180 protein-coding genes, 1 other RNA gene and 1 pseudogene are annotated in these 189,028 nt (G+C 63.9%); 100 read left to right on the top strand and 82 right to left on the bottom strand.

What is annotated here, in order from left to right:
* Positions 1-26 precede the first annotated feature (26 nt).
* From ED21_RS10395 to ED21_RS10390, 3 genes are read right to left on the bottom strand one after another with little or no spacing between them, the layout of a single operon-like run.
* Positions 27-2,213: a pitrilysin family protein gene (locus tag ED21_RS10395; RefSeq protein ID WP_006833858.1), complete on the bottom strand. Its 2,187-nt coding sequence runs from the start codon at positions 2,211-2,213 to the stop codon at positions 27-29.
* Positions 2,123-2,896: a pitrilysin family protein gene (locus tag ED21_RS15995; protein WP_006833857.1), complete on the bottom strand. Its 774-nt coding sequence runs from the start codon at positions 2,894-2,896 to the stop codon at positions 2,123-2,125. Before ED21_RS15995 ends, ED21_RS10395 begins: the two co-directional genes overlap by 91 nt.
* Positions 2,897-2,951: 55 nt before the next feature.
* Positions 2,952-5,147 (bottom strand): acylase, encoded by a 2,196-nt coding sequence (locus ED21_RS10390; protein ID WP_006833856.1) that lies wholly within the window; start codon positions 5,145-5,147, stop codon positions 2,952-2,954.
* A gap of 118 nt (positions 5,148-5,265) precedes the next feature.
* Here ED21_RS10390 and ED21_RS10385 point away from each other — a divergent pair, with 118 nt between their 5' ends.
* The 4 genes from ED21_RS10385 (at position 5,266) to ED21_RS10370 (ending at position 15,420) form a co-directional block, all read left to right on the top strand.
* The gene (locus tag ED21_RS10385) at positions 5,266-6,714 is read left to right on the top strand and encodes an ATP-binding protein (protein ID WP_006833855.1); all 1,449 of its coding nucleotides are present in this window, start codon (positions 5,266-5,268) and stop codon (positions 6,712-6,714) included.
* A 142-nt stretch (positions 6,715-6,856) separates the two neighbouring features.
* Positions 6,857-9,433 carry an ATP-dependent chaperone ClpB gene (clpB, locus tag ED21_RS10380; protein ID WP_006833854.1) on the top strand — a complete coding sequence of 859 codons (2,577 nt, stop codon included), beginning with the start codon at positions 6,857-6,859 and terminating at the stop codon, positions 9,431-9,433.
* Positions 9,434-9,777: 344 nt separating this feature from the next.
* A complete protein-coding gene (locus ED21_RS10375; RefSeq protein ID WP_006833853.1) occupies positions 9,778-13,302 on the top strand; it encodes a TonB-dependent receptor domain-containing protein in 3,525 nt (1,174 codons plus the stop codon).
* Positions 13,303-13,407: 105 nt separating this feature from the next.
* Entirely contained in the window at positions 13,408-15,420 is a 2,013-nt protein-coding gene (locus ED21_RS10370) for a S9 family peptidase (protein ID WP_006833852.1), read from the top strand.
* An 89-nt stretch (positions 15,421-15,509) separates the two neighbouring features.
* On the opposite strand, the gene ED21_RS10365 is transcribed toward ED21_RS10370, so the two are convergent.
* Together ED21_RS10365 and ED21_RS10360 are read right to left on the bottom strand one after the other, a co-directional pair.
* The gene (locus ED21_RS10365; RefSeq protein ID WP_006833851.1) at positions 15,510-16,493 is read right to left on the bottom strand and encodes a hypothetical protein; all 984 of its coding nucleotides are present in this window, start codon (positions 16,491-16,493) and stop codon (positions 15,510-15,512) included.
* A gap of 43 nt (positions 16,494-16,536) precedes the next feature.
* Positions 16,537-17,052 carry a hypothetical protein gene (locus tag ED21_RS10360; protein ID WP_034922204.1) on the bottom strand — a complete coding sequence of 172 codons (516 nt, stop codon included), beginning with the start codon at positions 17,050-17,052 and terminating at the stop codon, positions 16,537-16,539.
* Positions 17,053-17,277: 225 nt separating this feature from the next.
* Here ED21_RS10360 and ED21_RS10355 point away from each other — a divergent pair, with 225 nt between their 5' ends.
* Positions 17,278-20,196, top strand: a complete 2,919-nt coding sequence (locus tag ED21_RS10355) for a TonB-dependent receptor domain-containing protein (protein ID WP_006833849.1) — start codon at positions 17,278-17,280, stop codon at positions 20,194-20,196.
* 152 nt (positions 20,197-20,348) lie between these two features.
* Here ED21_RS10355 and ED21_RS10350 read toward each other — a convergent pair whose 3' ends face one another.
* From ED21_RS10350 to ED21_RS10340, 3 genes are read right to left on the bottom strand one after another with little or no spacing between them, the layout of a single operon-like run.
* A complete protein-coding gene (locus tag ED21_RS10350) occupies positions 20,349-21,248 on the bottom strand; it encodes a class I SAM-dependent methyltransferase (RefSeq protein ID WP_006833848.1) in 900 nt (299 codons plus the stop codon).
* Positions 21,249-21,252: 4 nt separating this feature from the next.
* The gene (locus ED21_RS10345) at positions 21,253-22,923 is read right to left on the bottom strand and encodes a tetratricopeptide repeat protein (RefSeq protein WP_006833847.1); all 1,671 of its coding nucleotides are present in this window, start codon (positions 22,921-22,923) and stop codon (positions 21,253-21,255) included.
* The gene (locus tag ED21_RS10340) at positions 22,923-23,663 is read right to left on the bottom strand and encodes a 2OG-Fe(II) oxygenase family protein (RefSeq protein WP_006833846.1); all 741 of its coding nucleotides are present in this window, start codon (positions 23,661-23,663) and stop codon (positions 22,923-22,925) included. Before ED21_RS10340 ends, ED21_RS10345 begins: the two co-directional genes overlap by 1 nt.
* Positions 23,664-23,796: 133 nt before the next feature.
* Between ED21_RS10340 and ED21_RS10335 the strand changes: the two genes are divergently transcribed.
* Both ED21_RS10335 and ED21_RS10330 read left to right on the top strand, forming a co-directional pair.
* Positions 23,797-24,969 carry an acetyl-CoA C-acetyltransferase gene (locus ED21_RS10335; RefSeq protein WP_006833845.1) on the top strand — a complete coding sequence of 391 codons (1,173 nt, stop codon included), beginning with the start codon at positions 23,797-23,799 and terminating at the stop codon, positions 24,967-24,969.
* 64 nt (positions 24,970-25,033) lie between these two features.
* Positions 25,034-25,819 carry an SDR family NAD(P)-dependent oxidoreductase gene (locus ED21_RS10330; protein ID WP_006833844.1) on the top strand — a complete coding sequence of 262 codons (786 nt, stop codon included), beginning with the start codon at positions 25,034-25,036 and terminating at the stop codon, positions 25,817-25,819.
* Here the strand turns inward: ED21_RS10330 and ED21_RS10325 are convergent.
* Positions 25,816-26,796: a copper resistance protein B gene (locus ED21_RS10325; RefSeq protein ID WP_006833843.1), complete on the bottom strand. Its 981-nt coding sequence runs from the start codon at positions 26,794-26,796 to the stop codon at positions 25,816-25,818. The two genes, ED21_RS10330 and ED21_RS10325, sit on opposite strands and share 4 nt — an antisense overlap.
* A complete protein-coding gene (locus ED21_RS10320) occupies positions 26,793-28,601 on the bottom strand; it encodes a copper resistance system multicopper oxidase (protein WP_006833842.1) in 1,809 nt (602 codons plus the stop codon). The genes ED21_RS10325 and ED21_RS10320 overlap by 4 nt, the downstream gene beginning before the upstream one ends.
* Positions 28,602-28,718: 117 nt before the next feature.
* Here ED21_RS10320 and ED21_RS10315 point away from each other — a divergent pair, with 117 nt between their 5' ends.
* On the top strand, positions 28,719-29,276 hold the full coding sequence (locus ED21_RS10315) for a DUF305 domain-containing protein (RefSeq protein ID WP_006833841.1): 558 nt from the start codon (positions 28,719-28,721) through the stop codon (positions 29,274-29,276).
* Positions 29,277-29,726: 450 nt separating this feature from the next.
* Entirely contained in the window at positions 29,727-29,906 is a 180-nt protein-coding gene (locus ED21_RS10310) for a hypothetical protein (protein WP_006833838.1), read from the top strand.
* A gap of 2 nt (positions 29,907-29,908) precedes the next feature.
* Here the strand turns inward: ED21_RS10310 and ED21_RS10305 are convergent, their stop codons facing one another.
* The gene (locus ED21_RS10305) at positions 29,909-31,288 is read right to left on the bottom strand and encodes an NAD-dependent succinate-semialdehyde dehydrogenase (protein WP_006833837.1); all 1,380 of its coding nucleotides are present in this window, start codon (positions 31,286-31,288) and stop codon (positions 29,909-29,911) included.
* 273 nt (positions 31,289-31,561) lie between these two features.
* On the opposite strand from ED21_RS10305, the gene ED21_RS10300 reads away from it, so the two are divergent.
* A complete protein-coding gene (locus ED21_RS10300; protein WP_034922292.1) occupies positions 31,562-32,434 on the top strand; it encodes a crotonase/enoyl-CoA hydratase family protein in 873 nt (290 codons plus the stop codon).
* Between the two features lie 65 nt (positions 32,435-32,499).
* On the top strand, positions 32,500-32,970 hold the full coding sequence (locus ED21_RS10295; RefSeq protein ID WP_006833835.1) for a MarR family winged helix-turn-helix transcriptional regulator: 471 nt from the start codon (positions 32,500-32,502) through the stop codon (positions 32,968-32,970).
* Positions 32,971-33,020: 50 nt separating this feature from the next.
* Here the strand turns inward: ED21_RS10295 and ED21_RS10290 are convergent, their stop codons facing one another.
* The 7 genes from ED21_RS10290 to ED21_RS14775 form a co-directional block, all read right to left on the bottom strand.
* Positions 33,021-34,010 carry a type II secretion system F family protein gene (locus ED21_RS10290; protein ID WP_006833834.1) on the bottom strand — a complete coding sequence of 330 codons (990 nt, stop codon included), beginning with the start codon at positions 34,008-34,010 and terminating at the stop codon, positions 33,021-33,023.
* A 23-nt stretch (positions 34,011-34,033) separates the two neighbouring features.
* Positions 34,034-35,005: a type II secretion system F family protein gene (locus tag ED21_RS10285; RefSeq protein ID WP_006833833.1), complete on the bottom strand. Its 972-nt coding sequence runs from the start codon at positions 35,003-35,005 to the stop codon at positions 34,034-34,036.
* Between the two features lie 82 nt (positions 35,006-35,087).
* Entirely contained in the window at positions 35,088-36,356 is a 1,269-nt protein-coding gene (locus ED21_RS10280) for a pilus assembly protein CpaE (RefSeq protein ID WP_006833832.1), read from the bottom strand.
* A 3-nt stretch (positions 36,357-36,359) separates the two neighbouring features.
* Positions 36,360-37,013 (bottom strand): CpaD family pilus assembly protein, encoded by a 654-nt coding sequence (locus ED21_RS10275; protein ID WP_006833831.1) that lies wholly within the window; start codon positions 37,011-37,013, stop codon positions 36,360-36,362.
* Positions 37,014-37,027: 14 nt separating this feature from the next.
* Positions 37,028-38,596 (bottom strand): type II and III secretion system protein family protein, encoded by a 1,569-nt coding sequence (locus ED21_RS10270; RefSeq protein WP_006833830.1) that lies wholly within the window; start codon positions 38,594-38,596, stop codon positions 37,028-37,030.
* Between the two features lie 38 nt (positions 38,597-38,634).
* Positions 38,635-39,720, bottom strand: coding sequence for a Flp pilus assembly protein CpaB (cpaB, locus tag ED21_RS10265; RefSeq protein ID WP_006833829.1), 1,086 nt, complete (start codon positions 39,718-39,720; stop codon positions 38,635-38,637).
* Positions 39,721-39,811: 91 nt separating this feature from the next.
* Positions 39,812-40,525, bottom strand: coding sequence for a prepilin peptidase (locus ED21_RS14775; protein ID WP_006833828.1), 714 nt, complete (start codon positions 40,523-40,525; stop codon positions 39,812-39,814).
* A 17-nt stretch (positions 40,526-40,542) separates the two neighbouring features.
* On the opposite strand from ED21_RS14775, the gene ED21_RS10255 reads away from it, so the two are divergent.
* The 3 genes from ED21_RS10255 to ED21_RS15165 all read left to right on the top strand — a co-directional run bounded on the left by ED21_RS10255 (position 40,543) and on the right by ED21_RS15165 (position 42,939).
* A complete protein-coding gene (locus ED21_RS10255) occupies positions 40,543-41,607 on the top strand; it encodes an alpha/beta hydrolase (protein ID WP_369765873.1) in 1,065 nt (354 codons plus the stop codon).
* A complete protein-coding gene (locus tag ED21_RS10250) occupies positions 41,604-42,701 on the top strand; it encodes an FAD-binding oxidoreductase (protein ID WP_006833825.1) in 1,098 nt (365 codons plus the stop codon). The genes ED21_RS10255 and ED21_RS10250 overlap by 4 nt, the downstream gene beginning before the upstream one ends.
* A 61-nt stretch (positions 42,702-42,762) precedes the next feature.
* The gene (locus ED21_RS15165) at positions 42,763-42,939 is read left to right on the top strand and encodes a DUF1508 domain-containing protein (RefSeq protein WP_006833824.1); all 177 of its coding nucleotides are present in this window, start codon (positions 42,763-42,765) and stop codon (positions 42,937-42,939) included.
* A gap of 3 nt (positions 42,940-42,942) precedes the next feature.
* On the opposite strand, the gene rnhA is transcribed toward ED21_RS15165, so the two are convergent.
* The 3 genes from rnhA to ispH are packed head-to-tail and all read right to left on the bottom strand — an operon-like array spanning position 42,943 to position 45,363.
* A complete protein-coding gene (rnhA, locus tag ED21_RS10245; protein ID WP_006833823.1) occupies positions 42,943-43,392 on the bottom strand; it encodes a ribonuclease HI in 450 nt (149 codons plus the stop codon).
* Between the two features lie 27 nt (positions 43,393-43,419).
* Positions 43,420-44,376 (bottom strand): homoserine kinase, encoded by a 957-nt coding sequence (locus ED21_RS10240; protein WP_006833822.1) that lies wholly within the window; start codon positions 44,374-44,376, stop codon positions 43,420-43,422.
* Positions 44,377-45,363 (bottom strand): 4-hydroxy-3-methylbut-2-enyl diphosphate reductase, encoded by a 987-nt coding sequence (gene ispH, locus ED21_RS10235; RefSeq protein ID WP_006833821.1) that lies wholly within the window; start codon positions 45,361-45,363, stop codon positions 44,377-44,379. It lies immediately after the preceding gene.
* Positions 45,364-45,456: 93 nt separating this feature from the next.
* Between ispH and ED21_RS10230 the strand changes: the two genes are divergently transcribed.
* From ED21_RS10230 to tatC, 9 genes are all read left to right on the top strand, one after another.
* Complete coding sequence (locus ED21_RS10230) at positions 45,457-46,110, top strand: hypothetical protein (protein ID WP_002649859.1); 654 nt, start codon at positions 45,457-45,459, stop codon at positions 46,108-46,110.
* A 61-nt stretch (positions 46,111-46,171) separates the two neighbouring features.
* A complete protein-coding gene (gene argS, locus ED21_RS10225; protein ID WP_006833819.1) occupies positions 46,172-47,911 on the top strand; it encodes an arginine--tRNA ligase in 1,740 nt (579 codons plus the stop codon).
* Between the two features lie 3 nt (positions 47,912-47,914).
* Positions 47,915-48,640: an SPOR domain-containing protein gene (locus ED21_RS10220; protein ID WP_006833818.1), complete on the top strand. Its 726-nt coding sequence runs from the start codon at positions 47,915-47,917 to the stop codon at positions 48,638-48,640.
* Positions 48,641-48,730: 90 nt separating this feature from the next.
* Positions 48,731-49,750 carry a beta-N-acetylhexosaminidase gene (nagZ, locus tag ED21_RS10215; RefSeq protein WP_034922287.1) on the top strand — a complete coding sequence of 340 codons (1,020 nt, stop codon included), beginning with the start codon at positions 48,731-48,733 and terminating at the stop codon, positions 49,748-49,750.
* On the top strand, positions 49,747-50,550 hold the full coding sequence (locus ED21_RS15805; RefSeq protein ID WP_006833816.1) for a ScpA family protein: 804 nt from the start codon (positions 49,747-49,749) through the stop codon (positions 50,548-50,550). Before nagZ ends, ED21_RS15805 begins: the two co-directional genes overlap by 4 nt.
* Positions 50,547-51,164 (top strand): SMC-Scp complex subunit ScpB, encoded by a 618-nt coding sequence (scpB, locus tag ED21_RS10205; protein WP_006833815.1) that lies wholly within the window; start codon positions 50,547-50,549, stop codon positions 51,162-51,164. Before ED21_RS15805 ends, scpB begins: the two co-directional genes overlap by 4 nt.
* A 67-nt stretch (positions 51,165-51,231) precedes the next feature.
* Positions 51,232-51,462, top strand: coding sequence for a twin-arginine translocase TatA/TatE family subunit (gene tatA, locus ED21_RS10200; RefSeq protein WP_006833814.1), 231 nt, complete (start codon positions 51,232-51,234; stop codon positions 51,460-51,462).
* Positions 51,463-51,485: 23 nt separating this feature from the next.
* Positions 51,486-52,001 carry a Sec-independent protein translocase protein TatB gene (gene tatB, locus ED21_RS15160; protein ID WP_006833813.1) on the top strand — a complete coding sequence of 172 codons (516 nt, stop codon included), beginning with the start codon at positions 51,486-51,488 and terminating at the stop codon, positions 51,999-52,001.
* A 1-nt stretch (position 52,002) separates the two neighbouring features.
* Complete coding sequence (tatC, locus tag ED21_RS10190; protein WP_006833812.1) at positions 52,003-52,815, top strand: twin-arginine translocase subunit TatC; 813 nt, start codon at positions 52,003-52,005, stop codon at positions 52,813-52,815.
* Here tatC and ED21_RS10185 read toward each other — a convergent pair.
* On the bottom strand, positions 52,800-54,449 hold the full coding sequence (locus ED21_RS10185) for an amidohydrolase (RefSeq protein WP_006833811.1): 1,650 nt from the start codon (positions 54,447-54,449) through the stop codon (positions 52,800-52,802). The genes tatC and ED21_RS10185 overlap by 16 nt on opposite strands.
* Positions 54,450-54,557: 108 nt before the next feature.
* On the opposite strand from ED21_RS10185, the gene ED21_RS10180 reads away from it, so the two are divergent.
* The 4 genes from ED21_RS10180 (at position 54,558) to ED21_RS10165 (ending at position 63,131) form a co-directional block, all read left to right on the top strand.
* Positions 54,558-55,811 (top strand): threonine ammonia-lyase, encoded by a 1,254-nt coding sequence (locus ED21_RS10180; RefSeq protein ID WP_006833810.1) that lies wholly within the window; start codon positions 54,558-54,560, stop codon positions 55,809-55,811.
* 147 nt (positions 55,812-55,958) lie between these two features.
* Complete coding sequence (locus ED21_RS10175) at positions 55,959-56,801, top strand: arginyltransferase (protein ID WP_006833809.1); 843 nt, start codon at positions 55,959-55,961, stop codon at positions 56,799-56,801.
* Positions 56,802-56,844: 43 nt separating this feature from the next.
* Entirely contained in the window at positions 56,845-58,932 is a 2,088-nt protein-coding gene (locus ED21_RS10170; protein ID WP_006833808.1) for an autotransporter assembly complex family protein, read from the top strand.
* Complete coding sequence (locus ED21_RS10165) at positions 58,932-63,131, top strand: translocation/assembly module TamB domain-containing protein (protein WP_006833807.1); 4,200 nt, start codon at positions 58,932-58,934, stop codon at positions 63,129-63,131. The genes ED21_RS10170 and ED21_RS10165 overlap by 1 nt, the downstream gene beginning before the upstream one ends.
* A gap of 9 nt (positions 63,132-63,140) precedes the next feature.
* On the opposite strand, the gene ED21_RS10160 is transcribed toward ED21_RS10165, so the two are convergent.
* The 9 genes from ED21_RS10160 to ED21_RS10120 all read right to left on the bottom strand — a co-directional run bounded on the left by ED21_RS10160 (position 63,141) and on the right by ED21_RS10120 (position 71,457).
* On the bottom strand, positions 63,141-63,725 hold the full coding sequence (locus tag ED21_RS10160; protein WP_006833806.1) for a fasciclin domain-containing protein: 585 nt from the start codon (positions 63,723-63,725) through the stop codon (positions 63,141-63,143).
* An 11-nt stretch (positions 63,726-63,736) separates the two neighbouring features.
* On the bottom strand, positions 63,737-64,765 hold the full coding sequence (locus ED21_RS14770; protein WP_006833805.1) for a hypothetical protein: 1,029 nt from the start codon (positions 64,763-64,765) through the stop codon (positions 63,737-63,739).
* An 85-nt stretch (positions 64,766-64,850) separates the two neighbouring features.
* Positions 64,851-65,447, bottom strand: a complete 597-nt coding sequence (locus tag ED21_RS10150; RefSeq protein ID WP_006833804.1) for a lysozyme — start codon at positions 65,445-65,447, stop codon at positions 64,851-64,853.
* Positions 65,448-65,521: 74 nt separating this feature from the next.
* Positions 65,522-66,523 carry a PilZ domain-containing protein gene (locus ED21_RS10145; protein WP_006833803.1) on the bottom strand — a complete coding sequence of 334 codons (1,002 nt, stop codon included), beginning with the start codon at positions 66,521-66,523 and terminating at the stop codon, positions 65,522-65,524.
* A gap of 143 nt (positions 66,524-66,666) precedes the next feature.
* Complete coding sequence (glnA, locus tag ED21_RS10140; protein ID WP_006833802.1) at positions 66,667-68,076, bottom strand: type I glutamate--ammonia ligase; 1,410 nt, start codon at positions 68,074-68,076, stop codon at positions 66,667-66,669.
* A gap of 118 nt (positions 68,077-68,194) precedes the next feature.
* On the bottom strand, positions 68,195-68,533 hold the full coding sequence (locus ED21_RS10135) for a P-II family nitrogen regulator (protein ID WP_006833801.1): 339 nt from the start codon (positions 68,531-68,533) through the stop codon (positions 68,195-68,197).
* A gap of 175 nt (positions 68,534-68,708) precedes the next feature.
* Positions 68,709-69,653 (bottom strand): N-acetyl-gamma-glutamyl-phosphate reductase, encoded by a 945-nt coding sequence (gene argC, locus ED21_RS10130; protein WP_006833800.1) that lies wholly within the window; start codon positions 69,651-69,653, stop codon positions 68,709-68,711.
* On the bottom strand, positions 69,643-69,996 hold the full coding sequence (locus ED21_RS10125) for a hypothetical protein (RefSeq protein WP_006833799.1): 354 nt from the start codon (positions 69,994-69,996) through the stop codon (positions 69,643-69,645). The genes argC and ED21_RS10125 overlap by 11 nt, the downstream gene beginning before the upstream one ends.
* A gap of 72 nt (positions 69,997-70,068) precedes the next feature.
* Positions 70,069-71,457: a M17 family metallopeptidase gene (locus tag ED21_RS10120; RefSeq protein ID WP_006833798.1), complete on the bottom strand. Its 1,389-nt coding sequence runs from the start codon at positions 71,455-71,457 to the stop codon at positions 70,069-70,071.
* Between the two features lie 43 nt (positions 71,458-71,500).
* On the opposite strand from ED21_RS10120, the gene ED21_RS10115 reads away from it, so the two are divergent.
* Together ED21_RS10115 and map are read left to right on the top strand one after the other, a co-directional pair.
* The gene (locus ED21_RS10115; protein ID WP_006833797.1) at positions 71,501-72,337 is read left to right on the top strand and encodes a PdaC/SigV domain-containing protein; all 837 of its coding nucleotides are present in this window, start codon (positions 71,501-71,503) and stop codon (positions 72,335-72,337) included.
* Positions 72,338-72,378: 41 nt separating this feature from the next.
* Positions 72,379-73,209: a type I methionyl aminopeptidase gene (gene map, locus ED21_RS10110; RefSeq protein WP_006833796.1), complete on the top strand. Its 831-nt coding sequence runs from the start codon at positions 72,379-72,381 to the stop codon at positions 73,207-73,209.
* On the opposite strand, the gene ED21_RS10105 is transcribed toward map, so the two are convergent.
* Positions 73,206-73,865, bottom strand: coding sequence for a heme exporter protein CcmB (locus tag ED21_RS10105; RefSeq protein WP_006833795.1), 660 nt, complete (start codon positions 73,863-73,865; stop codon positions 73,206-73,208). The two genes, map and ED21_RS10105, sit on opposite strands and share 4 nt — an antisense overlap.
* The gene (gene ccmA / locus ED21_RS10100) at positions 73,862-74,443 is read right to left on the bottom strand and encodes a heme ABC exporter ATP-binding protein CcmA (protein ID WP_006833794.1); all 582 of its coding nucleotides are present in this window, start codon (positions 74,441-74,443) and stop codon (positions 73,862-73,864) included. Before ccmA ends, ED21_RS10105 begins: the two co-directional genes overlap by 4 nt.
* A gap of 58 nt (positions 74,444-74,501) precedes the next feature.
* Between ccmA and ED21_RS10095 the strand changes: the two genes are divergently transcribed.
* Entirely contained in the window at positions 74,502-74,792 is a 291-nt protein-coding gene (locus tag ED21_RS10095) for a 4a-hydroxytetrahydrobiopterin dehydratase (RefSeq protein WP_006833793.1), read from the top strand.
* 55 nt (positions 74,793-74,847) lie between these two features.
* Here ED21_RS10095 and ED21_RS10090 read toward each other — a convergent pair whose 3' ends face one another.
* Positions 74,848-75,654, bottom strand: a complete 807-nt coding sequence (locus ED21_RS10090) for an SDR family oxidoreductase (RefSeq protein ID WP_006833792.1) — start codon at positions 75,652-75,654, stop codon at positions 74,848-74,850.
* Between the two features lie 30 nt (positions 75,655-75,684).
* The gene (locus tag ED21_RS10085) at positions 75,685-76,302 is read right to left on the bottom strand and encodes a DNA-3-methyladenine glycosylase (protein WP_006833791.1); all 618 of its coding nucleotides are present in this window, start codon (positions 76,300-76,302) and stop codon (positions 75,685-75,687) included.
* Between the two features lie 89 nt (positions 76,303-76,391).
* On the opposite strand from ED21_RS10085, the gene ED21_RS10080 reads away from it, so the two are divergent.
* From ED21_RS10080 to ED21_RS14765, 24 genes are all read left to right on the top strand, one after another.
* Positions 76,392-76,709 carry a 2Fe-2S iron-sulfur cluster-binding protein gene (locus ED21_RS10080; RefSeq protein WP_006833790.1) on the top strand — a complete coding sequence of 106 codons (318 nt, stop codon included), beginning with the start codon at positions 76,392-76,394 and terminating at the stop codon, positions 76,707-76,709.
* A 42-nt stretch (positions 76,710-76,751) separates the two neighbouring features.
* Positions 76,752-77,768 (top strand): cysteine synthase A, encoded by a 1,017-nt coding sequence (locus ED21_RS10075; RefSeq protein WP_006833789.1) that lies wholly within the window; start codon positions 76,752-76,754, stop codon positions 77,766-77,768.
* A gap of 32 nt (positions 77,769-77,800) precedes the next feature.
* Entirely contained in the window at positions 77,801-78,166 is a 366-nt protein-coding gene (locus tag ED21_RS10070; RefSeq protein WP_006833788.1) for a hypothetical protein, read from the top strand.
* Complete coding sequence (locus tag ED21_RS10065; protein WP_006833787.1) at positions 78,147-78,923, top strand: hypothetical protein; 777 nt, start codon at positions 78,147-78,149, stop codon at positions 78,921-78,923. Before ED21_RS10070 ends, ED21_RS10065 begins: the two co-directional genes overlap by 20 nt.
* 372 nt (positions 78,924-79,295) lie before the next feature.
* Positions 79,296-79,781 carry a division/cell wall cluster transcriptional repressor MraZ gene (locus tag ED21_RS10060; protein WP_034922190.1) on the top strand — a complete coding sequence of 162 codons (486 nt, stop codon included), beginning with the start codon at positions 79,296-79,298 and terminating at the stop codon, positions 79,779-79,781.
* On the top strand, positions 79,778-80,716 hold the full coding sequence (gene rsmH, locus ED21_RS10055; protein WP_006833785.1) for a 16S rRNA (cytosine(1402)-N(4))-methyltransferase RsmH: 939 nt from the start codon (positions 79,778-79,780) through the stop codon (positions 80,714-80,716). The genes ED21_RS10060 and rsmH overlap by 4 nt, the downstream gene beginning before the upstream one ends.
* Positions 80,716-81,243 carry a hypothetical protein gene (locus tag ED21_RS10050; RefSeq protein ID WP_006833784.1) on the top strand — a complete coding sequence of 176 codons (528 nt, stop codon included), beginning with the start codon at positions 80,716-80,718 and terminating at the stop codon, positions 81,241-81,243. Before rsmH ends, ED21_RS10050 begins: the two co-directional genes overlap by 1 nt.
* 41 nt (positions 81,244-81,284) lie before the next feature.
* Positions 81,285-82,997, top strand: a complete 1,713-nt coding sequence (locus tag ED21_RS10045) for a penicillin-binding protein 2 (protein WP_006833783.1) — start codon at positions 81,285-81,287, stop codon at positions 82,995-82,997.
* Complete coding sequence (locus ED21_RS10040) at positions 82,984-84,462, top strand: UDP-N-acetylmuramoyl-L-alanyl-D-glutamate--2,6-diaminopimelate ligase (RefSeq protein WP_006833782.1); 1,479 nt, start codon at positions 82,984-82,986, stop codon at positions 84,460-84,462. Before ED21_RS10045 ends, ED21_RS10040 begins: the two co-directional genes overlap by 14 nt.
* Positions 84,459-85,940: a UDP-N-acetylmuramoyl-tripeptide--D-alanyl-D-alanine ligase gene (murF, locus tag ED21_RS10035; RefSeq protein WP_006833781.1), complete on the top strand. Its 1,482-nt coding sequence runs from the start codon at positions 84,459-84,461 to the stop codon at positions 85,938-85,940. Before ED21_RS10040 ends, murF begins: the two co-directional genes overlap by 4 nt.
* Before the next feature lie 15 nt (positions 85,941-85,955).
* On the top strand, positions 85,956-87,026 hold the full coding sequence (mraY, locus tag ED21_RS10030) for a phospho-N-acetylmuramoyl-pentapeptide-transferase (RefSeq protein ID WP_006833780.1): 1,071 nt from the start codon (positions 85,956-85,958) through the stop codon (positions 87,024-87,026).
* Positions 87,023-88,312: a UDP-N-acetylmuramoyl-L-alanine--D-glutamate ligase gene (gene murD, locus ED21_RS10025; protein WP_006833779.1), complete on the top strand. Its 1,290-nt coding sequence runs from the start codon at positions 87,023-87,025 to the stop codon at positions 88,310-88,312. Before mraY ends, murD begins: the two co-directional genes overlap by 4 nt.
* Complete coding sequence (locus ED21_RS10020) at positions 88,309-89,577, top strand: FtsW/RodA/SpoVE family cell cycle protein (RefSeq protein ID WP_006833778.1); 1,269 nt, start codon at positions 88,309-88,311, stop codon at positions 89,575-89,577. Before murD ends, ED21_RS10020 begins: the two co-directional genes overlap by 4 nt.
* Positions 89,574-90,782: an undecaprenyldiphospho-muramoylpentapeptide beta-N-acetylglucosaminyltransferase gene (gene murG / locus ED21_RS10015; protein WP_006833777.1), complete on the top strand. Its 1,209-nt coding sequence runs from the start codon at positions 89,574-89,576 to the stop codon at positions 90,780-90,782. Before ED21_RS10020 ends, murG begins: the two co-directional genes overlap by 4 nt.
* A complete protein-coding gene (gene murC / locus ED21_RS10010) occupies positions 90,782-92,191 on the top strand; it encodes a UDP-N-acetylmuramate--L-alanine ligase (protein ID WP_006833776.1) in 1,410 nt (469 codons plus the stop codon). Before murG ends, murC begins: the two co-directional genes overlap by 1 nt.
* A 38-nt stretch (positions 92,192-92,229) precedes the next feature.
* Positions 92,230-93,159 (top strand): UDP-N-acetylmuramate dehydrogenase, encoded by a 930-nt coding sequence (murB, locus tag ED21_RS10005; protein ID WP_050784765.1) that lies wholly within the window; start codon positions 92,230-92,232, stop codon positions 93,157-93,159.
* 9 nt (positions 93,160-93,168) lie between these two features.
* Positions 93,169-94,158 (top strand): D-alanine--D-alanine ligase, encoded by a 990-nt coding sequence (locus tag ED21_RS10000; RefSeq protein WP_006833774.1) that lies wholly within the window; start codon positions 93,169-93,171, stop codon positions 94,156-94,158.
* Positions 94,151-95,059, top strand: a complete 909-nt coding sequence (locus tag ED21_RS09995; protein ID WP_006833773.1) for a cell division protein FtsQ/DivIB — start codon at positions 94,151-94,153, stop codon at positions 95,057-95,059. Before ED21_RS10000 ends, ED21_RS09995 begins: the two co-directional genes overlap by 8 nt.
* Positions 95,059-96,357, top strand: a complete 1,299-nt coding sequence (ftsA, locus tag ED21_RS09990; RefSeq protein WP_006833772.1) for a cell division protein FtsA — start codon at positions 95,059-95,061, stop codon at positions 96,355-96,357. The genes ED21_RS09995 and ftsA overlap by 1 nt, the downstream gene beginning before the upstream one ends.
* Positions 96,358-96,495: 138 nt before the next feature.
* The gene (gene ftsZ / locus ED21_RS09985) at positions 96,496-98,343 is read left to right on the top strand and encodes a cell division protein FtsZ (RefSeq protein WP_006833771.1); all 1,848 of its coding nucleotides are present in this window, start codon (positions 96,496-96,498) and stop codon (positions 98,341-98,343) included.
* A gap of 44 nt (positions 98,344-98,387) precedes the next feature.
* The gene (locus ED21_RS09980) at positions 98,388-100,322 is read left to right on the top strand and encodes an SPOR domain-containing protein (protein ID WP_156787434.1); all 1,935 of its coding nucleotides are present in this window, start codon (positions 98,388-98,390) and stop codon (positions 100,320-100,322) included.
* A gap of 148 nt (positions 100,323-100,470) precedes the next feature.
* Positions 100,471-100,974, top strand: coding sequence for a YbjN domain-containing protein (locus tag ED21_RS09975; protein WP_006833769.1), 504 nt, complete (start codon positions 100,471-100,473; stop codon positions 100,972-100,974).
* Between the two features lie 124 nt (positions 100,975-101,098).
* Positions 101,099-101,881, top strand: coding sequence for a Bax inhibitor-1/YccA family protein (locus ED21_RS09970; RefSeq protein ID WP_006833768.1), 783 nt, complete (start codon positions 101,099-101,101; stop codon positions 101,879-101,881).
* A gap of 170 nt (positions 101,882-102,051) precedes the next feature.
* Positions 102,052-103,029 (top strand): hypothetical protein, encoded by a 978-nt coding sequence (locus ED21_RS14765; protein WP_156787433.1) that lies wholly within the window; start codon positions 102,052-102,054, stop codon positions 103,027-103,029.
* Positions 103,030-103,088: 59 nt separating this feature from the next.
* On the opposite strand, the gene ED21_RS15800 is transcribed toward ED21_RS14765, so the two are convergent.
* Entirely contained in the window at positions 103,089-103,322 is a 234-nt protein-coding gene (locus tag ED21_RS15800; RefSeq protein ID WP_034922187.1) for a hypothetical protein, read from the bottom strand.
* 80 nt (positions 103,323-103,402) lie between these two features.
* Here ED21_RS15800 and ED21_RS09955 point away from each other — a divergent pair, with 80 nt between their 5' ends.
* The 4 genes from ED21_RS09955 (at position 103,403) to ED21_RS09940 (ending at position 108,532) form a co-directional block, all read left to right on the top strand.
* Positions 103,403-104,587 (top strand): alpha-amylase family glycosyl hydrolase, encoded by a 1,185-nt coding sequence (locus ED21_RS09955; RefSeq protein WP_083800432.1) that lies wholly within the window; start codon positions 103,403-103,405, stop codon positions 104,585-104,587.
* A 137-nt stretch (positions 104,588-104,724) separates the two neighbouring features.
* Positions 104,725-105,672, top strand: a complete 948-nt coding sequence (gene cysD / locus ED21_RS09950; RefSeq protein ID WP_369765871.1) for a sulfate adenylyltransferase subunit CysD — start codon at positions 104,725-104,727, stop codon at positions 105,670-105,672.
* On the top strand, positions 105,672-107,591 hold the full coding sequence (gene cysN / locus ED21_RS09945; protein WP_006833762.1) for a sulfate adenylyltransferase subunit CysN: 1,920 nt from the start codon (positions 105,672-105,674) through the stop codon (positions 107,589-107,591). The genes cysD and cysN overlap by 1 nt, the downstream gene beginning before the upstream one ends.
* 212 nt (positions 107,592-107,803) lie before the next feature.
* On the top strand, positions 107,804-108,532 hold the full coding sequence (locus tag ED21_RS09940) for a hypothetical protein (protein ID WP_198005844.1): 729 nt from the start codon (positions 107,804-107,806) through the stop codon (positions 108,530-108,532).
* A gap of 3 nt (positions 108,533-108,535) precedes the next feature.
* On the opposite strand, the gene ED21_RS09935 is transcribed toward ED21_RS09940, so the two are convergent.
* The gene (locus ED21_RS09935; RefSeq protein ID WP_156787431.1) at positions 108,536-109,309 is read right to left on the bottom strand and encodes a WecB/TagA/CpsF family glycosyltransferase; all 774 of its coding nucleotides are present in this window, start codon (positions 109,307-109,309) and stop codon (positions 108,536-108,538) included.
* A 193-nt stretch (positions 109,310-109,502) separates the two neighbouring features.
* Here ED21_RS09935 and ED21_RS09930 point away from each other — a divergent pair, with 193 nt between their 5' ends.
* Positions 109,503-109,754: a DUF2061 domain-containing protein gene (locus ED21_RS09930; RefSeq protein ID WP_006833759.1), complete on the top strand. Its 252-nt coding sequence runs from the start codon at positions 109,503-109,505 to the stop codon at positions 109,752-109,754.
* A gap of 12 nt (positions 109,755-109,766) precedes the next feature.
* On the opposite strand, the gene ED21_RS09925 is transcribed toward ED21_RS09930, so the two are convergent.
* Positions 109,767-111,035, bottom strand: coding sequence for an acetyl-CoA C-acetyltransferase (locus ED21_RS09925; protein WP_006833758.1), 1,269 nt, complete (start codon positions 111,033-111,035; stop codon positions 109,767-109,769).
* A gap of 115 nt (positions 111,036-111,150) precedes the next feature.
* On the opposite strand from ED21_RS09925, the gene ED21_RS09920 reads away from it, so the two are divergent.
* Together ED21_RS09920 and ED21_RS09915 are read left to right on the top strand one after the other, a co-directional pair.
* A complete protein-coding gene (locus ED21_RS09920; protein WP_034922185.1) occupies positions 111,151-111,912 on the top strand; it encodes a crotonase/enoyl-CoA hydratase family protein in 762 nt (253 codons plus the stop codon).
* 1 nt (position 111,913) lies between these two features.
* Entirely contained in the window at positions 111,914-113,077 is a 1,164-nt protein-coding gene (locus ED21_RS09915; protein WP_006833756.1) for an acyl-CoA dehydrogenase family protein, read from the top strand.
* Positions 113,078-113,099: 22 nt separating this feature from the next.
* On the opposite strand, the gene ED21_RS09910 is transcribed toward ED21_RS09915, so the two are convergent.
* The 12 genes and pseudogenes from ED21_RS09910 to tsaD form a co-directional block, all read right to left on the bottom strand.
* Entirely contained in the window at positions 113,100-114,110 is a 1,011-nt protein-coding gene (locus tag ED21_RS09910) for a fumarylacetoacetate hydrolase family protein (RefSeq protein WP_006833755.1), read from the bottom strand.
* A gap of 15 nt (positions 114,111-114,125) precedes the next feature.
* Complete coding sequence (gene maiA / locus ED21_RS09905) at positions 114,126-114,767, bottom strand: maleylacetoacetate isomerase (protein WP_034922259.1); 642 nt, start codon at positions 114,765-114,767, stop codon at positions 114,126-114,128.
* A gap of 153 nt (positions 114,768-114,920) precedes the next feature.
* Positions 114,921-116,096: an acyl-CoA dehydrogenase gene (locus ED21_RS09900; protein ID WP_006833753.1), complete on the bottom strand. Its 1,176-nt coding sequence runs from the start codon at positions 116,094-116,096 to the stop codon at positions 114,921-114,923.
* Between the two features lie 98 nt (positions 116,097-116,194).
* Positions 116,195-116,491, bottom strand: a pseudogene (locus ED21_RS09895) (lasso peptide biosynthesis B2 protein); the annotation flags it as partial.
* Between the two features lie 50 nt (positions 116,492-116,541).
* Positions 116,542-116,928 (bottom strand): four-helix bundle copper-binding protein, encoded by a 387-nt coding sequence (locus ED21_RS09890; protein WP_006833751.1) that lies wholly within the window; start codon positions 116,926-116,928, stop codon positions 116,542-116,544.
* Positions 116,929-117,006: 78 nt separating this feature from the next.
* Entirely contained in the window at positions 117,007-117,375 is a 369-nt protein-coding gene (locus ED21_RS09885) for a response regulator (protein ID WP_233995733.1), read from the bottom strand.
* A 66-nt stretch (positions 117,376-117,441) separates the two neighbouring features.
* Entirely contained in the window at positions 117,442-117,909 is a 468-nt protein-coding gene (locus tag ED21_RS09880) for a hypothetical protein (RefSeq protein ID WP_006833749.1), read from the bottom strand.
* The gene (locus ED21_RS15920) at positions 117,906-118,031 is read right to left on the bottom strand and encodes a hypothetical protein (RefSeq protein ID WP_006833748.1); all 126 of its coding nucleotides are present in this window, start codon (positions 118,029-118,031) and stop codon (positions 117,906-117,908) included. Before ED21_RS15920 ends, ED21_RS09880 begins: the two co-directional genes overlap by 4 nt.
* 13 nt (positions 118,032-118,044) lie before the next feature.
* Entirely contained in the window at positions 118,045-118,782 is a 738-nt protein-coding gene (locus ED21_RS09875; protein WP_006833747.1) for an OmpA family protein, read from the bottom strand.
* A gap of 69 nt (positions 118,783-118,851) precedes the next feature.
* Positions 118,852-120,366 carry a lipopolysaccharide biosynthesis protein gene (locus ED21_RS09870; protein ID WP_006833746.1) on the bottom strand — a complete coding sequence of 505 codons (1,515 nt, stop codon included), beginning with the start codon at positions 120,364-120,366 and terminating at the stop codon, positions 118,852-118,854.
* Complete coding sequence (locus ED21_RS09865) at positions 120,363-121,352, bottom strand: NAD(P)H-dependent glycerol-3-phosphate dehydrogenase (RefSeq protein WP_006833745.1); 990 nt, start codon at positions 121,350-121,352, stop codon at positions 120,363-120,365. Before ED21_RS09865 ends, ED21_RS09870 begins: the two co-directional genes overlap by 4 nt.
* Entirely contained in the window at positions 121,349-122,389 is a 1,041-nt protein-coding gene (tsaD, locus tag ED21_RS09860; RefSeq protein ID WP_006833744.1) for a tRNA (adenosine(37)-N6)-threonylcarbamoyltransferase complex transferase subunit TsaD, read from the bottom strand. Before tsaD ends, ED21_RS09865 begins: the two co-directional genes overlap by 4 nt.
* Before the next feature lie 44 nt (positions 122,390-122,433).
* Between tsaD and hemC the strand changes: the two genes are divergently transcribed.
* Genes hemC through ED21_RS09845 form a run of 3 tightly spaced genes read left to right on the top strand, consistent with a single transcriptional unit; the run spans position 122,434 to position 125,000 of the window.
* Positions 122,434-123,363, top strand: a complete 930-nt coding sequence (hemC, locus tag ED21_RS09855) for a hydroxymethylbilane synthase (RefSeq protein ID WP_083800430.1) — start codon at positions 122,434-122,436, stop codon at positions 123,361-123,363.
* The gene (locus ED21_RS09850) at positions 123,363-124,046 is read left to right on the top strand and encodes a uroporphyrinogen-III synthase (RefSeq protein ID WP_006833742.1); all 684 of its coding nucleotides are present in this window, start codon (positions 123,363-123,365) and stop codon (positions 124,044-124,046) included. Before hemC ends, ED21_RS09850 begins: the two co-directional genes overlap by 1 nt.
* A gap of 57 nt (positions 124,047-124,103) precedes the next feature.
* A complete protein-coding gene (locus ED21_RS09845; protein ID WP_006833741.1) occupies positions 124,104-125,000 on the top strand; it encodes a hypothetical protein in 897 nt (298 codons plus the stop codon).
* Between the two features lie 3 nt (positions 125,001-125,003).
* Here ED21_RS09845 and ED21_RS09840 read toward each other — a convergent pair whose 3' ends face one another.
* Positions 125,004-126,218 carry an FAD-dependent monooxygenase gene (locus ED21_RS09840; RefSeq protein WP_006833740.1) on the bottom strand — a complete coding sequence of 405 codons (1,215 nt, stop codon included), beginning with the start codon at positions 126,216-126,218 and terminating at the stop codon, positions 125,004-125,006.
* A 43-nt stretch (positions 126,219-126,261) separates the two neighbouring features.
* Between ED21_RS09840 and ED21_RS09835 the strand changes: the two genes are divergently transcribed.
* Positions 126,262-128,325 (top strand): protein-disulfide reductase DsbD, encoded by a 2,064-nt coding sequence (locus tag ED21_RS09835; protein WP_006833739.1) that lies wholly within the window; start codon positions 126,262-126,264, stop codon positions 128,323-128,325.
* Here the strand turns inward: ED21_RS09835 and ED21_RS09830 are convergent.
* Both ED21_RS09830 and uvrB read right to left on the bottom strand, forming a co-directional pair.
* Positions 128,279-128,821 carry a hypothetical protein gene (locus ED21_RS09830; protein ID WP_006833738.1) on the bottom strand — a complete coding sequence of 181 codons (543 nt, stop codon included), beginning with the start codon at positions 128,819-128,821 and terminating at the stop codon, positions 128,279-128,281. The genes ED21_RS09835 and ED21_RS09830 overlap by 47 nt on opposite strands.
* A gap of 59 nt (positions 128,822-128,880) precedes the next feature.
* A complete protein-coding gene (gene uvrB / locus ED21_RS09825; protein ID WP_006833737.1) occupies positions 128,881-131,076 on the bottom strand; it encodes an excinuclease ABC subunit UvrB in 2,196 nt (731 codons plus the stop codon).
* Positions 131,077-131,172: 96 nt separating this feature from the next.
* On the opposite strand from uvrB, the gene ED21_RS09820 reads away from it, so the two are divergent.
* The 7 genes from ED21_RS09820 (at position 131,173) to ED21_RS15150 (ending at position 137,336) form a co-directional block, all read left to right on the top strand.
* Positions 131,173-131,733 carry a DUF3617 family protein gene (locus ED21_RS09820; RefSeq protein ID WP_006833736.1) on the top strand — a complete coding sequence of 187 codons (561 nt, stop codon included), beginning with the start codon at positions 131,173-131,175 and terminating at the stop codon, positions 131,731-131,733.
* Between the two features lie 65 nt (positions 131,734-131,798).
* Positions 131,799-132,551: a triacylglycerol lipase gene (locus ED21_RS09815; RefSeq protein ID WP_006833735.1), complete on the top strand. Its 753-nt coding sequence runs from the start codon at positions 131,799-131,801 to the stop codon at positions 132,549-132,551.
* A 61-nt stretch (positions 132,552-132,612) separates the two neighbouring features.
* Positions 132,613-134,040 carry a circularly permuted type 2 ATP-grasp protein gene (locus ED21_RS09810; RefSeq protein ID WP_006833734.1) on the top strand — a complete coding sequence of 476 codons (1,428 nt, stop codon included), beginning with the start codon at positions 132,613-132,615 and terminating at the stop codon, positions 134,038-134,040.
* Positions 134,040-134,984, top strand: coding sequence for an alpha-E domain-containing protein (locus ED21_RS09805; protein ID WP_006833733.1), 945 nt, complete (start codon positions 134,040-134,042; stop codon positions 134,982-134,984). The genes ED21_RS09810 and ED21_RS09805 overlap by 1 nt, the downstream gene beginning before the upstream one ends.
* A complete protein-coding gene (locus ED21_RS09800; RefSeq protein ID WP_006833732.1) occupies positions 134,984-135,802 on the top strand; it encodes a transglutaminase family protein in 819 nt (272 codons plus the stop codon). Before ED21_RS09805 ends, ED21_RS09800 begins: the two co-directional genes overlap by 1 nt.
* 13 nt (positions 135,803-135,815) lie before the next feature.
* Positions 135,816-136,565, top strand: a complete 750-nt coding sequence (locus ED21_RS09795) for a proteasome-type protease (RefSeq protein WP_034922183.1) — start codon at positions 135,816-135,818, stop codon at positions 136,563-136,565.
* 141 nt (positions 136,566-136,706) lie between these two features.
* Positions 136,707-137,336, top strand: a complete 630-nt coding sequence (locus ED21_RS15150) for a response regulator transcription factor (protein WP_006833730.1) — start codon at positions 136,707-136,709, stop codon at positions 137,334-137,336.
* A 39-nt stretch (positions 137,337-137,375) separates the two neighbouring features.
* Here ED21_RS15150 and ED21_RS09785 read toward each other — a convergent pair whose 3' ends face one another.
* Positions 137,376-138,047, bottom strand: coding sequence for an extensin family protein (locus ED21_RS09785; protein ID WP_006833729.1), 672 nt, complete (start codon positions 138,045-138,047; stop codon positions 137,376-137,378).
* Between the two features lie 93 nt (positions 138,048-138,140).
* On the opposite strand from ED21_RS09785, the gene ED21_RS09780 reads away from it, so the two are divergent.
* Both ED21_RS09780 and ED21_RS09775 read left to right on the top strand, forming a co-directional pair.
* Positions 138,141-138,440: a metalloregulator ArsR/SmtB family transcription factor gene (locus ED21_RS09780; protein WP_006833728.1), complete on the top strand. Its 300-nt coding sequence runs from the start codon at positions 138,141-138,143 to the stop codon at positions 138,438-138,440.
* Positions 138,437-139,099: an SdpI family protein gene (locus tag ED21_RS09775; protein WP_006833727.1), complete on the top strand. Its 663-nt coding sequence runs from the start codon at positions 138,437-138,439 to the stop codon at positions 139,097-139,099. Before ED21_RS09780 ends, ED21_RS09775 begins: the two co-directional genes overlap by 4 nt.
* Here ED21_RS09775 and ED21_RS09770 read toward each other — a convergent pair.
* Positions 139,096-139,467 (bottom strand): VOC family protein, encoded by a 372-nt coding sequence (locus ED21_RS09770; RefSeq protein ID WP_006833726.1) that lies wholly within the window; start codon positions 139,465-139,467, stop codon positions 139,096-139,098. The two genes, ED21_RS09775 and ED21_RS09770, sit on opposite strands and share 4 nt — an antisense overlap.
* 58 nt (positions 139,468-139,525) lie before the next feature.
* Here ED21_RS09770 and ED21_RS15430 point away from each other — a divergent pair, with 58 nt between their 5' ends.
* The gene (locus ED21_RS15430) at positions 139,526-139,696 is read left to right on the top strand and encodes a hypothetical protein (protein WP_006833725.1); all 171 of its coding nucleotides are present in this window, start codon (positions 139,526-139,528) and stop codon (positions 139,694-139,696) included.
* On the opposite strand, the gene putP is transcribed toward ED21_RS15430, so the two are convergent.
* Positions 139,684-141,168 carry a sodium/proline symporter PutP gene (putP, locus tag ED21_RS09765; RefSeq protein WP_006833724.1) on the bottom strand — a complete coding sequence of 495 codons (1,485 nt, stop codon included), beginning with the start codon at positions 141,166-141,168 and terminating at the stop codon, positions 139,684-139,686. The two genes, ED21_RS15430 and putP, sit on opposite strands and share 13 nt — an antisense overlap.
* A gap of 113 nt (positions 141,169-141,281) precedes the next feature.
* Here putP and ED21_RS09760 point away from each other — a divergent pair, with 113 nt between their 5' ends.
* Together ED21_RS09760 and ED21_RS14750 are read left to right on the top strand one after the other, a co-directional pair.
* On the top strand, positions 141,282-143,372 hold the full coding sequence (locus tag ED21_RS09760) for a CheR family methyltransferase (RefSeq protein WP_006833723.1): 2,091 nt from the start codon (positions 141,282-141,284) through the stop codon (positions 143,370-143,372).
* Positions 143,373-143,408: 36 nt separating this feature from the next.
* Positions 143,409-143,630 carry a hypothetical protein gene (locus ED21_RS14750; protein WP_006833722.1) on the top strand — a complete coding sequence of 74 codons (222 nt, stop codon included), beginning with the start codon at positions 143,409-143,411 and terminating at the stop codon, positions 143,628-143,630.
* Here ED21_RS14750 and ED21_RS14745 read toward each other — a convergent pair.
* Positions 143,611-143,997, bottom strand: a complete 387-nt coding sequence (locus tag ED21_RS14745) for a response regulator (protein ID WP_006833721.1) — start codon at positions 143,995-143,997, stop codon at positions 143,611-143,613. The genes ED21_RS14750 and ED21_RS14745 overlap by 20 nt on opposite strands.
* Before the next feature lie 118 nt (positions 143,998-144,115).
* On the opposite strand from ED21_RS14745, the gene ED21_RS09750 reads away from it, so the two are divergent.
* Complete coding sequence (locus ED21_RS09750) at positions 144,116-144,871, top strand: hypothetical protein (protein WP_006833720.1); 756 nt, start codon at positions 144,116-144,118, stop codon at positions 144,869-144,871.
* Between the two features lie 16 nt (positions 144,872-144,887).
* Here the strand turns inward: ED21_RS09750 and typA are convergent, their stop codons facing one another.
* Positions 144,888-146,708 carry a translational GTPase TypA gene (gene typA, locus ED21_RS09745; RefSeq protein WP_006833719.1) on the bottom strand — a complete coding sequence of 607 codons (1,821 nt, stop codon included), beginning with the start codon at positions 146,706-146,708 and terminating at the stop codon, positions 144,888-144,890.
* 270 nt (positions 146,709-146,978) lie between these two features.
* Between typA and ED21_RS09740 the strand changes: the two genes are divergently transcribed.
* Positions 146,979-149,681, top strand: a complete 2,703-nt coding sequence (locus tag ED21_RS09740) for a TonB-dependent receptor (RefSeq protein ID WP_006833718.1) — start codon at positions 146,979-146,981, stop codon at positions 149,679-149,681.
* A 215-nt stretch (positions 149,682-149,896) separates the two neighbouring features.
* Here ED21_RS09740 and ED21_RS09735 read toward each other — a convergent pair whose 3' ends face one another.
* On the bottom strand, positions 149,897-152,404 hold the full coding sequence (locus ED21_RS09735; RefSeq protein ID WP_006833717.1) for an ABC transporter permease: 2,508 nt from the start codon (positions 152,402-152,404) through the stop codon (positions 149,897-149,899).
* Entirely contained in the window at positions 152,401-153,135 is a 735-nt protein-coding gene (locus tag ED21_RS09730) for an ABC transporter ATP-binding protein (protein WP_233995732.1), read from the bottom strand. The genes ED21_RS09735 and ED21_RS09730 overlap by 4 nt, the downstream gene beginning before the upstream one ends.
* A gap of 35 nt (positions 153,136-153,170) precedes the next feature.
* Between ED21_RS09730 and ED21_RS09725 the strand changes: the two genes are divergently transcribed.
* Entirely contained in the window at positions 153,171-153,848 is a 678-nt protein-coding gene (locus ED21_RS09725) for an arylesterase (protein WP_006833715.1), read from the top strand.
* Here ED21_RS09725 and recF read toward each other — a convergent pair whose 3' ends face one another.
* Positions 153,849-154,928 (bottom strand): DNA replication/repair protein RecF, encoded by a 1,080-nt coding sequence (recF, locus tag ED21_RS09720; RefSeq protein WP_006833714.1) that lies wholly within the window; start codon positions 154,926-154,928, stop codon positions 153,849-153,851. It abuts the gene before it with no gap.
* 230 nt (positions 154,929-155,158) lie between these two features.
* Between recF and ED21_RS15145 the strand changes: the two genes are divergently transcribed.
* From ED21_RS15145 to ED21_RS09715, 3 genes are read left to right on the top strand one after another with little or no spacing between them, the layout of a single operon-like run.
* Positions 155,159-155,278, top strand: a complete 120-nt coding sequence (locus ED21_RS15145; RefSeq protein ID WP_006833713.1) for a hypothetical protein — start codon at positions 155,159-155,161, stop codon at positions 155,276-155,278.
* Positions 155,279-155,315: 37 nt separating this feature from the next.
* Entirely contained in the window at positions 155,316-155,435 is a 120-nt protein-coding gene (locus ED21_RS15140) for a recombination protein F (RefSeq protein WP_156787430.1), read from the top strand.
* Positions 155,432-155,653 (top strand): PspC domain-containing protein, encoded by a 222-nt coding sequence (locus ED21_RS09715; RefSeq protein ID WP_006833711.1) that lies wholly within the window; start codon positions 155,432-155,434, stop codon positions 155,651-155,653. Before ED21_RS15140 ends, ED21_RS09715 begins: the two co-directional genes overlap by 4 nt.
* 34 nt (positions 155,654-155,687) lie before the next feature.
* On the opposite strand, the gene ED21_RS09710 is transcribed toward ED21_RS09715, so the two are convergent.
* From ED21_RS09710 to ED21_RS09690, 5 genes are read right to left on the bottom strand one after another with little or no spacing between them, the layout of a single operon-like run.
* The gene (locus tag ED21_RS09710) at positions 155,688-156,482 is read right to left on the bottom strand and encodes an SDR family oxidoreductase (RefSeq protein WP_006833710.1); all 795 of its coding nucleotides are present in this window, start codon (positions 156,480-156,482) and stop codon (positions 155,688-155,690) included.
* Between the two features lie 2 nt (positions 156,483-156,484).
* Positions 156,485-157,030, bottom strand: a complete 546-nt coding sequence (locus tag ED21_RS09705) for an NUDIX hydrolase (protein ID WP_006833709.1) — start codon at positions 157,028-157,030, stop codon at positions 156,485-156,487.
* Position 157,031: 1 nt separating this feature from the next.
* Entirely contained in the window at positions 157,032-157,706 is a 675-nt protein-coding gene (locus tag ED21_RS09700) for a TPM domain-containing protein (protein ID WP_006833708.1), read from the bottom strand.
* The gene (locus ED21_RS09695; protein WP_006833707.1) at positions 157,707-158,537 is read right to left on the bottom strand and encodes a YgcG family protein; all 831 of its coding nucleotides are present in this window, start codon (positions 158,535-158,537) and stop codon (positions 157,707-157,709) included.
* A gap of 19 nt (positions 158,538-158,556) precedes the next feature.
* On the bottom strand, positions 158,557-159,171 hold the full coding sequence (locus tag ED21_RS09690) for a LemA family protein (RefSeq protein WP_006833706.1): 615 nt from the start codon (positions 159,169-159,171) through the stop codon (positions 158,557-158,559).
* 140 nt (positions 159,172-159,311) lie between these two features.
* Here ED21_RS09690 and mscL point away from each other — a divergent pair, with 140 nt between their 5' ends.
* From mscL to ED21_RS15425, 3 genes are all read left to right on the top strand, one after another.
* Positions 159,312-159,779, top strand: coding sequence for a large conductance mechanosensitive channel protein MscL (gene mscL / locus ED21_RS09685; RefSeq protein ID WP_006833705.1), 468 nt, complete (start codon positions 159,312-159,314; stop codon positions 159,777-159,779).
* A gap of 30 nt (positions 159,780-159,809) precedes the next feature.
* Positions 159,810-160,155: a transfer-messenger RNA gene (gene ssrA, locus ED21_RS15135) on the top strand.
* 192 nt (positions 160,156-160,347) lie between these two features.
* On the top strand, positions 160,348-160,482 hold the full coding sequence (locus ED21_RS15425) for a hypothetical protein (RefSeq protein WP_006833704.1): 135 nt from the start codon (positions 160,348-160,350) through the stop codon (positions 160,480-160,482).
* 105 nt (positions 160,483-160,587) lie between these two features.
* Here ED21_RS15425 and ED21_RS09680 read toward each other — a convergent pair whose 3' ends face one another.
* The 4 genes from ED21_RS09680 to ED21_RS09665 all read right to left on the bottom strand — a co-directional run bounded on the left by ED21_RS09680 (position 160,588) and on the right by ED21_RS09665 (position 164,457).
* Positions 160,588-160,845, bottom strand: a complete 258-nt coding sequence (locus ED21_RS09680; protein WP_006833703.1) for a hypothetical protein — start codon at positions 160,843-160,845, stop codon at positions 160,588-160,590.
* A 143-nt stretch (positions 160,846-160,988) separates the two neighbouring features.
* Positions 160,989-162,239, bottom strand: a complete 1,251-nt coding sequence (locus ED21_RS09675) for an N-succinylarginine dihydrolase (RefSeq protein WP_006833702.1) — start codon at positions 162,237-162,239, stop codon at positions 160,989-160,991.
* The gene (locus ED21_RS09670; protein WP_006833701.1) at positions 162,236-163,252 is read right to left on the bottom strand and encodes an arginine N-succinyltransferase; all 1,017 of its coding nucleotides are present in this window, start codon (positions 163,250-163,252) and stop codon (positions 162,236-162,238) included. The genes ED21_RS09675 and ED21_RS09670 overlap by 4 nt, the downstream gene beginning before the upstream one ends.
* Positions 163,249-164,457, bottom strand: coding sequence for a hydrolase (locus tag ED21_RS09665; RefSeq protein WP_006833700.1), 1,209 nt, complete (start codon positions 164,455-164,457; stop codon positions 163,249-163,251). The genes ED21_RS09670 and ED21_RS09665 overlap by 4 nt, the downstream gene beginning before the upstream one ends.
* 133 nt (positions 164,458-164,590) lie before the next feature.
* On the opposite strand from ED21_RS09665, the gene ED21_RS09660 reads away from it, so the two are divergent.
* Complete coding sequence (locus ED21_RS09660) at positions 164,591-166,687, top strand: malate synthase G (RefSeq protein ID WP_006833699.1); 2,097 nt, start codon at positions 164,591-164,593, stop codon at positions 166,685-166,687.
* Between the two features lie 67 nt (positions 166,688-166,754).
* On the top strand, positions 166,755-167,306 hold the full coding sequence (locus ED21_RS09655; protein WP_006833698.1) for a PilZ domain-containing protein: 552 nt from the start codon (positions 166,755-166,757) through the stop codon (positions 167,304-167,306).
* On the opposite strand, the gene rsmA is transcribed toward ED21_RS09655, so the two are convergent.
* From rsmA to ED21_RS09635, 4 genes are all read right to left on the bottom strand, one after another.
* Positions 167,298-168,119, bottom strand: coding sequence for a 16S rRNA (adenine(1518)-N(6)/adenine(1519)-N(6))-dimethyltransferase RsmA (gene rsmA, locus ED21_RS09650; protein WP_006833697.1), 822 nt, complete (start codon positions 168,117-168,119; stop codon positions 167,298-167,300). The two genes, ED21_RS09655 and rsmA, sit on opposite strands and share 9 nt — an antisense overlap.
* Positions 168,112-169,125 carry a 4-hydroxythreonine-4-phosphate dehydrogenase PdxA gene (pdxA, locus tag ED21_RS09645; protein ID WP_006833696.1) on the bottom strand — a complete coding sequence of 338 codons (1,014 nt, stop codon included), beginning with the start codon at positions 169,123-169,125 and terminating at the stop codon, positions 168,112-168,114. Before pdxA ends, rsmA begins: the two co-directional genes overlap by 8 nt.
* Positions 169,122-170,468 carry a peptidylprolyl isomerase gene (locus ED21_RS09640; protein WP_006833695.1) on the bottom strand — a complete coding sequence of 449 codons (1,347 nt, stop codon included), beginning with the start codon at positions 170,466-170,468 and terminating at the stop codon, positions 169,122-169,124. Before ED21_RS09640 ends, pdxA begins: the two co-directional genes overlap by 4 nt.
* Before the next feature lie 126 nt (positions 170,469-170,594).
* A complete protein-coding gene (locus ED21_RS09635) occupies positions 170,595-172,955 on the bottom strand; it encodes an LPS-assembly protein LptD (RefSeq protein WP_006833694.1) in 2,361 nt (786 codons plus the stop codon).
* A gap of 100 nt (positions 172,956-173,055) precedes the next feature.
* Here ED21_RS09635 and ED21_RS09630 point away from each other — a divergent pair, with 100 nt between their 5' ends.
* From ED21_RS09630 to ED21_RS09610, 6 genes are all read left to right on the top strand, one after another.
* The gene (locus ED21_RS09630) at positions 173,056-174,513 is read left to right on the top strand and encodes a leucyl aminopeptidase (protein WP_006833693.1); all 1,458 of its coding nucleotides are present in this window, start codon (positions 173,056-173,058) and stop codon (positions 174,511-174,513) included.
* Between the two features lie 14 nt (positions 174,514-174,527).
* Positions 174,528-174,680, top strand: a complete 153-nt coding sequence (locus tag ED21_RS15130) for a DUF2256 domain-containing protein (protein WP_083800429.1) — start codon at positions 174,528-174,530, stop codon at positions 174,678-174,680.
* 65 nt (positions 174,681-174,745) lie between these two features.
* Entirely contained in the window at positions 174,746-175,186 is a 441-nt protein-coding gene (locus tag ED21_RS09625; RefSeq protein WP_006833692.1) for a DNA polymerase III subunit chi, read from the top strand.
* A 126-nt stretch (positions 175,187-175,312) separates the two neighbouring features.
* On the top strand, positions 175,313-175,747 hold the full coding sequence (locus tag ED21_RS14740) for a hypothetical protein (protein WP_006833691.1): 435 nt from the start codon (positions 175,313-175,315) through the stop codon (positions 175,745-175,747).
* A gap of 82 nt (positions 175,748-175,829) precedes the next feature.
* On the top strand, positions 175,830-176,252 hold the full coding sequence (gene ndk, locus ED21_RS09615; RefSeq protein WP_006833690.1) for a nucleoside-diphosphate kinase: 423 nt from the start codon (positions 175,830-175,832) through the stop codon (positions 176,250-176,252).
* Positions 176,253-176,343: 91 nt separating this feature from the next.
* Positions 176,344-176,760, top strand: coding sequence for a nuclear transport factor 2 family protein (locus tag ED21_RS09610; RefSeq protein ID WP_006833689.1), 417 nt, complete (start codon positions 176,344-176,346; stop codon positions 176,758-176,760).
* A 3-nt stretch (positions 176,761-176,763) separates the two neighbouring features.
* Here ED21_RS09610 and ED21_RS09605 read toward each other — a convergent pair whose 3' ends face one another.
* From ED21_RS09605 to purM, 4 genes are read right to left on the bottom strand one after another with little or no spacing between them, the layout of a single operon-like run.
* Positions 176,764-177,954: a sulfotransferase gene (locus ED21_RS09605; protein WP_006833688.1), complete on the bottom strand. Its 1,191-nt coding sequence runs from the start codon at positions 177,952-177,954 to the stop codon at positions 176,764-176,766.
* Positions 177,951-178,157, bottom strand: coding sequence for a hypothetical protein (locus ED21_RS09600; RefSeq protein ID WP_006833687.1), 207 nt, complete (start codon positions 178,155-178,157; stop codon positions 177,951-177,953). Before ED21_RS09600 ends, ED21_RS09605 begins: the two co-directional genes overlap by 4 nt.
* Positions 178,157-179,122: a phosphoribosylglycinamide formyltransferase gene (gene purN / locus ED21_RS09595; RefSeq protein WP_006833686.1), complete on the bottom strand. Its 966-nt coding sequence runs from the start codon at positions 179,120-179,122 to the stop codon at positions 178,157-178,159. The genes ED21_RS09600 and purN overlap by 1 nt, the downstream gene beginning before the upstream one ends.
* The gene (gene purM, locus ED21_RS09590; RefSeq protein WP_006833685.1) at positions 179,115-180,212 is read right to left on the bottom strand and encodes a phosphoribosylformylglycinamidine cyclo-ligase; all 1,098 of its coding nucleotides are present in this window, start codon (positions 180,210-180,212) and stop codon (positions 179,115-179,117) included. Before purM ends, purN begins: the two co-directional genes overlap by 8 nt.
* Before the next feature lie 91 nt (positions 180,213-180,303).
* On the opposite strand from purM, the gene ED21_RS09585 reads away from it, so the two are divergent.
* From ED21_RS09585 to ED21_RS09570, 4 genes are read left to right on the top strand one after another with little or no spacing between them, the layout of a single operon-like run.
* Positions 180,304-181,575 (top strand): hypothetical protein, encoded by a 1,272-nt coding sequence (locus ED21_RS09585; protein ID WP_034922245.1) that lies wholly within the window; start codon positions 180,304-180,306, stop codon positions 181,573-181,575.
* Positions 181,576-181,598: 23 nt separating this feature from the next.
* Positions 181,599-182,210, top strand: coding sequence for a hypothetical protein (locus ED21_RS09580; protein WP_006833683.1), 612 nt, complete (start codon positions 181,599-181,601; stop codon positions 182,208-182,210).
* 27 nt (positions 182,211-182,237) lie between these two features.
* Positions 182,238-182,927 carry a serine O-acetyltransferase EpsC gene (gene epsC, locus ED21_RS09575; protein WP_006833682.1) on the top strand — a complete coding sequence of 230 codons (690 nt, stop codon included), beginning with the start codon at positions 182,238-182,240 and terminating at the stop codon, positions 182,925-182,927.
* Positions 182,927-183,280: a DUF2794 domain-containing protein gene (locus tag ED21_RS09570; protein WP_006833681.1), complete on the top strand. Its 354-nt coding sequence runs from the start codon at positions 182,927-182,929 to the stop codon at positions 183,278-183,280. The genes epsC and ED21_RS09570 overlap by 1 nt, the downstream gene beginning before the upstream one ends.
* A gap of 70 nt (positions 183,281-183,350) precedes the next feature.
* Here the strand turns inward: ED21_RS09570 and ED21_RS09565 are convergent, their stop codons facing one another.
* The 4 genes from ED21_RS09565 to ED21_RS09550 form a co-directional block, all read right to left on the bottom strand.
* Positions 183,351-184,412 (bottom strand): hypothetical protein, encoded by a 1,062-nt coding sequence (locus ED21_RS09565; protein ID WP_034922242.1) that lies wholly within the window; start codon positions 184,410-184,412, stop codon positions 183,351-183,353.
* 66 nt (positions 184,413-184,478) lie between these two features.
* Positions 184,479-185,510: a DUF4328 domain-containing protein gene (locus ED21_RS14735; RefSeq protein ID WP_006833679.1), complete on the bottom strand. Its 1,032-nt coding sequence runs from the start codon at positions 185,508-185,510 to the stop codon at positions 184,479-184,481.
* A gap of 77 nt (positions 185,511-185,587) precedes the next feature.
* Positions 185,588-186,517: an SDR family NAD(P)-dependent oxidoreductase gene (locus tag ED21_RS09555; RefSeq protein ID WP_006833678.1), complete on the bottom strand. Its 930-nt coding sequence runs from the start codon at positions 186,515-186,517 to the stop codon at positions 185,588-185,590.
* Between the two features lie 129 nt (positions 186,518-186,646).
* On the bottom strand, positions 186,647-187,330 hold the full coding sequence (locus tag ED21_RS09550; RefSeq protein WP_006833677.1) for an HAD family hydrolase: 684 nt from the start codon (positions 187,328-187,330) through the stop codon (positions 186,647-186,649).
* Between the two features lie 61 nt (positions 187,331-187,391).
* Here ED21_RS09550 and glmU point away from each other — a divergent pair, with 61 nt between their 5' ends.
* Both glmU and ED21_RS09540 read left to right on the top strand, forming a co-directional pair.
* Positions 187,392-188,756 (top strand): bifunctional UDP-N-acetylglucosamine diphosphorylase/glucosamine-1-phosphate N-acetyltransferase GlmU, encoded by a 1,365-nt coding sequence (gene glmU / locus ED21_RS09545; RefSeq protein ID WP_006833676.1) that lies wholly within the window; start codon positions 187,392-187,394, stop codon positions 188,754-188,756.
* Positions 188,753-188,998: a hypothetical protein gene (locus ED21_RS09540; protein WP_006833675.1), complete on the top strand. Its 246-nt coding sequence runs from the start codon at positions 188,753-188,755 to the stop codon at positions 188,996-188,998. The genes glmU and ED21_RS09540 overlap by 4 nt, the downstream gene beginning before the upstream one ends.
* Positions 188,999-189,028 lie beyond the last annotated feature (30 nt).

Raw genomic sequence — 189,028 nt, 5'->3', positions numbered from 1 at the left:
TTTTCATATCACCGAACTGGCTGCGATCAGTCGTCGCTGGGCAGTTCGCGCACCTCGATCGGCAGGCCGAGCGGTTCGAGCTGGCTCTTCACCTTGCTCGCATCGCCGACCACAAGCCAGACGAAGTCCTTGTCGGTCAGGGCCGCACGGGCCGCTGCGTCGAGGCTGGCCGGGGTCTGGGCGCGGTACTTGGCGACCAGGGTTTCGTAATAATTGTCCGGGCGACCGTAGAGCGCGTTGCTCTGCAGCGCGTTCAGCACGGCGCCGGAGGTTTCGAAGCGGCCCGGAAGCTCCCCGATTTCCGATGCCACGTTGCGGGCCAGCTCTTCCTCGGTCACGCCGCGCGTGGTGAGGAACTCGGAGATTTCGCGGCGCACTTCCGCCAGCGAATCCCCGGTGCGGTCGGCCTGTACGCCGCCGGCCGTGAAGTAGACCACCGCGTTCTCGAAGGTCTGCGCGCCGCCGCGATAGCCATAGCTCCACCCCTTCGTCTCGCGCAGGTTCATGTTGAGACGCGCGAGAAAGTTGCCGCCAAGCGAGTTGTTGGCGTTGGTGAAGTCGATGTAATTCTCGTCGCGGGCATCGAGCGGCGTCAGTTGCGCGCCGACGATGTAGCTCTGCGGCGAGTTCGGGCGGTTGTAGAGGATGATCCGGTCGCCTTCGGTCGCCTGCCCGGTCGCGGAGAAGCTCTTCGTGCCCTTGGCGACTGCCGGCGCTTCCCAGTTCCCGAACACCGCGTTGAGCGAGGCCACGACTTCGGCCAGCGGCTTGTCCGAAACGACGAAGACTTCGCCGTTGTCCGGACGGATCCACTGGTTCTTGAACGCGACGAGGTCATCGCGGGTGATCGAGTTCACGCTTTCGACCGTGCTGACCCCCCCATAGGGCGTGGCTTCGCCGAAGATCTCGTTCGGAACCACGCGGAAGGCGATGCCCTGCGGCGATTTCATCTGCTGGCGGATGCCGGTGACCGTTTGCGTGCGGACACGTTCGAGATCGTTCTGGTTGAAGGCGGGTTCGCGGATGATCTCGCTCATCAGTTCGAGCGACGGTGTCAGGTTCGACGACAGCGCGGCGAGCGTGAAGGTCGACCGGTCGGCGCCGCCGCCGGTTCCAATGGTCAGGCCCAGACGCTCGCGCTCTTCGGCGATTTCCTGGCTGGTCATGTCGGCAGTGCCTTCGTCGAACAGCTGCATCGTCAGCCCTTCGAGACCGCGCTTGCCGACCGGGTCGGCGGCGCTGCCGGCGTTGAACGACATGGTGACATAGGTCGCCGGGACCGCATCGCGCTGGGCGTAGGTCACGGCCATACCATTTGCCAGCGTGGCACGCTGCACCGTCGGGAAGTCGAGCGTGGCGATGGTGTCGATCGCCGGGGACGGACGCACTTCGGTCACGGTGATTTCCTCCGCCGCACGGTCGCGCTCCGAAGCGTTGTCGCCATCGGCATCGACCGATGCGGCTTCCTCGTACTCGCTGTCGCGTTCACCCGGTTCGAGAACGAGAGTGAAGGCAGGGCGCGTCATCCAGCGCTGCATGGCGGCCTTGACGTCGGCCGGGGTGAGCGTGGCGAGTGTGTCGAACTGCTTTTTGTAGAAGCCGGGATCGTCGGCGAGCACTTCGCCGCGGGCGAGGGTGACGGCCTTGCCGCCGAAGCCGCCGACCTGTTCGAGGCCGCGTACGGTGCCGGCCAGATCGCTGGTGGCCGCACGGCGCACTTCGTCCTCGGTCGGACCTTCGGCGATGTATTCGGCGATCAGTTCGTCGAGACGGGATTCAAGCGTGGCGAGTTCGACGCCGGGCTTGAGCGTGGCGCTGACTGACAGGATGCCGACGCGCTGGAAGTCGTAATTGCCAGCGCCGACACCCACGGCCAGTTGCTCATCACGTACCAGCACTTCGTCGAGGCGGCTCGAGGCGAGACCGCCGAAGATGCTCGCGCCCACATTGAGCGCAGTCAGTTCCTCACTGGTGATGCCGGGAACGGCCCAGTACTTGGTAAGCGTGGTGGCCGCGACATTGTCGCGCATGACGCTGCGCTTGTCTTCGGACAGTACGGGGATCGCGGCCGCGGCCGGATCGTTGACCGGGCCACGCGCGATCGGGCCGAACCACTTTTCCATCAGCGGACGCGCTTCTGCGGCCGAGATGTCGCCCGCCAGCACGACGGTGGCGTTGTTGGGGCCGTACTTGTCGCGGAACCAGTTGCGCACATCGTCATCGAGGCGCTGTCGAGATCGGCCATCGAGCCAATCACCGAGTGGCTGTAGGGATGGCCTTCGGGGAACATGTTCTCGAGGATTTCATAGAACACCAGGCCGCCCGGCTGGTTGTCGCCCTGGCGTTTCTCGTTCTGGACCACGCCGCGCTGGTTATCGAGTTTCTCCTGCGTGACCGCGCCGAGCAGGTAGCCCATGCGGTCGCTTTCGAGCCACAGCGCGCGTTCGAGCGCGGGGCGCGGAACGGTCTGGAAATAGTTGGTGCGGTCGAAATTGGTGGTGCCGTTGTAATCGGTCGCGCCCATTTCCTGTAGGTACTGGAAATAGTCGTTTGGGGCGTTTTCCGAACCGTTGAACATCAGGTGTTCGAACAGGTGGGCAAAGCCGGTCTTGCCTTCGGGTTCGTCCTTGGAGCCGACATTGTACCACACGGCGACGCCGACGATGGGCGCCTTGCGGTCTTCGTGGACGATGACGTCGAGGCCGTTGTCGAGCGTGAACTTTTCGTAGGGAATGGCCACCTGCTCGACCAGCGTGGTGAGATCGCCGGTCTCGGCATCGGCGGTTGCCGCAACGCTCGCGTCGCTTGCATCGGCGACGCCATAGGCCGGTGCGGTGGTGCAGGCAGCGAGGATGAAAGGTGCGGTCGAAACCGCCAGCAAAGTCTTAAAACGCATCAAATTTCCCCTGAAAACGACTCGTAAAAGCAGCGGGTGGCACGCTAGCCAGTGATTAACGATGCGTCACCGTCTTTCGGGTGACGGCGTTGGCAAGCACATCCTCGCGCCAGAAATGCACCGGTTTCATACGATGCTGGACGAAGAGCGTCGCCTGGTCGGCAAAATGCGGTGAATTGGGCCGTGTGGTGGCGGCGCCGTAAGGCTGGATCGAGCGCGAGGTTACCCGCTCGCCCGGCAGCCATTCGACCCACTGGATAAAGCTGTCGCCATGGCGCACCGCGAGCCGGCCGTCCTCTTCCACGTCCCACAGGGTCGAGGCGCGCAGCGTGTCCGAGCCGCCGTCGAGCGGCAGGTCGACGCTGCCCTGGCGCAGGCGCAGCAGTTCGCCCATCGGCGGGTCGATCCGCCCGAAATAGGTTTCGAGGTGGTCGACCGCCTTTTCGAGCTCGCCCAGAACTTCGGGGCAGGGCTTGTTCTGGTAGCGGCAGGACATGAACTCGCGGATCATCAGCAGCGCAAGGCTGTCGCCGCGGCCGATGTTGTCGGCCTTGAAATCCCACGCCAGCAGGAGGTTGCGCGCCGGAGCGAGGTCTGGGCGGTCCGACAGGTCGAGCGCGGCCAGCGCGTCCCACAGATCGGCGATATAACCCTCGCGCGCATAGGAAGTGTCGTATTTGATGCGCCGCAAGGTATCGCTGTCGAGCCGGTCGGCCTCGCTCAGCAGTTTCCACGCCATGCGAGAGCGGTTGGTCTGCTTCAGTTCGACACCGAGTTCGGGGGCGAACTGGCTTGCGACAAGATCGCTTTCCGCGCCGGCTGCGGTGAAGGGCGTGTTGTTGGCGTTGTAGAGCCAGCCCGAGGCCGGGTTCACGTAGCGCGGCAATTCCTCGTATTCGACGGGGCCGTCCCACAAGAGCGCGGGATCGCTGCCGTCGAGCACGCCACGCCAGTTGGGGCCCTGCGGCCTGTCGGGCAGGGCGGCGTTATAAACATAGGCGATATTGCCCTCACGGTCGCCGTAGATGAAGTTGGTCGAGGGGATGTCCATGCGGGCGAGGATCGCCTGCCATTCCTCGAGTGTCTCGACCTTGTTGAGGCGGTAGTAAGCGTCGAGTTGGCCAAGATTGTCGATCCCGCCGTAGCGGAAGGCGAACGTGCCACGTTCGTTCCGGATCACCGGACCGTGGACGCTGCGATAAACGTCGCGCCAGACTGGGAGGGTGACAGGACCGAACCGCACGGGCAGGGTCACGCTCTCGACCTCCAGGTCGCGCCATTCTCCGCCGAAGCGATAACGCCTGCCGCTCTCGTCCATTTCGAGTTCGTAGACATCGACCATGTCGGGCGTGTTGACCGTGTTGGTCCAGCCCAGCGTTTCGTTGTGGCCGAGGAAGGGGAAGGGCGATCCCGGGAAGTTCGCGCCGGCATAGTGCCAGCCTTCCTCGCTCTCGACGACCAGTTCGTACCACGCAACGCCGCCGCGCCAGGGCTGGTGGCTGTTGGAGACGAGGATGGTGGGGCCGCCCGATTTCTCGGGCGCCACGGCAAAGGCGTTTGAGCCGCTCATCGCGCCGTCGCGGCCGAAAGGTGAGTAAGCGACGTCGGATTCGTGAACGGGCTGTTCGTCAGGCGGCGTGCCCTCGCGCGGAAAGCCGGGAATGTCGGGGCCGTATTCGCGGCGCAGGTCCTCACCCTTCACCAGCGGTTCGATCACTCCGTTAAGACCGAAGAAGAACGGCTGGCGCAGCGCGAAGCCCGCGGCCACGTCGGTGCCGGTGACAGGGAAGAGATTGCCCAGCTTCACCTCGTCGGGATTGTCGGCGGCAAAATCGTTGAGGCCGGTGGCATAGGCCTCGAACAGGGCGCGCGTGTCTTCGGGCAACTCGGGATAATGCTGTTCCGCCGTACCGCGCGCGTCGAGCAGGTGGAAGACGTAATCGATCGCCGCGCCGTCTTCGCCGGCAATGGCACCATAGCGGCCGCGCGCCATGGCGATTACGTCCTGCAGGGTGGAGAAATCGTCTTCCGAGTGGGCGATGGCCACGCCGTAAGCGACGTCGCGGTCGCGCTCACCATAGATGTGCGGCACACCGAATTCGTCGCGAATGATCTCGGCCGTATAGGTTGCTTGCTGGGCGGCAATCGCCTCGCGCTTGGCCCAGAACGGTTCCCACGTCGCAAGGCCGATAAATGCAGCCAACAGGATGACAAGCACGGCAGCGCCGATGCGTAGCGACCACTTCTTCATAAATTTCAGTCCTCTCCTGCAACTCGTCTAGCGAGTGCGACGAAGCGAGGCAATGGATTGGGCAAAACAGGGGGTGGCGGCCTTCCTGTTTCCGGATTCGGACCGCTAGCCAAGGATTGTGACAGCGCTGATCACCATTGGCCACGAGACGTCCGGCAAGCCGGTCGATTTCGACGTAGAGGAACTCCTCGCCACTCGTTTGCTCGTCCAGGGCAATTCCGGGAGTGGCAAGTCGCACCTGCTGCGCCGCCTGCTCGAAGAGAGCGCCGGGATGGTGCAGCAGGTGGTAATCGATCCGGAAGGCGACTTTCCTTCGCTCGCCGACGAGTTCGGCCATGTCGTGATCGACGGTTCGGCCTATTCTCCGGGCGAGATCGAGGCACTGGCCCGCCGCATCCGCGAGCACCGCGCCAGCGTGGTGCTCGATCTCGACGGGCTGGAAGTCGAACAGCAGATCCGCTGCGCCGCGCAGTTCCTGACCGCGCTCTTCGATGCCCCGCGCGAGCATTGGTATCCGGCGCTCGTGGTGGTGGACGAGGCGCAGATGTTCGCCCCGGCAGTGGCCGGCGAGATTGCCGAGGACACGCGCCGCATGACGCTGTCGGCCATGACCAACCTGATGTGCCGCGGGCGCAAGCGCGGGCTTGCCGGAATCGTCGCCACGCAGCGGCTGGCCAAGTTGGCCAAGAACGTGGCGGCCGAGGCTTCGAACTTCCTCATGGGCCGTACCTTCCTCGATATCGATATGGTGCGCGCTGCCGACCTGCTGGGCATGGATCGCCGCCAGGCAGAGCGTATCCGCGAACTCGATCGCGGGCACTTCCTTGCATTGGGGCCGGCAATCACCCGCCTGCCGCTGGCGGTGAAGATCGGTCCGGTGAAGACCGGCAAGGTCGCGCGCAGCGAAGGGCTGATGGCGCTGCCCGATACCGCGCCCGAAGATATGGCCGACCTGCTCACCCGCGATCTGGTCGCCGATGTCGCCAAGGCTCCGCCGCCCCCGGCTCCGCCGCCCGCGCCGCGCGTGGACGAGCTTGAAGACAGCATCGCCCACGCCGAGGAACGGCAGGTCGAAACGCCCGCCGAACCGCTCGACACCTCGCATGTCGCCAATCGCATCGCCGAGATTATCGGCGAACTTTCGCGCGAAGATGGCATCGCCTTCCAGTCGGCCAGCGCGCAGTACCAGACTTTCCTGACCCGCTGCCGGCGCGAGCGGCTGATCGGCCCCATGCCCGACATGCACGCCTTCCGCCGCCGCTTCGCGATTGCAGCCGCCGGGCTGGAGGAGTTGGGCAAGGAGATACAAGCGCACATCATGGCGCTTGCCAGCGCGGTGGACGACGACCTTCTCGGCCCCTTCCTCGTCATCGCCAAGTCCGCCCATGCCGGGGAAACGCAGGTGGACGAGAACGAACTCGCCCGCGCTTATGGCACCAGCTCGCCGGGCCGCATCCGCCGCCTGCTCGACCATCTCGAGCGGCAGGGGCTGATCGTGGTGCGAGAGGATTTCGGCGGCGGGCGGACGGTGATGGTGCCCGGCCTCGAGGGTGTCAACGCCGAATAAAATTTCCCCTTGCCTCTCGCAGCTTGCGCGAGCACCCCTATATGCGACTAACACACCTCGCAAAATTTCGCGGGGGAGGACTTGTGTTGCACAATGGCAACACCATATTCGAGCGGTAAGTCTCGCATGAGGGGTTTTTCAGATGAATCTCGAAAAGTTCACCGACCGGGCCAAGGGCTTCCTGCAGGCGGCGCAGACCGTCGCCATCCGCATGAGCCACCAGCGCATCACGCCCGCGCATTTGCTGAAAGCGCTGCTCGATGACGAGCAGGGCATGGCCGCGCAGCTGATCCAGCGTGCGGGGGGCAATCCGGGCGTCGCGATTACCGAAATCGATACCGCTTTGGGCAAGGTGCCTTCGGTGTCCGGGGGCGGGGCGCAGCAAACGCCCGGGCTCGACAACGACGCCGTGCGCGCGCTCGACCAGGCCGAGCAGCTTGCCGAAAAGGCGGGCGACAGCTTCGTGCCGGTCCAGCGTATCCTGCAGGCGCTTGCCATGCAGGACAACGATGCAGGCCACGCGCTCAAGGCTGCGGGCATAGACGCCAAGTCGCTCGAAGCCGCGATCCAGGAGGCGACCGGTGGCCGCACTGCGGATAGCGCGGGCGCGGAAGACGCGTATGACGCGATGAAGAAATACGCTCGCGATCTCACTCAGGCGGCGCGCGACGGCAAGCTCGACCCCGTTATCGGGCGCGACGAGGAAATCCGTCGCACGGTGCAGATCCTCGCCCGGCGGACCAAGAACAACCCCGCGCTCATCGGTGAACCCGGCACTGGCAAGACAGCGATCGCCGAGGGCCTCGCTCTGCGCATCGCCAATGGCGATGTGCCCGACAGTCTCAAGGGCCGCACGCTCATGTCGCTGGATCTTGGCGCACTCATTGCGGGCGCGAAGTACCGCGGCGAGTTCGAGGAGCGGCTAAAGGCCGTGCTCGATGAGGTGAAGGGCGCCGAAGGGCAGATCATTCTCTTCATCGACGAGATGCACACGCTGATCGGCGCGGGCGCGAGCGAAGGCAGCATGGATGCTGGCAACCTCCTCAAGCCTGCCCTGTCGCGCGGGGAACTGCACTGCATCGGCGCGACCACGCTCGACGAATACCAGAAGTATGTCGAGAAGGACCCCGCGCTCCAGCGGCGCTTCCAGCCCGTCTATATCGACGAGCCGAGCGTCGAGGACACGATCAGCATCCTGCGCGGCATCAAGGACAAGTACGAGCTGCACCATGGCGTGCGCATCACCGACGGCGCGATCGTGGCGGCTGCGCAGCTCAGCAACCGCTACATCCAGAACCGCTTTTTGCCCGACAAGGCCATCGACCTGATGGACGAGGCGGCCTCGCGCATTCGTATGGAGGTAGAGAGCAAGCCCGAGGAAATCGAAGGGCTCGACCGTCGCATCATCCAGCTGCGTATTGAAGAGCAGGCGTTGCAGAAGGAAACCGACAGCGCGTCGAAGGACCGGCTGGAGGCGCTGCGCAAGGAGCTGTCCGAACTCGAGCAGCAGTCCTCCGAACTGACCACCCGCTGGCAGAACGAGCGCGACAAGATCCATGCCGAGGCACGGATCAAGGAAGAGCTCGACGCGGCGCGTATCGAGCTCGAACAGGCCCAGCGCGGCGGCGACCTGCAGAAGGCGGGCGAGTTGCAATACGGCAAGATCCCAGAGCTCGAAAAGCGGCTCCAGGAGGCCAGCGGACAAACCGACAACGCGCTGCTCAAGGAAGAAGTCACCGAAGACGACATCGCCGGCGTGGTCTCACGCTGGACGGGCATCCCGGTCGACAAGATGATGGAAGGCGAGCGCGAGAAGCTGCTCGACATGGAAAACATCCTCGCCAAGCGGGTAATCGGCCAGAGCCAGGCGATCGACGCCGTGTCCAAGGCCGTGCGCCGTGCGCGGGCGGGGCTGCAGGATCCGGGCCGTCCGCTCGGCAGCTTCCTGTTCCTCGGCCCGACCGGTGTCGGCAAGACCGAACTGACCAAGGCGCTCGCCGGCTTCCTGTTCGACGACGACCAGGCGATGGTCCGCATCGACATGAGCGAATTCATGGAAAAGCACGCGGTCGCCCGCCTCATCGGCGCGCCTCCGGGCTATGTCGGATACGAGGAGGGCGGCGTGCTGACCGAGGCGGTGCGGCGCAGGCCCTACCAAGTGGTGCTGTTCGACGAGGTCGAGAAGGCGCACAGCGATGTCTTCAACGTGCTGCTGCAGGTGCTCGACGACGGGCGCCTGACCGACGGGCAGGGCCGCGTGGTCGATTTCTCGAACACGCTGATCATCCTCACTTCCAACCTCGGCAGCCAGTATCTGGCGAACATGGAGGATGGCCAGAAGGTCGAGGAGGTCGAGCCGCAGGTAATGGACGTGGTTCGCGGGCATTTCCGCCCCGAGTTCCTCAACCGCCTCGACGAGATCATCCTGTTCCACCGCCTGGCGCAGGAGCACATGGCCCCGATCGTCGATATCCAGGTCGCGCGGGTGCAGAAACTGCTCAAGGATCGCAAGATCGTGCTCGACCTGACCGAGGCGGCCAAGAAGTGGCTCGGCCGCGTAGGCTACGATCCCGTCTACGGCGCGCGTCCTCTGAAGCGCGCGGTCCAGCGCTACGTGCAGGATCCGCTGGCCGACATGATCCTGTCGGGCAATGTGCCAGATGGGTCGACGGTAGCGATCGACGAGGGCGACGGCTCTCTAGAGATGACGGTCAGATGATTCGCACTTGACGGCCGGGGCCAGAAAAAGTCCCGGCCGTTCCACTCATAATTTTATTGCGATTGTGACAGGGTCGGCATTCCTGAAATGACCCGCCTCCTTTGGGCGAAGGCCGACCGTATCTATTAATGTGTGATTTACGTCACAGTGCCGGTCCAAACGGGTGGCGTATGTAGAGCGCCTCTTTGACATAGCCGTGACGCTTTCGCACAAACGTTCCCATTGGGACTGGGGATCCTCGTATCCCGACGATACAGCTTGTCATATATGCGCCGATTTGGGGGGCGCAGTTTGGGTCGTCCGGAACAGGGGCACGGTTCCAGTTCTCGCAACTGGAGTGTGTAATGCGAAAGTTTAATCAAAATACGTTCAAGGGGCTCGCGCTTTCCGCATCGGTCCTGGCTCTCGTATCGGGTACGCAGGCATTTGCGCAAGCGGCCGACGACGGCGATTGTCCTGTAGGTCAGGAAGAAGTTGACGGCGAATGCGTCATTCAGTCGGATGGTACCGATGGTGTCGTCAACAATGACCCGGGTAGCCAGGATGTCGTCGATGTGACGGACACGGGTGCCACCGGCCAGCAGAATGAAGGGGCTATCGTCGTAACCGGTTCGCGTATCCGTCGCGATACCTACAGCAGCATCTCGCCCCTGCAAGTGCTGACTTCGGAAACGGAACAGGAAGCCGGCCTGTTCGATCCATCGCAGGTTCTGCAGCGCTCGGAAAGCGCTGCCGGTCAGCAGATCGACGCGACTTTCCAGGGCTTCGTGCTCAACAACGGCCCGGGTTCGCAGACGCTGAACCTTCGCGGTCTCGGTGCTGATCGTACCCTTCTGCTGCTCAACGGTCGCCGTCTGGCGCCGGCCGGTGTGGAAGGTGCGCCCACCAACCCGTCGATCAACCTCCTCCCCGGTTCGCTGATCGAGCGTACCGAACTGCTGCTCGATGGCGCTTCCTCGGTTTACGGCTCCGACGCCGTTGCCGGTGTTGCCAACGTCATCCTGAAGAAGGATTTCGACGGTCTCGAACTTTTCGCCCGTGGCGAAATCAATCCGGAAGGGTCCGGCGAAGACTACACCGTCAGCGCCGCCTGGGGTAAGAATTTTGACCGTGGTTTCTTCGGCATCGGTGCAGAGTACGATTTCCGCGATGCCATCCGTCTGCGCGACCGTGACTTCTTCTCAGGTTGCGATACCCACCGCGAAATCGACCAGAATGGCAACATCTACACGGTAGGTCTCGCCGACAATGCAACCGTTCTCGACGATAGCGACGGCCTCGTCAGCGTGAGCGAGAGCGAATGCAAGATCGCTGGCATCAGCGGTCGTATTTTCAATCCGTTTACCCGTTTCGGTTCGGTATACTTCCCGGCCAACGGAAACATTGCAAACTTCCCGCTGGACCCGGCAACCGGTCGCCCCTTCAACTTCGGCGACTCTACCAACGCCTTCGGCGATCAACTCGACACCGATGGTGACGGAATTCGCGATGTCGATTTCCAGAACGTCAACACCAATGGGGCCGACCTGTCGCAAGTCTTCCTTTCGCAGCAGAAGCTCTACAACGTGATGGCGTACGGCGAATACACTTTCCCCGGCGCGGCGAACATCACGCCGTTCTTCGAAGCGAACTACAGCCGCGCGGAAATCTTCTCCGACAACACAGGCGCTCCGCAGCTTTTCCCGAGTGTGCCTGATCTCAACCAGTTCAATCCGTGTAACTTCGTGACCAATCCGAACGGTGTCGACTGCCGTGCGGTCGACAACGAATTGAACGGCCTGAACGGTACGCCCTTCGCATTGTCGACCGGTATCCCGACCCCGGTGACCCCGATCGTTTCGATCCAGGGCGACCGCGACAACACCGATGTTGTGCAGGAGCAGTATCGCGCCGTAGCCGGTGTGCGCGGCGATCTGCCGTTCATTGCCCCGAGCTGGGCGTTCGAAGTCGCCGGTGTATACTCGCGATCGGAAGGTAGCTCGGTACGCCGTGGTATCCGGGAAGACCGCCTGGCCCTGTCGCTCGGTCTCGACCCGACCGCCGATTACAACGGCGACGGGATCATCGACAATGACGGCGATGGTATTGCCGACGATTACAACCAGAACGAGGATTTCTTCGGTTTCTTCGGCGATCCGCAGGTGATCGGCGAATGTAACGTGGATGCCCTTGCGAATCCCGAACTCGCGGCCCCCGACCTTGCTCAGGGCTGTGTGCCGGTGAACCTCTTCGCACCCAGCGTGCTGGGCTCGCCGGTTGGCGAGTTTGCCTCGCAGGCAGAGACGGATTACCTCTTCGGTACCCGGTCGTTCGATACCACCTATGAACAGCTTATCTTCAACGCCTATGTGACGGGTGATCTGTTTGAACTGCCCGCCGGTCCGGTCGGCGCGGTGCTCGGTGCGGAATATCGCCGCGACGAGATCGCATCGAGCCCTGACTTCGTGGCTTCGAACGGTCTGCTCTTCGGATTCTTCGCCGACCAGGGCGCTGTGGGTAGCAAGGAGATCAAGGAGGCCTTCGGCGAACTCGATATTCCGCTTCAGGCAGGCAAGCCACTCGTTCAGGAACTCAACCTGAAGCTTGCAGGTCGTGTTACGGATGATCAGTACTACGGTACGAACTACACGTACTCGCTGGGTGCCGGCTGGCGTCCGATCGAGCCGCTGTTGCTGAAGTTCACCTATGGTACTTCGTTCCGTGCGCCGAACCTTCGCGAGAACTTCCTGGCCGGTCAGTCGGGCTTCAACACCCTGTTCGATCCCTGCGCTGTACCCGACGATGCGTTCAATTCGCTTGGCGGCGGTTACGATCCGACCCTCGATGATCGTGATCCGATTATCCTCCAGAACTGTCGCCGAGAAGGCCGCGATCCGACGACCGTCGGTATCGACAACGAAGGCCTCAACACCGACCAGTTCGCAAGCGTGGAGATCACTTCGGGCGGCAGCCTCGAAATCGATCCGGAAACGTCGCGTGCGCTCACCGCGGGCTTCTCTTTCGAAGAGACTTTCGGTGCCGGTTTCGATGTTTCGCTGGCGATGAACTACTTCGACATCAAGTTGAAAGACTCGATTATCGAGCCGTCCGCGCAGTTCATCGTAAACGACTGTTTCACTCGTTCCGATGGCCAGCGCAGCGCGTTCTGTGATCGTCTCGAGTACGATACGAGCGCAACGAGCCGTATGCTCGTGTCCGATGTCTTTGCCGGCTTCCTCAATCTCAACGAGGAAAGCGTTCGCGGGATCGACATCAACACGACCTTCGGGAAGGAAATCACGCTCGGCGGCACGATCGTCGATCTCGGCGTGAATGTCCGCGCCAACCACCTCATCGAACGCAGCTCGCTGTTCGTGAACGACGATGGCAACACGACCTTCGATGACGACGCTGGCGAGTTCGGTCTGCCCAAGTGGTCCGGCCGTACGACCTTCACGGCAGATATCGACAGGTTCCGTCTGACCTATCAGATCCGTTACACCGGCCCTGTCGAACAGGATCCCGACGGTATCGATCTGTTTGCTGACGTGTTCGGTTTCGGACCCGATGGCGAACCTGCGATCAACGAAGACGGAACGCAGTTCTTCTCCGACACCTGCCTGGGCAACGGTTCGCCCAGCGGTACGGTGGAGGGCGACGGTCGCTTCTGCCGCGACGTCGGCTTTGCGGACGAGCAGTTCCTTCACACAGCGTCGCTGCGTTTCCGTGAAGAGCGTTTCAGCATCCTCGTTGGTGTCGACAACATCTTCAACACTGCTCCGCCGCTGGTGGACAGCAATGAAGTGCTGGCGATTGCCAATACTGCAATCGGTAACGGTTACGATTACGATGGCCGCGAATTCTTCGCTTCGGTATCGTTCGAATTCTAAAGCCGTTCATCTAGCTTGTGCTAGGTAATTCAGGCGGCTCCATCGGTTGCGGTGGGGCCGCCATTTTTCTAGGGTTCGTCACCTGAGTTTGGAGAGAGTCGCATCATGAAGATGAAACGTAAGTTCACCCTATCCGTCATGGCCGCCGCGGTGTCAGCGCTCGCCTTTTCCTCGCCTGCGGCTATCGCACAGTCGGGTGCCGCCGCGACGGGACAGCCGACGGTGCCGATCGAAGCGTGGGCGCTGCGCGATGTCATCACGAATGTTCAGCTCTCTCCTGACGGGAAGCACGTGCTTGTTCACAAGAACGAGAGCCGAGAAGGGGATTATCTCCTCGAGATTTACAAGACCGAGGACATGTCCAAGCCGTTCCGGCGCCTCAACGCCGATCCCATGGAGATCCAGAGCGCGCGTTGGGTAAGCGACAATGTGATTTCGGGTCGTGCCTGGCAGCAAAACCGTAGTCGTGTGAACGGTCCCGAGGAGGGGACATACGACTACAAGCAGTACGCCTACAATCTCGATACCAATAAATTCCGGGCCCTGCCGGGCAATTTCGATATCATCAGCACCCTTCCCAAGGAACCTGATCATATCCTTGTAGCTGAAGCCACGACGGTTTCCGATGTAACCGGCGTCGACCCGTTCGCGGCGTTCCGGCCTCGCTCCTACTACAAGTTCGACCTTGTGAAGGGGTCCCGGAGCCTTGTACTTCGCGGGAACAGCCAGTACTCGAATATTTCTTTCGATGTAGACGGTAATCCGCGTTTCGCACAGCGCCAGGATGGCGACATGGTGCAGAATTATTACCGTGGGCCCAATGACAGTTCCTGGAAGGAACTCGGTGAGCCCATCGACGCGAGCAAGCACGAGAACCTGTACCGCTTCCTGAGCGGGTTCATTGGCGTGCAAGGCTACGACCCGGACAATCCCGACATTGCCTATGTCATCGACAACCGCGGTGAAGACAAGGCGGCACTCTGGGAGTTCAATACGGCTACCGGCGAGTTCGGCGAAAAGCTCGCCCAGACAAACCAGGCCGATATCATGGGGATCCGCACGAGCTCGATGCCGGGCGATCAGACGCTTGTCGGCGCCATTTATCCGTGGGACAAGTATCAGACGATCTGGTTCGACGAGAACGAGAAGGCGCTTTACGAAGCGCTCGAAGCGCAGATTCCGAATGCGCATCAGGTTTCGATAACCAGCCGCTCGCGTGACGGCAATTCGATGATCGTTCGCAACAGCGGTCCGCGCGATCCGGGGTCCTACTGGCTGGTGCGAGACGGTCGCATGGTCAAGCTGGGAAGCAGCAACCCCTTGATCCAGCCCGAACAGCTCGCCGATGTCGAATTCATTCGCTATCCTTCGCGTGACGGCAAGCTGACCATCCCGGCCTACTTCATGAAGCCGAAGGGTGACGGTCCGTACCCGCTCATCGTCCGCCATAACGGCGGCCCCCACGTGAATAGCGTGGTCGGCTATGACGAATGGGACCAGCTGCTGGTCAACGCTGGCTACGCCGTTTTGCGCCCGCAGAACCGCATTTCGACAGGTTGGGGGCAGCAGCATTTCGATGCCGGCTATGGCGAACACGGTCTCGCGATGCAGGACGACAAGGACGATGGCGTGCTCTATCTGATCGAGCAGGGCCTGGTCGATCCTGACCGCGTTGCCTTTATGGGCTGGTCCTATGGCGGCTATGCTGCCCTCGTGGCCGCCTCGCGCGAGCCAAACCTCTATCAGTGCACGATTGCGGGTGCAGCCGTAGCCGATCCGGCCAAGTCCTACCGCCAGCGTCGCAATCCCTATGCTGCAAAGGCGATCGATGACTGGGGCCAGCGCCGCGGCATGATTGGTATCAACCCGATCGAAGAAGTCGATAAGGTCAACATTCCGGTCCTAATGGTTCATGGAGATGTGGATGCCCGCGTTCTCTACTATCATCTCGAGGACTACCGGGATGCGATGGAGAAGGCCGGCAAAACCGATGCGCAGTACCTTACGCTCAAGGGCGCCGATCACTTCTACAACACCTTGATGTTCGAGCATCAGAAGCAGTTCTATACCAAGATGCTGGACTTCCTGGCTAACGATTGCGGTCCCGGCGGATTGTAATTCGCGCCCATTCCTACAAGAAAGGCCCGGCCGTCGCGCCGGGCCTTTTTCTTCATGCTATCGATGGAGCAAGGGCAGGCAGGTCCGACCTAGAGAAGGGTTTGGCTGACCGGGAGTTGTAGCCCCAACTGTTCGCCGATCAGGTCTAGCCATTGTTCAACCTGGGCAATCTCCTGGTCTGTCGCTTCGTCAGCAACCGGGTTGGAAACCTGGCCACCCAATTTGGAATGCTGTCGAAAGACGTCGCTAGCGCCCAAATCCTCTGGAACCGCAAAATCCTCGCCATCAGCGGCGAACTTCAGCACCGCGGAAATGGTTTCGCCGCGATGGCGATTGAAATAATCCCCATCCAATGTGCGGATACGTGTACGATCTGCTCCTTTGGCCAGCGTGGTGAAATAGTTCTGGTTCAGCAGCCATGCGAGGCCCGCGGCCTGCAGATCCGTCATGGCGAAAACTTCGTCGGGCGGCATGCCGAAGTCGATGGGCGTATATCCCTGAAGTTCCAGATAAAGTTTGCGGCCCCAGCGATGCCCCATTAGCCCGCGCTTGCGAACGCTCAGAAGAAAAGGCTCGAGCGGATTGGTCATCAAGATCGCCGTGCTCTGCGGAGAAGCGGCAAGCAGTGCCGGTATGAGGCCATTCGCGTGGTTCGTCGGCTTGATGAAGATCGCGCGCGTGTTGCTTCGTCCGCGGGCCAGAAGGCGAAGGATGGGGGTGATGAGCGGCCCCAGCGCCTTTGGATCGGCGGCAATCGCGGCAAGGATACCCGGCTCGCTCAAACCCGCCGATACGCCCCGGATATTCAGCGCGCGGACGAGCAAGGTCGATCGACAAAAGGCAGAATGGAAAATGAAGTGCATTGGCGCGGTGTCGACCTCGATCTCGTCGACACGCGACAGCGGGACGGCCAGCCGGTCTTCAGCGTTCTCCGGCTCGAACTCGAACAGGAAACCTGGTCCGGTCAGCCGATCATCGGGCACGCGGACGAAAATCATCGATTGGGAAGCGTGATCGATTGCATGCGGTAGCCAGCATGCATCGGACGAGATCGTCTGAATGGGATCGTTCATGCGGCAAATACCCGAACGCTAAGTTTTCAAAGGGCGGGCAGGCTCAGCGAATGCGGCGGGCCTTGACGCCCATCTCGCCATCGACCCTGAGCCAGTACGAACCCATCGCCGCTTGCTCCAATTCCACGCTGGCTCCGGTTTCGGGCTTGAACCGGCGGGGCGTGTTGGTTGCCTGCCATACGCTTCCTGCGGCGATTTCTATTTCCCAGTGATCGCTTCGCAAGCGGCGGAGGCCGGTGATCGTGGATTGCAGCACCTCGTCCGCTTCGTCGTCGGAGGCCCCGAAGATACCTAGCTTCGGCATGCTGAAGCCGAACAGACCCCGGCGGGTCTCGCGGATGTCCTCCTTGTCGACCACGCGGATTTCACCACTGTCCTGCTTCTCGATGACGGTCTGAACAGCGTCATCGAAACAGGCAAGTCGTGCACTGTCCTGCTCTACAAGGCGGCAATCGCGCAGAGCTTTCAAATAGTCCTCGTCTTCCTGCGCATTCGCCGGCGCAGTCCCCAAGCCAAGGGCGGTAATCGCGGCAGCGGCCCTTACGAAGCCTCGTGTCATTCCTATGATCCTCTTTTGCTCCAGCGGATCGCAACGGGCGGATTCCTGCCGGTTATGGCGAGTGTGACGAAGATGTCACAGAGCGCAGGTTACACACATGGCGCGCGCTTCGGCAATTGCGAAATGATGTACTCGTGAGCTACGTGGCGCATATTCAGATTAATCTCTGGATCCATCTTTCTTACGAGGCATCCGTTTTGGGTGCCTACCTCAGAGGGGATAGAAATGTCTTACAAGTACTCAAAGGCAGCGCTCCTGACGGGCACGATCATGGCAGGCGCCATGATTGCCTCGCCCGCACTTGCGCAGGTCGACGAACAGGACGAACCTGCGCTGCAGGCCGAGCCGCAGGAAGCTATCGCACCGATCGTCGTTACCGGCTCGCGTATCGCACGCCGCAACGTCGAAACCGCTGCTCCCGTTGCTGTCGTCCAGGACGAAGAGTTCAAACTGTCGGGTACGGTCAACGTCGAAAACGTGATCAACACCCTGCCGCAGGTCGTTCCGGGCACGACCTCGTTCTCCAACAACCCTGGTAACGGTACGGCTACCCTGAACCTGCGTGGCCTGGGTGCAACCCGTACGCTCGTTCTCGTGAACGGTCGCCGCTGGATGTTCTACGATACTGCGCAGATCGTCGACCTTAACACCATCCCTTCGTTCCTGCTCGATTCTGTCGACGTTGTGACCGGCGGTGCATCGGCTGTGTACGGTTCGGACGCGTTGGCTGGCGTCGTGAACTTCCGTCTCAAGGACGTCGATGGCGCTGAACTCGGCGGTCAGTACTCGATCACCGACCGCGGTGATGGCGCTCGCTACGAAGTTCACGGTGCTATCGGCACCAGCTTCGCCGACGGCCGTGGTAACGCAACCGTATACGGTGAGTATTACAATCGCGAAGAGATCTTCCAGGGCGACCGTGAGTTCTCGACCTTCGCAATCGGTGCTGAAACCTTCGGCGTGCCCCTTCAGCAGTTCGGTTCTTCGCTGCTCGAAGAAACGCGCCTGACCTACCAGGGTGACGGCACGACTGACAGCGACATCCTGAACGACAACGGACTGGGCTTCTTCCAGACCCCCGGCGATCTCGTTCCTTATGATGGCCGTACCTACAACTATGCTCCGGCGAACTACCTTCAGCTCCCGCAGGAGCGCTATCTGATCGGCGGCTATGCTGATTACGATATCGGTGGTGGCCATACCCCTTATGCGGAAGTGTCCTACGTCAACAACCGTGTTGCCCAGGAACTCGCTCCGACCCCGATTCTCGTCAATCTGGGCCTCGACATCGATTTCGTGTCGGAATTCTTGAGCGACGCAACCATCGACGCGCTTAACGATCTGGACGCAAGCGAATCGGGTGATGATGCCAACGACGGCATCGTTCCGTTCCAGGTCCGTCGTCGTCTGACCGAGGCTGGCAGCCGTAACTCGCTCGACGAGCGTTCGGCCTTCCGTATTCTCGGCGGCATGACCGGCCCGATTAACGATTATCTGCAGTACGATGCATATTATTCGTTCGCACGCACCCGCAACTCGAACATCCAGCAGGGTAACGCATCGCTTTCGCGTTTCACCGCTGGTCTCGACGGAACCGGTGACGCGCCGATCAATATCTTCGGCGCCGGGACGCTTACGCCGGCACAGGTAAACAGCTTCCGTATCCAAGCGCAGAATAGCGATATTTCGACGCTCCAGGTCATCACGGGTGCCGTTTCCGGTACGCTGGGTGATTTCTCGATCGGCGAATACAGCGATCCCATCGGCTTTGCTGCCGGTGTCGAGCGCCGTATGGTATCGGCCCGGTTCATCCCGGACGAATTCCTCGCTTCGGGTGACGTTGCTGGCTTCAACGCCGGTGAGCCGACTGAAGGCGGTTACAGTGTGAATGAAGTCTTCGGGGAGCTTAACATTCCCGTTGAATTCGGTTCGGCTCGTCTCGAAGTCACTGGTGCAGCCCGTTATTCGGATTACTCGCTCGATACTGTGGGTGGTGCATTCACCTGGGCAGCCGGTGTGGAATTCTCGCCGATCCCGGACGTCATCCTTCGCGGTCAGTACCAGCGTGCAATTCGCGCTCCTAACGTTGGCGAATTGTTTGCCGGCTCGGCCATCGGTTTCCCCGGTGCAACCGATCCTTGCGGTACCGCAGCAGCGACTTCGGGTGCTCTGCGCTCGCAGTGCCTCGCCAACGGTGTGCCTGAAGCGAACCTTGGTAATGCCGCGATCATCCAGCCGGACTCGCAGACTGCTGCGTTCTTCGGTGGGAATCCGAACCTGGCGGAAGAAACCTCGGACAGCTACACCTTCGGTGTCGTTCTCCAGCCGAGCTTCGTCCCGGGTCTGACCCTCACGGCCGACTACTTCAACATCGAGATCGAAGACGCGATCACCACGATCAGTCTCCAAACTGCACTCGACCTTTGCTTCGACGGTACGCAGACCGATCTGTCCTCCGTCAATTGCGCTGGCTTCGTCGGCACGCGTGATGCAACGGGTGCCTTCGACCGCAACAATGCTCCCCGTCTCGGCGGTGCGAACATTGCCAATATCGCGGTTTCGGGCGTCGATCTCGAGGTCGTGTATTCGACGATGCTGCCATTCTCGTTCCTTACCGACACGGGCGAACAGGATCTCAACCTGTCGTTCCTCGGCACCTGGACCGAATCGAGCACCTTCGCTCCCGATCAGAACGATCCGGACAATGTGTTCGAATGCGCAGGCTTCTTCGCTGGCAACTGCGGGGAACCGACTCCGGAGTTCAAGTGGACTGCGCGTGCCTCGTTTGTCGATGGCCCGCTCACCACTTCGCTTCGCTGGCGTCACCTCGACTCGGTCGATGATCAAGGCACTGGTGCTGATCCCGACTTCGCGACCTACAACGGCATCGATACGATCGACACGTACGATCTTCTCGACCTGACGTTCTCGTTCGAAGCTTCGGAGCGCACCACGGTCACGTTTGGTGTCAACAACATCTTTGACACCCTTCCCGGCACGCCGTTGTTCGACGAGAACGGTATCGTGACGAACCGTCCGAACTCGCTTCTCCTCGGTGATAACCAGGAACAGGCGAATACCTATCCGAGCACCTACGACGTGCTTGGTCGTGACTTCTTCGCGTCGGTGAACTTCAAGTTCTAAGACGCGATAGTCAGCACCAAAGAGAGGGCGGCGAACTTCGGTTCGCCGCCCTTTTTGTTTGATAGTGTTCGCTGAAGCGCCAGTTTGGGGGCGAGATGATGCCCACCGGGCGGACACCGACCGCTAGCGTCAAGCGATCGGCGGGCTCTTGTTTAGATCACGATGAGATCGGCGAACGGAGTATCGTCGCCAATTCGGATGGGGGTCGTGTTGATGACCTCCCGGCCTTCGGTGCGGAACCCTTCGAGCAACCGGCCTCGATTATCCGCTACCGCACAAGCTTCGCACAGAGATTGTATCCGGCCGAGTTCGTTTTCGGATTCATTATCGATCAGATCCAGTGTTCCGAGCAATTTCTTGCGCGTTCCGCGCGGAGCAAGGATTAGGGTTTGGCGAACCGCCTCCGGAATCTCCCAAGCGACATTGCCCCTGCCAAAACGTTCCATGCCTTCCTTCGCAATCGCCGTTGCGAGCTCTACCGCAGCGGACGATACTTGGTTGTCGGAACGGAGCAGGTCGCGGACGGACGGGAAGAGCTTCATCTCTTCCTTTACCCAACGGATCTGCTCTTCACGGCGCAGGTTGTGGGCGCGGATAGGCCCGTCCCCGCGGTGGACCATCAGGCCGATAGGGCCACCTGGAGCGAGAACGCGGAGCATCTCACGGGTTGTCGCCTCGACATTCCCGTACTCGAAACCGAACTGACTGACTGCTACGTCGAAACGGTCGTCTTCGAACGGGAGGTTCTCCATGTTCAAGCCACCCCTGAGTTCAATGCCCTCCGGGGCATCGGGTAGCGGGTCGGCGATGTCGATGCCGGTCAATTCCAGGTCCGGCCGGGTCTCCCTCAGCATGATCGGTACCTTCCCGGCACCGGTCGCGAAATCGATAACTCGGGCGGACTTCGGAAGCGGTTCGGCAAAGTCGGTCCATGCTTCGAACTGAGCTTTCGAAATCGCGTTCCACTCGGCCGAGACAACGGAAGGGGAACTGGCACTGCGCTGCCGATCCCAAAACGCTTTCCAGACCTGTTCCTTTTTTCCCCTGTCCATGGGCTCAGTCTATAACCGGCACGACATCGAATGCCACCGTCATGCGCGACTTTCCTGCGAAGGGCGTGGTGCCATGGAACAGTGTGCTCGGGAACAGCGCCAGATGTCCGATTTTCGGTTCAATTGTTTGGAACGGTCCCAGATCGAGGCGAAGGTCGAGGGGAGGGCGACCGAGCTCCAGGTGCCCAGCGCCGCCCGCAGTTTCGGGCAGGACGAGATAGAGGGCGGAAGATAGCACTCCCTGCGGATGGATATGGGAAGCATGGTGATCCCCTCCACCGCTAAGCCGAACCGACCAGGAACCGGCCAACGACCAGTCGCTGTTGCGATGCCTGAGTAAGGGGTGCGCCGGATCGGCCTGCGGTAAGTTGCGCCGGTATATTTCGAGCGCGCCCTCAATGGATCGTTTTAGTTTGTGGAGGTCTCTTTCTTTGCGCTGGAAGAGAATATGGCGGGTCTGGGTTCCCCCTCGAAGGGACTGCCCGACCGGGAAGCTCGATTGGTCGTGAATCCTTCCCAGCGTATGAACGACATCATCCAGGAACTTAGCGGAATCGGGCAAAGCGACTAACTGGACCAACCCGTCCTGCCCGTGGAGCCAGTTGGCACGGGCATCGTCCTGCAAACGCCATACGAAATAAAGCAGTGCATGAGCTGACTGGGCAAGCGCGGCGTGGGACGCAGCGTCGAGCAACAACCTCTCGGCCTCGTCCAGATCGCCGCGTCGCAGCCGGTGACGCCCCTCCTGCAAGGCCCGCTCAGGTGTGTTCTGGGATAGCTGGGAAAATAGTGTGTCCGCTTGCTCCAGATCGCCCGCCATGCCGGTATTGCTGGCGTGGGAAAGGGCGAAGAATTCGTCTTCGGGGAATCGCCTTGCGGCCTCGGCGGCGACTAGCGCGGCTTCAGCGTATTCCTCCCTGAGCGCCAGATGACGAATATGAGCTACGGGTATGGCGGACGCCCCAGGCTGGCGGCGAGCGGCTTCATAAAAATGCGCATCGACGTGTGCTTCGCCTGCCGCCGCCTTCAATTGGGCCATCAGATTTAGGGCATCGACCCAGTGGGGGGCTTGTTTGAGAAGCTGGGCGGTCAGATCCCTTGCTTCTTCCAGCCGACCCGCTGCATCGAGCGCCTGCGCCTTGCCGAGCCAGAGATCCGCATCGGACGGAACCACGGCAAGAGCGCGTTCGAAGAACGCCGGAGCCTCCTCCTCTGCACGCACCAAGGCGACCCGGGCGCGCCCATGGAGGGCGCGAGGGTGATCGGGCTGAAGTGTCAGGCAGCGATCGTAGGATGAGGCAGCCCCCTCGATATCGCCGTTCTGACGTGCGGCGTTGGCCCTTATCGACCAATAGCGCGGCATGCTTGCGCAGGCGTCTTCGACACGTTCGAGCTGATCGATAGCTGCCGGGAAATTTTCCGCAGACGTCAGAGCGATAGCAAGATCGAGAATCCAGTCGGTGTTCCGGGGAGAAAGTTCGACGGCGTGGCGATACAGTTTGATCGCCTCTTCGAAGTTCTTTTGGGACAGAGCAAACGAAGCTGCATGGGCGTTGAGCGATGGATCGTCTGGATGGAGTTGGAGGCCTTCGCTGAAAAGTCGTCCTGCTTCCCGGGCATCGCCCTGCGCCGCAGCCTGTCGTGCGGCCGAGATTACGTCCGTTGCCGTGCGCATTACCGATCGCGAAGCCAACCGGTTATGGCGACCCGCCCGATCGGGGCAAACGGCGGAACATAACTGACCATATGGCTCTGGGGCACTGCGAAAAGGTTCAGGGAATTGAAACGCGGGCGGAAGCCTTCGATGACATCGCCATCCTCGTCCAGGAACAGCAAGTAACCGCCCCAGTCAGGATGCCAGTCCTCGCGCGCGAAGTTCAGGACATAGGCCACACGCCAACCTTCTGCGACATGGCTGTCGATATGTCGCCCGAGATACTGGTTGGCAGCAAATAGCGTTGCTTGCCCGTCTGCCTTCACCAGGTGGGCGATACCGGTAACCTCGCGGACCAGGTCGAGAAACTGCGGCGCGTTGATGTACTCCAGCAACAACTCATGGACACCTTCCGGCTCCCACCGCTCCTGGACCGCAGTCAGGATCGGGTAATGGGCAAACCGGAAAGCGTAGTCGCCCGAAGCCGACGCCCGGTGCGCCGCATTCGCAGCATCGTTAATGGCTTGAGCGCCTTCTGGCGTTCGAACTTCCTCCAGCCGCCAGGATTGCGGATCGTTACCGGGCCCGTCGCCAGCCTGAACAGCCATGCCCCACTTGGTGCCGCCCAGCAGGATTTTTTGAACTTCCCGCGCCGTCTCGTCGGTCAGTACATCACGCACCTGGACCCGCGTTCGATCCGCAAATCGATGTGCAAGAGCCTTGCGATCGAGGTCTGGGTTGATTTCAAACAGCTTCTTCATCTTGTGGATCGCTTCTAAAGATCAAGCGAACCCGAAACAAGCACACGCGAAGGTGTCGCCGGCGATTGCCAGTTGACGTAAACGGAAAGCAGCCATAGGTCAGTCGCAATTCGCAACCGAAGAGGATTTCCCTATGCCCGAAGCCTATATCGTCGAAGCCGTTCGCACTGCCGGTGGGCGACGGGGAGGGCGGCTTGCAGGCGTCCATCCGGTGGACCTTGCGGCGAAGTCGCTCGACGCTGTGATGGAGCGTTCGGGGCTCGATGCGAAGGCGGTGGACGATGTCGTGATGGGCTGCGTCAGCCAGGGCGGCGAACAGGCCATGCAGGTCGGCCGCAACGCCGTGCTTGCCGCAAAGCATCTCGGCGAAGGCGTGCCGGCGGTGACCATCGACCGCCAGTGCGGCTCCAGCCAGCAGGCGATCCAGTTCGCCGCACAGGCTGTGATGAGCGGGACACAGGACGTCGTGATCGCCAGCGGCGTGGAAAGCATGACGCGCGTGCCGATGGGCTCGACTGCGATGTTCCACATGAAGGAAGGGCTGGGTAACTACAAATCGCCCGGCCTCGAAGAAAAATACCCCGGCATCCAGTGGTCCCAGTTCATGGGCGCGGAAATGATCGTGAAGAAGCACGGCTTCACCAAGGACGATCTCGACCGCTTCGCTCTCGCCAGCCACCAGAAGGCGATTGAGGCGACCAAGTCGGGCGCTTTCACCGACGAAATCGTGCCGGTGGAGATCGAAACGCCCGAAGGCACCGAGATGCACACGGTGGACGAGGGCATCCGGTTCGACGCGACGCTGGAAAGCATTTCCGGCGTGAAGCTGCTCAGCCCCGAGGGCACGATCACTGCCGCTTCCAGCAGCCAGATCTGCGACGGGTCGAGCGCGGTGCTCGTGGTGAGTGAGAAGGCGCTGAAGGAATACGGCCTCACACCGCTGGCGCGCATCCACAATCTCACCGTGACCGCCGGCGACCCGGTGATCATGCTGGAGGAACCGCTTTTCGCCACCGACCGCGCGCTCGAACGTGCGGGCATGAAGATTTCCGACATCGACCTGTTCGAAGTGAACGAGGCCTTCGCGCCCGTACCGCTCGCATGGCTCAAGCACACGGGCGCGGACGCGGAAAAGCTCAACGTCAACGGCGGGGCTATTGCGCTGGGCCACCCCTTGGGTGCATCGGGCACCAAGCTCATGGCCACGCTGGTCCACGCGCTCAAGGCGCGGGGCAAGAAATACGGTCTGCAGACGATGTGCGAAGGCGGCGGCGTCGCCAACGTGACCATCGTCGAAGCGCTTTAAGCGCCTTCGCGCAGAAAGGCGTAGAAGCGCTTTAAGTTTTTAAAATCACGAGAGGATTAACCCCATGGAAGTCAGCAGCAACACCCCCGCCGTCGTCACCGGTGGCGCATCGGGACTTGGCGAAGCCACCGCCCGCGCCATTGCGGCAAAGGGCGCCAAGGTCGCCATCTTCGACATGAACGAAGAGAAGGGCGAAGCGGTCGCCAAGGACATCGGCGGCATCTTTTGCAAGGTCAACGTGATGAGCGACGAGGACGTCGACGCCGGTTTCGCCAAAGCGCGCGAAGCTCATGGCCAGGAACGCATCCTCGTCAACTGCGCAGGGATCGGCAACGCTATCAAGACCGCCAAGCGCGACAAGCAGACGGGCGAGATCAGCCACTTCCCACTGTCCGCCTTCGAATTCGTCATTCAGGTGAACCTTATCGGCACCTTCCGCTGCATCGCCAAGTCGGCCGCGGGCATGATGACTCTCGACCCGCTGTCGGACGACGGCGATCGCGGCGCGATCGTGAACACCGCCTCGGTGGCTGGTGAAGACGGCCAGATCGGTCAGGCGGCCTACTCCGCATCGAAGGGCGGCGTGATCGGCATGACGCTCCCCATCGCGCGCGACCTGATGCAGGAAGGCATCCGCGTGAACACGATCCTGCCGGGCATCTTCAACACCCCGTTGATGAACGCCGCCCCGCCGCAGGTGAAGGACGCGCTGGCCGCCAGCGTCCCGTTCCCCAAGCGCCTCGGCAATCCGGACGAATACGCGCGCCTCGCCATGACCATGATCGAGTGCGGCTATTTCAACGGCGAGGACGTGCGCCTCGACGGCGCCATTCGCATGGCTCCGCGTTAAAACCAGGCTCGCACGCCGAGCAGCACTTTGAGGCCGTCGGGATGCTCCCCGGCGGCCTTTGCCATGTCGGCGGTCTCGCCCAGCTTCGCCTCGTATTCGACACCGACATAGGGCGCGAATTCGCGAGCGATCTCGTAGCGCAGGCGCAGGCCCGGCTCGATCTTCGTGAGGCCAGCGCCGATCCCGCGTTCCGGAATGTCCTGCGCGGCAAGTTCCAGTTCGACGCGCGGCTGGAGGATCAGGCGCTGGGTGATCTTCTGGTCGTATTCGCCCTCGATCCGCGCGGTGATGTCACCGTGGTCGGAGAGGAACAGCGCCCCATCGACATGCCACATATAGGGCGCGAGACCCTGCACGCCGAGCACGAGGTGGCTGCGCGTTTCGGGTTCGAGGTCGAGCCGCACGCCCGCCTGCAGATCGAAGAAGGGTCCGATGGCGTGGCCCCACAACGCCTGCACTTCGGCATCCTCGACGCTGCCGCCGATCTCCCCTTCGCCTTCGGACTTGACGACGAACTTGTCGATATCGCCGCCGTACCAGCCCTGGATGTCCCACAGCCAGCCGTCCTCGCTTTCGCCCAAACGCGCTTCGAGCCGTTCGACGATCAGCGTGCCGGCCTTCATGTCGCCGTGGGTTGCGTGGTTGGTCGCGCGCGCTTCGGCCATGGCGGCTTCGCCATAGATTTCGTCCGCCGCGTGCTGTGGCCCTTCGAAGGCTTCGGGCGGGGGCGGGCCGGAGGGAAGGTCGCCGACCTGGTGCATCGAATGGTCCATGGCCGGGGCGTCGGTCATGTCGGGCAGCTTGAACGGGGCGGGGGCCTGCTGGTGCTGCTTGTAGTCTTCCGCCTCCGCCTCGGCTTGCGGCTGCGGTTCCTCTTGCTGATGCGCGGAATGATCGCCGTGTCCCGAATGGTCCTGCGCAGCGATAGGCACAGCGCCCAGCAGCAAGGGCATGGCAAGGACGAGGCGCAGCCTCATGCTGCGTCCTCCGGCGCGGGGAAGGGCCGCACGGTGACGGTCTGCATCATGCCGGCGTGCATGTGGTAGAGCAGGTGGCAGTGGAAGGCCCAGTCGCCCGGCTCGTTGGCGGTGACATCGAAGGTCGCCGTGCTGCCCGGCTGGACGATCACCGTGTGCTTCAGCGGCTGGTTCATCATGCCTGCGCCGTTGACCAGCTCGAAGAAATGCCCATGCAGATGAATCGGATGCGCCATCATCGTGTCGTTGACCAGCTTCACGCGCACGCGCTCGTCATAGGCGAAGCGGATGGGATCATCGGTTACGGCGGAGAACTTCTTGCCGTCGAAGCTCCACATGTAGCGTTCCATATTGCCGGTAAGATGGATCTCCATTTGGCGGGTCGGCATCCGGTGCGGGTTCACCCGCGCCGCCTTGAGGTCGGTGTAACGCAGGACGCGATGCGGCACCGTGTCGAGGCCGAGGCCGGGGTAGTCCATCCGGTCCATCGGCATGGGCGCGACCATGTCGAGACCGGGGCCGACCTTCACATCCGGCGGCAGTTTCGAGGTGTCGCGCATCGAATGATCCATCGAGCCGTGGTCCATGCCGGAATGGTCCATTCCCGCCATCGCGCCGCCGCCGCCGTGGTTCGTGCCGGAATGGTCCATCCCGCCATGCCCGCCGCCATGCGCGTCTTGGTTCATCGCGCCCCCGCTTGCGCCGTCCATCGACCCCATGCCCATGTCGGCCATGGTCAGCGTGACCGGCTCGCGCAGCGGCGGGGGCGTCGCGCGGTGGCCCTTGAGCGAGGTGAGTGAGGCGAGGCCCATGCCGCTGCGGTCCATCGCTTCGGCGACCAATGCGTGGCTGCCGGCAGGCGGGGTGACGATGACGTCATAGGTTTCCGCCGTGCCGATCTGGAATTCGTCCACTTCGACCGGCGATACGTCCATCCCGTCCGCGGCGATCACCGTCATCGGGACGCCGGGAATGCGAATGTTGAAAAAGGTCATCGCCGAGCCGTTGATGACCCGCAGCCGCACTCGCTCGCCCGGCGTGAAGAGATATTCGAGCCCATCCATCGGCCCGTGCCCGTTGAGAAGGAAGGTGTAGGTCGCGCCCGTGACATCGGAAATGTCGCGCGGGTTCATCCGCATCCCGCCCCACATCAACCGCTCGTCCGCCGGCATGTCGCCGTCTGTCGCCGACTGCATCTGGTAGTTGAAGTAATGCTCGCCCACCTTCAGCATACGCGCGATCTCGTGCGGATGGCGCGGGGTGAATTCGCTTAGCAGGACCACATAGTCGCGGTCATAGCGCGGATCGGGTTCGGCGCTTTCGATCACCAGGGGGCCGTAATGGCCGATCTGTTCCTGTAGGCCCGAGTGGCTGTGCCACCAATAGGTGCCGCTCTGCCGGATCGGAAATTCGTAGGTGAAGGTCGCGCCCGGCTTGATGCCCGGGAAGCTGACGCCGGGCACGCCGTCGAACTGGAAGGGGAGGAGCAGCCCGTGCCAGTGAATGGAGGTGTCCTCGGCGAGATTGTTGGTCACATCGATGCGGACATTCTGCCCTTCGCGCAGGCGAAGCAGCGGTCCAGGCACTGTGCCGTTGACCGCAATCGCGTGCCCGCTGCGTCCGCCGACACCGAAGTGATGGTTGTCGACCGTCAGCGCAATCCGCTCGCCCGACACCTCCCCGAAGCCCTGCCGCGCATGGCTGAGGCTCTCGCCTTTCGCCCAGGCGGGCATCGCTAGGCCTGACGCAGCCAGTCCGGCGGATCCCAGCATGAAGCGGCGGCGGGAAAAATCGGGAAGGATCATGGGGTTCCTGTCTCGGTCGTTCGTGGACGCCGGCGCATGAAGGGCAGCTGAAAACCGGACCTTTCGTAGGTGATCGCGCATTTGGAGAAGGAAATCCACACTTCAAGGAGATTGCGCATGGATGGGCAGCAGGGGCACGAGGGAAATTACAAACGTTTCATGGCGATGGTCGGCACATCCACCGCCATCATGTTCGGACTGATGTACCTCAACACCTACGCGCTCGACCATGTGATGTGGAGCGAAACGCGCTTCTGGATGACCTTCGTCATGGGCGCGGTGATGGCGGTGGTGATGCTGCTCTTCATGTGGGGCATGTACAAGAACGCGGCCAAGAACGGGATCATCATCGGCGTATCGGTGCTGACCTTCGCCCTCGCGCTCTGGCTGGTCCGCAGCCAGGAAACCATCGACGATAGCGAATACATGTCGGCCATGATCCCGCACCATTCGATCGCCATCATGACCAGCGAACGCGCGCATATCGAGGACAAGCGCGTACAGGAACTCGCGAACAGCATCATCAAGGCGCAGCGCAAGGAAATCGCTGAGATGAAATGGTTGCTCGACGATATCGAGAAGAACGGCGTCGCGACGACAGCGGATGAGGCATCCGAACGTCCGGTGCCGAAGTTCGAAGGTTATCTCAATCCGGATGGCGGCGCGACGCCTTGAGGATGCCCGATGCTGTGACCCCCGAAGTCACACGAGGGGCAGGTTTGCCGGGCTCAGCGTGCCTGCGGTCAGAACGAAGGTGGTCGCCACGACGAACCAACCAGCGATGACGGATGCGAAAAGGCGATTTGTCATAATTAGTCTCCTTGATTTCGATAAGGGCCTTCTGACAGCCAAGCGTGTAGGAACGCGCGGTAAGCAGCGTGGAAATTGCCTACCGTTCCGTGGTAATTGCATGGTATTCGGGCTGCGGGAGATCGGCCATGATGCGGATCGTGATCGGAGAAGACGTCAACCTCAGGCGTGACGGTGTGGATGTGGACTTGCCCAAGTCGCGCAAGACCCGGGCTCTGTTGGCCTATCTCGCCCTCGAAGGAAAACCGGTCCACCGAAGCCGCTTGAGACATTGACGTCCGGCACCGGCTTTGGGAGATCGAGGCGCCCACGCTTGTGCTGCACAGCCGCGACGACCAGCGTATCGATGCCAGCGTCGGCGCCCGGCTCGCCGCCTCCATGCCCAACGCGGTCCTGCAAACGCTGGCTTCGAAGAGTCATCTTCCGCATCCCGGTGAGCCCGCGTTCGCCGTGATGACGAAGGAAATAGAACGGTTCGTGGCCGAGCTGGATTAGGCTCAGGGCAGGAAGATGGCCTTGGCGTTGACGAATTCCTTCATGCCGAAGCCGCCGTGTTCTCTGCCGTATCCGCTGTCCTTTACCCCGCCGAAGGGCATGTTGGGATCGGCGGCGCCGAAGGAGTTGATCCGCACCATGCCCGTATCGAAGTGGTCGCGGGCGAGGCGGATCGCCTTGTCCTCGTCTTTGGTGAAGATGCCTCCGCCGAGGCCGTAGCGGCTGTCGTTGGCGATGCGGATGGCGTCTTCGTCGTCCCTGGCGCGGATGATCGAGGCCACGGGCCCGAACAATTCGTCGTCATAGGCGGGGGTGCCCGGTTTGCAGTCGGCCAGCACGGTGGCGGGGTAGTACCAGCCATCGGGATCGTCCTCGGGATCGCCGCCGCACAGCAGCGTGCAGCCGCCGTCGAGGCTTTTCTGCACCTGTTCCACCAGCGTTTCGAACTGTTCCTTGCTGGAGACCGGACCGAGCTGGGTGCCCTCCTTCGTGGGGTCGCCCATCGTGGCCGACTTCATCCGCTCGACGAAGGCTTCGACGAACTGGTCATAAATGGCGTCGGTAACCACGAAGCGCTTGGCGGAAACGCAGGTTTCGCCATTGTTGTAGAGGCGGCCCGTAACGCAGGTCTTTACGGCGAGGTCGATGTCGGCGTCCTCCAGCACGAGATAGGCATCGTTCGATCCCAGCTCGAGCACGGTCTTCTTCAGCGCTTCGGCGGCGGTCTTGCCGATATGGCTGCCGGCCCCGTCGCTGCCCGTCATGGTCACGGCGCGGATCTTGTCGTGCTGGATGATCGCGTCCGAGACATCGTGATCGACCAGCACCACGTCGAACAGACCCTTCGGCAGGCCGGCTTCGAGGCACAGGTCGCGCAGCAGCAAGCCGCTGCCGGTGCAGATCGAGGCGTGTTTCAGAATGCAGGCGTTGCCCGTCATCGCGTTGGCGGCCAGCACGCGGACCGGCTGGTAGAGCGGGAAATTCCACGGCTGGATCGAATAGATCACTCCGATGGGCGAATAAGTCACGATGCCGCGCTTCTTGCCGCCAGAATGCTCGCGCTCCTCGTCGGCGAGGGCAGAAGGCCCCTGTTCCGCACTGTATTCGAAGATACGGGCGCAAATCTCGACCTCGGTTTTCCCGTCCTTCAGCAGCTTGCCCATCTCGCGGGTCATCATCTGGCTGATGCGGTCGGTATTGTCGCGCAGGGTCTTGGCGATTGCGCGCAGCACCTCCCCGCGCTCCTTGTGGCTGCGGTTACGCCATTCGAGGAAAGCCTCGTGCGCCGCGTCGATCCTACCGAAGGCTTCGTCCTTCGACATGAGGTCGTAGGTTTCGAGATCTTCGCGGGTTGCGGGATTGTTGGTGGTGATCTGCGTCATGGGATGCCTTGTCTGATTGAAAATCGGTTCGGCATTGCAACGGGTTCGGGGGCGTTGGCGTTCCGGGGAGCGCGTACAAGTGGCAGTGCGCCGCGACCGGCTCGGCCCGTTTTCCTACCGGCAGGGGCGCGGCTATGGCGAGGCGATGCTCCGAATTTCCTTTCTCATCAGTAAGACCGCCGCTCGCCGCCTTTCACGCCAAGGTTTTGCTTTTCGCGCAGGACCGTGTTCCATGTGTTCCATCCTGACGGGACCCGCGGAGAGGAAATCCAAATGAACGCCTACACGGAGATCAAGCTCGACATCGCCGATGGCATTGCCACCGTGACGCTCCATCGGCCGGAGAAGATGAACGCCTTCACCCGGGTGATGATGGCCGAGTTCATCGACGCGCTCGACGTGACCGACGCCGACGACAGCGTGCGCGCGGTAATCGTGACGGGGGAGGGCGAGCGGGCCTTCTGCGCCGGCGCCGACCTGACGCCGGAGGGCGGGGGCCATGTCTTCTCCGATCCCAACCCGGTGGACGACCTCTCCGACGAACGCGTGCGCGATGGGGGTGGGCGGCTGACCTTGCGGCTGTTCAATTCGAAGAAGCCGTTGATCGGGGCCTGCAACGGCGTGGCGGTCGGCGTAGGCGCGACGATGCAGCTGCCCTTCGACATTCGCCTTTGCAGCGACAACGCGCGTTTCGGCTTCGTCTTCGCCCGGCGCGGGATCACACCCGAGGCAGCCTCGAGCTGGTTTCTGCCGCGACTGGTCGGCATGCAGGCCGCGCTCGAATGGTGCATGACCGGGCGCATCTTCGGCGCGGCAGAGGCAATGGACCGCGGCCTTGTGCGTTCGGTCCATCCGCAGGGCGAGCTTATGGACGCCGCGATCGGCATCGCGCGCGAGATTGCCGACAACACCTCAGCCGTGTCGGTCGCCATGACCCGCGCGATGCTGTGGCGTCTGGGCGGGGGCGGTCACCCGATGGACGCGCATAGGATCGATAGCCGCGCGATCTATCGCCTCAGCCGCAGCGCCGACGCGAAGGAAGGCATCGCCAGCTTCCTCGAGAAGCGCGCGCCCGCCTATCCAGACACGGTGAGCGCGGACATGCCCGACTTCTACCCCTGGTGGGAGGAACCCGGCTACGAGTAGTTGCAGCTGTGATAGTCACGCTTGCAACCTTGTAAAACGGGGAGGGCGGGTTAGAGCTAGGCGTCATGACCGCACGCAAGCCTTCAAAGCGCCTCGCCGAATTCCTTCCCTACCAGCTCTCGATCGCCTCCAACGCGGTCTCGACTAGGATTGCGGAGCAGTATCGCAAGCGGTTCGCACTGAAAACGACCGAGTGGCGGATCATGGCCGTACTCGGTGATAGCGGGCCGACCACTCAGCGCGAGCTGGCGCAGGCGACGCTGATGGACAAGGTGCCGGTCAACCGCGCCTGCAAAACACTGGAAAGCCGCGGGCTGGCCGAGCGCAAGCCGAACGCGAAGGATGGCCGCTCGCACCTGCTCGAACTGACGGCGGAGGGCAGGGCGGTTCACGCCGGCATCATGCCGCTGGCGCTCAAGATCGAGGAGGAGCTCTTCTCCGTCCTCACCGAGAACGAACGCGACGCCATGCGCGATATGCTGGCGCGGCTGCGCGAAAATGCGGGCGAGTTCGATGCAGAAAGCCTCGCCGACTAGCTAAGTCGGCGAGGCTTTCTTCGTCCGCCTTTGTCGGCGAGGCTTTCCCGTTACTTGGAGAAAGCGTCGGCGATCGAACAGGCGGCGGGACCGAGGATGACGATGAACAGCACCGGCAGGATGAACATGATCAGCGGCACGGTCATGATCGCCGGGAGACGCGCGGCCTTTTCCTCGGCGCGCATCATGCGCTCATTACGGAATTCCGCCGATAGAACACGCAGCGCGGAAGCGAGCGGGGTACCGTAGCGTTCGGTCTGGACCATGGTGGTAACCACGCCCTTCACCGCTTCCAGGTTCACGCGATAGGCCAGGTTGTCGAAGGCCTTCTTGCGTTCGTTGAGGAAGGACAGCTCGATCGCGGTCAGGGCGAATTCGTCGCCCAGTTCCGGGTAGGCGCGGCCCAGTTCTTTGGCGACGCGGTTGAAGGCGGCGTCGACGGTCAGGCCGGCCTCGGCGCAGATGACCAACAGGTCTAGCGCGTCGGGCAGGCCCTTGCGAATGGCATCGGTGCGCTTGGACGCAATGTTGCTGAGGTAGATTTCCGGACCCTTGTAGCCGGCGAACACCGCGAAGGCGAGCGCCGCCACGCGCTTGAACTGCCAATCCGGATAGATCTCGATACCGTACAGCAGGATGGCTGCGATCGAACCGAAAACGATCGGCAGGACCATGCGCAGACCGATCAGGATGACGGCGACTTCCTTGTTGCGGAAACCCGCCCAGGCGAGCTTCTGCTGCATCATCTGGACCTGGCTGTCCTGCAGGACCTTCATGTTGCCCAGGGTCTCGCGGACCTTGTCGGTCGTGTTGGTCTTGCGTACAAGGCTCTGGCGCTTCTTGGCGCCGGCCGTGACGAGACCCAGCTTGAGCTCCTCGCGGCGGCCTTCGAGCGCCTTTACGCGCTTGGCCATCGGATCCTTGATCGTCACCGCGGTATAGATTGCGAAGATTACCGCGAACGCTGCGATCCCGGCGAGGATCGAACCGACGAGGATGACGTCGAAACCGAGCAGTGTGGGTCCGGTTGAGCTTTCCATGACGTGTCTCTTTCCTCGGTCCCTTAGATTTCGAAGCTGACCATCTTGGCCATGATGAAGACGCCGATACCCATCCAGGTTAGGCCGCCAAGTCCCGTCACGATCAGACGGTCATCGGTGAAGAAGCCGCCCAGATACTCCGGATTGATCCAGAAGATCAGGCCGAACACGATGAAGGGCAGCGAGCCGACGATATAGGCGGAGGCCTTCGATTCAGAGCTCATCGCCTTGATCTTCAGCTTCATCTGCGTGCGCTTGCGCAGCACGTCGGCGAGATTGGAGAGCGTCTCGGCGAGGTTACCACCGGTTTCGCGCTGGATCGCGAGCGTGATGCAGAAGAAGTTGAATTCGGGGATGCCGAGGCGGTCGGCGGTTTCCTGGAGCGATTCCTCCATGGTCCGGCCGATCTTGATACGCTCGACGATGCTTTTGAATTCCTCGCCAACTGGGCCCGGGATTTCCTGCGAGACGACGTTCAGCGTCTCGGTCACCGGGAGACCCGAGCGCAGGCCGCGAACGAGCAGTTCGATGGCGTCGGCGAACTTCACGTTGAACTGGTTGGTGCGCTTCTTGATCGCGCGGCCCACAACGAAGTGCGGGATGCCGGCGCCGGCGAAGGTGCCGAGCGCGAGGCTGAGCGGGAGCGAGCCGGAGCGCAGGAACAGGATCACGGCCACCGCCATGCCGACGCCAAGCGAGGCGTAGGCGTATTGCGAGAGCGACCAGCCCTTGCCGGTGCGGTCGAGGCGAACGGCCAGCGCTTCGAGGCGCGAGCCCGAACCGGCCTGCTTGAACTGCTTGGGTTTGCGCGACGCGATCGCCTTCTTCAACTGCGATTCCACTTTCGCATCGGTGCTTTCCGAGTGGCGATAGCGGACCTGCTGCAGGCGGCGCTGGCTGGCCTTGCCGGCGCTCGGCCCGGCGAAGGCGGAGACGCCCAGAGTTGCCAGGACAAGGAGGCCGCCGGCTACCAGCACGAGCTGGATCATGTTCATCTTACTACTCCGTCCCGTCCGTTAATCTGCGTAGGATCGGGGGCGGCGCGGCATCAAGCCACCTCGCCCCCGATGCCCGTCATCAGGCGTCAGCCTTGTCTTTCTTGACCATCAAGCCCTTGAGGTCGAAGAGCGACTTCTTCCCGGCCGCTTCCGCTGCCTCGTCGCTGTCTTCGTCGCCAAGGCCGATGATGCGGCTAGCGACTTGCTTGATGCCGCTCGAGACCTTGCTCGAACTGCTGGCATCGATGAAGGTCTTGCCGAGCTTGGCGGCCGCCGTCGCGCCCTTCTGGTCGAAGGGCAGGGTGACGTCGATCTTGCGCTCGATCGAGGCTTCAAAGTCGGCCTTGCTGATTTCGGCAGCGCCGGCCTGGACCTTGTTGGCCACGACCAGCGGGGTGACGTGACCCGCGTTGGCCTTCAGCCAGCTCAGCACGCGGATCGTGTCGCGGGCCGAGGCCAGCGTCATCTCGCACACGACCGTGGCGACGTTCACGTCGTTCAGGACATGCGGGAAATTGATCAGCATGTTGCGCGGCAGGTCGACGATCGTCATCTCGAAGGCGTGGCGGAATTCTTCCTGCAGCTGCAGGAAGGCCGCGCCGTCGGTCATCAGCGGCGAGTTGATCGGCGCCTCTGCCGAGAGAATGGCGAGGTTGTCGTTCGCACGGATCATAGCGCGTTCGATGAACAGGCCGTCGATACGGCTCGGATTGTCGATCGCGTCGGTCAGGCCGCGGCCTGGCTCGAGGTCGAGCGTGAGCGCGCCTGTGCCGAAGTGCACGTCGAGATCGAGCAGCGCGGTCGGCATCGCCTTGTCGGCGCTGTAGTGCCAAGCGAGCGAAGTGGCGAGGGTAGAGGCCCCCACACCGCCGCGCGTTCCGATGATGGCAGTCGAGATGTGGCGCTTGACCGTATCGCTCTCACTGCCACGCGGGGCGCTGAAGACGGCCTGGGCCGCGTTGAGCGAATCGCGCAGAACCGAAGCCGACAGCGGCTTAAGAAGGTAATCGTGGATGCCGCTCGCGAGCAGGTCGCGATAGAGGCGCACGTCGTTGACCTGGCCGATGGCGATCACGACCGTGCCGGGTTCGCAAACCTCGGCTAGGGCGTTGATATCGTTGAGCGGGTCGCCGCTTTCAGACAAGTCGACCATCAGGATGTTCGGGCTGGCCGACACCGAGAGTGACTGGACCGCGTTGCGAAGGCCGCCTTTGTTGCACTTTTCGGGCTGCCAGCCGAGCTCGATAACCACCGGGCGCAGGACGTCCAGAGCCGTCTCGTCGCAGATATAGGCTGCGAACGGATCGCGATTGCCGGGCATACCGCCGGGTTTGGATAGGGTGCTCATGGCTCAGCTGCCTCCTTCGGTGCTGCTAACTTCGGGAAGGCCGCCGGCTCCGGTCGGTGCCATGTCCCGATAGGCCTCAATGGCCTTGGTGGAAGTGGTCACGATGGTTTCGCCCGTGCCCTGCTGGCCCTGGACGAGGTCTTCCGGATTGGCGACCATGCTCGCAAGGTTGCTGTAGGTCGCGCACCCGTAATTGGGGTTCGTGGCATTGCCGTCGTTGGCTTCCACCGTGTGCGACCAGTCCGGGCAGCCCGGCACCGAGGCCGTGCTGCGGGTGATCACGACACGGGCCTGGCCCGGGCCCAAATTGCCGGCGGTGACTGGTGCACCTTCGGCAACCAGAATTCCGTAGCGGCTAGCGATTTCGGCGACATCGTCGCGTACGGCAAGGCTGTTGCTGCCATCGTCGATGGCGACACGATCGCCGTAACGAAGGCCCATGCTCTCGAACCAGCCGGTTAGGCGCTGCTGTTCGGAAACCGGCAGGCCTTCGGCGGTGGTGTTGAGATCGAGCACGTAGTTCGACCGTTCCACGACCGGCTGCTTGACGCTATAGAGCGTGCGGTTCGACATGTTGGTCCCGCCGCAGGCGCCTAGGGCGAGGGCCAGCGAGACCACCAGCGGGCCTGCGAGTTTGCGAGTGTTGAGATTACGCATTGTCCTCGTCTCCCTTATTCGAAGCTGAAGCCGGGCGTGGCCGCCGCGGTCTTTTCGTTGCGGCGTGCCTCTTCCGGCATGACCAGCTGTTCGTCGCCTTCGACCGGGCTTTGCGAGATTCCCGGATTGGCACCGGTGCCGTTGGCACTCGGCATCGGACGCACGAGGCCGGCTTCGCTATCGCCTTCGCGAAGCGCGATCAGGCGCTGCATCTCGGTCGGCTTGAGATAGCCGTCGGTCGGCAGGCGAATATCGTTCGCGTTCACCGGCTTCACCAGATACGGCGTGACCACGATCACCAGCTCGGTTTCACCCTTGCGGTAGGTGGTCGAGCGGAAAAGGTTGCCGATGACCGGCACGTCGCCGAGGCCCGGAGCCTTCTCGATCGAGTTCTGGGAGTTGTTCGACAGCAGGCCGGCGATCATAAAGCTCTGGCCGGACCCGAGTTCCACGGTCGTTTCCGCACGGCGGGTGATGAGCGCGGGAACCTGGAAGCCGTTGAGAGTGATCGACCCCTGGCTCGAAAGTTCCGACACTTCCGGACGCACGCGGATCGAGATGCGGCCATTGGCCAGAACCGTCGGGGTGTAGGCGAGGCTGACACCGTAGTTCTTGTACTCGATTGTGGTGGTTCCCAGACCCTGGCTGAGCGGGATCGGGAATTCGCCGCCGGCGAGGAATTCGGCCGTCTCGCCCGACAGGGCGGTCAGGTTCGGCTGCGACAGCGTGGTGACGAGGCCCTGCGTTTCCGCAAGGTCGAGCGCTGCACCGATGTCGAGACCGAGCAGGTTGCCAAAGGCGCCCAGCGTCGAACCCGGCGTGATCTGATCGATGATCGTCGCACCTTCGCCTTCGAATTCCTGGCCCACGGCAAGCGGACCCTGAATGCGCTCGCCCGTTACCGGGTTCACGAAGCTGGGCTGGAACTGCGACACTGCGCCGCGGCCCTGACCGACACCGAACTGGAAGCCGCTGCTCGAATCCACCGTGGCAAGGTTCACGCCGATAGCGCGGACCACCGAACGGCTGACTTCGGCGATGCGGACCTGCAGGTTGACCTGCAGCGGCGTCGCCATGCGCAGGCGGCTGATGACATTGGTGCCTTCACCGACATAGGCCTGGACCAGCGACTGGGCGTCGGCGGCATCCTCGGGCGCAGCCACGGTGCCGGTCAGCAGCACGGTGTTGTTGCCCATGGTGGCGACGTTGATCTTCGCTTCGGGCATCGCCAGCGAAAGCATCTGGTCGATGCTGCCGATGTTCGATCCGACGCGGACGTTGGCCGCCCAGATGATGTCGCCGGCTGCGTTGCTGGCGTAGACGGTGGTTTCACCGCCCGACTTGCCGAACAGATACAGCTGGCGCCGCGACTTGACCTGCACATCGGCGACGTTCTCGTTCGAGATGAAGACGTCGGCCATGTTGCCGGGCACGTTGACGAGTTCGCCGCGGCCGATCGAAAGGACGATCTCCTGGCTCGGGCTGGTGACCGACTGGGCCGTAGCCGTCGAAGTCGGAGCGGCTGCGATCGGTGCAAGCGCAATGCTTGCGAGCAGCAGTTTAGTGGTAAGACGACGTTTCATGGAATGGCCCCCTGAATGGCTTCCTGTCTGTTCTAGGCTCAACGAAGTGTGCTCATCGCGACGGGCGCGGTCTGGCCGGCCTTGCGCGTTCCGGCACCGGCCGAGGCTGCGACGCCTCCGGCCCGGCCGACGGTCACGACTTCTGCTTGCTTGCCGCGGGTAACGATCACGGTCGGACCGCTGCGGACGGGCGCTTTGCTTTCGCCGCCGCCATTTCGCGGAGCTTCTGCACCGCCACCGCCACGGTTCTGCGAGGGCATCGAGCTGCGCTGGAAGCGAGATACGTCGCCGCCGGTCACATAGGTGCTCTTGCCATCGTCCGGGCGTCCGGCGACTTCGCGCAGCATGCGCTCTTCTTCTTCGGGCGTTGCATCTTCGGGGATCACGAGATCGCCCGAAGCGATGGCGCGTTCCAGTTCGCCCTGGCTATCGGCCAGCGGACGCAGCGCGAGGCTGAGCGTGCCGAGGGTCTGCGCAACAGCAACCTTTTCCGCGATGGTAGGCGTGACTTCGAGCGTCACGGTACGGAAGGCACGAACCTGGGTCTTGCCGTCGACAGTCGTCTGCGTGGTCGACTGGTCGGTGGCAAGGACGCGAAGGTTGCGAAGGATGGTCTCGGAAGCTTTCAGCGCCTGGCCTTCGCCGCTCACGGCCTGGGTCAGCACCATGTCCACACGGTCGCCCGGGAAGACGAAGCCGGCAACGCCGCTCTTGGCATCGACGGGCACGGTGATGGCACGCATGCCCGGCGTGAGGGCAGCCGCAAGAAAGCCGCGGTCGCCCGGGCTGACCAGCGAACCCTGCGTGACCGGCTCACCAGCGGTAACCGGGTGGCGAACCACCGTGCCGATCAGCTTGGAAACATCGGCCTCGCCGTCAAGGAAGTAGGCGTCCTGCACCAGTTCTTCCGGCCACAGCTGGTAACCGATGGCGTCGGCCGTGATAATCGTACCGGTCGGCAGCGCACGCTGTGCGACGAGCACCTTGGGTCCCTGCGATTCGACGACCGCTGCGGCCTGGGCCTGGGGAGCCGAGGCTCCGGCGAACATGCTGCGGGCAACAAGAGCGGTACCGATCGCAACGATCAGCGCGCCTACCAGCAGAACCAGCTTCTTCCTATCCATGGCTATAAAGCCCCCTCATATGGCCCGCGAAGGATTCGGTGCGGGCTGCTATGGTTTCCATGTGTAAGTGGTGATTGGTTAAAATCGGGTTTCAGCCCGCGGCAGCCGCGGTCATCCCGGAAAAAATTCCGCCGCCGACGATCCACAGGCCGGCCATCGAGATGGCAAGACCGTACGGAACGCGCGGTTGGTGTTCGTGTCGGCGGATGATGCGGATCGAGGCCAGCGTGACCACGGCCAGGATCGCCATCGGCACCATCGCAAGGATCAGCGTGGCGTTGGGCAGGGTAGCAAGCGAATCGAGCAATCCCTGCGGTATGGCGAGCTTCGGACCGCCCAGGACCGCGCTGGCGAAATTGGCGGCTACCAGCGTGCAGGCGACCAGTAGCGCGGTGTCGCGCAAGGGTTTGGTGCCGACGACACGCGAATGCGCCACGCCCCAGATGCCCATGACCAGCGTCAGCACCCAGCCGAGCATGGCCATGACGAGCACGAGGCCGAGGAAGTTGGTCGGCGGGAACCACAGGGCGAGCGCCGTCAGTAGCTTCACGTCGCCGCCGCCCATCTGGCGAATGGCGAAGAACAGCGTGCAGATGGCGAAGGTCGCTGCCGCAATGCCCAGCTGGATGCCGACGCCAGGCCAAAGGTCCAGTCCGGTGGTCCACCAGAAGAGCGGTGCCCCTGCCGCAATGGCAAGGTTGAGCTTGTTGCCGATGGTGCGGCTTTTGAGGTCGGTGAAGGCCGCAACCAGCAGCGCCATTGCCAAGGCGCCGAGCAGAACATAGGTGAAAATCTGTTGGTCCATGACCCGTCCCGAAATTTCTGTGTCGGACGGGAGAGCTACAGAAACATGCTTACCAAAGAGTAACCATAGGCAAGATCGCGACGGAGGTTTGCATTACCGATACCCATCATTCCGCAAGCGGCGCTAAAATCGATCGCCGCGCGATCCCCGCGCACGCGGTCGAGAGCATCTGGCAGGCCGAGGACGGTCACGAGCTACGCCGGATCGACTGGCCGGGCGCGCGAGAGCCCGACGGCGAGGGGGCAAGGGGGTCGATCCTGTTTCTTCCCGGGCGGGGCGACTTCTACGAGAAATACATCGAAAGCCTCGAGGAATGGCATCGTGCGGGCTGGAAAGTCACCGCCGCCGACTGGCGCGGACAGGCGGGCTCTGGACGGTTGGGCGGTGACCGTCTCACCGGTCATGTCGACGATTTCAGCGTCTGGATCGAAGACCTCGCGCATTTCTGGCTCGCGTGGAAAGCCGACACTCCGGGGCCGCACGTCCTGATCGCGCATTCGATGGGTGGCCACGTCGTGGCGCGCGCGTTGGTCGATGGCAGAGTGGATCCCGACGCCGTGGTATTGTCCGCTCCCATGCTCGGCATGGCAGGACCGCCGCTGCCCCTCTCGCTGCTGCACTCGGCCGCCCGCCTCATGGCGCGCATCGGTTCGCCCAAGCGCCCGGCCTGGAAGTGGAGCGAAAAGCCGGGTGAGATGCCGGCGCGCCGGCGCGACCTCCTCACCCATGACGACGACCGCTACGAGGACGAATTGTGGTGGCGCGAGAAGCGTCCCTATCTCCAGATGGGGCCGGGAAGCTGGGGCTGGGTAGAGCGTGCCTATGCCTCCACCCGCGAACTCGAAGCGCCCGGCGCGATGGAAAAAGTCGATGTTCCCGTGCTGATCGCCTCCACCTCCAGCGACAAGCTGATCAGGCACGACGCAGCGGTGCGCGCCGCCGAACGCTTTCCCAAAAGCGAACTGGCCGAATATGGTGAGGAAGCCCATCACGAGATCTTGCGCGAAGTCACCGGGGTTCGCAGCAAGGTGATGGCCGCAATCGCAGACTTCCTCGACCGGGTGGCACCGCGCAGGACGTGACAACCTACGATTTCATCCTTGTCGGCGCTGGTATCGCGGGCGCCAGCCTCGCCGCCGAGTTGGGCGAAGCGGGAGCAAAGGTGCTCGTGTTAGAGGCCGAGGACCGGCCGGGCTATCACGCCACCGGTCGCTCCGCCGCCTTTTGGGAGGAATGCTATGGCGGCCCCGAACTCGTGCCGCTGACGCTCGCGTCGGGCGAATATCTGCGCGCGAACGGCTTCCTCACACAGCGCGGCGCGCTCTACATCGGGCGGGAAGAAAACGCGGGCGACCTCGGCGCCTTCATGAGACGGTTCGCACCTACGGGTGCAACGATCGAACGGCTAAAAAGCGAGGCTCTTCATGCCATGCTGCCGGGACTACGGGAGGAATGGACCGGTGCCGTGTGGGAGCCGGCCTGCGCCGATATCGACGTCGCTGCCCTTCACGCCCATTATCTCAGCCGAGCCCGTGCCGCCTGGGTGGTTATCGAGTGTCGGGCGCGGTTGACCGGAGCAATCCGTGAGCAAGGGGTCTGGTCGCTCGACTGCGAAGACGGGCGCAGATTTGCCGGCAGGGTCTTGGTGAATGCGGCGGGCGCATGGGCCGATCGGGTAGCCGAACTGGCCGGTGCGACCCCGCTCGGCATCCAGCCGCTGCGGCGCACTGTGGTGCAAGTGCGGACAGATCCGGCCCCGCACGCAGACCAGCCGCTGGTGCTCGATATTGCGGGCGGTTTCTACTTCAAGCCGGAGGCGGGTCGCTTGTGGCTGAGCCCGCATGACGAGGAACCGAGCGAGCCTTGCGACGCCGCTCCCGAAGAATTGGCGGTTGCCGAGGCGGTCGACCGACTGCAGGGCGTCGTCGATTGGCGGGTCGAGGCGGTCGAGCGCCGTTGGGCCGGACTGCGCAGCTTCGCGCCCGACCGCCTGCCGATATATGGATACGATCCGCACGTCGAAGGCTTTGCGTGGTTCGCCGGGCAGGGCGGCTACGGCATCCAGACCTCGCCGGCGGCCGCTCGACTGGCCGCACAATTGCTTCAACGAAGGCCTCGCGATGAGATGACGCAGCGTCTCGATGCCTCGCTCTACGACCCCGCGCGCTTCGGCTAGTCAAGCGCGTATCATTTGTTAGGTTGTCCCTTCCATCATCCCGGACAGGAGAGACCTTCGTATGGCGCATCATTTCAAGATCAAGAAAAACAAGGCCGGCGAGTTCGTCGCCTATTTCATGTACAATTCCGAAGCTATCTTCTGGACCGAGGGCTACAGTTCGAAGGCCAGCGCGCAGAACGCCATCGAGTCGATCAAGAAGAACGGCCCCGGGGCCGAGACTGTCGACGAAAGCTGACGACTAAAGGGCCTCGCCAGCGGCGATCCGTTCCGCGGCGTCGCTAGCGAGCTGGTCCACCCGGTCGTTCTCCGGGTGGCCAGAATGGCCCTTCACCCAGAACCAGTCGACCTTGTGGCGCGCGGTCAGTTCGATCAATTCGTGCCACAGGTCGGCGTTGCGCACGGGTTTCTTGCTGGCGTTGACCCAGCCACGCTTCTTCCAGCCGTGCACCCACTTGGTAATACCGTCGATCAGATACTTGCTGTCGGTATGAAGCGCGACTTCGCACGGTTCGATCAGGGCGGATAGCGCCCGGATTGCCGCGGTCATTTCCATGCGGTTATTGGTCGTGTCCGGCTCGCCGCCGGACAGTTCCTTTTCGTGCCGTCCCATGCGCAGCAAGGCGCCCCAGCCGCCGGGGCCGGGATTGCCCTTGCAGGCGCCATCGGTGAAGATCTCGACCTTCTTCATCGTCCTGCCTCTAGCTTCTGTCTGGCCTCAGGCAAACGCCCTGTCGCCCATCTCGACGTAGAAATCCCAGCGGCGAACGAAATCCATCGGGTCCTTGCGAAGGACACTCGCATCGGGAGGCGTGTCGAGCCAGTCTTCCGCCCGGCTGGCCACGAAACGCAGACACGCGCCCTCGGCCAGTTTCGGCAGGGCTGCACGCTCGGCCGCTCCCAAATTGCGAACCGATTCGTAGCCTGCCACCAGCGCCCTGCCGATCGCAGCGTCGAAGTGCTGTCCGCGCTTGTCGAAACACCACGCCGCATGGGCAACGGCGAGGTCGTAAGCCATCATGTCGTGCGCGGCGAAGTAGAAGTCGATCAGCCCCGTAACCCGGTCGCCCAGCATCAGGACATTGTCCGGGAAAAGGTCGCTATGAATGATTGAGGAGGGCAGGTCGCCGGGCCAGCTTGCCGCGAGCGCCTGCGCGCGTTCGATCACGCTGCCAAGATCCGCATCGATTCGCGTCAGCGCTTCTTCGCCGCAGCGGGAGAGGATGGCGGCCGTATCCATCGGGGAAAGATCGTTCGGCCGTTGCGGCGAAAAATCCTGCGCCGCCAGATGCACCCGCGCCAGCGCGGCGCCGACGGCGTGAGCCTGCTGGGGCGTGGCCTCGTTCGGCGATACGCCGGGCAGGAACTCGATCAGCGCCACGGCCTTGTCGTCCACCTTGCGATAGGCCGCACCCGTCCGATCGTGGATAGTGGCAGGGACCGCGCAGCCCCTGGCGGCGAGGTGATCGAGCAGGCCAAGGAAGAAGGGCAGTTCGCCGACATTGATCCGGCGCTCGTACATGGTGAGGATGAACCGCCCTTGCGTGGTCTCCACCAGCCAGTTCGAGTTCGACACCCCTTCGGCAATGCCCTTGGCCGAAACCAGTTCGCCCACGTCGTATTGCGCGATCAGGCGCGCGAGGTCTTCCGCCCCGAGATGGGTATAGACGGCCACCTAGTCGGTGAGCTGCCGGGGCAGCTTGAAGATCATGTTTTCTTCGGCTGCCGTGACCGGCTGTTCGTCGACGAGGCGCCATTCGGATATGCGATCGACGACTTCGCGCACGAGTTTTTCGGGAGCCGAAGCGCCTGCCGTGAGGGCCAGCGTCCCGACCCCTTCGAGCCACTCGGGCTGGATTTCATCGGCGCGCTGGATCAACCGGGCGTCGGTGCCCAGACGCTCGGCAACCTCGACGAGGCGCAGCGAATTGGAAGAGTTCGGCGCACCGATCACCAGCACGAGGTCACTCGAAGGAGCGATGATCTTGACCGCTGCTTGCCGGTTGCTGGTCGCGTAGCAGATATCCTCGGCCTTGGGCGCGACGATCTGGGGATAGCGTTCTTCCAGAGCATCGGTGATGGCACGGGTATCGTCCACCGACAGCGTGGTCTGGGTGAGGTAGGAGAGCTTGTCTTCCTGCGTGAAGGGGAGGGCAGCGACATCCTCCACCGTCTCGACCAGCGTGATCTCGCCTTCGGGTACCTGCCCCATCGTGCCGATCACTTCGGGATGGCCTTCGTGGCCGATGAAGAGGATGTGCTGGCCCTTCTCGATCTGCCGTTCGGCCTGGCGGTGGACCTTGCTGACCAAAGGGCAGGTGGCATCGACATAGAGGAGCTTGCGACGCTCGGCTTCCGCCGGGACCGCCTTGGGGACGCCATGCGCGCTGAAAACGACGGGGACGTCGTCGGGTACGTCGTCCAGTTCCTCTACGAAGATGGCGCCCTTGGCCTTCAGGCTATCGACCACATAGCGGTTGTGGACGATTTCGTGGCGCACATAGACCGGCGCGCCATACTTTTCGAGCGCGCGTTCGACGATCTCGATCGCGCGGTCCACACCGGCGCAAAACCCGCGCGGGGCCGCGATCAGCAGCTTGAGCGGAAGGCGGGGGTCCGAGGGGTTTGGATTCTCACCCGTGGATTGAAAGGGAGCGTTCATACGCGCCCCTCTAGCGCTTTGGGTCGCGCCAAGCTAGGGCACGCGAGCCTCCTAGTGGGGTACGCATACGAACACATGAGGAATGCCGCCGACATGACCAATCGCTTTCGCCTCCTGACCGCCCTTTCGCTGGGTCTTGCGCTGGCAGGATGCAAATCGTCCGGTGAACTGGTGGTTGACGGCGGCGGCGCCGGCATCACGGCGATTCGCACGACGTGCCCGGCGGTGGGCATTCCCGACTATACCGGCGATGTGACGTTGTTCCGCAGCGCGACGTCGAAGACGCAGGCCGATCTCGACGTGACCGCAGCGATGACCGACCTGACCTCGAACTGCAACGAGACAGGCGAGCGCGTTTATACCGAAGCGAGTTTCAACGTCGTCGCCCGCCGCGCCGATGCGCGCGGTGCACGCAGTGTCCAGCTGCCCTATTTCACCACCGTCTTGCGCGGTGGCAGCGCAGTTATTTCGAAGCGCGTGGGCACGGTGACGGTCAACTTCGCCGATGGCCAGGAGCGCGCCGAGGCGACCGCTCGCGCCGGGGCCTATGTCAACCGCGCCGAAGCCACGCTGCCCGCCGATATTCGCGAGAAGATCACGCGTAAGCGCAAGGCCGGCGATCCCGATGCCGCGCTCGATCCGCTGGCCGATCCCGAAGTGCGCGCCGCCGTGCAGCGGGCGACCTTCGAACTGCTCGTCGGCTTCCAGCTGACCGAGGACCAGCTGGCCTATAACGCCACCCGTTAAACGGGGCTGCGCGATGCGCTGACATCTTGCCATTTCGCGCCATTCGTCTAGGCGCGCGGTCATGTCCGACATCCAGACCCTGCACGCCGGTTTTGCGGCGAAGATCGACGCAGTTTTCAACGCCCTCGAGATGGAAGGAAGCCTTCCGCCCGAGACCGATCGCTCGAACGTCACCGTGGAGCCGCCGCGCGATCCCTCGCACGGCGACCTCGCGACCAACGCCGCCATGGTGCTCGCCAAGAAGGCGAAGACCAACCCGCGCGCGCTGGCCGAGAAGATCGTCGAGCACCTGACGCGCGAGCCCGACATTACCGAGGCGAGCATTGCCGGTCCGGGCTTCATCAATCTGTGCCTGTCCGAACAGGCCTGGCTGCGCGAACTCGAAGCTATTGCAGCTCTCGGCGCGGATTACGGCCGGTCGCAGATCGGCGGCGGCAAGACCGTCAACATCGAATATGTCTCGGCCAACCCGACCGGCCCAATGCACATGGGCCATTGCCGCGGCGCGGTGGTGGGCGATGCGCTGGCCGGACTGCTCGAGTTTTCCGGCCACACGGTCATCCGCGAATATTACGTCAACGACGCTGGCGGCCAGGTCGACGTGCTCGCGCGCTCGGCGCATTTGCGTTACCGCGAGGCGCTGGGCGAGGACATCGGCGCCATTCCCGAAGGACTCTACCCCGGGGATTACCTGAAGCCCGTTGGCGAGCGTCTGGCGCAGGAATTCGGCGCTGCCTACAAGGACGCGCCCGAAAGCGACTGGCTGCCGCTCTTCCGCGAACGCGCGGTCGCCGCGATGATGGACATGATCCGCGAAGACCTCGCGCTGCTTGGAATCCATCATGACCTGTTTTCGTCCGAGGCGAAGCTGCAGGCGGCGGGCAAGCCCGAAGAGGCCGAGGCGTGGCTGCGCGAACATGGCTTCGTCTATGACGGCGTGCTCGAAGCGCCCAAGGGCAAGGCGCCGCCCGAAGACTGGGAGCCGGTGGAATTGCCGCTTTTCCGCTCGACCGAATTTGGCGATGACCAGGACCGCCCGATCAAGAAATCGAACGGCGCGTGGACCTATTTCGGGGCCGATCTCGCCTACCACTTCCAGAAGGCCGAGAACGCCGACGCGCTGATCGACATCTGGGGTGCGGATCATGCCGGCACGGTCAAGCGCATCAAGGCCGCCGTCGCCGCGCTGACCAAGGGCGCGGGCCGCGATGTGCCCTTCGACGTCAAGCTGGTGCAGATGGTCAATCTCGTCCGCAATGGCGAACCGGTGAAGATGTCCAAGCGCGCCGGGACCTTCGTCACTCTGGCCGATGTGGTGAACGAGGTGGGCAAGGACGTGGTGCGATTCACCATGCTCACCCGCAAGCCCGAAGCCCAGATGGAATTCGACTTCGCCAAAGTGGTCGAAGCGAGCAAGGACAACCCCGTTTTCTACCTCCAGTATGCGCATGCCCGCATCCGCTCGACGCTGCGCAAGGCAGGGGTGGAGCCGAGCGACGCGCATCTCGACCGTCTCGGTGCGGACGAACTGGCGCTCGTGCGCGAAGCCGCGCAATTCCCGCGCGTGGTCGAAGCGGCCGCGAAGGCGCGTGAACCGCACCGTATCGCTTTCTTCCTCGGCGATCTCGCGGCGGCCTTCCACAGTTTCTGGAATGCGGGTAACGATGACCCGGCAAAGCGGATCATCCAGGAAGATGACGCCGAACTGACCGCCGCGCGCCTGTTCGTGGCGGCGCAGGTCGGACAGGTGATCCGCAACGGTCTCGGCATATTGGGTGTCGAGGCGGTGGAGGAGATGTAAGCGATGGCGCGCAGCCCTTACGAACACGACGAGGACTGGCAGGCCTCCGATCTGGAACTGATCGAGGGCGACGAACACCTGCCCTGGCTCGACGCGGACGAAAACGAAGGCGAGCACGAAGTCGGATTCGCCACCTCGCGGCTCATCATGCTCGGCGCGCTTTCCCTGCTCGTGGTCGGCGCATTGGTAGCGGTCGCATGGTTCGCCATCGGGGCGAGCAATGACGAGCCTCCTGCCGACGGAAGCCTCGTCCGGGCGCCCGAGGGCGATTACAAGACCAGGCCCGAGGACGAGGGCGGCAAGACCTACGCCGGTACCGGCGACACGAGCTTCGCCGTGGGCGAGGGCCAGACCCGCGAAGGCCGCCTCGCCGACAAGCCGGTGACGACGGAAGTGGTTCGCGGACCGCCGACGGAACCCGAAGCACAGGAAGACGTCGCCGGGCCTTCGCTCGCCACGACGCTCAACGAGGGCCCTCGCAGCAGCGAACCGGCCGCCGGCACCCTGGTGCAGGTGGGTGCCTACCCCACGCGGGGCGATGCACAGGAGGCCTGGGGCCGCCTGATGCGGCAGACGACCGTGCTCAACGGCGTTCGTCACCGCGTGGTCGAGGCGAAGGTGGATATCGGGACGGTCTATCGCCTGCAGGCCCTGAGCGGCAGCAATGCCGAAGCGCGCTCGCTTTGCACCCGCCTCAAGGGCGACGGGCTCGCCTGTTTCGTGAAATAACGCGCCCCATCGGCTCGTCCCGCCGCAATTTCCACACCTGACGACTCCGCTGCGCTTGGCTTGCGCGCGGAATCGGCGCAGTTTCGCGCCATGACACCGGCTATTTTCGGCATTTCCGGCCTCGCACTGACGGCCGACGAGCGCGCCTTCTTCAAGGACGCCGATCCGGCCGGCTACATCCTCTTTGCCCGCAATTGCGATAGCCGCGAGCAGATGCGCGCGCTCACCGACGATCTGCGCAGCATCCATGGGCGCGACCGGCTTATCGTTTCGATCGACCAGGAAGGCGGGCGCGTTGCGCGCATGAAGCCTCCCGTCTGGCCGAGATACCCGGCGGGCGAGGCCTTCGCGAAGCTGTACGAAATCGCGCCTGCCTCGGCGATCGAGGCCGCGCGGGTCAACGCGGAGGCCCTGGCGCGCGAACTGGCGCTGGCGGGCGTAAGCGTCGACTATCACGCGCCCTTCGACGTGCGCCGCCCCGAAACCGACGAAGTGATCGGCGACCGCGCGCTCGGCAGCAAACCGATGCAGGTGGCGGCGCTGGGCCGCGCCGTGCTTGACGGCATGACGCGCGCAGGCGTGGTCGGCTGCCTCAAGCATATGCCAGGGCATGGCCGCGCGACGTCCGACAGCCACAAGGTACTGCCTGTCGTCGATGCCAGCGACGCGGAGCTCGAAACCGATATCGAACCTTTTCGCTCGCTGTCCTCACACCCGTTGGGAATGAGCGCGCACATCGTCTTTACCGCATGGGACGCGGAGCACCCCGCGACACTGTCCGAAACGGTGATCCGCGAGGTGGTGCGCGGCAAGATCGGCTTCGACGGGCTGCTATTGTCGGACGATATCGACATGGAGGCGCTCGACGGCACGATCCCCGATCGCGGGGCGGCGGCGCTGGCGGCGGGCTGCGACATCATCCTAAATTGCTGGGCGAAGATGGACGACCAGCAGGCGATCGCCAACCGCTTCCCGACAATGTCGGACGAAACCGCCGCGCGGCTCGAGCGCGTCCACGCGGCAATGGGCGATTTTCCCGATGCGATCGAGACTGCCGAGCTGCTGGCCAAGCGCGACGCGCTGCTCGCCATTGCGGAGAGGGCGGCGTGACCGACGGGCTGCTGTTCGCCGACGTGCCGCAGGAGGATGCGGAGGACTGGGACGGCATCGCCGCCGAGGCCCCGGTCGACAAGGACGCCCTCTATCTCGAACTCGATGGCTGGGAGGGGCCGCTCGACCTCCTGCTCGACCTCGCACGGCGGCAGAAGGTCGACCTGCGTGAAATCTCGATCCTCGCGCTGGTCGAGCAATATCTCGACTACATCGACCATGCCGAGGCGCTGAAGCTGGAACTGGCGGCCGATTATCTCGTGATGGCGGCGTGGCTGGCCTATCTGAAATCCGCCATGCTCCTGCCCAAGGAAGAGCAGGAAGATCCGAGCCCCGAAGAATTGGCGCTTAAGCTGCAATTGCGCCTCCAGCGTCTCGGCGCGATGCGCGAGGCAGCGGGACGCCTGATGGGCGGCGACCGGATCGGCCGCGACGTGTTCCTGCGCGGCGCGCCCGAAGGGCTGGCCATCGTCCGCAAGACCCAGTGGGAATGCGACCAGTTTGCCCTGATCGAGGCCTATGGCCGGGTGAAGGCCCGCACGGCTCCCGCCGTCCACATGGTCCGCGAACGGCCCGTGATGACGCTGGAATCGGCGCTCGAACGGGTCTCCAACATGCTCGGCGTGACGCTGGAATGGATGGAACTGCGCGATTTCCTGCCGCCCCATGCCGAACCGCGGCTGCGCAAGTCTGCGCTCGCCTCCAGCTTCGTCGCCGCGCTCGAGCTGGCGCGGCTGGGCAAGGCGGAAATCGCGCAGGACGAGGTCTTCGGGCCGATGCGACTGAGGCGGGCGAAGTGAACCCGCTCGAACGCTCCGTCGAAGCAGCGCTCTTCGCTGCCGAAGAACCGATGAGCGTCGATGCATTGGCGGGTTTCCTCGGAGATGCCGACAAGTCCGAAGTGCGCGCAGCGCTCAAGGCCCTTGCCGAAACCTACGAAAAGCGCGGCATCCACCTCGTCGAGCGCGGCAAGCGCTGGCATTTCGAAACCGCGCCCGATCTTGCCCACCTCCTGCGCAAGGAGCGCGAGCAGGTCCGCCGCCTCAGCCGCGCCGCGACCGAAGTGCTGGCCATCATCGCCTATCACGAGCCGGTCAGCCGCGCGGAAATCGAATCGATCCGCGGCGTGCAGACCTCCGGCGGGACGCTGGACGTGCTGATGGAGGCGGGTTGGGTGAAGATCGCCGGGCGCCGCGAAGTGCCGGGGCGGCCGACGATTTACGCGACCACGCCCGAATTCCTCGACCATTTCGGCCTCTCCAGCCGCCGCGACCTGCCCGGAATCGCGGAATTGCGCGCTACCGGCCTGCTCGATCCCGTAGAAGACGCCTATGAAGACCTCATGGGCGAGAACGATACGGACGGTGCGCAGACCGGCACCGAAGGCGATGAAGAGCCCTCCGACGCGGCCTGACTGGCTTTCGCCCGCGCACAGGCCTATATTGGGCTGCAACACACTTAGTTTTTAAAGGTAGTTTCCCATGTCGCTCGGCCCCTGGCAGCTCATCATCATCGCTCTCGTCATCCTCGTCCTGTTCGGGCGCGGGCGCATTTCGGAAATGATGGGCGATTTCGGCAAGGGCATCAAAAGCTTCAAGCAGGGCATGAACGAAGACGACGCCAAGCCGACGCAGCAAATTTCGCACGAGGCGAAGCCTGCCGACCAAGGCCTGAAGGAAGACCAGGCCAAGACACCTTCTGAACCCAAGTAATCGCCGACAAGAGCCGCTAATCCATGTTCGATATCGGCGCGGCCGAATTGCTGGTGATCGTCATCGTGGCGATCCTCGTCATTGGCCCCAAGGACATGCCGCGCGCCATGCGCAGCGCCGGGCGCTGGATCGGCAAGCTGCGCCGCATGTCCGCCCATTTCCGCTCCGGCATCGACGAGATGGTCCGCCAGGCCGAGATCGAGGAAATGGAAGAGAAGTGGTCTCAGCGTAACAAGGAGATCATGGCGAAATATCCGACGGGCAACGAGCCCGAAGGTGGGGCGCCGGAAGAGCTGGTGCCGCCGCGGATGGAACCGCTGGCCTCCGCGGGCGAGACGGCCGATCCCGATCCCGATCCCGAACCCGATCCCGATGCCGCTGCCGAGGCCGCGATCCGTCGTGCCGCGCTCACCAAGGCGCCCGAGCATGGCGGCGGCGAAGCGCCAGTAGACCCTGCGCCGAAGCCAGCCGCGAAACCTGCCCCGAAACCCTCCGACGAGCCGAGCCTACCCTTCGGCGATGCCGAGGGGCAGCGCTGACATGGCTTTCGACGTGAAGGATATCGACGACAGCCAGGCCCCCCTGCTCGACCATCTGATCGAGCTGCGCGGCCGCTTGGTGCGCTGCGTGGCGGCGCTGGTGGTGGCGTTTGGCGCATGCCTCTATTTTGCCGACCAAATCCTCGGCTTCCTGATTCAGCCGCTCAAGAAAGCCTTCCCGGACGGGCAGGGCCAGTTGATCTTCACCAAGCTTTACGAGGTCTTCTTCGTCGAGCTGAAAGTCGCGCTCTTTGCAGGTTTCTGCATCGCCTTTCCCTATATCGCGAACCAGCTCTGGGCCTTCGTCGCACCCGGGCTTTACGCGAAGGAGAAGAAGGCTTTCCTGCCCTTCCTGTTCGCCACACCCTTCCTGTTCCTCGCCGGGGCGAGCCTTGCGTATTACGTGGTCATGCCGACCGCCTTCGAGTGGTTCCTCGGCTTCGAGGGCAGCGCGGGCGGGTTGGAAATTCAGGCGCTGCCGACGGCGAACGAATATCTCGGCCTCGTGATGCAGTTCATCCTCGCTTTCGGGATGAGCTTCCTGCTGCCGGTCCTGCTGTTGCTGCTCCACCGCGCAGGCATCGTGACGCGCGCGCAACTGGTCGGCGCGCGGCGCTATGTCATCGTGCTGGTGGTGGCTCTGGCGGCGATCATCACGCCGCCCGACCCGGGCTCGCAGCTGCTGCTCGCCGTGCCGTTGCTGCTGCTCTTCGAAGGCTCGCTGGTCCTAATGCGCATTTTCGAGAAGCGCGAAGCGAAGGCGAAGTCCGAGGAAGAGGTGAGCGAGCCCGAAGCCGATCAGTCGGCCTCGTAGACCTTCCGCCCGCCGACCCAGGTTTCATGCACCGTGGTGGCGCGGATTTCTTCCGGCGTCGCCAGCAGGGGATCGGTGTCGACGAGGATGAAGTCGGCCCTCTCGCCCGGCAAAAGACGTCCGAAGCGCCCTTCGGCAAATCCCGCATAGGCGGCGTCGGCGGTGAAGCCAGCCAGCGCCTGTTCGCGCGTCACCCGCTCGGTCGGCCGCCAGCCGCCGAACGGCTCGCCTGCCGCGTTGCTGCGCGTGATCGCAACCGCCAGTCCGGCGAAGGGATCGGGCGATTCCACCGGCGTGTCCGACCCGAAGGCGAGGCGGCCGCCCAGCTGGAGAATGCTGTTCCACGCATAGGCGCCGCCCAGCCGGTCCTGACCCAGCCGGGCTTCGGCCATGAACATGTCGCTCGTCTGGTGGACGGGCTGCATGCTGGCGATGATGCCGTGCTGGGCGAGCTTGGGCAGGTCGGCGGGGTCGACGATCTGGACGTGTTCGATCCGCCAGCGGCGATCGCCATCGTAGCTTTCGGCGATTTCGGAGATGGCGTTCAGCGCCTCGGCGTTGGCGGCATCGCCGATGGCGTGGACGGCGGGTTGGAAATTGCCCTGCGCCGCGCGCACGAGGATGTTGCGCAAGGCGGCCGGCGGGGTCAGCGGCAGGCCGGTGTTGCCCGGATCATCGGCATAGGGCTGCTTCAGCCAGGCGCCGCGGCTGCCGAGCGCGCCGTCGAGATAGAGTTTCACCCCGTTCATCCGCAGCTTGTCGTCATAGAGCCAGGGTGAGGGGGTCGCGCCGGCGATCAGCGTCATCTGGTCGGGTCCGGCCGCGTAGGACATGATCCGCAGGGTGAGCGAGCCATTGTCGCCTGCCCGGCGGAAGGCCTGCCAGTCCTCGATCGTGGTGCCCATGTCGGCGATGGCCGTGATGCCATAACTGTGCAGCACCTTCTGCGCTTCGGCGAAGGCGAGGTCGCGCTCGTTGGGGCGCGGGGCGGGGACGGCGGCGTTCATCAGTTCTTCCGCCGCATCGACGAAGATGCCCGAAGGCGTCTTGCCGTCGGCCAGCTTCTCGATCCGGCCACCGGCAGGCGATTTGCTTGAAGCGGTGATGTTGGCCGCACGCATGGCGAGGCTATTGGCCCAGCCCGCGTGGCCGTCGACGCGGGCGAGGTAGACCGGGCGATCGGCCACGGCGCTGTCGAGTTCGGCGGCGGTGGGGAAGCGTCCGAGGCCCCATTTTTCCTGGTTCCAGCCGCGGCCCAAGATCCACGGGCGCGCCTCGTTCTCGGCCGCGAAGGCGCGGATCCTGTCCAGCGCTTCCTCGAGCGAATTGGTGTCCGATAAATCGAGCGTCAGCGCGCCGAAGCCCACGCCCATGACATGGCCATGCGCATCGATCATGCCGGGCAGCATGACCTTGCCTTCGCCATCCTCGAGATAATCGGTACGCGGGCGGTCCTGTTCGCGCTCGATCAGCTGGGCGATCTTGCCGTCGTCGTCGATCACCAGCGCTTCGAAGCGCCTCACCGCGCCGTTTTCATCGAGCGTGATGCCCGTGACATTGTCCACCAGCACGTCAGCCTGCGCAGGCATGGCGATGGCACTGGCGAGGAGGGCGGCAGTAAATCGAAGCTTCATCAGGCGATCCCGTTCGAGGAGTGAGCGGCCAGCGATAAGGCATAGCTTGGCTTGCGCAAACCCTTTCGGCGATTGCGCGCGAGGCTCGCGAACCCTAGGGGCAAGACTATGACCCAGGCATCTTCCCAGCGCGCCGAAGCGCGCGCGACCGACCTTCTCGCCCTTGCCGATGTGCGCGCGGCAGCGCAGCGCATCGATGGTTCGGTGGTCAAGACGCCGATGCTGCACTCGATCACCCTGTCGGAAATCACCGGCGCCGATATCTGGCTGAAGTTCGAGAACCACCAGTTCACCGCCGCATACAAGGAGCGCGGCGCGCTCAACGCGCTGCTGCAATTGTCGGACGAGCAGATGGCGAAAGGCGTGATCGCGGCCTCGGCGGGCAATCATTCGCAGGGACTGTCCTATCACGGTCGCCGCCTCGGCGTGCCGGTGACGATCGTCATGCCGTCGACGACGCCTTCGGTGAAGGTGATGCAGACGGAAAGCGTGGGCGGCAACGTGGTGCTGTTCGGCGAGACCTTCGACGAGGCCTATGCCCATGCCCGCGAACTGGAAGCCGAGCGCGGGCTGACCTTCGTTCATCCCTTCGACGATCCGCAGGTCGCCGCAGGGCAGGGCACGGTGGCGCTGGAAATGCTCGAGCGGAAACTCGATTTCGACTACCTGGTCGTGCCGATCGGCGGCGGCGGGCTGATGAGCGGCGTGGCGACGGTGGCCAAGGCGCTCAATCCCGATATCCATATGGTTGGCGTGCAGGCGAAGCTCTATCCCTCGATGTACTCGGTCGTCACCGGGGTCGAGCTTCCCTGCGGCGGTGATACGCTGGCGGAAGGGATCGCGGTCAAGGAACCCGGCGCATTCACCCGCCAGATCATCTCCGAACTAGTCGACGAAGTGCTGCTGGTCGAAGAGCCGCAGCTCGAGCGCGCGGTGTCGCTATTGCTCCAGATCGAGAAGACCGTGGTCGAGGGCGCTGGGGCTGCGGGTCTTGCTGCCGTCCTGTCGCATCCGGAAAAATTCGCGGGCAGGACCGTGGGTCTCGTACTGTGCGGCGGCAATATCGACACGCGCCTTCTGGCCAATGTGCTGGTGCGCGACCTTGCGCGTTCGGGCCGCCTCGCGCGGTTGCGTATCACGCTGCAGGATCGCCCGGGCGCGCTCTACAAGGTGATGCGCGAGTTCAACGAGCACAACGTCAACATCATCGAAATCTACCACCAGCGCATTTTCACCACGCTGCCAGCCAAGGGGCTGATCACGGAAATCGAGTGCGAGGCCCGCGACGGGGCCCAGATCGACCGGCTTGTCCGTGAGCTGGAAAGCAAGGGTTACAGCGTCGAACTCGCCGAACTCGCCTGACAAGCGTTAACCGAAAAATCCCTCGAAAGCGGGCGACTCGCGAGGTCGTCCGCTTTTTCGTGGTTAATAGTCTTTAAACGCGGGCACGGGTCATGCATAAAGGAGTTGTTAACGAATTGAACGTCGCAACGAGAGGACCCGCAGGCCGTGACGGCACCCATCCGCTTTCCCAGGTTTTTCGTGACCAGCCCCGCGCCGTGTCCGTACCTGCCCGGGCGCAGCGAACGGAAGGTCTTCACCGAACTGCGCGGCGACAGCGCGGACGAGCTTAACGAGGCGCTGGGCCGCATCGGTTTCCGCCGCAGCCAGACCGTCGCCTACCGCCCCTCCTGCCTCGACTGCCAGGCCTGCGTCTCGGTCCGCGTCGTGGCGAAGGAATTCAAACCCTCGTCCAGCCAGAAGCGCACGCTCAAGGCGAACGACGATCTGATCGCTTCGGAGTGCCGTCCCTGGGCGACCGAAGAGCAATACGATCTGCTTCGTCGTTATCTTGCGGCACGTCACCCCGGTGGGGGCATGGCGGAGATGGACGAAAGCGATTTTGCGGATATGGTGGAACACACGCCGGTATCCAGCTATGTCATTGAATATCGGGAACCGGGAGTGGGCAACGAACCAGGCAGACTGGTCGGCGCTTGCCTCACGGACGTACAGGGCGACGGGCTGTCGATGATCTACAGCTTTTACGACCCTGAGATTGAGGATCGGGCCGGGCTTGGGAACTACATCATTCTCGACCACATCAGGCGCGCCGCCGACAGCGGATTGCCCTATGTCTACCTCGGCTACTGGGTCGAAGGATCGGACCGTATGCAATACAAGGTCCGCTATCGTCCGCTCGAACGGCTCACTCGCGGCGGCTGGGAACGCATGCCCGAACCCGAGCAAAAGCGCCTCATCGCGGCCGCCACGGCACCGCGGAGCGACCGGGACGGCGAACCCAGGCCTTCGAAAGACGGCAGCCAGCGCGAATACAAGCTCGCCGACTAGGCAGATCCGGCTGGCTCCGGTCCTTTGCGCCGCCACGCTCGCGTTGGCGGCGGCACCCCTTGCCGCCCAGGATCCGGACGCCCCTGCGCAGCTGGAAGACCTCATACCCGATAGCGCCGTCGACAATCCTGACGATTGGGCCGAACAGGGCTCCGCGGAAGCGGTAGAGATCCCGGATGCTGCGGCGCCCGATCCCGAGACGCCGATCGCCGAACCGCCGGGTCTCGACCTGCCCTGGCCCAATGATATCGCCATCGACGGGTTCGAACCGCTCGAACCGGACGAAGACATAGAATTCGCAGACCTCGATCTGGGCCAGTCGCAAGTCGCTTTCGACGAGGCGGATATCGAGCGCCTGGCCGACAATTTGGTGCTCGGCTTCCCGCAGACCGAGCCACCCTTTTCCGAGCGCGGCGATTTCGTCGAGCGATTCGAGGCGCTCTCCACCCTCGAGCAGCTCGAGGACGAGGACGCCAACGTCGCTCAGCTCGCCGCGCGGGCACGCGAGGACGAAGAACTGCTTGGCAACCTCCTGCGGGTCTATGGCTACTACGATGGACAGGTGATCCGTTCGACCGGCAGTATCCGGGCCGGTGATACCACCGCCGATGAAACGCCCACGGTCCGCTTCGATGTCATCCCCGGCGATCGGTACAAGGTCGGAACCGTCAATCTCGGCAATCTCGATACCGCGCCCGATTACAAGGTGCTGCGCGAGACCTTCGGCATTTTTCCGGGGGACTACCTGCAAAGCGACATGATCCTGCAGGAGCAGTTCAACCTCGACCGGGCGCTGGGCGAGAACGGCTATGCCTTTGCCGCCATCGACGAACCGCAGCTGCTGATCGATCACGAGCGGGTCGAAGGCGACCTGACACTCAAGGTCGATCCCAACGGCAAGTATGTGTTCGGCGAAGTCGTCAGCAACGATCCCGAATTCCTGTCGGGCCGCCATCTTGGAAGGATCGCCCGCTTCGATCCGGGCGATACCTACCAGCGCAGCCTGTCGATGGATTTGCGGCGCGCCGTCACCGCGACGGGGCTGGTCTCTTCGGTCTCGGTCACTCCGCGCGAAGTGACGCCGCCGCAGGGCGACGAGCCGGGTGTGGTTGCCATGGATGTCGAACTCAGCCGCGCCAAGCTGCGCACGATTGCCGGTGCGATCGGCTATGGCTCAGAAGAGGGCTTCCGCTTGCAGGCGAGCTGGGAGCATCGCAATCTGTTTCCGCCCGAGGGCCTGTTGCGCCTGCGCGGCGTCGCCGGCACACGTGAGCAGATGGCGGGCATCACCTTCCGCAAGAACAACTTCACCGGTCGCGACAAGGTGCTGACGCTCGACGCCTATGCGCGCACGCTCGACACCGATGCCTATGACGCCAACACCGTCGCGCTGACGGGCACCTTCGAGAAGCTGTCGACGCTCTTGTTCCAAAAGCCCTTCAGCTGGGCGGGCGGGGTCGAGGTGCTGGCGACCGACGAGCGCAACCGCGTGATCGGTGGCGTCCCGCGTCCACGGCGGACCTATTTCGTCGGTTCGGTTTTTGGCCGCGCCACGCTGGATACGACCGATTCCCTGCTCGATCCGACGCAGGGTTTCCGCATCGGCGGCTTCGTCGCCCCGGAAATCTCCTACACGGCGGACCGGGAGTTCATCTATTTCCGCCTTCAGGCCGATGCCAGCTACTACCAGCCGGTGAGCGAGCGGATCGTGCTGGCCGGGCGCCTGCGCGGGGCGACGATCCAAGGCGGCGAACTCTTCGGCGTACCGCCATCGCGCAGGCTCTATGCCGGTGGCGGCGCGTCGGTACGCGGCTATGGCTACGAGAAAATCGGCCCGACCAACGATTTCGGCGAACCGACCGGCGGCGCCAGCCTCGTCGAAGCTTCGATCGAGGCGCGTATCGGCACCGGCTTTTTCGATGGCGCGGTCTCGATCGTGCCCTTTTTCGATGCTGGCGCTGTGTCGATCGATTCCGTGCCCGATTTCCGGTTCGTGAAATACGGCGCGGGGGTGGGCTTGCGCTACGCGACCGGTTTCGGGCCGCTGCGCGTGGATGTCGCGACCCCGCTCAATCCCGATCCCGATGACGCGCCGATTGCCGTTTACGTGTCGCTTGGACAGGCCTTCTGATGGCCGAAGAGCATACGCACGAAAGCCCGCCGCCGCGCCGCCGCAGCCGTGCGCGCAGCTTCTCGAAATGGGCGGCGACCCTCATCGGCGGACCGATTCTGCTGGTCATTGCCGCGTTGGCGCTGCTCAACACACCCCTGGGTGAACGTTTCCTCGCCAGCCAGATCGCTAAGCAGACCTTCCCCAACGGGCTGGTCGTGCAGATCGGCCGGATCGAGGGCAATCTCTACGGCGAGGCAGTGCTGCACGATGTGAAGCTGCTCGATCCGCAAGGCGTCTTCCTCACCATCCCGCGCGCCGAGGTGGACTGGAACCCGGGCGCATGGCTGGAGGAACGGCTCGAAATCGACCGCTTCACTGCGCGCCGGGCGACCCTGCAACGCTTGCCGGAATTCTTGCCGAGCGAGGACGACGGCCCGATCCTGCCCGGCTTCGACATCTCGGTGGACCGGTTGGAGATCGACAATCTTACCCTCGCACCGGGCATAGCGGGCGATGCGGCCCAGCGCGTCGATCTCGAGGCGGAAGTGCTGGTCGAGGATCGCCGCCTCTTCGTCGATGGCGACGCGCGGCTGGGTCAGCGTGACCGGGTGGCGGTGCTGGTCGATGCCGAACCCGATGGCGATTCCTTCGATCTGGCGGCGCGCATAACGGCGGAAGAGGAGGGGCCGCTGGCGCAGATGCTCGGTCTCCCGCGCGGTTACGAGGCAAGGTTGCAGGGCGATGGCAGCTGGTCGCGCTGGACGGGCGGCCTGCTGGCGCGTTCGGAAGGCGAGCGCATGGCCGCGCTTCGCATCACAAACGACAAGGGCGTCTTCGGCGTTCTCGGCAAGATCGACCCCAGCGATTTCACGAGCGGCACGGTCGCCAACGCCTTGGGCGACGACGTGGCGATCCGTTCGCGCCTACGGATCGACAACCGCGCCTTCGACGGAAGGACCACGCTGGTCGGGCGCGGCATTCGTCTCGATGGCGAAGGCCTGGTCGATCTCGCGGAAAACCGGGTCGAGGCTTACGAGCTTGCCGCGGTGTTGCGCGATCCGGCGCTCTTCGGTGAGGACCTGCGGCTGGAGAACACCCGCGCCGAGGCCAGCGTCAACGGCGCGTTCGACGATCTCGCCATCGTCCACGATCTCACCATCGGGCGGTTGGTATCGGGCACGACCAGCCTTACCGGGCTTAGCCAGCAAGGCACTGCGCGTTACGACGGCGCGCGCTGGACCGTCCCGCTGTCGCTTCGCGTCGCCCGCGTGGAGACGGGCAACGCACTGGTCGACCCGCGGCTGGTCAACGGCACCGGCCGCGGCCGGCTGGTTCTTTCCGGCAGCACGCTGGTTGGCGAGGACCTCACCATTGCCTTTCGCGGCCTCGCAGCCAATCTCGTCCTGCGCGGCGACCTTGAGACAGGCCGCTACCAGCTCCGCGGACCGGTGCGGGCCGATCGCCTTGCGCTCGACAATGTCGGGACGGCGGGCGGGACGGCGTTGATCGATTTCGATCTCCTGCCGTCGGGATGGCGGCTCGGAGCGACGCTCGATGCGCGCATATCTCCGGTCAGCAACGATACGCTGGCCAATCTCGCGGGGCCCGCAATCCGCGTGCGCGGCGGGATCGCAACCAGCAATGGCGCGGCGATCGCTTTCGACCGGCTGCGGGTGAACTCGGAAAAGCTCACCCTGGCGATGGACGGCGCGATCGACGGCGGCACGACCACGCTCGCGGGCACGGGCGAGCACACCCAGTACGGTCCGTTCACGGTCGAAGGACGGATCGAGGACGGTGCACCCACGGCGGAACTCGTCTTCGCACGGCCCGTAACGGGGCTGGAGGATGTCCGCCTCGCAATCGCTCCGACCGAGGAAGGTTTCGCGATCGACACCGAGGGCAATTCGCTGCTCGGTCCCTTTACGGGCGCGCTCGGCCTCGTTGCGCCCGAGAGCGGACCGACACGGATCGCGATCCGGCAACTGACCGTTTCCGAGACCGATGTCTCGGGCGATATCCTGCTGGTCGAAGGCGGCGTGCAGGGCACGCTGGCGCTTGGCGGCGGCGGACTTGACGGAACGGTGGGTCTTGCTCCGAGAGACGGCAGGCAGGGGGTCGATCTCGACTTGACCGCGCGCAACGCGCGGTTCGGCGGCGATACGCCGCTGACGATTGCGCGGGCCGATATCGACGCCTCGGGCCTGCTAGGAGACGGTTCCTACAGCTTCCGCGGCACGGCCAACGCACAGGGCCTCCAATACGGCACGCTCTTCATCGGGCGGATGGCAGCCAGGGGCGAGGTAGTCGACGGCGTGGGCAGTCTCGACGCGGCGCTCACAGGACAGCGCGGCAACCGCTTCGCGCTCGACGTTAACGCCCGCTTCCGGCCGGACCGGATCGCAGTGGCCGCCGACGGGCAATTCGCCGGCCGCACGATCACCATGCCGCGCCGCGCCGTGCTGACCGCGCTGGAAGGCGGCGGATGGCGCCTGGCGCCAACCCAGCTGAACTATGGCGGTGGCGGAGCGATCGCTTCGGGTGTCTTCGCGCCTAACGAAACCGCCCTCGAACTCAAGCTGGCAGGCATGCCGCTCTCGCTGGTCGATGTGGCCGTGTCCGACATCGGGCTCGGCGGGACCATGTCGGGCACCATCGATTTTCGGCAGCCGAAGGGCGGACTTCCCACCGGGATCGCCCGTGTGAAAGTGGACGATCTCACGCGATCGGGTCTGGTTCTGACGAGCAAGCCGGTCGACCTCGCTCTCGTCGCAAGGCTCGAGAGGAACCAGCTCGAAGCGAGGGCGGTGGTGGCGAACGAAGATATTCGCCGCGGCCGGATGCAGGCGCTGATCACGAACTTGCCGTCGGGCGGCGATCTCACGCAGCGTTTGCGGGCGGGGCGGCTCGATGGACAATTGCGCTACGAAGGAGCCGCGGAAAGTCTGTGGCGTCTCGCAGCGGTCGACGCCTTCGACCTCACCGGGCCGGTCGCGATCGCTGCCAACGCCACGGGCACACTCGCCAATCCGGTCGTGCGTGGCCGGGTGACGAGCGACGACCTGCGCGTGCGCAGTTCCCTGTCGGGGACCGATATCCAAGACGTGACGGTGCGCGGCACCTTCGCCGGCTCGCGCCTCAATCTCACGCGCTTTGCGGGAAGCACGGCGAACGGGGGTACGGTGACCGGAAGCGGTATCGTCGATCTCGAAGGGCTGGGCGAACGCGTGGTCGGTCGCTTTACCGAGATCCGCGGCCCGACTCTGGACCTGCGCGCATCAGCCAAGAATGCGCGACTGCTGCGGGCAAACGGCCTTGATGCCACGATCAGCGGACCCTTGCGGATTGTCTCCAACGGTCTTGGCGGCACCATCGCCGGCCGCGTGCGGATTAACCGCGCCAGCTGGAAACTGGGCACGGCTGCCGAAGACATGCGCCTGCCGCGCATCGCGACGACCGAGATCAACGCCCCTGCCGACCGCGCGCCGAGTGTGACCGGAAGCCGCCCGTGGCGCTATCTCATCGATGCGCGCGGCAACAGCCGGATCGATGTCGACGGAATGGGTCTCGACAGCGAATGGGGCGCCGACATCATCCTGCGCGGCACCACCGACGAACCGCGCATCGGCGGCAGCGCCCGCGTGGTGCGCGGGGACTACACCTTTGCCGGGACGCGCTTCGAGCTGACCCGTGGCGAGATCGACTTCGACGAGAACCAGCCGATCGATCCCACCCTCGATATCAGGGCCGAGAGCGAGGCGGACGGCGTCTCCGTCATCGTCACCGTAACCGGCACGGTTTCGCAGACCGAGATCGCCTTCTCTTCCGATCCCGCCTTGCCCGAAGAGGAAATCCTCGCCCGCCTGCTGTTTGGCGGTTCCATCACCGAGCTTTCCGCGACCGACGCGCTGCAATTGGGAGCGGCCGTCGCCAGCCTGCGTGGCGGTGGCGGGCTCGATCCGATCAACCAGCTTCGCTCGGCCATCGGGCTCGACCGGCTGCGCATCGTGTCCGCCGACCCCGCGCTCAATCGCCAGACCGGCGTAGCGCTGGGCAAGAACATCGGGCGCAGGTTCTACGTCGAACTGGTCACCGACGGGCGCGGATACAGCGCGACCGAGGTCGAGTTCCGCGTCACGAGCTGGCTATCCCTACTCGCAAGCGTCTCGACCATCGGTCGCGAAAGTGCCGTCGCGGAAATCAGCCGCGACTATTGATCTGGCATTTCAGGCCGTGGGCGTCTCGGTCGGCACCATCACGGTGTCGAGCGGAATGATCACCCCGTTGGTGGCGGCGGTCGCCGTACCGGTGAACCGGGCCGACGAGCCGTTGCCGTTGGAGACCGTGATCGCCTCGCCATCGCGCGAGAAGGTGACGGCGGTGCCGCCCAGCGTGGTCATAGTCACATCGCCGCCTTGGGTGTCCAGCGCCTCGCCGATGTTCTCGGGCGTCAGGTGCCCCGGCAATATGTGTTCGCGCAGCAGGCCGACGAGGAGAGGACGCTGCTCTTCCTCAAGCAGCGCCTTGCCGGAATCGCCCAGCCTGTCGAAGGCGGGATCGTTGGGGGCGAGCAGTGTGTAGCTGCCCGGGCCATCGAAGATCGAGCCGAGTTGCGCCGCCGAAATCGCGCCGTTGAGGCTAGCCATGTCGGGGAGGTCGCCGAGCGAGGCGGCGAGGGTGCGGGTGCCTTCATCCTGGGTGGCGGTCGAACCTTCGTCGGCCGTGTCGGCATCGCTCGAACAGGCGGGTAGCAGGGCCATGCCTGCGATTGCACCGGCCAGCACGATGGGCTTGGTGAAGTTCTTCATCATGTCTCTCCGGATCAGATCAGCAGTTCGATGGCAGCCGCGACGAGGCGGGTCTCGGGATCGATCTGGTACACGTAGCCATCCGAATAGCGATACATATAGTCGGGGGTGTCATAGTAGCGATCGCGATAGGCGTGGGGGACGTTGTAGACGTCGTAGCCACGCGGCATGGCCTGCCCGATACGGAAATCGTCACCCGTAATCAGCGCCGCGATCGAGGTGATCGCCGCGTCTTCGGGGGCGACGCGGTAGATGACGTTGTCGGCATAGCGATAGCGGTCCGGGCTGCCGAGGTTGTAATAGTCGACATAGTAGTCCGGCACGCGATAGCTCTCATAGCCGCGCGGCCATACGTTGCCGATGCCCAGCGCTCCGCCGAGGAGCGGAATCCAGCTCGACACACCCCGATCGCCGTACCGCACGAGATAGCCGTCGTTATAGTAATAGTCGCCGCGCCGGTCGTAATTGGTCAGGCCGAACAGGCTGGGGCGGTAATCGTAGCCGAACAGGTTGCGCTGGTAGCGGTCCTTGACCTGCCCCGGCGGGTTGCACCCGTTGCGCTTCTTCGCAAGGCCCGGGGGGCAGCCGTCGATCAGGGTGCGATCGCGATCCTGCACCAGCCAGCGCGTGTCGCGCTCGCCGCGCAGGATGCGGTGGCCGTCGCGGCGGTCGCGATCATCATAGCGCACGCGCACTTCGCGCCGATCGTCGCGCCGATCATTGCGGTCTGCGCGCCGGTCGTCATAGGAGCGTTCGTTCCGCTCGTCGCGTCGGCCGTTCCCGCGCTTGTCGTTCTGGGCCTGGGCGGGACGGCCCTCCCAGTCGCGATCGCGGTTGTCCCTGCCGTTGCCCTTCTTTTGGGCGCGCTGCCCCTTTTCCTGACGGTCAGGGCCGCGATCGGCCTTTTTGCCGCCGTTTCCATTGCCCTTGGCCTGACCCGCGGCGTGCTTGTTTCCGCCGCCATTGCCCTTGCCGTTTCCCTGGGCGTAAGCGCCGCTGGCCGCGAGCGCGATGGCTGCCGCCCCTGCCACGATGATACGCATAGCTGATACTCCTTTGACCCTGCAAACGGGGTAGAGCGCGAGTCGGTTCCGGTTAATCTGGACGCAAGGAAACGGCGGAAAACCGTCAGCTGCGGTAGAGTTTGGCCTCTTGCCGGCGTCGCCGTTCCAGTCCCTTAAGCACTTTGCCCCCTGCGTAGCGCCAACGGGCGAACTCCTCGGCGGCCGCCTCGTATTCTCCTGCCCGGTGTAGCTTGGTGAGCGAGGCGCGGCGGATCGCGCCGGTGTTGAAATGGAAGCTCACGAGGGCGTCGAACTGGCCCTGCGTCGTCGGGCAATTTCCGATCGCCGACGCGACATCCTTTGCGTGCCGTGCGATATCCTGTTCCAACCGTGCATCGCATTGCGCCTTGGTCCACACGGTGTCGAGACTGATATCGGTGCCGGTTGCGCCCCAGCCGATGGTCCAGGGTGCGCCTCCGGTGCCGGGGTCGGGATAGGCTTCGAAACACCCGTCGGGTCGCTCGCGGGCGCAGCCCTCGAACCGTTTGATAAGCTGGATGCCCTCTGGCGACACCCTACAGGATGGAACGGATGGAGCAGGGTCCTGGGCGGAAACTCCCGCCGACGCGTCGAGCGCAGCGTCGAGAGCGTCGACTTCCTGCTGGTCGAACTTGCGACCAAGCAGGCGGCGGACGGCGTCGAAAACGGGCTTGCGGTGCATAGGGAAGGCCTTTCATCGGAGACAGGCCGCCCAATCATGCACACTCAAGTTAAGTAGGAAATCCGGTTTGAGGATCAGCCCTCGGCACCGGGGGATTCCTCGCCGTCCTTGTCCGAACCTTCCGGCCGGCCTTCCGGATAGAGCGTTGCATAGACCTCGTCCAAGGTCAGTCTGCCATAGGCCATGTCAGGGGCTTTGTGGGGATTTTCGACCTTGCCGAGACGCATGTTGAGGATGTCGAAATCTTCCGCCGACGGGGACCAGACTTCCTTGCTCCGGCCAAGGCCCGAGGCATCGTCGCTAGGCTCCAGCTCGGCGCAGAACTCCTTCACAAGGAGCGACACGTCGAAATCCTCGAGGAACTCGAGGCCGAACTGGCGGTCGACAGCCCACCGTACACGGGCCGCGATATCGCCGGCGTTGGCGAGCGATAGCGTGACGTCCTGTCCCACCGCAAGATCGACACTGTCGGCAAGCGCGATCATGGCCCCGCTGCGCGAAATATTGCGCAGGCGCGCGGTCGCCTCGCGCTTTTTCCAACGCAGTTTGGCGACGAAGACGAGGTTGTGGCGGGTCGAACGCTCGCGCCGTTCGGACCCTACGGCGAGGCCCGCCGCACCTCCCGCCGCTTCTAGTTCGTGCCGGATCGTCTTGACGACATAGTCCTGCACACCGGCATCGGCGATGATCACCGTCTCGGCGATGAATTCGAGACCGATTCGCCCCGAGCGCAGCCAACGCACCGCAGTCGTGATCGGGGCGCAGTCCTCGATCGAGAGGTACACTTCCTGTCCGATTGCCAGATCGAGGCCGCTTTCAATCATAACCCCGTTGGATGAGATGTTGAGCAGGCAAACTTCGTGGATATTGCCGCCGATGTCCGCGCGGGCCTTCTTCCCGCGCAGGACGTGGCGATCCTCGTTGCGCTGGTGGATCGCGCGCGGACCGTTGCGCGGAATAGCCACCGCGCCGAGACCCGAGGCCTGGGGGTCCTGCTTGCGCTTTTTCTTCTGGATGATCACGTCGGCGCGCGTCTGCGCCTCATCCTGAGGTATGTCCTTGCGCCAGAAATTCATGCCTGTCCTAGGTCCGCCGTAAGCTCTCAAAGGGAGCCTAGAGCGGTGATACTAAGAAACAGTTTAGGCTCATCACTCTCCTTTCCGCGCAAAAGAAAGGGCGCCGGGCAGAACCCGACGCCCTCATCTTTTTGGTGCGAGGCTTAAGCGCTGTAATACATATCGAACTCCGCCGGGCAGGGCGTGGTTTCGACGCGCAGGACTTCGTCCCACTTCAGTTCGGCGTAGGCGTCGACCTGGTCCTTGGTGAAGACGTCGCCCTTGAGCAGGAACTCGTGATCGGCTTCCAGCGCCTCGAGCGCCTCACGAAGCGAACCGCAGACAGTCGGAACGTCGGCGAGCTCTGCCGGGGGCAGGTCGTAGAGGTTCTTGTCCATCGCTTCGCCCGGATGGATCTTGTTCTGGATGCCGTCGAGACCGGCCATCAGCAGCGCGGCATAGGCGAGATAGGGGTTGGCCATCGCGTCTGGGAAGCGGAACTCGACGCGCTTTGCCTTGTCGCCCGCACCATAGGGGATGCGGCACGATGCCGAACGGTTGCGCGCCGAATAGGCGAGCAGCACCGGCGCTTCAAAGCCCGGCACCAAGCGCTTGTAGCTGTTGGTGGTCGGGTTGGTGAAGGCATTGAGGGCCTTGGCGTGCTTGATGACGCCGCCGATGTAGTAGAGGCAGTTTTCACTGAGACCGCCATACTGGTTGCCGGCGAAGGTCGGCTTGCCACCGTCCCAGATCGACATGTGGGTGTGCATGCCCGAACCGTTATCGTCCTTGATCGGCTTGGGCATGAAGGTCGCGGTCTTGCCGTAAATATGCGCGACCTGGTGCACGACATACTTGTAGATCTGCATGTTGTCGGCGGTTTCGACCAGCGTTCCGAAGGTGAGGCCAAGCTCATGCTGCGCGGCGGCCACCTCGTGGTGGTGCTTGTCGCAATTGAGGCCCATTTCGATCATGGTCGAGACCATTTCGCCGCGAATGTCGACGGCGCTGTCGACCGGGGCCACGGGGAAATAGCCACCCTTGGCGCGCGGACGATGGGCAAGATTGCCGCTCTCGTATTCCTTGCCGCTGTTGGTCGGAAGTTCGATGTCGTCGATGGCGTAACCCGATCCTGCATAGCCGTCTTCGAAGCGGACATCGTCGAACATGAAGAATTCGGCTTCCGGACCGACGTAGATGGTGTCGCCGAGACCGGTCGACTTGAGGAAGGCCTCGGCGCGCTTGGCGGTCGTGCGCGGGTCGCGGGCGTACCATTCGCCGGTCGAGGGTTCGACGATGTCGCAGAACATGATCAGCATCGGTTCTGCGCTGAACGGGTCGACATAGACGCGTTCGAGGTCGGGCTTCAGGATCATGTCGCTTTCGTTGATGACCTTCCAGCCGGCGATCGACGAGCCGTCGAACATCAGGCCGTCTTCGAGTTGGTCCTCATCGAGCGTCTTGGCGACCATGGTCAGGTGCTGCCACTTGCCCTTGGGGTCCGTGAAGCGCAGGTCGACCCACTCGATTTCCTCGTCCTTGATACGCTCGAGGACGTCCTTCGCACTTGCCATGAATTCTTCCTTCTTCAATTCCCCTCCCGCCTGCGGGAGGGGCTAGTTGTGGGTTGGTGGAGAGCGGCCCCTGTGGCCCACCCCCCGACCCCCTCCCGCAAGCGGGAGGGGGAGGTAGCTAGATCGCGTCGTCGTCTTTCTCGCCGGTGCGGATCCGCAGCGCGCTTTCGATGGAGGATACGAAAATCTTGCCGTCGCCGATGCGGCCGGTCTGCGCTGCGCTGGCGATGGCTTCGACAGTGCGTTCGGCGATATCCTCGGGCACGACCACTTCGAGCTTCACCTTGGGCAGGAAGTCGACGACATATTCGGCCCCGCGGTAGAGTTCGGTGTGACCCTTCTGGCGGCCGAAGCCCTTGGCCTCGGTCACCGTGATGCCGGATACGCCAATTTCGTGCAGCGCCTCCTTCACCTCGTCGAGCTTGAAGGGCTTGATGATCGCTTCGATCTTTTTCACCTGTCCACCGGTCCCGTCTCTGGCCTGTGCGCGAAGAGGCCGCACACAGACCTAATGTGTTCTTTCGCGCGGTGTTCCAAGAAACGTGCCAAGCGCGCGAATGGCGGAAATGCGCGGTGATGGGTTGGCGGCTTGGAGCCTAGTGCCCAAAGTATGGCCTGAGGCTGCACAATAATTAGGCAATCGGCAAGTGCAGCCCCGCTGTTTCCGGCAGGCCGCACAGGAGGTTGAGGTTCTGCACTGCGGCCCCGCTCGCTCCCTTTCCGAGATTGTCGAGGGTGGCCATGAGGCGCGCCTGCGAGCGATCGGGAGAAGCGAAGACGAACAGTTCCATGTCGTCGCGCGCGGGGGCATCGGGCTTGACCAGCAATTCGACGGGCAGGCCGAAATCGGGGTGGACGCGGACGATTGGCGAGCCTTCGTAGAAGCGTTCCAGAGCCTCGAGCAGCGCCCCAGCATCGACGGCACCATCGATCAGCCCCAGCGCCAGCGGCACTTCGACCACCATGCCGCGATAGGCATCGACCACGGCCGGGGAAAACACCGGAGGATGGGTGAGCTGCGCATGGGCCTGCATTTCGGGCAGGTGCTTGTGCCCCATCGCCAGGCCATAGGCGCGAAAGGCGGGGGAGGGTTCGAAGATCTCGAACCGCTCGATCAGGCCCTTGCCCCCGCCGGAAAAACCGCTGACGGCGTGCACGGTGTAGGGCCAGTCGGCGGGCAGAAGTCCCTTGCGCACCAGCGGCGCGATTAGAGCGAGGAAGCCGGTAGGATAGCAGCCCGGATTGCTGACCCGGCGCGCGTCGGCCACGCGTTCGCGCCCGTTGAGTTCGGGAAAGCCGTAACACCAGTTCTCGGCGGTGCGATGGGCGGAAGAGGCGTCGATTACCCGCGTGCCGCTGGCCGGGTCGAGCAGTTCGATCGCCTCGATCGCCGCCTCGTCGGGCAGGCACAGGATCGCGACATCGGCATCGTTCAAGGCTTCGCGCCGGGCGTTCGCATCCTTGCGCTGCGCGTCGTCGAGCGTGATCAGCGTAAATTCGCTGCGGCCCTTGAGCCGTTCGGCAATCTCGAGGCCGGTCGTCCCCGCCGCCCCGTCGATGAAGACGCTATGCGTCAATGTCGGGCGCGAGCGCGCTGATGTGCGCGTAGCCGCTGGGGCCTTGCGGGCCGCGGGTCAGCCATACCCAATCGCCTTCGCAATCGAGCAGCTCGACGTCCGATCCGGCGGACAGGGTCGCGCCGTCTTCCGCATCGTCGCGCGAGTTCAGCTTGAGCGTCACATCGGCATCGCCGATCTTGTGCGCGTGCGGGATGACGTAATGCGCGGCCAGATAGCCATCGGCCAGCGCGACATGCGCAAGGTCGCCGCGCAGGGGCAGCGTTCCCGGAGCAGGCTTCTGCACCGGTCCCTTCAGTCCCACGATCCCTTCAGGCAGTGTGTAATCGGCGGCTGCGCTCACGTATTTCTTTCCCTTTTGCGGTGCGGGAGCGCTTAACCCCGTCCCTTGCGCTGGGCAAGTCGGACGCACGGACTATGCCGCTTTGAAACGGTTCTGGAGCATGTGCCAGGCGGCGCGCAGGCCGTAGGCATCGCCGCCCTTGGGTCGTCCCGGCTTGGCGGAAGGCCGCCATGCGAAAGTGTCGAAATGCGCCCAGTCGATGCCGTCGCCCACGAACTTGTCGAGGAACAGGCCCGCCACGCTGGCTCCGGCGAAGGCGTTGCCATGCGCGTTGTTGGTGTCGGCGATCTCGGAATTGAGCCACTCGGCATAGGCTTCGGGCAGGGGCAGGCGCCAGGGTTGGTCGTCATGCGCCTTGCCGGCTTCGATCAGCGCATCGGCCGTCGCGTCCTTGCGCGCCATTAGGGCGGGGAAGTCGGGGCCGAGCGCCACGCGCGCCGCGCCGGTCAGCGTGGCGAAATCGAGGATCAGTTCCGGTTCCTCCTCGCTCGCGCGGGTGAGTGCATCGCCGAGGATGAGGCGGCCTTCGGCATCGGTGTTGCCGATTTCCACGGTCAGCCCCTTGCGCGACTTGAGAACATCGCCGGGGCGGAAGCTGTTGCCGGAAATCGCGTTCTCGACCGCCGGGACGAGGAGGTGGAGCCGCACCGGCAGTTTCGCGCCCATGATCAGTCCGGCCAGCGCGATGGCGTGCGCCGCGCCGCCCATGTCCTTTTTCATCAGCAGCATTCCCGAGGAGCTCTTCACGTCGAGGCCGCCGCTGTCGAAGCACACACCTTTGCCGACCACCGCAATCACGGGATCGCTTTCCTTGCCCCAGGTGAGGTGCATGATGCGCGGGGCGTGGTGGCGCGTCGCGGCGCGGCCCACGGCGTGGACCATGGGATAGCCCTGTTCGAGCTGGTCGCCGCGGGTCACTGTCAACTTGCCGCCGTGCTCCTTGGCCAGCCGCTCGCATTGCTCTTCCAGCGCGGCGGGGCCCATGTCCTCGGCGGGCGTGTTGACGAGATCGCGCACGAGGCACACGGCGCGCGCCTCGGCCAGCGCGGCATCGATCCGCTTGGCATCCTTGGTCAGCAGCACGCGCGGCCCCACGGGCTTGTCCGGTTTCTTGTACCGGGTGAAGCTGTATTGCGCGGTCTGCCAGCCATGCACGGCAGGGCCGGGCTCGCCCTCGGCGCGGCGATAGGTCCCGGCAGGCAGCGCCTCGGCGAGTTTCGCCATGCACCAGCTGGACAATTCATCCGGATCGGCCACGCCGCCTACGGCAAACCAGCCATCGCCATCGGGCACTATGCCGACTTGGTAGCCACTGCCGTCGAACTTTTGCGCCTCGAGCGCGGCACGCTGGCCGGAAGAAAGCGACTTGGCCCAGTCGTTGAACCCGTCCTTGTTCACGAGATGGATGGGGATAGCGTCCTGTCCGCGGTCCGCTTGAACTAGGTTGGTCTTGTCGGCCATGGTATTCCCCTCGGATTAATCTGCTTCGTGCCAAGGTAATTCGATGCGTACGCCCCTGTTCCTGATTTCCCTCGCCCTGTCGAGCGCGGCCTGCGCGCCGGGTGGGGACGAAACTGGCCAACCGATTGCCGGGCCGGAAAATCCGCGAGCCCCCGCATCACCGAAGGCGCCGGACGCCCTGAATGCGGACGCGGTGCAGGCTTTCACCTTCGACGATCAGGAGCAGCGTGACGGCGGAACGCGGGAATTCAGCTACAGCTGGCCGCGCGAGGTCGCCCGCATCGAGCCACTCGCCGTTCAGCTCGATAAGGAACGGACCAGCGCGCTGACAACGCAAAGACGCGAGTGGGAGCAATCGCTGGTCGACTTCCCCGGCGATTGCGTGTCGTGCAAGAGCCGCGGCTACGAAAAGGAATGGCAGGTCGTGGCCGATCTTCCCGGCTACCTCAGCCTTTCGGCAAACCTTTACGAATATACCGGCGGGGCACACGGCATTTACGGAAAGCAGTCCCTCGTTTGGGACAAGGAGCGGGCTCGCTCGCTTGCCGGCATCGAGCTTTTCAACTCGCCCGTCGCGCTCGAGAATGCTTTGGGCGCACGCCTTTGCGAGGCCCTGGATCGGGCGCGCGAGCGCAAGCGCGGAATGGCCGTGGACCGCTCGTCAGGCGGCGCCTTCAATGATTGCCCGGGTCTTGACGAGGCAAGCCTCCTCATCGGTTCTTCGAACGGGCAGACGTTCGACCGCATCGGGGTCTATTTCGGCCCCTATGTCGCAGGCGCCTATGCCGAAGGGGATTACGAGCTCAATTTTCCCGTCACGGGTTCGGTGCTCGACGCCGTAAAGCCGGAATATGCCAGCGCTTTCAGCGTAAAGCGTTAGGATACTCGCAATTTGGGCGCCGCGTCGCTACATGGACGCGCATGACCGAATATCAGGTAATCGACAGCGACCAGACCGTCTATCGTGACGGGACCATCAAGCTCCACGGGCCGGAAGGCTTCGAAGGCATGCGCAAGGCCGGGCGCCTTGCGGCGGAAATCCTCGACGAGCTGACCGGTTTCGTGAAGCCGGGCGTTACCACTGGCCAGATCGACGACAAGGCGCGCGAGATGATGCTCGACGCCGGCGCGGTGCCGGCGACCATGGGCTATCGCGGCTATGCGCACAGCTGCTGCACTTCGATCAATCACGTGATCTGTCACGGCATCCCGTCAGACAAGGCGCTGAAGGATGGCGATATCGTCAATATCGACGTGACCCCGCTGCTCGACGGCTGGCACGGCGATACCAGCCGGATGTTCTTCGCCGGCGAACCGGCGCTGAAGGCGCGCAAGCTGGTCGACGTGACCTATGAATGCCTCATGCTCGGCATCGAGGCCGCACGCCAGCCGGGCGCGCGGCTAGGCGATATCGGCGCGGTGATCGAGGCGCACGCCCGCCAGCACCGCTATGGCGTGGTACAGGAATTCTGCGGCCATGGCCTCGGCCGCCTGTTCCATGATGCGCCCGAAGTGATCCACACGGGCCGCAAGGGCACGGGCCCGCTGCTGAAGCCCGGCATGTTCTTCACCATCGAACCGATGATCAATCTGGGCCGTCCGCACGCCAAGATGCTGAGCGACGGCTGGACTGCAGTGACGCGCGACAAATCGCTTTCCGCCCAGTTCGAACACTCCATCGGCATTACCGAGGACGGGGTCGAAATCTTCACCACCAGCCCCAAGGGATTGCACAAGCCGCCCTACGCCTAAGTCTCCCGAGCGGCCCTTATCGCAGCTGCCGCGGCGAAGGGCGCCAGCGCGACCAGGCCGAGGCTTATCGACGCGGTCAGCAACAGGGCGGACGGATCGGGCCGGCCCAGCGCGCCAGCCCCGAAGATCAGGATCGGGACGGCAAGCGGGATCACCATCAGCCCCGCTAGCGCCGCGCCGCCGCGCATCGCCGCCGTGAGCGCGGCCACTGCAAGGCCGACGGCGGCAAGACCCGGCGTGCCGGCCATGAGGCCGAGAAGAACGGTGCGGGTCGTCTCGCCCGTCAATCCCAGCAGGGCCGCAGCGGGCAGGGTAGCGAGTAGCAGCAGCGGAGCGAAGGCGAGCCAGTGGGCGGCGAGACGCACCATCATGGCAAGCTCCTCCGAAATGCCGCGCAGGTGCAACTGGTCGAAGACGCCCGCCTCGAGATCGCTCGCGACCAACTTCTCCAAAGGCAGGATCGCGGCCAGCAACGCCGCGACCCAGATCACGCCGCCGCCCGTGCGCGCGAGCAATTGCGCATCCGGCCCGACGGCGAAGGGATAGAGCATCGCCACCGCGAGGAAGAACAAGAGCGGCAGCACGCCGCCGCCTCCGCTCCCGCCGGGCAGGAGCAAGCCGAGATCGCGTCGGAGCAGAGTGATGGCCGCGCTCATGCCGCGAAGTCCTCAATCGCGAGTGTCCGGCCACCGGGAAGGGCAATCGCCTGGTGCGAGGCGACCACGGCGATGCCGCCGCCTGCGCAATGCTGCGCCACCAGCGCTTCCACGCTCGCCTGAGCCTGCGCATCGAGACCGTTCAGCGGCTCGTCGAGCAGCCAGATCGGGCAATTACGGTTGAGCAAACGGGCGAGCGCGGCACGCTTCTTCTGGCCGGTCGAGAGGTATCGTACCGGAATGTCGAGCAGCTCATCAAGCTGGAGCAGATCGAACGCTCGGCCTGAATCGCTGCAGCCGTCGAGCCGCTCCCAGAACGCAAGGGCGCGTCCCAGCGGCTGGTTCGCGTCCAGCGCAAGCCGTTCGTCAATGAGGCCTATATCGCCGGTCGTGGAAATTTCGCCAGTGAAGGGGCGCAAGAGGCCGGCAAGGATGCGGATCAGGCTCGACTTTCCGACCCCGTTCGCACCGGCCACATGCAGCGCATCGCCCGCCTCGCACGCCAGCGACAACCCCTTGAAGAGCAGTCTCTCGCCGCGGCGGCAGGCAATATCTTTCGCGGTGAGCTGCGCTTGCATGGTTGGGTGCGATAGGCAAAAGCCGCGCTAGCCACAAGCAACACAGGATTCGCTCAAGATGCCCGTCGAAGAACTGACCGCCGAAGAACGCGACACCTGGCTGCGCGCGCTGCCCGAATGGTCGCTGGCGCGCGAAGGTAAGGCAATCGAACGCAGCTTCGAATTCGCCGATTTCGCCGAGGCTTTCGCCTTCATGACGCGCATCGCGATCATCGCTGAAAAGCGCGATCACCATCCCGAATGGTTCAACGTCTACAACAAGGTGGACATCACCCTGACCACGCATGACGCGGGCGGCCTCTCCCTTCGCGACGTGAACATGGCCAAGAAGATCGACAAGCTGGTCTAGAAATTACCCTCGCGCTGCCGGGGTGTGAGGTCCAGCGTCATCTTCGAGCGTGCCCCTACTTGCCGAGCGGGCGGGCCGAGGCGCGGGTCTGCTTGCGGACCTTGCCGGGCATCCAGCGCGCACCGAAAGCAAGTTGCTTGGCGGTCTTGCCGACGGTGGTGTGGAGCTTGTCGCCATGCACCGCGTCCCAGGCGGCCTTGGCCACTTCCTCGACCTGCGTGATCTCCAGCCCGGCGTCGGTGACGCGGGTGCGGATGTCCTCGTTGCTCTTGGCATTGGGATTGTGATCGAGCAGCGGCGTGTCGATGAAGCTGGGCATGATCGAGCGGACCTTGATGCCGTCCTCCGCCCATTCCCCGTCGAGGCTTTCGGTGATGGCGCGCACCCCGAACTTGGTCGCCGAATACACGCTCGCGCCGGGCGTGCCGTAGATGCCCGCCGCGCTCGCGGTGTTGAGCAGGCAGGAACCGGGCGCAGTCTTCTTGAGCCAGGGATAGACCGTCTGCGCGCCAAACAGCACGCCCTTCAGATTGATATCGAGGCAGCGTTCGATTTCCGCCACGCTGTTTTCCTCCAGCGCGCCGCCCAGCGGAATGCCCGCGTTGTTGGCCAGCACGTCGATCCGGCTGCCGGCGGCAGTGGCGAAGCCATCGAGCGCACGGTCCCACGCCTCGCGGTCGCGCACGTCGAAGGTGTGCTGGTAGCTGAAGCCGTGCTTCATCAGGCCGAGAGTTTCGCGCATGCCAGCCTCGTCGACATCGCCCACGCCCACGAACCAGTCGCGCTCCGCAAAATAGAGCGCGATGGCGCGCCCGATCCCCGAAGCGCCGCCAGTGACGAATATTGCCTTGCGCGTGGTCATAGTCCCTCTCTCTTTTTTGGTTTTGTCGCTTCAGAGCGCCGGGTTGGCATAGGCATGCCAGGTAAAGATGGCCATCGCGCCGCGATACGGCTTCCACCCTTCCGCAAGCGCACGCGTCCGCTTTTCGCTGGGCCTTTCGGACAGGTCGAACAGCTTCCCGCAGGCCGCCTGCACGGCAAGGTCGCCTGCAGGCCAGATGTCCTGACGGCCTTCTGCGAAGAGCAGGTAGATTTCCGCCGACCAGCGCCCGATGCCCTTGATCCGGGTCAGCTCGGCAATCGCGGCCTCGTCGTCCTGCGGCAGGTTTTCCAGATCGAGTTCGCCGCCTTCCACCAGTTCGCACAGGCTTCGGGCGTAGCCCTGCTTCTGGCGCGAAAGGCCGCAAGCGCGCAGCGTGTCGAAATCGCGCGCGAGAAGTTCGCCTGTGTGCATATCCTCGCCCAGTTCGGCTTCGAGTTTGCCCCAAACCGAGGAGGCCGCGGCGACGCTGACCTGCTGGCCCACGATGGTTCTGAGCAGCGTGCGGTAACCGGTCGGGCGGATGCGCTCTTCGGGATAGCCGACCCGCTGGATGGCGCCGGCCACCACCGGGTCCTGCGCGGCGACGGCGTCGAGGTGGTCGCGCAGCTGAGCGTTGGTTAACCCCATGTCTTTGGCTTGCCTTCCCGCCTCGCTTTGAATAGCAGCCCCTCGCATAGGGCCCGCGCGGCGGGCAAGGCAACACAGGACATGCATCGATGCCCAAGCTGATCGTCACTACCCGCGAAGGCGAGACTTCCGAAATCGAGGTCGAAAACGGCCTCACCGTGATGGAAGCCATCCGCGACAACGGTTTCGACGAACTCCTCGCCCTGTGCGGCGGCTGCTGCTCCTGCGCGACCTGCCACGTCCATGTCGACCCCGCTTTCACCGGCAAGCTGCCGGAAATGAGCGAGGACGAGGACGATCTGCTCGAAAGCAGCGATCACCGCGTCGATACCTCACGCCTGTCCTGCCAGATCCCCTTCACCGGCGAACTCGACGGGCTGAAGGTTACTATCGCCCCTGAAGATTGATGTTGTTTGCGCGCGAGTAGGGCGCCCTCTACCTCGGCCAGCATGACACAGATCCCCGTACGCGAGCGCACGCTCGACCTCATCGGCAACACCCCGCTCGTCCGTCTTGCCGGGCCGAGCGAGGAAGCCGGCTGCGATATCTACGGCAAATGCGAATTCGCCAACCCCGGCGCCAGCGTGAAGGACCGCGCCGCGCTCTATATCATCCGTGATGCCGAGGCGCGTGGCGAGCTGAAACCGGGCGGCTGCGTGGTGGAAGGCACCGCGGGCAACACCGGCATCGGCATCGCGCTGGTCGCTAACGCGCTGGGCTATCGCACGATCATCGTGATGCCCGACAACCAGAGCCGCGAGAAGATGCAGACCCTGCGCGCTCTGGGGGCGGAGCTGGTGACCGTGCCGCCGACCAAATACGCCGATCCGCAGCATTTCCAGCACGTCTCGCGCCGGATGGCGGAAGAAACCGATGGCGCGATCTGGGCGGGCCAGTTCGACAACATTGCCAATCGCAAGGCGCATATCGAAGGCACCGCCAAGGAACTTTGGGAGCAGCTGGAAGGCCGGATCGACGGTTTCACCTGCGCAGCGGGCACCGGCGGCACCATCGCCGGTGTCGGCATGGGGCTGAAGGAACTGGACGAGACCGTCACTATCGCGCTGACCGATCCGCATGGTGCGGCGCTCTACAATTACTACGCCAATGGCGAATTGAAGGGCGAGGGCTCCTCGGTCGCGGAGGGAATCGGGCAGGGCCGCATCACCGGCAATCTCGAAGGCGCTCCGATCGACACGCAGTTCCGTATTTCGGACGAGGAGGGGCTGAACTGGGTCTCCCGCCTGCTGCGCGAGGAAGGTTTGTGCCTCGGCCTGTCGAGCGGGATCAACGTTGCCGGCGCGGTGGCGCTGGGCAGACATCTGGTTGCCGAGGGGCGCGAGAACTCGAGGGTTGCAACCATCCTGTGCGACACGGGCTTCCGCTATCTCTCCACGCTCTATAACGCGGACTGGTTGCGCTCGAAGGACTTGCCGGTGTTCGACTGGCTCGAGGACAGCGATTGACGAAGCGCGCCGCGAGGCCCAAGATTCGCCCCATGCCGCGTGGCCTCGATCTTACCCGCAACGCTCCCGGACCGAGCGATCCCACCGATCTTCCGCTCGGCGGGACGCGCTCGCAATCGGTGCAGCGTCTCCAGTTCGGCATTGGCGGTGTCGTTCTTATGGTGCTGCTGGTCGGCCTGGCCAGCCTGATCCAGGATCGCACGCGCGAGGTCGATGCCGCCGCCGTCCCGGCCGCCGCGCCGACGACCGAGCCGAGCGAGACGGTCACGCAGAACGATCCGCTGGTCGAAGCGGGCGTGGTACCCGACCTCCCGGATGCGCCTTCTCCCACGCCCAGCCAGTCGCCCGCCGTCGTTCCCGAACAGGCCACTCCCGAAAATGACCAGCGCCAGCCTTAGGCTCGCCGCACTCTTCCCTGTCCTGCTTGCCGGTTGCCATGGCGAACCGGAGCCGGCCACGGACGCGATCGCGCCGCAAGCGGAAGCGGCCAGGAGCATCGATGGGCAGGAAGGCGAACGCCTCGGCCTCTTCTCCACTCTGCCGATCTACTGGGGCGAGGGCGGTGATGTCGCGGCAATCCTCGAGGGGGCAGGCGAACAGGGCTGGGTCCGCAGCGTGCTGGAGGAAGAGGGCAAAATCGTCCCCCTCGACACGCTCGAAGAAGACGCGCTGCTAGGGCTGGATCGTGTCATCCTCGCCCAGCCGCGCCCGCTGGCGCCTTCCGAGAACGTGGCTTTCGACGCGTGGGTGCGAAACGGCGGAAGTGCGCTGGTCTTCGCCGACCCGATGCTGACTCAGCACAGCGACTATCCGCTTGGCGACCCGCGTCGCCCGCATGACATGGTAGTGCTCTCGCCGCTTCTTGCGCATTGGGGGCTTGTGCTGCGTTTCGATGAGGGGCAGCGGGCGGGATTACGCGGCGTCGCTGCGGACGATCTCGTCCTGCCGGTCGAGCTTGCGGGTCACTTCGAATTGCGCGGCGGCGCGGGCGGGGACGAATGCGCCTTGCTCGTCGACAGGCTGGTGGCGGATTGCCGTCTCGGCAAGGGGCGGGCGCTAATGGTCGCCGACGCCGCCCTGCTCGACGACCACGAAGAAGGTGCTGCCCGCAGCGGCGCGCTTCGCGATCTTCTCCTTCGTATTTTTCCAGGCTGAACTCTGACACGGGAAATCGCGGGACTCGGGCGGGGATTTCCCGGGAATGGCACGGGAGGTTCACGGGAAGTGACGGAACTTCTGCGGTTTTCCATAAGCGACGTTAACGAAATCTTAGAGATTTCAACAGGCTTTTAGGAGTAAAAGTATAACTAAATCAATTTGTTGCGGGTTAATCCCGTAAAATCCCGCAGTTTTCCCTTCCATCCCCGCGCCTTCCGCGATAAATCACTCAGACATCGGACATGCCAGTGTCGTTGCGCGCGCCGCTAATGCGGGCGCGCCGTGAAAGCGCGTGCTTTTGCGGACGGAGGAGGTGTGTCTGGTGGAGAGGTGAAAACGCCGACTGGGGCCAGAGCGCGGGGACAGGCAGTGCAATTCGGAGGGTACAGCGGACAAGCCTATTCGCCTGCGGGCGATAAGGGCCGCTTTGTGCTTCCGCCTCTGTTCCGCAAGGCCGTGAAGGAAAGTTCCGACGGCCGCGTCCTGTGCCTCATGAAGCATCCCACCTGGAACTGCCTCGTCGGCTTCGGTCTCAGCCGCAAGGAAGAGCTCGATGCCCAGCTCGACCGCGAGGAAGAGATGGCGATCCGCCTGAACCGCGATTTCGACCGCGACACCCGTGCCAGCCAGCTGTTCGGCTTCGTCGAAATGCCTTTCGACGACAGTGGCCGCTTCGTCATGCCCGAACATCTGCGCGCCCTCGGCAAGATCGAGGACGGCCTCTATTTCCAGGGCGGCGGTCGCTTCTTCACGCTGTGGAACCCGAGCGAGCTCGCCGAGATGGGCGACGACTGGGCCAGCGCCAAGGCTGCCTGCGAAAGCCTGCTTGCCGATGCAAAGGCGAAAGGCAAATGAGCGGCGCGCCCCACATTCCCGTCCTGCTTGACGAAGTCGTCGAAGCGCTGAACCCGCAGCCGGGCGATGTGCTTATCGACGCCACGTTCGGCGCGGGCGGCTACACGCGCGCGCTGCTCGAACGCGGCGCGACCGTTCATGCATTCGACCGAGACCCCGACGCCATTGCTTCGGGTCGCACGTGGCGGGAGACGGAGCAAACTCCGCCCCGCCTAATCCTCCACCCGCATCGCTTTTCGGAGATGCTGGAAGTCATGCGCGCTGCCGGTGTGGAGCGCGTGGACGGCGTGGTCATGGATATCGGCGTCTCCTCGATGCAGCTGGACCAGGCGCATCGCGGCTTTGCCTTTTCCGCCGACGGCCCGCTCGACATGCGCATGAGCCAGGATGGCGAAAGCGCGGCCGACTTCCTGAACACCGCGGCGGAAAGCACCATAGCGGACGTGGTCTACCAGTATGGCGAAGAGCGCCAGTCGCGCCGCGTTGCCCGCGCGATCGTGGCCGCGCGTCCGCTGGAGACGACCGGCGACCTCGCCCGTGTCGTGCGCAAGGCGCTGGGTCACAAGCCGCATGATAAGAAGGACCCGGCCACCCGGACCTTCCAGGCCATCAGAATTCACGTGAACGGCGAACTCGACGAACTGTCCCAAGGGTTGTCGGCCGCCGAACACCTGCTGCGCGAAGGGGGCCGCCTTGCGGTGGTCAGCTTCCACAGCCTCGAAGACCGGATCGTCAAGCGCTTCCTGCGCGAGGCATCCTCGACCCCGAGCGGCTCGCGTCACGTCCCCATGGCAGCACAGGTCGATCCGGTCTTCTCTCCCGTTTCCAAGGCGATCAAGCCCACCGAAGCCGAGATCGACCGCAACCCGCGTGCGCGCTCTTCGGTGCTGCGCCACGCGGTCCGCACCGCCGCACCGGCGAGGGAGGCTGCCTGATGTCCCGCACCTCACGCGTTCGCCAGATCGGCTGGTTGCTCCTTCTCGGGGCCTGCGTTGCCCTGTTCCTCGCGCTTACCTTCCAGGTGAACGCCGTGAAGAGCGACGTGCGCCTGATCGAACGCCAGATCATTGCAGCGGAACGCTCCAAGCTGATGCTCGAAACCGAATTCCAGACCCGTGCCAGCCAGCAGCAGCTCGCGGCGTGGAACCAGGTGGAATTCGGCTACAACGCCCCGCGTGCCGACCAGTATGTCGAGCACGAACGCCAGCTTGCCGCGCTCGGCACGCCGCGCGGACTGGGCGCGCCCCAGCCGATCCGCGTTGCCAAGGCCGACACCGGCCCGGTTGAGGATGACAGCCTGTTCGGCGACTGGATGAGCGATGACGAACCTTCCGAGGGTGGTCAGGCGCTTGCCGTAGCGGTGGTCGAAAGCCAGCCTGCCGAGCGGCTTGCAACCAGCCTCGCCCAGCGCCTTGCGCGGCCGGCCAGCGCCTCGGTAGCCATGGCCGAGGCAGCCCGGTGAACGCATTCTCCGCTCTCCACGGAGGACCGGGAGCGGTGAGCATGGCTTTGGCGAGCGGCCGCGTGCAGCTCGTCAGCATTCGCCAGAAATCGCTCGACCTGGCGCGCTGGCGCGTCTTGTGGATCGCGCTGGGCTTCGCGCTCGTCGCGGTCATGGCGCTGGCTCGCATCATCTATCTCGGTGCCGGGGGCGATGGCGCGCGCGCGACGTCGCTCGAGGCGGCGCTCTTGCCCGATCGCGGCGAGATCGTCGATCGCAATGGCGTGCCGATGGCGCGCGCTTTCCCGGCTTATGCCCTGTGGTTCAATCCCGAGGCGCTGGGCGAGGGAGAGGCCCCGCTCGTGGCCGAGCCCGCAGCGGTCGCGGCAAAGCTCCAAACGATCTTCCCCGCTCTGGACGAGAAGGCAGTGACCGCCCAGCTCGCCAGCGGGAGCGGCGGCTACATCCGGCGGCGCCTGCTGCCCGAAGAGGCCAACCGAGTGCAGGACATCGGCGAGCTGGCGCTCGAAATGCCGATGGAGGAAGACCGCCACTACCCGCAAGGCAAGATGGCCGCGCATGTGCTCGGCTATGTCGCAGCCGACGGCAAGGGCCGGGTGGGCATGGAGCAGGTCTTCGACAAGCACTTGCGCGATCCGCTGACGCGCGGAACGCCCGTCGCGCTGTCGATCGACGTGCGCGTGCAGGGCGCGCTCGAAGACGAATTGCGCCGGGGCATGAAGCTGACCCGGGCGCAGGGCGGCGCCGGCATCGTGCTCGATGTCGATACGGGCGAAGTGCTGGCGCTGGCCTCGCTGCCCGAATTCGATCCCAACAAGATCGACGCGGAAGGGCAGAAGCTCATGTTCAACCGCGTCACCAACCAGGTGTACGAGCTGGGTTCGACCTTCAAGCCGCTCACCGTAGCCGCAGCTATCGATAGCGGCACGATCCGCGACCTGGGCCGCCGGTTCGACGCCTCGTCGGTCAAGGTAGGCCGCTTCACCATTCGCGACAGCCATGCGATGGGCGCCGATCTCAACGCGGTGGAAACGCTGATCCATTCTTCCAATACGACGACCGCCCGCATTGCCGACGAGGTCGGGCCGGAACGCATGCGCCAGTACATGATAGACCTCGGTATGAACGCCCGTCCCGAAATCGAGCTGCCGGCAAAGGGCTTCCCGCTGTGGCCGGGCGAGAAATGGGCGCGCCTCACCAACATGACCGTCGGCTTCGGCCACGGTATCGCCGTCACGCCGCTGCATCTCGCCAGCGCCTATGCGACCATGGTCAATGGCGGTGTCTATCGACCCGCGACACTCAAGAAACTGGGCCCGGGCGAAGCGCCCAAGGGCCGCCGCGTATTCAAGGCCTCGACCTCCAGCCGGATGCGCCAGATGCTGCGCGCCATTGCGATCTACGGCACGGGCCGCAACGCCGATGCACCGGGCTACCGGGTCGGCGGCAAGACCGGCTCGGCCGAAAAGCCCGGCGGCAAGGTGGGCTATCGCCGGACCGCGCTGGTTTCGACCTTCGCCGCCGCCTTCCCGATGGACCGCCCGCGCTATGTCGTGATCGCCATGCTCGACGAGCCCAAGGGCACGCTTGCCAGCTCCTACCAGCGCACCGCAGCCTGGAACGCCGCGCCCATCGTTGGCCGCCTCGTACCGCGCATCGGCCCGCTGATCGGCGTGCGACCCGACGACACACGCGACATCGACATTTCCGCCATCACCCCGCTCATTCCGGAGGCCCAGAATGAAGCTGAGTAAGCTCTGCGTTGGCGCCGGCATCGACTGCCCGAGCGGCGCCGAGATCAACGTCACCGGCTTTGCCATCGACAACCGCAAGGTCGCTCCGGGCACCGTTTTCGGCGCGTTTCAGGGCGCGCAGGTCAATGGCGAGGATTTCATTCCCGCCGCGATCGAGGCGGGCGCGGTCGCCGTGGTCGCACGCGCAGCGGCCAAGGTCGAAGGCGCGCTGCACATTGCCAGCGACATTCCGCGGAAATGCTTCGCGGAACTCGCCGCCGGCTTCTTCACCCCGGCGCCCGAGCATATCGTCGCGGTTACCGGCACCAACGGCAAGACCAGCTGCGTCGAAATGACGCGCCAGATTTGGCGCATGTCGGGCGAGCGCGCGGCCAGCATCGGCACGCTCGGTGTGACCACGCCCGACGAAAGCGTGTCGACCGGCCTGACCACGCCCGACATCGTCACCTTCCTATCGAACATGAGCGGGCTGGCGCGCGAAGGCGTGACCCATGTCGCCTACGAGGCCTCGAGCCACGGCCTCTCGCAATACCGCAACGAGGGGGTCGCGGTCGAAGCGGCGGGCTTTACCAATTTCAGCCGCGACCACCTCGATTACCACGCGGACATGGAAGACTATTTCGCCGCCAAGATGCGCCTCTTCGACGAGGTCGTCTCGGACGGCGCTACCGCGGTCATCTGGATGGGCGCGGGCGAGAGCGGGTGGAACGCCCGCGTCGTCGACCATGCGAAACAGCGCGGTCTCACGGTCATGACCGTCGGCGAGCAGGGCGAGGACATCCGTCTCACCCACCGCGAGCCGACCCAGCTTGGACAGTCGCTGACCGTCGAACACGCAGGCACCGAGCGGACCATCAACCTGCCGCTGATCGGCGCCTACCAGGTGTCGAACGCGCTGGTGTCTGGCGGCCTCGCGCTTGCGACCGGGATCGACGCGAGCCGCGTCTGGGACGCCGTCGCGCGGCTCCAGCCGGTGCGCGGCCGCCTTGAACGCGCCGTCATCGCGCCTTCGGGTGCGCCGGTCTATATCGATTACGCCCACACGCCCGACGCGCTGGAAGCTGCGATTGCCGCATTGCGTCCCCATGTGACGGGCCGCCTTATCACCGTCTTCGGGGCAGGCGGGGACCGCGACCACGGCAAGCGCGCGCCGATGGGCGAAGCGGCCGCCAAGGCCAGCGACCTCGTGATCGTCACCGACGACAATCCGCGTGGCGAAGATCCTGCGGACATCCGCCGCGCAGTGCTTGAAGGCGCAGGCGAGGCGCGCGAAGTGGCCGGGCGCCGCGAAGCCATCCATGCCGCCATTGCCGAAGCGGGCAAGGACGACATCGTCCTTATCGCGGGCAAGGGCCACGAAACGGGTCAGATCATCGGATCGGGAGAAAACATGCGGGTCCATCCCTTCGACGACGTGGAAGTCGCACGCGAATGCGCAGCACTCATCGCCAGAGGTGACGCATGAGCGCCGCCATCCTGCGCCACCCGGCCTATATGGAATGGCCCGCGGAGGATCGCGACCGGCTGCCGCTGACGCTGTGGCATTCGAAAGCCATCGCCGAGGCCGTGGGCGGGACCGCAAGTAGCGATTTCCAGGTCGCCGGGGTCGAGATGGACAGCCGCGACGTCGTCCATGGCGACTTGTTCGTCGCGCTCAAGGGTGAGGCGATGGACGGCCACCGCTTCCTCGACAAGGCCTTTGCCAACGGGGCCGCTGCGGCCATCGTCGACCGCCCGGTCGACTACCCGCACATCCTCGTCGAGGACACGACCGAGGCGCTGAAAGCGCTCGCCCGCGCGGCCCGCAACCGCACCGAAGCCAAGATCATCGGCGTGACCGGCTCGGTCGGCAAGACCGGCGTGAAAGAAGCGATCTTCGCCAGCCTCGAACGCGCCAGCCGCGGCGCGGCGCATCGCTCGACGCGCAGCTACAACAACCATGTCGGCGTTCCGCTGAGCCTTGCACGCATGCCCGCGCGCAACCGCTTCGGCATCTTCGAGATGGGCATGAACAACGCTGGCGAGATCGAGGGGCTGACCACGCAGGTCCGCCCGCACGTCGCGGTCATCACCACCATCGCGCCCGCGCATATCGAGAACCTCGGGTCGATGGAGGCGATTGCCGACGCCAAGGCCGAAATCTTCGCCGGGCTCGAGCCGGGCGGCGTTGCGGTCATTCCCGCCGATAGCGAACACTTCGAGCGCCTGCGCCTCGCCGCGCTGCGCATGAGCGCCAGCGTCGTCAGCTTCGGCCGCGCAGCGAACGCCGATGTCCGCCTCCTCGACGCGATCCCGAGCGCGAATGGCGGCAGCCTCGTGACCTGCGAATTCGGCAACCCCGCCAAGGGCGGCGGCCGCCTTTGCTACACGGTGGCCGAGCCGGGCGATCACTGGGTGATCAACTCGCTCGCCGTGATGGCGACCGTCCGCGCGGCGGGCGGCGACATGGCCGCAGCCGGCCTCGCTCTCGCCGAAATGGGCGGGCTCAAGGGCCGCGGCGCCCGTCACGGGATCGATGCGCCCGGCGGCAAGGCGCTGCTCATCGACGAGAGCTACAACGCCAACCCTGCCAGCATGCGCGCCACGCTGGCGCAGCTGGGCCAGACCCCATCCTCTCGCCGTATCGCGGTGCTCGGTTCGATGAAGGAACTCGGCGACTTCGCGGCCAAGTTCCACGCAGGGCTTTCCGAACCCCTGATTGCGGCCGATGTCGACTATGCGTTACTGGTGGGCGACGAGATGCGCGCACTGGCCCGCGAACTGGGGAAACCCGCCTTCAACTCGCTTGGCAATCCGCTCGAGTGGGAGCATTGCAATTCGGCCGAAGAGGCAATCGGACTGCTTCAGGAATTCGGCATCGTTGCGGGCGATGCCGTGCTGGTCAAAGGCTCCAATTCGGTCGGGCTGGGCAAGCTCGTGGATCACTTCACCCGCGCTAGTTAGGAGCCGACGAGGCCGATGCTTTATCTCCTCGCCGAGTATTTCAATTTCGAGGGCCTTTTCAACCTCGTGCGCTATCAGACGGCGCGCGCGGGAGCGACGCTGCTGACCGCGCTGATCATCGGCCTGTTCATCGGGCCGCGCTTCATCGACATGCTGCGCGTGCGCCAGGGCAAGGGCCAGCCGATCCGCGAGGACGGGCCACAGACGCACCTCGCAAAGGTCGGCACACCCACGATGGGCGGGTTGATGATCCTCGTCAGCCTGTTCATCTCGCTGATGCTGTGGATGGACCTTTCCAATCCCTTCATCTGGGCCTGCTTGGCAGTGACGGGCGGCTTTGGCCTCATCGGTTTTCTCGACGATTACGACAAGGTTTCGAAAGCCAGCCACAAGGGCGTGTCGGGCAAGGTGCGCCTGCTGCTGGAATTCGCCGTCGCGGGTATTGCCAGTTACCTCATCGTCAGCCAGATCAACACCTTCGTCTATGTGCCTTTCGTCAACGACTTCGGGATCGAATTGGGCCCGCTCTATTATGTCTTCGCGGCGACGGTGATCGTCGGCGCGGGCAATGCGGTGAACCTGACCGACGGGCTCGACGGCCTCGCTACCATGCCGGTCATCATTGCGGCGGGCACCTTCGCGGTGATCGCCTATCTGGTGGGCCGGGTGGACTATTCCGAATACCTCGGCATTCCCTACGTCGAAGGTGCGGGTGAGCTGGCGATCTTCTGCGCCGCGATCATGGGGGCAGGGCTTGCCTTCCTGTGGTTCAACGCGCCGCCCGCCGCCGTCTTCATGGGTGACACCGGCAGCCTTGCTCTTGGCGGCGCTCTCGGCGCGATTGCCGTGGCCACGCATCACGAGATCGTCCTCGCGATCGTCGGCGGGTTGTTCGTTTTCGAGGCGCTGTCGGTCATCATCCAGGTCTTCTGGTTCAAGCGCACGGGCAGGCGGGTTTTCCGCATGGCGCCTATCCACCACCATTTCGAGCAGCTTGGCTGGTCCGAGAGCAAGGTCGTGATCCGTTTCTGGATCGTCGCCATCGTGCTCGCACTCCTGGGGCTGGCAACGCTCAAGCTCAGATGATCACCTCACCCGCCTGGAAGGACACAAAATACGCGGTGCTCGGCCTCGCGCGGTCCGGCCGGGCGACGGTCGAGGCGCTACGGGCGGCGGGCGCGGATGTGCTGGTGTGGGATGACCGCGCCGAGGCGCGCGAGCCCTACAGCGGGCGCTGCGCCATCGGCGATCCGCTGGAGGCAGACCTTACCGGCTATGCGGGAGTCGTCGTCAGCCCCGGCGTCCCGCTCAACACCCACCCGATCAAACCGCATGCCGACAGCTTCGGCGTGCCGGTCATCAGCGATATCGAGCTTTTCGCGCAGGCGAGGGCGGATTTACCGCCGCACAAGGTCGTCGGCATCACCGGCACCAATGGCAAGTCGACCACCACCGCGCTGGTCCACCACATCCTCGAGACCGCAGGTGTGCCGACCACCATGGGCGGCAATATCGGCCTGCCGATCCTCGAACAGGAGCCTTTGCCCGAAGGCGGGGTCTACGTGCTGGAATTGTCGAGCTACCAGATCGACCTGACCTATTCGCTCGATTGCGACGTGGCGGTGCTGCTGAACATCACGCCGGATCATTTGGATCGGTACGATGGGAATTTTGAGAAGTATCAGGCTTCGAAGCTGAGGCTTTTCGAAATGCAGGCGAGCCAGCACGCAGCCGTCACAGAGAATGTCCACCGGTACCCCGATGATCCAACCGATGTTTGGGGACCTTGGGATAGCGAAGACCGTGCACGTGATGCTCGACCGCTTGGCTCGCAGCGGGATTGGCCCACTTTACAAGGACCTCATAATGGCCAGAATGCTTTTGCAGCTATCGAGGTGGCTTATGAATTGGAGCTGTCAGAAGAGGCGGTGAGCCGAGCTCTCCGCACCTTCCCCGGCCTCCCGCACCGCATGGAGCGGATCGCGGAAATTGCCGGCGTCGCTTACGTCAACGATAGCAAGGGCACCAACACCGCCGCCTCCGCGCCTGCGCTCGCGGCGTTCCACAATATCCACTGGATCGTCGGCGGGCTCGCCAAGGAGCCGGGGCTGGGTGAATGCGAGGCCGAATTGGGCCTTGTGAAAGCCGCTTACACCATCGGCAAGGCCGGGCCGGACTTCGCCGCGCTGCTTGATGGCCGCGTACCGGTGGAGCAGTGCGAATCGCTCGACCGCGCCGTGACCTCCGCTGCCGCCAAGGCAGAGGCAGGCGACACCGTCCTCCTCTCGCCTGCCTGCGCCAGCTTCGACCAGTATGCCGACTTCGAAAAGCGCGGCGATCATTTCCGCGAGCTGGTGGAGCGCCTGAAATGAACGGCATGCAGCCCTTCGTCCCCGGCGCCAAGCGCAAGCCCGCCCACATCCCGGGCGGCAAGCTTTCGCGCTGGAGTCAGCTGAAGATCTGGTGGCGCGAGATCGACTGCGTTTTGCTAGGCCTCATCCTCTTCCTGATGACGCTCGGCACCATTGCCGTCGCTGCGGCCAGCCCGGCCAGCGCGGATCGCCTGTCGACCTCCAGCGTCACGCTCGATCCGCTGCACTTTTTCTACCGCCACCTCGCCTGGCAGGCGGTGGCGCTGTGCGTCCTCTTTGGGGCCTCGCTGCTCAGCCGCGAAAACGCGCGGCGGCTCGGCATCCTGCTGGGGGCGGGCATGCTCGGCCTGCTCTTTTTCGTCCCGTTCGTCGGGGTGGAGATCAACGGAGCGCGGCGTTGGATCAACCTCGGCATGCAATTCCAGCCGTCGGAATTCCTCAAGCCCGCCTTTGCCATCGTGCTCGCCTGGATCCTGTCGTGGCGGATGCGCGATCCGAACCTGCCGGTGCTACCGATCGCCACCGGCCTCCTCATCCTCATCGCCGCGCTGATGATGATGCAACCCAATTTTGGCGGCACCATCCTGTTCGGCGGCGTTTGGTTCGTGATGATCATCCTCTCGGGCGTCCCGGTGAAGCGGCTCGGCATACTCCTCGGCGGCGGCCTCGCGCTGCTGACACTGACCTATTTCCTCTACGACAACGCGCGCCACCGTATCGACGCCTTCTTCGGCGGCGGTACCGCCTTCGACCAGGTCGATCTTGCCAGCCGCACCTTGCTGGCCGGCGGCTGGACCGGTGCGGGATACGGCCTTGGCCTCAGGAAGATGAGCCTGCCCGAGGCGCATACCGACTATATCTTCAGCGTCATCGGCGAGGAATTCGGGCTGATCGCCTGCGCCTTCATCGTGCTGCTCTACCTCGCAATCGTGCTGCGCGTGCTGATGCGGCTGGTGGATGAGGAAGACCTCTTCGCCCTGCTGGCCGGCACCGGTCTCGTCGCGCTGTTCGGCGGGCAGGCTTTCATCAACATCCTCGTCAACCTCCAGCTCTTTCCCTCCAAGGGGATGACGCTGCCGCTGGTGAGCTATGGCGGGTCGTCTACCATCGCCGTGTGCCTCGCCGTGGGCCTGCTGATCGCGATCACGCGCCGCAATCCCTATCTCAAAACGACGACAAGGGGACTTGGCGACCTGCTGGGCATAGGGCAGGGGGGCGCGATGACGACACCAGAGGCGCGCATCACGCGCGAAATCCACCAGTGACGGGCTCGAGCCGCCATTTCGTGCTCGCCGCGGGAGGGACCGGGGGACACCTGCTACCCGCCTTCGCGCTGGCGACCGAACTCGACCGACGCGGGCATCATGTCGCGCTGATCACCGACGAGCGCGGCGCGCAGATCCCCGGCAAGCCCGATTCCATGCCCGCCCACGTCCTGCCCGCGGGCCGCTTCGGCAAGAACCCCCTGCAATGGGTGAAGGGAGCCAAGGCCGTCCTCGAAGGGCGCAAGATGGCGCTACGGCTGTTCGAGAGCTTCCAGCCGAGCGCGGTGGTGGGCTTCGGCGGCTACCCCTCGCTGCCTGCGATCCTCGCTTCGACATCGGCGCAAATTCCCACTGTGGTGCACGAACAGAACGCGGTTCTCGGGCGGGTCAACCGGCTGTTGTCCGGACGGGTTCAGGCCATCGCGACCGCTTATCCCGAAGTGCAGCGCCTCAAACCGGCGCATCAGGGCAAGGTCTACCTGGTCGGCAACCCTGTCCGCGCGAACGTGCTGACCCTCAGGGACGAGCCGTTCCCGAGCTATGGCGAAGACGGCCTCCTGCGCGTGCTCGTAACCGGCGGCAGCCAGGGCGCGCGCGTGCTGTCCGAAGTCGTGCCCGACGGGCTGGCCATGCTGCCCCCCGCTATCCGCCAGCGGCTGCAGGTCACCCAGCAGTGCCGCCCGGAAGACTTGGACGCGGTGCGCGAACGCTATCGCAATCACGGCATTCCTGCCGAACTGGCGACCTATTTCGAAGATATGCAGGCGCGCCTCGCGGATGCGCATCTCTTCATCGGCCGCGCCGGCGCTTCGACCATTGCGGAACTGACCGCCGTGGGACGCCCGGCCATCCTCATCCCGCTGCCCATCGCGACCGACGACCACCAGGCGTTCAACGCGCGTGAAATGGCCAAGGCGGGCGGCGCGCGGATGATCCGGCAAGACAAGTTCGAGGCAAAGGAACTCGCCAAGCAGATCCGCGTACTCGCGGACGATCCGCAGGGTCTCTCGAACGCCGCCCATGCGGCATGGAACTGTGGCCGTCCCAAGGCTGTGGAGGACCTTGCCGACCTCGTCGAAAGCTTTGGAGGGGCGGATATGATGGATGTGATCCGCGTCGGCGGAAACAACGCTCGCGGAGCCACTCAAGGGGTGCCTGCGGGCCAGACTTCCAAGATTCTGGGCGCGAAGATGGAGAGCGCATAATGAAGGGCGTTCCTACCGATATCGGTGTGATCCACTTCGTCGGCATCGGCGGCATCGGCATGTCGGGCATTGCCGAGGTGATGAACAACCTCGGCTATACGGTGCAGGGTTCGGACATCAACGAAAGCCCCACGGTGGAGCGCCTTCGCGAGCAGGGAATTTCGGTCCACATCGGGCACGAGAAGGAGAACGTGGAGGGCGCGGCCGTTGTCGTGACCTCAACTGCCGTTCGCCGGACCAATCCCGAAGTCGCCCATGCGCTGGAAAACCGTATCCCGGTCGTGCGCCGTGCAGAAATGCTCGCCGAGCTGATGCGTTTGAGGTCGACCATTGCGGTGGCCGGAACGCACGGCAAGACGACCACCACCAGCATGATCGCCAGCCTGCTCGACTGCGGGGCCATCGACCCGACCGTGATCAACGGCGGCATCATCGAGCAATATGGCTCGAACGCACGGCTGGGCGACAGCGACTGGATGGTCGTGGAAGCCGACGAGAGCGACGGCAGCTTCCTGCGTCTCGACGGGACGATTGCGGTCGTCACCAATATCGACCCCGAGCACCTCGACCATTACGGCGATTTCGATGGGGTGAAGGACGCCTTCGTCGAGTTCATCCACAACGTGCCCTTCTACGGCGCGGCGGTGCTGTGCATCGACCATCCCGAAGTGCAGGCTGTGATCGGCAAGGTCCGCGACCGCCGCGTGGTGACCTATGGCTTTAACCTGCAGGCCGACATCTGCGGTGTGAACGTCCAGCCGCACGAGGGCGGCAACCGATTCGATGTGATCGTGCGCCAACGCGGCGAGGAAGACCGCCGGATCGAGAACGTGTGCCTGCCCATGCCCGGCCGCCATAACGTGCAGAACGCGCTCGCCGCGATTGCCGTCTCGATCGAGATGGGCTGCCCGGACGAAGTAATCTGCAACGGCTTCTCCAGCTTCGGCGGCGTGCGTCGCCGCTTCACCAATGTCGGCAGCGTGGCCGGGGCGACGGTGATCGACGATTACGGCCACCACCCGGTAGAAATCCGTGCCGTGCTGGAAGCCGCGCGCGAGGCGACGAAGAACCGAGTCATCGCCGTCATGCAGCCGCACCGCTACACCCGGCTGCATGATCTGATGGACGACTTCCAGAGCAGCTTCAACGAGGCCGACCAGGTCTACATCACCCCGGTCTACGCTGCGGGCGAAGACCCTATCGAGGGCGTTAGCGCCGAGGCCCTGGTCGAAGGTCTCAAGTCCCGCGGCCACCGCAACGCCGCCACGGTCGAGGATCGCGACGACCTGGCGAAAAAGCTCGCCACCGACGTCGAAGAAGGCGACCTCGTGGTCTGCCTCGGCGCGGGCGACATCACCAAATGGGCGGCCGGTCTTGCCGATGCGGTCGGGAAGGAACGCGCTTCGTGAGCGATCAGGAAAACGACGTCTGGAACTGGGACAGCGGCATGGCGCCGGACTGTTCGGTCGAAGGCACCATCGAAGCGCCGATCGACACCGATGGCCTCAAGGGCAAGCTGACGCCGGACGCACCGCTCGCCAAGCTCGTCTGGTTCAAGAGCGGCGGCAAGGCCGACTGGCTGTTCGAGCCGGAAGACCTCGCCGACCTCAAGGAATTCCTCCGCCGCCTCGATGGCGACTTGCCGGTCATGGCGCTGGGCCTCGGCTCCAATATGATCGTGCGCGACGGCGGCGTACCGGGCGTGGTCATCAAGCTCGGCAAGCCCTTCGCCGACGTTGCCATCGACGATGAAAGCTGCGTCGTCGATTGCGGCGGCGGCGCGCATGGCATCCTCGTCGCCAGTGCCGCGCGCGATTGCGGCGTGGCGGGCCTCGAATTCATGCGCGGCATCCCCGGCACGGTCGGCGGCTTCGTGCGCATGAACGGCGGCGCTTATGGCCGCGAGGTCAGCGACGTGCTGATCGATTGCGAAGTCGTGATGCCCGACGGCCAGTTCCACACGCTGCCCGCCTCCGACCTCCAGTATTCCTATCGCCACTCGGCCCTGCCCGCAGGGGCAGTGGTGATCCGCGCACGCTTCAAGGGCGAGCCGGGTGATCCCGAGGTCATCGGCGCGAAGATGGACGAGATCGCCGGAGCGCGCGAAAACTCGCAACCGCTGCGCACCAAGACGGGCGGTTCGACCTTCAAGAACCCGCCGGGCCGGAAGGCCTGGGAACTGGTCGACGCGGCGGGCTGCCGAGGCCTGACGATGGGCGGCGCGCAGGTGAGCGAGAAGCACACCAACTTCCTGCTCAACACCGGCGACGCCACCAGCGCCGATATCGAAGGGCTGGGCGAAGAAGTGAAACGCCGCGTTTACGAACATTCGGGCGTCGAGCTCGAATGGGAAATCCAGCGCGTGGGACGCCCTTGAGGGAACCTTATGACTGATCTCCCGACACTGCCCGATAACATCCACATCGCCGTTCTCATGGGCGGCTGGGCGAACGAGCGGCCCGTCAGCCTGATGTCTGGCGAGGGCGTCGCCAAGGCGCTTGAAGAGCGCGGCCACAAGGTCACGCGGATCGACATGGATCGCCAGGTCGCTGCGCGCATTGCCGAAGTGAAGCCCGATGTCGTCTTCAACGCGCTCCACGGCGTGCCGGGCGAGGATGGCACGGTGCAGGGCATGCTCGACCTGATGGGCGTGGCGTATACGCATTCCGGCCTTGCCACATCGGTCATTGCGATCGACAAGCAGCTTACCAAGCAGGCGCTCGTCCCCCACGGCATCCCCATGCCCGGTGGACGCATCGTGAAAAGCGCCGATTTGTTCGACCGCGATCCGCTGCCGCGCCCCTATGTGCTCAAGCCGGTCAACGAAGGCAGCTCGGTCGGTGTCGCCATCGTCACCGACGAGAGCAATCATGGCAACCCGATCTCGCGCTCGGCCAAGGGGCCGTGGCAGGATTTCGCCGAACTGCTCGCCGAACCCTATATCAAGGGCCGCGAAATGACCGCCGCGGTGGTCGATTTCCCCGAAGGCCCGCGCGCGCTCGCCGTGACCGAGCTGAAGCCCAAGAGCGGCTTTTACGATTTTGACGCGAAATACACCGACGGGTTGACCGACCATGTCTGCCCCGCAGACATCCCCGAACACATCCGCGACCTCTGCCTTGAGATTGCGCTCAAGGCCCACAAGGTATTGGGATGCAAGGGCACAAGCCGCACCGATTTCCGCTGGGACGAGGAAGAGGGCGAAGATGGCCTCTTCGTGCTGGAAACCAACACGCAGCCGGGCATGACACCGCTCAGCCTCGTTCCGGAACAGGCAAAGTTCGCCGGCATCGAATATGGCGCGCTGGTCGAAACGATCATCGCCGCCGCGCTGCGCGATCATAAGGTGAAGGTGGGCCGGGGAAGCGATGGCTAAGGTCAGCCGCAAACCGACCGGCGTCCGCCGTTCCGCCGCTGCGCGCAGCCGCAGCCAGAAGGCGCGCGCGGCCAAGAAGCATACCTCCGGCCTGCTCGACCGGGCGATGGCCGCGCTGCCCTTCACCGACGAGCAGTGGCACAAATTCTTCCTCTCGCTCATCGTGGCGGGCACGCTGGGCATCGCCTGGGTCATCGCAAGCTACGCCGGGGCCTTCGATTATGCCCGCAGCGAACTTGCCAAGTCGGCCAGCCGCGCCGGTTTCGAAGTCGCCCGCGTGCGGGTGACCGGGGCCGAGCGGCTGAACGACCAGATCGTCTACGAACGCGTGCTCGGCGAGCAGGATCGCCCGATGCCGCTCGTCGATGTGGAGGCGATCCGCGAACGGCTTCTCGAACTGTCCTGGGTCAAGGATGCGCGCGTCTCCCGCCAGCTGCCCGATTTGCTCCGGATCGATATCGTCGAACGCGAGCCGCACGCCGTGGTGGTCAAGCCCGACCGGCTCATCCTTGTCGATGCGACCGGCCACGAGCTCGAGCCTGTCTCGCGCGAGGAAGCGGGCGAAATGCTGCTGATCTCCGGCCCCGGCGCGCAGAAACAGGTCGGCGAACTCGACAAGCTGCTCGATGCCGCTCCGGCGCTCAAGCCGCAGATCGCGGGCGCTGAGTGGATCGGCAACCGCCGCTGGAACCTCACCTTCAAGACCGGCCAGATGCTCGCCCTGCCGGAAGGCGACAAGGGACCCGCCGCGCTGGTCAAGTTCGCCGAGATGGACGGGCGCAACCGGCTGATCGGCGGCAAGGCCGTGGCCATCGACATGCGTGTGCCCGACCGCGCCTATCTGCGCTGCGCCAATGGGCCGTGCCCGCGCGGATTGCAGGCGCACGGGAGCGCGGAATAATGGCCTCCTCGCCGCATACGCCGCTGCCGCGCATCGCCCGCGTTCACGCGGCGGTGAACATCGGCTCGTTCCGGATCTCGGCTATGATCATGGGCCAGAGCGAAGATGGCGAAATGATCGTGCTCGGCTCTTCCCACCGCAAGGCGGAAGGCATCAAGCGCGGCTATGTCACCGATATGGGCGCCGCCACCCACGCGATCCGCGCGGCCGTGGAAACGGCAGAGGCGAACGCCAACACCAGCGTTTCGGGCGTCTGGATCGGCTGCGCGGGAGCCGGACTGTCGAGCAAGATCGCCAGCGTCGAGATCGCCATCGGCGGCCGCCGCATTGACGAGGACGATGTCGAGCACCTGCTGTTCGCCGCGCGCGACCACATCCAGCCAGACGGGCGCATGGTGCTGCACGCGCAGCCGGCGCATTACACGCTCGACGGGGCGCATGGCATCGCCAACCCCATCGGCCTCCACGCGGAATCGCTGGGTGTCGATATCCACGTCACGCTGGCCGAAGGCGCGCCTGTGCGGAACCTCATCGAAGCGGTGCAGAGCGCGCATCTCGACGTGGAAGGCGTGGTCGCAAGCCCGCTCGCCGCGGCCTATGCCTGCCTGTCGAACGAGGAACGCGATCTTGGCGTGGCGCTGGTTGAGATCGGGGCGCAGGTGACCAATGTCTCGGTCCACGCGGGCGGAATGCTGCTGGGCCTGCGCTCGATCCCGGTCGGGTCGAACGACATCACCGATGCCATTGCCAGTTCGCTCGGTATCCGCCGCGGGCAGGCCGAACGCTTGAAATGCGTGTCCGGCTCCGCCATCGCAACACCGAGCGACCACCGCGAGATGATCCCGGTCAACGGTCCGGGCGACGAGTCCGGGGGACGCCTCGCGCGCGGCGCGGACGAACAGAACCGCATCGCCCGGGCCGAGCTGGTCTCGATCGTCACCGACAGGCTCGGCACGATGACCTCGGAGATCAACAAGGGTCTGAAGACGATGGGGTTTTCGGGCGCTAATGGCGGTCAGGTCGTCCTCACGGGAGGCGGGGCCGAACTGCACGGCATTGCCGAATTCATGCAGGGCGCGCTGGGGCTTCCGGTGCGCCGCGGAAAACCCCCGGCACTTCGCGGTCTGCCCGAGGCGCATTCGACGCCCGGCTTCGCCACGCTGGCGGGCCTGTGCCTCTACGCCTCCGAAGATCCGGTCGATATTCGCTCGATCGGGCCGAGCTACCAGCCCACCAAACGCTATTCCGGCCTCGGGCTGGTTAACCGGGTGGTGCAGGCGGTGCGCGAGTATTTCTGATCCGGTTCCAATTACTGCCGGATTTCCGCGTTACGCGCGGTGGATAAAGCCATTTAACCTTTGCATGCGTGATTCGCTTTGTGCCAAAAGCGAGTGCAGCACGGCCACGGCCAGAATTTTTTCCCAAGGGAACGCCTAATGAGCATCAATATCGGACCCGCTTCCAGCGACGAAATGCGCCCCAAGATCATGGTGGTCGGCGTGGGCGGCGCGGGCGGCAACGCCATCGCCAACATGATGGATTCCGAAATCGAAGGTGTCGATTTCATCGTCGCCAACACCGACGCGCAGGCGCTGGCAAGCTCGCCGGCCGAAAAGCGCATCCAGCTCGGCCCGGACATCACCGGTGGGCTCGGTGCCGGTGCACGCCCCGAAGTGGGCAAGGCTGCGGCCGAAGAGACGGTCGAGGACATCGAGGACTCGCTCGACGGCGTGAACATGTGCTTCATCGCCGCTGGCATGGGTGGGGGTACGGGCACTGGCGCCGCGCCGGTCATCGCCGAGGCTGCGCGCCGCAAGGGCGTGCTGACCGTGGGCGTGGTAACCAAGCCGTTCCTCTTTGAAGGCACGCGCCGCATGCGCGCCGCCGAAGCGGGTATCGACGAGCTGCAGAAGCACGTCGACACGCTGATCGTTATCCCGAACCAGAACCTGTTCCTGGTCGCCAAGGCCGACACCACCTTCAAGGAAGCCTTCGCGCTGGCCGACGAAGTGCTGCAGCAGGGCGTCCGCTCGATCACCGACCTCATGGTCATGCCAGGCCTCATCAATCTCGACTTCGCCGACGTGCGCTCGGTGATGAGCGAGATGGGCAAGGCAATGATGGGCACCGGCACCGCCGAAGGCGAGAACCGCGCTCTCGAAGCGGCTGAACGCGCCATCGCCAATCCGCTGCTCGACGGCGTCAGCATGGCTGGCGCGAAAGGTGTCATCATCTCGATCATCGGCGGCGAGGACATGAAACTCCTCGAAGTCGACGAGGCGGCGAACCACATCCGCGAGCTGGTCGACGACGATGCCAACATCATCTGGGGCAGCGCCTTCAACCCCGATCTCGACGGCCAGATCCGCGTGTCGGTGGTCGCGACGGGTATCGACGAGGGCGGCAGCGCCAAGCCTGCCCAGCCGCGCAATTTTTCGATGGCTCCGCAGCGCGCGCCGCAACGCCCGGTTCTGGACCTGCAGGCGAGCGCACCAACCGAAGAAGAGCCGTTTGAGCTGAACGAAGGCCTTTCGGCAGAGCCGGAACCGCAGCCCGAGCCTGAACCTACCTACGAGCCCGAGCCGGTGGCGTATGCCGAGCCGGAACCCGAATCCGCTCCCGAGCCCGCCTATGATGGCAGCGAGGACGAAGAAGGCCCGCTGATGAACCCCGCCGGCCTCTCTCCCGCCGGGGGCAATGACTTTGGCAAGGACGAGGATTACGGCGAAGAAGACGAAGACGTCGACGGCATCGTCGACCCGCTCGCCGGGATGCGCAACGAGCACACCGAGCGCTTCGACGGCAATCAAGACGATGAGGACCAGCTTCCCCCGCCGGCAGAAGACCACGGATATGCTGCTGGCGCCAGCGAGAACGACGGCTGGACCGACGAGGCTGAAGCCGGTGCCGGTTCGCCGCTCAACCTGTCGGACGAATATGGTGACGACGACGCGCTCGAACTCGGCAGCGACCAGTATGCCGAGCAGCAGAGCCCGCTGTCGCAGAAGCCCGCACGTCGTCCGCTCTTCTCTCGCGAGGGTGGCGGAGCCGGTGATGCCGGCGCAGGCGCAGGCGGTGCTGCTGGCGGCGGCGCTGCAGGCGGCGCTGGCGCAGCGCCTACCGGTGGTGGTTCGCCGCAGGGAAGCACGCTGTTCGAACGCATGGCCAACCTCTCGCGCGGCTCCAGCTCGACGCAGGACGACGAGGACGACGAGGACGAGGATGAAGGCGGTAGCGGCGGCCTCAACATCCCGCGCTTCCTCGGTCGCCAGAACAACCAGTAAGCGGTTCCGGACCATCGCGCCTGCTGGCGCGTTGGTTCCTTGTCATGCCTATACGCAAAGCCAGAAAATGGGCTACCGGCGCAGCGCTGGTCGCCCTTGCCGCCGGAGCGCCTGCCATGCGCGGGCAGGAAGTCGTGCAGGCGCTTCCGCCGCCCGGATCGCAGGAGCTGGGCAACGCGCTCCAGCGCCTGGCGCGTGACGGCAAGGATGTCGCCGCGCTGATCGATGCTGGCGACGCCGCGTTGACTTTGAGCGATGTGACCGCGGCGATCGGTTTCTTCGGTCGCGCAAAGGCGCTCTCGCCTTCCAACGCACGTATCTCGCTCGGCCTTGCGCGCGCCTACACGCTGTCCCGGCGTCCGGTCGAAGCACTGCGCCTCTATGCGGAGGCGGAACGCGGCGGTATTTCGCAAGCAGCAATGGCCGCCGACCGAGGCCTCGCCTTCGATCTCGTCGGCGACGCGCGCAGCGCGCAGGAGCTTTACCGCATGGCGCTGGCCGCCGGGGCGGATGACGCGGTGCGCCGCAATCTTGCGCTGAGCCAAGCGATCTCAGGCGACAAGCAAGGGTTCGAGGCTACGCTTTTGCCGCTGTTGCAGCAGGGTGATTCCGCAGGCTTCCGCACCCGCGCTTTCGGCCTCGCTATCCTTGGCGAAACCGAAGCGGCGGTGAAGATCGCTCGCGACATGATGCCGCAAGCCATAGCGTCGAAGATCGAGCCTTACCTGCGCTACATGACCCGACTTACACCGGCACAGCAAGCCGCGGCGGGCGCGCTCGGCGTGTTCCCGCGCACGGCGGCGATCGGCACCGATGACGGGCAGATCGCAGCCTACCGGCCTTCAGCGCCCGCAGCGGTGGCGCGTGCCGATGCCGCCCTCGTGCCCGCCGGTGAGCCGATGGGGTCAACCCGCGCACCGACAGCCCGGCGGGAGGGCGATACACGCGGCGCGACTATCGGGCGTTGGCAGGGAAGCCGTGCATCGCGGAGCGGGCGGGATCGGACCGAACGTGCGAGTGGCAGGTCAGGTAACGTATCCAGCGAATTGCCCGCGGTTTCGGCAACGCTGGCTGCTCCGCCGTCACCAGCGCCACCTTCACCGCCGCCCCGTCCGTCTGGGACATTTGCGGGCGAGCTTCCCGCCGTCTCGCAAGGGGATACACAGGCCGCCCCGGCGCGCTCTGCGGCTACGCAGCCGGTCGATCTCGGCCAGCAGCCGGTCACGCGTCCCGCTCCGCCGCCGCCGGCGCCTCCACCTCCTCCGCCTCCGCCAGAGATCGGTATGGCCGAAGCTTTTGCCGATTTCGCGCTCGCCCAAGACAGCAGCGCCAGCCCGCGCGCAGGGGCCGTGGATATCACCGCCATCAGTGTCCCGCGCGAGCGCAACGAGCCGCCCCCTCCGCCCGAGCCGGTGCGCCATTACGTGCAGGTCGCGACCGGGCGCGACCTAAAGGCGCTCGGTTTCGACTGGCGGCGCATCGGACGCAGCGCGCAGGGTGAGCTTGCCGGAAAGAGTGCCTTCACCGCACCGTGGGGTGAAGCAAACCGCCTGCTTGCGGGTCCTTATCCCAGCGCCGCCGCAGCACGCCAAGCTGTCACGCGACTAAAGGCGATCGGCGTCGACAGTTTTGCTTTCTCCAGCGCCGAGGGCGAGCGGGTTTACCCGCTCGACGGTGCACGACCCGCGCCGGAGGCCGAGAAACCCTCCCACCCCTCGCGCCACTGGGTGCAGGTGGCTACCGGCCGCGATCGCAACGCGCTTGGCTTCGACTGGCGGCGCATTGCGCGAAAGGCCCAAGGCGCACTTTCCGACAAGGGGCCATTCGTCGTCACATGGGGCGAGGCGAACCGTCTTCTGGCGGGACCTTACGATTCGCCGGAAGCCGCGCGCAACATGGTGAACCGCTTGAAACAGCTGGGAATAGACGGCTTCACCTTCACCAGTGAAGAAGGCGAAGCGATCGACACGCTCGATTGACCGGCACGCGCCCCTATCCGTAAGCGGGAGCTTGTTCACAAGCTATGCACAGGCGCTTTGCGTTCTCCCCAACACCGGGAGCCGGCGCGATTGCCAAGTGCCTTAACCATTCGTCAAATGGGCGCATGGCTTGGACGGGAAACCACTGATGCGCGCCGTGGAACGGCAATTCGAATTCGAAGAGGACGCAGCGCCGCTCGACATGCTTGTCGCGCTGTTCGAGGCGCGCGGCTGGCCCTGCGAGGCCAATGCAGAAGAAATCTGCGGCGAGATCCAGGGCAGCTGGGCGAAATACCAGCTGCGCGGCATCTGGCGACCCGACGATCGCGTCCTGCAGATCCTGTGCCTGCCCGAGGTTCGCGTTTCGGCAGAGAAAACGACCGCCGCGCACGAGCTGGTCGCGCTGGCCAACGAGCAGATGTGGCTCGGCCATTTCGATATCTGGTCGAACGGCGGCGTGCTCCTCTACCGCAACGGGACACTGCTCGGAAACGACGGCATGCTCAGCCTCGACCAGGCGCAATCGCTGGTGGAGATCGCGGTGGAGGAATGCGACCGCTTCTATCCCGCCTTCCAGTTCGTTCTGTGGGGCGACAAGAGCCCGCGCGACGCGCTAAAGGCCGCGATGGTCGATGCTGCCGGTGAAGCTTAGCGTAAATCCTTGATTTGGCGTTAGGCATACCCCTTCCGGTTTCGCTTGAAATCGGGCGCTAAAGACACGATATTGTTCATAGAAGCGGGGCCGGGTTCGCCTCCGCGCAAGGGAGAATTTTGCAATGGCCGATTGGAACGAAACCAACCGCAGGCCGGACATGACGTCCGTTCCGCGCGCTGGCGACGCGGCTACGCGCGGTACCACCTTCGACGAAGGCCTGCGCAAGCACATGCTGTCGATCTACAACATGATGGCATCGGGCGTGCTCCTGACGGGCATCGTCGCGCTGCTGTTCGTCAATACACCGCTGTTTGAAAGCGCCTTCAACGTCGTGCAGACGCCTTACGGCCGCTCGCTCCAGACCACCGGCCTCGGCTGGGTGATCAAGCTTGCGCCGCTCGCCTTTATCCTCGTGATCAGTTTCGGCGGCGTCCAGCGCTTCAGCAAGACCACGCTGCAAGCGATGTTCTGGGGTTTTGCGACCCTCATGGGCCTCTCGCTCTCGACGATCTTCGCGGTCTATACCGGCGAGTCGGTCGCTTCGGCCTTCTTCGCGGCGGCGGCCGCCTTCGCCGGTCTCAGCCTCTACGGCTACACGACCAAGAAAAACCTGTCGGGTTGGGGCAGCTTCCTGATGATGGGCCTCATCGGCATTATCGTCGCCATGCTGCTCAACGCCTTCATCTTCCAGTCAGGCGCAATGGGCCTCGTGATCTCGATCCTCGGCGTGCTGATCTTCGCAGGCTTCACCGCCTATGACACGCAGCGCCTCAAGGAAGAGTATCAGTACCTGCGCGGCACGGAATTTGCCGGCAAGGCCGTCGTGATGGGCGCGCTCAGCCTCTATCTCGATTTCATCAACCTCTTCCTCTTCATCCTGCAGTTCCTCGGCAACCGCGAGTAACGGCAGGCTGCAAATGCGGACCGGAAAAACGTGCCCGGGGCGAAACTCTCGCTCCGGGCATTTTCTTTGTCCGGTCAAGGCGCTAGGACGTCCTGCTTCATGTCCCGTCAATGAACGAGGCGCGATCATGAGAGCCAAGACTTGAGGAGGGTCGGCACACAGTGAGCCGCATGTCAGCACAATCTATCCGTCTCGCAGCCGTAACGGCTGCTCTGGGCGCGCTTGCCGCCTGCACAACCGCACCGCCGCCACCCCCGCCACCCCCGCCGGCTCCGCCGCCTCCGCCGGTCGTCATCCCGCCGCGGCCGGCGCCGCCGATGGGCGCGACCACCAGCATGACGATCCCGATGGTTGCGGCAACGGGCGTGCGCCAGACGGTGAACGCCAATCTGACCCCGGCGCAGACCACTTGGAACCTTCGCTCGGCGCTCAATGTCGCGGCGCTCAACTGCCAAGAACTCAAGTACACCGGGCTGGTCGACAATTATGGGGCCTTCCTCAAGCGCAACGCGCGTGAGCTTTCGGCGACCAACCGCGCCCTGCAGAGCGAATTTCGCCAGCGTTATGGCGGCACCTATCGCGACGTGCAGGATTCCTACATGACGCAGGTCTACAACTATTTCGCGCTGCCGCCTGCCAAGGCGGATTTCTGCGATGTGGCTTTCGCCATTAGCCAGGAAGTGAACACGATCGAGGTCGGCACTCTGGACTCCTATTCGGCGACCGCGCTGCCGCGGATAGAAGGCGTGTTCGAGAATTTCTTCCGCGCTTACGAGCAGTACCGTGTCGACCTGCGCGCGTGGGATTCCGAATACGGCCCGCCGACGGTGACCACCACCGTGCAGGGCTATACCAATCCGCTCGACCCTTCCGTAGACGTCGCTCCGGGTGAGACGGTGGTGAACTCCATGCCCGCGACCGCGCCGCTCGACGCACCCGGCGAACCGCAGGCACCCGTCGACATTCCGCCGTCCACCGGACAAGAGCCGGTCGTGATTGCCACAGGCGAGGTAGACGCGAACGGCCAGCCGGTCACGACGCTGCCCACCGAAGGGCCGATCTTCCAGTCGGGTGAAGTCGTGCAAGGCGAAGCGGGCCTCGGCGAAGACATCGATTCCGATGATGAGGACGACGAGCCCGTTCCCTGAGCGGAAAGATAGTTCGGAGAGAAGGGCGGCGGGAGCGATCCTGCCGCCCTTTTTGTGGGCTATAGCGGCGCGTAACCGCCGAAGTTGGTGGCGCAGGGGGTCAACGTGGCGCGCACAGCCTCCACATCGCCCCTCGGCATGCCTTGGGGTACTGGCTGGAGCTTTTCGCGTGGCGGGAAACAGCCATAGCCGGCAAAGAGGCAATGCCAACTCATCGGCGCATAGGCCGGTTGCTGCCCGTAGATCGAGCGGTTGGCCGCCGCGATATCCTCATGGGTGAACCAGGTGGTCATCTTCAATTGAGGCGTGGAGCCTTCGCCCACACCGATGATGCCGATGGAAGGGCTCTCAACAACGGTGATTTTTCCGCCCCTTGTTCCCCACGCATGGTGCAGCAGGCAGGCGGCAATCCAGCCCGAGTTGCCGCCGCCAAGTATCACTACGTGGGGAGGGCGCGGTTCGTTCACTCCTGCGGCACGAATTCGCTCGCAAAACCGCCAGCCGGCGCAAGGCGCAGGTCGACGCTGCGCACGCGCAAGACTTCAAGGTCATCCTCGATCTTGTCGCCAACCATACGGCGTGGGACAACGATCTCGCGAAGCAGCACCCTGACTGGTACGAGAAAGACTGGAAGGGCGATTTCCGCCCCACGCCTTGGTGGGACTGGTCCGACATCATCGATCTCGACTGGTCGCAGCCCGGCGTGCGCGAGCATGTCGGCGGGGCGAAGGAATACTGGGTGCGCGAATACGGCGTGGATGGCTACCGGGCCGATGTGGCGGGCTATGTCCCGCTCGATTTCTGGGAAACCGCGCGCGCTCGGCTCGAAGCGATCAAGCCGGTTTTCATGCTGGGCGAGGTGCAGCAGACCGCCTTCCACCACAAGGCCTTCGACGCGACCTATGCGTGGGACTGGCACAATACGTCGAAGAACGTGGCCCAAGGCAAGGGCAACGCGACCAGCCTCTTCGGCTATTACGCCGAGAATGAGAGCCTTTGGCCGCGCGAGGCGATGCGCATGACCTATATCGAGAACCACGACAGCAACGCGTGGGAAGGCACCATGCGCGAGAATTACGGCGATGCGCTCACCGCCATGACCGCGCTGTCCTTCACGGGCGAAGGCTTGCCGCTGATCCACAACGGGATGGAAGCCTGCAACGCCAAGCGGCTGGAGTTCTTCGAGCGCGACCCGATCGACTGGAGCCAGGACGAAGGGTGCACCTATTGCGACCTGCTCGCCAGCCTCATCGCCTTCCGCAAGGCCAACCCGGCGCTGGCCAACGGTCAGTGGGGTGCGGTCATGCACAAGGTCGAGAATTCCAATCCCGAACAGGTTCTGTCCTGGGTGCGCCAGCGCGACGGCAACAAGGTGCTCGGCATCTTCAACATGAGCGATCGTCCCGCATCGGTTGCGCTTACCAGCGCGCTTGCCGCCGGGACCTATCGCGAGTTTCGCGCAGGGAGCGAGTCCAGCGGCGAAGTCACCGTGCGGGAAGAGCAGCAGCTCAACCTTGAGCCGTGGGAATGGACGCTGCTAAGCAACGGTTCGCGATAACAATTTCAATACGATTGCACAGCCAGGGGCGGAGACGAAAGCCACAACCCGCCCATTGTGCTGCGCGGCAAGTTCTCCTATCGCGCGTGCCATCAATCGCAGCTTGTGAATCGACGCCGCGCGCGCAAGGCGTGCGCATCCCGTTTCGCACGACAGAACGACACAGACGAGAACCCATGTCCCTCACCCATTTGCAGCGGCTCGAAGCCGAGAGCATCCACATCATGCGCGAAGTGGTGTCCGAGGCCGAAAAGCCCGTGATGCTCTATTCCATCGGCAAGGATAGCGCGGTGATGCTCCACCTCGCCAAGAAAGCCTTCTATCCCTCGCCACCGCCGTTCCCGCTGCTCCATGTCGACACGACTTGGAAGTTCAAGGCGATGTACGACCTGCGCGAAAAGAGCGCGGCGGACGCAGGCATGGAGCTACTCGTCCACCAGAACCCGGAAGCCGAGGAAATGGGGGTGAACCCCTTCGACCACGGCCCGCTCCACACCGACATGTGGAAGACGCAAGGGCTCAAGCAGGCGCTCGACAAATACGGTTTCGATGCGGCCTTCGGGGGCGCACGCCGTGACGAGGAAAAAAGCCGCGCGAAGGAGCGCATCTTCTCCTTCCGCACCGCCAGCCACGGCTGGGACCCGAAGAGCCAGCGCCCCGAGCTGTGGAACATCTACAACGCGAAGAAGAAGAAGGGCGAAAGCATCCGGGTCTTCCCGCTGTCGAACTGGACCGAGCTGGACATCTGGCAGTACATCCATCTCGAGAATATCGAAATCGTGCCGCTGTATTTCTCCGCCGTGCGGCCGACCTTCGAATATGAGGGCGGCCTGTTCATGGCCGACGACCTCGAACGCCTCGAACGCGTCATGGGCAAACGTCCTGAAATCACCGAACGCTCGATCCGCTTCCGTACGCTGGGCTGCTTCCCGCTGACCGGCGCTGTCGAAAGCGAGGCGGCGACGTTGCCCGAAATCATTCAGGAAATGCTCCTCACCACGACCTCCGAGCGGCAGGGCCGCGTGATCGACAAGGATTCCGGAGACGCTTCGATGGAGAAGAAGAAGCAGGAGGGCTACTTCTGATGCCTGAGAACGCAAACGATCCCATTTATCAGACCGACGCCCTCATCGCCGAGGACATCGACGCCTATCTCGAAAAGCACCAGCACAAGACCATGCTGCGCTTTATCACCTGCGGCAGTGTGGATGATGGCAAGTCGACCCTTATCGGTCGCCTGCTTTACGATTCCAAGATGATCTTCGAAGACCAGCTTGCCGCGCTCGAAAGCGACAGCAAGCGTGTTGGCACCCAAGGCCAAGAGATCGACTTCGCGCTGCTGGTCGACGGTCTTGCCGCCGAGCGCGAGCAGGGCATCACCATCGACGTCGCCTACCGCTTTTTCGCGACCGAGAACCGCAAGTTCATCGTCGCCGACTGCCCGGGCCACGAACAGTACACGCGTAACATGGTAACCGGCGCTTCGACCGCCGACCTTGCCTGCATCCTGATCGATGCGCGCAAGGGCGTGCTCGTGCAGACCAAGCGCCACAGCTTCCTGTGCCATCAGCTCGGCATCAAGAACCTCGTGCTTGCCGTTAACAAGATGGACCTGATCGATTACGACCAGAAAAAGTATGACGCGATCATCGCTGACTACGCGCATTTTGCTGAAAGCATCGGGATCGAGAGCTTCACCGCGATTCCGATCTCGGGTCTTGCGGGCGATAACATCACTTCGCCCTCGGACAACACCGGCTGGTATGATGGCCCTACGCTGATGGAGCATCTCGAAGCGGTCGAAGTGCGCTCGGACGCAAACCTTGCCCACCCGTTCCGCATGCCGGTGCAGTGGGTGAACCGCCCGAACCTCGACTTCCGCGGTTTCTCCGGCCTCATTTCTTCGGGCAGCGTGAAGCCGGGCGACACCGTCCGCTCGCTGCCTTCGGGCAAGACCAGCACGGTCAAGTCGGTCGTCACCATGGGCGGCGATCTCGAAGAAGGCGTGGCCGGCCAGTCGGTCACCATCACGCTCGACGACGAGATCGATTGCTCGCGCGGTGACGTGCTGGCGGCAGCCGACAGCCCGCCCGAAGTGGCCGACCAGTTCGAAAGCACGATCGTGTGGATGGACGAGGACCCGCTGGTCGTCGGCCGTGCTTACTGGATGAAGCTCGGCACGCAGATGGTCAGCGTGACCGTCGCCGAGCCCAAGTTCGAGATCGACGTCAACACGATGGAGCATCTTGCAGCCAAGACGCTGCATCTGAACCAGATCGGCGTTGCGGAAATCACCACCGACAAGCGGATCGTGTTCGATCCCTACACGGAAAACCGCGCGCTCGGCGGCTTCATCCTGATCGACAAGATCACCAACCACACGGTCGGTGCCGGTATGCTGCACTTCAGCCTGCGCCGCGCGCAGAACGTGCACTGGCAGGCGGTGGACATCACGCGTGACGATCACGCCGCGATGAAAAACCAGAAACCGCGCGTGTTGTGGTTCACCGGCCTTTCGGGTTCTGGCAAGTCAACCATCGCCAACGAGGTCGAGAAAAAGCTGGCGATCATGAACCGCCACACCTTCCTGCTCGACGGCGACAATGTCCGCCACGGCCTCAACAAGGACCTGGGCTTCACCGAGACGGACCGGATCGAGAACATCCGCCGCATCGGCGAAGTCGCCAAGCTGATGACCGACGCCGGCCTCATCGTGCTGACCGCCTTCATTTCGCCCTTCCGCGCCGACCGCCAGCTGGTCCGCGACATGATGGGCGAGGGCGAGTTCATCGAAATCCACGTCGACACGCCGCTCGAAGTGGCGGAACAGCGCGACGTGAAGGGCCTCTACAAGAAGGCACGCGCCGGGGAGCTGAAGAACTTCACCGGTATCGACAGCCCCTATGAAGAGCCCGAAAGCCCGGAAATCCGCGTAAACACGGTGGCGATGAGCCCTGAAGAAGCCGCGGACTACATCATCAAGCAGATCCTGCCGCTCAAGTAAGCGGCAGGACCGGCTGACGATACGGATACGAAGCCATGCGCACGTGCATCCTTGCAGGCCCCACGCGGACCGCCACGACCTCGCTGTTCCGCTATTTCGCGCGGACGAAGGGCGTCGCCCCGTCGATTCACAAGGAAACGGACTATTTTCTTTCGCGGCTGATCGAGGGGGTGGAATGCCCCTATGATCGCTACGAAGCGTGCTTCCGCGATGTGTCCGGGGCGACGGCGCGGCTCGAAGCCTCGCCGCTCTATTTCGCTTTCGGCAAGCGGGCCGCCGAGGCCATCCACGCCGAAGCGCCCGACGCGCATATCGTTTTCACCCTGCGCGAGCCGACCGAGCGGTTCTTCTCCGCCTGGACGATGATCAACAACAAGCGCTGGCCTCACGTCAAGGAGTTTGAAGGGTACACCGCAGCGGAACTGGTCGATCTCGGCATTGAACAACGCGATGCTGAGATAAGCAATTTCGGCGAGATCGACCGGCTCACATTGCGGGAGGGTTCTTACGCCAGTGTTTTGCGCGAATGGATGAACATCTTCCCGAAAGAGCAAATACACGTCGTCTTTCAGGACTGGATGGGCAACGAAAAGGGGCAGGCAAAGCTTCGTGCGGTAATCTCAAGCGCACTTGGTGTGACCGACGCGGAACTGCCTGTCGAACCTCTTTACCACGAAAACAAAGCGCGCGACGTAAAAGTCGGGCGGTTGCATGATGTCGCTGTCCGTCTCAACGCCATTCTCGAACCCGTCTTCAATCGTATAAAACCTGCTCGCGATCTAATGCGCGATGTCTACTATTTTTTCAACGAAGACACGCGCGAGTTGCCGGACAAGGCGACTCGAAAGCGCGTGCAACAATTTTACGCTCCCGAATTACAAGCCTTGCCGGAAGTTCTTGGCAATCTCGATGTCACTGATTTTCCCGATTGGGTAGGATAGGCCCTACTTAAGCAATTTCGGCTTAAGACCTCGCAAACTTACGGCACGCGCCAGTGCGGGGATTCGCTGCAGGAGTAGTGGATTGCCGATCACATAGCGGCGGAACAAGCGCTTGGGTTCCCTCATCAAGCGATAGAGCCATTCGAGATGATTGTTGCGGAAGAAGGCCGGGGCGCGGTCAAACCGTTCGGCTATCCAATCCAAAATAGCGCCTCCGCAAATGATGAGAACAGGCCAATCCGCCTGTTGCTTTATCAGCGCTGCGACACGCTCCTGCTTAGGCATTCCCATGGCGAGAAGTACTGTGTCGGGCCGGGTCTCGATTACCTTTCTCACATAGAACTCGACATCCTCGAAGCCATGATGGGTAGCAACAATGTCGAGCCCGCTGTCACTCAACTTTGTAGCGGCGTCATCGAGCCATGGTGCCTGAGTGCCCAAGAGAGTTACGGAACCACGTCGATGACTTAGTATCCGAGGAATGAAATCGGTCCCATTGAGGTTCGCACCACTTGGCCATCCCATCTTTTCACAACAGAGGCGGACGCCGATGCCATCGCGAAGCAGAAAGTCGAGAGAAGCAAAATTTCGCGCGATGTCCGCATTTTCCCAGCACAAATTCACGCCATGGGCGTTTAGGAAACCCAAGGTGGAAGGTTTCGCGACGGTCGCAATCGAGGGAAGAAGCAGTTCTTCCACCTCGGCGCCTTCGGCGATCGTCATGTTGCTGAGGACGACAGCTGCTCGTTCCTCGTTCGCAGAGCGCGAAAAATCCATGATCTGACTGTTCTTTCGATCGCTCACGTTTCTCTGTATTTCTACAATCACGCCTTAGTCCGATGCGCAAGAGCGTGGACCTTGAAAGATTGACTTTATCATCGGTGACTATAGGCGCGTTCGCTCGCTGGGATGCCTAATTGCGCGGCCTTATTTGAACGAAATCCGGCATTTGCCGGGCCGGGGAAATTCAATGATTTTGTTTCGTGGTCGCGAAGCGCATTCGCGCAGCTTCGCCAAGGCCCTCAGCTGGCGTATTCTCGGCAGCCTTGACACCTTCCTGCTGAGCTGGTTCTTCACCGGTAGTCCGAAGGCCGCAGGGGCCATCGCCATCAGCGAAGTGCTGACCAAGATGGTGCTCTACTACTTCCACGAACGCGCCTGGGCGAACGTGTCCTGGGGCTTTGCCAAGGATGAAGGCGAGGCGACCGAGAAGACCGCCTGACGCTACCTCGCGTCAGTCGACGAAATCGTCGACGCGCTCGATGATGATGGCCGGAGCCATGCCTCCAGCCGCGCACATGGTGACCAGCCCATAACGCTTGTCCTGCCGCTCCAACTCGTCGACCATCGTGCCGATAAGGATCGACCCGGTTGCCCCGATCGGATGGCCCAGCGCGATCGAGCCGCCGTTCACATTGACTTTATCCCAATCGAGGTCGAGATCGCGTACGAACTTGGCGGCGACGACAGCGAAAGCCTCGTTGATCTCGTAAAGATCGATGTCGTCCTTGGTCAGTCCCGCCTTCTCCAGAACCTTTTTCGCGGCAGGAACGGGGGCGTTGAGCATCAGTGTGGGATCGTCACCCATATTCGCAGTCGCCACAATGCGGGCGCGGGGCTTGAGGCCATGCTCTTTCGCATACTCCTTGCTCGCCACCAGCACCGCCGCCGCGCCATCGACCACGCCCGAGCTGTTGCCCGCATGGTGGAAGTGCTGGATCTCAAGATCCGGATACTTGGCGTTCACGAGGCCGGCGAAGGTCGTGCCGTTCTTGTCGAGCGGGACATTGGCGATCTTGGCGAAGGCGGGCTCCAGTTCGGCGAGGCCTTCGCGCGTCGTCTGCGGACGCGGATATTCTTCCTCGTCGAGCACGACGTTGTTCTCGTCATCGGTGACCGGCACCACAGACTTGTCGAAACGCCCTTCCGCAATCGCCTGCGCCGCGCGCTGCTGGCTGCGATAGCCGACTTCGTTCAGTTCCTCGCGGGTGAAGCCTTCCATCGTGGCGATTGCATCGCCGCACACGCCCTGGTGGCTTTGCGGGTGGCTCGCCTGCAGGCGCTCGTTGTAGCTGCCCATCATCGGCGGTTTGAGGCCCGCCTGCATCTTGTCCTTCGCCATCTGCGCGGTGAGGCTCATCATCTCGGTGCCGCCCGCGACGACGCAATCCTCCATCCCGCTCATCACCTGTGCCGCGGCAAGTGCAACCGAGGTGATGCCGCCGCCGCAGAACCGGTCGAGCGTGGTGCCGGACGAGGTGATGTCGAAGCCCGCGTCGAGCGCGGCCATGCGGCCCATGTCGCCCGCCTGCATACCGTCCTGTGTGCTGACGGACCAAATCACGTCGTCGACGGTAGCGGTGTCGAGATTGTTGCGGTCCTTGATAGCCTTCAGGACCGTGGCCGCCAGATGCTGCGGATGCATGGCCGCCAGCGAACCCTCGCCTTGCTTGCCGATGCCCCGGGGCGTGCGGACGGCATCGATGATATAGGCTTCGGGCATGGCGTAATCCTCTCTCGGCTTGTCGAAACTTGCGGCTTTTGCCGGTTGACGTTTGCGTAAACCTCAAGCAGCAAGGGCGCAAGAACAGTTTCAGAATGAAATGGAGAGAGCGAGCATGTCGGATGATGTCCTGACCGAAGTCGATGAGGGCGTATTGATCGTCACGATCAACCGTCCCGAAGCCAAAAATGCGATGAACAAGGCCGCGGCCGAAGGGATCGCGGCGGCGATGGACCGGCTGGATGCCGAGGATGACCTGCGCGTCGGCATCCTCACCGGCGCGGGCGGCACCTTCTGTTCGGGCATGGACCTCAAGGGCTTCCTGCGCGGCGAATCGCCCAGCATCAAAGGCCGCGGGTTCGGCGGCGTGGTGCAGGCTCCGCCGAAGAAGCCGCTGATCGCCGCCGTCGAAGGCTATGCGCTGGCCGGTGGGCTCGAACTGATGATCGCCTGCGACCTCGTCGTCGCGCACAAGGATGCAAAATTCGGCATTCCGGAAGCCAAGCGCGGCCTCGTGGCGGCGGCTGGCGGGGTTATGATGCTGCCCGACCAGATCCCCGAGCGCGTTGCCATGGAGCTGGCGCTGACGGGCGATTTCATCGGCGCCGACCGCGCATATGAACTGGGCCTCATCAACCGCGTCACCGACGGTTCGGCGCTCGACGGGGCGAAGGCGCTGGCTGCCAGCATTGCCGCCAACGGCCCGCTGGCGGTGCGCGTGTCCAAGCAGATCATGAAGGAATCGCGCGGCTGGGCGATGGACGAGCGCTACGACAAGCAGGCGCAGCTCATCGGTCCGGTCTTCGTCTCGGAAGACGCGCGCGAAGGCGCCGCCGCCTTTGCCGAAAAGCGCAAGCCCAACTGGAAGGGGAAGTAAGATGAGCGTTCTCAACGTACCCCAGCCCGAATTCATGGATGACGAGGAGATTTCGATCTTCGCCGATGCCGTGGGCAAGTTCTACCAGCAGCACGCCCCGGAAAAGCGCGTCCTCCAGTGGCGCGAGGATGGCCAGGTGGAGCGCGATTTCTGGCGCGAGGCCGGTGAGGCCGGTCTGCTCGGCAGTTCGGTGCCCGAGAAATATGGCGGCCACGGCGGCGATTTCCGGCACGAGATGGTCGTCATCGACCAGCAGGCAAAACACAATGTCGAAGGCTTTGCCGCCAGCCTGCACAACACCGTGATCCTACCCTATCTCGTACGTCACGGGACCGAAGAGCAGAAGAAAAAGTATCTTCCCAAGCTCGTCAGCGGCGAACTGGTCAGCGCAATTGCGATGACCGAGCCGGGTGTCGGCTCCGACCTCCAGAGCATCACCACGACTGCGCTGAAGGACGGCAACGGCTACCGCATCAATGGGGCCAAGACCTATATCTCGAACGGCCAGACCGCCGATTTCATCATTGTCGTCGCCAAGACCGATCCCAAGGAGCGCGCCAAGGGCATTTCGCTCATGCTGCTCGAGACCGAAGGCGCCGAGGGATTCCAGCGCGGCAAGAAGCTCGACAAGATCGGCATGGATGCGGCCGACACCAGCGAGCTGTTCTTCGACGATGTCTTCGTGCCGGCCGAAAACGTGCTCGGCGGGGAAGAGGGCAAGGGCTTCTACCAGCTGATGGGCGAACTGCCGCAGGAACGCCTGATCATCGCCATGGGGGCCATGACGGGGATCGAGAAGGCGCTCGAGACGACCATGGATTTCGTCAAGAATCGCAAGGCTTTCGGCCAGACAATCTGGGACTTCCAGAATACGCAATTCGTGATGGCCGACCTGAAAGCGCGGGCGACCGCGGCCCGGGTGTTCGTCAACGATTGCATCGCCAGGCATCTCAAGCGAGAACTGAGTGTCGATACGGCGTGTATGGCCAAATACTGGGTCACCGAACTGCAGGGCGAAGTGGTCGACAAGTGCCTCCAGTTCCATGGCGGTGCGGGCTACATCAACGACTACCCGATCGCGCGCATGTATCGCGACAGCCGCATTACCCGCATCTTTGGCGGGTCGAACGAGGTCATGAAGATGGTCATTGCCCGCTCGATGTGACGACCGTGCGAGGGGTAGCCGGCTACCCCTCCACGACCTTCTGTTCGATGGCGCCGAAGATCGAACGGCCCTCTGCGTCCTTCATCTCGACGCGGACCGTGTCGCCGGGCGCCATGAAGCGCGTCTTGGCCTCACCGTCGGCAATCGTCTCGATCATGCGGATTTCGGCGATGCAGCTGTAGCCAAGCCCGCCGTCGGCCACCGGCTTTCCCGGATCACCATCGGGACCCTGATTCGAGACCGTGCCCGAGCCGATGATAGTGCCAGCACCCAGATCGCGGGTCTTGGCGGCATGGGCGACGAGATCGGCGAGGCTGAAGGTCGCATCGACGCCGGCGTTGGCGCGGCCGAAGGGCTCGCCGTTGTAGTCGACCATCAGCGGCAGGTGAATGACGCTGCCCTTCCATGCATCGCCCAACTCGTCGGGCGTGACCGCGACGGGGCTGAAAGCGCTGGCGGGCTTGGACTGGAAGAAGCCGAAGCCCTTGGCGAGTTCGCCCGGGATCAGGCCGCGCAGGCTCACGTCGTTAACCAGCATGACCAGTTTGATGTGATCGGCGGCCTCTTCGCTCGAAACGCCCATCGGAACATCGTCGGTGATGACGGCGATCTCGCCTTCCATGTCGCAGCCCCATTTGGTGTCTTTCAGCGGGATGTCGTCGCGCGGGGCGAGGAAGTTGTCGCTGCCGCCCTGGTACATCAGCGGGTCGTGGTAGAAGCTCTCGGGCACTTCGGCTCCGCGCGCCTTACGGACCAGCTCGACGTGGTTGATGTACGCCGAGCCATCCGCCCACTGGTAGGCACGCGGAAGCGGCGAATGCGCCTCGCGCTCGTGGAAACGCTCGCACGGCACGGCTTGGTGTCCGACATCGGTGTAGAGCGCTTCGAGCTTGGGCGCGACCTCGTCCCAATTGTCGAGTGCGGCTTGCATCGTCGGCGCGATGTTGTCGGCAGCGCAATAGCGGGTGAGGTCCTTGGAGACGACCACCAGCTTGCCGTCGCGGGTTCCGTTCTTGAGCGTGGCGAGTTTCATGGGAGGTCCTCTCTTTTATTGGTTTTCAGGGTTGTCGGGCTGCGCGTCCGGATGGGCGCGCTGGAAGGTGGGGAGGGCGAGGCAGGCCGCCTCGATCCGCTCGATATGCGGCTTGTCGGAGAAATCGAATTCGAAGCGGCGCGCGTTGTAGACCTGCGGCAAGAGGCAGACCTCGAAGAAGCCGGGTGCATCGAACAGGAAGTCGCCCGTGCTCAGCTGCGCGAGGCGAGCCTCCAGCGGGTCGAGCGTACGGGCGAGCCAGTGGCGATACCACCCGCCGATCTCGTCCTGCGACTTGCCGTACTCGTTGGCGAGGTACTTCAGCACCGGCAGGTTCAAGGGAGCGTGCAGTTCGGTCGCGATGGCATAGGCCAGTTCGCGGGCAACGTAGCGATCCTCGATGTCGGTAGGGAGCAGCGGGTTTTCGGGATACGCCTCGTCTAACCATTCGATCTGCGCCATCGACTGCACACGATCCCTGCCGTCCACCTCGAGCAGCGGCACCGAACCGAACGGGTTGCGGCTGGTGAACGCCTCGCCCTTCTGTTCGCTGGTGAGCAGGTTCACCGGCACATACTCGTATTCGAGTGCCTTCAGCTCCAGCGCGATGCGCAAACGGTAGCTGGTCGAACTGCGATAGTAGCCGTGCAGGCGGATCATGCGGTTTCTCCTACAGCTTGGAACACATGGAACACGGTCCTGCGCAAAAAGGCTCCGGGCGCACCAATCCGGCCAATCTCAAGGGTTTTGGCGGGATTGTGCGTGCTCATCCGGCCCTGATGCTCCATATCCGATTTGTAGGAAAGGGCATCAGAATGCGGCGATCCCCGTAATGGCGCGGCCAAGGATCAGCGCGTGGACATCGTGCGTGCCTTCGTAGGTGTTGACCGTCTCGAGGTTCACCATGTGGCGGATGACCTGGTATTCTTCCGAAATGCCGTTGCCGCCGTGCATGTCGCGCGCCTTGCGGGCGATATCGAGCGCCTTGCCGACATTGTTGCGCTTCACGATGGAAATCATGTCGGGCGAGAACCTGCCTTCGTCCATCAGGCGGCCGACACGAAGCGAACCCTGCAGGCCGAGCGAAATCTCGGTCATCATGTCGGCGAGCTTGAGTTGGTAAAGCTGCTTGGAAGCCAGCGGCACGCCGAACTGCTGGCGGTCGAGGCCATACTGGCGCGCGGCGTGCATGCAGAATTCCGCCGCTCCCAGCGCGCCCCAGCTGATGCCGTAACGTGCGCGGTTGAGACAGCCGAAGGGACCCTTGAGGCCCTGCACCTCGGGCAGCAGCGCGTCCTCGTCCACTTCGACCTCGTCCATCACGATCATGCCGGTGGTGCTGGCGCGCAGCGAGATCTTGCCTTCGATCTTGGGGGCCGAGAGGCCCTTCATGCCCTTTTCGAGCACGAAGCCGCGAATGCCGCCGCCATGTTCTTCGCTTTTCGCCCAGACAACGAAAACGTCGGCGAAGGGCGAGTTGGAAATCCAGGTCTTCGAACCGTTGAGGACATAGCCGCCGTCGACCTTCTTGGCGGTGGTTTTCATGCCGGCAGGGTCGGAGCCTGCATCGGGTTCGGTCAGGCCGAAACAGCCGATCAGCTGGCCGCTGGCGAGGCCGGGCAGATACTTCTGCTTCTGTTCTTCCGAACCATAGGCGTGGATCGGGTACATCACGAGGCTGGACTGTACGCTGGCCATGGAGCGATAGCCGCTGTCGACGCGCTCGATCTCGCGCGCGATTAGGCCGTAAGCGACATAGGTTGCGCCCGCGCCGCCATATTCTTCCGGGACCGTCGCGCCGAGCAGGCCGGCTTCACCCATCAGCGGGAAGAGTTCGGGCGCGTCGAGTTCCTTGGAAAAGCCCTCGATCACACGCGGCTGGAGTTCGCCTTGCGCAAAGCCGTGCGCGGCGTCGCGGATCATCCGCTCTTCCTCGGTCAGCTGTTCGTCGAGATTGAAAGGGTCCTGCCAGTCGAACGGCACCATCCCACTATTCGGGCCAGCCATGGGGTCTCCTGTGTAACTTTATGCGCCGCCGATGGCAGAGTGACGCAGGCTGCGCAAGGTCCGGCGAGCCTCCGGGCTCAGACCGGTTCGCCCTCGCTCGGAACGAGCAATGAGTAGCGCTCCTCGTCGCATAGACCCGTCACCCACTCTTCGCCAACTTTGCGCCAGGCGTGGACGCGCGGAAGGCCGGACTCGTCGCGCTGTGTGCCGATATACAGGCTCGCCTCTATTCCGCGCCGGCCGAGCATCCAACGGGCGGCCAGCGCCTGCGGCAGGCAGTTGGTCGACGCCGGAACGGTGTTCAGCGCGCGCATCATGGCGAGGCGCACGCGGCGCACAGTTGCCAGACCGCTCGGGGTGTCGTGGCTTGCAGCCTGGACATTGCGGGGCGGATCATATCATATCACGCCCCGTATCGATTGCCTCACTCAACGAGCGGAAGGGCCTTGCGGCAGTCCTCCGCGCATTCGCGGCACATCTTGGCGCAAAGCTGGCAGTGCGGATTGTCATGGCCCTCGCATTCGGCGGCGCAGGTTTCGCACGCCTTGATGCAGGTTTCGAGCTGGCGGCGCAGGACATCGATATTCTGCGCTGTACGGCGGGTGGCGAGGCGCGCGGTGGCGGCGCAGACATCGGCGCAATCGAGGCAGTTGCGGATGCATTGCGCCATGTCCATGTCCTCGGCCACGCAGGCATCGGCACAGCTGGTGCAGAACAGGGAGCACAGCATGGCATGGCGCGCGGCGAGGACGAGCTCTTCGGTCTCGTCCTGCACCTGCGGATGGGCGTGGATCATTTCCTGCAGGGACATTCGGTTTCCTTTCCTTGGGTTTGTGGCCAAGGAATGGTCAGGGACGACCGAGCGTTCCGGTCGGCGTCCGGATAGCGTTCAGTGGTGGGCAGCGGCGCGGTGGACCGAGTGGATGACATCGGCCGGGGGGCAGGGCTTGGAAAGCGCCTGGGCCCGCGGAAACCGCGTCGCAACTTCCTGGGGGCTGAGTTGCCCAGAGTGGAAAATGACCTCCACATTCTCGGCCATCATCTGCTCGGCCAGCGGATAGACGATGCCATCGTCCAGCTGGACATCGAGAATGGCAATGTCGGGTTTCGTCTTCTGGTAGGCGAGCATGGCGCTCGACAGGTCGTTATAGGGTCCTTCGACCAGATATCCGGCCTCGGAAACGGTGTCGCACAGATCGTAGCCGACGATCATCTCGTCTTCGGCGACAAGCACTCGCAAGGGTTGCTGTTGTCCCACCCGGACTCTCCTCGTTCGATCGGACCCAATTGTTCCTAATGGGTCGGAACGCGGAAGGTTCCTGACTTATGCGCCGGCGCCGTATTTGCTCTGGAACCCGGCCCTGTCGCCGGCTGCCAGAAGCCGCGCCTGGCCGGTCCAGTCGTCGCGGCGGATACGGCCTTCGAAGCGGCCGAGCTGGCTGTCGATACGGTCGATTTCGGCATCGTCCCAGGCAGCGATCTGGGCAAAGCTGGTGACGCCGAGGCTCTCGAGCGTCGCTGCAAGCTTCGGGCCGACGCCCTTGATGCGGGTGAGGTCGTCGCCGTTGCCGTCGGACACTTTCAGCTCGGGCGCATCGCTCGTGGCGGCGGGCGGCGCATCGACCAGAGCGGAATTGCGCTGCGCGCGTTCCGCACCTTCGTCGAGGACATCCTTCTTCGTGCCGGTCACGCGGGTGCGGCGAGTGGTCCGGAACAGCAGCCAGGCGACCAGCAGGCCGACGACCAGCGCGATCGCGAGCAGGATCCAGTTTTCGGCGAGAAGTTCGCTCATGTTTCGTCCTTCGTATCTTCGATTTCTACCGGCGCAGCGCGCCCCCACAGCGCCCAGCCGATGGTCAGGCCGATCAGATAGGCGACCAGCATTAGAGCGATGACTTCGAACCAGATAGGCATTTCGTCCCTTTCCCTATCTCGGCCCGGGCATGTCGACGGGGGTGGGGGTTAGCGGTTCGAGGCGGATAACGGAGAATTCGATCCGGCGGTTGGCCGGGTCTTCGGGCTTCAGCCGTTCGGCGGGTTCGCTCGATCCCATACCGCGTGCGCGCAGGCTGCTGCGCGGGATGCCGCGACGGACCAGCGCCTCGCGGACCACGCGGGCGCGGTCCATGCTGAGCGCGAGATTGGCCGCCTCGCTCCCCGATTTGTTGGTGTGTCCGGTGATCGCGATGATCGCTCCAGAACAGGGTTCGAGCGCTGCAGCCACTTCGTCTAGCAAGATGCGGCTGGCCGGTAGCAGGGCGGCACTTGCTTCCTGAAACCGGATCGTACGCGTCCGCAGCAGGCCATCGACGTCTTCCTGACAATGGAGTGGTTCGAAAGCACGTTCTCCGCTTCGTGCACTGACGCTCCCGTCAACCCAGCTGACGCCGCCCACGCCGCGCACGGAGCTCACTATCTGCGCCGCGCGGGTGCGCCGGACGTCGTCGAGCCGCTCACCGCCCGAGAGGACGGGATGGCGCGAAGGCGCGCCATAGCGGTTCGCGAATTGCGCTTTGACCTGGCCGAGACCCTCAGCGGCAAGGGCGGCACCGGCGTCGGCGGACAGGCGTTCGGCCATGCGGTCCGCGCGGCCCGACCAGTTCGAGACCGATCCGATCGCGATCACCAAGAGAGCCCCCAGGGGTATGTAGGCACGCTTTCTCATCGTTTGGGGTCCTAGCCGCGAGGCTCTCTGCATGCAAAGCCGCTTGTTCCACAGCTTCGGACATTCAGGTCACTCCGCATCGCTCGCCCCTTGCGTTTTGGCCGCCTTCTTGTCGCGCTTGAACAGGACGCGGTCTTCGGGGCCGAAGCCGCGCTTCCAGATCACGAAGCCATAGGTGGCGAGGATGGCGGGCACACCCACCGCCAGTTCGGCCCATTCGGGCAGGAAGGTCGCCAGCCAACCCACCAGCACCGCCGGCGCCACCGCATAAACCAGCGCCCAGCGCCAGTTGTTGATACTGTGCCCGAGGATGCGCGAGAGCAGCATGGCCTTGACGAGACTCGCGATGCCCAGCGCGATCATCAGCGCCATGGCCGCGGCGGCGGCCTTGAACGGCTCGCCATAGCCCTGCGCGACCATCAGCTGGATGAAGACGATGGTGAGCACCGCCTGCAGCGCGATGGTCGCAATCGAGATCCACAGGTTCCGGACGCGCGCGACATAGATCAGCACCGCCTCCGAGACGACCGCCGTCGCCGCCACCACTTCGGCGGTCAGCAGGAAGGCAAGCGCGCCGGTGCCACCGACATATTCGGGACCGAAGAGGCCCATGATCGCTTCGCCCGGCACGCCCAGCGCCAGCGCGATCCCGGCCTGTGCGGCGATGATCCAGAAGCCCACCTGGCACACCTGTTTGGCGATGGCGGCGTAGTTCCTCGTCTTCAGGTTCTTGGTGATGACCGGTCCGAGGATCGGCTCGAAGCTCGTCTTGAGCTTTTGCGGCAGGCTCGCGAGCTGCTGCGCCATGTAATAGACGCCGACCGCGGCGGGGGCGGCGAACAGGCCGAGGATGAAGATGTCGACGCGGCGCGTGCCCCATTCGATCGCATCGGCGGTCGCCAGCGGCAGCGCGCGCAGCGTGATCCGGCCCATGTAGCGCGGGCTGGGGCGCCATCCCACCGGACGGCCGTAGCTGCGGAAGAAAGCCCACAGCCCCACGGCGAGACCGGCGTAGATCGAGGTGAGATAGGCCATCGCAAGGCCCGATTGCGACAGCGCGGGCACGAAGAAATAGACCCCCGCCATGATCGAGATCGTCCACGGTTCGACCACCGCCCGCGCGCGCACGGTGGTGGCGATATCGTATTTGTAGGCCTGCGCGGCGAGCACGATCTCGGTCAGCGCATAGCCGGGTATCGCAAGAACGATCAGCCGGTCGAGCTCGGTGTATTCGCCCGAGGGGAAGAGCGGGGCGGGCACCAGCCAGAAGAAGGCGGCGGCGATGGCCGAGAACAGGAGCGCCAGCAGCACGCCGTCATAGACGAGGTTGGCGGGGTGCTGCTCTTCGCCTTCGGAAAGGCGCTGCGCGAGGCCCCGTTTCTCTCCCATCGAGCACATCAGCGCGACCAGTTCGACCACGACCAGCGCCGAAGCGAAGCGGCCCACCGCGTCGACCCCGTAGAGACGGCCTGCAATGAACAGGAAGGGGATGCGCGCCAGCAGCCTCAGCAGGAAGCCGAGCACATTCTGCTTTCCGCCCTTGGCGAGGGCGGAGAGGTCCTCGTCGCTGGTCTCGGCACTCATCCCAGGCTTTCCTGTTCGGCCTTGAGCGGACGCGCCAGGATGCCCTGCACGACTTCGCGCGGGTCGTCGCCCTTCAGCAGGTCATAAACCGCCGTGACGATGGGCATGGCCATGCCGTGGCGCGCGGCCAGTTCCACCAGCACCGGCGCGGTGTGCGCGCCTTCGGCCACGGTCCGGCGGTCGGCCATCAGCGCCTCGGCGCTTTGGCCTTCGCCCAGTGCCTTGCCGAGCGAAAAATTGCGGCTGGAGGTGGAGGAACATGTCAGCACCAGATCGCCAAGGCCGCAGAGGCCGGTGAGCGTTTCGGGCTTGGCGCCCTTGGCCTCGCCGAAGCGCAGCATCTCGGCATAGCCGCGCGCGATAAGCGCCGCGCGGGCGTTCTGGCCCAGCGCAAGCCCGTCGACCACGCCGCAAGCAATGGCCAACACGTTCTTGACTGCGCCTCCGATCTCGGCGCCGGTGACGTCGTCCGAATAATAGGGCCGGAAGGTCGGGCGCGCGATTTGGGGGGCGATCCTGTCCCACTGTGCCTCGCCGCCGCCACAGGCCAGCGTCGCCGCGGCGGGAAGACCGGCGACGACTTCATGCGCAAAGGTTGGACCGGAGAGGACGGCGATGTCGCTATCGGGCGCGACATCGCTCGCAACGCCGTTCATCAGGCGGCCCGATCCGGCCTCGATCCCCTTGGAACACAGGATGAGATCGCGCGGGTGTTTCGGCATGTCCGCAAGGACCTGGCCCATGTGCTGGGCGGGCGTGACCACCAGCATGACATCGAGGTCGGCCATGTCCGCCAGAGCATCGGTCGCGCGGATCGTGGGGGAAAGCGGTGCGCCGGGAAGGTAGGCGGAATTGGTGTGATCGCGGTTGATCTCGTCCACCAGTTCGGCTTCGCGCGCCCACAACAGCACATCGCTGCCGTCGCTCGCGACCATTTGCGCCAGCGCGGTTCCCCACGCGCCAGCGCCAAGCACGCCGATCGTCATGCCTTGACTCCTGCCCCGCGAACGGGTTCTGCTGTCGGGTCGAGCGGCCAGCGGGGCCGCGCGGAAATGTCGAGCGGGTCGGGGGTGAAACCGGGAAGCGCCAGCCGCTCGATCCCCGCCCACGCAATCATCGCGGCGTTATCCGTGCACAGCTTGGGCGGCGGTGCGGTGAAGCGCATCGCGTGGGCTTCGGCCACCCCTTCGAGCGCGGCGCGTACCGAGGCGTTGGCGGCGACCCCGCCGGCCACCACCAGCGTCTTGCAATCCTGCATCTGGACCAGCGCGATCCGCAGGCGGTCGGTGACGCAGTCGATGGCCGCCTGCTGGAAGCTCGCGGCGATGTCTTCGGACCTGTATCGGCCGCACTCATGCGCGCGCAGGACCGCGCTCTTGAGACCGGCGAAGCTGAAATGCGGCTCGCCGCTGCCGACCATGGGGCGGGGCAGGGGGACCGCTTTGGCATCTCCCTCCTTCGCCACGCGCTCCACCGCAGGGCCGCCGGGGAAGCCGAGGCCCAGGATCTTGGCGGTCTTGTCGAAAGCTTCGCCCAGCGCATCGTCGATGGTAGTCGCGAGGCGGCGGTACTGCCCGACCCCATCGACCCGCAGGATCTGGCAATGGCCACCCGATACGAGCAGCAGTGCATAGGGAAAATCGAGAGACGCGTCGGCAAGCCGCGGGCTCAGCGCATGGCCTTCGAGATGATTCACCGCAATCAGCGGCACATCGCTCGCCATGGCCAGCGCCTTGGCGCTCACCAGCCCGACCATGACCCCGCCGATGAGGCCCGGACCCGCGGTGGCGGCAATCGCATCGAGATCGCCCAGAGCGACATTCGCATCGGCCAGCACGCCTTCGATCATCGGGGCGAGCCGCTCGGCATGGGCGCGCGCGGCGATCTCGGGCACGACACCGCCGAAGGGCGCGTGCTCGGCATCCTGCGAGGCGATCCGCTGCGCCACGATGCGCCGCTCGCCGTCGACAAGCGCGGCGGCGGTTTCGTCGCAGGAACTCTCTATGCCCAGTACGAGTGTCATTGCGCTTCCCCTTAGCGGTCTCGCTCGTTAGGGCAAGCAATCGCATGCCTGATAACGCTCCTTTCCGCCTCGGAACCCGCCGCTCCCCGCTCGCCATGGCGCAGGCCCACGAAACACGCGCGCGGCTGTGCGCAGCCCATAGCTGGGACGAGGCGCGGGTCGAACTGGTCCCCGTCATTGCCAGCGGCGACAAGGTGCAGGACCGCCCGCTTGCCGATATCGGCGGCAAGGCGCTGTGGACCCGCGAACTCGATATCTGGCTGGCGGAAGGCCGGATCGATGCCGCCGTCCATTCAATGAAGGATGTCGAGACGATCCGCCCGGACGGAATCGCCATCGCCGCCATCCTCCCTCGCGAGGACAAGGCCGACGTGCTGCTCGGCGCGACTTCGCTGGAAGCGATCCCGCAAGGTGCCAAGGTCGGCACCAGCGCGCCCAGACGGGCGGCGCAATTGCTTTACGCGCGCCCCGATCTGGAAGTGGTCGGCATCCGCGGCAATGTCGCAACGCGAATGGCCAAGCTGCAGGCGGGCGAGGCGGACGCGACCTTCTTGGCCGCAGCGGGGCTTGTCCGGCTAGGCGAGAAGAGTGTCGGCGTGCGGCTCGAACCCGAAGACTGGCTTCCCGCCCCGGCGCAGGCCGCCATCGGGATCGAGTGCCGCGCCTCGGACGAGCGCGCGCAGGAAGTCCTCGCCGCGATAGACCACGCGCACAGCCGCGAGGAAGTGTTTGCCGAACGAGCGCTGCTCGAAGGGCTGGGAGGAACCTGTCATAGCCCCATCGCTGCGCTGACCCGGCGCGAAGGCGACGCGCTGCGCATGACCGCTGCGATTTACAGCCCGGACGGCGCGATCCGCATCGCTCGCGAAGCCCGTTTCGAGCCCGGCGACCTCGCTGCACCGCGCCAACTGGCCCATGAACTGCTGGGCGAGGCACCCGACCATGTGAAAACGCATTTCGGCAGCTTTTCCTGATGCGCAAGCTGTTCGTCTTTCGCCCCGAGCCCGGTCTTGGCGTAACGCTGGAAACCGCCGGGGCGCTCGGGCTAGAAGCGCTAGGCTGCGCGCTTTTCGAGGTCGAACCGGTCGAGTGGACGCTCCCCGATCTCGAGGGCATGGACGCGCTCTTGGTCGGCAGTTCCAACGCCTTTCGCGAAGGCGGGAAGCTGTTGGACAAGCTCGAAGGCCTGCCGGTCTACGCTGTCGGCGAGGCCACGGCGGAGGCCGCGCGCGAGAAGGGCTTTCTCGTCACGCTCACCGGGAAGGGCGGCCTCCAGCAGGTGCTTGATGAGGTGGCGGGGCGCGAACTCGATTTCCTGCGGCTGGCGGGGGAGAAAATGGTGGAGCTCTCGCCGCCCGTGGGCATCGGGATGGAGACGCGCGTCGTCTACCGCATGCGTCCGCGCGACATTTCGCCTTCGGTCAGCAAGGAGATGCGCGAAGAGGGCGGGGTAGCCCTGCTCCATTCGGGTGAGGCGGCGCTGCGCCTGATCGAAGAGTGCGAACGGCTCGGGATAGACCGGACAACCCTTACCGTGGCCGCCCTCGGTCCGCGTATCGCCGAAATGGCGGGTGGGGGCTGGGAAGCTGTCCACACCGCGCACGCGCCGCGCGATGCCGAGCTACTGGCCTTGGCGCAGGCTTTGTGCCAAGGCTGACCGCGGGGAATATCGCGGCGTAATGACAGCCGCGAACGGGTCGCGGATTGGAGTGGAATGGACGAGTTTACGAGCAACCGGCGCACGCGCAGCCGCTCCATGCGGCCGATGCTGCTCGCGGTCGCGGGCTCCTTCGCCCTTGGCGGCGCACTGGTCGGTTACGTTACATGGCGGATGAACCAGGACGAAGCGGTCGACGCTGCGCCGAATGAGGGCGAACAGGCGACCCTGGCCCAGACCGTCGCCGAGGGTGAACCCGTGCCCTCTCCCAGCGCCCGGCCAACCCGCGCCGCAAACGCGGAAACGGTCGAACAGATGGCCGAACAGCAGGGCGGGATCGACCAGCGCCTTGCCGCGGCCGAACAGCGCCTGTCGCGCCTTGACCTGCAGGCGCAGGCTGCCGCTGGCAACGCCGCGCGCGCCGAGGGCCTTCTCATCGCCTTCGCCATCCGCCGCGCCATCGATAAGGGCGCCGAACTCGGCTATCTCGCGGACCAGCTGCGGCTTCGTTTCGGCGACGCGCTGCCCAACGCGGTCAACACCATCCTCACCTTCTCGCGCGAGCCGGTCACGCTCGACCAGTTGACCGCGCGGCTCGACGGGCTTGCCCCGCAATTGCAGTCGGGCGACGATCGCGGCGGGTTCGAGCGTTTTACGGAGGAACTGGGCGCGCTTTTCACCGTCCGCCGCGAAAGCGCGCCTTCGCCGCAGCCCGAAATGCGCATCGAACGCGCGCGGCTGTTCCTACTTTCCGGCCGGACCGACAGCGCGATTGCCGAAGTGCGCGAAATGCCCGGCGCGGCCAACGCCCAAGGCTGGCTGCGCGATGCGGAACGTTATGCGGCAACCCAGCGCGCTCTCAACCTGATCGAGACATCTGCCGTGCTTGAACCGCGCCGCCTGCGCGATGGCATGGGCAACCGGATTTCGCAGCCCAGTCCGGCGGAAGAGTAGGTTTCAGGCCTTCATCAGCTCGGGCACATCGCCCGAAACGCCGCGCGCCTCGTCCATGAAGAAACGCTTGAGCCAGCCCGAACGCTGGACTCCGGCCATGCCGAAGCGGCGAACCGCGCTCGCGGTCTTACCCGGCACCCCGAACAGGCGGGTGAGCGTGTCGGTCGCGCCCATGACCATGAGGGAATCGAGCGCGCGCCACTTCTCGTAACGCTCGAGCACCTGCGCATCGCCGAGGTCGAGGCCGAGACGGCGGGCATCGCCCAGCACTTCGACCAAAGCGCCGACATCGCGCAGGCCAAGGTTAAGGCCCTGTCCCGCAATCGGGTGCATGCCGTGGGCGCTGTCGCCGACCAGCGCCATGCGCTCGCCCACGATCCGCGCGGTGTGCTGGAAGCTGAGCGGATAGGAGGACCGTCCGCTGTTGAGTTCGAGGCGGCCAAGAATGTCGCCCATGCGTTTCTCGACTTCGGCAAGGAAGGCGCGGTCGGACAGCTTGAGCACGCCGGCGGCGTCCTTCTCGTCCACCGTCCACACCAGCGCGCTGCGGTGCTTGCCATCGGGGCCGTCGAGCATGGGGAGGAGCGCGAAGGGGCCGTCCTCGTAGAAGATCTCCCACGCCACGCCTTCATGCGGCCTGGAATGGTTGAGCCCGGTGATGATCGCGCGGTGCGAATAATCCCAACTCGCCATCTTGAGCCCCTCTTCCTCGCGCGTGGGCGACCCTCGCCCTTCCGCGCCGACGAGGAGATCGGCTTCCAGCACCGTGCCGTCGCCCAGCGTGGCGCTGGCGGTGAAGTCGTCGCGGTGGCGACTGGCGACCTCGACCGGCGCGTGCATGGCGATCAGCGGCTCGTTCTCGGCGGCTTCGAACAGGGCGATGCGCAGCTGGCGGTTGGCGAACATCCGGCCCAGCGTGCCTTCATGCGGTTCGGGGCGGAAATCGATCCGGCCCGGCTTCATCTGGTCGACGACCGCAATCGCTTCGATCGGGGAGCCGTGTTCTTCGAGGATTTCGGCGAGGCCGATGTTGCGGAACAGGCGCCAGCTGGCGGTCGAGATCGCCGAAGCGCGCCCGTCGAAGCCCTCTGCGGTCAGGTCTGCCGGGTCGGCCCGGTCGACGAGGTGGCTCGAAAGCCCCTGTTTCGCCGCCGCCAGCGCCAGTGTGGTGCCGACGAGGCCGCCGCCGAGGATGAGCAGGTCGCGCTTGTCTGTCATGGTGTCAGTCCCTAATGCCGCAGGCGTGACGGACGCAAGCAGAATGGACGGCTTTAGGGGGACGCTGCGCCTGCTGCTGGCGCTGCTGGCCCTCGTCCTGCCCGCCAGTCTCGCAGCGCAGGAGGTGCGTTTCGGCGACGAGAATATCGCCGTCGAACTGCGCGCCGACGGGCCGCCGGTGCCGGGTGAGACCTGGATGCTGGCGCTGCATTTCAACCCGTCGAGCCTTGAATGGCACGGCTATTGGTCCAATCCCGGCGATGCAGGGCAGGGCATGAACCTCGCGCTCGACTTGCCGGAAGGCTGGGAGGCGGGCGAACCGCTCTATCCCGTGCCGCAGCGGCTGGTGATCTCCGGCCTGATGAACCACATCTACGAAGGCGAATACGCCGTGCTGGTGCCGGTGGAGGTCCCGCTTCAAGCGGCGGTGGCCAATATCGCGCCCATAACCGGCTATGTCTCCTATCTCGCCTGCACCGATCGCATCTGCGTGCCGCAGGACGCGCGGCTGGAGCTGGAACAGGGCGGCGATTTCACTCGGTGGCAGGCAAAGATCGCGCCGCAGCTCGACAGCGTGGCGGGCTACGAGATCCAGCGCAACCGCCTGCGCGTAGGGATCCCGCTTCCCGCCGATCTCGAACTTGGCGACCTGCATCTCTTCGTCGGTACGAGCGATCTGGGCAGCGGCCTCGCGCCCGATTACGCCGCCGTGCAGACCTTCGTGCGCGAAGGCGATCTGCTGGTGGCCGAGGTGCCTTTGAAACAGCGGGACGGCTTCGACCCATCGCCGCTGCCGGAAACCGTGACCGGAATTCTTTCGCTGGGCGAGGGGCAGGGCCTGCGCTTCGAGGCCGAACAGCGCGATGTGCCGCTGGAGGGCGTGAAGCCCCTGCGTGGGCCGGTCGATACGCCGGCGCTCTGGGTGCTCCTGATCGCGGCGCTCGCCGGCGGGCTGCTGCTCAATATCATGCCCTGCGTTTTCCCGATCCTCAGCCTCAAGGCGCTGGCGCTGGCCAAGGCGGGCGGGGACGAGATTTCGGCGCGCCGCGATGCGCTGGCTTATACCGCAGGGGTAGTGCTGGCCTGCGCGGCGCTGGGCGCGTTGATCCTGCTGCTGCGTTCGGCCGGGCAGCAGATCGGCTGGGCGTTCCAGCTGCAGGAGCCGCTGGTGGTCGCGGCGCTGCTCATGCTCGCGCTGGCGATCACGGCCAACTTCCTCGGCCTGTTCGAAGTGCCGGGCCTTGCGATTTCGGGGCGCGGGGCGAGCACGGGGGGCAGTTTCGCCACCGGCCTGCTCGCCGCCTTCGTCGCGACGCCCTGCACCGGGCCTTTCATGGCGCTAGCGCTCGGCGCGGCGCTGGTGCTGCGGCCGGTCGAGGGGTTCGCAATCTTCACCGCGCTCGGCGTCGGCCTCGCGCTCCCCTTCCTGCTGATCGGCTTCATTCCCGCCTTCCGCCGCCGGCTGCCCAAGCCGGGACCGTGGATGGAGCGTTTCCGCCGCTGGATGGCGCTGCCGATGGGCCTCACCGCACTCGCGCTGGCGTGGCTGGCCTGGAGGGTCGGGGGATGGGATTTTCTCGCCCTCGCTTTGGTTCCTGCACTAGCGGTTGCAAACGCACTGATGCATTTCCTACCGGCTGCACCGCGAGCGTTAGAAAATAGGCGAAGGGACGGCTATATATGGCTCGCAGTTGCGGTCATGGGTGCGACTTCACTCGTTCTGAGAGGGCCTGGCGAAGCACGTTCCGAGATTGTGAGCGTACTCGACCCACAGCCTTTCTCGGAAGCCGCGCTGGCCGAGGCGCGCACCTCGGGCAAGCCCGTCTTCGTCTGGTTCACCGCCGACTGGTGCGTCACATGCAAGGTCAACGAAAGCGTGGCGATCGAGCGCGAGGATACGCGCGCCGCGTTCGAGAGAGCGGATGTGATTGCCCTGCGCGGCGACTGGACGCGGACCGATCCGGAAATCTCCGCCTTCCTCTCCCGGCAGGGGGCAGCCGGCGTGCCGCTCTATCTATGGTATCAGCCGGGCGGCGACGCGCAGCAATTGCCGCAGGTGCTTACGCCGGATCTGCTGGTGGATCTTGCGGCGGAGCCATCGCGCTAGCGCAGGCGATGATATACTCGCCCGGCGCGCGGCTGGGGTTGAGCTTGACCGAACCGGCGCCCGGAACCGTCGCCTCGACCTGGCGGGGGCCGGTCAGCACCTCGAGCCGCGGATCGTCCGCCGGAACCCGTCCGCGCCACAGCCAGACGCCTTCGTCCTCTTCTTCGGCGTCGATCCACAGCCGTTCGACATGGCCGTTGCCGATAAGCGCGAGGACCGCCTTGGCCTCCGCATCGGCGCGGACATAGCGCGTATAGGCGATCGTCCCGCCTTCGCAGGCGAGTGAGAGCAGCGGCGTTTCGCCCGGTTTGCCATAAAGGAGTCGCCCCGATTGCCCGCGCCCCCATGTCGCCCCTTCGGTCTCGGGCGAGGCAATCGGATCGATCGGCCGCGTGCGTTCATCCGAGACCTCGTCCCGCGCAAGGTACTCGTCCGAAGCTGCCGGTTTACAGGCGGCGAGGATCATCAGGGGGGCGAGAATGGCAGGGCGAAGCATGCGCGCAGCTATGCCACGCGGCGCGGCCACCGCAAGAGGGCGACCGCGCGTTTCACCGGTCAGGGCTTTCCGTCCATCCGCTTGTAGCGCGTCTTGCCATAGCGGGTCTTGCGCGTGCCCGGTCTTCCTGCATCGCTGCGGCCGACGCGGGGCGCTTTCTTCTCTTCGTCGCCGAGCCCGAGTTCGTCGTTTTCGAGGTGGCGGATTTCGTCGCGCAGGCGTCCGGCCTCTTCAAACTCCAGATCGGCTGCGGCCTTGCGCATGCGCTTTTCGAGGTCTTCGATGTAAGCGCGCAAATTGTGGCCGACGAGGTTGTTGCGCTCGTCGTCGCCGGTTTCGACCGTAACTCCGTCTTGCGCCGCAGTATGCGCGACGATGTCGGCGATGTTGCGCTTGATCGTCTTGGGCGTAATGCCGTGTTCTTCGTTATAAGCCTTCTGCTTTTCACGGCGACGGTCGGTTTCCGCCATAGCGCGTTCCATGCTGCCGGTGATGCGATCGGCGTAGAGGATGACACGGCCTTCGACGTTGCGCGCGGCGCGGCCGATGGTCTGGACGAGGCTGGTCTCGCTGCGGAGGAAGCCTTCCTTGTCGGCATCGAGGATGCAGACGAGGCCGCATTCGGGAATGTCGAGGCCCTCGCGCAGCAGGTTAATCCCCACCAGCACGTCGTAGACGCCCAGGCGCAGGTCGCGGATGAGCTCGATACGCTCGAGCGTTTCGACGTCGGAGTGCATGTAGCGGACCTTCACGCCCGCCTCGTGCATGAATTCGGTAAGGTCTTCCGCCATCCGCTTGGTCAGCGTGGTGACGAGCGTGCGGTAGCCCATCTTCGCGGTCTTCTTGCATTCCTCGATGCAGTCCTGGACCTGGTCCTCGACCGGCTTGATCTCGACCGGCGGGTCGATCAGGCCGGTGGGGCGGATGACCTGTTCGGCGAAGACGCCGCCGGTCTGCTCCATCTCCCATGTGCCCGGGGTGGCCGAAACGCAGAAGGTCTGCGGGCGCATCGCGTCCCATTCGTTGAAGCGAAGCGGGCGGTTGTCGATACACGACGGCAGGCGGAAGCCGTATTCGGCGAGCGTGATCTTGCGGCGGTGGTCGCCCTTCGCCATCGCGCCGATCTGCGGCACAGTCTGGTGGCTTTCATCGACGAATAGCAGCGCGTTTTCGGGCAGATATTCGAACAGGGTCGGCGGTGGTTCGCCGGGCAAGCGCCCCGTGAGGAAGCGGCTGTAGTTCTCAATCCCGGCGCAGGAGCCGGTCGCGGCGATCATCTCGAGGTCGAAATTGGTGCGCTGTTCGAGCCGCTGCGCTTCGAGCAGGCGGCCGTCCTCGTGCAGTTCCTTGAGCCGTTCGGTCAGCTCGAACTTGATGGCTTCGGACGCCTGTTTCATCGTCGGGCCGGGCGTGACGTAGTGCGAGTTCGCGTAGACGCGCACCTTGTCCAGGCTCGCGCCTTTCTTGCCGGTGAGCGGGTCGAATTCGCTGATTTCCTCGATCTCGTCGCCGAAGAAACTGATCCGCCAGGCCATATCCTCGTAATGCGAGGGGAAGATTTCGAGGCTGTCGCCGCGCACGCGGAAATTGCCGCGCGAGAAACCCGCATCGTTGCGCTTGTATTGCAGGGCGACCAGCTTGCGGATCAGTTCGCGCTGGTCGACCGTGCTGTCCTTCACGATGTCGAAGATCATCGCGGAGTAGGTTTCCACCGAACCGATACCGTAAAGGCAGGACACCGAGGCAACGATGATGACATCGTCCCGCTCCAGCAGCGCACGCGTGGCTGAATGGCGCATCCGGTCGATCGCCTCGTTCACCGAGCTTTCCTTCTCGATGTAGGTATCGCTGCGCGGGACGTAGGCTTCGGGCTGGTAGTAGTCGTAATAGCTGACGAAATACTCGACCGCGTTTTCCGGGAAGAAGCTCTTGAATTCGCCAAAGAGCTGCGCGGCGAGGATCTTGTTCGGCGCGAGGATCAGGGCGGGGCGCTGCAGTTCCTCGATCACCTTGGCCATGGTGAAGGTCTTGCCCGAACCGGTGACGCCGAGCAGCACCTGCGTCTGTTCGTCCTCGCGCGCCGAGGCGGTCAGTTCGGCAATCGCGGTCGGCTGGTCGCCGCTGGGCGTGTAGTCGCTGACGAGTTTGAACTGCTTGCCCGGCATCGACTTCTCGGGACGTGCCGGTTTGTGCGGGACGAATTCGCCGGTGGTATCCGGTTCTTCTAGTCCCCTGCGAATAACGAGTTCTGCCATGCGCGCACATATGGGGAACATGGGGCAGGGGTGCAACGGGTGTTGCGAAGACCGCCGATAGTGCTAGCGTCACGCCACGCTTTCAGGGGATTTTTCATGTTTCGTTTCGTTACCACCGCTTGCGCCGCGCTGGCGCTTGCCGCCTGCTCTTCGGGCAGTGAAGATGTCGACGCCGATGGCGACGGCTCGGTTTCCGCCGAAGAGGCGGAAGCTGCAATGGCCAAGGTCCGTCCGCTTGAGCCGGGCGAATACACGATGAGCATGGAAATCGTCGAGCTGACCGACCCGACCATGAGCGAGGAAGAGGTTGCGCAAGCCAAGCAGTTCTTCTCCGCCATGAGCGGCATGGCCCCGCCGCGCTGCCTCAGCGAGGAAGAGGCCAAGGAAGGGATGATGGGCGTCGCCGAGACGATTCAGAACGGCGATTGCACGATCGACACCCTCACCTCCAGCGAAGACGGCATGAAGGGCGAGATGACCTGCAAGGCCGAGAACGGCAATAACGCCAAGGTCAACATGACCACCACCTCGACCGGCACGGAATCGGAAATGACCATGAACGTGGTGGAACCGACCGCCGATGGCGATCGCACCGTCACCATGAAGGTCGGCATGACCCGCACGGGCGACTGCACGCAGGGCACGACGGCACCGTAAACCACAGCCGTGCCTGAGGTTTCATTCAGGAACCGGCCATCGTTGCGGCGCATTATTGCCGCACGATGGAAAGTCTACCGTTTCAGGAAACACGGGCCGAATGGGGCCGCCGGCTGGCGCTGGCGGCCGAGCCTTGTCCCGATGACGCGCGCGGACCCCGCGCGCTCCTGCTTGCAGGCGAATTTCTCTGGCCGTTCGAACCGCTGAAGCGGCGGTTTTCTACGCTGGAGATCACGACCGCACGCCACCCGAGGCACGTGATGCTGCTGCCCGGTTTCGGCGCGCATCCGATCCGCATGCGCTGGATGGCCAGACAATTGGAGAAGGCCGGACACACAGCGAAGAAGTGGGGACTAGGATACAATCTCGGCGCCACTGCCGATCGGTTCGCCAAGGTCGAAAAACGCCTCCTCGCTCTTTTTGAAAGCAAGGGCGAGCCGATCGTGCTGGTCGGCTGGAGCCTCGGAGGTGTGATGGCTCGCGAATTGGCGAAAAAGCATCCGGACAAGGTCGCCAAGGTCGTGACCATGGGCTCGCCCTTTTCGGGTAGCCCGCGGGCGAACAACGGCTGGCGTGCCTATCAGGCGATTGCCGGTCACCGCGTCGACGAGCCCGAAATCGAGACCGATGTGAAGGAAAAGCCCCCCGTGGAAACGGTCGCCTTCTGGAGCCCGCGCGATGGCGTGGTCGCTCCCAAATGCGCTTGCGGCAAGCCGGGCGAGCGCGACCGCGCCGTCGCCCTGCGCTGCACGCATATGGGCTTCGTCCTCTCCAATGAGGGCGTGTCCGCGCTTCTTTCGGAACTGGACCGCGCCTGAACCTTTAGTCCTGTAAGACCGCGGGCGTCCTGCCAGGCGGGATCGGACTTCAAGGGGATCCATGAGCGGCGACGCCGAGTTTTTCAACGAGATGCGCGGTGCCGACGGCACGGTGCGTCCCGCCTATTCCGACTATTGCAAATGGTTCGACAACCAGGACCAGAAGCTCCTGCGCCGCAAGCACGGCGAGGCCGAGACCAACTTCCGCAAGACCGGCATCACCTTCAACGTCTATGGCGAGGACGAGGCCGAGGAACGCCTCATCCCCTTCGACATGGTGCCGCGCATCATCGATGCTGGCGAATGGCGGCGGCTGACCCGCGGGATCGAGCAGCGCGTGTCGGCGCTCAACGCTTTCATGCACGATCTCTACCACCGCCAGGAGATCGTGCGCGCCGGGCGCCTGCCCGAACGGCTGCTACGCCACAACGAGGCCTGGCTGCCGAACATGGTCGGCTTCACGCCGCCGGGCGGGGTCTACACACATATCGTCGGCATCGACCTCGTGCGCACGGGGCCGGATGAATTCTTCGTGCTCGAGGACAATGCCCGCACGCCCTCGGGGGTGAGCTACATGCTCGAGAACCGCGAAACGATGATGCAGATGTTCCCCGAGCTGTTCCTGCGCTGTCCGGTGGAGCAGGTGTCGGACTACCCCCGCCGCCTCGCAAAAAGCCTCGTCGCCTGCGCGCCCGATTGCGCAGGCGATCGTCCTGTAGTGGCCGTCATGACGCCAGGCATCTTCAATTCCGCCTATTTCGAACACGCCTTCCTTGCCGACCAGATGGGCGCGGAACTGGTCGAAGGCAGCGACCTGCGCGTGGTCGACGGCCGCGTCGCGATGCGCACGACCAGCGGCTACAAGGCGGTCGACGTGATCTATCGCCGGGTGGACGACGAATTCCTCGATCCGCTGACTTTCAATCGCGACAGCGTGCTGGGCGTGCCGGGCATCATGGATGTCTACCGTTCCGGCGGCGTCACCATCGCCAACGCTCCGGGCACCGGGGTGTGCGACGACAAGGCGATCTATTCCTTCATGCCCGAAATCGTCGAGTTCTACACCGGCGAAAAACCGCTGCTGTCGAACGTAGAAACATGGCGCTGCGCGGATGAGGACAGCCTCAAATACGTGCTCGACAACCTCGCCGAGCTAGTCGTGAAGGAAGTGCATGGATCGGGCGGCTACGGCATGCTCGTCGGCCCTGCCTCGACCAAGAAGGAAATCGAGGAGTTCCGCCACAAGATCGTCGAGGATCCGGATAACTACATCGCGCAGCCTACGCTTTCGCTGTCGACCTGCCCGGTCTTCACCAAGAAGGGCCTCGCGCCGCGCCACGTGGACCTGCGCCCCTTCGTCCTCGTTTCGCCCGACAAGATCGACATCACGCCCGGCGGCCTGACCCGTGTGGCGCTGAAGGAGGGGTCGCTGGTGGTAAATTCGAGCCAGGGCGGCGGCACGAAAGATACTTGGGTGCTCAAAGACTGATGCTGGGAAGAACCGCAAACGGCCTTTTCTGGATGTTCCGCTATCTCGAGCGGGCGGAGAATACCTCGCGCCTGCTTGACGCAGGGCTGCGCATGTCGCTTACTCGCGATCTGGTTACGGCTGAAGAGGAATGGCGGTCGGTTATCTCCACCGCAGGCCAGCGCGAAGCTTACGAAGCCAAGCACTCCTCCTACACAGGGATGCAGGCCTGGGACTTCATACTGCGAGACAAGGACAATGCTGCCAGCATCATCTGCATGTTCAAGTTAGTCAGGCAAAACGCTCGCCTCGCGCGCAACGCAATCAGCGGCGAGTTATGGGAAGCGATCAACGAGAACTGGCTGATTATCGAAGAGCAGCTCGCTAAGCCGGTGGGCGAAAACAAGGTGATAGAAACCGTCGCAACGATCCGCCGCGCTGGCACCATGGCGCGCGGCGCGCTCAATGGATCGATGCTGCGCGACGAAGGCTATAACTTTTCGCTAGCGGGAATGTTTATCGAGCGCGCCGATGCCATCGCCCGCATTCTTGATATCAAATATTACTTACTGCTTCCGTCGCTTTCCTACGTCGGGTCCAGCCTCGACACAGGCCAATGGGATACTGTGTTGCGCTCGGTATCCGGTGACCGTGCCTATCGCTGGCTGAATGCAGGGCACATTGACGCACGCAATATCTGCGAGTTCCTGATCCTCGACAATCGTTTTCCACGTAGTCTTGCCTTTTGCCATTCTCAGCTACGCGAAAACCTTGCCGCGCTCGCCCGGCTTCATGGCACGGAAGGCAGGAGCAATGCATTGATGCGCGATGCGGATACGCGGCTTAGTGAAATGAATATCGATCAGATTTTCGAGCAGGGGCTGCACGAGTTCCTGATCGATTTCACCGCCACCAATGCCGCTATCGGCGAAGCCATTGCGGCCGATTACAGGTTCCTCAGCTGATGCGTCTCTCGATCCGTCACACCACCCGCTATCGCTTCGACAATCCGGTCGTCCACGCGCTCCAGCGCCTGCGGCTGACCCCCAAGGAGACGCAGGGGCAGGAAATCCTCGAATGGTCGATGGCTTATGATCATGCATATGAAGAGTTGGTCTACGAGGATCAGCACCACAACACGACCGTGCTTGTTGGCGTGGAGCCAGGCACGCGCGAGGTGACGATTACCTGCCGCGGGAAGGTCGACACGCATGATCACGCCGGTGTCATCGGCCGCCACGCCGGCCACTTGCCGCTCTGGAGCTTCCTTGCGCAGACAACGCTTACACGGCCCGGCAAGGGTGTGGGGCAGATGGTCAAGGAACTTCGCGGCTTCGAAGGCGAGCGGCTCGACATGCTGCACGAACTCTCGCGCCGCACGCTCGACCGCGTGGAATACAAGATCGGGACAACCGGAACAGATACGTCTGCCGAGGAGAGCTATGCAGCGAGGTCCGGCGTGTGTCAGGACCACGCGCATATCTTCATCGGCGCGGCGCGCGCGCTCGACGTGCCGGCGCGCTACGTTTCGGGCTATCTCATGATGAACGACCGGATCGAGCAGGAAGCGACGCATGCCTGGGCGGAGGCCTTTATCGAAGGACTGGGATGGGTCGGCTTCGATATCTCGAACGGCATCAGCCCGGACGAACGCTATGTCCGGGTGGCGACGGGGCGCGATTATCGCGATGCCTCGCCCGTCACCGGCATCAGTTTCGGCAACACATCGCAGGTGACCGAAGTCGACGTTGAAGTCGAACAGCAGCAACAAGTGCAGCAGTAAGCGAAAGAAAACTATGACATATTGCGTGGGAATGGTGCTCGACAAGGGCCTCGTGCTGATGAGCGACACGAGGACGAACTCGGGCGTCGACAACATCTCCGTCTTCCGCAAGATGTTCACCTGGCAGGTGCCGGGCGATCGGATCATTACGCTGATGACGGCGGGCAATCTTGCCACCACGCAGGCGGTGATCAGTCAGCTCGAAGAGCGCACCAAGGAGCCTGACGAGCGCGACAATATCCTGCTGAAATCGCCGACCATGTTCCAGGTCGCCACCGAGATCGGGCGGCTGATGCGCGGGATCATTTCCGAACGGCAGGAGGCCAACGGCGTGAAGGGCAGGGGGCGCTTTACCGCTTCGATCATTGTTGCAGGACAAATTAAGGGGATGGAGCCACGACTCTTCATGGTCTACCCAGAAGGCAATTTTATCGAGGCGGGTGTGGATACGCCCTTCTTTCAGATAGGCGAAACCAAATACGGCCGACCGATCATTATTCGAGGGTACGATCGTAAAATGAGTTTGGAAGATGCCGCCAAATTGTTGATGGTAAGCTTTGATTCCACGATAAAGGCGAACCTGTCTGTCGGCCTGCCGCTGGATTTGCAAGTAATCGAACGCGACACCTTCGAGGCTGGTCACCAGCACAGGATCGGCCATGATGATTCCTATTTTACCGCAATCTCCGCTGGTTGGGGCGATGCGCTAAAGGATGCGTTTCATTCTCTGCCGGATTACAGCTTTTATAGATCCGACGATTAGCGATTTTATCGCCCTACATCATTTTATATAAACAAATGATGTATTCCATATTCGTATCTGGCAAATATATCACGATACGTACAGTAACATCCGTATTTTTACGGAGTGCGCAAATATACGGATTGCCTGTAATCTTTTCTCATGGAAAAGAACGTCAATCTTCATATTGTCGATGCATCGTACCGTTCTCGAGCAGAGCAAGCGCGAATCGGATTTGAACTAGGTTATCATTGTGAGATCTACGCTGATCTCCAAGAGTTGAGAAAATTCCCACCCGAGCACGGTATAGTGCTTGCTCGCGATGATACCGGATATGGTAATGTGGCCGATGTGCTGTCGCTCTTGAATGCAGCTGGTGTTTGGGTCCCGGTGGTGGGAACCTCGTTGGATCCCCGACCTGCCCAAGTGGTCGAAGCGATCAAAGCTGGAGCACTGGATTATCTTCGCCTTCCTTTACAAAAGGGCCGGCTGGAAGAGACGGCGGGCCGCATAGCGGCTGAGGCGAAGGCATATGGCGAAGCGCGGCGTAAAATGATCGAGGCCCGAAATCGTATCGCCAGCCTGTCTCCTCGTGAGCGTGAAGTGCTCGAGTGGCTTTCCGAAGGCCGCAGCAATAAAATGATCGCGCGCGAGTTGCATATCAGTCCTCGCACTGTGGAAATACACCGAGCGAATATGATGAGTAAGTTGGGCGCTCACCATGCGGCCGAGGCTGTACGCTTGCGTTTGGAGGCTCATCTCGATGGACGTGAGATAATCCGGGCGGGCTGAAACCCATCAATCTATAGCCCTGTGCGTAACGGCTACTGCCTAGCGGCAGAAACTGCCCGAACCGAGCTCCAGGTGGAGATGGTCGCGATGCGCAGCGTTGTAATCGGGGCCGAGTACGGTGCCGAAACGCTTACAGGCGCTGCGGTGGATCGTGCGCAGGAAGGCGCGCTCCTGCTCGCTGCCGTTCCAGCCTGACACCAGGCTAATGCGTCGCCCGTCGGCCAGCACGAAGGCGCTGACATCGATCGCTTCGGCGCGCGAGTGGGCGGAGAGGCGGCCCGTCCCGGCGACATTGCGGCAGGAATAGCTGCCCATGGTCTCGATCCGGACCAGCGGACTGCCGAGGATCTGGCGCGCGGCGCGGTCCACCCCGTAGCGCGCCCAAGCCGAGAAGGTGTTCGCCAGCGGGCAGGCAAGGGGGCCGAGATTTGTCACGGTGAGCGGCCCGAGATCGCCGCCGACCCGTTCGAGCTGGACGCTGTCGAGCGCCGAGCAGCCCGCGCCATAATAGCGATCGGCCAGCGGCGCGAAATCTGCGCCCGCACTGCCCAGTTCCGCCACGCATTGGCGGGCCTGCGGCTTTTCCCAATTGGCGCCGGTAGATGTGGTCGGAGTGGCCCGTGCGACAGGCTCGCGATTGTCCGGGGCAACGCCGCATCCCGCCAGCACAAGGGAAAGTAATGCAAGAACGGGATGGCGGCGCATGTCCATGAGGTAGGCGTACCATGGTTAACACCGCGCTAACACGCCGCGCACCGAACGCTCTTGAGCTTGCGCACTATTTAGCTTATTAGCTAAATTACTATGACGAGCGTATTCGATGCCCTTTCACACCCGATCCGGCGCGAGGTGCTGGAGTTGCTGAAGGACGGCGGCAAGTCGGCGGGCGATCTTGCGGATCACTTCCCGGTGTCCAAGCCGACCATGTCGGGGCATTTCGCCAAGCTGAAATCCGCAGGATTGATCCTTGGAGAGAACCGGGCCGGAAGCATCATCTACACACTCAACATGTCGACGCTGGAAGAGGCGTTGCACGGATTCATGGCGCGCATGGAAATCGCGCAGCCCCACGTTCCCGATACCGACCGAGGAGAAACTGCATGAAAGTCATGCGTCCCCTGCTGGCCAGCCTCGCTCTGGCTGCTGCCATGGCCGTGTTTGCCTTCGTCACGGCGGCACGCCTGCCGGCCGACGCGGTGCTGCCGACCCATTGGGATGCGAGCGGCACGCCCGACGACTTCAGTCCGGCGATCTGGGCGCTGCTCATGCCGGCGGCTCTGGTGGTGTTCACCTCGCTGGTCTTCGCTGTCATCCCGCGGATCGAGCCCCTGCAGGACAAGCTCGAGGGCTCCGCGCCGCTGCTGCGCGCAGTCTGGATCGGGATCGTGCTGCTGTTCGTCATCATCCAGGCGACCATCGGCCTTCCGGCCTATGGGATCGACATGCCGGTTAACGCGATCATGCTGGGGATCGGCCTGATGCTGGTGATGCTCGGCAACGCGCTGCCCAAGAGCCGCCCGGGCTTCTTCGTCGGCATCCGCACGCCGTGGGCGATCATGGATGCCGACAACTGGATCGCGACTCATCGCCTTGGCGGAAAGCTCATGATGCTGGCGGGGCTTGCGATCATCGTGACGAGCCTTGCGCCGGTCAGTCCGGAGACGACCGCAATCGTCGTGCTGGTATCGGTGTTCGCCGCCGCGCTCGTGCCCTTCGCCTATAGCTGGTGGCTGTGGCAGAAGGGGCAGGGCAGTAAGGCCTAGTCGGGCGCGAGGACCTGCTGCCAGAGCTCGATCTTGACCGCGTCGGGATCGAGCAGCCATGCGAACTTGCCATAGCCTTCATCGACGCTGTCGAGCACGTCGACGCCCTTGTCCTTCAACTGGGCAACGAAGGTGTCGAGATCGTCCACGCGCAGGTTGATCATGAAACCGCCCTTGCCGGGTTTGATGTATTCCTCGTCCTTGAAATGGCTGATGAGCGAATAGGGCTTTTCGCCCGTCTCTTCCGCCCAGTCGAGCTGCGGGCCATAGGGCCCGTCGATGCCGAGCGTGTCGCGATACCACACGCGGGTCGCTTCGGGGTCGCTCGCCACATAGAAAACGCCGCCAAGGCCGGTGATCTTCGCCATTAGTCTCTCCCGCTGGTGTTCGCGCGATGCTAGGCGCGTGGGATGAGCTTCGACAAGCATGGAAGCCAGAAAACTGCGTTGTTTCACAGGCAAGCGCAGACAAGGCGTTGAGCAGAAAAGAGGTTTGATCAGCGACCAGAGAGAAGTCGACCGGTTCCGAAGGCACCTCGCCCGGATCATCGGCGACATCTACGCCGCCGATGCGGAAAGCTTCGGCTACGCGTTCTGAACGGCGGGCTCGGCCGTTCCGGCGGTCGCCTTGCTCACCAGCACGATGGCCAGCCAGGCGGCGACGAAGCCGGGCACTATCTCGTAGAGTCCGCCATCCATCCCCGGAAGCTGCGCGTTCCAGCCGAGAGCGATCCATGCCGCCACCGTCCCTGCGCCGACCACGAGGCCTGCAACCGCGCCCGCACCGGTCATCTTGTCCCACATCAGCGAGAGCAGGATCAGTGGCCCGAAGGCGGCACCGAATCCCGCCCAGGCGTTGGACACGAGGCCGAGGACCTGGCTGTTCGGATCGCTGGCGATCCAGATCGCCGCCAGCGCGACCAGCGCCACGCAGATCCGCCCGACGTTCACGCTCTCCCGCTCGCTCGCCTCCTTGCGGAAGAAAAGCTTGTAGAAGTCTTCCGTCAGCGAGCTGGATGCGACCAGCAGCTGCGAGCTGATCGTCGACATGATGGCCGCCAGCAATGCCGCCAGCAGGAAGCCGGTGATGAGCGGGTGGAACAGCAGGTTCGCAAGCACAATGAAGATCGTCTCGGGGTCTTCGACGACGAGGCCGTTACGCTCCACATAGGCGCGGCCCGCGATGCCGATGCCGATCGAGCCGAGCAGCGCGACGCCCATCCAGGTCATGCCGATATTGCGGGCGGGGCGGACCTTCTCGACCGTGTCGATGGCCATGAAGCGCACGATGATGTGCGGCTGGCCGAAATAGCCCAAGCCCCATGTAACCGCGCTGATGAAGCCGAGCAGGGTGAGGCCCTGCGTGAGACTGAGGAACCCTTCCACGGGCACATCGGTCAGCGAACCGCCGCCTTCGCCGCCCGCGCCGAACATCACCACCAGCGGCATAAGCACCAGCGCCACGACCATGATGCAGCCCTGCACGAAATCGGTGAGGCTAACCGCGAGGAAGCCGCCGACCATGGTGTAGGCGAGCACCACCAGGCAGGTGATCCAGATGCCGAGCATGTAATCGCTCATGCCCACGTCGGGCAGGAGGCCCGTAAAGCTCGTCTCAAACAACTTTCCGCCGCCGACGAGGCCGGCTGCGGTGTAGACGGCAAAGAACACGACCACGATCAGGGCGGATATGACGCGCAGCGCCACCGCCTTGTCGGGGAAGCGGTTGGCGAGAAATTCGGGGATGGTCAGCGCGTTGCCGCGTTCCTCGGTCTGCTTGCGCAGGCGGGGTGCGACGAGGATCCAGTTGGCAAGCGCGCCGAGGAAAAGGCCGATGCCGATCCACGCCTCGACCAGCCCGGCCGCGTAGAGAGCTCCGGGCAAGCCGAGCAGCAGCCAGCCGCTCATGTCTGAAGCTCCGGCAGACAGCGCGGCGACCGCAGGGGGCAGGTTCCGTCCGGCAAGGAGATAGCCTTCGGACGTATCGGTCGATCGCTTCCAGGCCCACAGGCCGATGCCGATCATCGCGATGAAATAGAGGGCGAGTGAAATGAGTGTTCCCGTCTGCATGTGCGGGCTGGTAACAAATGATACCGGTCTTGGCTAGCGCAGCCCAGACAGGACCTCCAGCGCGTTTAAGAACGCGATTTCCTCTTCTAGGCCGAAGGGTATAGGCCCGTGGGATGACCAAGGCAGTTCCGGGGTGCTTAAGTGGCGAAGAGGCCTATACCATTGCCATGCTTTTCGCCGAGGCTGCCAGGCGCCACGACAAGCGGCCCTACGTCCAGATATTCGCGACCGACATAGACGACAAGATGCTCGATATCGCGCGCGCCGGGGCCTACCCGCTTTCGGCTATCGTCGATATCCCGCAGGCGCTTCATGATCGTTATATCATCGGGGGAAGCGACAAGTTCCATGTTTCCACTGCGATCAGAGACATAGTGCGCTTCAGCTTGCATAACGTGGTGCGAGACCCCCCTTTTTCGAAAATTGACCTGATATTCTGCCGTAATCTCCTGATCTATTTCGGCGACACGCTTCAACAGTCGGTGATCCCGCTGTTCCATTTCGCGCTGACGGAGGAGGGCAAGCTATTCCTTGGTTCATCGGAAGCGATAGGGCGCTATGAAGACTTGTTCGAAACGATCGACCAGAATGCACGGGTGTTCCAGCGAAAGCCTGCCAAGGGTAAGTACACGCTGCAGCTGGCTAGCGACCGCCCTCTTCGTCCACGCCGGAGGTTGAGGCCCATGTCGGCTCTCGGCGCTTCGCCCACTGAAGGAAACGAAGTAGGAGCGCTCAAGGCCATTGCGCAGCGCTATGCGCCGGTTAGCCTGCTGGTGGACAGAGAGGGCGTGCTGCTTGAACGCTGGGGGGCAGCGGGACGTTATCTCGATTTCCCCGACCGTCTCGAACGCAACATCCTCGTCACGTCCCTGGCACGTCCGGGGTTACGAGAGCTCATTGGTCCTTTAATCCGACAAGTGATCGAAAATGGGCGCCGGGCCGGAGCGAAGGGCATCGAAATCAGCACCGATTTCGGCGTGATCGAGGCGACCGTAGTATGCGAGCGCATCGACGATGACAGCTTCCTGATCGTGATCGAAGAGACGGGGCACCTCCGCACCGGCGAAGAGAGCGATTTCGAGGATTTCGATGTCGAGCACAGCCAGCAGAAATTTCTCGAGGAAGATCTCCAGGCGACCCGGCACCGGCTACGTTCGACGGTCGAAGAGCTTGAAACAACCAACGAGGAACTGAAGAGCTCCAACGAAGAATTGATGTCGATGAACGAGGAGCTCCAGTCCACAAACGAGGAGCTGACGACCGTCAACGACGAGCTGAAGAACAAGGTCGATCAGGTGATGGTCGCCAATTCCGATCTCAAGAACTTCTTCGACAGCACTCAGTTGATGGCGCTGGTGGTGGACGAGCATCTCCACCTGCGCAGCCATACCGACGAGGCGCTAAATCTCTTTCCGCTCGAATCCAAACACATCGGTATGCCGCTCGAAATGCTTCCGACGAAGCTGCCGTCGAAGCGGTACATCGAACTCGCGCGCCGTGCTGCACGAGGCAGCGAGATGCACGAGGGGCGGCTCGAAGAGAACGGGGCGGAATATATTCTGCGCGCGATTCCCTATCGCAGGATGGACGGCGAAGTCGACGGTGCAACGGTCATCTTCAACGATGTGTCCGACGCGCTGGCAATGGAACGCGACCTGCGCGAGGAGCGGGAGCGACTCAATCGCGACCGGGTGAACCAATCGCTGCGTCAGGCGATGGATGGCGACCGCGCGTTCGACGAGACCTTCCGCACACCACTTGAGAACGGTGAGTATCGCTGGCTGTATGGCCTGGGACGCCGGATGAACGGCGAGAGCGAAGGGGCTGGCAAGTTCATCGGCGTGACTTTCGATATCACCGCAGAACGCTCGCTACTTGAACAGCGCGAACTGATGATCCGTGAAATGAACCACCGGGTGAAGAACCTGTTTTCGGTCATCAGCGCCATGGTCACCATCGCCGCCAAGGGCTCGGATGATGTCGGCGACTTTGCCGAGGCCTTGCGCGCGCGTATCCATGCGCTCGGTCGTTCACACTCGCTAACCAACGATTCAGCCGTGGATGGTTCTGGCCCCGTGTCCTTGCGGGGACTGATCGACACGGTTATCGATCCAAGTGCCGCCGATCAGAAGGTGAAGGTTCAGGGCGACGATATCGACGTCCCCAACAGCCAGATCACCTCCTTGGCGCTGATCCTTCACTAATGGGCGACCAACGCCGCCAAATACGGTGCCCTTTCGGTGCCGGAGGGATCGCTCGCGGTCACGTGGGAAAAGAACGGCGATTGCCTGACCCTTGATTGGCGCGAACGCGGTCAGTCGAATTCAGGCAAGGGCGAGGAAGAAGGCTTCGGCACCCGCCTGGTCAAGACAGCGGCGCGGCAATTGAAGGGTGAAATCGAGGGCAGACCTGAAGAAGAGGGTTATGTCCGCCAGCTGAAGTTCACGCTCGAGCAGCGATAGCCTGCGGTTCCACCTGAGCGGTACCAAGAAGTCTTTCCAGCGTCATGCCGATCTGGTCGCTCGAAGCAGGCTTGTCGATGAAGCCGGCATCGGCGAATTCGCCTTTCAATTCCTGGTGCGCGCCATTCGCGCTGACGAAGGCGATTGGGCAGCCGCGTTCCTTAAGCACGCGTGCGAGCGGCCACACCAGTGTTCCGCCGACATCGATATCGAGCAGGGCAGCATCGGGGCAATCGTCGCCGAGGCATTCGAGGGCGTCGGGCACGCTGATGCTATCGCAGAAAACCTCGTAGCCCAGGTCCTCCACGGTCATGACGAGATCGAACAGGACGAGAGCCTCGTCATCCACGACCATGATGCGTTTCATTGATTGCCTCCTAGAGGCTCGAAACCCTCTGAACTAGAGCGGGTTCCAACAATTGGACGCAAAAACGTAATATCTCGCTACACTTGTGCTGCCCGGCTCGTGCGGTCATGAAGCGATCATGGATCTCACGCTCGTGACGTTCGCCATGGCACTAGCCTTTTCGGCGGTGCACATCTTCGTAGGTCGGTTGCGTTTTCTCGACCGAAACCCGCGTAGTCGCTGGCTATCCTTCGCCGGCGGCGTGGCGGTTGGCTATGTGTTCCTGCACATCCTGCCCGAACTGGGGGCCCATGCGGGGACGTTCGAGAAGGCGATCGGCCTCGATGCTCGATTGGCCGAAGGGCTGGTCTACACGCTCTCGCTGGTGGGGTTGGCGCTGTTCTACGGGCTGGAGCGCGCTCTTTCCGTGTCGCGCGATGAGCGAATGGAGCGAGAGGGCAGGGACCGGCCGCACCACCCGGTGTTCTGGCTACACATCGGCGCGAGTGCGCTGCTGGTCGGCCTCATTGCATACCTGCTCAATCATCGGGAGGACCCGAGCGCCGCGGGCCTCATGCTCTATTTCGCAGCCATGGTGCTCCACCTGGTGACAGCAGACTTCGGCACGCGCACGAACCACCCCGAGATTTATGACGCGCGCGGACGGTGGGTGCTGGTCACCGCCACTCTGGGAGGTTGGGCCCTCGGACTGGCGGTGGAACTGCCCGAATTGGCGATCGGCTGTATCTTCGCCTTCGTGGCAGGCGGTATCGTTCTGTTGGTGCTCAAGGAAGAGCTGCCGGAAGACCGAAAGAGCTTCTTCCTGCCGTTCTTCGGTGGGGCGCTTCTCTATGCCGCGCTGGTCCTGGGCGAGAGCTGGCTCGTCGCAGGATAGCGCGGGATAGGAAAGATCAGCTCTGCGCGGCGCGCTTGGCGCGCTTGCGCTCGTGCGGATCGAGGATGGCCTTGCGCAAGCGGATGTTCTCCGGCGTCACTTCGACCATCTCGTCGTCGTCGATGTAAGCGATGGCCTGTTCCAGCGTCATCACGCGCGGCGGAGTGAGGCGGATGGCGTCGTCCTTGCCGGTCGAACGGAAGTTCGTCAGCTGCTTCGACTTCATCGGGTTCACTTCCAGATCGTCGGGCTTGGCGTTCTCGCCGATCACCATGCCTTCGTAGATCTTCGCGCCGCCGCCGATGAAGAGCTCGCCGCGGTCTTCTAGTGCATTGAGCGCATAGGGAACGGCTTCACCCGGCACCATCGAGATAAGCACGCCGTTCTGGCGACCTTCGATAGGCCCGCGATAAGTGTCGTACTTTTCGAACAGGCGGTTCATGATGCCCGTGCCGCGCGTATCGGACAGGAATTCGCCGTGGTAGCCGATAAGGCCGCGCGACGGGGCGGAGAAGGTGATGCGGGTCTTGCCCTGGCCAGAGGGGCGCATTTCGGTCAGCTCGGCCTTGCGGCGCTGCATCTTCTCGACAACCGTGCCGGAGTGCTCGTCATCCACGTCGATGACGACGGTCTCGAACGGCTCCATGCGCTGGCCGTTCTCTTCACGGAACAGCACGCGCGGACGGCTGATGCCGAGTTCGAAGCCTTCGCGGCGCATCGTTTCGATGAGCACACCGAGCTGAAGTTCGCCGCGGCCGGCGACTTCGAAGCTGTCCTTGTCGGCGCTTTCGGTAATACGAATGGCCACATTGGTTTCCGCTTCGCGGTAGAGACGGTCGCGGATCATGCGGCTCGTCACCTTGCTGCCCTCGCGGCCTGCCAGTGGGCTGTCGTTGACCGAGAACTGCATGGCGAGCGTTGGCGGATCGATCGGCTGCGCTTCGATCGGCGTCTTCACGCTGGGATCGGCGACGGTGTTTGAAACGGTCGCCTTCTCGAGTCCAGCAAGCGCGATGATGTCGCCCGCTTCTGCATGCTCGACCGGAACGCGGTCGAGGCCGTCGAAGCTCAGGAGCTTGGTCGCGCGGCCGACTTCGACGACATTTCCATCACCGTCGAGCGCGTGGATCGGATCGTTGACGTCGATCTTGCCTGATTGGACGCGGCCGGTGAGCACGCGGCCCATGAAGTTGTCGCGGTCGAGCAGGGTGGCGAGGAAGCTGAAGGGCGCTTCGGTGTCGAGACCCGGTGCGGGGACATGGTCGACGATCAGCTTGAACAGCGGCTCCAGATCGCCCGAACGCGCGGTTTCGTCTTCGCTGGCGTAGCCGTCGCGGCCCGAAGCCCAAAGCGAAGGGAAGTCGAGCTGATCGTCGTTCGCGTCCAGCGAAGCGAAGAGGTCGAACACTTCGTCGAGCACTTCCTGCGGACGCGCGTCGCCGCGGTCGATCTTGTTGACGACCACGATCGGGCGCAGGCCGAGACCAAGCGCCTTTCCGGTGACGAACTTGGTCTGCGGCATCGGGCCTTCGGCGCTGTCGACCAGCAGGATGACGCCGTCGACCATGGAGAGGATGCGCTCGACCTCGGCGCCGAAGTCGGCGTGACCCGGAGTGTCGACGATGTTGATGCGCGTGCCGTTCCATTCGACGCTGGTGCACTTGGCGAGAATCGTGATCCCGCGCTCCTTTTCCAGGTCGTTCGAATCCATCGCGCGCTCTTCGACGCGCTGGTTTTCGCGGAAAGTGCCCGACTGGCGGAAGAGCTGGTCGACGAGCGTGGTCTTGCCATGGTCGACGTGGGCGATGATCGCCACGTTGCGAAGGTCGCGGGACATAATATGTGCTTTCGTAAGGATGCCGTAGCGGCGCGCTATTCCGGCGCTGCCAATTCGTGCGCGCCCCTAGCCGAATCGGTGCAATGCGGCAAGCGGTGCGGTGCACTGTCCGGGTGTGTTACTCGAAAAGCACACTTTGGGATAGCCTGTGTAAGGCTTGCGCTAAACACTTGAGTGGGCGGCACTCTCCCAATAATTCCGCATACGTCTGCGTGGTTTGGGGACTTTTTGCAGGCCAAAACACGTGATCGTTTGAGAGGACGCTATAACATGAAATTTACCCGTTTCGGTCGCGGTGCGACCGTTCGCTCCGCCCTTCTGGTCGGCACTGCCGCACTTGCCATGCCCACAGCCGCGCTCGCGCAGGATGAAGGCGAAGACCAGGCCGCCGTCTATGACGACGCCGAAGAACAGGCCGAGAGCCCGGATCCCAACGTTATCGTCGTGACCGCGACCAAGCGCGAACAGACGCTTCAGGAAGTCCCCGTCGCCGTCAGCGTGACCACCGCCGAAACCATCGAACAGGCGCAGATCCGCGACATCGCCGATCTTGCCACCGTGGTTCCCTCGCTCCGCGTCAGCACGCTGCAGAGCGCGTTCGCAACCAGCTATTCGGTCCGCGGCTTCGGCACGGACGGCAACAACATCGGTCTCGAACCGTCGGTCGCCATGTTCGTCGACGGCGTGTACCGCAGCCGCGCCATCGCGCAGATTTCGGACCTTCCCGACATCCAGCGCGTCGAGGTCTTGCGTGGCCCGCAGTCGACCCTGTTCGGCAAGAACGCCAGCGCCGGCGTGATCTCGCTGGTCACCAAGCGTCCCGAATTCGACTTTAGCGGCAGCGTGGAAGCGAGCTACGGCAATTTCGAAGCCAAGGTAGTGAAGGGTTACATCACCGGCCCGATCAGCGATTCGATCGCGTTCAGCGCCGGTGCCGGCTGGAACAACCGTGACGGTTACCTCACCAACGGTTTCAACGGCGAAGACGTCAACGATCGCAATCGCTGGTTTACCCGCGGCCAGCTGCTGTTCGACAATGGCGGCCCGCTGCAGGCCCGCATCATCGCCGATTACGACGAGATCGAAGAGCGTTGCTGCGGCGTCGTCAACGTGCGTCCGTCGCTCGAAACCTCGGTCATCCGCCTTATCGGCGGCCAGGTGAACGACTTCAACAACAATCCCGATGGCGATGTCATCTTCACCGATGTCGACCCGATCAACGAAGTCCAGAACTACGGTATTTCGGGCCAGCTCGATTACGAGTTCGGCGCAATCACCGCGACGTCGATCACCGCCTATCGCGAAACCAGCCTCGCGGCCGACCAGGACGTCGACTTCACCAGCGCCAGCCTCGCGACCGGTGCGAACATCGGCGATGCCGACATCGACACCTTCACACAGGAACTGCGCTTCTCTTCGGACTTCGACGGTCCGTTCAACTTCCTGTTGGGCGGCTACTATTTCGATGAGAGCGTGAGCACTCGGGACCAGATCGTCTACGGCAGCGACTTCCGTCCCTATGCCGATCTTCTGGTCCAGGGCCTGACTGGCGGTACGCAAAGCATTCCGACCCTTGAAGCGACACTGGGTGCGCTGAACGGCACCGACTTCACCGGCCAGTTCTTTGCCGAGGGCCAGGGCTTCTTCAACAGCATTTCGCAGGACAACGAAGCCTACTCGATCTTCGGCAACGTCGATTTCGAGTTCACCGATGCTCTCGTGCTGACGCTTGGTGCGAACTACACCAAAGACAAGAAGCAGATCGTGACCGACTCGGTCAGCACCGATGTCTTCTCGAACATCGATCTGGTGGCTTCGGGCAACCGGGCGATCTTCGCGGAAGGTCTTGCAGGACAGGTCGGCAGCATCCTGATGCTCGGCCGCCCCGCTTCCCAGGCCGAGATCGGTGCCTTCGCCGCGGCCAACCCGGCTGCGTTCGGCCAAGTTTCTGCGGGTGTCCAGGCTTTTGCCGACGCGAACGACACGAACCCCGCAGTCAACCCTCTGCTCGGCCTGACGCCGCTGCAGTTCCTGCCGCCGCTGCAGAACTGCCCGAACGCGGTCGAAGATTGCGCCACCGACGATGATCAGTGGAGCTACAGCGTCCGTCTCGCCTACGAGATCTCGCCGACGCTCAACGCCTATGCGAGCTGGGCAACCGGCTACAAGGCGCCGAGCTTCAATCTCTCGCGCGACAGCCGTCCGCTTCCAGGCGATTTCGCCGCGCTGCAGGCGCAGGGCCTTGCCGTCAACAACCTTCGCCCCGGCACCCGCTTCGCGGCTGCCGAGACTTCGGAAGTCTTCGAGGTCGGCATCAAGGCGAACTGGGACTATGCGGCTGCGAACCTGACGATCTTCCAGCAGAACATCGACGATTTCCAGGCCAACACCTTCGTCGGCTCGTCCTTCGTGCTCAGCAACGCAGGCAAGCAGGAAACTTTCGGCATCGAGTTCGACGGCAACGTCCGCCCGACTGACTCGCTGACGCTGAATATCGCCATGACCTATCTCGATGCGATCTACGACGAGTTCACCGGTTCGGCCGTGGGTGACCTTTCGGGCCTGCAGCGTGCGGGCGTTCCGGAACTGTCGGCCGTCTTCGGCGCGAGCTGGAACAAGGAAATCAATGACGCAGGCGATCGCTTCATCCTGCGCGGCGATTTCTCCTACCAGTCGCAGATCCCGGCGCTCGACGGTTTCCCGAACTTCATCGAAACCGATCCGGCCACCGGCGAGCAGAACTTCCAGCCGGCCCGCGACATCGCGCAGTTCTACACGCGTGAAGTCAACAGCCTGAACGCCTCGGCGACCTATGCTTTCGCCATGGGTCTGGAACTCACGGTCTGGGGCCGCAACCTGCTCGACGATCGCTACCTCACCACCTTCTTCCCGTCGGTGGCGCAGGGTCAGTCGATCTCCGGCTATCCCAACCAGCCGCGCACCTATGGCGTGGCCGCGAAATTCAAGTTCTGATTTCTTCGCAAGAGCAGTGAACTGGGAAAGGGGGCCTTCGGGTCCCCTTTTCTTTTGCCTGTGCGCGGCAGACGTTGGACATTCGGCATGCGAGGGGAGTGGAGCGAAAGCGCACGCGACGAGGCACATGCAGTCCCAAGGGTTCGTTTTTGTGTGAGGTACGGCAAGGCAGACCTCGCCAATCCACCGGCTTCTACCAAGTGCGGCTTTCCGCCTTAGAGCGCCCTCAGTGCCTGGGCGGGTTTCGCACGCAGCAGCGGCAGGGACCCGCCAACGGCAAAGACCAGAACCACGGCCAGCCCGAGGCCGAGTACGGCGAAGACCTCTCCCCAGTCGGGGAGCCAGTCGAATTCGAACAGCTGCGTCACCACCAGCCACGCGGTGAGCGAGCCGAGCCCGAGCGCGACGATCGCCAGCGCACCGGCCAGCAGCGCGTACTCCGCCAATTGCATGGTCAGCACCTGCCGCCGGTCCGCGCCCAGAACGCGCAACACCACCGTGTCATAAGTCCGCGAGGCGCGGGCTGCGGCTATCGCTCCCAACAGGACGGCAAGGCCCGCCAGCACGGCGACACTTGCAGCGGCGAGGGTGGCGAGTCCGACCTGTTCGAGGATCGTGCGGGCCTGCTGCAGCACGCCACCCACTTCGATCACCGAGGTGGAGGGAAATTCGCGCACCAGTGCCTGGAGCAACGGACCGGTCGGCGTGCCTTCGGTCAGCTCGATGGTCGCGGCAAGGTTGTGCGGCGTATCCGCCAGCGCATTGGGGCTGAGCACGAAGACATAGTTGAAGCCCATGCTTTCCCAATCGATGCGGCGGGTGCTGGCGATGCGCGTTTCGATCTCTGCGCCCAGCACACCGAAGGTCAGCCGGTCGCCGATTTCCAGCCCGGCTGCGCGCGCAAATTCCTCGTCCACCGAGACGAGCGGCTCGCCCTGGTACATCGAACCCCACCACTGGCCGCCGGTGACCTCGTTTCCGGGAGGAACTTCGTCGGCATAGGTCAGGCCGCGTTCGCCGCGCAGGGCCCAGGCCCCGTCGGGGATCTCTTCCAGCTTCGAGGTGCGGGTCATCGCGTCTTCGGGACCGAAGGCCAGCACCGATCCGCGGAGGGCCGGGACGGCGCGCACCTGCGCTTCGGCGTCCGTTTGCGCCACCAGCGCCTCGAAATCGGCCTGCCGGTCGCGTGGCACGTCGAGCACGAAATAGTCGGGCGCTCGTTCAGGTACGCGGCTCTGGATATTGCCGTCGATGCTGCTTTGAATAGCGGCAAGGAGGACGAAGGCGGCGAGGCCGAAACCCAAGGCGGTCACGAGCGAGCCGGTGCTCGAGCCGGGGCGGTGGATGTTGGCGAGCGCGGCACGCGCGATGGGACTCTTGGGGCGGGGAAGGGCACCTGCACCCTTGCGGATGAGCCAGCCAAGGAGCGCGAGAAGGCCCAGCACCACGGCGGCCCCGGCGAGGAAGCCGCCTGCCAGCATCGGGCGGCTCGATGTGACCAGCGCGAGCCCGACGATTGCCGCGAGGCCCGCGATGACGACGAGGATCGCCGCCTTGTCGCGCGCGAGCGGGGCGACGCGGGCGCGCATCAACGCCATCGCCGGGAAGTGCCGCGCGCGCATGAGCGGGGGCGCGGCGAAGACGAGCGCCACCAGCAGGCCATAGGAGGCGGCCAGCAGCAGGGCGCTCGGGTCGAATACGAAGCCCGCGTCGACGGGAAGCAGCCCCTTCAACGCGCTGGCGAGGATCGGGACGACCGCCACGCCCACCGCAAGCCCAGCTAGGCTTCCCACGGCGGAAGCGGCGAAGATCTGCAGGGCATAGACGCGCGCGATATCGCGGCTGTCGGCGCCCAGGACCTTGAGCGTGGCCACGGACTGGCGCCGGGCGTCGAGATAGGAGGAGACGCCGCCGCCAATGCCGATCCCGGCGATGACGAGGGCGGCAAGGCCGACGAGAGTGAGAAATTCGCTCATCCGTTCGACGAAGCGGTCGGTCCCCGGCGCGGCGCGTTCGGCGGTGTCGATGTCGAAGCCGGAGTCGGGGAAACGGGCCTCCAGATCTTCCTCCACCGCCTCGAGATTACGCGGCGCGGGGAGCGCCACGCGGGTCTTGCTCTGATACATCGCGCCCGGAGCCAGCAGGCCGGCGCGCTCCGGAAGGTCTTCGGCGACGATGATCGTCGGGCCGAGCTGGAAGCCTTCGCCCAGGCGATCCGGCTCATCTTCGATAATCCCGGCCACTTGCAGATTTTCGGTTCCGATGGCGATGCTATCGCCCACGGCCACACCCAGCCGGTCGGCCGCTCCGGGCGCGAGAAACGCCTCGTTGCCCTCCGGTGCGTCCGCCTCGCGGCCACCCTCGAGCACCAGCGTGCCATAGAGCGGATAGGCTCCGTCGACCGCCTTCAATTCGATGGGAGCGGCAATATCGTCCTTGCGCGCCATGGCCTGCAGGCGCGTTCCCGCCGACACCGTGCCGAGTTCCTCCAGCGCCGCGCGCTCATCGTCGTTCAGCGAGCGCTGCCACAGCTCGATCTGCACGTCGCCGCCGAGGAAAGCCTGCCCGTTGGCGGCCAGTTCGCGCTCGATCGCGGCGGTCAGCGAACCGATCGCCGCCAGCGCCGCCGTGCCGAGGAAAATGCACACGAGGAGGAGCCGCAGCCCCTTGAAGCGCGCGTTGAGATCGCGCCGCGCGATCCGCCAGGCGGTGGCCCAGCTCATGCGGCGGGCGCTTGCGCGGTGTCGCTGGCGATCCGCCCGTCGCCCAGCGTCAGCACGCGTTCGCAATGCTCGGCCAGTTCGGGATCATGGGTGATGACGAGCAGCGTCGCGCCCGTCTCCGCGCGGCGGTTGAACAGGAGTTCGACGATTTCGTGCCCGGTCGCGGCGTCGAGATTGCCGGTCGGCTCGTCGGCGAAGATGAGGTCGGGACGCGGCGCGATGGCGCGGGCGATGGCCACGCGCTGCTGCTCGCCGCCCGAAAGCTGTTGCGGGTAGTGGTCCAGCCGGTGGCCGAGGCCGACCGCTTCCAGTTCGGCCTTGGCGCGCGCCTGCGCGTCTTCATCGCCAGCCAGCTCCATAGGCGTGGCCACGTTTTCGAGCGCGGTCATAGTGGGCAGGAGGTGGAAGGCCTGCAGGACAATGCCGATGCGGCCACGGCGCGCGCGAGCCAGCTCGTCCTCGTTCAACGTGGCAAAGTCTTGTCCGGCCACGCGCAGGCTGCCGCCGGTCGCGCGTTCGAGGCCCGAGAGTACCGCCATGAGCGAGCTCTTGCCAGACCCGGAAGGGCCAAGCAGGGCTACCGTCTCGCCTTTGCTAATGGTGAGGTCGAGGCCCTTGAGGATTTCCACCGGTGCTTCGGCGGAACCCAGCGTGAGGCGCAGGTCGGTTGCGGAAATCGCGTCTTGAGAAGTCGTCACGCGGCTGCGATGGCAGAAGGCGGAAAAACGCACAAGGAAGTCCGCCGATGCGCCTAAGTAGTTTGTCGATGCCGCTGCTCGCCCTCAGCCTCGCCGCTTGCGGCAACGAGGCGCAGGAGGCGGCTCCTCCGCAAGCCGAGGCCAGCGAGGCGGCAGCTCCGGCCGATATCGAGGTGGAGGGCGTCGAACGGCGCATCCTTGCCGTGGGTGACAGCCTCTTTGCGGGCTATAACCTTGCCGAGCACGAGGGCTATCCCGAGCGGCTGGGCCGGGCCTTGCGGCAGGAGGGCATCAACGCCCGGGTGATCGACGCGGGCGTGTCGGGCGACACCAGTGCAGCGGGTCGCCAGCGGCTCGGCTTCGTGCTGGATCGTTTGCCCGCCAAACCCGATCTCGTCCTGCTCGAGCTGGGCGGCAACGACATGCTGCGCGGCCTTTCACCGGAAGAAACGCGCGCCAATTTCGAGGCCATGCTTGACGAATTGCAGCGCCGGGAGCTTCCCGTGCTGCTGATGGGCATGCGCGCGCCGCCCAATTACGGTCCGGATTACCAGCAGAGCTTCGATGCGATCTATGCCGATCTGGCCAAGGAGTACGGCGTCGGCCTGATCCCGTTCTGGCTGGAGAGCATCTACCAGTCGCCCGAGCTTTTCCTCGAAGATCGCATCCACCCGACCGCCGAGGGTGTCGACATCCTAGTGGCGGATACGCTGGACGATGTGCAGGCCGCGCTGCCGGAAGGGTGATCAGGCGCGGATTACGCGTCCGCCGGCAACTTTCCATACCGCGGCCTGGTCCGCGATGCTGTCGAAAGGGGCGATTTCGGTCCCTGTCATCCAGACCTGCGCACCGCTGGCGGCAAGCTGGTCGAACAAGGCAGCGCGGCGCACCGGATCCAGATGCGCGGCCACCTCGTCGAGCAGGAGGATACCTGCGCGGCCCTGCGCGGCCAGCCCGGCGTGGGCGAGGGTAATCGCCACCAGCATGGCCTTCTGCTCGCCGGTCGAGCTTTGCGCGGCCGGCACGCGCTTGGAGGCGTGGATGACTTCCAGCTCGTCGCGGTGGGGACCGGCCAGGGTGCGCTGCGCCGCCCGGTCGCGCTGCCGCCCTTCGAACAGCGCCTGCGACAAGGCTTCGGCGCTGTCGGCGCCGCCGGGCGCATAGGTGAGGGCGGGGCGGGCAAAGGGCTTGCTCGGCATATGGGCAATGCGCGCCATCAGTGTATCCACCAGCGCGGCGCGGCCTGCGATCAGGCGGCCGCCATGCTCCACCATTTGCGCCTCGATCGCATCGAGCCAGGCGCTTTCGGGCGGACGATCGTCCGACAGCAGCCGGTTGCGCTCGCGCAGGGCGCCCTCGTAACGCGCCGCGTGTTGGGCATGGGCAGGATCGAGCGCCAGCGCCATGCGGTCGATGAAGCGGCGGCGATCGGCGGCGGGGCCGGTGAAGAGCCCGTCCATCGCCGGGGTGAGCCAAGTCAGCGCAATCCATTCGCCAAGCGCCGCGGCGGAAGCGTCCGCGCCGTTGATGCGCACGCGGCGGCGCGAGGGCTGGGCGCTTTCGGAATAGGTGGCTAGCCGGACCGGCTCTCCCTCGTCGACCAGAAGGCTGGCACCGACGCCGAACCCTTCGTCCACGCCGTGCTGCACTATGTCGGCAAGATTGGCGCGGCGCAGGCCGCGTCCCGGAGCGAGCAGCGACAGGGCCTCGAGCACATTGGTCTTGCCCGCGCCATTCTCCCCCACCAGCAGGTTGAAGCGGGCCGTTGCGCCCAGTTCGGTCGCCTCGTGATTGCGGAAACGGGTGAGGGAAATGCGGTCGAGCATGGGGTGCGCCAGCCCTAGCGCGGAGCCGCTCAACCCACCAGCCGAAACGCCATATCCAAAATGTGGTGAAATTTCCCAACCTTTCGGATTGATTAACGAGGTCGGGGAGCGCTGTTAATCAGGAAATGGCGGATTTCTGCAGTTTTTCGAGTTTGGCACACACGTTGCAAGATGGTTGGTGTCCGCTGGATGGTCCGGCGGAGGGATTAGAAACAAAGGGATTTAAGACAATGTTCGCTTTCGACTTCGCCAACAACAAGGCTCTCGCTTCGGTCTTCGCTATCGGCGCTTCGGCCCTGATGATGGCCATGGCTATCGTCCCCGCTTCGCCTGCTGGCCTCATCGCCTGAATCCAGACACCCCATGTATTCGAAAGGTAACGCAATCATGTTCGACATCGACAAATCCGGCGGAAAGCTTCTCGCTGCCGTCTTCTCGCTCGCCGTCTCGGCGGTCTTCTTCGCCACGGCCATCATCCCTGCTTCGCCTAATGGAGTTCTCGCATGAGCCAGTTGAAGTACCGCGACAGCGACCACGCTGTCAGCCCCAGCCGCAAATTCCGCCTCGACCGGCAGAACGGCAAGCTGGCTGGGGTATGCTCCGGGATCGGCCGCTACTTCGGGATCGACACCACGCTGGTTCGCGTCGGCTTCGTCCTCGGCACACTGCTCGGCATCGGCAGCTTCATCCTCATCTACCTCGGCATCGCACTGATCGCAGATTGAACCGGGACGCGGGGGCAACACCGCGTCCCAAATCTCACATGGCCGAGATACCGCCGTCGAGCTTCAGCTCCGCACCGGTCATGAACTTGCTCTCGTCGCTGGCGAGATAAACCACAGCGTTGGCGATATCGTCGGGCTCTCCGACCTTGCGAAGGGGGATCTGCCGGGCGAGTTTGCCCATCAGCACATCTTTGTCGAGATTATGCGCCCGCGCCGTGCCATCGAGGATCGGCGTGTCGACGAAGGTCGGGTGCACCGAATTGCATCGGATATCCATGTTGTTCTTCGCGCAGTGGAGCGCGATGGATTTCGACAGCATCCACACTGCCGCCTTGCTGGAATTGTAGGCGGGCATGGTGTCGGAAGCGATCAGTCCCGCAATGCTGGAGATGTTGACGATCGATCCGGGCGTGTGCTCGCGCATCAGAGGCAGGGCCTTCTGGCAGCCGTGGAAGATCGAATCCACATTGACCGAGAAGCAGCGCTTCCAGTCGTCGAAATCGCAGGTCTCGATATTGCCGGCGACACCGATCCCGGCGTTGTTGACCAGCACGTTTAGGCCGCCAAGGTGCTCGCGCGCGGCGTCGACAGCGGCTTCCCAGGCCAGCGGATCGGTTACGTCGTGCGCGATCGCATAGGCCGTCCCGTCGCCCAGTGCCTCGTTGATAAGAGCCGCGCTCTCGGCCGCGCCGTCTCCGTTGACATCGGTACACAAGACTCGCGCGCCCTCTTCGGCAAGCCGCCGTGCATGCGCCCTTCCGAGCCCCTGCGCCGCGCCGGTGACCAGCGCCAGTTTCCCCTCGCAGCGACCTTTGCGTGCCTCGGCCATGCTCACTCTCCTTCGATAATGTTCTGTCCCAGCAGCAGGAGCATACGCACGTCCACGCCGCAACCTTCCTTGCGCTTGGCGTCGAGGAAAGCGGACAAGGCAGAGCGGGCCACGCGGTGGACCATAATGTTCTCGCCTTCCACCCCGCCGCCGTCGCCGACGCGTGTCAGGCCGCGCGCCCGCACCAGCGTGAAGCTTTCGCTGACCATGCCGGGCGAGGAATAGAAATGCCCCATGTCCTCGAGGTGCGCTGCGCGATAGCCGGTTTCTTCTTCCAGCTCGCGGCCCGCCGCGGCGAGGGGGTCCTCGTCCTCGCCGCCGTCGTCGTCGCCAACAAGGCCTGCGGGAAGCTCGATGCAAGTGCGGCCCAGCGGGACGCGGTATTGCTCCACCAGCAGCACGTGGTCCTCCTCGTCCACGGCGAGGATCACGGCAGCGCGGATGCCGCGGCTGCGCGAGACATATTCCCAACGTCCCCGCTTTTTCGCGGTGACGAACTTGCCCTGCCAGACGATCTCTTCGGGCAGGTCGTGGTCGGGTGCGCTCATCTCAGACCTCGATCAGGCGGTCGGGAAGTTCGTTCTCGTCGTGGTCGCCGCGCGGGAATTGCTCGGCCAGAACCTTGCCGACATCCTCGACCCCGGCCGCAAGCCCCTCGGCGATACGCCCGCGGCTGACATGGGCGAGCATGTCGACCATTGCCTCGCCCCAGATTTCAGCATGGACGAGACGCGCGATGGCATCGTCGGCCACGATCTCGGCGCGGTGTTCGCGCATGGAGAGATAGAGCAGGATCCCGGTGCGCCCATGCGTGCGCCCTTCGGCGCCCACCTTGAAGTGGCGCACGGCCTCTTCGCGCACACGTTGCGCGGTGACAGGCGAGGGGATCATGCGGAACTTGAGCGGCTGCCACAGCTGGATCGCCAGCATGGCCAGGAATTTTACAAGGCCTACCAGCAGCACCAGTGTCACGAACTCGCCCTGTGTCCAATCGCTCGTCCAGCCACCACGAAAGCCATCGATCAGGGACAGGAAGAAGTCGGGAAAGGCGGCGAGAACGCTCATGGCGGTAAAGCTCACCCCGATGGCCCACCACAAGGCAACATCGGTGTAGCCATCGGATCGGTCGGCCAGAACGGTGACGATCTCGCCGCTCGTGTTCTCTTCCGCATTGGCTACCGCTTGCGAGACGATGGCGTGTTCTTTTTCGCTCAAATATGCCATTTACCAGCCCCCCGAAGCGCCGCCGCCTCCGAAACTTCCGCCGCCGCCTGAGAAGCCGCCGAACCCGCCGCCACCAAAGCCTCCACCGCCGCCCCAGCCGCCGCGCGAGCCGCCATCGACGCCGCGCGCGATGGCCTTGCCGGCTTCCCATAGGATGATGTCGCGCGCCGTGTCGCCCCACGGACCCCGGCGATAGCGCCGCCGCCGCCCGCGACCGCGCAGCATCGGCAAGATGAAGAAGAAGAAAATGAAGGCGAACCAGATCAGCCCGCCGATGGGGAAGCCATTACCCTCGCTCGCGCGGCGCTGTTCCGATTGCTGCGCGACTTGTGCCGCTTCTTCGGGCGGGAGCTCTAGCTGAGCGATAATCCGGTCCGATGCCCAGTTGATGCCGCCGAAAAAATCGTTCTGGCGGAAATAGGGCTTCATTCCCTCGATATAGTCATAGGCAAGCCCGTCGGGGATGATGCCCTCGAGCCCGTAACCCACCTCAACCCTCATGGCGCGCTCGTTCGGTGCGACAATCAGGATGATACCATCGTCATTCTCGGCATCGCCCAGCTCCCAGAAGCGTCCCAGCTGGTAGCCGTAGTCGGCGATGTCGTAGCCCTCGAGGTCGGCAATCGTCGCGACCACGAACTGGCGCTCGCTGCGCTGTTCGAATTCGAGGAGCTTTCTTTCGAGCGCCTGCTCCTCGGCAGGTGTCAATAAGTCGGCCTGATCGACCACCGGGGAGTTGTTCAATGCCGGGAAGCTGGGCTGCGCGGCAGCCGGCACGGCAAGGCCGAGCACGACTGCCACGAGCAGCATCATACGCAAGAGCTGGGTCATCTGGTCTGTATGCGCTCTGTTATTCCGCGTCGCTGCGCATATCGATCTGCGGGGCAGTCTCGGCGCCCTCGCTCACGGCTTCGTAGGGCACCATGGGTTCGGCACCGTGGATGATGTTCGCGCCGATAGTATCGGGGAAGGTGCGGATGGTGGTGTTATACTGGCGCACCGCCTCGTTATAGTCGCGGATGGCGACCGAGATACGGTTCTCCGTGCCTTCGAGTTGCGTCATGAAACGACCGAAGTTTTCCTGGCTGCGCAGTTCGGGATAGCGTTCGACCGAAACTAGCAGGCGGCTCAGCGCAGTGCCGAGATTTTCCTGCGCCTGCTGGTACTGCTGCATCTTGGCCGAGTCTTGCAGGTCGTCGCCGTCGAGCTTGATCTCGGGGCGCGTGGCGGAAGCGCGGGCCTCGATGACCTCGTTCAGCGTCTGGCGCTCCTGCTCCGCCGAAGACATGGTCACCTGCTCGAGATTGGGGATGAGGTTGGCGCGGCGTTGGAATTGCGCCTCGACATCGGCCCACTTGGCCTTGGCGTTTTCTTCTGCGGCGGGGACCGAATTGATCCCGCAAGCCGACAGCGCGAGCGCGAATGCGCCCAGTATGGCAGTGCGAATGGCAATGATGCGGTTCATGATCGGTAATTCCCCTTCGAAAGACTGTCTTACCGAAATAGCACGCTTCTTCCCGCTTTCAAGCGAAGCAAGCCTTGAGGACGCGCCCCGGTCATGTCACTAACGCTGACGGGTTCTCAGGGTTGCAGGAGGGACTACTGATGCTGAAAGACTTCAAGGCCTTCATTGCGAAGGGCAATGTCATGGACCTCGCAGTCGCCGTCATCATCGGCGCGGCTTTCGGGGCGATCGTCAAATCGCTGACCGACGAGATTATCATGCCGGTTATCGGCGCGATTTTCGGCGGGGCGGATTTCAGCCGCTATTTCATCTTGCTCGACACGCCCGAGGGCTATGAAGGCCCGATGGACGATTACGCCGCCCTGCAGGAAGCGGGCGCCGCGATGATCGGCTACGGCAGCTTCATCACCGCTGCGATCAACTTCGTGATCCTGGCTTTCATCGTCTTCCTCTTAGTGCGCTACGCCAAGAAGGTTATAGCGGAGTTCGAGGAGAAGGAAGAGGCTGAGCCCGCCGGTCCGACCGAACTCGATATCCTCAAGGAAATCCGCGACGAGCTGCGCGCGGCGCGCCCGGACTACGCGCCCGAAGAAGGGCCGATGGGTTGAGAAGGCCCTCTCGCGGTTTCGCGAGGGGATACACTTCACATTAAGCGATTGGTCGCTATATGGGAGCTGCCGGTTTCGACCGGCTATGGCGATAAACTGCGCTGTGCAATAGGTACAACGGACCCGGGGGCAGTACCCGGCGGCTCCACCATAACCCGCGGATATCACGTGGTTTTTGACGGGGCCGAACTAGGATCGACGTGTGCTGAAAGACAGTGTTTTCGTCCGGGCTGAGTAACCCGTAAAACTGTTCACAACACACAAGTGCCAACGATAACGAAGCACTCGCTCTCGCAGCGTAATCTGACGGGCTAACGCCCTGATCTTACAAAGCTAAAGCGCGGTTGGACCCACCGGGCAACAGAAGCGGATTCCGGGGCTCCGGGGGTAGCTAGCAACAGAAACCCCCACCTAATTCCAGCATCAGGCACACCCTTTTTCTTACATTGTCGGGCGCGCGAGAGAATTGCGCGTGCGCTACCTAACCACCTGGACGGTAATTGCTTTGAGGAACAAATGTGCTGCTGCGCCATTCTCCTAGGCATCGATATCGATGGAGAGAAAAAAAATGAAAAAGCTTCTTACTATGCTCGCATTCGGCGGCACGATGATGCTGCTTCCGGCCTGCAATACCGTTGATGGCGCGGTGGAAGACGTAGAGTCAGTGGGCGATTGCGTCGACGGCGTCGAAGGCAACTGCTGAAAGCCAGTCTGAACCTAGCTCTAAACTCGGGCGCTGCCTTCGGGCGGCGCCTTTGTTTTAAGCGCCACGGTCAATGAACGGCTATGCAGAAATTCGAAGAAATCTCTAGATATCTGATCTGATCTGCTCGGCTGGCTCACTCTTCTTGCTATCCTGTTCGTAACGGATCGCATCAAGGATTTTGGCGCCGCCAAGAAACACCGCGCCAGCCGTAGCTGCCATGAGCAGCCAGCCGCCAACGCCGGGGTATTCGACGGTGTAGTGGGCGCCGCGGGTCATGGCGCCAAGGGCGAGGGCGTAGATGATCAGATAAGCTTCCCAGCGTGTCTTGATCACGAACAGCCTTTTGACCTTGGTCCACATGGGTGGGGCAGCGCTCCTCTTTCTTAGTTCCCGGCAGACCAACGGATCGCACATCCGCACGTTCCTGCCGAATCGGAGGGTTAAGAAAGAGTGTGTCGAAGGGGGACAGGAGAGTCGAGGTGGTTAAACATAGCGCACCCAACTCAAGCCAGACTGTCCAAGGATAGGACACTCAGCAGGGCCTCGCGCGCCTCGATCACGCGGACGGCCAGCGCCTCGCTGCCGATATCCTGCGGGTCGATGGTCTTCGGCCACATTTCCGCGACCACAGCTTCGATCCGCTGGGCCTTGGCCTCGTCGAGCATGAAGCGCTGGTCGACCGTGGCCGGGTCCGCCACCACGCGCAGGCGCAAACAGGCCGGGCCGCCGCCGTTGGCCATGGACTGGCGCACGTCGACGGGAATGACCTTCCGGATCGGGCCGTTGCTGGCGAGCATGCTTTCGCACCAGGCCCAGACAGTGGCGCTTTCCTGGCACTCGCTCGGCACCACCAGCGCCATTTCGCCGCTGGGCAGGGTGAGAAGCTGCGCGTTGAAGAGGTAAGTGCGGATCGCCTCTTCGAGGCTTACCGCGCTTTCGGGCACTTCGACCACTTCCAGAGCGGGGAAGGCTTCGCGGATCGCTTCGTAAGCGCCCTGCTGGTCGGCGAAGGCGCGTTCGTGGGTGAAGAGCACGCGTTCGTTCGCCACGGAGACCACGTCGTTGTGGAACGCGCCGGCTTTGATCGCTTCCGGGTTCTGTTCGATGAACACGCATTTTGCCGGATCGAGCCCGTGGAGGCGGGCAATCGCGCGGCTGGCCTGTTCGTGCTGGCGCGCGGGGAACTTGCCGCCCTGATTGCCCCAGACGAAGACCTCGACGCCCTTCGCGTCATGGCCCTCGCAAAAGCGCATGTGATTGGCCGCGCCCTCGTCTCCGAAGGCGGGGAGGATGGCATCGTGGATGGTGAAGTGCTCTTCGTCGCCGAAAGCGATCGCGAGCTGCGCCTGCGTGTCCTGCCATTCCTGCGCGCGGTGCGGCATGGTGACGAGGTTAGCAGGGGTCAGGTGGCAGCGTCCGTCCGCCGTATCGGGCGCAGGGCTGACGGTGGCGGCGTTGGCCGTCCACATGCTCGAGGCCGACCAGGCGGCTGCGAGCAACTGGCGCGGTGTGTTCTCATCGATTGCGAGACCACGGATGAGGTCGCCATTCGGGCGCGGAAGCGGCAGGAGGAAGCCCTGCGCAAGGCCCAGTGCCATGTTCGAGCGGATCTTCGCAATGCCCTGCAGCGCCGCCGCGCGGGGGTAGGAGGTGTCGCCCTTGTGGCTCGCGCTGGCGATATTGCCGAGGCTGAGGCCCGCGTAATTGTGGCTGGGGCCGACGATGCCGTCGAAATTGATTTCCACAAGGCTCATCGCGCAACGCTCCAGACTGTATCGCCCACGCCCACTTCCAGCGCTTTCGCGCTGATCTCGTCGATGCTGACGCTGCCATCCTCGCCGAATTCGCGCATGCCATACGCCGATTTGAACCCGCCCAATTCGCCACTCGCGATAAGCGCGCGCTCGCCAATGTCGAGATCGATGGCGCTTACCCTGGCGGGTTTCGCCTCCTTCACGCTTTTCACATTGTCGGTGCGCGCGGTCATCGAGGGGCCACCGTCGAATATGTCGACATAGCCTTCATAGGCGAAGCCTTCGTTCTCGAGCATCCGCATCGCGGCACGGCCACTGGGGTGGGGCACGCCGATGACCTTGCGCGCTTCCTCGCTCAGCATTTCGACATAGACCGGGTGCTTGGGCATCAAATCAGCGATGAACTGGTTGCCGTTGGTGGCGTTGAAATAGTCTGCTTCCTGAAAGGTCATGCCGAAGAAGCGGCCCGCCACGCCATCCCAGAAGGGGGAGCCGCCGCGATCGTCGATCACGCCACGCAGTTCGGCGAGGATGCGGTCGGAAAAGCGGCTGCGATGCATGGCGATGAAGAGATAGCGGCTACGCGCGAGCAGCAGGCCAAGGCCGCCGGCACGCTCGCCCGGGTGGAGGAACAGCCCGCCGACTTCGGAGGAGCCTTCGAGATCGGTGACGAGGCTCAGCAGTTCGGCGCGTACCGTGCGGTCGAGTTCCTGGCTGTGTTGTGTCAGCGTGTTGAGGCGGTAACTGTAAAAGGGCCATTGCTGGCCGACCTGGCTGAACACCTGGCAGGTGCCGCGGACCTGGCCGGTTTCGATATTTTCCAGCACCAGCGTGAAGATATCGTCGCCCAGCGTGTCCTCGGTGCGCGAAAAGGCCGCATCGGCGCGTTCGAGCTTCTTGGTCAATGCGGCCTTGTCGGCGGGCAGGTTGGTGAACCCGCCGCCGGTGAGCTTGGCCATTTCGTAGAGATGTTCGAGATCGGTAATATGCGCGGCGCGCAGGCGGAAGGTCACAAATGGTCTCCGGTGGACAGCTTCGACAGGACCAGCGCGCTCAGGGCCGCGCGTTCCCGCAGCGAAGGGACAATCATGAATTCGTCGGGTGAGTGAATGGCGCCGCCGCGCACACCCATCGTATCGACCACGGGCACGCCGGTGGCAGCGATGTTGTTGCCATCGCATACGCCGCCGGTCGGTTTCCAGCCGATGGTCTGGCCAAGCTCGGCGCCGCATGCCTTGACGAGGTCGAACAGGCGCTGGGCCTTCTCGTCGACCGGCTTCGGCGGACGGGTCACGCCGCCGTGGCGGTGAATGCCGACCTCGTGTTCGGCCTCGATGAGGCGCAGGACGGCATCGAGTTCGCCGTCGAAGCGGTTCATCGCATCGGTCGATTTTGGGCGGATGTTGAAACGCAGAATGGCAAGGTCGGGCACGACGTTGTTGGCCGCGCCGCCCTCGATCTTGGCAGGGTTCACCGTGATTTCTTCGGCCTCGAGCGCCTTTATCCGCAGCACGAGATCGCTGGCGGCGACGATGGCGTTGCGGCCTTCGTGCGGGTTGCGGCCCGCATGGGCGCTGCGTCCGGAGATTGTGATGGAGTAATTGCCCGTTCCGCCGCGCGCATGGGCGAGGGTGCCGTCGGGCAGCGCAGAGGGTTCATAGGTCAGCGCCGCGTATTTCCCGCGGGCCAATTCCTCGATCAGACCGCGGCTGGCGAGACTACCGGTTTCTTCGTCGGAATTGATCATCACATCGTAACCGACACGGGCAGAGCACTCCATCGTCTCGAAGGTCTTGAGCGTGTGGAGGATGATGTTGAGCCCCCCCTTCATGTCGGCGGTGCCGGGGCCGTTGATCGTCTCGTCGTCGAGCCATTTCACGTCTTGGAACGGATGGTCGACGGGGAAGACCGTGTCCATGTGGCCAGTGAGCACGAAGCGGCGCTCTGCCTCGGGGCGAACGCGCAGCACCATGTGCTGGCCATGCGGCTTTTCGAACTCGCGCCCTTCTGCGGAAATAGCGGTCACTTGCGCGGGATCGACAAGCTCCACTTCTCCGGGAAGGGCAGAGAAAGCATCGGCTAGCACGCCGGCCATTTTTGCAAGGCCTTCGATATTCGCCGTGCCGGTGTTGATTGCCGCCCAATCCTGTACTTCGGACAGCATTGTGTCCGCATCGATCGCGTCGAGAAGGGTTTGGGGGGCGCTATCCGGTTTCATCGGCAACTTCCTTAAGGCTCGCGCGGGGCAAGTCCACCCCGCGCCTTGCATTCGTCAACGGCTGGCGGCATAGGTCGTGCAACTCCTCCCCGGGTCCACATCGCTAATCGCTCGATAACCCTCAAGGAGTTCCATGACCCAATACGTGACCCGCGCCGGTATCGAAACCGATCCCGTCTTGGCGACCTTCGTCGAGGAAGAGGTGCTGGCGCCGCTCGGCCGCGACCCGGAAACCTTCTGGCACGGCCTCGCACGCCTGCTGGGCGAATTCGCCCCACGCAACGCCGCGCTGCTGGAAAAGCGCGAGGAGCTTCAGGCAAAAATCGACGCCTGGCATCAGAAGCGCGCCGGCCAGCCGCATGATGCGGACGTCTATCGCGCCTTTCTGGAGGAGATCGGCTACCTCGTCCCCGAGCCGGGCCAGTTCACCATTGGGACTGATAATGTCGATCCCGAGATCGCGACCATGGCGGGGCCCCAGCTGGTCGTGCCGATCCTCAACGCGCGTTTCCTGCTCAACGCGGCTAACGCGCGCTGGGGAAGCCTTTACGATGCGTTCTACGGCACCGACACGCTCGACGCGCAGCCCGCACGGCCCGGCGGCTATGACGAGGATCGCGGCGCGGCGGTGATCGCCGAGGGGCGCCGTTTCCTCGACGAGACGCTGCCGCTGACCGACCGGAGCTGGGCCGAAGTCGGAGGGCGCGACGACATCGTGTTGAAGGACGAGGGGCAAGTTGTCGGGACAACCGACAAGGGCCTCCTGTTCCGCAACAACGGCCTTCATATCGAAGTGCAGTTCGATGCCGAAAGCCCTATCGGCAAGTCCGACAAGGCAGGCATTTCCGACATCGTGCTGGAAGCAGCGCTGACCACCATCGCCGATTGCGAGGATTCGGTGGCGGCCGTCGATGCCGAGGACAAGCTTACCGCCTATCGCAACTGGCTGGGCATTATCCGCGGCGATCTGTCGGACAGCTTCGAAAAGGGCGGGAAGACGGTCACGCGCAAACTGGCCGCCGACATGACCTATACCGACACTTCGGATACGCAGCGCGCGCTTCCGGGCCGCAGCCTGATGTTCGTGCGCAACGTCGGCCATTTGATGACCAACCCGGCGATGCGCTGGGATGGCGCGGAGATTCCCGAGGGCATCCTCGACGCGGTGATGACCAGCGCGATTTCGGCGCAGGACATCGCGGGGCTGGGCACCTACGGCAACAGCCGCGAGGGTTCGATCTACATCGTGAAGCCCAAGATGCACGGACCCGAAGAATGCGCCTTCACCAACGATCTGTTCGATGCGGTGGAGGATTTGCTCGACCTGCCGCGCCACACGATCAAGGTCGGCGTGATGGACGAAGAACGCCGCACATCCGCCAATCTTGCCGCCTGCATCCATGCGGTGAAGGACCGGATCGTCTTCATCAACACCGGGTTCCTCGACCGCACGGGCGACGAGATCCACACCTCGATGCGGGCCGGACCGATGATGCGCAAGGGCGAGATGAAGAATTCTGCCTGGCTCAAGGCCTATGAGGCTCGAAACGTCGGTATCGGCTTGCGCCATGGCCTTTCGGGCCGCGCGCAGATCGGCAAGGGCATGTGGGCCGCGCCCGACCTGATGGGACAGATGATGCTCGAGAAGATCGGCCACTTGCGCGCGGGCGCCAACACGGCCTGGGTGCCGAGCCCGACGGCGGCCACGCTGCACGCCATCCACTATCACCGCGAAGATGTGTTCGCGATACAGCAGGGTCTCGGCGAGGTGCCGGGCCTCGGCGACCTCCTCACTATCCCGCTCGCCGAGGGTACGAATTGGTCCAAGGAAGAAATCCGCGCAGAGCTCGACAACAACTGCCAAGGCCTGCTCGGTTACGTGGTGCGCTGGATCGATCAGGGTGTCGGCTGCTCCAAGGTGCCGGACTTGGGCGATGTCGGCCTGATGGAAGACCGCGCCACGCTGCGCATTTCCAGCCAGCATATCGCCAACTGGCTGCTCCACGGGGTGATCACCGAGGATCAGGTGATGGATTCGCTGCGCCGGATGGCCGCCAAGGTCGACGAACAGAACGCGGGCGATCCTTTTTACGAGCCGCTGCTCGGGAACGAGGACGGCCCGGCCTTCAGCGCGGCCAAGGACCTGATTTTCAAGGGCGTGGAGCAGCCCAGCGGCTATACCGAGCCGCTGCTGCACCAGTGGCGCCTGCGCAGGAAGGCGCAATGCTGAACGTGGCATCAAGCATATCGTAAATCTTTGTGGCTAGGCAGGCAGGATAAGAAAGGGATCGCCAGACTTGCCCGCCGCAGATTTGAAACAACGCCGCGAGGAGCGGATCGACCTGTTCGTGCGCGCCAGCGTGCACTCGCAACCCGGATCGGGCGTCGTGCGCCTGTGTAACATGTCGCCGATCGGGGCGCTGATCGAGGGCGAGACCCTGCCGCTTGTGGGCTATGAGGTCGAATTGCGCCGCGGCGCGCTGTGTGTGCCCGGCAAGATCGTCTGGCGCAGCGCCGACCAAGCGGGCGTGTCCTTCTCCCAGCGCACGGTGGTCGAGGACTGGTTCCCCGATACGGAGCCGCAGCAATCGGTCGACAACGCCTTCCAGCGCCTGATGGAGGAAATGCGGGAGCGCGGTCCGGTGCGCGAAAGCAAAGCGCCGTTGCACAACAGCTACATCACCGCCGACGACATGCACCGCGTAGCCGGTTCGCTCGACGACCTGGCCGACACCTTGTCAGAAGACATGGACCTCGTGATGCGCCTGACCGAGGAGTTGCAAACACTCGACATCGCGGCCCAGCTGCTCCGCAAACTGGCCCAACAGGAACGTGCCCGACTAGGTTAGCGCGCGGGCGAGAGCGACGAATTCCTCGATCGAAAGTGTTTCTGCGCGTCGTTGCGAATCGATGCCGAGGGTTTCGAGCGTATCGACCGCTCCTGCCACGCCCTTCAAACTCTGGCGCAGCATCTTGCGGCGCTGGCCGAAGGAGGTTTCGGTGAGGCGCTCGAGGACCTTTGCCGACACGCCTTCCGGCATTGCGCCCGGTTCGACGTGGACGATGGCGCTCATCACCTTGGGCGGCGGGGTGAAGGCGCTGCGGTGGACTTTCATCGCCAGTTTCGCCTGCGCGCGCCACTGGGCGAGCACGCTAAGGCGCCCGTAGGCCGAAGTGCCGGACTTGGCGACGATCCGCTGGGCGACTTCCTGCTGGAACATCAGCGTGAGCGAAGTCCACAGCGGCGGCCATGCCTCACCCCCCATCCAGCGTGTGAACAGCGCCGTGCCAACGTTGTAGGGAAGGTTGGAAAGGATGGCGTAGGGCTCGCCGCCCATGATTGCGTCATGGTCCAGCTTCAGCGCGTCGCCGCGGATCACCTCGAGCTTGCCGGGATAGGCCTCGCCCAGTTCGGCGAGAGCCGGCAGGCAGCGCTCGTCCATTTCGATGGCCGTGACTTCGGCTCCGGCCTTCAGCAGCGCGCGGGTCAGGCCTCCCGGGCCCGGACCGATCTCGAGCACGCGCCTTCCGGCAAGAGCGCCGGGCAGCGCCGCGATCCGGTCGAGCAGTTGCTGATCGAAGAGGAAATTCTGCCCCAGCGCCTTGCTGGCGGAAAGCCCGTGGCGCGCGATCACTTCGCGTAGAGGGGGAAGGTCAGCCATTCTGGGCGCGCCGGTCGGCCATCTCGCCCGCAAGTCTCAGGGCGGCGATCATGGCGCCGGGATCGGCCTTGCCCTTGCCGGCGATATCGAAGGCGGTGCCGTGATCGGGGCTGGTACGAACGATGGGCAGGCCCAAAGTGACATTTACCCCCTCGTCAAAATCGAGCGCCTTGAGCGGGATCAGCGCCTGGTCGTGATACATGGCGATGGCGGCGTCATAGGACTTGCGCGCGCGCGGGGTGAACAGCGCATCGCCGGGGTGTGGGCCGGTAATGTCGAGGCCTTCCTTCTCCAGCTCGGCGACGGCCGGGCCGATGACGAATTGCTCCTCGTCGCCAAAGCGGCCGTCCTCGCCCGCATGGGGATTGAGGCCGCAAACGGCGATGCGGGGGGTGTCGATCCCGAAATCCTTCCGCAGCGCTTCGTGCACGATCCGGGCGCGGTGGAGGATAAGGTCCTTGGTGATCAGCTCGGGGACCTCGGCCAGCGCGCAATGCACGGTGAGCGGAACCGCGCGCAGATTCGGGCCAGCCAGCATCATGACCGCATCCTCGCGCGGGCGACCGAAGGCGTCGGCGAGGAATTCGGTCTGGCCGGGCTGGGTGAATCCGGCCTGCGCAAGGTGGCTCTTGGCGATGGGTGCGGTGACGAGGCCGCGAGCCTCGCCCATGGCGGCCCGGCTGGTGGCCTCAACCAGCGAAAAGAGCGCCAGCCGCGCTCCGCTTTCTTTAGGCTTGCCGGGGGTATAATCCGCATCGTCCGCGCCGAGCACGGGGAGGGCGTGGTCCCACACCTCGAGCGCTTCGGCAGGCGTAGAAACCCGCTCCACCGGAACCCGCAGCGCGCGTGTCAGCGCGGCGGCGGCCAGCACCTGCGCGCCGCCGACCACGAAGAAAGCGGGCACAGCGCGCTTTTCACGCTGCGCCCAACCTTCTGCAATCAGTTCCGGCCCGATTCCCGCCGGATCGCCGAGAGAGACGGCGAGGGGAAGCGGGGCGGCGCTCAATTGTATTCGATGTAGGCGTCGTTGCGCAGGTCGCGCAGGTAACGCTGGGCAGCCTTGTTGATGCGCTCATCCTCGATCTGCGCCATTAGCTCGTCGAAGTTCGGGCCTTCGCTGCTTTCCGGATCGTCACGACCGCAGAGCATCAGCACGCGCACGCCTTCCTCCAGCGAACCGAAGGGCGGCGTCGTCTCGCCGATCTGGAGCGAGAGCATGATGTTCTGCAGCTGCTCCGGGAGGGCGCGGGCACGAATCTGGTCGTTGGTCACCACGCTCGCACCCAGCGAAGAAGCGATTTCATCGGCGCTGCCGCAGCCACGCATGGTTGAAACGCCTTGAGTAAAGGCATCGAGCTTCTGCTTGTTGACCTCGGGCGCGGCCGCCGGATCGAAGTCGATCTGGATCTGCTTCAGGCTGAGCATGGCGTCACGTGGGTCGGCCATCAGGACCTGGCGCTTGTCGCGCAGGTAGACGATCCAGTAGCCGCCGGGGATCTTGATCGGACCCACGAGTTGGCCGGCTTCCATCTGTGCAACCACCGTCTCGAGCTGCGGATCGCCGAGCTGCGCGAGGTGGATCCAGTCGAGATCGCCACCCACGGCTGCAGTCGACGCCTCGGAGAACTGGCGCGCATAGGCGACGAAGCTGCCGCCTTGGCGCAGCTGTTCCATGATCTTCTGCGCGTTGGCCTGCACGGCGGCATCGTTTTCCGGTGTGGCGGACATGAAGATTTCCCACAACCAGTACTCATCCGTACCCTTCGCGGCTTCGAGCCGTTCCATCAGCTCGTTGACCTCTTCGGCCGACACGTTGACGAAGAACGAGACTTTCTGGCGCAGCAGGCGCTGCCATGCGAGCTCGCCCCGGATCTGGCGCTTGAGCGAGGCGCTCGAAGAACCGATCGAGGCGAGATAATTTTCCATGTCCTCGGGCCGCTGGTTGTTCTGTGCGGCGACGCGGGCGAAGGTCTGCTCCACCTCGGCATCCGAAATGACGATTTCTTCTGCTTCGGCCGCCTGGATCTGCAGCGTTTCGTCAATCAGATTGCGCAGCACCTGCGCTCGCACGCGCTGCAGTTCCTCGGCCGGGATTTCGGTCTGGTTGGCATTGACCAGCAGCGCGAGGCGCTGATCGAGGTCTGTGCCGGTGATGACATAGCCGTTCACGACCGCGGTGGCCTTGCGGACATTGGGATTGGCCGTGGCGAGCATGGTCGGCTGGGCGGGCAGGCCGAGCGGGTCGGCTTGCGGGGCAGGGCCCTGCGACTGAGCGGTGGCAGGGGCAGCAACGGCCAGCCCCATGGCAGCGGACAGGCCCAGCAGTTTCGAAACGATAGTTGCGTTCACGCTTGTATTCCCTTGCGGCGCGCAAATGGCGCCCGAATAGGCTAAGGTGTGGCCTTGGCAGGCTTAACCGTAGCTGATTGCGCGGGGCGGATAGCGCGTTTGGGCGGCGCTGCCAACACGCCCCCCTTAGCGAAATCCCAGATTCTTCAAGCTGAAGTACAACTGGAAGGTGTCGCCCCGGCGCGCGTCGCCTGCGGAAAGATAGTCGCGGCGCCATGTGGCGCCCATTTCAAGGCAGTCGTCCTGGTAGGCCACGCCGAGCCGCGTGCGGATCGGCTGGAAGCCGTCACTCGACAGGGTGGGATCTTCTTCACGGTCGGTAAGGTTGAAGACGCCCGATCCGAAGACCGACCAGTAATTGGCAAAAGCCACGCGAACGGCGGCGCGCAATTCCTCGCGGTCCTGGAGATCCTCGACCGTGGTGATATTGCGATTGAGACGCAGATAGCCGATCTCGGCGTAGGTGCGGCTGGAGCCGACAGTCGCGTCGAACTCGTTGCGGCGCACTGCGAAATTGTCCTTGTCGAGCCGGAACCGGTGCGCGAGCTTGAGGAAATCGCGGTAACGGATTTCCGTGCGGCCGACGAAGTCGCTCACCTTTTCCGACAGGCCCGTGCCGTCGGGCAGGATGTCGCGGTCGTTGTCGAGCCGGTAGGACTGGCCGAGCGTCGTGAAGAATTCCCAGCCCGGGCGGCGCAGTTTGTAATCGAAGCCGTAGGTAACCCGCGCCCCGTCTTCGATCCGGTCGTAGCCGGGAAAACGGTTGAGCGCGAAGAGGTTGGAATCCTCGAGATCGACTGCCCGCGCATCTTCGTTGGGGATGGCGAGGTTCTTGATTTCGGGCGTGACGACCAGCTGCACGCGCGGAGTGAAGACCTGCTCGCCACCGAAAATTTCGCCCACTAGGGGCCATTCGACATCGACCGCGCCCAGCGCCACGCCGCGCGTTTCCCACCCCGGATTGCCGCGATAGGCGGCGGTTTCATTGAACTCGTTCCCGTCAGAATGGTAGATATCGCCGCGCAGCAGACCGGTCAGCGTGACCATTTGACCAAGGCCGGTGATGGTGCGTCGGCTCCATTCCGCCTTGGCAAAGGCGCGCTCGGTTTCCTGGCCCAGCTTGCGCATGATGGCGAGGCTGTTGAGTTGCAGTTCTACCTGCCCACCGGCCAGCGGATCGTCGAGCCGGCGCCGCCAGTCGATCACCGGCAGCGCCACCGGGACCTGGTTCTGGTCCTGGTTGAGCCGCAGCGTCTGCGTCGCCCATCCGGCGATGGAGAGATAGGAGGAGCGGTCGATGCGTTCGAGGTCGACCATCGAACGCAAACGGTCGTCGCGGCTGATGTCGTAGCGCCGCAGGAAAGTCTTGTCGCTCGCCAGCCGGACCGAACCCGTCAGGCTCCATTCGGGTGAGAACTGGAACCGCCCGTTGGCGAACAGGTACCCGCGCGGATCGGCTTCGGAATTGTTGGTTAGGCCGGTGAAATCGGAGATGCGGCGGCTGTGCGTTGCATAGCCGGTAACTTGGTACGCACCCTTCTCGGTGAGCTGGCGCCATTGGGCAGAGACCATCGGGTTGGTTTTGGAGAAAACATAGGCCGACAGGGTCAGGTCCTTGTTGTCGGCCATCCGGATGTAATAACTGCCGGAGACCTCGAGCCCGTTGCTTTCCGAAACGCGCAAGTCGGGGACGAGAAAGCCCGAAACCCCGCCGTCGTCCGTCCGCACGGAGAGGCCAGGCAAGGGAATGATCCGCGCGCCGAAAAGCTCAAGATAGGCGCCGCGGAAGCGGACCTGGCTGCTCGCCGGGTCGTAGACGACGCGATCGGCCGTGATCTTCCAACTCGGTTCCTTGCTGCACCCGTCGGGCGAGACCACGGCGCAGGCGCTGTAGGCGGCCTGTTCGAGCAGGATCGTCCCGTCGCTTTCGCGAATGCCGCGATTGGCGGCGAGGCGACCACCCTGCCTTAGCGCCAGAAGCAAGTCCTCCATCGCGCCGGCTTCGAACTGGTCGGTCAGTTCGACCCGTTCGGTGTAGAGCTGGTTGCCATTCTCATCGACGAAGCGGACATTGCCGGTTGCCACGATCACGCCAGTTCGCCCGCTCCAGCTGACCAAATCGGCCCGCAGCGAGCGATCGCCCGAGCGCAGCACGACGTTGCCTTCGGCGGTCGTGATCTCGGCCTCGGAATCGTAGCTCAGTATATCGGCGGCGAAAGCGATCTGCCGTTCGCCTGCCTCGTTGAATTCCGCAGGAGGCGAAGGCAGGTCGTTGTCGTCGCTGACGAAAAAAGGGTCCTCCGGGCTATCCGGGGGCGGGGGAAGGTCGCTCGGGCTTTCGCCCTGTGGCTCTTCGACCGTGCCGGCGCCGGTGGCGGCGCCATCCTGTGCGAGCGCGGGCCCGGCCGCGACTAGCGCGAACACGGCGGCACCCGTGCCGAGCCGGTGCAACAGGTCGAAGGCTGAACGGGCGCTGCCGGGGTGCATGGCTTGCCTATCGCACCGGCCACGCCTAATCGCAATCGCGTTCATCCGGGCTGCCCACGATTTGGGCAGGTCCCGCTCATCGAAGAATCCGGGAGAATCCATGCACATCCAGTTCAGCCAGTCCCGTCCGCAAGGCGCGCGTCTCATTGCGCATGTGGTCGACAAGGGCAAGCTTCCTGCCGCCACCAACGCCGCCATTCGAGCTGGCGCGGAGGCCGCGCGCTTCAAGGGCAACGCCAGCCAGACCTTTGACGGCTTCGTCGAGGACGGCGGCCAGGTCGCGCGCCTCGCCATCGCGGGTGCGGGCGACAAGTCGGACGAGGCGCGTCTCGCCAATCTCGAGAAGGCGGGCGCAGCGCTGGCGGGCAAGTTCCAGTCGACCGGCGACAAGGACATGGTCCTCGACCTCAGCGAAAGCGGGCTTTCGGCAGAAGAAGCCAGCCACGTCCTGCTCGGCCTGCGCCTGCGCAACTGGCGCTACGACATCTATCGCACGAAGATGAAGGACGAGCAGAAGGTCACGCTCGAAAGCGTCACCGTCGTCGGCGCGCCCGAAGGTATCGAAGGCGCGTGGGCCGATACCGCCGCCCTTTCCGAGGGCGTGGAGTTCACCCGCGAACTGATCACTGAACCGGCCAACATCATCTATCCCGAAAGCTTCGTGGCGCGCTGCAAGGAGCGCTTCGAGGATACGGGCGCCGAACTGATCGTGCTCGACGAAGCCGAAATGGAAAAGCTCGGCATGGGCTCGCTGCTCGGCGTCGGCCAGGGTTCGTCGCGCGAATCGCGCATCCTAGCCATCCGCTGGAACGGTGGTGGCAGCGAAGCGCCGACCGCTTTCGTGGGCAAGGGGGTGACCTTCGACACCGGCGGTATCTCGATCAAGCCGGGGCCCGGCATGGAAGACATGAAGTGGGACATGGGCGGCGCCGGCGCTGTGGCTGGCGGCATGCTCGCGCTGGTGAAACGCAAGGCTAAGGCCAATGTCGTGGGCGTTATGGGTCTCGTCGAGAACATGCCCGACGGCAACGCGCAGCGTCCTGGCGACGTGGTCACGTCCATGAGCGGCCAGACCATCGAAATCCTCAACACCGATGCCGAAGGCCGCCTCGTCCTCGCCGATGCGCTTCACTGGACGCAGGAAGAATTCCAGCCCAAGCGCATCGTCGACTTCGCCACGCTGACCGGCGCGATCATCATCGCGCTCGGCCATGAATATGCTGGCATGTTCTCCAACGACGACCAGCTTTCCAAGGACCTTGCCGACGCGGGCGAGGCGGTGGGTGACAAAGTGTGGCGCATGCCGATCGGCAAGGCTTACGACAAGCTGATCGACAGCCCCATCGCCGACATGAAGAACATCGGCGGCAAGGCGGCCGGCTCGATCACCGCGGCCCAGTTCCTCCAGCGCTTCATTGCCGACGGCACGCCCTGGGCGCATGTCGACATTGCCGGGATGGCCTGGTCGGACAAGCCGGGCCGCACCTGGGGCAAGGGCGCCACGGGTTACGGTGTGCGCCTGATCGACCGCCTCATCTCCGACACGGCCGAAGGCTGACCGATGACACCGTCATGGCGAAGATGAGGCGCAAGGCAGACCTTCCGACTAAGGTCTGCGCTACGTGTGGCCTCAGCTTCGCCTGGCGCAAGAAATGGGCGCGGGACTGGGACAATGTCCGCTATTGCTCCGAACGGTGCCGGCGGAATAAGTCCGGTGAGGGGTAAGCGGCCTCAAGCAGCGAAGCGGTAGGACAGCACGTCCTCAAGCAGCGAAGCGGTAGGACAACACAATGCGCGTCGACTTCTACCAACTGAGCAATGACCCGGTCGATGTCACCGTGGCGAAACTGGCGCGCAAGGTTCTCCAGGCCGGAGAGCGGCTGGTAGTAGTCGCCGCGGACGAGAGGCTGCGCGAACACATCTCCAAGACCCTGTGGGAGCAGGGCGGGGGCAGCTTCCTCGCCAATGGCCCGGCCGACGGTCCGCACGCAGCGCGGCAGCCCATCCTCATTGCCGAGACCTGCGCGGCACCCAACGAAGCGCGCATGGCCATTCTCGCCGACGGCCAGTGGCGCGAGGATGCTTCGGGATTCGATCGCACCATGCTGTTGTTCGACGCCGAGGCGACCGAGGCCGCACGCGGGCTTTGGCGCGAGCTTGCCGCACGCGAGGATATCGACAACCGCATCTTCAAGCAGACCCCTGAGGGCGGCTGGCGCGAAGGACGCTGAATTTCAGGAACTTGGACCGCGTTCGCCCGTCGGTTGGGCATGCGATTGTCCCTGCTTGCCCTCTGTCTCACCGCCCCCCTTCTCTCCGCCTGCAGCAAGGAGAGCGAGGGGGATGGAAGCGCGGCAGTGACGCGGGATGAAGCCGATCCTGCCGGCTCCTACGACATCGATCCCGAAACCGGCGAGATACGCGCAACGCATACCGACACAACCGGGCTCACCACCACCATGCGCGCGGGCGAAAAGGTCGAGGCGCGTTATCCGGCGCCGTTCACCGGCTATCCGGGCGCAAAGGTCACCAACACCACGCGCGTCGAGCAGGGCGAGAACCTCTTCGTCACGATCGAATTCACGACGCCCGATGCGCGTGAGAAGGTGGTGGCCTTCTACCGCGCGCAGGCCGAGGAAGCCGGTATCGATCCCGAGATCGAAGTGAGCGGCGGCCAGACCACCACGCTGGGCGGCGAAAACGCCCGGGGCGGGGCCAGTTTCGCGCTCCAGGTCACCCGTGTCGGCGAGGAGACGCAAGGCCAGATCTCCGTCGCCAGCGGATTCGACTAATCCTTGCTCCTGCGCGCGCGCGACGCTAGGGGCGCGCGCGAGAACTCTCTCCCCATAAAATTCTTCGCAAGGAACACAGATCATGGCGGTTACCCGCACCTTCTCGATCATCAAGCCCGATGCCACGCGCCGCAACCTTACCGGTGCCGTCACCAAGATGCTCGAAGACGCCGGCCTACGCGTCGTCGCTTCGAAGCGCATCCACATGACCCGCGAGCAGGCCGAGGGGTTCTACGCGGTCCACAAGGAACGTCCCTTCTTCGGCGAACTGGTCGACTTCATGATTTCGGGTCCGGTCGTCGTGCAGGTCCTCGAGGGCGAAGACGCCGTGAAGCGCAACCGTGACGTGATGGGCGCCACCAACCCGGCCGATGCCGACGAAGGCACCATCCGCAAGACCTATGCCGAGTCGATCGAAGCCAACTCGGTCCACGGTTCGGACAGCGACGAAAACGCCAAGATCGAGATCGACTTCTTCTTCGACGAGAACGAAATCGTCGGCTAATCGACACGAGACAGCCCTTTCGCGACATTGGTTTGCGCAAAAGGTAAACTTGCTAGGTAATGGGCGTATCCTGCGTTAGGATGCGCCCATTATGCTGTCGGGCATCTTCCGCTTCAGGGGAGGGAAGGCTTCGCGCGAAAAGCTAATTCGCGATCTCGCTTCCTGTCTCAACGAACGCGCTTATGCGCGGCTGCAAGAGATCGTGTCCGAAGACATCGTGATCGCCGATGTGAACACGCGCCAGTTCTCGGGACGCGATTGGATGCTGTCGAGCGAACGCGAGCTTTCGCGCCGCATTCCCGATCGCAAGCTGGTGATCGAGACAATGCATCACTTCGAAGATGCCGTCCTGGTCAGCGGACGTTACGAAAGCCGCAACGCCGACGTGGCCGGGCCCGCAATGTGGCGCGTGGGCTTTTCCGGCGACAAGATCGTGCGCATCGACGTCACCCGTGCCGATAATCGCATGACGCTGCCCAAGTTCGCAGCGCATTTCGCCAACTATTAGCCGTCAGGTCGCGAAGCTTTCCACCTGTTGCCGATGGGCGACGTGGCGGTCCTCGCGCGCAATCTCCAGCTCCGCCCCGGCGGCCCCGCGGCTTTGGGCCGTAAAATCGTATCCGAGCTCGCTATAGGCTCTCTGCAGCGCGGCGATCGGATCGCTGTTCAGATCGGCAAAGGCGATCGCGCTTGTTGTCGCTTCACTGTTCGATCGGAAGCTCTGCATCCGCTGTTCGCGCAATCGGTGCTTGCGTGCCCATTCCTCCTCCAGTTCGTCAAACTGCAAGCCCCGGCACTGGAAGGCCATCTGGCTTGCGACCATCGAAACGCTGCTGGCCAGCGTCGAGTTTTTGTCGCGCAGACAGCGTACAATCCTAGCCTCGGGACATGCCGCCATTAGCGCCGACATGTCCTCGGCAAATTGCGGACATTTGAGAACGCGCGGACGGGCGGCGTTCCCCATTGTCGCAGCGTCGGTGCGCAGGATCCGGGCGAATTCGCGATAGATGGGCGAAGCTTCGCGGGCCTCGCTGAACCGCACGAAGGATGGAATGCGCCATTGCGCCTCGAAAGCCACGGGCGACAGCGCGGCTGCCAGCCACCCGATTTCCTCGTCGGTGCGCGTTGCGCCAATGGGGTGCATGGTCTCCAGCCAGGGATTGACGCGGTGCGCAACGGCAAGCGCGGCGTGCGCCTTGAACGGTCGCAGGTCGGGGCTTTCGGGGACAGGGTACTGGCTGTTGCAAAACCGCGTGCCGCTGAACTGAGGATCGGCAGCAAACAGGCGCTGGACCCGCGTCGTGCCGCTGCGCATCTGCCCCAGCACGATGAGCGGCGGGGCAATCGGCGTCTCTGCCAGTTCGGGCTTTTCGCGCCATAGCCGCCCCAGCGCATGGCGTTTGCGGATAGCCGAGGTGATCTGTCCATAAGCCATGGTGTGACCGAGCGCGTTGAGCCGCGCTTCGTCGCGCAGAGACCGGCACAGGTGATCCAGCCGCAGGCGAAAATCGGCAACATCCTCGTCGCTGCGGATCGAAACCTCGTCGGCCTCGCTGAAGCCCTTGCTCCCGACCTTCCAGAGATATTCCGGCTCGAGCGCGGGCTTCTCGTCCCAGCCCATTTCCCAGACCATGGCGACCAGCCAGTCCAGCCGTGCGGCGAGGCGCGAACGCGTGAAGGGGTGCGGGCGGGGCGGCGTCATTCGTCGCGCGACTTCCAGCGATCGAACAGGCGGGTGCCGATCATTCGCAGCAGGTGCGCGCCGATCAGCACGCCCGCGGTTATCAGCACGGCGTCGAGCATATCGACCTCTTCGGTCTGCCAGCTGTCGTCGGGCTCCAGCGCGATCATGGCGAAAGCGATAATCGCCAAAAGGAAGAAGATATAGGGCGTGAGGCGGCGCATCAGAATTGCTCCGCTGCGTCGATCAATTTTGTCGCGCTTTTCGGCGCCACGCTGCGCCAGCTGCGCTTGAGCCAGTCGGCGACATGGTCCCAGTCGAGACCCGGGCGATTGAGGATGACACCCAGCCATCCGCTTGCCCCGTAATAAGCCGGTTTGAAATAGGCCTGCGGCTGCGCTTCGACGAGGTCGAACAATTCGTCTATGCTTCCTGCCTTGACCAGCACGGCGATATGCTCGCTGCCGTGGTGCTGGTCATTGAAATAGGCGAAATACTTGCCCGATTTCTCGCTGCCCGCACGCCATCCGGGCGAACCGTGGCTCTCGCGCTCGTGGCTTTGGGGCAGGGCGAGCGCCAGTTCGCGGACCTTTTCGAGCAAGAAGGCCGGGTCGTTCTCGCGGCAGAGATAGTCGTTGACCACGCGCGGGTAGAGCTGGTGCTCGGCATAGCGCACGCGTTCGGCAAGGCTGTCGGCCGTCTCGCCCTTGCGGATGGCGACCTGCATCTGTCCCAGCACCTCACCCGCGTCGAGTTCGGGCGTGACGAGATGAACCGAGACGCCGCCATGGCTGTCGCCTGCGTCGATTGCGCGCTGGTGGGTGTCGAGACCGGGGTATTTCGGCAGCAGCGAGGGATGGATGTTAAGCATCCGGCCTTCCCAACTCGCGGCGAACGCGTCGGTCAGGATACGCATGTATCCGGCAAGCACGATGTAGTCGGCCCCCGCATCACGCGCGGCCCGTCCCATCGCCGCATCATGATCGGCGCGGGTCATGCCCTTGTGCGAGCGCGCGAAGGTTGCGACGCCTTCGGCCACGGCGAGGGCCAGACCCTCGGCCTCGGGATCGTTGGCGGCCACCAGAACCACCTCGTAGGCGGCGTCGGGCAAGCGCGAGGCGTAGAGCAGCGCGGCCATGTTGCTGCCACGCCCGGAAAGGAAAATCGCGACCTTCGCCTTGTCAGCCAAGGTGGACCGCCTCCCAGCCGGATTTGGAAGACCAGGTGCCCTGCGAACCGCGCACGGTGCAGCCCTTTTCGCCTTCGACGATGCGACCGACGGCGAGCACTTGCTCGCCAGCGTCTTCCAGGCGGCTGCGGACCAGCTCGGCCTTCGACGGATCGACCGCGAGCACCATGCCGACACCGCAATTGAAGGTGCGGGCCATTTCGGCTGGCTCGATATTGCCCTGCGCCTGCAGGAACGCCATCAGCCCGGGCTGCTCCCAGCCGTCCGCCTCCACCTCGGCGTGCGCGCCTGTGGGCAGGACACGCGGGATGTTTTCGAGCAGGCCGCCGCCGGTGATATGGGCCATGGCGTCGATCAGGCCATCGCGGACCAGCGGCAGCAGCGTCTTTACATAGATGCGCGTCGGCTCCAGCAGTGTCTCCACCAGCAGGCGATCCTGGTCGAACAGGGCGGGGCGGTCGAGCTTCCAGCCCTTGTCCGCAGCCAGGCGGCGGACCAGTGAGAAACCGTTCGAATGCACGCCCGAACTGGCGAGGCCCAGCAGCACGAGGCCGGGGGCAACGCGCTCGCCGGTCAGCTGTTCGCCGCGCTCCACCGCGCCGACGCAGAAGCCGGCCAAATCGTAGTCGCCGCTGGCGTACATGCCCGGCATTTCCGCCGTCTCGCCGCCGATCAGTGCGCAGCCAGCCTGCTTGCAGCCCTCTGCAATGCCGGCGATCACGCGCTCGGCGACGCCGTTCTCCAGCTTGCCGGTCGCGAAATAATCGAGGAAGAACAGTGGTTCCGCGCCCTGAACGATGAGGTCGTTCACGCACATGGCGACAAGGTCGATTCCCACCGTGTCGTGCCGGTCGGTATCGATGGCGAGCTTCAGCTTGGTGCCGACTCCGTCGTTGCCAGCAACCAGCAGCGGATCCTTGTAACCCGCGGCACGGGGATCGAAGAACCCGCCGAAACCGCCGATTTCCCCGTCCGCGCCGGGGCGCATGGTGGCTTTTACCAGCGGTCCGATCGCCTTGACGAGGGCGTTGCCTGCGTCGATCGAAACCCCGGCCTGTTCGTAGGTGTAGGAAGGCGTGTCGCTGCTCATCCGCCGCCTTTCGCGCAATTCCACCGCAATATCCAGTATTCCTGCTTGGATTTCCCGAATGCTTTGGGCAAAAGGCGGCTCGAACACCCCCATGCGGACCCTTTCCTCCCTTTCCCGGCGCTCGCGTATCGCCCTTTTCGCTTCCGGCCTCGCACTGGCCGGCGGAGCGGGCTGGCTGGCGAACGCGCAAGTGGGCGGGGATCGCGGGATCGCCGCCGTTGCCGCCTCGCGCGACATCCAGGTTTCCGACATCGAGGTCGACGTTCGAGCCGACAGCGGCGTGGAAGCTCGGGAGGAAGCCTGGGCCGAAGCGCAAGTGAAGGCTTGGGAAAAGCTCGACGGACCGGACCTACCCGCCTCGCGGATTGCCGGCCTCGTCTCGGCCATCGTGGTCCAGCGCGAACGGCTGGGCCCCAAGCGCTATGTCGCCACTCTCGGCGTGATTTTCGACCGCCAGCGCGCGGCCCCGTTCCTAGGCGATGGGGGCCGCGCCATGCGCAGCGCGCCCATGCTGGTGCTGCCCGTCACCGTCGCGGGCGGGACGCAGCTCATGTACGAGCAGCGCAACCCCTGGCAGCGCGCCTGGGCCGAGTTCCAGGCCGGGCAGAGCCGCGTAAACTATGTCCGCCCGCAAGGATCGGGCGGCGAATCGCTGCTGCTGACCTTCGGACAGACCACCCGCCGCAGCCGCGTATGGTGGAACAACATCCTCGACGAATTCGGCGCCGCCGATGTCCTCGTTCCCATCGCGAACCTGCGCTACACCTATCCCGGCGGACCTATCGAAGGCACCTTCACCGCGCGCCACGGACCGGACAGCGAATTCCTCGCCAGCTTCACCTTGAGGGCCGAGAACCCCGAGGAATTGCCGGACATGCTCGAACGGGCGGTTCGCCGGTTCGACGCCACCTTCCAGGTCGCCCTGGCCGATGGCACGATCCAGCCCGATCCCACGCTCAATGTGAAAACCGGCGAACTCAATCCCGCGATACAGCGGCTTGTCGACCTCGGCCGCCGGCTCCTTGCGCAGGACGAACAGCGCGAACAGACCACGCTTGCGCCCACGGCGGAGAGCGACGGGGCGATCAGCGCCGCGCCGATCAACCGCCCGCCGCCGGAGGGCTCGGTCGCGCTCTACACGGTCCAGTTCGCCTCGCCCGATGCGGCGGCCTTCGGTGCGATCCTCGCCGATGTCCGCGGCACACCCGGAGTGCGTTCGACCGGCGTCCGTTCCACAGCCATCGGCGGCACGTCGGTTATGACGGTCAGCTATTCGGGATCCATCGGCCAGCTGGCCGAAGCCTTGCGCGCACGGGGCTTCACCGTGCAGCAGGGGGCGACGGCCATCCTGATCAGTCGCTGAGCGCTTCTTCGGAGCGGCCGGACATGACGCAGATCGCGCTTCCCCTTTCGCATTCAGGGCCGCAGGAACCTTCCAGCATCGTGCTGGGCGAGGGCAATGCCCACATCGCCGAGGCATTGGCCGCCAGCGCGGACTGGCCGTTCGGCACGGCGATCCTTGCCGGCCCTGCGCGTTCGGGCAAATCGCTGTTTTCGCGCTGGTTCGCCTCGCACACGGGCGGCGGCGCGATCGACGATGCAGATCAGAAGGACGAGACCGAGATATTCCACGCCTGGAACCGCGCGCGCGAGGATGGCTATCCGCTTCTCCTCACGGTCGATGCCGGCGGGTGGGAGATCGCATTGCCGGACCTGCGCAGCCGCATGGGCGCCGCACTCCAGCTCGAAATCGGCGCGCCGGACGACGATCTGGCCGCCGAACTCATGCTCAGCCACGCAGCGCAGCGAGGGCTGGCGCTGGGGGAAGGCGCACCGGCCTATCTGATCCCGCGGATGGAGCGCAGCCACGCCGCGATTGAGCGAATCGTCGCCGAAATCGACCGGCTCAGCCTTGAACGCAAGGCGCCCGCCACCATGTCCATCTGGCGCGACGCGCTCGACGCGGTGCAAGGCCCCGAGCAGGCGCGCTTGCTTTGAAATGCCGAAAGTGGAAGGATTGAGCCCATGTTCGAACGGCTGATCGCCTATCTGGACTCGATCAAGGCGCGCGATCCCGCGCCGCGTACCCGCTGGGAAGTGCTGCTCTACCCCGGTGTCTGGGCGCTCGCCTATCATCGCCTTGCCCACTGGCTGTTCGAGGCCGACCTGTTCTTCCTCGCCCGGCTGGTGAACCACTGGAGCCGGATGGTGACGGGTATCGACATTCATCCTGGTGCCACGATCGGCCGAAAATTCTTCATCGATCACGGCTTCACCGTCATCGGCGAAACCGCGCAGATCGGCGACAATGTCACCATCTACCAGAACGTGACCTTGGGCGGCACGAATCCGACCAACGGCAAGGGTGGCAAGCGCCACCCGACGATCTCGGACGATGTCATCATCGGTTCGGGCGCTCAGGTGATCGGGCCAATTACCGTGGGCAAGCGGGCACGGATCGGGGCCAACGCCCTGGTGCTGGACGAAGTGCCGGAAGGCGCGACCATGGTTGCCCTCAAGGCACGCAGCCACCTGATCGCGGCGGAAGAATGGAAGAAGGACTTCGTCCCTTACGGCACGCCTTGCGACGATCCTTGCGCTCCGAGCCGTGACTGCATCGAAAAGCTGGAGAACGAGCTCAAGGCCCTCCGCAGCGAAATCGAGACCCTGCGCGGCGAGAGCCAGCCGCGGCAGCGAAGCGGTACCGACGACTGATGGCCATAACGGGCGGCATGAATGTCGTTGCGTTTCCGGGCCGCAAGCCCAACCAGGTCGGTTTTACGCGCGACGAGTTGACGAAGATCCTTGATGTCTACGGACGGATGGTCGCCGCAGGACAATGGCGCGACTACGCGATGGATTTCACCAAGGACGCCGCCACCTTCGCCGCCTTCGTGCGTCACGCGGAGCGTCCGCAGGCGCGCCTCGAAAAGCGCCCTTCATTACGAGGCAAGCAGGGGATGTGGACGCTCTTCGGCGAGCATGGACAGGTGCTCAAGCGCGGGCATGAATTGCCCGGCGTGATGGCGCCGATCGAGCGCCGCCTGCTCAAGGCAGTCGAGGAATAACGTGACCTCTGGCGCATGAAAAAAGGGGCCCGCCGTAATGGCGAGCCCCTCCCCCTCGGTGGTCCGATGATCAGGCGGTGGCGGGAAGCCGCGCCTGCATGTCGCTCGGCAGCCCCTTCACCACGGCGCGGCGGATCGGGGTCCACAGCGCGCTCAGCGTGAGGAGTGCGGAGCCGATGACCAGGGCTGTAAGAGCAAAGTTCAGTTCCACGGCCCCGAATTCGCGGAACAGGAAGGTCAGCGCGATCAGCACGTAGGCGAGAGCCGAGACCAGCAGCGCGCGACGGTCGACCGCCAGCGCCACGAGGCCGAAGGCGATGTAGACCGCGAGCACCGCGACGGCGGCGCCAGCGCCGATGTTGTCGCCCTGCGTCACGCCGAGCAGCGCAAACACTGGATGCGCGATCATCGGCGCGGCCAGCAGGTGGAGCCAGAAGGCCACGTCGCTGCGGCGCGTTTCGCGGCGCGGGTCGCTCATGTCCCAGCGCATGGCGAAAGCGAAGATCACGAGACCGGCCACGAAGACGAGGCCGAGGATGATGGTCTCGAGATTGGGCGTCTTGGGTCCGATCCCCGCGATGATCACTGCAATGACGGTGCCGGCAATGGCCGCCGTGCCCGCCGCGATGGTGATCGGCACCATGAAGCGGCGCCAGTGCAGCCAGGCCGCGCCCGCCGTGAGCAGCGAGGAACCGCCGAGCAGCAGCACGCCGAGCGTTTCGTTCGGCTTCACCGAGCCTTCCATCGTCGCAATGATGAGGCCGACGAAGGTCATAAGCGTGCCGCCCACGAAGGCGAGCAAGAGGATGATGCTGGGCAGCGCCATCCGGCGCTTGGCGGTGAAGAATTCGGCCAGCATCCACGCCGTGCCTGCGACCAGCGCCGCGCTGACGGGCGAGGGGCCGTTGTTGTTGCTCCAGACCGAATCCCCGATCGCGGCCATGGCCATGAGCAGGATCACGGCCCCGATGCTGACGAAGATATCGTTGAAACCGGTGATGAGGCGGAAATGCTCCGCATCGGCGGGCACCGCGTCGCGCTGGGCGGCGACGTGAGCGCGCAGGGCATCGGCGGCATCGGCGCTGATCGCGCCTGCCGTCACTGCCGAATTAAGGTCTTCCTGGCTGTACATGGCCATTTCTCTCCCCGTTGAAGGAAGAGGCAGGCATAAACCTAGTGTATTAATACGTCAATACGGTCACGCTTGCTGGTCGGTGATGATCCGGACACGCATGCGCGGCGCTGTGTCATCTTCCAGTTCCATCGGTTCAACCTGTGGCAGGAAGTCGGACTGGAATTGGCTGATTCGGCGAGCCAGTCCTGCGAACAAAAGCGTCGAGCCAAGCTGCAGCGCGAGGGCGAAGGAGATCACTAGAAAATCCATCCACCAGGGTGTGAGAAAATTGAACGGGGTGCCGACGTTGATCGCGGCCTTGATCGCAATCACCACGAATATCATTAGCCCCACGGCTACCGCGGTCCACCATGCGGTGACATCGGACACGCTGGCGTCGGCGAGCTCCTGCGGCTCGCCCTCGCTACGGTTGTAGAGTTCGCGCATCGCCTCGAATGGAAGGACGAGGTTGAGGCCGGGGATGAAATAGTTCGTCACCGCCCGTTTCGGCGAATTCGACAGCCGGAAGCCATGCACCCGCATGTTCTCATGCGCGCGCCAGACCCACATCAACGCGAAAACGAAAAAGCAGATCGTCAGCAACAGCAGTGCGGTCAGAGCGATACCGGTGGGCGACTTCCACGATTCAAGCCACGATTTCATTGTGCCGAATGGCGAGAAACTTGCCGGCGGCGGAGGTGCGTATTCCTCTTCTAGCGGATAGCGTGTGGCGGTGACGTAGGTATCCGTTTCCTCGTCGTAATAGATAAATTCTTCCCCACCCATGTCGGGTATGGTGTAATCTTCGGATTCGTACTGGGTTTCATTGACGAAGGTGTCCGTTTCCGGATCGTAACCCTCGGAGTGGTAGTAGATACCATCCTCGGGTCCTTCGCTGCCGTAGCTCGCGAGTTCGGCCGGGCGGCTGCGATCCATCGGTACGACGGCCGGCGGGGCGGCTTTGGCTTCCGCAATCGTTTCGGATTCGACAGGCGCGGGGAAGAAATCTTCCTTGGTGGTCCAGCCAATCAGGCCAAGCCCGACAAGAGTAACCAGCGCGGCAAACACCGTAACGGCGAGCGACAGCTTGTTCAGCTTGCCCAAATTCGATTCCATGATTGTGCAACCCCCAAAGAAAAACCCCGCCCCGTTATGGAGCGGGGCGGGGTTATCTGCAATTCGTTTGGGAATATTTATCCGCGAGCGCTGCTCGGTCCGGTGCCCGTGACTTTCTGCATCGCCGTGAGGATCGCGCCCGACTGCTCGGAGCCCGACTGCGGGGCCTTGAGGTTCGAGAATTCGCTGATCTTGTCCCAGTTGGCGGCAAAGCCTTCGACCGTGCGCTCGCCATCGGGCAGCCAGACGGCGTCGTTCATGACAGTCCAGGCCGAGTGGAAACCGCCTGCACCGGCGCCCACGATGGCGTTGGTCGGCGCGTCTTCGCTGACGAGGAAGAGCGCGGCCGGGACGACGTTCACCGGATCGAACAGCTTGAAGGCTTCTTCGGGGAAGAGGTCTTGCGTCATGCGCGTCCCGGCGACCGGGCTGAGCGTGTTTACCTTGATGCCGTATTTCGCGCCTTCGAGCTGCAGCGTCTTGGTGAGACCCGCAAGGCCGAGCTTGGCCGCGCCGTAATTCGCCTGGCCGAAGTTGCCGAACAGGCCGGTCGACGACGCGGTCATCAGGATGCGGCCATAAGCCTGCTCGCGCATGGTTTCCCACACGGCCTTGCTGACGTTGGCCGAACCGTTGAGGTGGACATCGACGACGAATTCGAAATCGTCCATCGTCATCTTGGCGAAGGTCTTGTCGCGCAGCACGCCGGCGTTGTTGATTACGATGTGCACGCCGCCGAACTTCTGCTTGGCGTCGGCGACCATCTTTTCCATCTGCTCGAATTCGGTGACGCTGCCGCCGTTCGACATGGCAGCGCCGCCCATCTTCTCGATTTCCTCGACGACCTCAAGTGCCATGTCGGAGTGGCCGGTGCCGTCACGCGCACCGCCGAGATCGTTGACGACGACCTTCGCGCCGCGGCGGGCGAGTTCGAGCGCGTATTCGCGGCCCAGACCGCCGCCTGCGCCGGTGACGATGGCTACCTTGTCCTTGAAGTCGATGGTCATGGGGGGCTCCTGCTTGTGGTTGTTTGTCGTTTACGTAAAGGTCAATTGCCGCAGCGGACTGCCACTTTCCCTTCGCACTTGCAACAGGGGGCGCGGCGAAGCGCGGTGCCGTAAGGTCAGGACGTGGCTTTAAAGGCCTTCTAGTGCGGAAATCAGGCCGCTTAGCGAATCAATGGATGCGTCCGCGCCAAGTTCCTCCGGCGTGCCGTCACAATAGCCATAGCAGGCCGCGACAATCGGGATTTGCGCCGCGCGGGCCGCCTTCACGTCATAGCTGCTGTCGCCCACGAACACCGTCCGGCCGCCGCCGCCGAGCTCGCGCGCTTTCAGGATCGGGTCGGGCGCGGGCTTTGCGATGTGCTTGCCGTCCGGCCCCTTGCCGAGGCTGTCCCCGCCGATCACGAAAGCGAGGCGGTCGATCAGCTCCAGGTCGCCGAGGATGCCGCGCGCGAACTGTTCGAACTTGTTGGTCACCACCCCAACGGTTACGCCGCGTGCGCCCAGCGCGTCCAGCACCTCCACCGCATGGGGGTAGGGGCGTGTGTGGACCGCATAGTTCTCGCCGTAATAGGTGAGCATCGCCTTGTAGAGGTTGCGGAATTCCTCGTGCTCCAGCCCGCCTTGCGCGTCCACGGCCTGCTTGAGCATGATCTTCGCCCCGCCGCCGATCAGGTCGGTGGCGCTTTCGATGGGCACGGTGGCAAAGCCGCCCAGCGCCAGCGCGTGGTTGACCGCGGTGCCCAGGTCGCGGTGGGTTTCCAGCAGGGTGCCGTCGAGGTCGAAGGCGACGATATCGAAGGGAAAATCAGCCATCTGCGTCCGAGTGCAGGATGGTTCTTCAAACTGCAAGCGATTGGTGGCATGGCCCCTTGCCATGAACACTCGCAGAGATTTCGCCGTTGTCATCCTCGCCGCGGGCAAAGGCTCGCGCCTCAAGAGCGGGGTGCATAAGGTCCTTCACAACATCGCCGGGCGACCGATCATCGAGCATCTGATGGCCCAGGTCGCTATCATCGAGCCTGCACGGACCATCGTGATCGTGGGCGACGAGCGCGAGCAGGTCGAAGACCAGGTCTCCGACCGGGCGACCTGCGTTGTGCAGGAACCGCAGCTCGGCACGGGCCATGCGGTGGCGCAAGCGAAGGATGTGCTCGCGGATTTCGACGGCGACGTGATCATGCTGTTGGGCGATGCGCCCTTCATCACCGCCGCGACCATGGTGGAAATGCTTGAGCGGCTGCGCGCCGGTGACGAACCGGCCGTCGTGGTGCTGGGCTTTGAGCCGGAGGATGCGCTGCAATACGGCCGCGTCATCACCCATGCCGACATGACGATCGAAAAAATGGTCGAATTCAAGGACGCGAACGAGGCCGAACGCGCCACCCGCCTGTGCAATTCGGGCCTCATGGCGGCGAAGAGCGGCGACCTGTTCGACCTGCTCGAGCGCGTCGACAACGACAACGCGCAGGGCGAATACTACCTCCCCGACATCGTCAACGTGGCGGTGAAGGAAGGCCGGACCTGCGCTGCCGTGGTCGCCGACAGGCCCGAGGAAGTGCTTGGCATCAACTCGCGCAAGGAACTCGCTGCGGCAGAGCGCCAATGGCAGGATTTGCGCCGCGAGGAAGCGCTGGAGAACGGCGTGACGCTGAAGGCCCCCGAAACGGTCTTCTTCAGCTACGATACCGAGCTGGAAGCCGACGTTGTGATCGAACCCAACGTCGTCTTCGGCCCCGGCACCACGGTAAAGCGCGGCACGCGCATCCGCGCCTTCAGCCATCTCGAAGGTGCGCATGTCGGCGAGGATTGCGAAGTCGGCCCCTACGCCCGCCTGCGCCCCGGAGCGGTGATGGAGAAGGGCAGCAAGGTCGGCAACTTCGTCGAGATGAAGAAGGCCACGCTGGGCGAGGGCGCCAAGGCCAACCACCTGACCTATCTCGGCGATGCGACGGTGGGCGCGGGCGCGAATATCGGCGCAGGCACGATTACCTGCAATTACGACGGGTATTTCAAGCACCAGACCAAGATCGGCGAGCGCGCCTTCATCGGCTCCAACAGCGCGCTGATTGCACCGGTCGAAATCGGTGCCGATGCGATTGTCGCAGCCGGTAGCGCCGTCAGCCGTGATGTCGCCGCAGGCGAACTGCGCATGGTCCGTGCCGAACAGATGGTGAAGCCGGGCTGGGCCGACCGCTTCCACGACACGATGAAAAAGAAGAAGGCGGCGGAGAAGAAGTGACAGCCTTAAGGAGACTGGCCGAAGCCGGTGCGTTGCTCATCGCAATCGCGCTTTTAATTCCCGTCATTCCCTCGAACGATGGCTATGTGCACGAGTTCGGCCTTCTTCACGGTCTCGCCATTGCTTCGTTTGCGATAAGCCGAACCATCAGATGGAGCCGCCAATATTGGCTTGCCTTGCCCGAAACGATTGGATTCGCCGTTATCGTTCTGATTCTATTGATGGCTTATAATCTTCTTTGATAAATGCAGCGTGCAGTTGCTGGCTGTGCG

The sequence above is a fragment of the Erythrobacter sp. SD-21 genome (genome assembly GCF_000181515.1).
GTDB lineage: Bacteria > Pseudomonadota > Alphaproteobacteria > Sphingomonadales > Sphingomonadaceae > Qipengyuania.
The sequence above is the reverse complement of the archived record's forward strand: the minus strand, read 5'-3'. Positions and strand labels throughout refer to the sequence as shown.

Excerpts from the sequence above, each read along its gene's own strand:
- ispH (WP_006833821.1), bottom strand. The coding sequence starts at position 45,363 with ATGAACGCTCCCTTTCAATCCACGGGTGAGAATCCAAACCCCTCGGAC.
- ED21_RS09925 (WP_006833758.1), bottom strand. The coding sequence starts at position 111,035 with ATGCCCGAAGCCTATATCATCGATGCCGTCCGCACGCCCCGGGGCATC.
- ED21_RS14735 (WP_006833679.1), bottom strand. The coding sequence starts at position 185,510 with ATGGAATCGAATTTGGGCAAGCTGAACAAGCTGTCGCTCGCCGTTACG.
- ED21_RS09775 (WP_006833727.1), top strand. The coding sequence starts at position 138,437 with ATGAAAGTCATGCGTCCCCTGCTGGCCAGCCTCGCTCTGGCTGCTGCC.
- ED21_RS09680 (WP_006833703.1), bottom strand. The coding sequence starts at position 160,845 with ATGTGGACCAAGGTCAAAAGGCTGTTCGTGATCAAGACACGCTGGGAA.
- ED21_RS10330 (WP_006833844.1), top strand. The coding sequence starts at position 25,034 with ATGGAAGTCAGCAGCAACACCCCCGCCGTCGTCACCGGTGGCGCATCG.
- ED21_RS09910 (WP_006833755.1), bottom strand. The coding sequence starts at position 114,110 with ATGAAACTCGCCACGCTCAAGAACGGAACCCGCGACGGCAAGCTGGTG.
- ED21_RS14765 (WP_156787433.1), top strand. The coding sequence starts at position 102,052 with ATGTCAGCACAATCTATCCGTCTCGCAGCCGTAACGGCTGCTCTGGGC.
- ED21_RS10050 (WP_006833784.1), top strand. The coding sequence starts at position 80,716 with ATGTCCCGCACCTCACGCGTTCGCCAGATCGGCTGGTTGCTCCTTCTC.
- map (WP_006833796.1), top strand. The coding sequence starts at position 72,379 with ATGACCGAATATCAGGTAATCGACAGCGACCAGACCGTCTATCGTGAC.
- ED21_RS10115 (WP_006833797.1), top strand. The coding sequence starts at position 71,501 with ATGCGTACGCCCCTGTTCCTGATTTCCCTCGCCCTGTCGAGCGCGGCC.
- ED21_RS09760 (WP_006833723.1), top strand. The coding sequence starts at position 141,282 with ATGACCAAGGCAGTTCCGGGGTGCTTAAGTGGCGAAGAGGCCTATACC.
- ED21_RS09815 (WP_006833735.1), top strand. The coding sequence starts at position 131,799 with ATGGAAAGTCTACCGTTTCAGGAAACACGGGCCGAATGGGGCCGCCGG.
- ED21_RS09840 (WP_006833740.1), bottom strand. The coding sequence starts at position 126,218 with ATGACAGACAAGCGCGACCTGCTCATCCTCGGCGGCGGCCTCGTCGGC.
- ED21_RS15145 (WP_006833713.1), top strand. The coding sequence starts at position 155,159 with ATGTTCGCTTTCGACTTCGCCAACAACAAGGCTCTCGCTTCGGTCTTC.
- ED21_RS10365 (WP_006833851.1), bottom strand. The coding sequence starts at position 16,493 with ATGAACGATCCCATTCAGACGATCTCGTCCGATGCATGCTGGCTACCG.
- mraY (WP_006833780.1), top strand. The coding sequence starts at position 85,956 with ATGCTTTATCTCCTCGCCGAGTATTTCAATTTCGAGGGCCTTTTCAAC.
- typA (WP_006833719.1), bottom strand. The coding sequence starts at position 146,708 with ATGTCCCGCGACCTTCGCAACGTGGCGATCATCGCCCACGTCGACCAT.
- ED21_RS09810 (WP_006833734.1), top strand. The coding sequence starts at position 132,613 with ATGAGCGGCGACGCCGAGTTTTTCAACGAGATGCGCGGTGCCGACGGC.
- ED21_RS10350 (WP_006833848.1), bottom strand. The coding sequence starts at position 21,248 with ATGGACAGGGGAAAAAAGGAACAGGTCTGGAAAGCGTTTTGGGATCGG.
- ED21_RS10220 (WP_006833818.1), top strand. The coding sequence starts at position 47,915 with ATGGCGCGCAGCCCTTACGAACACGACGAGGACTGGCAGGCCTCCGAT.
- ED21_RS10080 (WP_006833790.1), top strand. The coding sequence starts at position 76,392 with ATGCCCAAGCTGATCGTCACTACCCGCGAAGGCGAGACTTCCGAAATC.
- putP (WP_006833724.1), bottom strand. The coding sequence starts at position 141,168 with ATGCAGACGGGAACACTCATTTCACTCGCCCTCTATTTCATCGCGATG.
- ED21_RS09610 (WP_006833689.1), top strand. The coding sequence starts at position 176,344 with ATGCTGTCGGGCATCTTCCGCTTCAGGGGAGGGAAGGCTTCGCGCGAA.
- ED21_RS09935 (WP_156787431.1), bottom strand. The coding sequence starts at position 109,309 with ATGGATTTTTCGCGCTCTGCGAACGAGGAACGAGCAGCTGTCGTCCTC.
- nagZ (WP_034922287.1), top strand. The coding sequence starts at position 48,731 with ATGACACCGGCTATTTTCGGCATTTCCGGCCTCGCACTGACGGCCGAC.
- cysN (WP_006833762.1), top strand. The coding sequence starts at position 105,672 with ATGCCTGAGAACGCAAACGATCCCATTTATCAGACCGACGCCCTCATC.
- recF (WP_006833714.1), bottom strand. The coding sequence starts at position 154,928 with ATGCTCGACCGCATTTCCCTCACCCGTTTCCGCAATCACGAGGCGACC.
- ED21_RS10325 (WP_006833843.1), bottom strand. The coding sequence starts at position 26,796 with ATGAGGCTGCGCCTCGTCCTTGCCATGCCCTTGCTGCTGGGCGCTGTG.
- ED21_RS09995 (WP_006833773.1), top strand. The coding sequence starts at position 94,151 with ATGGCTAAGGTCAGCCGCAAACCGACCGGCGTCCGCCGTTCCGCCGCT.
- ED21_RS10280 (WP_006833832.1), bottom strand. The coding sequence starts at position 36,356 with ATGAGCACCCTATCCAAACCCGGCGGTATGCCCGGCAATCGCGATCCG.
- ED21_RS09555 (WP_006833678.1), bottom strand. The coding sequence starts at position 186,517 with ATGACCATCGACTTCAAGGACAAGGTAGCCATCGTCACCGGCGCAGGC.
- ED21_RS15920 (WP_006833748.1), bottom strand. The coding sequence starts at position 118,031 with ATGCCTATCTGGTTCGAAGTCATCGCTCTAATGCTGGTCGCCTATCTG.
- ED21_RS10230 (WP_002649859.1), top strand. The coding sequence starts at position 45,457 with ATGACCAATCGCTTTCGCCTCCTGACCGCCCTTTCGCTGGGTCTTGCG.
- ED21_RS10290 (WP_006833834.1), bottom strand. The coding sequence starts at position 34,010 with ATGGAAAGCTCAACCGGACCCACACTGCTCGGTTTCGACGTCATCCTC.
- ED21_RS09705 (WP_006833709.1), bottom strand. The coding sequence starts at position 157,030 with ATGAGCGCACCCGACCACGACCTGCCCGAAGAGATCGTCTGGCAGGGC.
- ED21_RS09805 (WP_006833733.1), top strand. The coding sequence starts at position 134,040 with ATGCTGGGAAGAACCGCAAACGGCCTTTTCTGGATGTTCCGCTATCTC.
- ED21_RS09980 (WP_156787434.1), top strand. The coding sequence starts at position 98,388 with ATGCCTATACGCAAAGCCAGAAAATGGGCTACCGGCGCAGCGCTGGTC.
- ED21_RS09890 (WP_006833751.1), bottom strand. The coding sequence starts at position 116,928 with ATGTCCCTGCAGGAAATGATCCACGCCCATCCGCAGGTGCAGGACGAG.
- ED21_RS10165 (WP_006833807.1), top strand. The coding sequence starts at position 58,932 with ATGGCCGAAGAGCATACGCACGAAAGCCCGCCGCCGCGCCGCCGCAGC.
- clpB (WP_006833854.1), top strand. The coding sequence starts at position 6,857 with ATGAATCTCGAAAAGTTCACCGACCGGGCCAAGGGCTTCCTGCAGGCG.
- ED21_RS10180 (WP_006833810.1), top strand. The coding sequence starts at position 54,558 with ATGACCCAGGCATCTTCCCAGCGCGCCGAAGCGCGCGCGACCGACCTT.
- ccmA (WP_006833794.1), bottom strand. The coding sequence starts at position 74,443 with ATGCAAGCGCAGCTCACCGCGAAAGATATTGCCTGCCGCCGCGGCGAG.
- ED21_RS09715 (WP_006833711.1), top strand. The coding sequence starts at position 155,432 with ATGAGCCAGTTGAAGTACCGCGACAGCGACCACGCTGTCAGCCCCAGC.
- ED21_RS10315 (WP_006833841.1), top strand. The coding sequence starts at position 28,719 with ATGGATGGGCAGCAGGGGCACGAGGGAAATTACAAACGTTTCATGGCG.
- ED21_RS09830 (WP_006833738.1), bottom strand. The coding sequence starts at position 128,821 with ATGCTTCGCCCTGCCATTCTCGCCCCCCTGATGATCCTCGCCGCCTGT.
- ED21_RS09785 (WP_006833729.1), bottom strand. The coding sequence starts at position 138,047 with ATGGACATGCGCCGCCATCCCGTTCTTGCATTACTTTCCCTTGTGCTG.
- tatC (WP_006833812.1), top strand. The coding sequence starts at position 52,003 with ATGGCTTTCGACGTGAAGGATATCGACGACAGCCAGGCCCCCCTGCTC.
- ED21_RS10390 (WP_006833856.1), bottom strand. The coding sequence starts at position 5,147 with ATGAAGAAGTGGTCGCTACGCATCGGCGCTGCCGTGCTTGTCATCCTG.
- ED21_RS09695 (WP_006833707.1), bottom strand. The coding sequence starts at position 158,537 with ATGACCCAGCTCTTGCGTATGATGCTGCTCGTGGCAGTCGTGCTCGGC.
- ED21_RS10045 (WP_006833783.1), top strand. The coding sequence starts at position 81,285 with ATGGCTTTGGCGAGCGGCCGCGTGCAGCTCGTCAGCATTCGCCAGAAA.
- ED21_RS10040 (WP_006833782.1), top strand. The coding sequence starts at position 82,984 with ATGAAGCTGAGTAAGCTCTGCGTTGGCGCCGGCATCGACTGCCCGAGC.
- ED21_RS10370 (WP_006833852.1), top strand. The coding sequence starts at position 13,408 with ATGAAGATGAAACGTAAGTTCACCCTATCCGTCATGGCCGCCGCGGTG.
- ED21_RS10335 (WP_006833845.1), top strand. The coding sequence starts at position 23,797 with ATGCCCGAAGCCTATATCGTCGAAGCCGTTCGCACTGCCGGTGGGCGA.
- ED21_RS09565 (WP_034922242.1), bottom strand. The coding sequence starts at position 184,412 with ATGTACAGCCAGGAAGACCTTAATTCGGCAGTGACGGCAGGCGCGATC.
- ED21_RS09865 (WP_006833745.1), bottom strand. The coding sequence starts at position 121,352 with ATGACGATCGGCGTGCTTGGCGCTGGCGCGTGGGGAACCGCGCTGGCG.
- murD (WP_006833779.1), top strand. The coding sequence starts at position 87,023 with ATGATCACCTCACCCGCCTGGAAGGACACAAAATACGCGGTGCTCGGC.
- purM (WP_006833685.1), bottom strand. The coding sequence starts at position 180,212 with ATGAGCAGCGACACGCCTTCCTACACCTACGAACAGGCCGGGGTTTCG.
- ED21_RS09870 (WP_006833746.1), bottom strand. The coding sequence starts at position 120,366 with ATGAGTGCCGAGACCAGCGACGAGGACCTCTCCGCCCTCGCCAAGGGC.
- glmU (WP_006833676.1), top strand. The coding sequence starts at position 187,392 with ATGAACACTCGCAGAGATTTCGCCGTTGTCATCCTCGCCGCGGGCAAA.
- ED21_RS09580 (WP_006833683.1), top strand. The coding sequence starts at position 181,599 with ATGACGCAGATCGCGCTTCCCCTTTCGCATTCAGGGCCGCAGGAACCT.
- ED21_RS09850 (WP_006833742.1), top strand. The coding sequence starts at position 123,363 with ATGCGCAAGCTGTTCGTCTTTCGCCCCGAGCCCGGTCTTGGCGTAACG.
- ED21_RS09880 (WP_006833749.1), bottom strand. The coding sequence starts at position 117,909 with ATGAGCGAACTTCTCGCCGAAAACTGGATCCTGCTCGCGATCGCGCTG.
- ED21_RS10295 (WP_006833835.1), top strand. The coding sequence starts at position 32,500 with ATGACCGCACGCAAGCCTTCAAAGCGCCTCGCCGAATTCCTTCCCTAC.
- ftsA (WP_006833772.1), top strand. The coding sequence starts at position 95,059 with ATGGCCTCCTCGCCGCATACGCCGCTGCCGCGCATCGCCCGCGTTCAC.
- ED21_RS10160 (WP_006833806.1), bottom strand. The coding sequence starts at position 63,725 with ATGATGAAGAACTTCACCAAGCCCATCGTGCTGGCCGGTGCAATCGCA.
- ED21_RS09795 (WP_034922183.1), top strand. The coding sequence starts at position 135,816 with ATGACATATTGCGTGGGAATGGTGCTCGACAAGGGCCTCGTGCTGATG.
- ED21_RS10270 (WP_006833830.1), bottom strand. The coding sequence starts at position 38,596 with ATGAAACGTCGTCTTACCACTAAACTGCTGCTCGCAAGCATTGCGCTT.
- ED21_RS09835 (WP_006833739.1), top strand. The coding sequence starts at position 126,262 with ATGGACGGCTTTAGGGGGACGCTGCGCCTGCTGCTGGCGCTGCTGGCC.
- ED21_RS14775 (WP_006833828.1), bottom strand. The coding sequence starts at position 40,525 with ATGGACCAACAGATTTTCACCTATGTTCTGCTCGGCGCCTTGGCAATG.
- ED21_RS09675 (WP_006833702.1), bottom strand. The coding sequence starts at position 162,239 with ATGAGCCTTGTGGAAATCAATTTCGACGGCATCGTCGGCCCCAGCCAC.
- ED21_RS09630 (WP_006833693.1), top strand. The coding sequence starts at position 173,056 with ATGCACATCCAGTTCAGCCAGTCCCGTCCGCAAGGCGCGCGTCTCATT.
- ED21_RS15165 (WP_006833824.1), top strand. The coding sequence starts at position 42,763 with ATGGCGCATCATTTCAAGATCAAGAAAAACAAGGCCGGCGAGTTCGTC.
- ED21_RS15130 (WP_083800429.1), top strand. The coding sequence starts at position 174,528 with ATGGCGAAGATGAGGCGCAAGGCAGACCTTCCGACTAAGGTCTGCGCT.
- ED21_RS15150 (WP_006833730.1), top strand. The coding sequence starts at position 136,707 with ATGGAAAAGAACGTCAATCTTCATATTGTCGATGCATCGTACCGTTCT.
- ED21_RS10285 (WP_006833833.1), bottom strand. The coding sequence starts at position 35,005 with ATGAACATGATCCAGCTCGTGCTGGTAGCCGGCGGCCTCCTTGTCCTG.
- ED21_RS09750 (WP_006833720.1), top strand. The coding sequence starts at position 144,116 with ATGGATCTCACGCTCGTGACGTTCGCCATGGCACTAGCCTTTTCGGCG.
- ED21_RS09600 (WP_006833687.1), bottom strand. The coding sequence starts at position 178,157 with ATGCGCCGCCTCACGCCCTATATCTTCTTCCTTTTGGCGATTATCGCT.
- murF (WP_006833781.1), top strand. The coding sequence starts at position 84,459 with ATGAGCGCCGCCATCCTGCGCCACCCGGCCTATATGGAATGGCCCGCG.
- ED21_RS09550 (WP_006833677.1), bottom strand. The coding sequence starts at position 187,330 with ATGGCTGATTTTCCCTTCGATATCGTCGCCTTCGACCTCGACGGCACC.
- ED21_RS09700 (WP_006833708.1), bottom strand. The coding sequence starts at position 157,706 with ATGGCATATTTGAGCGAAAAAGAACACGCCATCGTCTCGCAAGCGGTA.
- ED21_RS10065 (WP_006833787.1), top strand. The coding sequence starts at position 78,147 with ATGACCAGCGCCAGCCTTAGGCTCGCCGCACTCTTCCCTGTCCTGCTT.
- ndk (WP_006833690.1), top strand. The coding sequence starts at position 175,830 with ATGGCGGTTACCCGCACCTTCTCGATCATCAAGCCCGATGCCACGCGC.
- ED21_RS10185 (WP_006833811.1), bottom strand. The coding sequence starts at position 54,449 with ATGAAGCTTCGATTTACTGCCGCCCTCCTCGCCAGTGCCATCGCCATG.
- ED21_RS09625 (WP_006833692.1), top strand. The coding sequence starts at position 174,746 with ATGCGCGTCGACTTCTACCAACTGAGCAATGACCCGGTCGATGTCACC.
- ED21_RS09665 (WP_006833700.1), bottom strand. The coding sequence starts at position 164,457 with ATGAAACCGGATAGCGCCCCCCAAACCCTTCTCGACGCGATCGATGCG.
- ED21_RS09605 (WP_006833688.1), bottom strand. The coding sequence starts at position 177,954 with ATGACGCCGCCCCGCCCGCACCCCTTCACGCGTTCGCGCCTCGCCGCA.
- argS (WP_006833819.1), top strand. The coding sequence starts at position 46,172 with ATGTCCGACATCCAGACCCTGCACGCCGGTTTTGCGGCGAAGATCGAC.
- ED21_RS09875 (WP_006833747.1), bottom strand. The coding sequence starts at position 118,782 with ATGAGAAAGCGTGCCTACATACCCCTGGGGGCTCTCTTGGTGATCGCG.
- ED21_RS10085 (WP_006833791.1), bottom strand. The coding sequence starts at position 76,302 with ATGGGGTTAACCAACGCTCAGCTGCGCGACCACCTCGACGCCGTCGCC.
- ED21_RS09635 (WP_006833694.1), bottom strand. The coding sequence starts at position 172,955 with ATGCACCCCGGCAGCGCCCGTTCAGCCTTCGACCTGTTGCACCGGCTC.
- ED21_RS09845 (WP_006833741.1), top strand. The coding sequence starts at position 124,104 with ATGGACGAGTTTACGAGCAACCGGCGCACGCGCAGCCGCTCCATGCGG.
- hemC (WP_083800430.1), top strand. The coding sequence starts at position 122,434 with ATGCCTGATAACGCTCCTTTCCGCCTCGGAACCCGCCGCTCCCCGCTC.
- ED21_RS09740 (WP_006833718.1), top strand. The coding sequence starts at position 146,979 with ATGAAATTTACCCGTTTCGGTCGCGGTGCGACCGTTCGCTCCGCCCTT.
- tatA (WP_006833814.1), top strand. The coding sequence starts at position 51,232 with ATGTCGCTCGGCCCCTGGCAGCTCATCATCATCGCTCTCGTCATCCTC.
- ED21_RS14745 (WP_006833721.1), bottom strand. The coding sequence starts at position 143,997 with ATGAAACGCATCATGGTCGTGGATGACGAGGCTCTCGTCCTGTTCGAT.
- ED21_RS10375 (WP_006833853.1), top strand. The coding sequence starts at position 9,778 with ATGCGAAAGTTTAATCAAAATACGTTCAAGGGGCTCGCGCTTTCCGCA.
- mscL (WP_006833705.1), top strand. The coding sequence starts at position 159,312 with ATGCTGAAAGACTTCAAGGCCTTCATTGCGAAGGGCAATGTCATGGAC.
- ED21_RS15140 (WP_156787430.1), top strand. The coding sequence starts at position 155,316 with ATGTTCGACATCGACAAATCCGGCGGAAAGCTTCTCGCTGCCGTCTTC.
- tatB (WP_006833813.1), top strand. The coding sequence starts at position 51,486 with ATGTTCGATATCGGCGCGGCCGAATTGCTGGTGATCGTCATCGTGGCG.
- ED21_RS09970 (WP_006833768.1), top strand. The coding sequence starts at position 101,099 with ATGGCCGATTGGAACGAAACCAACCGCAGGCCGGACATGACGTCCGTT.
- ED21_RS10020 (WP_006833778.1), top strand. The coding sequence starts at position 88,309 with ATGAACGGCATGCAGCCCTTCGTCCCCGGCGCCAAGCGCAAGCCCGCC.
- ED21_RS09735 (WP_006833717.1), bottom strand. The coding sequence starts at position 152,404 with ATGAGCTGGGCCACCGCCTGGCGGATCGCGCGGCGCGATCTCAACGCG.
- ED21_RS09920 (WP_034922185.1), top strand. The coding sequence starts at position 111,151 with ATGTCGGATGATGTCCTGACCGAAGTCGATGAGGGCGTATTGATCGTC.
- ED21_RS10305 (WP_006833837.1), bottom strand. The coding sequence starts at position 31,288 with ATGACGCAGATCACCACCAACAATCCCGCAACCCGCGAAGATCTCGAA.
- ED21_RS09800 (WP_006833732.1), top strand. The coding sequence starts at position 134,984 with ATGCGTCTCTCGATCCGTCACACCACCCGCTATCGCTTCGACAATCCG.
- glnA (WP_006833802.1), bottom strand. The coding sequence starts at position 68,076 with ATGGCAAGTGCGAAGGACGTCCTCGAGCGTATCAAGGACGAGGAAATC.
- uvrB (WP_006833737.1), bottom strand. The coding sequence starts at position 131,076 with ATGGCAGAACTCGTTATTCGCAGGGGACTAGAAGAACCGGATACCACC.
- ED21_RS09710 (WP_006833710.1), bottom strand. The coding sequence starts at position 156,482 with ATGGCCGAGGCACGCAAAGGTCGCTGCGAGGGGAAACTGGCGCTGGTC.
- ED21_RS10145 (WP_006833803.1), bottom strand. The coding sequence starts at position 66,523 with ATGAATTTCTGGCGCAAGGACATACCTCAGGATGAGGCGCAGACGCGC.
- cpaB (WP_006833829.1), bottom strand. The coding sequence starts at position 39,720 with ATGGATAGGAAGAAGCTGGTTCTGCTGGTAGGCGCGCTGATCGTTGCG.
- ED21_RS15425 (WP_006833704.1), top strand. The coding sequence starts at position 160,348 with ATGAAAAAGCTTCTTACTATGCTCGCATTCGGCGGCACGATGATGCTG.
- ED21_RS10105 (WP_006833795.1), bottom strand. The coding sequence starts at position 73,865 with ATGAGCGCGGCCATCACTCTGCTCCGACGCGATCTCGGCTTGCTCCTG.
- ED21_RS10300 (WP_034922292.1), top strand. The coding sequence starts at position 31,562 with ATGAACGCCTACACGGAGATCAAGCTCGACATCGCCGATGGCATTGCC.
- murC (WP_006833776.1), top strand. The coding sequence starts at position 90,782 with ATGAAGGGCGTTCCTACCGATATCGGTGTGATCCACTTCGTCGGCATC.
- ED21_RS15800 (WP_034922187.1), bottom strand. The coding sequence starts at position 103,322 with ATGACCACCTGGTTCACCCATGAGGATATCGCGGCGGCCAACCGCTCG.
- epsC (WP_006833682.1), top strand. The coding sequence starts at position 182,238 with ATGTTCGAACGGCTGATCGCCTATCTGGACTCGATCAAGGCGCGCGAT.
- ED21_RS09975 (WP_006833769.1), top strand. The coding sequence starts at position 100,471 with ATGCGCGCCGTGGAACGGCAATTCGAATTCGAAGAGGACGCAGCGCCG.
- ED21_RS10360 (WP_034922204.1), bottom strand. The coding sequence starts at position 17,052 with ATGACACGAGGCTTCGTAAGGGCCGCTGCCGCGATTACCGCCCTTGGC.
- ED21_RS14770 (WP_006833805.1), bottom strand. The coding sequence starts at position 64,765 with ATGCGTATCATCGTGGCAGGGGCGGCAGCCATCGCGCTCGCGGCCAGC.
- ED21_RS15995 (WP_006833857.1), bottom strand. The coding sequence starts at position 2,896 with ATGCGTTTTAAGACTTTGCTGGCGGTTTCGACCGCACCTTTCATCCTC.
- ED21_RS10355 (WP_006833849.1), top strand. The coding sequence starts at position 17,278 with ATGTCTTACAAGTACTCAAAGGCAGCGCTCCTGACGGGCACGATCATG.
- ED21_RS10095 (WP_006833793.1), top strand. The coding sequence starts at position 74,502 with ATGCCCGTCGAAGAACTGACCGCCGAAGAACGCGACACCTGGCTGCGC.
- murB (WP_050784765.1), top strand. The coding sequence starts at position 92,230 with ATGGCGCCGGACTGTTCGGTCGAAGGCACCATCGAAGCGCCGATCGAC.
- ED21_RS09660 (WP_006833699.1), top strand. The coding sequence starts at position 164,591 with ATGACCCAATACGTGACCCGCGCCGGTATCGAAACCGATCCCGTCTTG.
- ED21_RS10345 (WP_006833847.1), bottom strand. The coding sequence starts at position 22,923 with ATGCGCACGGCAACGGACGTAATCTCGGCCGCACGACAGGCTGCGGCG.
- ED21_RS10340 (WP_006833846.1), bottom strand. The coding sequence starts at position 23,663 with ATGAAGAAGCTGTTTGAAATCAACCCAGACCTCGATCGCAAGGCTCTT.
- ED21_RS09930 (WP_006833759.1), top strand. The coding sequence starts at position 109,503 with ATGATTTTGTTTCGTGGTCGCGAAGCGCATTCGCGCAGCTTCGCCAAG.
- ED21_RS10000 (WP_006833774.1), top strand. The coding sequence starts at position 93,169 with ATGACTGATCTCCCGACACTGCCCGATAACATCCACATCGCCGTTCTC.
- ED21_RS10120 (WP_006833798.1), bottom strand. The coding sequence starts at position 71,457 with ATGGCCGACAAGACCAACCTAGTTCAAGCGGACCGCGGACAGGACGCT.
- rsmA (WP_006833697.1), bottom strand. The coding sequence starts at position 168,119 with ATGGCTGACCTTCCCCCTCTACGCGAAGTGATCGCGCGCCACGGGCTT.
- ED21_RS09900 (WP_006833753.1), bottom strand. The coding sequence starts at position 116,096 with ATGGTGCCGTTCGACTGGCAGGACCCTTTCAATCTCGACGAACAGCTG.
- ftsZ (WP_006833771.1), top strand. The coding sequence starts at position 96,496 with ATGAGCATCAATATCGGACCCGCTTCCAGCGACGAAATGCGCCCCAAG.
- ED21_RS09780 (WP_006833728.1), top strand. The coding sequence starts at position 138,141 with ATGACGAGCGTATTCGATGCCCTTTCACACCCGATCCGGCGCGAGGTG.
- ED21_RS10150 (WP_006833804.1), bottom strand. The coding sequence starts at position 65,447 with ATGCACCGCAAGCCCGTTTTCGACGCCGTCCGCCGCCTGCTTGGTCGC.
- ED21_RS09570 (WP_006833681.1), top strand. The coding sequence starts at position 182,927 with ATGGCCATAACGGGCGGCATGAATGTCGTTGCGTTTCCGGGCCGCAAG.
- ED21_RS15430 (WP_006833725.1), top strand. The coding sequence starts at position 139,526 with ATGGAAGCCAGAAAACTGCGTTGTTTCACAGGCAAGCGCAGACAAGGC.
- ED21_RS09820 (WP_006833736.1), top strand. The coding sequence starts at position 131,173 with ATGTTTCGTTTCGTTACCACCGCTTGCGCCGCGCTGGCGCTTGCCGCC.
- ED21_RS09725 (WP_006833715.1), top strand. The coding sequence starts at position 153,171 with ATGCCGCTGCTCGCCCTCAGCCTCGCCGCTTGCGGCAACGAGGCGCAG.
- ED21_RS09915 (WP_006833756.1), top strand. The coding sequence starts at position 111,914 with ATGAGCGTTCTCAACGTACCCCAGCCCGAATTCATGGATGACGAGGAG.
- ED21_RS09585 (WP_034922245.1), top strand. The coding sequence starts at position 180,304 with ATGCGGACCCTTTCCTCCCTTTCCCGGCGCTCGCGTATCGCCCTTTTC.
- ED21_RS10075 (WP_006833789.1), top strand. The coding sequence starts at position 76,752 with ATGACACAGATCCCCGTACGCGAGCGCACGCTCGACCTCATCGGCAAC.
- tsaD (WP_006833744.1), bottom strand. The coding sequence starts at position 122,389 with ATGACACTCGTACTGGGCATAGAGAGTTCCTGCGACGAAACCGCCGCC.
- rnhA (WP_006833823.1), bottom strand. The coding sequence starts at position 43,392 with ATGAAGAAGGTCGAGATCTTCACCGATGGCGCCTGCAAGGGCAATCCC.
- rsmH (WP_006833785.1), top strand. The coding sequence starts at position 79,778 with ATGAGCGGCGCGCCCCACATTCCCGTCCTGCTTGACGAAGTCGTCGAA.
- ED21_RS10320 (WP_006833842.1), bottom strand. The coding sequence starts at position 28,601 with ATGATCCTTCCCGATTTTTCCCGCCGCCGCTTCATGCTGGGATCCGCC.
- ED21_RS09770 (WP_006833726.1), bottom strand. The coding sequence starts at position 139,467 with ATGGCGAAGATCACCGGCCTTGGCGGCGTTTTCTATGTGGCGAGCGAC.
- ED21_RS09690 (WP_006833706.1), bottom strand. The coding sequence starts at position 159,171 with ATGAACCGCATCATTGCCATTCGCACTGCCATACTGGGCGCATTCGCG.
- ED21_RS10275 (WP_006833831.1), bottom strand. The coding sequence starts at position 37,013 with ATGCGTAATCTCAACACTCGCAAACTCGCAGGCCCGCTGGTGGTCTCG.
- ED21_RS10090 (WP_006833792.1), bottom strand. The coding sequence starts at position 75,654 with ATGACCACGCGCAAGGCAATATTCGTCACTGGCGGCGCTTCGGGGATC.
- ED21_RS10070 (WP_006833788.1), top strand. The coding sequence starts at position 77,801 with ATGCCGCGTGGCCTCGATCTTACCCGCAACGCTCCCGGACCGAGCGAT.